The sequence below is a fragment of the Aquimarina spongiae genome (genome assembly GCF_900141785.1).
GTDB classification, from domain to species: domain Bacteria; phylum Bacteroidota; class Bacteroidia; order Flavobacteriales; family Flavobacteriaceae; genus Aquimarina; species Aquimarina spongiae.
This window is the reverse complement of record NZ_FQYP01000003.1, coordinates 403,701-572,440: the sequence shown is the minus strand read 5'-3', so window position 1 is coordinate 572,440 and position 168,740 is coordinate 403,701. Positions and strand designations below refer to the sequence as shown.

At 36.9% G+C, this 168,740-nt stretch carries 125 protein-coding genes and 1 tRNA gene (1 of these 126 only partly in view); 61 read left to right on the top strand and 65 right to left on the bottom strand.

What is annotated here, in order from left to right; genetic code table 11:
* A partial coding sequence (locus tag BUE24_RS09770; RefSeq protein WP_139241960.1) for a DUF11 domain-containing protein occupies positions 1-5,525 on the bottom strand: 5,525 nt, incomplete at its 3' end.
* A 586-nt stretch (positions 5,526-6,111) separates the two neighbouring features.
* Here BUE24_RS09770 and BUE24_RS09765 point away from each other — a divergent pair.
* From BUE24_RS09765 to BUE24_RS09750, 4 genes are read left to right on the top strand one after another with little or no spacing between them, the layout of a single operon-like run.
* Complete coding sequence (locus tag BUE24_RS09765; protein WP_073315807.1) at positions 6,112-7,500, top strand: ATP-binding protein; 1,389 nt, start codon at positions 6,112-6,114, stop codon at positions 7,498-7,500.
* 1 nt (position 7,501) lies between these two features.
* Entirely contained in the window at positions 7,502-8,338 is an 837-nt protein-coding gene (locus BUE24_RS09760) for an aldo/keto reductase (protein ID WP_073315806.1), read from the top strand.
* A gap of 25 nt (positions 8,339-8,363) precedes the next feature.
* Positions 8,364-10,028, top strand: coding sequence for an NAD(P)/FAD-dependent oxidoreductase (locus BUE24_RS09755; RefSeq protein WP_073315805.1), 1,665 nt, complete (start codon positions 8,364-8,366; stop codon positions 10,026-10,028).
* A 21-nt stretch (positions 10,029-10,049) separates the two neighbouring features.
* The gene (locus BUE24_RS09750; RefSeq protein ID WP_073315804.1) at positions 10,050-10,334 is read left to right on the top strand and encodes a UBP-type zinc finger domain-containing protein; all 285 of its coding nucleotides are present in this window, start codon (positions 10,050-10,052) and stop codon (positions 10,332-10,334) included.
* Positions 10,335-10,350: 16 nt separating this feature from the next.
* Here the strand turns inward: BUE24_RS09750 and BUE24_RS09745 are convergent, their stop codons facing one another.
* Complete coding sequence (locus tag BUE24_RS09745; RefSeq protein WP_073315803.1) at positions 10,351-14,400, bottom strand: hybrid sensor histidine kinase/response regulator transcription factor; 4,050 nt, start codon at positions 14,398-14,400, stop codon at positions 10,351-10,353.
* A 580-nt stretch (positions 14,401-14,980) separates the two neighbouring features.
* Here BUE24_RS09745 and BUE24_RS09740 point away from each other — a divergent pair.
* The 5 genes from BUE24_RS09740 (at position 14,981) to BUE24_RS09720 (ending at position 31,797) form a co-directional block, all read left to right on the top strand.
* Positions 14,981-18,358, top strand: a complete 3,378-nt coding sequence (locus BUE24_RS09740; protein ID WP_073315802.1) for a cellulase family glycosylhydrolase — start codon at positions 14,981-14,983, stop codon at positions 18,356-18,358.
* 79 nt (positions 18,359-18,437) lie between these two features.
* Positions 18,438-20,273, top strand: coding sequence for a T9SS type A sorting domain-containing protein (locus tag BUE24_RS09735; protein WP_073315801.1), 1,836 nt, complete (start codon positions 18,438-18,440; stop codon positions 20,271-20,273).
* A 54-nt stretch (positions 20,274-20,327) separates the two neighbouring features.
* Positions 20,328-25,211, top strand: a complete 4,884-nt coding sequence (locus BUE24_RS09730) for a polysaccharide lyase (protein WP_139241959.1) — start codon at positions 20,328-20,330, stop codon at positions 25,209-25,211.
* Positions 25,212-25,352: 141 nt separating this feature from the next.
* Positions 25,353-27,569: an Ig-like domain-containing protein gene (locus BUE24_RS09725; RefSeq protein ID WP_073315799.1), complete on the top strand. Its 2,217-nt coding sequence runs from the start codon at positions 25,353-25,355 to the stop codon at positions 27,567-27,569.
* 94 nt (positions 27,570-27,663) lie between these two features.
* Positions 27,664-31,797: a G8 domain-containing protein gene (locus BUE24_RS09720; protein WP_073315798.1), complete on the top strand. Its 4,134-nt coding sequence runs from the start codon at positions 27,664-27,666 to the stop codon at positions 31,795-31,797.
* 127 nt (positions 31,798-31,924) lie between these two features.
* On the opposite strand, the gene BUE24_RS09715 is transcribed toward BUE24_RS09720, so the two are convergent.
* From BUE24_RS09715 to BUE24_RS09705, 3 genes are read right to left on the bottom strand one after another with little or no spacing between them, the layout of a single operon-like run.
* The gene (locus BUE24_RS09715) at positions 31,925-32,878 is read right to left on the bottom strand and encodes a YybH family protein (protein WP_073315797.1); all 954 of its coding nucleotides are present in this window, start codon (positions 32,876-32,878) and stop codon (positions 31,925-31,927) included.
* A 14-nt stretch (positions 32,879-32,892) separates the two neighbouring features.
* The gene (locus BUE24_RS09710; RefSeq protein WP_073315796.1) at positions 32,893-33,843 is read right to left on the bottom strand and encodes a YybH family protein; all 951 of its coding nucleotides are present in this window, start codon (positions 33,841-33,843) and stop codon (positions 32,893-32,895) included.
* Entirely contained in the window at positions 33,840-35,093 is a 1,254-nt protein-coding gene (locus BUE24_RS09705) for a Cif family virulence factor (RefSeq protein ID WP_073315795.1), read from the bottom strand. The genes BUE24_RS09710 and BUE24_RS09705 overlap by 4 nt, the downstream gene beginning before the upstream one ends.
* A gap of 273 nt (positions 35,094-35,366) precedes the next feature.
* Here BUE24_RS09705 and BUE24_RS09700 point away from each other — a divergent pair, with 273 nt between their 5' ends.
* From BUE24_RS09700 to BUE24_RS09675, 6 genes are all read left to right on the top strand, one after another.
* Positions 35,367-36,434, top strand: coding sequence for an alpha/beta hydrolase (locus tag BUE24_RS09700; protein ID WP_170864581.1), 1,068 nt, complete (start codon positions 35,367-35,369; stop codon positions 36,432-36,434).
* 81 nt (positions 36,435-36,515) lie between these two features.
* Positions 36,516-37,643, top strand: coding sequence for a sensor histidine kinase (locus BUE24_RS09695; RefSeq protein ID WP_073315794.1), 1,128 nt, complete (start codon positions 36,516-36,518; stop codon positions 37,641-37,643).
* Between the two features lie 11 nt (positions 37,644-37,654).
* Entirely contained in the window at positions 37,655-38,374 is a 720-nt protein-coding gene (locus BUE24_RS09690) for a LytR/AlgR family response regulator transcription factor (protein ID WP_073315793.1), read from the top strand.
* A gap of 299 nt (positions 38,375-38,673) precedes the next feature.
* The gene (locus BUE24_RS09685; RefSeq protein ID WP_084549470.1) at positions 38,674-39,432 is read left to right on the top strand and encodes a DUF547 domain-containing protein; all 759 of its coding nucleotides are present in this window, start codon (positions 38,674-38,676) and stop codon (positions 39,430-39,432) included.
* A gap of 201 nt (positions 39,433-39,633) precedes the next feature.
* Positions 39,634-40,539 (top strand): transporter, encoded by a 906-nt coding sequence (locus BUE24_RS09680; RefSeq protein ID WP_073315792.1) that lies wholly within the window; start codon positions 39,634-39,636, stop codon positions 40,537-40,539.
* Positions 40,540-40,558: 19 nt separating this feature from the next.
* Positions 40,559-41,944, top strand: coding sequence for a cytochrome-c peroxidase (locus BUE24_RS09675; protein ID WP_073315791.1), 1,386 nt, complete (start codon positions 40,559-40,561; stop codon positions 41,942-41,944).
* Between the two features lie 74 nt (positions 41,945-42,018).
* Here the strand turns inward: BUE24_RS09675 and BUE24_RS09670 are convergent, their stop codons facing one another.
* From BUE24_RS09670 to BUE24_RS09600, 15 genes are all read right to left on the bottom strand, one after another.
* The gene (locus BUE24_RS09670) at positions 42,019-42,564 is read right to left on the bottom strand and encodes a hypothetical protein (RefSeq protein WP_073315790.1); all 546 of its coding nucleotides are present in this window, start codon (positions 42,562-42,564) and stop codon (positions 42,019-42,021) included.
* Between the two features lie 53 nt (positions 42,565-42,617).
* A complete protein-coding gene (locus BUE24_RS09665; protein WP_073315789.1) occupies positions 42,618-43,001 on the bottom strand; it encodes a hypothetical protein in 384 nt (127 codons plus the stop codon).
* 129 nt (positions 43,002-43,130) lie between these two features.
* Positions 43,131-44,261 (bottom strand): type II secretion system F family protein, encoded by a 1,131-nt coding sequence (locus BUE24_RS09660; protein ID WP_073315788.1) that lies wholly within the window; start codon positions 44,259-44,261, stop codon positions 43,131-43,133.
* Between the two features lie 2 nt (positions 44,262-44,263).
* On the bottom strand, positions 44,264-44,728 hold the full coding sequence (locus BUE24_RS09655; protein WP_073315787.1) for a PulJ/GspJ family protein: 465 nt from the start codon (positions 44,726-44,728) through the stop codon (positions 44,264-44,266).
* Positions 44,725-45,039 (bottom strand): hypothetical protein, encoded by a 315-nt coding sequence (locus BUE24_RS09650; RefSeq protein WP_073315786.1) that lies wholly within the window; start codon positions 45,037-45,039, stop codon positions 44,725-44,727. Before BUE24_RS09650 ends, BUE24_RS09655 begins: the two co-directional genes overlap by 4 nt.
* Positions 45,027-46,262 (bottom strand): hypothetical protein, encoded by a 1,236-nt coding sequence (locus BUE24_RS09645; protein ID WP_139241958.1) that lies wholly within the window; start codon positions 46,260-46,262, stop codon positions 45,027-45,029. Before BUE24_RS09645 ends, BUE24_RS09650 begins: the two co-directional genes overlap by 13 nt.
* 29 nt (positions 46,263-46,291) lie before the next feature.
* The gene (locus BUE24_RS09640; protein WP_073315784.1) at positions 46,292-46,762 is read right to left on the bottom strand and encodes a hypothetical protein; all 471 of its coding nucleotides are present in this window, start codon (positions 46,760-46,762) and stop codon (positions 46,292-46,294) included.
* Positions 46,763-46,767: 5 nt separating this feature from the next.
* On the bottom strand, positions 46,768-47,709 hold the full coding sequence (locus BUE24_RS09635) for a hypothetical protein (RefSeq protein WP_084549469.1): 942 nt from the start codon (positions 47,707-47,709) through the stop codon (positions 46,768-46,770).
* Between the two features lie 3 nt (positions 47,710-47,712).
* On the bottom strand, positions 47,713-48,468 hold the full coding sequence (locus BUE24_RS09630) for a hypothetical protein (RefSeq protein WP_139241957.1): 756 nt from the start codon (positions 48,466-48,468) through the stop codon (positions 47,713-47,715).
* 12 nt (positions 48,469-48,480) lie between these two features.
* On the bottom strand, positions 48,481-48,999 hold the full coding sequence (locus BUE24_RS09625) for a hypothetical protein (protein WP_139241956.1): 519 nt from the start codon (positions 48,997-48,999) through the stop codon (positions 48,481-48,483).
* On the bottom strand, positions 48,983-50,194 hold the full coding sequence (locus BUE24_RS09620; RefSeq protein ID WP_073315781.1) for a hypothetical protein: 1,212 nt from the start codon (positions 50,192-50,194) through the stop codon (positions 48,983-48,985). Before BUE24_RS09620 ends, BUE24_RS09625 begins: the two co-directional genes overlap by 17 nt.
* The gene (locus BUE24_RS09615; RefSeq protein ID WP_073315780.1) at positions 50,194-52,413 is read right to left on the bottom strand and encodes a type II secretion system protein GspD; all 2,220 of its coding nucleotides are present in this window, start codon (positions 52,411-52,413) and stop codon (positions 50,194-50,196) included. Before BUE24_RS09615 ends, BUE24_RS09620 begins: the two co-directional genes overlap by 1 nt.
* A 32-nt stretch (positions 52,414-52,445) precedes the next feature.
* The gene (locus tag BUE24_RS09610; RefSeq protein ID WP_073315779.1) at positions 52,446-53,858 is read right to left on the bottom strand and encodes a GspE/PulE family protein; all 1,413 of its coding nucleotides are present in this window, start codon (positions 53,856-53,858) and stop codon (positions 52,446-52,448) included.
* Positions 53,858-54,340 carry a hypothetical protein gene (locus BUE24_RS09605; RefSeq protein WP_073315778.1) on the bottom strand — a complete coding sequence of 161 codons (483 nt, stop codon included), beginning with the start codon at positions 54,338-54,340 and terminating at the stop codon, positions 53,858-53,860. Before BUE24_RS09605 ends, BUE24_RS09610 begins: the two co-directional genes overlap by 1 nt.
* Position 54,341: 1 nt before the next feature.
* Entirely contained in the window at positions 54,342-54,749 is a 408-nt protein-coding gene (locus tag BUE24_RS09600) for a prepilin-type N-terminal cleavage/methylation domain-containing protein (protein ID WP_073315835.1), read from the bottom strand.
* A 328-nt stretch (positions 54,750-55,077) separates the two neighbouring features.
* Here BUE24_RS09600 and BUE24_RS09595 point away from each other — a divergent pair, with 328 nt between their 5' ends.
* The 4 genes from BUE24_RS09595 (at position 55,078) to BUE24_RS09580 (ending at position 58,081) form a co-directional block, all read left to right on the top strand.
* Positions 55,078-55,662 carry a HupE/UreJ family protein gene (locus BUE24_RS09595; protein ID WP_073315777.1) on the top strand — a complete coding sequence of 195 codons (585 nt, stop codon included), beginning with the start codon at positions 55,078-55,080 and terminating at the stop codon, positions 55,660-55,662.
* Between the two features lie 86 nt (positions 55,663-55,748).
* Complete coding sequence (locus BUE24_RS09590) at positions 55,749-56,180, top strand: deoxycytidylate deaminase (RefSeq protein ID WP_073315776.1); 432 nt, start codon at positions 55,749-55,751, stop codon at positions 56,178-56,180.
* Positions 56,180-57,766, top strand: coding sequence for a S41 family peptidase (locus BUE24_RS09585; RefSeq protein ID WP_073315775.1), 1,587 nt, complete (start codon positions 56,180-56,182; stop codon positions 57,764-57,766). The genes BUE24_RS09590 and BUE24_RS09585 overlap by 1 nt, the downstream gene beginning before the upstream one ends.
* A 9-nt stretch (positions 57,767-57,775) precedes the next feature.
* A complete protein-coding gene (locus BUE24_RS09580) occupies positions 57,776-58,081 on the top strand; it encodes a hypothetical protein (protein WP_073315774.1) in 306 nt (101 codons plus the stop codon).
* 18 nt (positions 58,082-58,099) lie between these two features.
* On the opposite strand, the gene BUE24_RS09575 is transcribed toward BUE24_RS09580, so the two are convergent.
* Entirely contained in the window at positions 58,100-58,294 is a 195-nt protein-coding gene (locus BUE24_RS09575) for a hypothetical protein (protein ID WP_073315773.1), read from the bottom strand.
* Positions 58,295-58,327: 33 nt separating this feature from the next.
* Positions 58,328-58,900, bottom strand: coding sequence for a MarC family protein (locus tag BUE24_RS09570; RefSeq protein WP_073315772.1), 573 nt, complete (start codon positions 58,898-58,900; stop codon positions 58,328-58,330).
* A 112-nt stretch (positions 58,901-59,012) separates the two neighbouring features.
* Here BUE24_RS09570 and BUE24_RS09565 point away from each other — a divergent pair, with 112 nt between their 5' ends.
* The 4 genes from BUE24_RS09565 to BUE24_RS09550 all read left to right on the top strand — a co-directional run bounded on the left by BUE24_RS09565 (position 59,013) and on the right by BUE24_RS09550 (position 65,163).
* Entirely contained in the window at positions 59,013-59,582 is a 570-nt protein-coding gene (locus BUE24_RS09565) for a DUF3109 family protein (RefSeq protein WP_073315771.1), read from the top strand.
* A 392-nt stretch (positions 59,583-59,974) separates the two neighbouring features.
* Positions 59,975-60,952: a ribonucleotide-diphosphate reductase subunit beta gene (locus BUE24_RS09560; protein ID WP_073315770.1), complete on the top strand. Its 978-nt coding sequence runs from the start codon at positions 59,975-59,977 to the stop codon at positions 60,950-60,952.
* 317 nt (positions 60,953-61,269) lie between these two features.
* Positions 61,270-63,732 carry a ribonucleoside-diphosphate reductase subunit alpha gene (locus tag BUE24_RS09555; RefSeq protein ID WP_073315769.1) on the top strand — a complete coding sequence of 821 codons (2,463 nt, stop codon included), beginning with the start codon at positions 61,270-61,272 and terminating at the stop codon, positions 63,730-63,732.
* An 87-nt stretch (positions 63,733-63,819) separates the two neighbouring features.
* Positions 63,820-65,163 (top strand): deoxyguanosinetriphosphate triphosphohydrolase, encoded by a 1,344-nt coding sequence (locus BUE24_RS09550; RefSeq protein ID WP_073315834.1) that lies wholly within the window; start codon positions 63,820-63,822, stop codon positions 65,161-65,163.
* Between the two features lie 47 nt (positions 65,164-65,210).
* Here the strand turns inward: BUE24_RS09550 and BUE24_RS09545 are convergent, their stop codons facing one another.
* Together BUE24_RS09545 and BUE24_RS09540 are read right to left on the bottom strand one after the other, a co-directional pair.
* Entirely contained in the window at positions 65,211-65,666 is a 456-nt protein-coding gene (locus BUE24_RS09545) for a lipocalin-like domain-containing protein (RefSeq protein WP_084549468.1), read from the bottom strand.
* 160 nt (positions 65,667-65,826) lie between these two features.
* On the bottom strand, positions 65,827-66,273 hold the full coding sequence (locus tag BUE24_RS09540) for a lipocalin-like domain-containing protein (RefSeq protein WP_073315767.1): 447 nt from the start codon (positions 66,271-66,273) through the stop codon (positions 65,827-65,829).
* A gap of 353 nt (positions 66,274-66,626) precedes the next feature.
* Between BUE24_RS09540 and BUE24_RS09535 the strand changes: the two genes are divergently transcribed.
* The gene (locus BUE24_RS09535; RefSeq protein WP_073315766.1) at positions 66,627-69,275 is read left to right on the top strand and encodes a T9SS-dependent M36 family metallopeptidase; all 2,649 of its coding nucleotides are present in this window, start codon (positions 66,627-66,629) and stop codon (positions 69,273-69,275) included.
* A gap of 7 nt (positions 69,276-69,282) precedes the next feature.
* Here BUE24_RS09535 and BUE24_RS09530 read toward each other — a convergent pair whose 3' ends face one another.
* Positions 69,283-71,049 carry a 1-deoxy-D-xylulose-5-phosphate synthase gene (locus BUE24_RS09530; protein ID WP_073315765.1) on the bottom strand — a complete coding sequence of 589 codons (1,767 nt, stop codon included), beginning with the start codon at positions 71,047-71,049 and terminating at the stop codon, positions 69,283-69,285.
* Between the two features lie 98 nt (positions 71,050-71,147).
* On the opposite strand from BUE24_RS09530, the gene BUE24_RS09525 reads away from it, so the two are divergent.
* Positions 71,148-71,597: a nucleoside deaminase gene (locus BUE24_RS09525; protein WP_073315764.1), complete on the top strand. Its 450-nt coding sequence runs from the start codon at positions 71,148-71,150 to the stop codon at positions 71,595-71,597.
* A gap of 111 nt (positions 71,598-71,708) precedes the next feature.
* Positions 71,709-72,485 (top strand): carboxypeptidase-like regulatory domain-containing protein, encoded by a 777-nt coding sequence (locus BUE24_RS09520; RefSeq protein WP_073315763.1) that lies wholly within the window; start codon positions 71,709-71,711, stop codon positions 72,483-72,485.
* A 49-nt stretch (positions 72,486-72,534) separates the two neighbouring features.
* Here the strand turns inward: BUE24_RS09520 and BUE24_RS09515 are convergent, their stop codons facing one another.
* The 6 genes from BUE24_RS09515 to aspS form a co-directional block, all read right to left on the bottom strand.
* On the bottom strand, positions 72,535-72,732 hold the full coding sequence (locus BUE24_RS09515) for a cold-shock protein (RefSeq protein ID WP_073315762.1): 198 nt from the start codon (positions 72,730-72,732) through the stop codon (positions 72,535-72,537).
* 91 nt (positions 72,733-72,823) lie between these two features.
* Positions 72,824-73,075: a hypothetical protein gene (locus tag BUE24_RS09510; RefSeq protein ID WP_073315761.1), complete on the bottom strand. Its 252-nt coding sequence runs from the start codon at positions 73,073-73,075 to the stop codon at positions 72,824-72,826.
* Between the two features lie 10 nt (positions 73,076-73,085).
* Positions 73,086-74,870 (bottom strand): chloride channel protein, encoded by a 1,785-nt coding sequence (locus BUE24_RS09505; RefSeq protein WP_073315760.1) that lies wholly within the window; start codon positions 74,868-74,870, stop codon positions 73,086-73,088.
* A 23-nt stretch (positions 74,871-74,893) separates the two neighbouring features.
* The gene (locus tag BUE24_RS09500) at positions 74,894-75,736 is read right to left on the bottom strand and encodes a tetratricopeptide repeat protein (protein WP_073315759.1); all 843 of its coding nucleotides are present in this window, start codon (positions 75,734-75,736) and stop codon (positions 74,894-74,896) included.
* A complete protein-coding gene (locus BUE24_RS09495; RefSeq protein ID WP_073315758.1) occupies positions 75,708-76,256 on the bottom strand; it encodes a hypothetical protein in 549 nt (182 codons plus the stop codon). Before BUE24_RS09495 ends, BUE24_RS09500 begins: the two co-directional genes overlap by 29 nt.
* 52 nt (positions 76,257-76,308) lie before the next feature.
* Positions 76,309-78,057 (bottom strand): aspartate--tRNA ligase, encoded by a 1,749-nt coding sequence (gene aspS / locus BUE24_RS09490; RefSeq protein WP_073315757.1) that lies wholly within the window; start codon positions 78,055-78,057, stop codon positions 76,309-76,311.
* A 315-nt stretch (positions 78,058-78,372) separates the two neighbouring features.
* On the opposite strand from aspS, the gene BUE24_RS09485 reads away from it, so the two are divergent.
* Both BUE24_RS09485 and BUE24_RS09480 read left to right on the top strand, forming a co-directional pair.
* The gene (locus tag BUE24_RS09485) at positions 78,373-81,345 is read left to right on the top strand and encodes a SusC/RagA family TonB-linked outer membrane protein (RefSeq protein ID WP_073315756.1); all 2,973 of its coding nucleotides are present in this window, start codon (positions 78,373-78,375) and stop codon (positions 81,343-81,345) included.
* A gap of 13 nt (positions 81,346-81,358) precedes the next feature.
* The gene (locus BUE24_RS09480) at positions 81,359-82,666 is read left to right on the top strand and encodes a RagB/SusD family nutrient uptake outer membrane protein (RefSeq protein WP_073315755.1); all 1,308 of its coding nucleotides are present in this window, start codon (positions 81,359-81,361) and stop codon (positions 82,664-82,666) included.
* Between the two features lie 76 nt (positions 82,667-82,742).
* On the opposite strand, the gene BUE24_RS09475 is transcribed toward BUE24_RS09480, so the two are convergent.
* The 4 genes from BUE24_RS09475 to BUE24_RS09460 are packed head-to-tail and all read right to left on the bottom strand — an operon-like array spanning position 82,743 to position 89,387.
* Positions 82,743-86,243, bottom strand: coding sequence for an efflux RND transporter permease subunit (locus BUE24_RS09475; RefSeq protein ID WP_073315754.1), 3,501 nt, complete (start codon positions 86,241-86,243; stop codon positions 82,743-82,745).
* Between the two features lie 7 nt (positions 86,244-86,250).
* Positions 86,251-87,417, bottom strand: coding sequence for an efflux RND transporter periplasmic adaptor subunit (locus tag BUE24_RS09470; protein WP_073315753.1), 1,167 nt, complete (start codon positions 87,415-87,417; stop codon positions 86,251-86,253).
* Between the two features lie 6 nt (positions 87,418-87,423).
* Complete coding sequence (locus BUE24_RS09465) at positions 87,424-88,785, bottom strand: TolC family protein (RefSeq protein WP_073315752.1); 1,362 nt, start codon at positions 88,783-88,785, stop codon at positions 87,424-87,426.
* Between the two features lie 2 nt (positions 88,786-88,787).
* Positions 88,788-89,387 (bottom strand): TetR/AcrR family transcriptional regulator, encoded by a 600-nt coding sequence (locus BUE24_RS09460; protein WP_073315751.1) that lies wholly within the window; start codon positions 89,385-89,387, stop codon positions 88,788-88,790.
* A gap of 224 nt (positions 89,388-89,611) precedes the next feature.
* Here BUE24_RS09460 and BUE24_RS09455 point away from each other — a divergent pair, with 224 nt between their 5' ends.
* Genes BUE24_RS09455 through BUE24_RS09445 form a run of 3 tightly spaced genes read left to right on the top strand, consistent with a single transcriptional unit; the run spans position 89,612 to position 91,574 of the window.
* On the top strand, positions 89,612-90,586 hold the full coding sequence (locus BUE24_RS09455; RefSeq protein ID WP_073315750.1) for a polyprenyl synthetase family protein: 975 nt from the start codon (positions 89,612-89,614) through the stop codon (positions 90,584-90,586).
* Positions 90,579-90,935, top strand: coding sequence for a hypothetical protein (locus tag BUE24_RS09450; RefSeq protein ID WP_073315749.1), 357 nt, complete (start codon positions 90,579-90,581; stop codon positions 90,933-90,935). The genes BUE24_RS09455 and BUE24_RS09450 overlap by 8 nt, the downstream gene beginning before the upstream one ends.
* A 12-nt stretch (positions 90,936-90,947) precedes the next feature.
* Positions 90,948-91,574 (top strand): hypothetical protein, encoded by a 627-nt coding sequence (locus tag BUE24_RS09445; protein WP_073315748.1) that lies wholly within the window; start codon positions 90,948-90,950, stop codon positions 91,572-91,574.
* Positions 91,575-91,597: 23 nt separating this feature from the next.
* Here the strand turns inward: BUE24_RS09445 and BUE24_RS09440 are convergent, their stop codons facing one another.
* A complete protein-coding gene (locus BUE24_RS09440) occupies positions 91,598-92,131 on the bottom strand; it encodes a hypothetical protein (RefSeq protein ID WP_084549479.1) in 534 nt (177 codons plus the stop codon).
* 119 nt (positions 92,132-92,250) lie between these two features.
* Between BUE24_RS09440 and BUE24_RS09435 the strand changes: the two genes are divergently transcribed.
* Both BUE24_RS09435 and odhB read left to right on the top strand, forming a co-directional pair.
* Entirely contained in the window at positions 92,251-95,025 is a 2,775-nt protein-coding gene (locus BUE24_RS09435; protein ID WP_073315746.1) for a 2-oxoglutarate dehydrogenase E1 component, read from the top strand.
* A gap of 67 nt (positions 95,026-95,092) precedes the next feature.
* Complete coding sequence (odhB, locus tag BUE24_RS09430) at positions 95,093-96,319, top strand: 2-oxoglutarate dehydrogenase complex dihydrolipoyllysine-residue succinyltransferase (RefSeq protein WP_073315745.1); 1,227 nt, start codon at positions 95,093-95,095, stop codon at positions 96,317-96,319.
* A 68-nt stretch (positions 96,320-96,387) separates the two neighbouring features.
* On the opposite strand, the gene BUE24_RS09425 is transcribed toward odhB, so the two are convergent.
* The 4 genes from BUE24_RS09425 to BUE24_RS09410 form a co-directional block, all read right to left on the bottom strand.
* Positions 96,388-97,401, bottom strand: a complete 1,014-nt coding sequence (locus BUE24_RS09425; protein WP_073315744.1) for a 2-oxoacid:ferredoxin oxidoreductase subunit beta — start codon at positions 97,399-97,401, stop codon at positions 96,388-96,390.
* Positions 97,402-97,404: 3 nt separating this feature from the next.
* On the bottom strand, positions 97,405-99,258 hold the full coding sequence (locus BUE24_RS09420; RefSeq protein WP_073315743.1) for a 2-oxoacid:acceptor oxidoreductase subunit alpha: 1,854 nt from the start codon (positions 99,256-99,258) through the stop codon (positions 97,405-97,407).
* Positions 99,259-99,409: 151 nt separating this feature from the next.
* On the bottom strand, positions 99,410-100,333 hold the full coding sequence (locus BUE24_RS09415) for a GYDIA family GHMP kinase (protein ID WP_073315742.1): 924 nt from the start codon (positions 100,331-100,333) through the stop codon (positions 99,410-99,412).
* 3 nt (positions 100,334-100,336) lie between these two features.
* Positions 100,337-101,653 carry a hydroxymethylglutaryl-CoA reductase, degradative gene (locus tag BUE24_RS09410; protein ID WP_073315741.1) on the bottom strand — a complete coding sequence of 439 codons (1,317 nt, stop codon included), beginning with the start codon at positions 101,651-101,653 and terminating at the stop codon, positions 100,337-100,339.
* 251 nt (positions 101,654-101,904) lie between these two features.
* Here BUE24_RS09410 and BUE24_RS09405 point away from each other — a divergent pair, with 251 nt between their 5' ends.
* From BUE24_RS09405 to BUE24_RS09380, 6 genes are all read left to right on the top strand, one after another.
* Positions 101,905-104,076, top strand: a complete 2,172-nt coding sequence (locus BUE24_RS09405; protein ID WP_073315740.1) for a S9 family peptidase — start codon at positions 101,905-101,907, stop codon at positions 104,074-104,076.
* Between the two features lie 39 nt (positions 104,077-104,115).
* On the top strand, positions 104,116-105,675 hold the full coding sequence (locus tag BUE24_RS09400; RefSeq protein ID WP_073315739.1) for a peptide MFS transporter: 1,560 nt from the start codon (positions 104,116-104,118) through the stop codon (positions 105,673-105,675).
* A gap of 16 nt (positions 105,676-105,691) precedes the next feature.
* On the top strand, positions 105,692-107,440 hold the full coding sequence (locus BUE24_RS09395; protein ID WP_073315738.1) for a peptide MFS transporter: 1,749 nt from the start codon (positions 105,692-105,694) through the stop codon (positions 107,438-107,440).
* 95 nt (positions 107,441-107,535) lie between these two features.
* On the top strand, positions 107,536-108,075 hold the full coding sequence (locus BUE24_RS09390; RefSeq protein ID WP_073315737.1) for a thioredoxin family protein: 540 nt from the start codon (positions 107,536-107,538) through the stop codon (positions 108,073-108,075).
* A 131-nt stretch (positions 108,076-108,206) separates the two neighbouring features.
* Positions 108,207-109,649 (top strand): amidohydrolase, encoded by a 1,443-nt coding sequence (locus BUE24_RS09385; protein WP_073315736.1) that lies wholly within the window; start codon positions 108,207-108,209, stop codon positions 109,647-109,649.
* A gap of 209 nt (positions 109,650-109,858) precedes the next feature.
* A complete protein-coding gene (locus tag BUE24_RS09380) occupies positions 109,859-111,145 on the top strand; it encodes a serine hydrolase domain-containing protein (RefSeq protein ID WP_084549467.1) in 1,287 nt (428 codons plus the stop codon).
* 76 nt (positions 111,146-111,221) lie between these two features.
* Here the strand turns inward: BUE24_RS09380 and BUE24_RS09375 are convergent, their stop codons facing one another.
* The 6 genes from BUE24_RS09375 to surE form a co-directional block, all read right to left on the bottom strand.
* The gene (locus BUE24_RS09375) at positions 111,222-112,061 is read right to left on the bottom strand and encodes a M57 family metalloprotease (protein ID WP_073315734.1); all 840 of its coding nucleotides are present in this window, start codon (positions 112,059-112,061) and stop codon (positions 111,222-111,224) included.
* Between the two features lie 451 nt (positions 112,062-112,512).
* Entirely contained in the window at positions 112,513-114,567 is a 2,055-nt protein-coding gene (locus BUE24_RS09370) for a ComEC/Rec2 family competence protein (RefSeq protein WP_139241955.1), read from the bottom strand.
* Positions 114,568-114,675: 108 nt separating this feature from the next.
* Positions 114,676-115,200 (bottom strand): C40 family peptidase, encoded by a 525-nt coding sequence (locus tag BUE24_RS09365; protein WP_073315733.1) that lies wholly within the window; start codon positions 115,198-115,200, stop codon positions 114,676-114,678.
* Positions 115,201-115,217: 17 nt separating this feature from the next.
* The gene (lpxB, locus tag BUE24_RS09360) at positions 115,218-116,327 is read right to left on the bottom strand and encodes a lipid-A-disaccharide synthase (protein WP_073315732.1); all 1,110 of its coding nucleotides are present in this window, start codon (positions 116,325-116,327) and stop codon (positions 115,218-115,220) included.
* A gap of 127 nt (positions 116,328-116,454) precedes the next feature.
* Entirely contained in the window at positions 116,455-116,751 is a 297-nt protein-coding gene (locus tag BUE24_RS09355) for a hypothetical protein (protein WP_073315731.1), read from the bottom strand.
* Positions 116,744-117,526 carry a 5'/3'-nucleotidase SurE gene (surE, locus tag BUE24_RS09350; protein ID WP_073315730.1) on the bottom strand — a complete coding sequence of 261 codons (783 nt, stop codon included), beginning with the start codon at positions 117,524-117,526 and terminating at the stop codon, positions 116,744-116,746. The genes BUE24_RS09355 and surE overlap by 8 nt, the downstream gene beginning before the upstream one ends.
* A 175-nt stretch (positions 117,527-117,701) precedes the next feature.
* On the opposite strand from surE, the gene BUE24_RS09345 reads away from it, so the two are divergent.
* Both BUE24_RS09345 and BUE24_RS09340 read left to right on the top strand, forming a co-directional pair.
* On the top strand, positions 117,702-119,837 hold the full coding sequence (locus BUE24_RS09345; protein WP_073315833.1) for a carboxy terminal-processing peptidase: 2,136 nt from the start codon (positions 117,702-117,704) through the stop codon (positions 119,835-119,837).
* Positions 119,838-119,842: 5 nt separating this feature from the next.
* Positions 119,843-120,955 carry an ABC transporter permease gene (locus tag BUE24_RS09340; protein ID WP_073315729.1) on the top strand — a complete coding sequence of 371 codons (1,113 nt, stop codon included), beginning with the start codon at positions 119,843-119,845 and terminating at the stop codon, positions 120,953-120,955.
* A 61-nt stretch (positions 120,956-121,016) separates the two neighbouring features.
* Here the strand turns inward: BUE24_RS09340 and BUE24_RS24375 are convergent, their stop codons facing one another.
* The 4 genes from BUE24_RS24375 to BUE24_RS09325 all read right to left on the bottom strand — a co-directional run bounded on the left by BUE24_RS24375 (position 121,017) and on the right by BUE24_RS09325 (position 133,395).
* Positions 121,017-121,142, bottom strand: a complete 126-nt coding sequence (locus tag BUE24_RS24375) for a hypothetical protein (protein ID WP_280174022.1) — start codon at positions 121,140-121,142, stop codon at positions 121,017-121,019.
* A 220-nt stretch (positions 121,143-121,362) separates the two neighbouring features.
* Positions 121,363-129,798: an RHS repeat domain-containing protein gene (locus BUE24_RS09335; protein WP_073315728.1), complete on the bottom strand. Its 8,436-nt coding sequence runs from the start codon at positions 129,796-129,798 to the stop codon at positions 121,363-121,365.
* Positions 129,799-129,955: 157 nt separating this feature from the next.
* Positions 129,956-132,535, bottom strand: coding sequence for a CHAT domain-containing protein (locus BUE24_RS09330; RefSeq protein WP_170864580.1), 2,580 nt, complete (start codon positions 132,533-132,535; stop codon positions 129,956-129,958).
* Positions 132,536-132,873: 338 nt separating this feature from the next.
* Entirely contained in the window at positions 132,874-133,395 is a 522-nt protein-coding gene (locus tag BUE24_RS09325) for a hypothetical protein (protein ID WP_139241954.1), read from the bottom strand.
* A gap of 275 nt (positions 133,396-133,670) precedes the next feature.
* Between BUE24_RS09325 and BUE24_RS09320 the strand changes: the two genes are divergently transcribed.
* Together BUE24_RS09320 and BUE24_RS09315 are read left to right on the top strand one after the other, a co-directional pair.
* Entirely contained in the window at positions 133,671-134,234 is a 564-nt protein-coding gene (locus BUE24_RS09320; protein WP_073315725.1) for an RNA polymerase sigma factor, read from the top strand.
* Positions 134,235-134,239: 5 nt separating this feature from the next.
* On the top strand, positions 134,240-135,040 hold the full coding sequence (locus BUE24_RS09315) for a tetratricopeptide repeat protein (RefSeq protein ID WP_073315724.1): 801 nt from the start codon (positions 134,240-134,242) through the stop codon (positions 135,038-135,040).
* A gap of 95 nt (positions 135,041-135,135) precedes the next feature.
* On the opposite strand, the gene BUE24_RS23930 is transcribed toward BUE24_RS09315, so the two are convergent.
* A complete protein-coding gene (locus tag BUE24_RS23930; RefSeq protein WP_170864579.1) occupies positions 135,136-135,300 on the bottom strand; it encodes a DsbA family protein in 165 nt (54 codons plus the stop codon).
* Between the two features lie 310 nt (positions 135,301-135,610).
* Here BUE24_RS23930 and BUE24_RS09310 point away from each other — a divergent pair, with 310 nt between their 5' ends.
* Together BUE24_RS09310 and BUE24_RS23925 are read left to right on the top strand one after the other, a co-directional pair.
* Entirely contained in the window at positions 135,611-136,939 is a 1,329-nt protein-coding gene (locus BUE24_RS09310; RefSeq protein ID WP_073315723.1) for a hypothetical protein, read from the top strand.
* A gap of 34 nt (positions 136,940-136,973) precedes the next feature.
* Positions 136,974-137,135, top strand: a complete 162-nt coding sequence (locus BUE24_RS23925) for a hypothetical protein (RefSeq protein WP_170864578.1) — start codon at positions 136,974-136,976, stop codon at positions 137,133-137,135.
* A gap of 89 nt (positions 137,136-137,224) precedes the next feature.
* On the opposite strand, the gene BUE24_RS09305 is transcribed toward BUE24_RS23925, so the two are convergent.
* A complete protein-coding gene (locus BUE24_RS09305) occupies positions 137,225-138,814 on the bottom strand; it encodes a vitamin K epoxide reductase family protein (protein WP_073315722.1) in 1,590 nt (529 codons plus the stop codon).
* 176 nt (positions 138,815-138,990) lie between these two features.
* Between BUE24_RS09305 and BUE24_RS09300 the strand changes: the two genes are divergently transcribed.
* A complete protein-coding gene (locus BUE24_RS09300; RefSeq protein ID WP_073315721.1) occupies positions 138,991-139,791 on the top strand; it encodes a DNA/RNA non-specific endonuclease in 801 nt (266 codons plus the stop codon).
* A gap of 5 nt (positions 139,792-139,796) precedes the next feature.
* Here the strand turns inward: BUE24_RS09300 and rodA are convergent, their stop codons facing one another.
* The 6 genes from rodA to purH all read right to left on the bottom strand — a co-directional run bounded on the left by rodA (position 139,797) and on the right by purH (position 146,960).
* Positions 139,797-141,050: a rod shape-determining protein RodA gene (rodA, locus tag BUE24_RS09295; RefSeq protein WP_073315720.1), complete on the bottom strand. Its 1,254-nt coding sequence runs from the start codon at positions 141,048-141,050 to the stop codon at positions 139,797-139,799.
* A complete protein-coding gene (mrdA, locus tag BUE24_RS09290; RefSeq protein WP_073315719.1) occupies positions 141,050-142,915 on the bottom strand; it encodes a penicillin-binding protein 2 in 1,866 nt (621 codons plus the stop codon). The genes rodA and mrdA overlap by 1 nt, the downstream gene beginning before the upstream one ends.
* Complete coding sequence (locus BUE24_RS09285; RefSeq protein ID WP_073315718.1) at positions 142,912-143,418, bottom strand: rod shape-determining protein MreD; 507 nt, start codon at positions 143,416-143,418, stop codon at positions 142,912-142,914. The genes mrdA and BUE24_RS09285 overlap by 4 nt, the downstream gene beginning before the upstream one ends.
* Positions 143,411-144,226 (bottom strand): rod shape-determining protein MreC, encoded by an 816-nt coding sequence (gene mreC / locus BUE24_RS09280; RefSeq protein ID WP_073315717.1) that lies wholly within the window; start codon positions 144,224-144,226, stop codon positions 143,411-143,413. The genes BUE24_RS09285 and mreC overlap by 8 nt, the downstream gene beginning before the upstream one ends.
* A 129-nt stretch (positions 144,227-144,355) precedes the next feature.
* Positions 144,356-145,384, bottom strand: a complete 1,029-nt coding sequence (locus BUE24_RS09275; RefSeq protein WP_073315716.1) for a rod shape-determining protein — start codon at positions 145,382-145,384, stop codon at positions 144,356-144,358.
* A 43-nt stretch (positions 145,385-145,427) separates the two neighbouring features.
* Positions 145,428-146,960 (bottom strand): bifunctional phosphoribosylaminoimidazolecarboxamide formyltransferase/IMP cyclohydrolase, encoded by a 1,533-nt coding sequence (gene purH, locus BUE24_RS09270; protein WP_073315715.1) that lies wholly within the window; start codon positions 146,958-146,960, stop codon positions 145,428-145,430.
* A 150-nt stretch (positions 146,961-147,110) separates the two neighbouring features.
* Here purH and BUE24_RS09265 point away from each other — a divergent pair, with 150 nt between their 5' ends.
* Complete coding sequence (locus BUE24_RS09265) at positions 147,111-148,364, top strand: ABC transporter permease (protein ID WP_073315714.1); 1,254 nt, start codon at positions 147,111-147,113, stop codon at positions 148,362-148,364.
* A 297-nt stretch (positions 148,365-148,661) separates the two neighbouring features.
* On the top strand, positions 148,662-150,119 hold the full coding sequence (locus tag BUE24_RS09260; protein WP_139241953.1) for a hypothetical protein: 1,458 nt from the start codon (positions 148,662-148,664) through the stop codon (positions 150,117-150,119).
* 467 nt (positions 150,120-150,586) lie between these two features.
* Here BUE24_RS09260 and BUE24_RS09255 read toward each other — a convergent pair whose 3' ends face one another.
* From BUE24_RS09255 to BUE24_RS09235, 5 genes are all read right to left on the bottom strand, one after another.
* Positions 150,587-151,024 carry a retropepsin-like aspartic protease family protein gene (locus BUE24_RS09255; protein ID WP_073315712.1) on the bottom strand — a complete coding sequence of 146 codons (438 nt, stop codon included), beginning with the start codon at positions 151,022-151,024 and terminating at the stop codon, positions 150,587-150,589.
* Positions 151,021-153,630, bottom strand: coding sequence for a CHAT domain-containing protein (locus BUE24_RS09250; RefSeq protein ID WP_073315711.1), 2,610 nt, complete (start codon positions 153,628-153,630; stop codon positions 151,021-151,023). Before BUE24_RS09250 ends, BUE24_RS09255 begins: the two co-directional genes overlap by 4 nt.
* Positions 153,611-155,596 carry a PKD domain-containing protein gene (locus tag BUE24_RS09245; RefSeq protein WP_073315710.1) on the bottom strand — a complete coding sequence of 662 codons (1,986 nt, stop codon included), beginning with the start codon at positions 155,594-155,596 and terminating at the stop codon, positions 153,611-153,613. Before BUE24_RS09245 ends, BUE24_RS09250 begins: the two co-directional genes overlap by 20 nt.
* A 98-nt stretch (positions 155,597-155,694) precedes the next feature.
* A complete protein-coding gene (locus BUE24_RS09240; protein ID WP_073315709.1) occupies positions 155,695-156,915 on the bottom strand; it encodes a serine hydrolase domain-containing protein in 1,221 nt (406 codons plus the stop codon).
* Between the two features lie 188 nt (positions 156,916-157,103).
* The gene (locus tag BUE24_RS09235) at positions 157,104-158,141 is read right to left on the bottom strand and encodes a hypothetical protein (RefSeq protein ID WP_084549464.1); all 1,038 of its coding nucleotides are present in this window, start codon (positions 158,139-158,141) and stop codon (positions 157,104-157,106) included.
* A gap of 104 nt (positions 158,142-158,245) precedes the next feature.
* Between BUE24_RS09235 and BUE24_RS09230 the strand changes: the two genes are divergently transcribed.
* The 13 genes from BUE24_RS09230 (at position 158,246) to BUE24_RS09170 (ending at position 166,926) form a co-directional block, all read left to right on the top strand.
* Positions 158,246-158,833, top strand: a complete 588-nt coding sequence (locus BUE24_RS09230) for an RNA polymerase sigma factor (protein ID WP_073315708.1) — start codon at positions 158,246-158,248, stop codon at positions 158,831-158,833.
* Entirely contained in the window at positions 158,830-159,570 is a 741-nt protein-coding gene (locus BUE24_RS09225) for a tetratricopeptide repeat protein (RefSeq protein WP_073315707.1), read from the top strand. The genes BUE24_RS09230 and BUE24_RS09225 overlap by 4 nt, the downstream gene beginning before the upstream one ends.
* Before the next feature lie 131 nt (positions 159,571-159,701).
* Entirely contained in the window at positions 159,702-159,989 is a 288-nt protein-coding gene (locus BUE24_RS09220) for a hypothetical protein (RefSeq protein WP_073315706.1), read from the top strand.
* Between the two features lie 69 nt (positions 159,990-160,058).
* Positions 160,059-160,847, top strand: coding sequence for a TatD family hydrolase (locus BUE24_RS09215; protein ID WP_073315705.1), 789 nt, complete (start codon positions 160,059-160,061; stop codon positions 160,845-160,847).
* Between the two features lie 33 nt (positions 160,848-160,880).
* On the top strand, positions 160,881-161,915 hold the full coding sequence (locus BUE24_RS09210) for an asparaginase (RefSeq protein WP_073315704.1): 1,035 nt from the start codon (positions 160,881-160,883) through the stop codon (positions 161,913-161,915).
* A 63-nt stretch (positions 161,916-161,978) separates the two neighbouring features.
* A tRNA-Ser gene (locus BUE24_RS09205) sits at positions 161,979-162,066 on the top strand.
* 82 nt (positions 162,067-162,148) lie between these two features.
* The gene (locus BUE24_RS09200) at positions 162,149-162,949 is read left to right on the top strand and encodes a MotA/TolQ/ExbB proton channel family protein (protein ID WP_073315703.1); all 801 of its coding nucleotides are present in this window, start codon (positions 162,149-162,151) and stop codon (positions 162,947-162,949) included.
* A gap of 121 nt (positions 162,950-163,070) precedes the next feature.
* Entirely contained in the window at positions 163,071-163,544 is a 474-nt protein-coding gene (locus BUE24_RS09195; RefSeq protein ID WP_073315702.1) for a hypothetical protein, read from the top strand.
* Between the two features lies 1 nt (position 163,545).
* Entirely contained in the window at positions 163,546-164,154 is a 609-nt protein-coding gene (locus tag BUE24_RS09190) for an ExbD/TolR family protein (protein WP_073315701.1), read from the top strand.
* A 23-nt stretch (positions 164,155-164,177) separates the two neighbouring features.
* Positions 164,178-164,660, top strand: a complete 483-nt coding sequence (locus tag BUE24_RS09185; RefSeq protein ID WP_073315700.1) for an ExbD/TolR family protein — start codon at positions 164,178-164,180, stop codon at positions 164,658-164,660.
* Positions 164,661-164,972: 312 nt separating this feature from the next.
* Entirely contained in the window at positions 164,973-165,578 is a 606-nt protein-coding gene (locus BUE24_RS09180) for an ExbD/TolR family protein (RefSeq protein WP_073315699.1), read from the top strand.
* A 23-nt stretch (positions 165,579-165,601) separates the two neighbouring features.
* Positions 165,602-166,081, top strand: coding sequence for an ExbD/TolR family protein (locus BUE24_RS09175; RefSeq protein WP_073315698.1), 480 nt, complete (start codon positions 165,602-165,604; stop codon positions 166,079-166,081).
* A gap of 200 nt (positions 166,082-166,281) precedes the next feature.
* Positions 166,282-166,926 (top strand): porin family protein, encoded by a 645-nt coding sequence (locus BUE24_RS09170; protein ID WP_244548137.1) that lies wholly within the window; start codon positions 166,282-166,284, stop codon positions 166,924-166,926.
* On the opposite strand, the gene BUE24_RS09165 is transcribed toward BUE24_RS09170, so the two are convergent.
* Complete coding sequence (locus BUE24_RS09165; protein ID WP_073315696.1) at positions 166,921-167,526, bottom strand: hypothetical protein; 606 nt, start codon at positions 167,524-167,526, stop codon at positions 166,921-166,923. The genes BUE24_RS09170 and BUE24_RS09165 overlap by 6 nt on opposite strands.
* Positions 167,526-168,740, bottom strand: partial view of an RNA polymerase factor sigma-54 gene (gene rpoN, locus BUE24_RS09160; protein WP_073315695.1) — the 3' portion only. It continues 243 nt past the right edge of the window; only the last 1,215 of its 1,458 coding nucleotides appear in the window; its start codon lies off the right edge, out of view — the gene reads right to left on this strand; the stop codon is at positions 167,526-167,528. Before rpoN ends, BUE24_RS09165 begins: the two co-directional genes overlap by 1 nt.

Genomic DNA, 168,740 nt, shown 5'->3' with positions numbered 1-168,740 from the left:
GGATCAAACTGATCACTATCAGTTATGAGTGCTACATTTAGATATTCATTGGCAGTACCCGTTGGTGCATCTACGGTTGCATCAAAAGTAAGTACTAGTGGAGTCGTTGTAGTTACTGCTTGCGACGCCCATGTGATTGTTCCTGCAGTTTCACTACCTGGAGCACTGATGTTTGTGATATTACTATATCCATCTGGTACGATATCTTGTATATCGACTCCTGAGGCATCATCCGGTCCATCGTTGGTAATGGTAAGAGTAAAGGTAACGACCTCCCCTACGTTAGGAGTAGTGTTACTTACAGTTTTACTGATGTTTAGGTCCGAGACTTCTGGGGTAGGGATGCTTGCATTATCTTCATCATCTTCGCTTTGATCCCCATCATCATTATTGGGTGTACTATTTGGATCTACTTGATCACTGGCAGAAATTTCGGCTATATTAGTATATTCTCCTGTAGCACCGGTAGGGGCATTTACAAGAGCTGTAATCTGTATACTTGCTGGTACGCCCACAGCGACAGTACCTACGGTCCATACTCCGGATCCTGGGGCATAATCACCTCCACTATTATCAGTTTGATAGGAAAATCCTGCAGGAAGTTGATCTATCACACTAACATTGGTTGCTGTATCGGGTCCAGTGTTTGTAACCGTTATTGTAAACACGACAGAATCTCCCACATCGGCAGAACCTGGTGAAACAGTTTTATCGAGATCTAGATTTGCAGTTTGAATGGTAACATTAGCTGTATCTTCATCATCATCAGGAACCGAATCTCCTAAATCATCTACAGTTTCATCTGCGCTGGGATCACTGTCAGGATCAAACTGATCGCTAGCAGTAATTTGAGCTGAGTTTATATAAGGTCCTGTGGCGTTTACCGTAACATCATATGTTAGTGTTAAGATAGCTCCGCTAGTAATGGCTAGCCCTGTCCATGTTATTGACTGATTTCCGGCGTTATAAACCCCTCCATTACTTACTGTTCCTGGAACAAGAGTATATCCAAGTGGGATTAGATCTTCGACAATAACTCCACTTGCATCAGAAGAGTTGGTTAGGGTAGTATTATCATTAAAAATTTCAATACTAAATGTAACTTGATCCCCAATATTAACAGCAGAAGGGGTAACCGATTTTGTGAGTTGCAGATCCGCAACCGGTGTGATGTTGATAGTAACTTGATCTGTTGCCGGATCACAATCTCCATTGGTTATGGCCCATTCAAATACATAAGTTCCTACAACGGTAGCCGTAACATCAGTACCAGGGTCTAAAGGATCTACAATATTAGCAGTATTAGGTCCAGATACCTGTGACCACATTCCTTGGCCTGCTGTAGCCGGAGTAGCATCTAGTGTTACTAAAGAGAACTCTGGAAGTATCTGATCTGGTCCGGCTTCAGCAATAATAGGATCAGATCGTATGATGATTTCCATGGTGTCTACATTGGTACATCCACCTCCCACTACTGTCCAGGTAAATTCGTAAGTCCCCGGAGATAAATCAATAATCAAACTTTCAGGGTTGTTAGGTGCAGCGATGGTTGGACCCGCAGGCCCTGCTGTTTGTGTCCAGGTGCCTACTCCACTGGTAATTGGGTCAGCATCCATAAAAGTTTGAGTGGCATCACATAGATCTTGATCAGGCCCCGCTTCAGCTGGTGAAGGTGGCGCTCCTGTAAATGTTATGGTAACCGTATCAGATTGAGGATCACACAAGTTTGGAGATACAGGATCTGTAAAAGCAGCGGTATTTGGATTTGTCACTGTCCAAGTTAAGATATATACATCGTCAATTCCATCATTGCCTACATCATCTGGTACATTGATTAGTGGAGAATTTGGGTTATTTGGAAATTCGATAGTGGCAACACCTCCCGAAGGATCGTCTCCAGGATTGGCAAATGACCATTGACCCGTACCACTGGTAGGAGTCGTAGCTGCCAGTGTTATATCATCTTGACAAGCATTTGGTTGATCTGGTCCTGCTTCAACAGGATCTGGACCTTCAAATACTTCGATTCTCACAATGGAGGCTTTATCTGTACAATTATTGATTGAATAATTCCATTCCAAAATATAAACGCCAGGTTCACTTAGTCCATTTAATGTAGCATTTGGATTATTGATTTCTAATGCAGGAATTGAAGCTGAAGCACCTGGTTGGTCAACAATTGTCCAGGTAGCTGTTAATCCCGGATCTGCGGGAGGAGTACTCCCAGCAAGCGTAATTGATGTGGTGTTATCCGAGCAAACAAAACGTGGTAAGCCTGCTACGGGATCAGCACTAGGACCATCACTAACCGTTATAGTTACATCATCAAAATTATTACATGTAACTCCTGCCCCTGTATAATCTGTGGTAAATCTGAATGTATATGTATTTCCGGGAACAACAGTTGCGTTTGCCGTATTACTATTTGCTGGAGATTGGGTGATAACAGCCCCGTTGGCAGTAACTTCGGTCCAGGTACCCGTAGTAACAGTTGTTGCATCGGGATCGGTTGTTATTGTAGTTGCTTCCAGAAAAACGCTGGTTACTTGACATAAGTCTTGATCATCTCCTGCATCTGCAGGCGCAAATACGTCTACCTGAATTTCATCTGAGTCTGTTCGGGGATCACATACAGGAGAACTACCTACTGTAGTCCATCTAAAGATATAAGTACCAGTTGTAAGATCATTTACAGTAATACTATTACTACTTGGATCACTTATTGAAGGGGTATTTGGGCCCGATAAAACGGTCCATGACCCGGATTCGGTTATAGGATTATTTAATGGATCTGCAGTGATCGTTGTATTGTTGTCAGAACAGATAACTTGATCCCCACCTTGGATAACTGCTGGGGTTACTGGTATTCCGATATTAATAATTACGGTATCCGATGCAGTAGAGCAACTTCCAAAAGATACGGTCCATGCGAATTCATATGTACCGTCCAATAAATTAGAAAATGTAGCTGTGGGACTATTAATATCGTCAACAGTAAATCCTCCGTTACCGGTCACCAAGCTCCAGGTTCCTGTTCCCAGTGCTCCAGGGTCTGTAGCTGCCATGGTAAAAGAAGTGGCACAAAAACTGTCATCAGGCCCTGCATTTGCCGTTGCAGTATTAGCAACAGTTATCTCCACACTATCAGAAGTAGCAGTACATGCTGGAGAAGGAGGGATAGAGGTATATTCTATGGTCCAGGTAAATGTATATGTTCCATCACCTGGTAAAGTTACATCCGTATCGAACTGATTTTGATCTACAAAAACAACACCAGCTGATGGTGTTACAGTCCAAGTTCCCGTTTCATCAGGTTGTTCCGGATTACCAGCCAGCGTTATATTGGTAGTGCCGGAAGGAAGACAAGCATCTGCTCCGGCATCTGCTATGGTTGGTGATTCATCCGCTGTGGTAGTTATGGTAACGGTGTCCGTAGCTGCAGGGCCACAAAATGTGAAATCGTTGATTAAAGACCAGGTCAGTACATAAGCAGTAGATGGGTTGACAAACCCGGTTGCTATGGTGTTAGGATCATTCGGGTCTTCAAAAACAATACCATCTGGGGATGACCACGTACCTGTTTGACTCTCAGTGGGCGGGTCTGCAGCTAGCTGTACTGGTGCATTAAAACATACTGTTTGATCTACACCAGCTTCTACGGGATTATTATCTAATGGTGATACAAATACTGTAGTGTCAGAAAAAGATGGAGGTGTACAATTGGGACCTGCAGAAACGGAGTATCGAAAAACATATTCTCCTGGAATTAGGTTTGATATTGCAGGGGATTGAGCATATATATCGGCTATGGTCGCAGTATTGGGGCCAGAAATTTGAGACCAAACAGATTGTCCCGTGGTAATAGCATTACCAGCAAGTGTACCACCTGTTTGTCCACAAATAAAGGTTTGATCGGATCCAGCATTTGCAGAGGTGGGGATCAGAGAAACAGAAATTGTGACCAGATCTGTAGCTTCGTCACAACTTTGTAATGAACTTCCTGTTCGTAATCTTTTAAATTCTATAGTATAGGTTCCCTCCACATCCAAATCATTTATCGTGGTTGGACTACTACCAGCATTAATAGGAGTGCCATAGCTTATAGAAGGGTTAACAGGCCCGCTTAAGATTGTATATTCAGTACGAGTTCCACTATTGAAAACAAACGGAATAGAAAATGAGGTTTGACCACATGCCCCTACAACATCGTCTAGGCTATCGTCGTCTGTATTGGGATCTGCAGGAGGATCAGGAGGAAAAGCATTTATACTTATTGGGTTAGTATTATACCTTACTCGCACTGTGTCTGAAGAGTCACACCCTGTAACAGTATTTGTTATAGTATATCGAAATTGATAAGAGTTTGGTGCTGTTAGACCTGTGACTTGTGTAGTGCTATTGGTAGGGTCTACTATGGTTACAGGTGGGTTGCCATCTATTTGCTCCCACAATACTGTCTCATTGGTAAAGTCTGGAGTAGATCCCACTAAGGTAGTTTGGGTAATACTGGCATCACAAAATCGCTGGTTATCATTATCAATAGTTGCTGGAGTTACATCTTGTGTAGCAGGATCCACTGTTATAGTTACGGTATCTGTGCCAGAAGCACAAGGTCCGGTAACCGTCCACTGAAATACATAGGTTCCTTCTGTTAAATTACTTATTCCGGTAGTGTTATCATTAGGGTCCGTAATTGTTGGTGCTGTAGGGCCACTTACAAAATTCCATGTCCCCACCTGACCATTAATATTATTACCCGCAAAGGAACCATTGAGATTGGTCGATTGACTTACAGTATAGCAACTATCTAAATTTTGTGGGGGGCCAGCATCAATGGGTTGCTCTCCTCCAAAGTTAGTTATAGTGATTTCTGCAAAAGATTCACAAAATATACCCGATCCAGGATCTGTAGGTCCAGTTATCGTCCAGCGTAAAGTAGTTGTTCCTGCGCTTCCCTCGGGTAAGGTTATTGGTGTAGAGGCTGAAGTAGGTAAAGAGATACTTACTCCTGCATTATTAGAACCTACAATGGACCAAGCACCAGTTTCACCTGGATTTGTTGGAGCATTACCATTGATGATCAAGGACCCGGAACTGTCCGGACAAGAAGCAATATCAGGAGAGGCTGTAGCTTCAGTTATGGGTAACACAGTAATTTCTACGTCCTGAAAAGGAGTATCACCGTTAAAACATTCGGCTGAATATCTAAAACCATACGTATTACCTCCAATAAAGCCTGTAATGATAGGGTTATCTATATTAGGATCGCTAATAGTTACAGTAGGTCCTGATATTTGTTCCCAGGTAGGTCCAGAAGCATAGGTGTCTGGGCTAGTACCATCTAGCTGCATTACATCATTCACACAAATGGTTTGATTTATTCCTGCATTTAAGGTACAACTTTGGGCTTGTACGTTTGGTGTACACCAAAATACCAGGCCTAAAATAAATAACCAGTTATAAACATAATTGGGTTTTAAATAGAAAAAGGTACATACAGAATTGAGGAAGTAATTTTTCTTCATAACGGTGGTTAGTGTTACTGATAAGTTGCTATAAATTTTGTTAAACTCTAGAAAAAAGGAAGGAAATACGAATTGTTAAAAACATGTAAAAATCGATTAAAGCCCTATTTTTTCGACAAAAGACATTTTGATTATAAGAACAAAAATAATAGCTTATAATTTTGTTAAAATGGTATGATTAAATACCGGAAATCCGTATGCGTAAAAACCTCAAAATAGATACTTTTTAACAGTTATTTTTTTTACGGAAAACCATAAAAAAACAGTAATGTTTATAAGGGTTTATAGGCTGGTTACTATGTTTAAAACTTCTGTAAAAAATGGGGAATTTAACTTGAAAAATTGCCTTAATAATTCTTGAGTTAAAATGTTAAAATTCAAAAGGTTTTAACAAATGAATATGGCAAATAGTACTCTTGATTTTTTAGAATTTATAATTTCTTCGTTTTTAATTATGAAATCATAATTATACCATCTTTGAATCAGGTTAAAAATCTCGGTTGCACACTGAAGTTTTATCAAAATCTTAAGATTTGTCCTATGTTTGGGTATTGTAATATGCCTTTTAATTAGGTAATTTTAGCTAATGAAACCAACCACACAACAACTACGAGAAATACCCGATTTCTTGAATGTTCCTGACCAGCAATTGCAATGGTTGATCGATAAATCAGATATTGAGACGTTTACGCAAGGAGAATTTCTGTTTAAAAGAGGAGATGCTACCGCACATTTATCGATTATTCTCGAAGGGAAAATCGTGATCAAATTAGAACAAAATGGAAATTTCAAAGTGGTTGGAGAAATTTCTAAAAATGGAATATCCGGCCTATTACCATTTTCCAGAATGAGTTCTGCTGCAGGGTATGGAGAGGTTACCCAAGATGCCAAAATCCTTCTTCTGGAAAAATCCTTTTTTAAAGAAATGGTAGCCAATCATTATGAACTCACAGAATCCTTGGTGCATAACATGACCTCTCGGGTACGAGAATTTACCAAAAATAATGTGCAGTCAGAAAAAATGATGGCACTAGGTAAGTTGTCAGCTGGTTTGGCTCATGAGTTGAATAATCCAGCATCAGCAATGGTAAGTAGCGCCAAAGCCTTGAAGAAACACTTGTCGCATGTCCCAGAAAAATTTAAAAGAGTGACTTCGATACGTATTTCGGGAGAGCAAGTAGACACTATCAATGACATTCTTTTTAATAGCATTACGAATCGCCCAGAAAATAACATGAAACTCACCGAACGTGCCGAAAAAGAAGATGAGTTAGAAGAATGGTTAGAAGGTCACGGACTGGAAGATGCTTTCGAACTTACCGAAACCCTGATCGATTTTTGTATCGACATCCCTGCTTTACAAAAGATTTATGACACTACCGGAGAGGAAAACTTTGCCAGCGCAGTAGAGTGGATAGAAAATGTATTGACCACCGAAAAAATTGTAGACGAGATTAGTGAAGCTTCGGATAGAATAGCCAAATTGGTGCAATCCGTAAAAAGCTATACCCATATGGATCGGGCTCAGGAAAAAGTAGCAGCCGATATCCATACCGGGATCGATAGCACGTTAGTGATGCTAAAACATAAGCTAAAGAAAAAGAATATCGAAGTAGAAAAGCATTTTGCTACCGAGCTGCCGCACCCCAAAATATATATCAGCGAGATCAATCAGGTTTGGACCAATTTGATCGATAATGCGGTGGATGCCATGGAACCTTCGGGCCGATTGCAAATTACAACCAACAAAGACAAAAGTTTTATCAAGATTGATATTACCGATAATGGGAAAGGAATTCCGCAAGAACATATCGGGAGTATCTTTGATCCCTTTTTTACTACCAAAAGTATTGGAGAAGGTACAGGGATCGGATTAGAAGTAGTGCAACGAATTATTAACCAACACAACGGAGATATAAAAGTGACCTCACAACCCGGAGCAACCACGTTTACCGTTTGTTTACCTATAAATTAATATGAAAACGATTACAGATATACGAGGTACATTTCAATTGCATAATGGGGTAGGTATGCCCTATTTTGGTTTGGGAGTGTATTTGGCCGACAATGAACAAGAGGTGGTAGATGCCATACACTGGGCATTAGAAACGGGCTATAGGCATATCGATACCGCAAGTATTTATAAGAATGAAGAAGGAGTAGGAAGAGCCATACAAACAAGCACCATACCCAGAGAAGATGTTTTTGTGGTGAGCAAAGTATGGAATGCCGATCAGGGATTCGAAAGTACTTTGAAGGCATTTGAAGATAGCCTAAACAGATTGCAGCTGGACTATCTGGATTTGTATTTGGTGCATTGGCCGGTACAAGGAAAATATATCGATACCTGGAAAGCCCTGGAGCAATTGTATAAAGAGAAAAAAATTAGAGCGATTGGGGTGAGTAACTTTATGATACATCATCTTGAAGATTTGATGCAACATACCGAAATCATTCCTATGGTCAATCAAATGGAATTTCATCCACACCTTGTACAACAGGATTTGATTGATTTTTGTAATCAGCATCATATTCAATATGAAGCCTGGTCCCCGATGATGCAGGGTAAAATATTTGATCTGAAGATCCTGGATCAATTTGCCGAGAAATATAAAAAGACTGTAGCACAAATTGTGTTACGGTGGAATCTTCAGAAAGGTGTAGTTACCATCCCCAAATCTGTAAAAAAAGAAAGAATACAATCCAATGCCGATCTGTTTGATTTTGAATTATCCCAAGAGGATATAGATCGGATAGATGCCTTAGATCAAAATAAACGTACTGGGCCAGATCCAGATAATTTTAATTTTTAAGGCCGAAGTAAACACTAGATAAGAAATGAAAAAACCCATCCTATTTGCATTAGACGACGATGAGCAGGTATTGCGTGCCGTAACCAGAGACCTGAAATCGCAATATCGAAAGGAATATAGAATTATGAGTACCCTTTCTGCCAATGATGCGCTGGAAGCCTTGGTAGATCTCAAGAAAAAAAATGAAACCGTTGCGCTTTTTTTGGTAGATCAACGTATGCCCGAAATGTTGGGGGTGGAATTTTTAAGCGAGGCAAAGAAACATTTTCCTGAAGCCAAAAAAGTGTTGCTTACTGCTTATTCTGATACCGATGCTGCCATCAAGGCGATTAACGATGTACAGTTGGATTATTACCTCACCAAACCCTGGAATCCACCAGAAGAAAAACTGTATCCGGTATTGAATGATCTTTTGGATGCCTGGCAGTTGGATTTTCAACCTGATTTTGAAGGGATTCGAGTGATAGGGTATCAATTTTCGCCAAAATCACACGATATTAAAGATTTCTTGTCCGGAAACTTATTTCCTTTTCAATGGTTGGATATAGAAACCAGCGATAAAGCACAAGAATTGGCAGAATTACACAATCTTACCCCTACAGATATGCCTGTAGTGTCTTTACATGATGGAAGCTGTTATAAAAACCCGGATATTATCGAGCTAGCTACCGCCTTGGGACTCAATGCGCATCCACAGGATAACCTGTATGATGTGGTGATTATTGGTGCTGGCCCATCGGGATTGGCTGCAGCAGTATATGGCGGATCTGAAGGACTCAAAACATTGCTTATCGAAAAACATGCTCCGGGAGGTCAGGCGGGAACCAGTTCCAGAATTGAAAATTATTTAGGATTTCCAAAAGGATTGAGCGGCCAGGAGTTAACCCACCGCGCTATTACACAAGCTAAACGATTTGGGATAGAGTTTTTATCTCCACAAGAAGTTACCTCGATTTCCGAAAAAGATGGATATAAGAGTCTAACCCTGGGAAACGGAGAATGCATTAGTACTAAAAGTGTGGTGATTACTACCGGAGTAAATTACAGAAAACTAGAAGCCGAAGGAATTGATCAATACACTGGGGCAGGAGTGTACTATGGATCATCGATGACCGAAGCACAGGCCTGTAGTAATAAAGAAGTATATATTGTAGGTGGAGGAAACTCGGCAGGGCAATCTGCAGTATATCTTTCCAAATTTGCCAAAAACGTATACATCGTAGTGCGTAAAAAGGATTTGAGCAGCAGCATGTCTAGTTATCTTATCGATCAGATCGATGCGATTGATAATATTACGCTACTCGGGCATACCAATGTTACTAAAGCGATGGGAGAGAACGAACGCTTGACCGCCTTAGAACTAACCTGTAATAACCCTGATGAGGTAAAAGAAGTTCCTGCTGACGCACTATTTATTTTTATTGGGGCTCGCCCCTATACCGATTGGATCGAATTAGGGATCATCAAAAATGAAAGAGGATTTATTGAAACCGGTAGGGATCTAAGCAGGTATGATGATTTCAAAAAAGTATGGAAAAAAGATAGAGAACCTTTTTTACTAGAGACCTGTAGTCCCGGAGTTTTTGCCTCTGGAGATGTGCGGGCAGGGGCGATGAATCGTGTAGCTTCGGCGGTAGGCGAGGGGGCGATGGCCATTAAGTTTGTGCACGAATATTTATCTGAAATGTAATGTTTGAAAAATGAATCCAGTATGCAACTAAAACCTAAAATATGTGATCACCTTAAGGATTTTGATGCAGAAAACCTTAAAAGGCATGAACGTTTTGAATGTGCAGAATGCGTCAAAACTGGGGATACCTGGGTGCATCTTAGAACTTGTCAGATTTGTGGGGTCACTCTTTGTTGTGATTCTTCTCCTAATAAACATGCCAGTGCGCATTATCAATCTCATAAAGATCATAACATTGTGATTTCTGCAGAGCCTAATGAACGTTGGGCCTGGTGTTATGAACATAAGTCCTTTTTAGAGTATTGATTAAAAAAAAATCGAGTTATGCACCAAACTTCTCTGCATACTCTGTTGGGGTTTTTTTATAATACTTTTTAAACGCTTTTGAGAAATATTTTGGGTCTTTAAAACCTACCTTATATCCAATTTCTGAAATACTGTACTCGGTCTGTTCCAATAACTGACTTGCTTTTTTCATGCGAACAGAAAGAATAAACTCTTTAGGAGTAAGGTTGGTCCAGGCTTTAATTTTTATAAATAGCATAGTTCTGCTCAACCCAAGTTCCGAACAAAAAAAGGCAATATTAAAAGTAGGGTCGTCAATATGATTTTCTACTAGAGTCAACGCCTTATGGAACAGTTTATCATCTACCGAAATATGATCTTCATTACTTAGTACATTGGTATTGATTTGTTGTTCTAATCGCTTCTTTGTATTAAGAAGATTGTTGACAACCAACAGAAATTCTTTGATATTAAAAGGTTTTTCAAAATATGCGTCTGCGCCAGATTCCAACCCTTCAAGCTTATGTATTTGCAATGATCTTGAGGTAAGCAAAATAATGGGAATATGACAGGTTCTGTCATCGTTTTTTAGCTGGTTACAAAGTTCGGTTCCAGACTTTTTGGGCATGATTACATCGCTAATAATAAGACTAGGATGATATTTTAGTGTTTTTCGATAAGCGTCTTCTCCATCTATAGCATAAATAATACTATAAGACCCTTTTAAGAGATCAATCATGTACTGTCTGAACTGATCATTATCTTCAACTATCAAAACCACTTCTTTTTCCGTAGAAACAAACATGTTTTTGAATTCAACTTCTATGGTGTTTTCTGTTTTTGGGATCATCTCTGCATGATTGGAAATATAGTCTTCCTTAGCAGTTGAGATTTCGTTTTCCTTTAAGTGGGCTTTCCCCTTTTTCAAAAATACTTTAAACACAGAACCATTTTGTTCTTCACTATCTACGGTTATCCTACCATGATGTAAATCGATAGCTTTTTTGGCTATAAAAAGTCCGATTCCACTACCTTGATTGAAATGTTTTTGATATTGCAAATCACTGGCCACTTCATAATATTTATCAAAGATTTTATGTATAAACTTTTCATCAATTCCTTTCCCATTGTCAGCAATTTCAACAATCACATGATCTGTATCCTGATTTACTTTAACACTAATGATCCCTCCTTTTTTAGTGTATTTGAATGCATTAGAGATCACATTAAAAAACACCTTTTCTAGTTTCGTTTTGTCATAATACAATTGGATTTCATCCTCGACACTTTCAAAAGAATAAGTGTAATTTCCTAGATCAGCATATTCTTCAAAGGAATGGTAAATGTTTTTGATAAATCTTACAATATCGTCGTTTTCGGTCAACAATTGGGTGTGGTGGTTTTCTAACGCTCTGAAATCCAAGAGCTGGTTGGTGAGTTTCAATAATTGGCTAGCATTACTCTCAATGACCTGAAGTTTTTTAAAAACCTCTTTATTGCCTTTATAATTTTCAATCACTTGCTGTAACGGAGCAAGAATTAAGGTTAGGGGAGTTCTAAAATCATGAGAGATATTTGTAAAAAACTCCAGCTTGGATTGATTAATTTCTTTTTGCTGTATGCGCTCTTTTCGTTCTGATCTCAATTTATGAGAAAGGATCAGCTTTGCCCGCATATTGTTGTAGATGAGATACAGCGTCAAAACTATCGTTGCGAAATATAAAAAGTATGCGAATGGTGTTTTCCAGAAAGCTGCTTTCAATGTAATAGGTAGCACAGTTGCAGTTTTGTTCCAAATTTCCTCATTATTCGCTTCTTTTACCTCAAAAATGTAATTCCCTGGTTTTTGAATGGTGTAAGAAACCTCATGATTGTCAGTAAATTTCCAATCGTCATTTAATCCTACCAAACGATATGCATACTTGTGATTTGGAGTTATAAAATTAGGAAGTGCAAAATTGATGGAAAAGGAATTTTGATCATAGTTCAAGGTGATTTTATCCAGATAAGAAATATTTTCATCAATGGTTTTTCCGTTGATCTTAAACTCAGATAAAATCACGTTTTGATCAAAATTATTTTTTTTGACTTGTTTAGGATTAAAAAAAGAGACACCTTTAATTCCTCCAAAATATAAATTTCCATTTTTCGACTTTAGGTAAGAGTTGTTAATAAATTCGTTACCCATAAAATTCTCTGACTGATTATAGATGGTGGCTTTTTGTAAAGAAGGATTGTATTTTACCATCCCAAGGTTACAGCCGATCCAAAGATTTTGTTGATGATCTTCTACGATACTAAATGCCGAAGTAATTTTAGAATTCAAAAGTTTGAAATCTACCTTTGTAAATTGATTTCTTTCAAATTGTAAAACTCCTCTTTCTTTGGTGCCTACATAAATTTTTCCCTCTACGGTTTGATATAAACTGATCACATTATGCCCATAAAAGGTTTTTTGATCGTACAAAAAATGTGCTACTTGTGGAGATGTACTACCAATATCTTCGTGCCTAATTTTGTTAAGTCCCTTATCGGTCCCTATCCAGAGATTTTTGTTCTTGTCAAAAATCATCGTGCGAATACGGTCATTGGTGACCCCGTTAGATCCCTGATCAGATACTCCGATATGAGTTACATCTAGTGTATTGCGATTTACAACAAAAACACCATCTCCAAAGGTTCCAAAAACCATATAGTTTTCTATAGTCGTAATGGCATACACCGATTTGTTTTCAAGAAAGGTGTTGATATGTTTTATTTCTGGAGTATCATCAAATTTTTGAGTGGTAAGATCAAATAAATGAACTCCGGATTTTAAGGTACCTATCCATAACTGATCCTTTTTAAGGAGTAAGGATTTGATATTTGAATTCAAAAGTTTTTTATGAAGTGCTTGCGTGGTAATAAGATCAGATTTGCCATTGCTATGAACAACCTTTATTCCTTGGCCTTCTGTAGCAAAATAGTATCTATTTTGATCATCTTCTACCATCGCACTTACTACACCCAAATCCAGTGCCAGGGATCCGCGAATATCATAAAAAGTACTAAAACTGGTGTTGAAAGGATCCCAAAGATTAATCCCACCATAATAGGTTCCTATCCAGATAGATCCGTTACGATCCATGAAAATTTCTTTAATGCTATTTTTACTTAAACTTTTGGGATCTCCCGGTTGCGGGGTTACATGCAGGATACTTTGATCTTGTTGAATGATAAATAGTCCATTATAAGTGCCGACCCATAAATTTCCTGCCTTGTCATAACATAGTTTACGTATGTCCCTACTGCTAATCAAAGGCGCTGTAGTATGATTTTGATATGGATAAAAGTCTTTATTATTTTGATCAAAGACCAATAGACCATTACTCTTTGTGCCTATCAAAAGATTGCCATTTTGGTCATTACTAATCGCCTGGATTTGAATGTTTCTAGACTCATCATTTACAATCCATGGATATTTAATGACCTTAAAACTGCCGGGTTGGACCTGATAAAGTCCTTTTGTGGATCCAATCCAAATTTGATGATTTTGATCTTTAAAAATAACCGCTATGGTACTGCTTGAAATTTCTTTTCCGTAATCTGAAGCATCTTGGATTTCGGTAAATTCGGCTTTGTCTTTTTGATAAATAAACAAACCACTCGACGTACCTAGCCAAAGCTGATTTTGATCAATCTCTTTTATGGTTCTTATAGAAAAATGCTGGTTTTTATTGTTTTCGGTAGTGTAGAAGTACCGCGTGAATTTTTGCTCTTTTGGATCAAAACGATTTAAACCGTTATATGTCCCCACCCAAATATATCCATCAGTGTCTTCCAGAATAGAAAGAATGTCATTATTACTGATGGTAGCGTCATTCTTGGGGTCGGTTTGATATACTGTAATTTTTTCTCCATCGTATTTATTAAGGCCATCGCGTGTACCCATCCAAACTTGACCTAAGCGATCTTGTTCTATGGCTAAAACGGTACTTTGTGATAATCCCTCGGCAACAGATAGGTGGACAAAGTTATTGAAGTTGTATTCTTGAGATAAAGCAAAAAAATGAACTACCCATACTAGTATGCTAATAGTGTATTTCATTATTCATTGGGGTGATTGGTTAAAGAACTTTTAAAGATAACGCCAAATTCTTGGAATATTATGAATCCATCTTGACGAGATTACTTTATAAAGATAAAACATACTTCGATACAATAGTAACTTTTTCGTACTTTATAGTAAGATTTTCGTGCTGAAAATCAACTGTTTGTATTTTTTTACCCCTATTATCGTACTCTTGAACCTGAAAGTTTCCTTAATATTGACCCATCAAATTTTGATCTATTACCCCTGGATGATTTATTTGATTAAGGAACACTAAACAGAAATTTGGGAAAAATTAGGATAACCGTTAAACACAAACCTAACACTATGAAAACAATTAGATCTCGAAAATCTGTACACAAAAAACAAAACGAATAACTGTTTTGTATTGAACTTACCTTAAAGGTTCCGTTTCCCCTTTATAACCCTAAGGTTTATTTTAATTCAATGTATTGAATTGGCAATGCTAAGCAATATACCCATGTCTAAGAAAGCATATGATCAACGGCTACTGGTCCATGCAAGTAATCGACTGTGGAAAAAATGTAGAACCTAAACTTTTAACAAACTCACAATCATGAAAATTATCTACGAAATGTTTACAAGTAGAGAAGGCTTTATTTATGGTATATTCTTTACTTTAGTTTCATTATGTATGAATGCCCAAACTCCCGTTCAGCAACACGGACTACTTCGTGTAAACGGGAACAAAATTGTTGACAAAAACAATGTCCCAACCAGTCTTGCCGGAAACAGTCTTTTTTGGAGTAACGCCGGAGATACTTCTGACTTTTATAATGCAGAAACTGTATCGCATTTAGCTGAGGACTGGAATAGTTCCATAATAAGAGTAGCCATGGGAGTTAAGGAAACTTGGGATGCTGGTAATGGATATATAGATAGCCCTAATGCACAAAAAGCTAAAATCAGAAAGGTGATTGATGCTGCAATAGATAAGGGCATTTATGTTATTATCGATTGGCACACTCATGAAGCGGAAAGATATACGCAAGAAGCTGCAGATTTCTTTAAGGAAATGGCACAACTCTACGGAGACCAACCTAACATTATTTATGAAGTATACAACGAACCTATTGGTCAGTCTTGGAGTCAGGTAAAAAGCTATGCCAATACGGTAATCGCCGCAATACGATCTGAAGATCCAGATAATCTAATCGTTGTTGGATCTCCTACATGGTCCCAAGACGTGGATGTCGCTTCTAATGATCCAATTAATGATACAAACACTGCCTATACACTGCACTTTTATGCAGGAACACATACCCAATTTCTTCGCAACAAGGCACAAACGGCTATGAATAATGGTATCGCACTTTTTGTAACCGAATGGGGTGCTGTTGATGCTAGTGGTGACGGTGGTATCGCTACCGCCGAAACCGAAAGATGGATGCAATTTATCAAGGATAATGATATTAGTCATGTGACCTGGTCCGTAAGTGACAAACCCAGTAATAGTGATCCAAATAGAACTGAAGGTTCTTCAAAAGTACAGTTGCGAAAGGGAGTTACAGGATTGGTAAATAATGAACTGACTCCATATGGCGTATTTGTAAAAGATATCGTTAAGAATTGGTCTGATGATTCTGGAAATCCACCACCGCCACCTCCTTCAGGTACTATCGAATGTAATAGTGTGGATTGTATTATAGCTGCAATGAAAAATGCGCAACCGGGTGACGAAATTCTTGTAGCACCTGGGACCTATACGGCTACAGATAAGTTCAACTTTGGAAATAAAGCTACACGATTTGGATCTGATAAAAATGGAACAGCTTCAAAACCGATTACCTTAAGAGCGAAAAATCCATCTAATCCTCCAATTTTAAAAGGAGTTAGCGGGATCTACGATGGTTATGTAATGTTTATTCTAGGAGATTACTGGATTTTAAAGGATCTAATTTTGGAAGAAGGGTCCAAAGGAATTGTTTTCGACAATGCCAATCACGGAGTAATCGAAAATGTAGTGGTTCGCGAATTGGGAGAAGAAGGAATTCACTTAAGAGATGGATCTAGTAATAACCTGGTAAAAGGATGTCAGGTATATAATATAGGGATTAAAAAACCAGGAATTGGTGAAGGTCTTTATGTAGGATCGGACAAAGGACAGCACGAGAGCGCATCACAAGCCGGAAACATCTTTGATAACAAATACAACCCAAGGTGTGATAATAATACTATTGAAGATTGTATCATTGGACCTAATGTAACCGCCGAAGGCGCAGATATCAAAGAAGGAACCAAAAACACTATTATCCGCAATTGTACATTCTCTGCCCAAGGGATATCAGGAGAGAACAGTGCAGATGCCTTTATCGACCTTAAAGGAGCCTATGGATTTGTGTATAACAATACGTTTAATAGAGATGGATCTGCTATTCTTAATGCAGGAATTGATTTTCTAGATAGAGGAACCGGATTCAACACAGGATTTAGAAATGCCATTTTTGACAATACGTTTAATTTAGGAAGTAGAGCTAACGAAATTCCAACAGCGAGAAAAAAACAGGGTAGCCCTAGCGAAATTCATGTCTGGAACAATACTCGTAATCCAAATTCACCAGATTTTCCTGTAAGTGATGGGACTACAAATTTTGTTACACAATCTTGTCCAAGTTGGAACATTGTTCCTTGTAACGGAGGAGGTACCAACCAGGCACCATCAATATCTTTGATTACTCCTACAGGAGATGTAAATTTGCAAGAAGGATATTCCAATTTTAAGGTTGAAGTAAATGCAACCGATACCGATGGAACTATAGACAACGTAAAGTTATATGTTGATGGAAATCTGGTAAGAGAAGAAAAAAGCGCACCCTACGAATGGGGAGCAGGTGATAATGCCAACGAATTGTTGGGATTGCCAGTTGGAACGCACGCTATTAAAGTAGAGGCTACAGATGATGATGGAGCTAAAAAAAGCACCTCATTTACCGCTACGGTAACTAGTGTTACCTCCAACCAACCACCTGCAGTATTCTTTTCTTCTCCTTCTGGTGACCTAACTGTAGATGAAGGATATGATCTATATGTAAAAGTAATTGCTACAGATAGCGATGGTAGTGTGAGCAATGTAAAATTATACGTTGATAACAATTTTATCAGACAAGAAAATTTTGATCCATATGAATGGGGCCATGCTGGCTCACCAAACCCTTCAGAAGTGGATAACTTACCAGTTGGAACACATGTTTTTAAAGCAGTTGCAACCGATAACGAAGGAGCCACTTCAGAAAGCACATTTACCTTAACGGTACAACAGGAAACTACCGGTGGAGGAGATAACAATTGCTCATTTGGGACACCTCTTGCAGGAGCATTACCTGCATTTGATCAAGCTTCGTATACCAAAGTACATGTAATAGGAACAGGAGGTCCCGATGTATCAAATATCAGACGCTTCAGAATCAATTGGAATCCACAGTACAATGGATTGTACCAATTCGCGGTAAATACAACCAATGGTCAACCGGACTACTACGTAGATTTAAGAAATGTGACGAGTTATAGTTTCAATACGGCTAATCCTGAAGTTACTTTTTCCAATTCTGGGCTATCAGGTTGGGACGGTTCTTATTGGGTAGCCAATGATGGAGCTAATTTTGTCATGGTTTCAAAAGATAGTGATTTCTCAATTTATTTCAGTAATTCGGATAATGCTCCCATATGTGCTGCCAAAAGCCCAGAAGTAGCTTTTGAAGAAATACCTGTAAAACTATACCCGAATCCAGTTCAGGACGAGATGATGTATTTAGAGAATATTTCAGAAAAAGCATCACTCCTTCAGATTATTGATATGCAAGGGAAAGTACTACTCACTAAAGACATAAAAAATAACCGTCCACAAATTGATGTGACGGATCTTGACTCTGGCATGTATATCCTAGTCGTAAAAGGAATAAGATATCAAAGCTCAACTTTATTTACGAAGCATTAGGAGATGCAATGTTTAAACTGTGTCACCGGGTGATTTAGGGGTTTCCCGGTGACTATTTTCAATTTTCAATTCTAAAACTATGAAGTATTCAACGCTAAAAAAATGGTTGGGTGGATCGCTATTGCTATGTATCAACCTTATGTTTGCTCAGCAACATATTGTGTATCACAACAATTTTGATCAACTCGCTACAGGACAGTACAATGAAGAAGAGGCTAAAGAAGCTTTGAATGTCAACTTCTGCAAAGGAGCAGATGAAGGAAGGGTATTCATTTCCGAATTTCAAAACAAAGGAAATGTCTTAAAAGTGAAATATCCGAAAGGAAAGGTGAAAACCAATGATAGTGGGATGCATACCAAGTTATTTTGGAATCATTATGATACTTTCGAGGAGTTGTATTTCAGTTATAATGTGTATATCCCTGAAGATTTTGAATTTAGAGCAGGAGCCAAATTACCGGGGCTGTCTTATCAAACCAGAGATAGAAATATGTCGCTTCGTTTAATGTGGCGATATGATGGATTGCTGGAGTTTTACAATCACTTTGAAACCAGACCTAGTTGGGATGGATGGACCGCATCTGTAAATTGGAGTTTACTAGATCCCTATGACGAACCAGGAGGACCGCAACCCGATCAGGTCAAACTAAAAAAAGGAGCATGGAACCACATAGAGGTTTATCATAAACTCAATACTCCAGGAGAGAACGATGGGATTATGAGAGGGTGGTTAAATGGAGAATTGGCTATCGATATTACCGATAACGGGGATTACAGACAAAATGGACAAGAGGACATTCAATTGAATAGCATTTATCTGTCTACTTTTTTTGGAGGAAGCAGTGATGCCTTCAAACCTACCAAAGATCAATATGCCTATTTTGATGATCTGATTGTATCCAAAACAAGGGTAGGATATGATGATTCTGGTGATGAAAATGATAGTTCACTGTCAGTATCATTCAAAACACCATCGACAGATCTTACTGTACAAGAAGGATATGATTTGGATATTGAAGTTAATGCTACCGACGAAGAAAATGGCATCCAGGAAGTTCGATTATATATCGATGATACTTTTGTAAGAAGAGAGCGTTTCTACCCATATACATGGGGGCATGATCGATCCCCAAACCCAGAAGAAGTAAACGGATTGGCAGAAGGAATGCATCTTATAAAAGCCATTGCTACCAATCGCAGAGGAGAAACCAAAGAAACTTCGATCATCCTTACGGTAGAAAATAATAATGCTTGTGATTTTGCTTTACCCGATACCAGAGGAATTCCTGGGTTGGATAATGTGTATTATAACAATGTACATATCATGGGAAATAGAGCTCCTAATTTCTTGAGCAATTTTGTCAACTTTTCAGTAAAGTGGAATCCTATTTATGACGAGCTTTCCAAATTTGCGTTGATCACCAATGATGGTTTCCCAAATTGGTATGTGGATTTTAGCAATACAGCCGAGTTTCAACTCAAAAATGAACACCCAGAGATTACATTGAGAAATACAGGTGTAGCAGGATTGGACGATAGTTATTGGGTAACCCTAGAAAATGGGGAACTGATCTTAAAATCAAAAAATAATGGAACACTAATCTGTTTCAGTAATTCTTCGCAAGCGCCATTGTGCATGCAAGGAGATCGGCAAAAAGTAACTTCGATAAGCAACACACAAAACCTAAGGCCATACCCAAATCCAGCAAAAAATTCTATTGCTATAGATAATCTCCCACCTACTACAGATCAGGTAAATGTCATGAATATAAATGGTGAAGTTGTTCTTTCTTTACCAGTTTCCATAAAGCAATCGGATGTAAGGGTTTCTCTAGAAGAATTACCATCAGGTATGTATTTTCTTGAGGTAATTTCTGATACACAAAATGTAAAAACCAGGTTTATTAAACAATAAAACAACCAAAAACACACAAGAAACACTTAAATGTTCAACACTTAAACAAACACAATGAAAACACGAAGCCTCACAATACATAATTGGCAAATTATGCTAGCGATGCTATGCATGATTTGGGGAGCTACAGCACAAGACTGCGGCAATAGCAGATTAGTGATTGACCAAAATTTTAACCAATATAATGGGCAGAATAAGCTATACACTCGAAGCCTGGCAAACAGCGATTTTCCTAAAATTGCAGGTAGAACTTCAGGAGGAAATGTACGCGGGTTAAGCAATGACTTCCCTCAAAGAAATCGAGTGATCAACGGAGAACTACGAGCACAATTTACCAAGAATGACGCCAGTGGACGTAGCGGTGGTTTTGTATTCGATAGCAGTTTTGACGGTGCAGAAGAAGCCACGCTAGAGTATCGAGTAAAATTTGCAAATGATTTTGTCTGGGCTACGGGAGGGAAACTCCCAGGATTGGGCGGAGCTTCGACACCCAATGGAGCACAACCCGCAGGATGTACACAAAATCAAAACACCATCAACAACGCATTTTCATGTCGTTTGATGTGGAGATCAAATCGAGCCCATACGCAAGAGCCATATCTTATCGTTTATGATTACTTGCCTAATAGAGAAACACGATGCGGAGGGAACACCAGATTAGGGGACTTAAAGTTGAAAAGAAATCGATGGTACACCGTAAAACAATACTTAAAACTCAACACCCCTGGGCAACGAAATGGGGTTTTGAAAATGTATATCGATGGCCAAAAATTAGTAGATCAGGACAATGTGATGTTCCGTTTGTCTGGTAAAGGCAGTGTTAAGATTAATTCGATCGTGATGCATACCTATCGAGGCGGAAATCGAACAGATCCTGTATGGCACTCTCCTCAAGATGATTATATCTTTTTTGATGATTTCAAAGTATGGACTAATTGTTCTGGAGGTGGTGGTAACACCAATAACCAAAAACCAACTGTTGCTATTTCGAACCCTAATCAATCTAACTATACTGCAGGTAGCGATTTGTCGGTTACCATTAATGCCAATGACCCGGATGGGAATATTACAAAACACGAAGTTTTTGTAAATGGAAATTTGGTAGATACGGATGGTACAAATTATACACCACATCCGCTAGACAATATTCAGGCAGGAAATTATACGGTCAAAGTAGTGGTTACTGATAATGATGGAGCCACAGCAGAAGATACCGTTTCCTTTACTGTAAATTCAAATGGTGGAGGAGATAATACTGGAGGAGACTCCTCATGTAACGGCTATGAAGAAAAAAATGGGATGGTGGTTATTGAAGCTGAGAACCTTCAAACCACGGGAAATTGGCCTAAAAAATCGGGGGTTTCCGGATTTACAGGAAATGGATATATCGAGTGGACCGGTCAGGACTTTTTTAACGATCCCGGAAATGGAGTAATTACTACTGAAATCAAGATCAACACACCAGGGAGATATCAGTTTTTATCAAGAACCAAAGTAGGCGAGGGAACCAGTACTACCGAAGCGAATGATGTGTGGTTAAAATTCCCAGATGCCGATGATTTTTATGGACAAAGAGGAAGTCTCCGTGTATACCCGAAGGGTTCAGGAAAAACACCACATCCTGAGGGAGCTAGTGGAGAAGGATATCTTAAAGTATACTCTGCAGGTACAACCAATTGGACCTGGTCAACAAAAACTTCGGATGGAGGAGAAAATGCTAGCGATATTTTTGTAGAGTTTGACAATCCAGGGACATATACCATGTTGTTATCGGGTCGATCCAAACACCATCTTATTGATCGGGTAACCTTGAATCGCACCAGTGCGAATGCTACGGATCTTTCTTTGCAAGAAACGAAATGTGATGATGATGGAGATAACAATAGTGAAGTATCCATTACTGGTGAACTAAAAAAATGGCATAAAGTGACCTTAACCTTCAATGGACCTAGTACTTCCGAAGGTGATTCAAACAACCCATTCTTAAACTATCGTTTAAACGTTACGTTTACACACCAAAGCGGTTCACCATCTTATGTTGTGCCTGGTTATTTTGCGGCAGATGGAAATGCAGCACAGACCTCGGCTACCAGTGGTAACAAATGGAGAGTGCATTTTGCACCAGACAAAACAGGAACCTGGAACTATAGTGTTTCTTTTAGAAAAGGAAACAATGTAGCCGTAAATGAAAGCAATACTGCTGGAACTGTAGCTGGATTTATGAATGGCCAAACCGGATCTTTCAACATTGGTGCTACAAACAAAACAGGTAGAGATTTTAGAGGAAAAGGGCGTCTGCAATATGTAGGGGAGCATTATTTAAAATTTGCCGAAACAGGAGAGTATATGATCAAACAAGGACCAGATTCTCCAGAGAACTTATTTGCATATACTGATTTTGATAATACCCCTAATGCCGGGAATCGCAGAAAGAATTATGCGCCTCATGTTGGAGATTGGAATAGTGGAGATCCTACCTGGAAAAGTGGGAAAGGAAAAGGACTGATCGGAGCGGTAAATTATATCGCTAGCGAAGGATTAAACTCAATGTCTTTTCTGACTATGAATATCAATGGAGATGATGATAATGTATATCCTTATACAGGGAGGGATCAACGCTCAAGAATGGATGTTTCCAAAATGGCGCAGTGGGCAATCGTGATCGAACACATGCAGAAAAACGGAATCTTTGCCCATTTCAAAACACAAGAAACCGAGAATGAAACCCTGTTGGATAACGGGAATACTGGAAACCAACGTAAGTTGTATTACCGAGAGTTAATTGCAAGATTTGGTCATAATTTGGCATTAAACTGGAACTTAGGAGAAGAGAATGGTGGAGGGCCACAGCCTGTAGATCAATCGCCAGCACAAGAACGAGCAATGGCGGAGTACTTTTATAAAAATGATCCGTACCGTCACCATGTTGTGATTCATAAACATCCAAATGATTTTCCAAGTTATTTAACAGGAAATCAGTCTAGACTAACCGGTTTCTCTTTACAGACCAATAAGTCTGATTTTACCAATGTTTTTAGTAAAGTGAAAGAAGCTATAGATGATTCTAGAAACTCAGGGAAAAAATGGGCAGTAGCTTGCGATGAACCTGGAGATGCACAACATGCTATCCGACCAGATAACAATGTTGCAAACTCACATACAGATGGTCGAAAAAATGCCATGTGGGGAACTCTACTCGCAGGTGGATGGGGTAACGAATGGTATTTTGGATATCAAAACGCACATTCTGACCTATCACTTCAGGATTTTAGAAGTAGAGATAAATGGTGGGATTATGGACGTCATGCTATTCGATTCTTCGAAATTACAGATCTGCCCTTGACTCAAATGCGAAATAATAATGGACTTTCGTCCAACAATAATGATTATTGCTACGCAAAACAAGGCGAAGCCTATGTAGTGTACCTAAAAAATGGAGGGAGTACCAACCTAAACTTAAATGGCCAAACCGGACAATTTACTGTAAAATGGTACGATCCTCGTAATGGTGGTTCGCTCAAGAATGGATCAGTAACAAGCGTTAACGGAGGAGGAAACAGATCTTTAGGGAACGCTCCTAATAATGGGAGTAAAGACTGGGTGATTTTGATCACCAAAAATGGAACTACACCAGGAGAGAACACCCCTCCAACGGTTGCTTTTGCCGATCCATCTGGGAATACTTCAGTTGAAGTAGGATATACCAATTTTGAAGTTACTGTAAATGCTTCGGATACCGATGGGAGTATCGAAGTTGTAAAATTATATGTAGACGGAAACCTAATTCGTGAAGAAGTTCAAGCACCATATGAGTGGGGGAAAGGAAATAATGCTGATGAGCTTTTAGGATTATCAATTGGTCAACATACGATCAAAGCCGAAGCTACCGATGATGATGGCGCTACCACAAGCAAAACGTTTGTGCTTACTGTGCAAGCAGCGAATACAAATGAAACTCCTCAGGTATCCTTTGCTACACCTTCGAGCAACCTTACGGTAACCAAAGGGTACGATATGGAAGTTATTGTTAATGCTACTGATCCAGATGGCAGTATTGCTAATGTAAAGCTATATATCGATAACAATTTAGTGCGTCAGGAAAATATCACTCCTTACGAATGGGGGCACGATGGATCACCAAATCCAGAAGAAGTAAATGGATTAGATGTAGGGACATATACGTTTAAAGCCGTTGCCACCGATAATGATGGGAATACCGCTGAAGCTTCTTTTGTACTAACGGTACAGAATGATAATAGCGGTGGAAATGGCAACAATTGCAGATTTGGAACTCCTATAAATAGTGGGATAACTGCTATGGATAGAGTGACATACAACAATGTTTATGTTTTGGGTAATGGAGGACCGTCATTGTCTAACTTCAGAAAATTCACCATCAACTGGGACCCACAGTATAATGGATTGTATCAGTTTGCGATCAATACCGATGATGGAGTACCAGGATACTACATTGACTTTAGTGATACGATTTCTTTTCAGCTTAATGATGCCAATCCCGAGGTAACGCTTCAGAATACGGGGTTCTCAGGATTAGATGGTAGCTATTGGGTAGCATTGGATCAGAATAATCTGGCTCTAGTTTCCAAGGATAGAGATTTCACTATCTATTTTAGCAATTCTACCCAAGCTCCTTCTTGTGCGAATCAACAGAGTAAAATTTCGATAACTGCAAAAGACACTCAAGAATTGATGTTATATCCAAACCCGGTCAAAAGTGATGTGTTATCCATTGGTGGTTTGGAAAATGAAAAGATGACACTCCAGATATTTAATCTGATTGGCCGAAGAGTATTGGTCAAAGAAGTAAAAGGAGTACAAGTCTATCAATTACCTGTAGAATCTCTAGAGGCAGGTAACTATATTTTAAACATACAAAGTAAACACGTCAACACATCTTTGCATTTTATTAAAGAGTAGTCAATCAATAGTTAGTTTGATTCTTGTACCTGTATGCTTGATCTCCTTATTCTAGTAATAAGGAGGTTAGGTATACCATACATTATAAAAACTAACAAAAGATGACTATATATTGATCTATACGTTTAAAACCGATGAATTATGAAAAAATATAATAGAACATTTTATAATAGTTTGTCTGTATGTGAGCAGATAAATATCCCCTTGGCAACCGGGCATTTTTTTTCTGGATTATCAATTTCAACGGTATTTATTTTGTTTTGGTTGATGATATGCTTGGGGATGCCTGAAAGTTACTCTCAAACGACCTCTTCGGCCACTTCTGGATCTGGAAGCGGATATTCTGTAATCAAAAATGATGGTTTTGGTATTGAGGATCCTGATTGTAAGCACCGCAGCTTTGGTCCACATATTACTCAAAAATACGATTCTGAATTAAAGAAAAACATCTTCATTTTCCATAGTCATATCAACCAAGATAATGATAGATGTAAAAATGATGATCGGGTAAGAATAGAGATTAAAGGTGGTCCAGGAGCGAGTTCAAATACATTACGTCATCCTAAGAATTCAACAAGTTACTATAGATGGAAATTTCGATTACCCAGTAATTTTGAAGCTAGTAACAGATTTTGCCATTTCTTTCAGTTAAAAGCTAAAGGAGGAAATAATGATAAGCCTCCTATACTAACCTTATCCGCACAAAAAGATAAATTTGAGTTAGTTCATAATAAGAAGAATCCGAATTCTGTTTATGTTGATCTGAAACAAGAACCTTTATCCAAATTCAAAGGAGAATGGATTGAGGGATATGTAAAAATAAAACATGGCGATAATGGTACTCTTAATGTGGTATTGAAAAAAGTATCTAATGGGCAAACCGTTTTTTCTTATTCAAATTCTAATATTGATTTATGGAGAAGTGGAGCCGATTATAATAGGCCTAAGTGGGGCATTTATCGAGGAAAAACTGGTGGATTAAAAGATGAGCAAGTTCGATTTGCCGATTGGTGTGTATCAGAATCTTCTGAAGAGCAATGTCCATCTTCGATCAATACAGTACCAAATCAAGCCCCTTCGGTTTCGTTTGCCGCTCCATCCGGAAACACTTCTGTAGAAGAAGGATACTCAACTTTTGAAGTTACGGTGAATGCATCAGATAGCGATGGATCGATTAACAATGTAAAATTATATGTTGATGGTGATTTTATACGCCAGGAAGTAAACGCACCCTATACCTGGGGAATGGGCAATAATGCGAATGAACTTCTTGGGCTTTCTGTAGGCGGGCATACGATCAAGGCAGAAGCCACAGATAATGATGGAACCACCACAAGTAAAACATTTAGACTTACCGTTAATGGTACAACCTCCAATCAGCCTGTGTTGGTTTCTTTTATAACTCCTTCAGGAAATATAGTTGTTGATGAAGGGTATGATCTCACGGTTGAAGCCAATGCTACAGATCCCGATGGTGATATTGCTGATGTAAAATTGTACATCGATAACACTTTTATACGGCAGGAATCTCGAGTTCCGTACGAGTGGGGGCATGATACCTCTCCAAATCCACAGGAGATAAATGGATTAAGTCCAGGTTCCTATGTATTTAAAGCCGTAGCAACCAATAGTGAAGGTATAACCGCAGAGGATACTTTTGTATTAACTGTTCGAGAAAATAATGGAGGTGAGAATAATAACTGTGAGTTTGGTACGCCCATTTCTTCAGGTATTCCCATGCTAGATGATGTTTCTTTTACTCAAGCTTATGTACTAGGGCAAGGAGGTGCCAATCTTAGTAACTTCAGAGAGTTTTCTATCAACTGGAATCCTGCTCATAATGGCTTGTATAAGTTTGCTTTCAATACCAATAATGGTAATCCCGAATGGTATGTAAATTTTTCGGACGCGATGAGTTATCAATTGCAAAATGCTTATCCGGAAATAACCTTGAGCAATACCGGATTTTCTGGATTGGATGGCAGTTATTGGGTAGCACTAGATGGTAATAATATAGCACTGGTCTCCAAAGACCGTGATTTTACGATTTACTTTAGTAATTCTACGCAACCACCTTCTTGTGCAAATAGATTAAGTAAGACCAGTATTACAGATAGCCTTAGGAGTATCATGATATTTCCCAACCCAGTAAAAAGTGATATGTTATTTATCGATGGACTAGATCAAAAGGAATTACACATAGAGGTGTTTGGTTTGAATGGTCGCAGAGTGATGGCTGAAAAAACTAAAGGAGTTGATGTCTATCAATTACCAATTAAAGGATTGCCCACAGGAAACTATATCCTTAGCATACAAGGGGAAGGAGTGGATAGGGCTATGCATTTTATAAAAGAATAGAGAACCTTACTAGAGATAATGTCTTAAGCTAATTCTTAGCAATGAAGAATTGTACAAGAGTATCAATTGTTTAAGCTTTTAAAACCATCAAATCATGAAAAACTCAATAAAAATCGACCGTATCGTGTTGGTTACCATACTGATACTGCTTGTTCTAGGAGTTTGTAATCTTTTTGCCAATTATCCTAAAGAAACTACTATCGAAGTAGCTTCGAAATATGATTGTGCTTCACCGCCTATCAGTTTGGCAACAATCAGTCCTGTTAATTCAGGTTTTTGGAATCAGGCCTCTACATGGCCCAATGGCATAGCGCCAACGGCAAATGATGACATCCTTATTCCACCAGGAATAGATGTGGTCATGTTGGGGACCTGTAAAGCAAGAAATATTACAGTACAAGGAAAGCTTAGTGCAGTAAATTGGCAAGCAGGAGGTGCCTGGATTGATTTGGAAGCCAGAAGTATTGTGGTGGCCAATGGAGGAACTATGGAAATAGGTACAGAGGATCAACCCTATATTGCGAATAAGAATGCATCAGGTATACGTTGCCAAATTACACTTACAGGACCAAAAAATACGAACTTGGGAGCTTCTTACAAGGCAATTATGATACAAAACGGAGGGGCTTTAGAGTTGCATGGGAAGAATAAAAAGAGCTGGACTAATATCGCCATCACTGCTAACCCAGGCGATACCCAAATTACCTTGAAAGAAACCGTAGATTGGGAAGCAGGGGATATGATTGCTTTGACTTCTACAGCCTTGGCAACTGCAAATGGTAAACAATGGGAACAAGTGGATCAGGTAGAGATTGCATCCGTTAATGGAAAAACAATCACTCTAACGACACCACTCCAGTATCAGCATATAGGAGGTTCTAAATCATATACCAGATCAACAGATGGTAAAACCTGGGATGTAAACATTCAAGGAGAAGTAGGTTTGCTTTCTCAATATATAAAAATTCAAGGTAGAACAAGTGATAATGATGGTTTTGGAGGGCATATCATGTTGATGAAAGGTTCTGTTTCACATTCAGAGAATATTGAATTGTATAGAATGGGACAAAAAGGAGTATTAGGACGTTACCCTTATCATTGGCATTTAAATGAAGATCAATCACAAGGGAGTTATCTACGAAACTCCAGTGTGCATAAATCATTTAACAGAGCGGTTACTATTCATGGAACTGACTATGTAACCGTAGATGGGGTGTTTGCGTATGATCATATTGGTCATGGTATCTTCTTAGAAGATGGTGCAGAGCGTTTTAATACCATAAAAAATAATGTGGTTTTTGTTACGAGAAGGCCAAAGAACGGTGAAGAACTAACTCCATCTGATAACGAGGCTAACGAACCGCAAAATAGAACCCCAGCTTCTTATTGGATTACTAATCCAAATAATTATTTCGAAAATAACGTAGCTGCAGGTACTGAGGGGACAGGGTTTTGGTTCGCCTTTCCAGAAAAACCAATGTTTGATTCTGGCAATTTGTCCTATTTCCAAGGTGTAAACCCTTCAACCGAACCATTGGGGAGATTCGATGGTTTTGTGGCTCATACGTGTATGACAGGTTGGGATGTTTTTGATAGATTGAATCCTGATCACTCTATAAAAAAGAACTTTGGGTGGGATGTAAACACAAGACAATTGATTAAAGATGGTTTGTTTTATGGAAATGACCAGGCATTATATAGCGGGTTGGGTGTAGGCGGTATCAATGAAAACACTGTTTTCTATAACTGCGCCTTCAGTGATAATAAAACGGTATCTATGCTTGCTGGGGATCTAACCATAGAAAACAGTCTTTTTAATGTAGATACAGATCTCGGAGTATTTGATGGAGTACGAGAATTTTTTAGATTTTATGATGGTCCAGGAAGGCATATTGACTGTCATTTTGAAGGATGGAATCGTTCTAATGCAGAAATGATTAAACAAATTACAGGTGGAGGAGCTACAGAGAATTTCAATCCTATATTCCGTGGAACTACCAAAGGGTTTTCAGAACCATTCCCGTTTAGATTTTTTCCTTTACCTAATGCCGATAACACTAGAGCAAGAAAAACTGGTCAGTTTTTCAAAGACTATGACGGAGGATTAACAGGTAAAGCTAATACCACGTTGATTAGAGATATTGCATTTCTTAGAGATGGACATGAGTATCGACATCCTTCTTGGAGAAATGCTGCTCGATCTGATTATTTCTTTGCGGGATTATGGCTTGCAGGTATTAATTCTAGTGGGACTAGAATATCGGTAGTGCGTTCTAAATCAGGAACAGAGGATGTTTGTTTCTACGAGTCTGGAAATGCATCTTCGGGGACGTATAAATTTCCAACAATTGTTAATCAAGGGTTTACCTATACCTATTATCTAGACCGAGCACCATCAAATAAAAGTATCCATCTGATATGGAATAGAGGAGATGCTGGAGATTTGGCATTCGTACTTTTTAAAGGCTTGGGAAAATTGGGAAATTTTAGAGTAAGAGGTCATAATTTTAATCTGCCACGTCTCAATTCTATATCGGCAGTTGAGAATGCTACTAATAACGCCTATTTTATTGCAGGAAATGGAGATGTATTCCTTAAGCTTAGAAATCTTGGAGGAGATAATAGAACCAATATTTTCTTTAACTGGGATAATAATGGAAGTTTTCAACCGGCTACTCTTCCTTGTACAACGAATAATTTAGATGGGATTACTGCTTTGGATAGTGATGGAGATGGAAGACCTGATATTGTAGAAACAGAAACTTGTGGTGATCCAAACAATGCTTCAGATTTAAACTTTGAATTTAGTAATACCAACGAGAGTTTTGAGCAATTTAATACCGCTGCAAACAATACAAGTGGTGATGAGTTTTGGTTGATAAGAGCAGATAATTCCAATGATCCTTTTATCGTAAGGAATGGTTTGAAATTTAAAGGAAATCAAGTCCCTCAATTAAAAATTAGAACGAAGTCTGAAGCTGCAGGTGCCTTTCAGTTATTCTGGGCAACTACAGATCAACCCAATTTTGCTGCCACACGATCTGTAACTGTTGCTCCGCAAACGACTAATGTTTTCGAAGAACTCATTTTTGATATGAGTACTATCGATACCTGGATGAGTAAGACCATTACCAAAATTCGGTTGGATTTCCCACCGGATCCGTCTTCAGCAAGTCATACCTGGATAGACTTTATACACGGCCCTAATGCCTCAAACATTCCATGTGATTACACACCGAATATTGTATTTGCTAGTCCTACGAATAACCGATTACAGGAAGGAGAAGATTTGGGAGTAATCGTTGCCGTTACAGATGGCAATGTTTCCAACATTAAACTCTATCTTAATGATATTTTGGTAAGACAAGAAAATGTAGCACCTTATGAGTGGGGTACTGCAAACCCAGGCCAAAATGATACAGTATTGTATAACCTTACCACGGGGACCTACGAACTAGAGGCAGATGTTACGACTGTTGATGGTCTTATTACTTCTATTTCCAAAACAATTGAAGTTCGAGGAGAAGGGAACCCGATTGTTCACTTACGAAAACGTAATGCTACTAACTATGCTCTAGATGGAGGAGTTGGGGGAGCACCCAATCAGAATGTAAACCTATGGCAAGCAAATCCTAATAATGTGAATCAGCAGTGGGTCGAAATAGATCGTGGGAACGGGTTTTATTCGTACCAAAAAGTGAATACCAATTATTGCATGGATGCAGGGGATAGTGGAGCAAGAAACCAAGATGTAAAACTCTGGGATTGTGAGACCAATAATTACAATCAACAGTGGCGTAAAGTGCGTATTGCAGATAACATTTATCGTCTTGAAAAGCGCAATGCTAATGGGTTTTCTATAGATGGGAATAATGGTGGAGCAAATGATCAACAGACATATTTGTGGGATAGCAGTGATGCGAATCAAAATCAGCATTGGATATTCGAAGTAGTTGGCGAAGATAAATCGGGGGTTGAAGATCAAAATGTAGTAATCCTATTCCCGAACCCAGTGCATAATACTTTGTTCATATCAGGAAATAATGCGAATAGATTGGTTAAAATATATGATCTATTAGGCGCTTTAAAAATTGATCAACCTTTGGATGAAAATGAAAATAAAATCGATGTTAGCCAATTACCTAAAGGGATCTACATGGTTCGAATAATTGATTTTAATAATCTGGGAGCTAATTCGATGATGTACAAGATTGTAAAAACAGACTAAGCACTCTTGTTGTCAAATCAGTCTGTTCTTTTTTTAAGAGTTCAGGAAAAGCAAAACAAGCCGTAACCTCAAATATAGAATTTGAGTGCGGCTTGTTACTTGCATAAAGTTTATTTCACATTAACTTCTAATTTGTATCTGGTAGATGAAACCCTATCAATCGATGCTTTTTTAATGTGCAATCTTCTTCTCTTCTCCAGAATATGGTATTGGTTCCTTCTGTTTTTCCGGAGAAATCGGGAACCGTCCATTCTACATAGAATTTAGAGTATTTGATAAATCCATTGTTTACTTGGGTATAGTCATAGGTTGATATACTTATACTATCTATGGTAACCGGATGTCCGTAGTATCCTTTATAATATTCTTCCAAATTTTCTCTGCCTTCGATTACTGTATTTGCAAAGCGATAATATTTACAATCTTCAGTATATGTACAAATTACTTTTTCAACATTTCGCTCTCTTACATGCTCTTTTCCAAAGGCATCGTACGCTTGTAACTCGGGGAGTATCTTTTTTCCATTTCTGATATCAGGACCTGGTGCTTTTTCCTGAATCTCCTTCACTAGTATTGGCACAAGATCTGCTACTTTATGAGAGTACCCAAAAGATTCGGATTCTAGCCGTAATTGCCCGTCTTCAAGAGGTTTCCAGACGTTCCAGTATTTTCCGTGTAAGGGCTCCATATTCGTACAGGTTTTTTGAAAAGTACCAATTTCCATAATACGATTCCCAAGATCTAAGATTTCGGTAGTTTCTTTGGTGTAGATAGTAACATCTTGTTTTTGAAAGATATTTGAATAGTAAATTTCAATATTGGAAATACCATCGATGATGGGATGATAATCAGTAAGTAAGAGTGCGTCATCGGTATATATCTGTTTTACACTACTGAAGTCCTTACTCTTGGCGGCATTGATTAATTTTTTATTCAAGGTGTTGATCTTTTGATCTAGCTCGCTATTCGTATTTGTGTTCAGGATAGCGATCTCTTCAGCTTCGTTATTTGTGTATAACATAGGCGAAAAAGAAGCGATAGTGCAAATCAAAACTAATAAGATAATTGTAATTCGTATCATTTTGAAAGGTGTTTTTAGTGATTTTGTGGTGAGCGAAATCCGATAAGACGATGTCTTTGTAAAAAGCCATTATTGTCTTTTTTTAGGTATACCAGGCCTGTCCCTTGGGTTATTCCGGAGAAATTTGGGACAGTCCATTCTACATAAAATTGCGTATAGGATAGGTAGCCATCTTTTACCTTATGGTAGTGGTATGGCTTTACTTTGATAGAGTCGATGGTGACCGGGTTACTGTAATAATCGGTATAGTATTTTGCGATCACATCAAAACCATGAACTTCTTTTTTGGCAAATCGATAGTAGGTAGCGTCTTGGGTAAATAATTTCATTGCCTTATCCGGATTTCGTTCTTTGGAATGCTCTTCAGTTAATCGATAGTAAGTCCTGATCTCTTTGGGTATGGCTTTAATGTTTCTAGAGGTTTTGATAGAGGTATTGTTTTTCAATGCTTCTACCACTAATGCGCTTTGGTTTGGTGTTTCATGACTATACCCAAAAGATTCAGAGGTTAATTGCAAAGAACCATCTGGTTGAGGTTGCCAGACATTAAAATATTTTCCGTTTTGAGGTTCCTGATTTTGGAAGGATTTATCGAATATTCCAATTTCTAGAATACATTCACCCAGATCAATGATCTCGGTAGTGGTTTTGGTATAGGTGGTTAACTGTTGTCTGCCAAACAGTGCTGTATAAAATTGGGTGATGTGGGTTCTCCCATCAATGATTGGATTAAAATCAGTGAGTAATAATGCATCTTCTGCATAGATGTGCTTTGCTTTGTCAAAATCCTGAGTTATCGCTGCATCAATTAGTATTTGATTTAACTCATTTATTTGAGAAGTTAATGAACGAGAGGTTTTCTTAGTCTCCAAAAGGGAACTTTGATGCTCTTTCTTGGCTTTTACATTGGTACATGATAAAAAAATACCTGATACAAGTATAGCTAGGATAATTATGGGTTTCATTTTGTTTGTGTTTTAATAGGTGAATGATTGTAGATGACTTTCCATATTTTTAAAGAATGATCTTCTTGTCGTTTGAAAACAAAAAGATTTTTGGTTTCAAAAGGAACAGTATTGCTCGTGTCTTTTGAGGTAAATGTTCCGGTAACTTTGCCCCGTACAATAGCGATTTCTGGATATGAGTACAGATCAACGATTTGATGTTGCATGACCACATTTCCATAGGTATTTTGTTTTTCTAGATAGGTCCTTAATTGCTCTTTGGCGGTGATCACGTCGTTATCTGGTGCCATATGAACTAGATCATCGATCCAAACGTTTAATTTTTCCGAGGCTTTCAGCGTATTATCGTCTAGTGTTTTAAAGATTGTCTTTACCTCACTAGTATCTTTGGGATGCACCATAGATAAAGAAGAAGATTGATCTATTCTCACAAAGGTTCCTCCATAAAAATTCCCGGTAGGTTGATCATTTGCATCAAACTGGTTAGATTCTAACAAGTATTCATTTTCATTGATCCAGATATAATTGTATACTCTATAAGTTCCCTCTGGCTCACCCTGAAAAGAAACCTTGAGCTGGATATCTCCATTTTTGGAAAAACGACCATCACCTACACCATTACGAAAAGGCAAAAAATTAGATAGATGCTGTATTTTTTGGGTATCATGATTGTATCCCCATAACACGTGTCCTTTGGCAGATGTAGCTTCAATAACGCATAATATACTAGTGTCTGTATTCACTTCTTGACAGGTCGTGATATGCCCTGGGATTTTTAATGTGGTTATGGTCTCCTCAGTATTTCCTTGTTGCCATAAGTCATCTTTTAAGGTCCATTTCCCAACGAACTTTTTAAATGGGTTTCGTGGACGTTTGATGTATTGAAAGTCATGAGAAAAGTTGTGGGTACCTCCCGGTTTTAAAGTGATTTTTCTTGCATCCTCAGCTTCCCATTCAAATCCGTTGAGAGCGTATTTAAAGTAGACATCGGTATTTTCAGTAATTTCAAAGTCCAGACAAACCGTATAAATCCCATCGGTATTTGTGTCGGTAAGTGGAATACCTTTTACCCAGGATAATGGTGGCACGCTCCCTCGTATTTCTAAGTTCAATACTGTGTCTTTGGCTCTTTCGGTAATTGATTTGGTTTGTAATTGAAGGGAAAGCGTTGTGTTTTGTTGCCCGTAAAAATGATTAGGTAACATTAAAAACAAAAGCAGAATAAATAGGTTGAATGACAAAGTGTTCATCTAAGTTTTTTATTGGTTCGAACTCAAATTAACAGCAAGACTTACTGCAAACAAAAAGGGATTGACCAACGGTTGTAAAAGCTGTATCAACGATATTGTTTGTCCATTTTGGATTCAAAATCAGTGATTTAATTCGTCAATATGACGTTTGTTTACAAAATCGTGTCGTTGGTCAATATTTTGAGGGCTTACCTAATTCTGAAATGCGTACCATAGCCTTAATGGGTACATTTAACTGTTTTTTGATACTATAAACACTAAAAAATGAATAGTATGAGTTTCAGAATATTACTAAACCGTTTTTGTTTTTTGTTGATTTTTATGTGCTGCATAACTATCCCAGCCCAGGATGCAATGAAAGGAAGTCTTGAGGTCAAAACACTAGAGTCTGAGTTTTTGAAAGAGAATAAAATCGGTATCGATGTAAGGAGAAATCTTCAGGTGTATCTTCCGCCCGATTACATAATGTCTAATCAAAAGTATCCTGTTGTTTATTACTTGCATAGTATATTCGACAGCCCCGAAGTCATCATCAAAAATCGAAAAGTAACTACACTTATTGATAATAATATTCAGGAAGGTACATCCAAAGCTTTCATTTTGGTGGTCGCTGATTTTACTTCACCAACCTTGGGTAGTTTATTCGAGAATTCAAGTACCAGTGGTCATTGGTTAGATTTTATTACCAAAGAATTGGTGCCTTATGTAGATAAAGAGTTTCGAACAATTGCTAACAAAAACAGCAGGGCTGTGATAGGAGATTTTATGGGAGGCCGGGGAGCTTTAAAATTAGGAATGGCCTATCCAGAGTTATTCGGGATCGTATATGCAATGCATCCTGTTGCTACGGGTTCTGGCTACTTGCCCAGATCTGGGATTGGTGTAGACTGGAGCAAGATCCATTCGGCTACATCTTATGATGATTTGGTAGGTACAGGAAGAACTCAAATTTTCGCCAGTATTTGTCAGGCGTTTTTACCAAACCCCAACCGACCACCTTTGTACGCAGATTTTTTATTCGAAAAACAAGAGGATCAAACATTACATCTGCATCCAAAAAACGTCAGAAAGGAACAAAAGGAATTTCATTTGGATGAAGCTTTAGATCGTTATGCGGTAAATCTGCAAAATCTAAAAGCTATTGCATTTGATTGGGCGCGTTTTGACCCTACTCAGGCACATGTGATTTCGAATAGAAGATTTAGTAAAAAACTGATGGATTTAGGAATTGCCCACGTGGGAGAAGAGTTTGTAGGAGATCCGTGGAATAAGTATTGGGGAAACCACGGGCGTTTTACCACAAGAGTACTTCCTTTTTTAAATGAGCATTTAAGTTTTTAATCCAACCCTTAAAATTGGGTAATCTACCATAAATTATATAATTTCATAGCTAAGAAGCTATAGTGATCGTTACTTAAAAATATGTTGAATTGGTTTTATAAATATAAAATTTACCACCTGGTCTTTTGGATGGTTTATCATTTTGCATGGTGGTCGATATCAGTAGGAGATCCTGTACAAGCTATTGATAACATCTTATTTTCACCCTACACTACCAAGTTTGTTTTTTATGTGGTGTTTCAGGCATTAGCGGTTTATTTTAACCTTTACTACCTAATCCCAAAGTACTTAATAACCGGGAGATATAAAATTTATCTTTTTGCACTTTTTCTCACGATCATGATTACCGCTTCTTTTATCGTAAGTGGTTATTATTTAACGCCTGCCATCACCGGGCTGCCTTTTGAAGAATTGTTTAAGAAACCAACCAGTGCTTATTGGGATCTTTTTAAATCTAATGCATTGTCATCTACTATCGCCAGTATGACCTTGGCAATGAGTATTAAGTTGGGTAAAAATTGGATCGAAACACGAAAAAGAGAACAAGAATTAGAGAAAGAAAAAATAGAAACGGAACTCAAGTTTTTACGATCTCAATTTAATCCTCATTTTTTGTTTAATACCATCAATTCGATTTTTGTATTGATTCACAAAAACCCAGATAAAGCATCCGATTCATTAGCTAAATTTTCTGATCTGCTACGGTATCAATTATATGAATGTAATGCATCAAAGATTTCTGTAGAGCAAGAACTCAATTACCTTAATAATTTTATAGAATTGGGTAGTTTACGTTTGGACAATAGTGTGCGATGTGATTTCAATTTACCACAAGCTACCAATGATCAATTAGATATTGCGCCATTTATTCTGATGCCTTTTATCGAAAATGCGTTTAAACATGTTTCCCAAACCCATTTGCAAGACAATTGGATTTCTATTCATATTACTATAAATGGTTCCAGTCTCTATATGGAAGTAAGCAATAGTGTGGCCCAAGTTCATAACAATACGGATGTCATAAAAAGTAATGGTATCGGATTAGTAAATGTAAAGCGCAGATTGGCCCTGATTTACCCAGATCTGCATGTACTAGAAATTTCAAAAGAATTAGATAAGTATAAACTTCGTTTGCAAATTCAATTGGATACCACCAAAGAGTTAGAAGCCTATCCGGAAGTAAGAGAATTATCTTTTAAAGTATCGTAATATAAAAGTTGATGATAATACAATGTGTAATAATAGATGACGAACCTTTGGCAAGAGAATGTATTGCCAACTATATACGAGAAATTGATTTTTTGAAGTTGGTTGGAGAAGGGAATAACCCTGTACAACTCATCGAACTAATGGAACATCAAGAGATCGATCTTATCTTCTTGGATATCCAAATGCCGGTAATGAATGGAATCGAATTCTTGAAAATTACAAATCAAAGACCTTCAGTAATTCTTACTACGGCGTTTCCTAATTATGCCCTAGAAGGGTTTGAGTTAGATGTTATGGATTACCTGCTAAAACCGATCACCTTTAATCGGTTTTTTAAAGCAGTAAAGAAAGTATGGGAGTTTAAGCAAGTTCAAGACGCATCCGCAAATAAAACATCCAAGGCAAGTGATATCGATTATTTCTTTGTGAAAAATGATAAGACCTACGAAAAGATCTATGTAAAGGATATCTTGTATGTAGAGGCTATGCAAAATTATATTGCTTTTCATACCGTAGATGGTAAAAGACACTTAGCGCTGATTACTATGAAACAGGCAGAAGAAAACTTGCAAGGAAATAATTTTATACGCGTACATAAATCGTTTATCATTGCAGTTGATAAGATAAAATCTATAGCCGATAATAAAATCAACATCGCTTCTATGCAAATTCCAATAGGTAGAAACTACAAAGCACAATTGATGGAAATCGTGCAAAAAAATAGGTTTTAAAATTCTCTTCTCTCCCTTTTGTTAAGGAAAAAGAATATTTTATTTGATTGAAAACCAGAAAATTAAAATAGATTTTCTTTTGACGAAATTCCGTTTTATGATTTTAGAAATGATCAAACAATGGTTTTACAGTAAGTAAATTACAATTTATTGTTATAAAACCACAAAATGTTTACAGATATCACCGTAATGACCATAAAACATAACTGTTTAACATTTTTTTTTATAAATTAGCTTATATATGTTAGAGAAATCATAATTCTGTAACATAAACTATTAACCCCCAAAATAACTAACAAATGAAATCTCTTAAAGCTAACCTTTGGATTATATTCCTGTTTCTATTTAGTAGTATTTATTGTCAAAAAGAAGTTGTAGATCATTCTTCTTGGGATCAAATTTTAATTCTCAATGTTACCGACGATGGCCTTGTGGATTATGATGGTGTGACTAGTATTGCAGTCGTTTTTTACACGTATTTCAGATCTCTTCAAACGATTTCTCCAAAAGAGAATTGGAGTAGAGAAGAGAAACTAGCGTATTGGCTCAATGTATACAATGCTACCGCTATGAAAATGATCATAGACGAATACCCTATCAAAACCATTAACGATATTGAAAATCCCTGGAAACGAAAAGTATTCAAATCTCAAAATGTTAGGTATAGCCTAGATGATATTGAACACGATATTTTGAGAAAATTTGGAGATCCTAGGATTCACTTTTTACTCAATTGCGGTTCTATGTCCTCACCACGTCTGTGGAACAGAGCGTATACCAGCGCCAATATCAATGAATCGCTTGAGGAACGAACACGCGAATTTATCAATGATCCGCAACGAAATCAGATCAATTCTAGTGTAGTTCGAATTTCTGAATTATTTAAATGGTACGAAAAAGACTTTACTTCTCAGAATGTTGATGTGATCGATTTTATTAATCGTTATGCCAATGTCAAGATTAGTAAAAATCTAAGATTAACAGATAGGAATTATATAACCTATGATTGGAGTCTTAATAAAAACAATAATAAAACACCGATCACCAGTAACAACTAAAGTTACCCCTTTTAATCGTTCTCTTTACAATTTTACTGAAAAATTAGTGTCCAAAAACACCAGGATAAGAGTCTTTTGTGTGTAGAATGTTGGTTTTTGGATCTAGGTATACTTTGTTCCTGTATCTATTTTAGATTAGGATTCTCAATACCTATTAATCACAAGAGTAGAACATACTTTTAAAACCTAAATTATACAATTATGTTACATCTAATCCAATCAAAACAAGCCATCTGGATCCTGTGCTTTTTAACGATTTCATCGGTATCCGCACAGACTCTTATCAATGGTTTTTTTCCGAAGAAAAATGACCTTACAGTCGCTACATCCTATTCGTACAAAAGTTTCGATAACTTTTACAGAGGGGAGAGCTTGTCCAAAAATAATCCGATGAATATGGGAGAAATTACGTCTTCTATTGTAAGTGTGTATGGAGAGTACGGAGTACTGGATTGGTTATCAACTACCATCAATGTGCCTTATATCTCTATGGAAAATGAAGAAGGCGTTCCTGATCCTGTGTTACAAGAAAGTCAAGTTTCAGGAGTACAGGATTTGAGCCTGTTCATGAAGGCAAAGATTATAGATAAACAATTCGATAATTCGACCAAGCTCGCGATTGGGGGTGCTACAGGAGTTACCTTGCCTGTTGGAGGATATGAAGAAGCAGCAATATTGTCTTTGGGTAGTGGAGCTACCGCTTTTGATGGTTGTGGTTTTATTCAATTGGCAACAGCATCAAACATTTTTGTCGAGTTACAAGCGGCATATAGCCTAAGAAATAATTCTGATTTTGAAGTTCCCAATGCCACGATCTATAGCGCTAAGCTAGGGTACTATAACAAGTGGTTTTATGCACATGCCAAAGTGGGGATTCAAAATTCTTTGAGTGGATTTGATATTGGATCTCCCGAATTCGTAGCAGCAGGAGGACCAGCAGCACTGCCTGAAACAGAAGTGGATTACACCAATTTCTATTTTGATCTATATGTACCAGTGTACAAAAATAGCATCGGTATTTCTTCTGGATATACGGTGAATATGAATGGAAGGAATTATGACAGAGCTTCTGCCATTTCTCTTGGTTTGGTATATAAAGCAAATTAGTAAGTAAAAACTTTGGCGTATGAAAAAATTATACTTTTTGATTTTAGTGGTAGTACATTTCTCTTGCGAACCGGAAGAGTATGTTTCTTTGGATGAAAATCAAGGACAGAACCCGATCGTCTCCATAAAAAATGGAAATGGGAATGGGTTAGATAAGAATCTGACAAAAGCTCTAGAGGATGCTTCGGGAGGAATTGGAGCACCTTTTTTTACACTCCCGGATAGTGATGACTTTAGCAATATTCCTCAAGATCCTTTAAACCCAATTACTGTTGAAAAAGTAGAACTTGGTCAGTTGTTATTTCATGAAACTGCTATGGGAGGCAGTCCCAAGGTGCCTTCGAATCTATTTACGTACTCATGTGCATCTTGCCATCATGTAGCTGCAGGATTTAGTGCAGGACTCCGACAAGGAGTAGGAGAGGCAGGCCTTGGATTTGGAATAAATGGAAGAGGAAGAATCATTGATCCAAATACTGCAGTCGATTTAGTGGATATTCAGCCTATTCGGTCTCCAACGGTATTGAACGTGGCTTATCAAGACGTGATGCTCTGGAACGGGCAGTTTGGAGGTACGGGAACCAATGCGGGTACAGAATCAAGTTGGACTAATATACCAGAGAACTTTTTAGGATTTCAAGGAGTAGAGGTACAGGCTATCAAAGGTCAAGGTGTACATAGATTACTGGTTGACGAAAACTTTGTAAATACCTTTGGGTATAAACAAATGTTTGATGATGCTTTTCCTGATGTGCCAGTAAATGAAAGATACTCTACCAATACCGCAGCTTTGGCAATCGCCGCTTATGAACGTACCGTACTACCCAATCAATCACCTTGGCAACAATGGTTAAAAGGTGATACTAGTGCATTAACCAAAGAAGAAAAACGTGGTGCTATGGTCTTTTTCGGGAAAGCGAAATGTTATGAATGTCATACAGGGCCAGCTTTAAATGATAAAGGCTTTCATTCGTTTGGGATGGGAGATTTTGATAACTCAAGTCTTGCCATTGTGGTTGATCCTGTAGGTTTTGAGAATGTGAAAAAAGGAAGAGGTGGATTTACGCAAAATACTACGGATGATTTTAAGTTCAAGACTCCAACATTATACAATTTAATAGATCACAGATTTTTTGGTCATGGAGGAACCTTTACAAGAATTAGAGAAGTAATTCGATACAAGAATGAAGGAATTGCTCAAAATAGTGAAGTGCCAGTTCAAAACCTTGCTTCGCAGTTTGGGACAATAAACCTAACTAAGAAACAGATTGATAACCTGACATTATTTATAAAGAATAGTTTGCGAGACCCAAATTTGATTCGTTACGCACCTGTTGCGGTAAACTCTGGAAATTGTTTTCCAAACAATGATCCACAGTCTAAAACGGATCTGGGTTGCAATTAACGATGCTAGGGGAAGTAGCTCTGAGAGGGTTTGCTTAGTCATTAGACCAAAGTGGGCCCTCTCTTTCACATATTTTATAAAGATACCCCAACAATTACACCAATTCCTATACCTCCCAACGCAAAAAGAAATTTTTCGAAAGCACTCTTTCTGCGTTGTCTTTTGGTGTTTTTGTCCACAATCTCCAAACTGTTGGATGCTTTTTCTAGACTATTCAATGTATAGTCCAATGCTTTTTGGGTATTGGCCAAGGTCGCTTGAGTACGCTTGTAAATTTCTAAATCCAGACTGTCTGAAGCTTGAAAATTGATTTTTAGTTTACGCTCCAAATCAATGTTTCTTCGCAAGGTCTGCGAATATTTTTCGATAAGATCCTTAGTCATTTTATCTTGATCCAAGGTACTTAAATATACGTTTCTTAGTGCGGTAAAGGATTTTACATTAACCAGGTATACATCAGAGGTCCGAAAAAGATATAAACTATCTTGTTTTACCTGTAATGGTTCGCCTACGCGATCCGCATACGAACTTGGAATTTCAATAACTTTTAGCGAATCAGTATCTTGTCCAAAAGAAAAAGAAGATAGAAACAATAGAGAAAGAACGACTAATTTTTTCATGACTTGTGTTTTTAGAATATCGTATAGAATGTGGTGAGTAATAAAAGAAAGCATCAATCCAGCCCCAAAAGACCATCAACAATGGCTCTGTCCTTGGCAAGTTGATCATTTACAAGCGTTATCGAATCTTTAATGCGTTGTAATTCTTCCCAATCTTTGGCATTTTTTCGTTTAAAATCCAGAATCAAAGAATCTCTTTTATGAATAATTAGATCTTTTTGAGCCTTCATTTTCTCAAATTCCTTTTTTGAGCTTTCTAGCTCAGCTTTGGTAGTGGTGACTATTTTTTTTGAAGTGTCCAGCTCTTCTCTGGCTCTGTCTAATTCTGACTTGATAATTTTCCAATTAGAGCCAGAACTGAAGGTCATGTACCCGATTATGACCAAAAATAAGAGTGCTACAATCTGAAGAATTGTATTGGTGTTGATACTTTTCATTTATGTTATGTTAAGAGTTACCTTGTTGTATTCCAATTACACTCTTTTGGGCTTACGAAAAGTTAAGTAAATGTAAGTATTTTATTTTTTTATTATCAAGGAAAACAACCCTAATTTTTAGGGGCGTTCCTATCCAATTACGCTACTGAGTCTGAACATTGGTAAATACATCGCAATTAATATTACCCCTACTATAATCCCTACGATAATCGTTAATAATGGATTAAGTACATTCGAGATCACTTGAGATTGATGTTTCACCTGTTGGTTGTATTGCTCATTCAGTTTCTGAAAAATAAACTCGGTCTGATTGGTTTCTTCTGCCACACGAACCATGGCAATCATTTTCTTATCAAAAACAGGGCTTTTTGCAAAAGCGACACTTAGTTTATCTCCCGCGATTACTGCTGTGTTTGTTTTGCGCAAACCTTCTTGTAGCGGGTAGAAGTTGATCATGTTTTTTACCAGATTAATACTGTCTACCATAGGTACTTTGGCGGAGGTTAGTAAAGAAAGGGCTTGGGTAAACTGCGCCATATATATTTTTCTGAAATAATTACCCAAAATTGGAAGCTTGATTTGAATACTTCCCAAAATCTTTCGAAACCATGGTTTTTTTGATACCAAGATTATACTTCCAATTACTGTCAATAAGAAGATCAAAAGCACCCAGCCATTATCGGATACAAAATTTGAAAAATTGATAATCCCTTCGGTAATATCGGGTAAATCTACCTTGTTTTGTTTAAAAATATCAACGAACATGGGTACCACATACCGCAGCATAAAAAAGATCACGATAAGTGCAGTACACAATACAATAATGGGATAGGTAAGGGCAGATACAATCTCTCTTTTCAGATCATTTTTTCTTTTGTAAAAGTCACTTAGTTCTAGTGTGATTTGTGCCAATTGTCCAGTCTGTTCTCCGATCTGGATTGCATAGTATTCGTAATCGCTAAAGTTGCTATTCTTTTTGATGATTTCTGAAAAAGAACTACCGGCAACAAGTTGCGATAACATGGTTGCCATCAAATCACGATCTTTAGCCTTTTTTTGTGTTTCTGAAAGTAATTCGAGTCCACTTTTCAGATCAATACCGGATTTTAGTAAGATGTTAAGCTCAGCATACCATTGTTCTTTTTTCTTATTCGAAAAAGCATTTCCGAATAAAGAAATTTCTCTGGTTAGGATCTCAGAAATATCAAACGAATCCTCGCTTATTTTTTGTTTTTTGGTATCTGTTATCTTTATCCCCATACTTAAAAATGAATTGTAGGATCATTGTGCTTGAATACAAAAATCTGATGTAGTCGAGCAGTATTGTCAAAGGTAAGCTTAATTGCGTCAATGGATCCAGAATTTACGGATGCTCCTTCAAAAAGAAATGATTTTTCTTTTAGATTTACCTTAAAGGATTGCTCGTTTGTTACAATACTATCTCCCATAAAACGATATTGTTTTTGATGTATTGGAGAGGACAAAACCAGGACTTCTTCTCTTGCAAGCCATTGTGCGTTTGTATATCGATTAAAGTCAATGGTCAATGCCACCTCTAGCGATTGCAATTCTGATTTTTGCGCATAATTATCTTCAATACTTCTCATATTGTGTTGTACTAGGTTCAGGATAGAAAATGCCAATCCAGCAACAATAGCTGATATTACAATAACTACCATGACCTCAGTAAGTGTAAATGCTTTTATTTTACCACCCAATTTTTTCATTCCACATGTATTCGTTTAAGGTGTTCAACTCCTTCTTTCCTATAGGTGATAATAGTGGTGTTTTTTTGATTGATCACTTGTATCTCCCAATCGTTATAATCCTCAACATACGGGAGTTTAATTTTTTGATGAATCGTTAAGTAATGCAATTCTTTGATCCTATTGTTTATACCACTCTGATCTCTTTTGATATGGTTATTAAAAATATTATTGAAACTTAGACTAGCGATCATAAATACAATAATAATCAATACCGAGGCGGTCAACGTCTCGATAAGTGTGGCACCTCGTATTTTTTTTAGTATAGCCATTGTGCAACAGAATTAGAGGTGTTTTCAAAAGGTAATCCTGCGTAATTCGGGATGGGGTTGGTCAATATTTTGCCGTTGTAGATATGATTAAGATAAATCGAACCCGATTGATTGGCAATGAATTGTTGTGTATATACTGCTCCTCGTACAATACCTTCAAAATCCATGCTGCCCTGGCAATAGATCTCCCCGATTACTTCGGTCCCAGGCGCCATTTTTAAATGAGTTTTGATTCGATTTTGAGTACTTGTGTGTTTTTGTAGGTAAACAACACTACCTTCTATCAATGTACCTTTATCTATGCTGAAATCAATATCTCTATTTTGAGTATTGTAATTTTGGGTAGGAGAAGGCCTGGTCTGATCATAAAAAGCAATGGTCGAAGGGTAATTGAAATAGCAATTTTTTCCAATCGTTAGTTTTTGAGAAGCAAACAATTGCATTGTACCTTTGGTATTGTCTTTTACTATAATTTTTGGAGCAACCAGTATTACGTTTTGTAGGGTTGCTGTAGGTTCTACAACGATTGCCGTATTGGATTGAATAATTATGTTTCCAGCAATTTTTTCGTTCCCCAAAACAATAGTAGAGGGACTTATAATGATTTGACCAGAAGTATAAAAACTATTTTCGATGTCTCTTTCCAAAGTAATGTTATCCAGATTGTCGATAAAGGATCCATTGCTTAAAGACTCTAGGTAAGAGATCCACTCTTTTTTTAATTGTGGCAAAGTGGTTTTGCTTTCAAACACGCTACCATAATACAATCGAGATCCTTGGTAATAATTTCCAGAGATATTTCCGGCTTTTAATCCTTGTTTTGGGACATAGGCATTTCCTTCAATTCTGGTATTTCCTACCACTACTAATGGCGAATTGGTATTCGCTAAATACAAATTTGCAGAACGATCCGTTCTTGCAGTACCTACCAAAGCCGATTTGTGCACTTTTCGGTTATGAGACTGCACTTGAGCATACACTTTGGTCCAGGCTCCATAAAAATTGGAATTCAATTTCAATGTTTTTTGCTGTTGTTCACTGGATATAGTGTCTCCGGTTTTCAAAGAATCACCTAGGGATTGCAAGATGTGTTGATTTGCAATTTCTGAAGCTTGAATCAATTCGTTGGACTTGATTTTGAAAAAAGACTGTACATGGGTGAGTAGTAAAAATGCCCCCAGGATCAAAGCGATAACTACTGAGATCAGCAATGCAAATTGCATTGCCTGAGCCTTTATTTTTGTATTAGGTTTCAATTCAAGATTTCAAATCGTTTGCTCTTTCCTTTGTATTGTAATTGTACCCATGATTTGTTCCCTCGGGTCAATTTCACCTCTTCAACCCTATCATTTCGTTTCATCAAATGATCAGCTCCATTAATTTCTACAAGATAAATTGCCGTAGCTCCACCACCACCAGTTACTAAACCTTTGTATCGAATAGATGGCCAGGTAATCTCTGTTTTTACAGTTCTGGGAATCCTCTTTTTTTCAACAACTTTTTTGGGTTTATAAATGGTACCCAAAAATGGGTCGCGTTCTACGGTACTTATGGTGAAAAGTTCACGTTCTTTATTTTCAACTTTAGAAAATGAAAATGAAGTTGTATTCACTGCTATCGGATCATCATCAGAAAACGCATCAGTAATTTGATAGACGATGGCTCCCCAGATAAAAACCACCAGCGGTAACAAAACATACAATCCCTTTTTACCTTTTAACATGACATTTAATTTATAGTAAATCTAAGTGTTGTACTATTTGCACTTTCATTTTGCGCTTCATCAAATGCTTTCAAAAACCAATAATACGTCTTGCTTGCTTCAAGAGTGATTTCTGAAGGTGACGTAATCCGATCTTTGGTGACTAGTTGAGTTAAAGCCTGATCTTCAAAAATATAGATACTGTCAAATTCTACAGAACCCTGTACCGCTTCTCTGGTCCAGCTAAAGGTAACCTCGGTATCTGTTAAGGTCGCATCGTTTGCTGGAGCAGTACCTACAGGTGTATTAGGATCCATAGTGTCCAATGTTAATGTTCGGGTTGTAAAAAGTGTATTTTGTGTTGCATTTTCTGCGCGTACCTGCCATCTTGAGACACCTTCGGGGAAGGTAATCGCTAGAGACGTTTGATTGGTAGTTTCTTCTTGCTGTACTTCATCATCAGTATTGAGCACTCGAATTCGATAGGTGTTGGCATCGGGAACCACTTGCCATGTTAACGTTTGGGCTGCGGTATTTGTAATTAGCTCATTTTCTGGAGAAGTTAGTAGCACTTCTCTAGAAGAAAAATCAGCAGCTTCAATTACACTAAACTGAGCTCCACTATATGCTGTAGCCGAACCAGAATTTTGTGCTCTTACACGCCATTCGTAACTATTCTTCGCTAGAGTAGCATTAAAGTTTGAAGTAGTAACTGTAGTGTCTAATACAATTTGTGCTGCGTTTTCAAAATTGGGTCTAGCTACCTGAAGACGATAAGAAGTAGCCTGATCAACTTCTGTCCAACTAAAGTTTATTGAAGCATCTTCAATCTGCGCTCCATCTTGTGGAGCAATGATAGAAATGATAGCGTCCGTAAGGTCCTCTTCTATAAACGCTTCTTCGCATCCAAACAGGATTCCTATGAATAATAGGGAATATATAATTGGCTTTTTCATCATCTTTTTCATGGTTTATAGTTTAAAATAATCTGTTTTTTCTTTTGCCTTCCGTTCATCCCGATAGGAGTTTTTGGGGCAAGAAGAATTTTCATCAATAAGATCAGAGATAACGATCTTTCTTTTGGAGTTGGCACTCCAGCAAAAATGAGATAGCCGATATCCAAATATAGAAGTCGCCGCAAAATCTATGGTTTTGTAAGACTTGCCTCCTCGAACCAAAGAAATCTGATATTGTTTGTAGCTCTGATTTACTAAAAACACAGCTTCGGCATCCAAAATTTCTTGTATGGATTGTGGTTCGATCGCTAACGAAACTGCAGAAACCAATACAGCATCTTTTTGACTTCCAATAAAATCGGTTACATGGGCATTTGCTTCTTTTTTCAGTTCAGAAAGCAATGTGATCTGATCCAGAATTTCCATTTTCAAGAAGGAAGGTTTGGTGTCTAAGCTATCGATATAAGTAATGTTGTGTTTGTTGCCTCCTGATTGTTGTATATACGTTTTGTAGGTGTTTGAATCAAACTGTACTTTAGAAACCCCTAGACGAATAGCACTTTCGTACTTGGGTAACGCAACTTCTCTAAAATCTGATTGCAGCATTCCGTTGTCCTGCAAACCAATAACACCTATAGCTACGGGTGCAGTAGTCGAGGTGTGCATGTTGGTTTTGTGCACCTTAATACTATGGCAGGATACCAATACTAACATTGCAAATAGCAGTAGAACGTATTTTTTATTGTGATTCATATATGAATATCTTTTCATGTAACTCTTCTTTTAATTTAATCGTTGTAATAAAATATTACATTGTAAATAGGTGCTTCGTGTTCTGAAATTCTTCTTCTTTTCAAACTGCATTTGAACAACATTTCCAAAACTATATTTCTGTTCCAAAGCATAGATGACATTAATTAGCGCCTTGTAATCTCCTTGCAGTGTAAAATTGTAGGTGGTCGTTGTTTTTTTGCTTTCGTCATCAGTAAAAATATGAGGCTCTTCAAATGCGATAATGGTAAAGCCGGATTCGTTGGATAGCGTATTTAATGTCTTTAGAATGTTATTTTGTAATGAGCTTCCTTCTACATTATTTTGTTCTAGAATTGCATCCAGTTGTTTTTCTTTATTAGATAATGCCGCCAATTGTGCTGGAGCCGACTGATAGGCTTGTTTTTGAGTTTCAAGCTTATCAACTTCGCTACTTATTGCAAAAGTTTTGGAAAACCCAAAGCGATATGCAAAAAACAGCATCACTATCAAGCCCGAGACTAAAAGAATATTTTTATTTCGTTGTGTCATCTGCTAAGTCAATGGTTATTTCAAAACTTGAAGTATTATTTGTACTCGTTCCATAATTTATTATGGTTACGGTATTCACGAAATCCAAGTGTTCAATGGTATTTAACCAAACTGTAAAATTGGCTTTGTCGATCGAGGTTCCTGTTACAGAAACTGTATGTTCTTTTATAGATATTGGTTTATCGGCACGTATTGTTTTGGAAATAGGCTGATACGTAAACGATTTTAGTAATACCGAAGTGGGCAGTGATTGTACGATTTGATCCATGTAAAATGAACTTTTAGAAAACCCTGTGGTTAATATGCTATTTACAATCGCTTCTTTGGTAAGCACTACAGATTGCTGCTTTTTGATGCTTTCATTTTGGTTGGTGTATACCTGGATTTCTTCTTGTAACCCTTGCCATTTTTTATATTTCGAATTAAAAACAAAGAAATTGATAAGCAGAGTAATCAACAAAAAGCCTACTCCATATTGTAATGCTTTTTTGAAAAAAGAGACTTCCTGGTACTGCTTTTGTAAATGCGCATTTTTCTCTTCAATATTGCCTGTAATCACAGCTTGTGGTGATAGTGCATCAATAATCAAGGACAATGAGAGTAAATGTGCACTGTTTACTGAAAGTCCATCAATACTATATAGTAACTCTAAAGCGTCGTTTTTTGGCAAAATGGTAACAATCTCTCCATTTTGAAGTTGAATGACACCGCTATTGGTGATCAACTCATCATTTCGGATATAAGTAACTATTGAAGCTGCTTTTAGATTTCCCAAAGAAACATCCGTAACGGTGATCCCTTCTTTTTGATAATTGTCGATCAACTCATCAACATATTGTTTTCTGCATACGGCAACAAAGGATTTATTCTGGGTTTTTAGTACCTGATAATAAAAGTCCTCCAGGTTTAAATTAGGAAAAGCATCAGATAAAACCTCACCATCAGAATTGATGTTGTTTACTTCTTTGACCAGTACATTATCGTCAGTTATCGCCAAACTAACTTTATGCAAACTTTTTTGTAGATCCGGTATGCCTGAAACCTGTTGTGCAGAAAAACTCTTGACAATATCTAGCTCTCCTTTCTTTAACAACACGAGTATGCCTTGAATAGGAGATGAGCCATTCTGACCCGAATGCTCGAGAGCCAAAAAGGTTTTTCCAGTTGGGTTATATGATAATACTTGTTGTATCATTAATAAAATACCGTAGGCTTAATAATTACGTTTAACCTTCTTTTTGAATCTTCCCGTACTCTTTTACTAAAAAGCCATTTGATCACTGGTATTCTTGAGAGTAGAGGTACTCCAGAACCCGAATCATTTTTTACTTTTTGCTCGATACCTCCAAGAATAGCAACATCATTTGCCTGCATACGCATAATTGAAGAGAATCTACGGCTGTTAATATCTGGCGGAGCATCTTCGGCAATTCGTTCTCCACTAAAATTGGACTGGATCACTTGAATATCTAAAGTAATTTGCCCGTCTCCAGATACGAAAGGCTTAAATTCTAGAGCCAATTCGGCATCAATAGGCTGGTAATTTACTATCTCAGAAGTTTGTGGGTTTTGAGAACCAAAAATATTCTGGCTGGTAACCGCATAATACGTGGTTTGACCACTAGACAGATAGGCCTTGTGTCCATTAAGTGTACTCAACTTTGGTGTAGACAGTATCTTGACATTTCCGTTGGTCTCCATAGCCTTGATATCCAGGTAAAAATTAGGAACTACATTCCCAAGGTTTAGGGAACCAAAACCATCAAAACCTCCGATGATTCTATTAATGGTTTGAGCACCCAAAGTGATATTAGCACTTGGGAAAGCTACTCCCTGATCATTTACAGGCTCTTCGCCCAGTCCAAATTCGACTCCGGTTTCTACCGTTGCACTTCGATTGACCTCTAGGATCATTACTTCGATTAGAATTAACGGAACAGGCTTGTCAATATATTTTATAAAGTTTTTGAATTTTTCAACCCTGGTCCCTGATCCGCTTACTACAAAACTGTTGAGTTCGGTGTCAATTTTGATGTCTAAACCTTGCGTAATACTTGCTGGAAAAATTGATGAAATTGAGCCGGCTTCACTACTTTGTGAAGATCCGCTAGAAGTATTTCTTGCAGTATTATTAAGTCTGTTTCGGGAATTTAAATTGTTTTGATTAAATCCGTTGTTTTGATTGTTACCAAAAAAATTGGTCCCTCCGGTTACAAAATTACCGCCACCACCAAAACTGTTTCCGTACGAGGTCGAAGGATTAGCATCGCCAAGCATTGCGATAGATCGATGCATCATTTGTACCAATTCAATCTTCTTTACCGTAAGTTGGTTTTCGGTACCAAAATAGTATACGTTTCCTTCTTTCTTAAACGTAAAATTTGAAGAACTTGGTTGTGGGTTATTTTGAAACCCTTGTGGGTTATTACCTTGATTGTTATTGTAATTTTGAGAATTGTTGTTAGTAGTATTAGTAGTCGTTTCGTTGTTATTACTTTCAAAAATCTTCGTCAATAAATCATCAAAACTTATGGCTTCAGCTTTTACCGTTACATTACCAGCATTCTCTAGTGGTGATGCGGTGAACACATTTAGGTTGAGATCTTCGGTAATATTATAAACCACATCGGCAATAGGTGTGTTTTTTAAATCGACAGAAATAACTCTGTTGATAGAATCAACTACGGTATAATAAAAATTATTTCGATTTCTTCTTGGTCGGGAAGCCCCATTAGGATCATTAGCACCCAGAATAGATTCGAATTCATAAAAACCATCGCGTGTCTTATTGAATTCTAAATTATTGGCCTCTGCAAGCTTTCTTAATGCTAGATCAATAGGGACATCGGTAATGAAAAGTGTTAGGTTTTTTCCGTTTAAATCGGGAGAATACAAAAGATTCTTGCCAGAAATCTCGGTTATTTTTCTAAATACTTTTGGGAGCGGATCATTATTAAAATCTGTAGATAAAGTTTCTCTACTTACATCATAATTGGCAATAATTTCTTTTTCTACAGGAGCTTGAACCGGAGGAGTGTATTTTCGGATAGAAAGAATATTTCCAGTAAAATCAATGTCTAATTGATATTCCTTTGTCAAAAAGATCAGTAGTTCCTGTACACTTACATTATTAAATCCATTAATGATGTTAATGCTACTTAGTTCTTCAGAAACGCTGATATTTATTTTGTTTACTTGAGAAACCGCTCTTAAAAAATTAAGGAGATTCGTATTAGAGATATTAATGTTCACCGGGTCAGATAAAGCTGGAACATCTACAGCAAAAAGTTTTAGTTTGTTCTCTATGGTAGCAATTCGGTTTTGTTCATTAGTTGTATTTGCAGGAGGTTGCTGCGCAAAAGACAGTGCTCCTAAACACAAAATAAAACCGATGATAAGTATATTTTTTTTCATTTTCTATTCGTTGTTTTCCAAGGTCATTACTTTTAATTCGTAGCCAGAATGGCATACACTTCTTCTACAGAAGTATGACCTTCAAGTACCAGGCGTATGGCGTTGCTTTTTAATGTTTTTATATTGTTTTCGGCGATATAATCATCTATTTGTAATTCGTTGTGCCGTATTGTTGTTTCTAGTTCTTTGGTTATTGGTAATATCTCATAAATTGCTTTTCTACCCAAGTAGCCCGTCTGATAGCAATGATTGCAACCAACAGGGACATAATGTGTGTTCAATGCTTCGGGAATTTCAAATCCAATTGGAAAATCTTTGGCCTCAGCATGTTTTTCTTGTTTACAATGAGGACATAGTTTACGCACCAGTCTTTGAGCAATACTCATGGTTAAGGTACTTGCCAATAAAAAAGAAGGCACATTCATGTCGATTAACCTTGAGATGGTAGCCCAAGCCGAATTCGTGTGTATAGTAGAGAGTACCAAGTGACCAGTTAGTGCCGCTTTTATAGCCATTGCTGCTGTTTTATCATCTCGAATCTCACCTACCATAATTACGTCTGGATCCTGTCGTAAAAAGGCGCGTAAGGCAGCTGGGAAATCAAATTCAATATCTTCTCGCAATTGAACCTGATTGATACCCTCGAGCGTATATTCGATAGGATCTTCTATGGTAAGGATGTTGGATACTTCTTTGTTTAGCTCTTTTAGTGTAGCATACAAAGTGGTTGTTTTACCAGAACCTGTAGGTCCAGATATTAAAATGATTCCTTGTGGTTTTTTTACTGCTTCTCTATATATTTCAAGTTCTTGTTCAGTAAAGCCAAGATCGTTGAGTTGTACTTGCTGTGTATTTCGATTCAGCAATCGCAGCACAATTTTCTCTCCGTACAAAGTAGGCATTGTAGATACCCTGATATCAAATTCTTCATTCCCGTTTTTGAACGTAATACGTCCGTCTTGAGCGAGCCTTTTCTGAGAGATATCCAAACCGGACTGGATCTTGATTTGATTCACCAATTGAGGAAATTCCTTTTTGGTGATCGTATACATTTCTTTAAGTTTTCCATCTAATCTAAAACGTACTCTACAAAACTTCTCGTAGGGCTCCATATGGATATCACTACTTCCAAAATCTTTTGCTGTAGCGATTAGCTTTTGTAAAAAGTTATCCTCGTAATGCAGTTGTTCTTGCGAGGTACTGGTTTTTCTATAGTTAAGAGTTAGATAAGATTGTAAATTTTCAGAAGTCTCTTCTATTAAAACAATACGTTTGTTAAGGATGATAGAGAGTTCTTTTTCCAGGCTTCCATTTTGTTGGTTGTCGGTTTTAAAATGAATGGTGTTTTCTTCTTTTTGAACAGGTACAATTCTATAATGAAACGCCTGATTTGAAGTGATCAATTGTTTTAAATGTACGGGTATGTCAAAACGATCTACACTCATTATATCAGGAATAAATTAATCGATTTTGTAAGCCAATTGGCGGCAAAAATGAATAATACAAAACAGGACATATATCCGGCCAGGGGAATCGTATTGTAATTGCTTTTGTGTTTCAGGACGATCCATGTAATCAATGAAAACAACAAGGAAAACACAAAGATGATCACAAAAGTAACGGTTGGGAAAGCAACAGCCAATGCAAAAAAGAATAGGGCATCTGCTGGACCAAAAACTTCTTTAAAAAAGGACTTTTTGATTTTTAAAAAAGTATAGATGTACAATACAGAAAGTACCAATGTGATAATAGCAGTATTTATCAGAACCGCATTGATAAAGTGAATAGATATAACATTTTGATAATGCTGATATCCAAACAAGAGCATCAGAATGGGCAACAAAAACCAATAGACCTCACGACTTTTGATATCCTGATAGATGATAGCTCCAAGGCTAAGCAAAATAAGTCCCTTCAAAATTAGCATATTAATCTTTTACAATCTGTTTTGGACTCCCTTTTTCATCAATTTCCCAAACGTTGAAAGTGCCGTCTCCATCAAAGTCAACTACCGCAGTAGCCCTAGCTTTAAAATTTGAAACGGAAGCTTCGATAATTTCGTAACTATAATTGGCAGTACCACCATTTTGTACAGTGGTTGGAGCTTCATAATTGATTTCAGAAAAATCCAAAGAATATTTGGAGTTCAAATACCGATATTGCGTTTGCATGTTACTGATTGTACTTAACTGTATTTTTGCCTCTTGAGCCTTGGTTTGCGCAATCAATGGCAAAAAGTTAGGTAATGCGATGAGTAATAAGATCCCAATAATGGCCAATACCAATAACATTTCCTGAAGATTAAAAGCTTTAAGCTTGTATATCTTGGCGTTCATAACTAGTGTTTTAATAAATTTAGGAGGAGACAGCTGACAAAAATATACTTTTTCGTTTATTAAAGGTTGCATTTCTAATACAAATGTTACCCTCAAAAGTGTAATTTTTTTTGATTCCTTGCTTTTATAAGGCTTTTGAAGAGTGTACGTGGTTAAAACCCCGCAGTTTTATGTAGCTAATTGAGCAACAATAACTTTGCTAATCTTTTTAAGATGAGCTTAACATTACAGATTTGATGGTTTGATGAACTTTTGAATAAGATTTAATAGCAAATTTTAGGATTCTCCTTTTAAATTGTACATTAGCGAAACCTCAAAAACCATAAATATGTCAGAATTTTGGCTTTATATAAAGCTTGGCTTTAGTCATGTGCTGGATTGGACAGCCTATGATCATATACTTTTTCTAATCGTTCTGATTGTTGGGTATACCTTTGATAATTGGAAAAGAATATTATTGCTAGTTACCTTATTTACGGTAGGGCATACGATTTCTCTTTTTTTGGCGGCCTACAATGTGGTTTCCGTAAATTCAAGACTTATAGAATTTTTAATTCCGGTTACGATTCTACTTACGGCTTTGTATAATGTTTTCACTTCAAAATCGGGTTCCAAAAATGATAAAGTATTCATTTTGTATGGTGCTACGTTGTTTTTTGGGCTCATACACGGATTTGGTTTTTCAACTTATTTTAAAGCAATTAGCAGTAATACAAGTTCAAAAATTTTACCACTTATCGAATTTGCTTTAGGAGTAGAAGCGGCACAAGTTGTTATTGTATTTTTTGTGCTGATCGTAAGTTTCGTCTTCGTATCATTACTCCGATTTTCAAAACGCGAATGGATTTTGATTGCATCTTCAGTAGTGATAGGAATGGTCATCCCTATGCTTGTCGAAAATAAAATTTGGTAATTAAGTAATGTTTTGGGTTGTATTTGCCACATGGTAATAATATATTCGTATTTTGAATGTTAAGCTAATACAAGTCGATCTACCCTATGTCTAAGGAAAAACAACTGAAGTATGATAAAGCCTACTTACGAATTGCTAGAGAATGGGGGAAATTATCGCATTGCGAAAGAAAGAAAGTTGGTGCGGTTATTGTAAAAGATAGAATGATAATCTCCGATGGATTTAATGGGACTCCAACAGGTTTTGAAAATCCATGCGAAGATGAAGAAGGATATACAAAGTGGTATGTACTGCATGCAGAGGCTAATGCAATTCTGAAAGTTGCCTCTTCTACGCAGTCTTGTAAAGGAGCAACCTTGTACATTACATTATCACCATGTAGAGAGTGTAGTAAATTGATTCATCAAGCTGGAATTGAACGAGTGGTGTATCATGTAGCATATAAAGATGATTCCGGGCTTGCTTTTCTTGCCAAAGCCGGAGTAGAAATAGAACAGATTACGGATTTAGAAGATTAATGGGATATTCAAAAAAATACTTGCCCTTGTTTTTAGGAGTAGCTGTGGGAGTGGGGGTGTTTTTAGGTAGCAAACTGGATTTCAGTAGCAACCCTTCTACCAAATTATTTGCTTCTAACGCAAAAAAAGAAAAACTCAATCGGTTGATTGATTACATCGACTATGAATATGTAGATGAAATCAATACCGATAGTATTGTCGATGTTACTGTAAACAGAATTCTTGAAAATTTAGATCCCCATTCAGTGTATATACCTCCAGAAGAATTGGAAGGAATTACAGAAAGTATGCAAGGTGATTTTATTGGGATAGGAGTTACCTATTATCCATTTAGAGATACCATTTCTGTCATCAATACCATTAAAGGAGGACCTAGTGAACAATCCGGGATCAAAGCTGGCGATCGAATTCTTATGGCAGATAATGACACTTTGTACGGAGAAAGTTTGTTAAGAGAGCGGCTAGCGGATAAATTAAAAGGTGAAATTAATAGTCAGGTACAACTCAAAGTATTTCGCAAAGGCACTGGGGTGTTTGATGTTTTGGTGAAAAGAGGAAGAGTGCCTTTGAAAAGTGTTGATGCAGCTTATATGTTATCCGATAATATGGGATACATTAAGGTCAATAGATTTGCAGAAACTACCTACAAGGAATTCAAAACAGAATTGGACCATTTAAAAGATAAAAATGTAGAATCACTGGTCGTTGATTTGAGAGATAATGGAGGTGGTTTTATCGCTCCGGCACTTAGAATGGCTGACGAATTTTTGGAAGATGATGTGCTGATTATGTTTACGAAGAATAAAAAGGGTGCTATCGAAAATAATTATGCGACACAGAAAGGAGATTTTGAAAAAGGGAAAATATATGTATTGATTAATGAAAACTCGGCTTCTGCCAGCGAAATTTTTGCTGGAGCCATACAGGATAACGATCGAGGCGTCATTGTTGGAAGACGCTCTTATGGAAAAGGTTTGGTGCAGCGAGAAATGGCCTTGGGAGATGGAAGTGCCGTTCGGCTTACCATTTCCAGATATTATACACCAACAGGGAGGTCTATCCAAAAGCCATATGGAAATGGGAATAAAGAATATTTTAACGAATACCTTACCAGATATAAGAATGGAGAGATGATTAGTGCAGATAGTATTAAAGTTGCAGATTCTCTGAAATTTAAAACTCCAGGCGGTAAGGTAGTATATGGCGGTGGTGGAATTATCCCGGATATATTTGTAAGTAAGGATACTACCAGAGTTGGAGAGACGTTAAACTATTTATTGCGTTCTGGTCGAATGGGACGTTATGTATTTGAAGAATTGGATAAGAAAAGAATTTTTTATAATGAACTTTCAGAAGAACAGTTTAGTGAAGAAGTTGAAATAGATGACGAGTTTGCTGAAGGCTTTATGCTGTTTTCTCGTAGAATAGGAGTAGAAATAGAATTGCAAAATTATCAGGATCAGTTAAAAAAATATTTGAAGGCAACCATGGCGCAACAATTGTTTGGGACCAACGCCTTTGAGAAAATTATTAATGAAGATGACGCTATGATTAAAAAGGTGTTATCACTTTCTGAAAACGACTAATTCATTTTTATGTCAGAATTAAAAGAATATCTTGTTGCCATTGCGGTGTGTTCTCCACTTTTTTTCTTTATCATAGCGGTAGCTTTCCGACTGTTGGATAACAGTGCATCCATTTTTTTGAAACATGATATATTAGTGGATACCTCTTACGTTTCTGCCGATGTAATTCGGGAGCATATGAAAAGTTCAAACGATGCTCAGCTCAAAAAATCATTAAAAAGAGCACTGTTGTGTAGGAAGTTGCATAATTTTTTTATGATTCTCATGGTAATCTCGATACCTCCTGTTATTATCGCTTGCTTTTTCTTGTTCTAAAAGATAGAAGTCCTCAAGTTACTTGTTCTTTTCCTGAATCTTTTTGGAGATCAGTAAAATAAGCATTAAAATGATAACACATGCCGATGCAAATATCCCGACGAGTGCAGTTTTGCTTTCTTCTTCAAACAAATCATTGAAATCTAAATGAAAGATGTTGAAAATGAGTAATCCTGTAGCAATTGTAATTAGTGAATATATAAAATACTTCAAAATTTAATGTATTTAATAAGATAAAACGAATGGTTAAAACAACCCTTTAATATTAGTAGCAAATAGCTTAACTGCAATAGCTAATAATATGACTCCAAAAATCTTTCGAACCACATTAATCCCCTGTTTCCCCAGAACCTTTTCGATTCTTCCAGAAGATTTAAGTACGACATAGACAAAGATAATATTAATGACAATAGCAATTACAATATTGATAGGTTGATACTCTGCTCTTAGCGATAAAATAGAGGTCATTGTACCGGCTCCGGCAATTAGCGGAAAAGCCAAAGGAACCACTGCAGCAGTCTCAGGGGCGTCATCTTTATACAATTGCACGCCCAAAATCATTTCTAAAGCAATAAAGAATAAGATAAAGGATCCGGCAACCGCAAAAGAATTCACATCAATCCCGATCAGATTAAGGATTTCTTTTCCTATAAATAAAAAAACAATCATAAGTAAGCCTGCTACGATAGAAGCTTTTTCACTTTGAATATGACCTACCTTTTTGCGTAAGTCTATAATGATAGGGATGCTTCCTATGATATCAATGACCGCAAATAAGATCATGCTGGCTGTCAAAATTTCTTTTAAATCAAAGTTCATAAGTTAATGGTTTCAAAATTTGTGCAAATGTAAACAGTCTTAATTTAATAAAGGTATTATAAAAAGGTGAATAATTTGTAAAATTATAAGCTATTAAAAGTATCTTAGCGCCATGTTTCAGTTAGGAAAAACTATAGTTTCAGAGGATATTGTGGAGAAAGATTTTGTTTGTAATCTTTCTGCTTGTAAAGGGATATGTTGTGTAGCGGGTGAGGCAGGAGCGCCTTTGGAAGAATCTGAAATTAAGAGGCTGAAAGAAGTGTATCCGGTAATCAAACCTTATTTACGTAAAGAAGGTATAGCGGCTGTTGAAAGTCAAGGAGTATATATTAAAACGGTTAATAATGACCTTGAAACGCCTTTGGTTAATGGTGCAGAATGTGCCTATGTTGTTTTTGATGATCGTGGGACCGCTTCTTGCGCCATCGAACAAGCTTATAATGAAGGTAAGGTGGATTGGAAAAAACCTATCTCATGCCATCTGTATCCAGTAAGGGTGCAGGAGTACACAGAGTTTGCAGCGGTGAATTATCATAAATGGGAAATATGCGATGATGCGTGTGCGTTAGGGAAAGAGCTAAAAGTGCCCGTCTACAAGTTCGTAAAAGAGGCGCTGATCAGAAAATTTGGAGAGGATTGGTATATGGAATTAGAAAAAGTTGCCGAAGGGTTGAAAAAGTAATTCCGAGACCCAAAATTCACTACGATTTCAAATTATTTTCAACTTTTTTTGTTAAAATTTCACTTAGAATTGGGTTACGGTTATCCCGTAAATCGATGATTTGGTGGACCAGAGTTTTTGTAGGTAAAAACGGTGTGAATAAGTGTGAAATAGGGACTTCCCGAGGTTGCTAACAGGGCTGTTGATATCTTTTTCAAAGTCTTGCAATGACTTGATATACAGTTGTTTAATTTTATTTTTGGTTTTGTTTAACGAGAAGGGGTAATCTGGCTCGTGTTGAAAACTTTGTTGAAAACGTTTATTAACTTTTAGTAGAACATCTTCCCTATTTTTTGATCTTTGTAAGACCCTTTAGAAACAAAAAATCGTCAAGAAAAGTTAAAAAAATTAAGATGAGCGCTGTAGAACCAATTTTGCAAGAAAATAAAGACCGATTTGTAATTTTTCCAATTCAACATCATGATATTTGGGAATGGTATAAGAAATCTGAAGCTAGTTTTTGGACTGCTGAAGAAATAGATTTGCACCAGGATATTACAGATTGGGGTACAAAGCTTACCGATGATGAGCGTTATTTTATTAAGCATATTTTGGCCTTTTTTGCAGCTTCAGACGGAATTGTAAATGAGAATTTGGCAGAGAATTTTGTAAACGAAGTTCAATATAGTGAAGCTAAATTCTTTTACGGATTTCAAATCATGATGGAAAACATCCATTCTGAAACCTATTCTTTACTTATAGATACTTATGTTAAGGACGAAAAAGAAAAGGATGTACTTTTTAAGGCGATAGAAAATTTCCCTGCAATCAAGAAGAAGGCAGATTGGGCGTTACAATGGATCGAGTCTGATTCGTTTGCAGAGCGTTTAATTGCTTTTGCAGCAGTAGAAGGAATTTTCTTCTCTGGAGCATTTTGTTCTATTTTCTGGTTAAAGAAAAGAGGGCTAATGCCAGGGCTTACTTTTTCTAATGAGTTGATCTCAAGAGACGAAGGTGTGCATTGTGATTTTGCAGTTCATTTGCATAACAAGCACTTGGTGAATAAGGTGCCTAAAGAGAGAATTAGACAAATTCTTATCGATGCATTGAATATCGAAAGAGAGTTTATTACAGAATCACTTCCGGTAAGTTTAATTGGGATGAATGCGAAGTTAATGACGCAGTATCTTGAATTTGTTACGGATAGATTATTAGTAGAACTAGGTTGTGAAAAAGAATATGGAACTTCAAATCCATTCGATTTTATGGATATGATTTCATTACAAGGGAAAACAAACTTCTTTGAAAAGCGAGTTTCAGAATACCAAAAAGCGGGAGTGCTTAACAAAGATGATGAGAACAATAAAATAAGTTTTGACGCTGATTTTTAATCATTAAAAATCGATCAGAATTAAGATATATTCATTCTGAGCTAGTCAAAAACGTTTCTTCTGTTTAAATCGATTAGCTCAGTTTGATAAAGTTCGATAACAAGAACTAACACAAGAAAAGGGACGAAAGTCAGTCAATTTAGAATATAGTATCAGATAAATTCTGTTCAATATGAATGGAGTTCACCAGATCTCACGCCTTAATGTTGATCATTAAGGAGGGCAATATTTTTTGATTTTCGAATTAGGAATATAAGTAACACAAATTAACATCAATTTCTTCGCAAAGAAGAAAGTTTTAAAAACCAAAAGACAGTATGTATGTAGTAAAAAGAGATGGGCGCAAAGAACCAATTATGTTCGACAAGATTACCGCAAGGGTAAGAAAATTATGTTATGGACTAAATCAACTAGTTGACCCCGTGAAGGTGGCGATGAGGGTGATAGAAGGATTATATGATGGAGTAACAACTAGTGAGTTAGATAATCTTGCTGCCGAAATAGCAGCGACGATGACAATAACACACCCTGATTATGCGAAACTTGCCGCACGTATCTCTGTCTCTAACTTACATAAAAACACTAAGAAAACATTTTCTGAAGTGGTGACTGATCTTTATGAGTATGTCAACCCAAGAACAGAAAAGAAAGCGCCTTTGATCTCTGACGAAGTATACGAAGTGATCATGGCGAACAAAGAAAAATTAGATTCTACGATTATTTACAATCGTGATTTTGGATATGATTATTTTGGTTTTAAAACATTAGAGCGTTCGTATTTGTTAAAGATCAACGGTAAAATTGCGGAGCGTCCACAGCATATGTTGATGAGGGTTTCTATCGGTATCCATTTAAATGATTTGGATGCAGCTATCGAGACCTATGAGTTGATGTCGAAAAAGTACTTTACACATGCTACGCCAACGTTATTCAATTCGGGAACACCAAAACCACAGATGTCTTCTTGTTTTCTATTAACAATGAAAGACGATAGCATCGATGGTATTTATGATACATTAAAACAAACTGCAAAAATTTCACAGTCAGCAGGAGGGATAGGATTGTCTATTCATAATATACGTGCTACAGGATCTTATATTGCAGGAACTAACGGTACTTCGAATGGAATTGTGCCCATGTTACGAGTATATAATGACACTGCTCGTTACGTAGACCAAGGAGGAGGAAAGAGAAAAGGGTCGTTTGCAATTTATGTAGAGCCATGGCATGCAGATATTTTTGATTTCTTAGACTTGAAAAAGAACCATGGTAAAGAAGAAATGCGTGCTCGTGATTTATTCTATGCGATGTGGGTTCCGGATCTGTTTATGAAGAGAGTGCAGGATGATGCAGAATGGACATTGATGTGTCCTAACGAGTGCCCTGGGTTATTTGATATTCATAGCGACGAGTTTGAGGAAGCTTATACTCGTTATGAGAAAGAAGGAAAAGGTAGAAGAACGATTAAGGCAAGAGAGTTGTGGGAGAAGATCTTGGAATCTCAAATAGAAACAGGTACACCTTATATGTTGTATAAGGATGCTGCGAACCGTAAATCAAATCAGCAAAACTTAGGAACTATTCGTTCTTCTAATTTATGTACTGAGATTTTGGAGTACACAAGCGAAGATGAAGTAGCGGTATGTAACCTGGCTTCTATCGCATTGCCAATGTTTGTTAAGAACGGAAAGTTTGATCATAAAGAGCTGTTTAGAATTACAAAACGAGTTACCAAAAACTTGAATAGAGTAATCGACCGCAATTACTATCCAGTTAAGGAAGCAGAGAATTCTAACATGCGCCACCGTCCTGTAGGGTTAGGAGTGCAAGGATTAGCAGATACTTTTATCCAGTTGCGTTTACCATTTACTAGTGATGAGGCTAAAAAATTGAATCAGGAGATTTTTGAAACCTTGTACTTTGCTGCAGTAACAGCATCTATGGAAGAGGCTAAAGCAGATGGCCCATACCAGAGTTATGAAGGGTCTCCAATCTCTAAAGGAGAATTCCAGTACAACCTATGGGGAATTAAAGATGAAGAATTAAGTGGTCGTTGGGATTGGGCAAAGTTGCGTAAGCAAGTGCTTAAAAATGGAGTGCGTAACTCCTTATTAGTAGCGCCAATGCCAACAGCATCTACATCTCAAATCCTTGGGAATAATGAGGCATTTGAACCATACACAAGTAATATTTATACAAGACGTGTATTGTCTGGAGAGTTTATCGTGGTAAACAAGCACTTACTAGAAGATTTAGTGAAGCTTGGGTTATGGAATGATAATTTAAAAGATGCCATTATGCGAGCTAATGGATCTGTTCAGAATATCGATATTATTCCGCAGGATCTTAAAGAATTGTATAAGACCGTTTGGGAAATGAGTATGAAAGACATTATCGATATGTCTCGTCATAGAGGATACTTTATCGATCAGTCTCAGTCATTGAACTTGTTCATGGAAGGAGCTACAATGGCAAAACTAACTTCAATGCATTTCTATGCCTGGAAAAGCGGCTTGAAAACAGGAATGTATTACCTGAGAACGAAGTCTGCGGTAGATGCGATTAAGTTTACACTTAAAAATGATAAGAAAGAAGAACCACAAGCCGAAAAAGTAGCCGTAGCCGCTGCACAAGTAATGGAAGCACAAGCAGCTAAGGAGCAACCAGCACAAGATCCTGTAACACCAGAGGGAACTTCGCTATCTCCAGAGGAGCTAAGAGCACTAATAGCTCAGGCCAAAGAAGGCGAAGGAGACGATTGTTTAATGTGTGGGTCTTAAGACGACCTAGATTTATATAGAGAAAAAAGGGAAGTATTAAAGGGTGCTTCCCTTTTTTGTATATTCGAATTTTCTTTTAAAAATATGATGAATTGGGAACAACTCCTATCCCTAAAACGATATGGAGATAAAAATAAAAGACTACGCAAAGAACAAGATGAAACCCGATTAGGATTCGAAGTAGATTATGATCGTATCATCTTCTCGTCGGCCTTTAGAAGTTTACAGGATAAAACGCAGGTCATACCACTCTCTAAAACTAGCTTTGTGCATACCCGGTTAACACATAGTTTAGAGGTCTCGGTAGTAGGTAGATCTTTGGGCAGAGTAGTAGGAAAAAAGATTCTAGAAAAACATCCGCATCTATCGACGATACATGGGTATCAGTTTAATGATTTTGGAGCTATTGTAGCAGCAGCTGCTTTGGCACATGATATAGGGAACCCTCCTTTTGGACACTCCGGAGAAAAAGCAATAGGCGAGTATTTTAAAACAGGAAGAGGGAAACAATACAAAGAACAGCTTACTCCAAAACAATATCAGGATTTGATTGATTTTGAAGGTAATGCAAATGGGTTTAAGATTCTAACCGAATCCCGCGAAGGCATCGAAGGCGGGTTGCGCTTGTCCTATGCCACCTTAGGAGCTTTTATGAAATACCCTAAAGCATCGTTACCCAAAAAGCCAACATCTCATATTGCACATAAGAAATATGGTTTTTTTCAAAATGAGAAGATCTTCTTTGATGAAGTAGCTGAAGAAGTAGGCTTACTGAAACAAAACATCAAAGGGGAAACTACCTATAGCAGGCATCCATTAACCTATTTGGTAGAAGCTGCCGATGATATTTGTTATACTATTATTGACTTTGAGGATGGGATTAATTTGGGACTCATACAAGAAGAATATGCCTTAGAGTACCTGATCAAATTGGTAAAAGAGACCATTAACACAACAAAGTATAACCAACTTACAACTACTGCAGATCGATTGGGGTATTTAAGATCTTTGGCCATCAATACATTGATACAAGAGGCAGCAAGTATTTTTATAGATAACGAAGAGAAAATCTTATCGGGTACTTTTGATACTGCATTAATAGATAAGAGTAAATATGATGCTCAAATTAACGACATCATTAAGATTAGTATAGATAAGATTTATCAAAGTCAGGAAGTCACCGAAAAAGAGATCGCGGGATATGAGATCTTAGCTACATTGCTTGATCAATATTGCGTAGCCGCAGATCGATATAATGCTGGAGAAGCTTCCAATTACGATAAGCTGATTTTAAGAGCCGAAGGTCATAATTTTGACTATCAAAATGAAGAGGTGTATACACGATTGATCAGCATCAGTAATTTTGTAGCAAGCCTTACCGATGGGAATGCTTTGTTGAAGTTTCAAAAGATAAAAGGTTTGAAAATATAAAAAAAGCCACCTTGTCAACGGGTGGCTTTTTTGTTTAAAATAGATTGTTATTGTCTTGTGTAGGTGTCTACATATACAATGGTTTCTGTATCTTCAATATCGGTATATTCTAATTTTAAGGAAGTAGCGGTTAATTCAATAATTTTTTCGGTATCTTGATCTGTACCCATATCGGCTGTTTCGGTATTAAGATTGCCTGATACTAATTCCCAAACATAATCTACACTGGTTGAAGTCTTGCATTCTCCTTGGTCTAAATACCCTTCAACATATACAGCTATATTTTCTCCGTTTTGAGTTTTTGAAAGTTGCATGGTGTACAATAGATCACATGCATCTAGTTCTACTGGCACGCCATTTTCTGAAAACCCTGTAAGTTTCCAGGTGCCAATGAGGTTTGCTTCTGAAATTTCGATAGTTTCTGGGGTGTCATTATCATCACTTCCACAAGAAAATAGAGAAACAATCATTAGTAGACATAAGGATAGATGTAGTTTTTTCATAATAGATAAAATAATTTAGTTTATACAGGTATGTGTGTCAAAACTGAATTTATTACCATGTGGATGGTGTTTTTTTGATAGGATTGAAATCAAATGAAAGCATTAGGACTAAAAAAGGCCGCATTAATGCAGCCTTTTTTATTATGTGGAAAGAAGATGTTTAAATTCTTCTGTACGTTTCTATGTAAACCAGTACTTCGCCATTGTCTTCATCTCTATACTCGATAGTTAATGTAGTTTCGTTTAATGTAGTAACGGTGGCAGTTTCAGTTTCTGTTATTGCCCCTGCTGTAAAAGACAAGGTTAGTTGATCTCCCGCCAAAGACCATCCGAATTCTTCTGTTTCAGGACCGGTGCAAGTGATTTGATTGTTTGTAGAAACAGAATTAAAGAATCGACTAACTACGATTCCACCTTCTCTAAATTCTATAGTTTCTTGCAAATCACACTCGTCAAGAGTTTCGGCAACTCCGTTTTCTGAGGCAGATACCCATTGCCAAGTCCCTATGAGACCAGTACCACTTACCTCGGTGCCATCGTCGTCGTTCCCACAGGAAACCGCAGCGATTGTACAAATGAATAGAATAAATAAACTTAGTTTTTTCATGGTTTTAAAATTTGGTAAAATCTTCACGAATTAACAATTTTAATGGATGACCACCAAATCATAGAAATAGAAGAGTGCCGAATCCAGAACAAAATATTTTTATAATGGCTAATTTTTTGTTTTTTACATGAAAGTATATGAATATAAAACCGACCATTATATTTATACGTAAATACTTGTGAGTAAATGTAGTAAAGAGAAAAAAATGTTATGCATAAATAAGGGGATGCATTGCACATACTACAGATCTTTTAGATTATTCTTATCTTAAAGGCTCTTTTTTCTACTATCATCACAAAATCATAGGGGTATAATTTTTGTGATTTACTCATCAGGATTAATTGATAATTGGTATGAAACAGTTCTATTTTTTAGTTTTTTTAGCCTTTATAGGCGCTTTCCGTGTTGGAGCTCAGTCTTCAGATTTAGAAGTAATAAAAGCATATTTGATACAAGAAGGGATGTCACCAAAAGATGTTTCTGGATTAGTGATTCAGAGTGAGTCCTTTTCAAAAAGCTTACAATCGAATAATGTATATGTTGTTCAGTCTTATAAAGGAATACCAATTCAAAATGTCATCGGGAATTTTACAATAAGAAAAGGAAAAGTGGTTTCTTTTGCAGGTAATTTTATTGACAATATAGCATCAAAAATAAATGCGATATCGACAAGTATTTCTCCTGTCACAGCAGTGAAAAAAGCTGCATTGTCTCTCGATTTGGGTGTGGTGTCCGGAATAGAGGAATTAGAAAATACGAAGAGCAAAAAAGATACTTACCTTTTGTCCAAGGGGAATATTAGTAAAGATGATATCCCGGTAGCACTGGTTTATGAGTTTAAAGATGATCGTTTACAATTGTGTTGGGATCTTAATATACATACTGTTGATGGAGCACACTGGTTTAGTGTAAGAGTAGATGCAATTAACGGAGAACTGGTGGCCAGAAATGACTGGGTGGTTAGCTGTTCTTTTGAAAATCATACCCATCAGCAAAAACAACATAACACATTTTCATTGTTTAAAAATAATGTTGAATCTTCTGCAGCTTTTATGGATCCTGTGTACAATGTATATCCTATTCCTGCTGTAGAAAGTCCAAATCACGGAAGTCGACGATTAGTTTCCGGCCAGGAAGACGAAATGGCTTCTCCTTTTGGGTGGCATGATATCGATGGAGTTGCGGGAGCGGATGTAACTGTTACTTCAGGAAATAATGTAATCGCTTCTGAAGATGTAAATGGTAATGATGGATTAGGTGAGCAACCCGATGGAGGAGCAAATCTAATGTTTGATTTTGCTTTTGATCCTGATGCCGTTTTTCTGAATAATCAGAATGCTTCTATCACCAATTTGTTCTACACAAATAATGTGGTTCACGATGTTTGGTATCACTACGGCTTTGATGAGTCTTCTGGTAATTTTCAGCTGAATAATTATGGTCGTGGTGGATTTGGTAGTGATGAAGTGATCGCGGATGCGATAGATGGATCAGGAATAAATAATGCCAATTTTACTACTCCTCCAGATGGAAGAAATCCGAGGATGCAAATGTTTGTGTGGAATCCTCAAACCAGTCCGGATATAGAAGTGTTTGTGGTGAACAATACAGCTCTTGCAGGATCTTATGTTATTGTTGATAACAGTTTTGATCCAGGGCATGTAGACGCACCAGAAGTACCAGATGGGTTAACTGCTAATTTGGTATTGGCAGTGGATGACAACCCTACGCCAGATGCCAATGACGCTTGTAGTGCGATTATTAATGAAGCCGAGGTAAACGGAAATATCGCAGTAGTGAGGCGGGGGGAGTGTAGTTTTGCAGATAAAGTATTTCGATGCCAGCAAGCTGGTGCGATTGCTGTTCTAGTGGTAAATAATCAGCCGGGAGATCCTATAACGATGGCAGGAGGTAACGGAATGATTACTATTCCAGCGGTAATGATAGGTATGGATGATGGAGAAGCTATTATTACCGAAATGGAAACCAATACAGTAAATATTACCTTGTCTGATGCTGGGTTAAATATCGTAGTAAACGATGGTTCTTTTGATAATGGGATTATTATACACGAATACGCGCATGGGATTTCTACACGTTTAACAGGTGGTGCTAATACATCCAATTGTTTAATTGATTGCGTAGAGTTTGATGACGATGGGAATTGTATTCAAGAAACAGAACAAATGGGTGAGGGTTGGTCTGACTGGCTTGCGCTAATGATGACTATAGAATCGGGAGATACTGGAGCAGATGCCAGGGGGATTGCGACTTTTGCTACTGGTCAACCTATAACTGGAGTTGGACTTCGTCCTTTTCCTTATAGCACCGATACTACGGTTAACCCTGTTACTTATGGAGATACTAATGACGAAACTAATTTCTCTGCTCCGCATGGAGTAGGATCCATATGGGCTTCTATTCTTTGGGACTTGAACTGGGCATTGATAGAACGGGATGGTTTTGATCCAGATTTGTATAGTGGAACAGGTGGGAATAATCTGGCCATGCAATTGGTAATAGATGGATTGAAGCTTCAAGTATGTAACCCCGGATTTGTTGATGGGCGAGATGCAATTCTGATGGCTGATGAGATTGCTAACGAAGGAGCAAATACGTGTTTGATTTGGGAGGTATTTGCTGCAAGAGGAGTGGGTTGGAGTGCTGACCAGGGTAATAGCCGATCAAGAATAGATCAGGTAGAAGCATTTGATTTACCACCGGCATCAGAATTAAACTGTGACGAAGCGAATGGCAATTTAGGAGAATTTATAATAGTGCCTAACCCATCCGGAGGATCATTTAATATCAGAGTTCCTCAAGATATGGGTAATAGTTCTATTAGAATCTATGACGTAAATGGTCGCTTTGTGTATGAAGAGCAAGCAGTGATACAGAGTGTATATCCTATTGATGTAGTGCTTAGAGCGGGGATTTATATTTTAAAAGTTGAAGCAGAAAATGGTTCTGCATCCTACATTTCAAAAATTGTGATTAGATAATTATCGGTTAGACATGCTTTAGAATTGTAGAAGTGATCCCTGCGGTAGAAATACCACAAATTTCATGAAGTTCTTCTATTGTGCCGTGATGAATAAACTGATCAGGCACACCTAGGTTGATGACACGAGTTTTGAAATTATTTTCATTTCCGTAGGAGAGGATATTGTTTCCAAAACCACCGGTAACAACTCCATCTTCAACAGTAATAATGGTGTGATATTCAGAGAATATAATGTTTAGTAACTTGTGATCCAACGGCTTTATGAATGGAAAATGATAGTGGCTTACGTTTTGTTTACTCTGGTTTATCGCTTGGGAGACAGCAGTTGCAATTGCTCCGGTAGAAATGATGGCAACCTCCTTTCCTTTACGCTTTGTTGTTCCTTCACCTATAGTCATCTTGTTAAATGGTTGTCGCCAATCCGAAATATGTCCTCTACCCCTGGGGTAGCGAATAGCTATTGGGTGGTCTAAACCTAAAGAGGCGGTATATAACAAATTGCGTAATTCTATTTCGTCGGCTGGAGCGGTTACGACCATACTTGGAATGCAATTCAAATAGGCGATATCAAAAACTCCGTGATGCGTAGCGCCATCTGCTCCTACAAGACCGGCTCTGTCTACGCATAAAACAACAGGTAAATCTTGTAAAGCTACATCATGAATCACTTGGTCATAAGCTCGTTGCAAAAAAGTAGAGTAAATAGTGCAAAACGGAATCATGCCTTGAGTAGCCATTCCAGCAGCCAAAGTTACTGCATGTTGTTCTGCGATACCCACGTCCAATGCCCTATCGGGCATTTCCTGCATCATATATTTTAAAGAGCTACCAGTAGGCATAGCAGGAGTGATCCCGATGATTTTTTCGTTTTCTCGTGCGAGTTCTAATAACGTATAACCAAAAACATCTTGAAATTTTGGAGGTAGATTAGTACTATCTTTTGGAATCAGATCTCCTGTGGAGGCATCAAACTTACCAGGAGCATGATATTTGACTTGGTTTTCCTCGGCCTGTTTCAGTCCTTTTCCCTTTGTGGTAATAATGTGTAAAAGTTTTGGTCCATCCGTTGATTTTAACTGCTCTAATGTTCTAAGTAGAGAAGATAAATCATGACCATCAATCGGGCCAAAATAGTTAAAATTCAAAGCCTCAATAATGTTGTTTTTCCTAGGCTTTACTCCGACTTTTGCCTTGGTTAGGTATTCCTTAAGTGCTCCCACACTAGGGTCTATACCAATAGCATTGTCGTTCAGGATCACCAACATATTCGTGTTGGCAACACCAGCATGATTAAGCCCTTCAAAAGCCATTCCGCTGGCGATTGAAGCATCTCCAATAACCGCGATATGTTGTTTAGATAGCTCTCCCTTTAGCTTTGATGCAATGGCCATACCCAAAATTGCAGAAATAGAAGTAGAAGAGTGTCCTACTCCAAAAGTATCGTATTCGCTTTCACTTCTTTTTGGAAAACCACTGATTCCATTGAGCTGGCGGTTGGTATGAAAAATATCTTTCCGACCGGTTAGAATTTTATGAGGATAGGCTTGATGGCCTACATCCCAAATCAACAAATCGTTTGGGGTGTCAAAAACATAATGTAGGGCTATAGTCAATTCGATCACACCCAAACTTGCTCCCAAATGCCCTTCTTTGGTAGCCACAATATTGATCACAAAATCACGAAGTTCTTGTGCTAAGATGGGTAACTGTTCTGCGGATAGTTGTCTTAGATCCGAAGGGTTTTGAATTTGTGAAAGCAATGATGTTGACATGTGACAAAAGTAAGGTTTTGTGCTGGTACTTTATAATCTTTTGTGAGATGCGGATTACGGATAATTTTAGCTAGTTTTACAACAAAATAGAACGTGCCATGCTAGATCCGTTTGATGATACCTATTTTATGAAGAAAGCGCTTCAGGAGGCAGAAAGGGCTTTTGAAAAAGATGAAGTTCCGGTTGGAGCTGTAATTGTAGTGTCAAATAAAATAATTGCCAGAGCCCATAATCTTACAGAAATGCTTAATGATGTTACCGCTCATGCCGAGATGCAGGCCATTACCGCGGCAGCAAACTTTTTGGGAGGTAAATACTTGAATGAATGTACTATGTATGTAACCCTTGAACCCTGCCAAATGTGTGCAGGAGCATTGTATTGGAGTCAGATAGGAAAGGTGGTCTATGGCGCCGCAGATGAAAAACGAGGCTTTAATTCATTAGGAGCCAAACTGCATCCTAAAACAGAAATGATAGGTGGGGTGCTGCAGGAAGAATGTAGCCAGTTGTTAAAACGTTTTTTTGTTGAAAAACGTAATCTAAATTAAGAATCTCGGATAAGTGCTTTTTTACGGATCTATGGCCCTTAGAGGAATGTATGAAGAATGATTTGCAACCTGTTGGTTGAGCTATAGTCCTTATAGCATAAACCGAGACCAATGCAAAAAATCATTCTGTTATTTTTTGGAGGCATGACTTCTATTGTCTTTTCGCAAGAGTATACCAAGCTTAACGGAAGAATTGTCTCTGAAACAGATGATTGGGATGATGTCCATGTGATTAATAAAACCCTAGAGGTAGGTACGATCACTGATCAAGAAGGGTATTTTTCAATTCGAGTAACACCTGGAGATACGTTGATTATTTCTTCTATACAGTATGTGCCTTATACTCATATTGTGTCTTCTTCAGATATACAAAATGATGATTTTTTGATAAAATTAAAGGAAAAAGTAAATGCCCTGGATGAGGTGACGGTGTCACAGTACTCCTTATCTGGCCGTATTGAAGAGGATGTGTCGAAAATACCAACATACACAGAAAACCTTCCTTTTTTTAGCGCTGCAGAATTGATGCAGATGAATTTACCAGAGTTTAATGATGCGCAATCCAACATAAAAAACATTGCGCTAAGAGATGATTTTACACCCACATCAATCGATTTTTTGGCTCTGGTAAAACTAGCTGGAGGTTTAGTTAAAAGAAAGAAGTATACAGCTTATGGCCCTCCTAAAACAGTAGTAGACTATTTTGATGAACAATTTATTGTTGAAATGCTGGAGATTCCAGAAACGGAATATTACAATTTTGTCGATTTTGTAAACGAAAATGCTGAAACCAAATTGGTGCTTCAGTCAAAGGATGAATTAAAGATTCTAGAGTTTTTAATAGTTCAAAAAGAGGTTTTTATAGAAAAGTATAATATCAGGAAATAAAAATAGCGCTGTACAAACAGCGCTACTCAGAAACTGGGTGCTTTATATCTTATTCGTGAATTACGCGCACATTTGCCGCAATAACTCCTTTACGTCCTTCTTGCTCTTGATATTCAACTTTGTCACCTTCATTTAAAGCGTCGCCATCGATTCCTGTAGCGTGAACAAAGATGTCTTTACCGGTTTCGTCGTTGGTTATAAAACCATAACCCTTTGATTCATTAAAAAATTTAACTGTTCCTTCCATTGTAATAAAAAATAATAATTGAGTTCTAAAGGTAGGTCTAAATATTTTATGAATCGTTATGAAAATGTGAATATTTTAAAAAAAACAATTTTCAAGCTTTGTCCTTTTTGTTTTGGTAATCTCTCATTTTCTTAAGATTCTCTTCGGTTAGCATATAATCCTTTACCTTCTTGTTTTTCCATCGATGATAGATGAAAATGGGCATCAAAACAAAGGATGCAACTAGGATGGCTACACCAACAAACTTGTCTCCAGTGGTATGATCTCCGATGTTTTTGAAATAATATCCAACCAAAATACTAGCCAGAATAGCTACAAATAAAATTCTGATAATATATTTCATAAGTATACGATTAGCCGGTAAAATTAATCAACTTTCTTCGATATGAGGTAAGTAATTTAGATTTTGAGATAAATCCATGATATTTTCCATTTTTTATCACAGGAAGATTCCAGGCGCCTGTATCTTGAAATTTCCTCATTACCGTTTTGGCATTGTCTTCTTCATAAACAATACTTGCTTTAATCTGAGACATCAAAGTCTCAACTTTTACTTTGTGATATAAAGTGATGTCGAACATAATATCTCGTATGTCATCCAACGAAACCATCCCGATAAGTTCATTTTCGTCATTTGTGACCGGAAACAAATTTCTATTTGACTTTGCTACAGCTTCACTTAACAATTGTTTTAAAGTGAAATGAGGTTGTACCGCTATGAAATTGGTTTCAATACAATCTTCCAGGTTCATTAGAGTTAACACCGTTTGATCTTTATTATGAGTCAATAGCTCACCCTGTTCAGCTAATTCACGATTGTAAATATTGTGTTCTATACTGTTTTTAGAAATAAAGAAAGAAATCCCTGTAGTGATCATTAGAGGGACAAATAATTCATAACTCGAAGTAATCTCAGCAATCAAAAATATCGAGGTTAATGGAGCATGCAGCACACCAGCAATTAATCCAGCCATACCCAATAGTGTAAAGTTAGCTTCAGATACTTCTAATCCTAATCCGAGATTGTTGATTACTTTGGATACCACATTTCCCAAAGCACTCCCCATAACCATCGTCGGGATAAAGATTCCACCCGATCCTCCGGCAGCAAAAGTTGCGGTCATAGCAACCGCTTTAAAAATGGTTATTCCTACAAGCAATCCTATTACCACCCATATGTTACTGGTAATAGTATCGAATGGAGTTTCACCAATAGCGGTATAATGGTCGCCTCTCAAAAGATCGTTGATAAAACCAATTCCTTCTCCATAAAGCGGGGGAATAAAATATAGTAACCCCCCAATCGCAAAACCACCGATCAACAAACGATGAATTTTTTTAGAAAAACGATCAAAAAAATGTAGAATTCCAAAGTACATTTTTGTGAAATAAATGGATGCTACTGCAGTACCGATACCTAGAATGATATAAAACGGAGTATCATAAATATCAAATTTTTCAATGACATCAAATCGAAACAATACCTCGTCTCCCAAAAAGAAATAAGAAGTCAATATTGCGGATACCGAGGCAAAAAGTAATGGAAGTAACGAAGTGAGTGTTAGATCCAGGCTAAATACTTCTACAGCAAATACCAAACCAGCCAAAGGAGATTTGAAAACCGCAGAAATTGCACCAGCGGCGGCACAACCGATCAACAAAAATCGAGTTTTCTCACTTAGTTTAAACAGAGAACAAATATCTGAGCTTATTGTTGATCCAGATCCGATTGCAGGTCCCAATAATCCAACAGACCCACCAAAACCTACGGTAATAGGAGCCAGGATCAACGGTAAATATCCGTGTATAGGTTTTATGATTCCGTTTTTCTTGGATAATGAGTTTAAGATTAATGGGATGGCGGAGCGTACGTCTCTTTTAATAATGTATTTGGTAAAGATGTATACAATAAGTAAACCAATTACCGGGATAATAAAATAGAAAGAAGTTTGCCAGGAGATCACGTCACTCTGTAAAACGACTTGAATAAGGTGCGTCAAATTTTTGAGTAACAAAGAAACAAGTCCTGCGGTAAAACCTACAATAATACTCAGTAATAAGATAAAATTCTTATTAGAAATGTTGCGGTAACGCCATTTCAGTATTTTGTATAGGATACTTTTTCTTGAGGACGTCATGGATAGTTAGTTCTACTATAAAGTTAACTATTTTCTAATTGCTTTTTTAATCCTTCTAAATCTTGAATGTAAATTTGATAAAGTACTTCAACATAGTTCCGGCTGTGAAAATAACCCAGATCAAAGTCTTTTATTGCCTCATCGATGTGATGTTTTGCTTTTGGAAAGTCGTTTTGTGCAGAAAAGCATTTGGCCAAATAATAATGTGCATCTGCATAATGGTTACCAGAATATTGAAGAACTTTTAGAAAATCTTCTATAGCACTTTCGATTTCATTGTTTTGGTAGGCGATGATACCACGATATAAAAATGCGGTTACATCAGCATAATCCTCACCCGAGGTTGCAATTTGCTCATTGATATAGGTGTCAAAATATAATTTTGCTTTGTCCCAATCCTTAAGCCCCATATAGGCAACACCTCTCATATAGTTTACACTCTGTCCCTGCGGATAGTCGTCAAAATCTGGTGTCAACTGATCTGTAGCATCAAAATCTTCAATTGCTTTTTTGTAATTTCTATAAAAGTAGAGGTAGAGGTACCCTCTCCAGCCTTGCCAATTTACAGGATCAAGGGCTACTGCTTTATCAAATAGAGGTTTCCACTGCACAGGCATTCCACGTTTCAGATAAGGAATCGATAATTCTCTACGCGCATCTGCGTTGTTGGGATCCAAAGCGATAGCATGCTCAACCAAAGTCATCATTTTTGATGAGCCTTGATAATGAGGGCTCAGTAGTAACGTCTTTCCATTAATAATTTGATCTGCCTTTGCTTTTTTCTCCTCCTCGGTTAGGGGAGAATCGCATGAGGCAATACCAAGAATGATTACAAGACTAAGGCAGTATTTCAGTGATTTCACCATTTTTTATTTTATAACCAACATATACATAATAATCTATCGGAGTATCTTTTCCTTGTAAGACCTTCCAGTTTTCAGAATCGGCAGTTAATTGGTGTAACTGATCAATGAGCTCTTGGTTAAACTGGATTGTATTAAAGTCGAAATCTGTTCCGGTAATCTCAAACCTTCCTGTTTCTCCTTTACAATTTACAATAAACCTAAAAAATAAATATCCAGAGTTTGTATAATGATTGTTGCCATAAGTTTCTAGAATATTTTTTCTAAACGCCCATTTGTTTTCTTTAAAAGCTTCAGGAATTGCACCGTGGTGGGTTTTATAAACTTTTGTTTCGTTACAGGTTTCAAAACCTTCTTTAGAAATTGTTTTTTGCGGATCTAGATAGCCAATATAATGTGGATATTTTTCCTGATCCACACTGTGTTTTCCAACATGCTGATAATAGAACCACCCGGCTAGAGCAATCACAATAAATACCAAAGAGGAGATAATAATGAGTATTATCTTTAGTAATTTCTTCATATTCTAAAAATAAAAAATCCCGCTAAAAGCAGGATTTTTTTTGATATGTTTTTTAAAGATCGAGTTGAATATTCAACTCTTTGAGCTGTTCCTGATCAATAGTTGCAGGGGCATCGATCATGACATCCCGGCCACTGTTGTTTTTTGGGAAAGCAATAAAATCTCGAATGGTTTCCTGACCACCCAAAATAGCAACTAATCTATCAAATCCGAAGGCAATTCCACCGTGCGGAGGTGCACCATATTGAAAAGCGTCCATCAAAAATCCAAACTGGGCTTTAGCTTCTTCAGGTGTAAAACCTAAATGATCAAACATTAATGCTTGTGTTTCTTTATCATGAATACGAATAGAACCACCACCTATTTCATTACCGTTTAATACCAAATCGTAAGCATTAGCACGAACCTCACCAGGTTTTGTGTCCAATAAAGGAATATCTTCTGGCTTTGGAGAGGTAAAAGGATGATGCATAGCGTGGTAACGTTCTGTATCTTCATCCCATTCCAAAAGTGGGAAGTCAACAACCCATAATGGAGCAAACTCCTCCGGATTACGTAATCCTAAACGCTCTGCCAGTTCCATACGTAATGCGCTTAATTGTGCTCTTACCTTGTTGGTCTGACCAGAGAGTACGCAGATCAAATCACCAGGTGTTGCGCCAGTAACTTCTGCCCATTTGGCCAAATCCTCTTGGTCATAAAATTTATCTACAGATGATTTGTACGAACCATCCTCATTACATTTTACATATACCATTCCCAAAGCACCAATTTGAGGTCGTTTTACCCAATCGATCAATTTGTCGATTTCTTTTCGGGTGTAGGATGCTCCCCCAGGAACGGCGATACCCACTACCAACTCTGCTTCATTAAAAACCTTAAAATCTTTATGCTGTGCTACGGTATTGAGCTCACCAAATTTCATCCCAAAACGGATATCTGGCTTGTCATTTCCGTAGGTTTTCATAGCCTCATCAAAGGTCATTCTTGGGAAACCTCCAATTTCAACTCCTTTAATGTCTTTGAGTAAATGACGTGTTAACCCTTCAAAAATGGTTAAGATATCTTCTTGTTCAACAAAAGCCATCTCGCAGTCGATTTGCGTAAATTCTGGTTGTCTGTCGGCTCTTAGATCTTCATCTCTAAAACACTTTACAATCTGGAAGTATTTATCCATACCACCTACCATCAACAATTGTTTGAAGGTTTGTGGAGATTGCGGGAGCGCATAAAATTCGCCTTCATTCATTCTCGAAGGTACCACAAAATCTCTTGCTCCTTCAGGTGTTGATTTGATCAAATAAGGAGTTTCTACTTCAACAAAGCCGTCGTTAGAAAGGTAATTACGAACTTTCATTGCTACCTGATGACGAAACATCAAGCTATTTTTTACTGGATTTCTACGAATATCCAGATATCGATATTTCATTCTTATATCCTCTCCACCATCAGTTTCATCTTCTATAGTAAAAGGAGGTACAATAGCTTCGTTCAAAACCTGTAATTCATTTACCAAAATTTCAATATCTCCAGTTGGGATATTGGCATTCTTGGATTCACGTTCGATTACAGTACCCTTTACTTGAATAACAAACTCTCTTCCAAGGGTTTTTGCCTTTTCAACTACTTCGGCAGGCGTTCTTTGCTCATCAAATATAAGCTGGGTAATCCCATATCGATCCCTAAGATCTACCCAAATCATAAATCCTTTATCTCTGGTTTTTTGAACCCAACCGGCTAGTGTGACTTCCGTATTAACGTCTGAGGCTCTCAATTGGCCACAAGAATGACTTCTGTACATGATTATATGTCTTATTAAGGCTGCAAAAATAAGAAGTTTATTGGATATCTAATCACTGTATTGAGTATAGTTTTTTGTAACCGATATGATCTTATTACTGTCGTATTTTTTAAATGCCCGAGTAAATATGAACTCGCATAAAAATGAAGCGAATACTTGAATCATGTCCTGAAAAATGAAATAAACGTAACTATTTAACGGTTTTTCCGTAAGTATTTGAAAATTAGAGATGTTTTAATGCGAACAATCGTTAGTTTTAACATTTTTTTATAAATATCTTTTAATAGATTTAACCAAACATTTAAACAAATCATTATGAAAAAACAAACTCATTTTAGCAGGATGAGAGTCCTGCTATTATTACTTTTCTTTCCTGTCGTGCTTTTAGCTCAGGAAACTATTACGGGAAGAGTAGTGATTCAAGGTTCGGGGGAACCTGCTCCTTTCGTAAATATTGTAGAGGAGGGAACGAATAACGGAACAGCTACCGATATCGACGGTAATTTTTCAATTACGGTAAATTCTTTACCAACTACGCTAGTAGTATCTGCGCTTGGTTTTACAGAGAAGTCCGTGCCAGTGCAAACTGCAGGTGATATTTCGATCGAAATTGCAGAATCTTCAGAAGCATTAGAAGAGGTGGTAGTAACAGGTTTAGCAACTTCGGTAAAAAGAAGTAATGCGGCCAATGCTGTAGCCTCGGTATCTTCGGAAGAACTTGTAGGGCTAACACCTCCTCAAACTTTAGACGGTGCTTTGGCAGGTAAGTTTGCGGGAGCACAAATCACCAGAAGTTCAGGAGCGCCTGGGGGAGGTATTTCTGTTCGATTACGTGGGGTTACTTCCGTAAATGGTAATGCGCAACCGCTTTATATTGTTGATGGAGTTTATGTAAACAACAACAGTATTGCTGCAGCAGGTTTAAATGCGGTATCTGGGGCGGCTTCCGGGGGGAATGCTTCAAATCAGGATAACCCGTCAAACAGGATTGCAGATATTAACCCTGATGACATAGAAAGTGTGGAGATCCTTAAAGGAGCTTCTGCAGCTGCAATCTATGGAGCAAGGGCTGCTGCCGGGGTGGTAATTATTACTACCAAAAAAGGTAAAAGAGGGCAAACGAAAATCTCATTCAATCAGGATTTTGGATTTAATACCTTGTTAAACTCTTTAGGGCAACGAAACTTTACCGAAGCTAGGGCAGAAGCTCTGGGAGCTGGTAATGGAGCATTGTTTGCTGCTGCAAGGGACAATGGTACCTTAATAGATTGGGAAGATGAGATATATGGAGAACAAGGTTTTATTTCGAATACTAGTGTGAATATCTCCGGAGGATCGGATAATACCCTATTTTATGCTGCTTTTTCTAACAACGAGGAAGATGGAATTGTAGATAATACGGGATATGATAGAAAATCGATACGATTTAATTTGGATCATGAATTTATGGACAAACGCGCAAAACTATCGATTAGTTCTAACTACATCGACTCAGTTTCTGATCGTGGTTTCTTCAACAATGATAATACAGGAACTACTATTGGTGTAGCATTAAGTTCTACTCCACCTTGGGCGCAGTTATTTCCAGATGCAAATGGAAATTACCCAGACAACCCATTCGGTTCTTCAAATCCATTACAAACCAGAGATCTGATCACCAACAGAGAAGATGTTAATCGTTTTATTGTAGGAGCATCGTTGGACTATAAAGTTTTTGAGAATGATAAATCAAATCTGAAACTTATTCTTCGTGGAGGGGTTGACTATTATGAATTAATTACAACAGCTATTTTTCCAGAAATCTTACAGTTTCAAAAACCATCTAATGGTGGTCTTAATGGGGTAACGGCATTAGGTACAACTGAAAACAAAGATGCCAACTACTCGGCCTTTTTGGTACATAATTATACTACTGATAAAGATCTTAATTTCAGGACGCAGGCAGGTGTTACCAAGCTTACGTTTTCAAGAAATACAGTAAGAAATATTACTTCAGATTTGGTAGCTTCTCAAACCAATGTAGATCAGGGAGCAAATGTAAGTGTAACTCAATTCAGACAAGAGCAAGAGGATCAAGGGTTCTTTGTACAGGAAGAATTGAATTACCAGGATAAAATCATAGGTACACTGGGGATAAGAGGAGATAAATCCAGTAATAATGGAGATGCGAATGAGTTGTTCTACTATCCAAAGGCCTCTGCAGCGGTAAACTTCCATAATTTTGATTTCTGGAATGTACCATATGTGAGCCGTTTCAAAATAAGGGCTGCATATGGAGAGGCTGGAAACTTTGCTCCTAATGGAGCGTTGTTTACTGCATATACTAATTCCTTGATAGATGGTAATGTGGGGATTGTAGTGCCAGTAACACTGGGAGATCCAGATATTTCTCCAGAAAGACAAAAAGAATTGGAAGTTGGTTTTGATGCAAGTTTCTTGGAAAACAGAATAGGGTTAGAATTTTCGTACTATAACAAATCCGTAGACGATCTTATCCTACAGGCAAATGCCGAACCTTCTTCTGGGTTTACCACACGTTTTGAAAACGCTGGTAACCTAGAAAACCGAGGAGTTGAGATCGCTTTGAATGCTACTATCTTTCAGGAAGATAATTTTGACTGGAGTTCTAATTTGATCTTCTTTAAAAATACATCAGAGGTAACTAGACTGGATGTAGAACCATTTTCTTTAGGAGGTTTTGGAGAAGGATTAGGAACTTTTAGAATTGAAGAAGGTAGAAGTGTAACACAAATTGTAGGTAATGACGCCAATGGGAATTTGGTGGTATTAGGTGATGCAGAGCCAGATTTTCAGATGACCTGGTCAAACAATTTACGTTATAAAGACTTTACCTTATCTTTCTTATGGCACTGGAAACAAGGAGGAGATAACGTAAATCTAACTTCGTTATTGACAGACTTTGGTGGCACTAGCCCAGATTTTGATGATTTTGATTTTGATCCGGCAGTAGCCAATGGAGATTTCAGAGTTGCTGCATTCTTTGCTGGTAATGCAACACCATTCGTAGAAGATGCATCTTACCTGAGATTAAGAGAAGTAGGATTGTACTACAATATTCCTTCTAGTGTTTTGGATAAAGCGTTTGCGGGACACGTATCGAATGTTAAAGTAGGTTTCTCTGGAAATAATTTGATCAATATTTTTGATTATAACAGCTATGATCCTGAAGTTTCGAACTTTGGATCTAATGGATTGTCAAGTGGGGTAGAGGTAACTCCGTTCCCTTCTTCTAAACGTTATTTGTTTCACTTAGCTGTTGGCTTCTAAAAAAAATAAGAAAATGAAAATACTAAAGAATATATTCATGCTATTGTTATCTTCAGTTTTGATGCTTTCGTGCGAGGTTGAGGATGGTAGCAATTTAAATGGACCTACTACAGATACTATATCTGAGGATCTGTCTAGAGCAGAATTGGTACAAGCGATGTCGGGAGTTTTGGCCGATATGAGAACTAGATTAGGAACTCAGGTCGATGTGCAAGCTGTTGCGGGTAGAGAATACTGGAGATTCCAGAGTTCTGATCCTCGTTGGACAGCAGATTTACTTACAGGTACTCTAGACGATAATACGTTTTATACTACAGTTCCTTACGCTTCAAGATATGGGACAGTAAAGGATATTAATCTGCTTTTAGAAGGTTTAACAAACTCATCTGCAGATTTTACTGATACCGAAAGAGCTGCAACCAGAGGGTTTGCAAATACGCTTAAAGCTCATGAGTTATTAATGGTGCTGAATCTACAATTCCAGAATGGAATTCGTTTGGATGTTTCTGATCCAAATAACCTGGGACCATTCGTAGGCTATGATGAAGCTTTAACAGCGATATTTGATATGCTTACAACGGCTGCAACCGATCTTTCGAATGGAGGAGCTGATTTTCCATTTACAATTCCTGAAGGATTTGACGGATTCAATACACCTACTGCTTTTTTAGAGTTTAATAATGCGTTGGCAGCAAGAGTAGAAGCCTACAGAGGGAATTATACTTCTGTGCTAACACTGCTTGGAAATTCATTTATGGATATGGCAGGAGACCTTAATGCAGGAGCTTATTTTACATTCTCTCTTACTGGTGCTGATGTTGCAAATCCATTGTTTTTCGCCTTAAATTCTACTGGGGCAAATGCAAGAATAGCGCACCCATCTTTTATCACTGATGCTGAGGCTGGAGATACAAGAGTAGGTAAAGCAGTAATGAGAACGGCTTCATTAACACAGTCTAATTTGACAGGAGATCATGATGTGTTCATCTATGATAGCAATGTAGCTCCGGTGGCTGTCATGAGAAATGAGGAGTTAATTTTGTTAGCTGCAGAAGCGAATCATATTGCGGATCCTGTTGCTGCAGTAGCAGCAATAGATGTGGTTAGAATCGCAGCGGGATTACCAGGATATACAGGAGGAACTACTCCGGCAGAATTGGTTACCGAAATATTAAATCAAAGAAGATATTCATTGTTCGCAGAAGGCGGGCATAGATGGATCGATTTAAGAAGATTTAATCGACTGGGAGATCTACCGTTGGATAGATCTGGAGATGCTACATTTGAGCAATTCCCAACACCAGCAAACGAAAATAGATAAGAGTAACGTTCTATATCAATAAAAAACGCCGCAATTTGCGGCGTTTTTCTTTTATCAATTTACAAACCGTTAAGTATTAAGCTGTAGCTTTAGTAGCCACAGGTACTTCCACGTTTTTCTTTCTACGTACCCATACTTTAAATCTATTCACAATGAAGAACAAGCAAGGAACGATAATCAATGTTAAGAAGGTAGCGATAATCAATCCGTAGATCACGGCCCAGGCCAATGGTCCCCAGAAAATTACATTATCACCTCCGATATATATCTTTGGATCAAAATCAGTAAATAAAGAGAAGAAATCTACATTAAATCCAATGGCTAGAGGGATCAATCCAAGTACTGTAGTAATCGCGGTAAGCAATACTGGTCTTAAACGTGCTCTACCTCCTTTGATAATGATTTTCATTACTTCATCATTAGGTAGTAATTCACTCTCAGGAATATTCAATTCTACCTTTTTACGATCGATAAGCAGTTGCGTATAGTCTAGTAGTACTACACCATTATTTACTACAATACCGGCCAAAGAAATAATTCCCATCATCGTCATCATGATTACAAAAGACGCTCCAGTAATCAAGATACCTCCAAATACACCTATAAAACTTAAGAAGATTGCAATCATGATAATCGTTGGCTTAGATATCGAACTAAACTGGAACACAAGAATCAACATGATCAATCCTAATCCGGCAAAGAATGCTCCCATCAAGAATGCCATTTGTTTACCTTGTTCTTCAATTTGCCCTGTATAGTCGATTTTAACTCCTCTCGGTAATTCCTGGAAACTTGCCATTTCAGTTTGGATCTGAGAGACAATCGCAGCTGCATCTGTAAATCCAGGTTGTAATCCAGAATATACAGTAACTACTCGTTTTGTGTCTCTGTGCTTAATTGCACTAAACGATGAAGTGTTTTTTTGCGAGGCTACCGCAGAAACAGGAATCTCTTTTAACTGCCCAGATGCTTGATCTCTAAATGTAATGTTCTGATTAAATAATGCACTGGTATTGTATCGGTTTTCAGCATTAAAACGTACATAAATATCATAATCTTCACCATCTTTTTTATAAACTCCAGCCTTTTCACCAAAAATAGAACGACGCAGTTGATTACCGACCTGACCGGCAGCTACACCAAGTTCTCCAGCTTTTTCGCGATCTACCACTACCTGCATGGCTGGTTTACCTTTATTTACATCAATTTTTAACTCTTCAATTCCAGGGATGTTTTTCTCATTGATGAAATTACGCATCTGTTCTGCAATGTTGATCAAATCGTCGTAATCCGGACCTTCGATCTCGATATTGATCGGGTATCCAGCAGGTGGTCCTACAGGATCTTTCTCTACAGAAATAGCAACACCAGGATAAATTCCTTTCAAGTCTTCTTGTACCTTTTGGCGTAATACCTCAGAGTCTTTTCCTTTTCTGAATTTAAACTCACGCATGGTTGCCGTAATCTTAGCTCGGTGTGGCATTTCGGCATTACTACCTCCATCTGTTTGAGGGTTACCTGCACCTTCACCTACTTGAGAAACTGCAGATTCTACCAGGAAATTATAGTCCTGTCCTTCAACATATTCTTTGTCATTTACCACAGCATATACACGTTGCTCAATTTCTTTGGTGATCGCATTGGTTTTGTCGATATCTGTTCCTTGTGGATATTCGATGTAAACCACAATCTGATTAGGCTTGTTGTCTGGGAAGAACTCCACTTTGGTACGTTGACTACCGATAGAAGCTCCAAACATCGCAAAAACAACAAACAATAATATAAAAGTACCAAAAGTAAAAGCATAGGATCTCCACCCTCTTAAGGCAAACCCTAAAAACCTTTGGTATTTATCCTCTAACCAAGCTAATATTCTTCTTTGGAAAAAATTAGCAGCTCCTTTAAGCACATAGCGATATATCCAGAACATGATAGCGGTTACGATCATTAAGGTTCCTAGACCTCGTACTGGTCCTCCGACCAATAAAATAAAGATTCCGAAACCTCCTAGAATGATACTTAATCGGATCAATTGCTTGCGAGACAGTACTTTCTCTCCAGTCTCCATAAATTGAGAAACCAACATGGAGTTGATAAAAATAGCCACAAACAAAGATGATCCAAGTACAACCGAAAGCGTAATTGGGAAATAAATCATGAATTGCCCCATCACACCAGGCCACATACCAAGAGGAACAAATGCCGCTACCGTTGTTGCTGTCGAGATAATAATAGGAAAAGCAATCTCACCAATCCCTTTCTTGGCAGCCTCTATACGAGACATCCCTTCTTCCTCCATTAGTCGATATACATTCTCTACCACCACAATACCGTTATCCACCAGCATTCCTAATCCCATAATCAAGGCGAATAAGATCATGGTATTCATAGTATATCCCAGTAAAGACAGAATCATAAAAGACATAAACATCGACATCGGTATCGCAAATCCAACAAACAATGCATTTCTAAATCCTAAGAAAAACATCAATACTCCTACAACCAGAATAATCCCGAAAATGATATTGTTTACCAAGTCGCTTACCTGGTTTTCGGTCTTTTCGGATTGGTCGTTAGCAACACTGATCGAAAGGTCTTTTGGAAATACATCTTCTTTAGCTTCTTCCAAGATCACATTGATCTTTTCTACGGCTTCGATCATGTTTTTTCCAGATCGTTTTTTCACATCCAACATCACCACGTTCTCACCATACTCTCTTGCATACGTGGTTTTGTCTTCTTCTTTAAAGGTAACCTTAGCAATATCTCTAAGGTAAACTGCGCCATTTTGTGACTTTACTACAAAATCATCAAGTTCAGAAGGGCGATCTATCTCTCCTAAAATTCGAATAGTACGACGCTGGCCACTAGAAATCATATTACCGGCAGACATGGTCATATTTCCGTTTCGGATGGAGTTAATCACATCGTCAAAACTTACTTTGGCAGCCATCATTTTATAGATGTCTACAGCTACTTCAACCTCTTTTTCTTGTGCCCCTCTAATATCCGCTTTCTTGATTTCAGGTAGATCTCCAATTTCATCTTCCAAATATTCTGCATACTCCTTTAATTTGTCTACTGGATAATCTCCAGTGATATTGATGTTCATAATCGGAGTTTCTTCAGAGATACTCAGATCAAAAACATTCGGTTCTACCTTGGCTCCGTTAAAGGTTGGCCAGTCTTCATTCGCTTTTTCAGAATCTACTTCATCCTTTACCTTTTGCTTGGCTTCAGGAACAGATAATTCTTCGTCGAATTCTACCGTAATGATTCCATAATCTTCCTGCGAAGTGGATAAGATTTCAACTACATTACTAACATTCTTCAGCTTATCCTCTAAAGGGTCGATGATTAATCGTTCTATATCCTCAGATGTGTTACCAGGGTAAGGAACACTGATATAGATTTTGGTTTCGTTAATCTCTGGGAAATTCTCTCTCGGCATCGAAAAATATGCCGACAACCCTAATACCAGAAATATACCGATCATTACATAGATCGTAGTAGGGTTGTCTATCGCCCAAGACGATAGTTTAAATTCCTTATCTACTTTTTTCTTGTTGACTTGCATAGGGTTTTTAGTTTAAAATTTTCACTTTTTGACCATCTTTTACACTTCTGGCTCCTTCGCTAATTATAGCATCGCCATTAGCAACACCTTCTAGGATTTCTATAAAATCTCCCTGTGTTTTTCCGGTCTTTACGATGACTCTCTTGGCTTCGGCAATGTTTTGTGCGTCCTTGTCAGAAGTAACATAGGTATATTGGTCTCCTTCTGCATTTTCAGAAAGAATACTCTGCGGAAGCAAAATGGCCTTTTCGTTGGTGTAATCGTTAATTTTAACTTTGGCAGTAAGGTTAGGCTTTACTGTACCTCCTTTTGAAGGAATACCCACTTCAACCATAAATGATCTGTTATTAGGATTGATATAGTTTCCTACCTGACGAATTTTTGTAGTGATCGTTTGACCAAGTACCGGAAAGTACACCTCTACACTTTTACCTACGGTAACACTTGGGATGTAACGTTCTGGTACCTCGGTTTCGATGTACATATCGTTCAGATTCACAATTCGAATGATTTGATTTTGACCAGGAGATACTACACTTCCTTGTTCGGTAATTACATCATCGATTACTCCAGAGAAAGGTGCGTTTACGGTTGTTTTTGCCAATTGACGCTTGATTTGGTTTACAGCATTTTCCTGAGCTTCGAAATTGGTCTTGGCTTCAAGGTATTGAATCTCAGAACCGATTTTTTGCTCCCAAAGTCTTTTTTGGCGATCAAAAGTAGTCTTTGCCAACTGTGCTCTTACTTCGGCTTGAGATAATTGCTGACTCAATCCACCATCATCTATTCTGGCTAGCAATTGTCCTTTGCTTACTTTTTGACCTTCTTTTACGTAGATTTTTGTAAGTACACCTCCCATTTCCGGATACAATACAATGTTTTGCTTGGTTTCAACATTTCCTTGTAGTTCCAAGTAGTGATTGAATAAAGTATCCTTGGCAGTAATTGTAGTTACCAGAGGAAGTTTCTTTACAGTATCTAAAGAAGCAATGGCTTCGTCAAGCTGCTTTAACTGGTCAGCAATGGTTTGTTGCTGTCCTACAACTTCGGTTCTTTTGGCACGTAATGCCTGTAGATTCCCATCTTCTATAATTTTATCAATAGATTTCGAACTATCTTGTCCACAAGAGACAATTAATAGTGAAGCGGATAATATGGTAAGTATCTTTTTCATAATGGGTTACTTATTTTTTGGTGTATTTAAAATCGTTTCTAGTTCTGCTTTTTTGTTGATGATATCCAGCATGGTTTGCAATACTTCTTGCTGAGAGCTGTAAAGTTGCAATTGCGCTTGTCTGAGGTCGAAACTTGTTGCCAGACCTTCAGAATATTTGATTTGATTTTTCTTTTCGATACGCTCTGCCAGGGATAAGTTTTTCTTCGAGGTTTCGTAATTTTCTATAGACAGTTTATAATCACTCAACGACGAATTGTATTGTAATTGAATTTGCTGCTGTGCTTGTATAAACTCAGTATTTGATTGCTCAAAAGCAATTTTGGCTTGTTGAGAACGTGCACTTCGTTTTAGGGAACTGAAGATCGGAATGTTCAAACTCGCTCCAAGTATAGAAGATTGAAACCAAGGGGTTCCACTATCTAAGAATACAAAGTCGTCATCAAATGCTGAGGTTCCGTAATTGATAAATGCAGATAGTCTAGGTAGTGCTCTACTTTTTTCAAGCTTCAATTCTAATCGTCGCTGTTCGGTTAGTAAATAGGCCAATCGATAATCTACATTGTTTTCCATAATAAATGGAGTAGTAGCGATAGACTGATCCATGTTTTTCATAGTCAGACTATCCAAATCATCGGTTAATGTTGTATTCGCATCTACATCAACACCCAATGCCAGATTAAACATTTGTAAAGCAATTTTCTCCAAACGTTTTGCATTACTCAATTGATTCTGAATCTGTAACAAAGTAATTTGTAGCTGCTCTACATCTTCCTCTTCGGCCAAACCGTTTTCAAAAATCGTTTTGGTTTCATTATAGTTTTTCTCAAGCGCCGCCACATTGTTTTCAAGAATTTTTACACTTTCTTGAGCCACAAGAACACTACCATAAGCATTGATTACTCCTTTACGCACTTCGAGTAAAGTCTTTTCTTCAGAATCATTGTTGAACTGAAGAAAACTTTTTGCTGCTTCTAGACCTACCAGATAAGATCCGTCAAAGATCAATTGGTTTAAGGTTGCTGTTGCAGAAACTTGTTGTTTTACTCCAAACACAACAGGAACAAAAGTCCCAGGTTCTCCTCCAACAATTTCTCCTGGTAGTGGAGTAACTGGTTGTTTTAATTGGTTTTGATAATCAATAAGTCCACTTATTTGTGGTAACCCGTCAGCTGTGGTTTCCCATTTTCTTTTCAAAGCCTTGGCAACGTCGCGTCTTGCATTAATAGATTGGTAGCTATTTTCTAATGCAAACTCAATTGCTTCGTCTAGTGTAAAAGAATAAGAAGAGCTGGTTGGTGTTTGTTGGGCCTGCAAAGAAATTACACAGAGCCAACTAAGACAAAATAACCATAGGTTGTTTCTCATATTTATTGTTCTTTTATTAGATTGTTTAAAATTGTTCGTCCTTTTTCTGTTGTAATTCCCAAAATGTGATATTCTAAGTAATCGTCCATTAATTTGGCCACTGGAAAACGATTGTCAGGAAACATGTTTTTGTCCTTGATACCGTTGGTGCCAATGAAATAGATTCTAGAGATAAATTCTATGTCAATATTAGATCTAAACACTCCGGTTTCTATTCCTCTTTTCAGGTTGTCGACAACACATTCCTGAAATACTTCAAATTGTTTTTCTTTAAGCCCAGAGTGAATCTTGGGATAATATTTTTGTAATTGATACAAAGGTGCTGTCTTTTCATTTTTGAGGTGCTGCATCACAAAAGCTTTGATCGTATACAGTTCTTCAATAGGGTCTAAGGTTTGATGTAGGATGGCTTCAATACCATCACTAATCGTACAAAACAAATGATGTGTTGTAGCCTCTACTAGTTTAGTTTTATTCTGAAAATGCGTATAAATTGTCTTTTTAGATATGCCCATCTCAGAAGCAAGATCGTCCATCGTAACACTTTTGAAACCGAGGCTCAAAAACATATCATTCGCTTTCTCAATTATTTTTTCTTTCATCGTGGGGATTCTTGTTGAGGGGACAAATGTAAGTACGGAAACTTTTAAAACAATAAAAGTTTCCAAAGTTTTACATTTATTTAACATTGTTCTAATACTTGAGGTGATTTTGTTAACTTTTATAAGGCTTTGTTCTATAATAGGACGTTCGTATCCCTGTTATTTGGACAAATAATTGACATGACGATCTGAAATTTTGTTTTACCTTAGCACAAAAAAATACAGTGCACACGATTTCTGATTATCAGCGGTTTTTTCTGGAATACCTAGAGCAAAAGAACACTACCAAAGAACCCAAAAACCTTTACGAACCGATTACATATATTTTAGGATTAGGCGGAAAGCGTCTTCGGCCTACTTTGGTGCTTATGGCTTCAGAGATTTTTGGTCGTTCTTACAATGAAGCATTAGATGCTGCTCTTGCGGTTGAGGTGTTTCATAACTTTTCTTTGATTCATGACGATATTATGGATGACGCACCTTTGCGTAGAGGAAAAGAAACTGTTCATGAAAAATGGGATATCAACACGGGGATTCTTTCTGGTGATGCCATGTTGATTAATGCTTATCAATTGTTCGAGAATTATCAGGGGGATACCTTTAGAGAATTAGCCATGCTGTTTACTAAAACAGCAATAGAAGTGTGCGAAGGCCAACAATATGATATTGATTTTGAAACCAGAGATGATGTGACTATACCTGAGTATATGAAGATGATCGAGTATAAAACTGCGGTATTGGTAGGTGCAGCGCTCAAAATGGGGGCGATCGTTGCAGGAGCATCGGATCAGTGTAAGACCGCCATTTATGACTTTGGTAGATTACTTGGTTTGGCATTTCAATTACAAGACGATTATCTGGATGCTTTTGGAGATCCTGAAACTTTTGGAAAACAAGTAGGAGGAGATATTATAGAAAATAAAAAGACGTTTCTGTATCTCAAGGCTGTAGAGTTTGCTTCAGAAAATGAAGAAAAGCAGTTGAGAGGACTTTTTTCTTTAAATCCCGAAGACCCTTCTGAAAAGATCAGTACAGTAAAATCCTTTTTTGAAACTACAGGAGCAAGGGATAGTATTAGAGCAGAGATCGAAGCGTATACCCAAAAAGCTTTTGCAGCATTGGATTCACTATCGATTTCTGAAGATAAAAAAGAGATGTTGCGATTGTTCGGTTCCACTTTAATGAATAGAAGTGTCTAATATTGATCCCAAGGATAGTAGCGCTCTTATTTTACAGGATGCAGTCACTACGGATCTGTATTCAAAGCTGTTGCAGCAACTTCAAAAAGATATGATTCGTGCCGGTATCGACTATACGATTCCCGCTACGATCACACCAGAAGTTTTGGTAGTAGAATTATGTGATTTGATTCAGCAAAAATTGCGCTATCACTTTAATGAATACCTCAATTTTTTGTACGCCGTAGATGTTTCAGAACAAGAGATTAAAAAATGTACATCTGAGGATGTTGAAGATATTGCCATCTATGTTACTTCCCTGATCTTAAAAAGAGAATGGAAAAAAGTATATTATAGGAATAGGTTATAAAATTTTAACGGGATGAGACTATGCAATTTTATTTGGTTGATGTGTTTTGTAACTCTTTCTTATGCTCAGGAAGAATTTACCAAGGTAGATTTGTCTTTTAGGGCTCTTCAGGAAGCTATAGCAAAAAAAGATACGCTTATAACGTATGTTTCTAAAAACTATAAATGTTCAGAAAACTTATCTGGGAGAATCCAGTATTACTACAAAGAGAACCAGTTAAAGTTGATAAAACATACGTATCAGCAGGGTTTTGCTAGAGATGTTTATTTAGAGTTTTTTTTTGTTGAAAATGATACCATACGTTTGAAAACCTCGATCTCTGAGATAATCCGTATGAATACTCTTTATAAAGAAAGCTCACAAGGCGTATCATCTCTAAGCGCTGAAAAAGTGGTAGAAGTTATTGAGCATGTACTATTTTTTGAAGGAAATAGTAGTGTTGGTTGTTATGAAAGAAGGCATGGAGAAAAATTGAGCCAATGGGATGCAGATTATTTTGAAACTATTCCGTTTGAAAAAAGCAATTGTCAGGAAGATGTTGAGGATATTCGTTTCAAATATAGGTTGTTAAGAAAAGCTGAGAAAAAATTAGAAAATTATTCGAATAGAAAACCTAGTTGCATTTTTCATCTTTGGTGATTTTTAAATCGAAAAATCATTTTCTAAAAAAACACTCTTACAAAAGGAGCATAAGCGGACCCATAAATGCTCTTGTCGTCATCATACAATACATCGTATCGTATACCGAAGCTTACAAAACCAGTTCGATAACCAGCACCCAGAAATAATGCAGGGTACCAATAATCATCTGTAAATGTTTGATTAGTAGTTTCTATACGTTGACTCACTCCCATTTGTTCAAATTCTGCGGACAGTTGAAACTCGGGAATGGGATTGAATAACCCAATAAGACTAGCACCATAATTGGTGCTTCTGCGTTCTTCATTAAAAACATCATCATCAAAAGTAGAGTATCCAAAACTAAGTCCTACACCACCACTAAACCATGGATTGAAATCGTAAATAGCTGCAGGAGCGATTACTGCATTAAAAGTGTCGTTGGTAAACCCAATTCCTATATTTCCACCAAATCGAACCTTTGACCAAAAATTTTCATTTTGCGCAGAAATGTTTTGTAAGGAAAATAAAACAAACGAAACTAAAACAAAACTCTTAATATTTTGAAAAGGAATCATAATCATGATTAATTTTATGAAAAATGTTGCATAAATATAGAGAATTCGATAGCCAATAAATTGTAATTGTTGTATTTTTGTAGCGTTTTGTCGTTAAAAAGACAACTGAATGCTTACTTATGGATAAATATTCATTTTTGAATGCGGCTCATACCGCATTTTTTGCGGAATTATATGACCAATATTTACAAAGCCCCGATAGCGTAGAGCCAAGTTGGAGGGCTTTTTTTCAAGGATTTGATTTTGGTTTAGAAAACGCAGACGGTTTTGGAGAAACCATCTATGTAGAAAAAGAAACCCAAGGAACGATTGCTGTTCCTGAAAATGTACAAAAAGAGTTTCAGGTAGTTCGTTTAATAGATGCCTACAGAACAAGGGGGCATTTGTTTACTAAGACGAATCCAGTACGAGAAAGAAGGAAGTATACTCCTACATTAGCCTTAGAGAATTTTGGATTAAGCCAATCAGATTTAAATACGGTTTTTAATGCTGGAGAAATTATAGGGATTGGTCCTAATACGCTAAGCAATATCGTAGTTCACTTAGAAAAGATTTATTGTGATGCTATTGGGATTGAATATATGTACATTCGAAATCCGGAAGAGCGTGAGTGGATTCAGGCCAGGGTAAATTTCAATACGAATAGAACAAAATTTTCTGCAGATCAGAAAAAACATATTCTCAAAAAATTAAATCAAGCTGTTTCTTTTGAAAACTTTTTGCACACCAAATATGTAGGTCAAAAACGTTTTTCTTTAGAAGGAGGAGAGTCTTTAATTCCTGCTTTGGATGCTTTGGTTGAAAAAGCTGCCGATTTGGGGGTAAAAGAATTTGTGATGGGAATGGCTCACCGTGGTCGATTGAGCACGCTGACAAACATTTTTGGGAAGAGCCCTAAAGATATTTTTAGTGAGTTTGATGGTAAAGATTATGAGGAAGCAGTTTTTGATGGAGATGTAAAATACCACCTGGGTTGGACTTCAAAACGAAAGACAGATAGTGGTAAAGATATCAATATGAATATCGCTCCAAACCCTTCGCATCTTGAAACGGTAGGAGCTGTTGTAGAAGGGATTACCAGAGCAAAACAAGATCGCCATTATCAAGAAAATACTTCGGCGGTATTGCCAATTGTTGTACATGGAGATGCGGCTGTTGCAGGTCAAGGTTTGGTTTATGAGATTGTACAAATGGCTAAGCTGGATGGATATAAAACCGGAGGAACTATTCATATTGTAGTAAACAATCAAATCGGATTTACTACCAATTATCTGGATGCTAGATCCTCTACGTATTGTACCGATGTAGGTAAGGTTACTTTATCTCCTGTGCTACACGTTAATGCCGATGATGCAGAAGCTGTTGTGCATGCTGCTAATTTTGCATTAGATTTTAGAATGACCTTTAAGCGTGACGTTTTTATAGATCTATTAGGATACCGTAAATATGGTCACAACGAAGGTGATGAACCTCGTTTTACACAACCTAAGCTATACAAGGCGATAGCTAAACATAGAAACCCTAGAGATATTTATGCTGAGAAGTTAATGGCCGAAGGGATTATCGATAAGGATTATGTGACTAAGCTTGAAAAAGAATACAAAGCTTCTCTAGAAGAAGAGCTTGAAGATTCTAGAAAACAAGAGAAAACGGTAATTACGCCGTTTATGCAAGATGAATGGGCAGGTTTTGAACGTGTTCAAGAAGATGAGATGATGGATGTGGTTAAAACTGCATATCCTAAAACCAAGCTTACTGAAATAGCAGAGGTAATTACAAAGCTTCCTTCAGATAAAAAGTTTTTACGTAAGATAGAGCGTTTAATTGAGAAACGACACAAGATGTTCTTCGAGACCAATGAATTAGATTGGGCGATGGGTGAATTATTAGCTTATGGATCCTTGCTTAAAGAAGGATATGATGTAAGAATGAGTGGGCAAGATGTAGAAAGAGGAACTTTTTCACACAGACATGGGGTTATTAAGGTGGAAGACAGTGAAGAAGAGGTAACTCTTTTAAATACCTTAAAAGGAGATCAAGGTGATTTCTATATCTACAACTCTTTGTTGTCAGAATATGGAGTATTAGGCTTCGATTATGGATATGCTATGGCAAGTCCAGATACACTTACCATTTGGGAAGCACAGTTTGGAGACTTCAGTAATGGAGCGCAAATTATGATCGACCAATATATTTCTTCTGCAGAAGATAAATGGAAATTGCAAAACGGAATTGTAATGTTACTTCCTCATGGTTATGAGGGTCAGGGAGCAGAGCACTCTTCTGCTAGAATGGAAAGATATCTGCAGCTTTGTGCCAAGGATAATATGTTCATTGCAGATGTTACAACACCGGCCAATATGTTCCACTTGTTACGTAGGCAAATGAAGGCCAAGTATCGTAAGCCATTGGTAGTGTTTACACCCAAAAGTTTATTGCGTGATCCAAAGGCAGTGTCTTCGGTAGAAGAATTTACTAAAGGAAGCTTCCAAACTGTTATAGATGATCCAGATGCAACTGCAAAAGACGTAAAATCTTTGGTGTTCTGCACAGGTAAGTTCTACTATGACTTATTAGAAGAAAAGGAAAAACAAGGAAGAAATGATGTGGCTTTGGTTCGAATTGAACAATTATTCCCATTACCAGCTGCCGAAATGGATAAGGTCATTAAAAAGTACAAGGCAGACGAAGTGGTTTGGGCACAAGAGGAGCCTAGAAACATGGGAGCGTTAAGTCATATGTTGATGCATTACGATGGCGCAAAAAGTTTTAGATTTGCAAGTAGAAGGCCTTATGGAGCTCCAGCTGCTGGTAGCGCAACGCGTTCTAAAAGAAGACATCAAGAGGTGATTGACTATGTTTTTGATAAAACAAAAGACAATCAAAGAAGATAAGTAAAATTAAGTAACTCATAGATAAAGAATTTCCGAAGGAAATTGTACAAAGGATAAATTCAGAATTATGGCTTTAGAAATGAAAGTCCCATCACCGGGAGAATCTATTACAGAAGTAGAAATAGCTCAGTGGCTCGTTGAGACTGGTGATTATGTTGAAAAAGATCAGGCAATTGCTGAGGTAGATAGTGATAAAGCAACCTTGGAACTTCCAGCAGAGGCTAGTGGTGTGATCACACTTATGGCAGAAGAAGGAGATGCGGTAGCTGTTGGTCAGGTAGTTTGTCTAATAGATACCGATGCTGCAAAACCTGAAGGAGGCGAAGCAAAAGCAGAGGCGGCTAGCGAAGCTCCAAAAGTAGAGGAGAAAAAAGAAGAAGCGCCAGCTCCGGCAGCACCAGCCAAAACAGAAACCTATGCTACAGGAACAGCTTCTCCTGCAGCCAAAAAAGTACTTGCCGAAAAAGGTATTGATGCTTCTCAAGTACAAGGAACAGGAAGAGATGGTAGAATTACCAAAGCTGACGCACTAGATGCTAAACCATCTATGGGTACTCCTGGTCCTGGAAGTAGAGGAGAAAGTCGAAAGAAATTATCAATGCTTCGTCGTAAAGTGGCAGAGCGTTTGGTTTCTGTGAAAAATGAAACAGCGATGCTTACTACCTTTAATGAGGTAGATATGCAGCCGATTTTTGATCTAAGAAGCCAGTATAAAGAAACTTTCAAGAGTAAGCACGGAGTAAGTCTTGGATTTATGTCGTTCTTTACACTAGCTTGTGTACGAGCGTTGAAACTATTTCCTGCGGTAAATTCGATGATCGACGGTAAAGAAATGATTTCCTTTGATTTTCAAGATATCAGTATTGCAGTATCAGGACCAAAAGGATTGATGGTGCCTGTAATTCGCAATGCAGAGAATTTGAGTTTCAGAGGTGTAGAATCTGAAGTGAAGCGTTTGGCAATACGTGCAAGAGAAGGTCAAATCACAGTTGATGAAATGACCGGAGGTACGTTTACTATCACTAATGGAGGGGTGTTTGGTAGTATGTTATCTACACCAATCATTAACCCACCACAAAGTGCTATTTTAGGAATGCATAACATTGTAGAGAGACCGATCGTGAGAGACGGGCAGATCGTAATCGCTCCTGTGATGTACGTAGCGTTATCTTATGACCATAGAATCATCGATGGTAAAGAATCGGTAGGATTCCTGGTAGCTGTAAAAGAAGCATTAGAGAATCCACAAGAATTATTGATGGATAATAATGTAACTAAGGCCCTAGAATTGTAAGAGCAAATAATTCTATATAGTAAAAAAACCTGTTAAATCAACTAACAGGTTTTTTTATGTCTTTTGTATTAAGTGATTTCATAAGTTTCTCCAGAAAAGAATAGATCATCGGTCTTAGTAAAGGAAGAATTTGACCGTACACGCTCTCGTTGTTCATTTTTTCTTTCTTCCAGAGTGATATCCTCATAACTTCTTATAATACCAGTCACTAAAGGGTATTTTAATCTTACTAGCATTTGATGCAGTGTTGGGTCCTGTTCTTTTGCATCATGGGTCAAAATGTCATTTTCGGTAATATTGTTTTGGCCAATGGTAACCACTTCAAGTTTTAAGCCGTTTAGGCGTAACCCTTTGTCTCGTTCTTTCCCAAAAATCATAGGTTTTCCGTGTTCAACAAAGAGTTGCTGATCTTCACGTACAGCCTTGTCTGTATATTTAGAAAAACAACCATCATTAAAAATCGGACAGTTTTGCAAAACTTCGATTAATGAAGTGCCTTTAAACTGTTGAGATTCAATAAACATTTTAGACATTTCTTTAGGTGTATTTCCTCCAATTCTGGCAAAAAATCGTGCCTGTGCACCCAATGCCAATTCTCCTGTAGAAAAGGGAGGTTGTGTATTGCCATAGGGAGAAGATTTTGTTTTTTGTCCAACTAATGAGGTAGGAGAGAACTGCCCCTTGGTCAAGCCATAAATTTCATTGTTAAATACGACGATATTAAGGTCCATGTTTCTTCGTAGTACATGAATAAAGTGATTTCCTCCAATGGCCATTGAGTCTCCATCACCAGTAATGACCCATACACTTAGGTTGGGATTAGCTAGTTTTACCCCGGTAGCTATTGCTGGGGCTCTGCCATGAATACTGTGCATGCCATAGGTGTTCATGTAATACGGAAAACGTGAAGAGCAGCCAATTCCCGAGATAAAAACAATATCTTCTCTTTTTAATCCCATTTCAGGAAGTGCATTTTGCATGGCTCTCAAGATTACATAGTCATCACAACCAGGGCACCATCGTACTTCTTGGTCACTGGCAAAATCCTTAAACGTATATTTTTTTGTATCTGTAGAGCTCATGGTTTATAATAGGGATTTGAATTTTTGTACGAGTTCCAGGTTTCCAAAGGGAAGTCCTTGTATTTTGTTGTATTGTACAATGTCTAGTTGGTCAAAATGAGCTTTTAGAATCGTTACGAATTGTCCGTTATTCAATTCGCATACTACTATCTTTTTGAATTTTGATAATACTTCTTTGGTGTTTTTTGGCATTGGATTGATATAATTGAAATGTGCTAACCCAATAGTGTTACAACCTTCTTCAGCAATTTGTTTTACCGCAGAGTACAAAGAGCCATAAGTGCCACCCCATCCCACAACCAAAAGATCTCCGGAGCTAGCAAACTCTGTAGTTAATTCTGGAATATAATTTTGCACACGTTGGATTTTTTCTGCTCTTATTTTGGTCATGTATTCATGATTATCCGGTACGTAAGAGACATTCCCGGTAATCTTATCTTTTTCTAATCCTCCAACTCGATGTTCTAGACCAGGAGTTCCTGGTACGGCCCAGTTTCTGGCCAGAGTATCATCATCTCTGTGGTAAGGATGCCATTCTTGATCAGAAGCTTGGATGATATTGGTTTTGATATCCGGCATATCTTTGGTGGTTTGTATCTTCCAGGGTTCGGATCCGTTGGCAATATAACCATCACTTAATAGGATAACCGGGGTCATATGTTCCAAAGTAAGTTTTGCCGCTTCGTAAGCAAATCTGAAACAGTTCCCGGGTGTGCTGGCAGCAATAACAATCACTGGGCTTTCCCCATTTCTACCATACATGGCTTGCAATAAATCCGATTGCTCGGTTTTGGTGGGTAAACCTGTAGATGGTCCTCCTCTTTGAACATTTACGATCACCAGCGGTAACTCGATCATCATGGCTAGGCCAATAGCTTCGGCTTTTAATGCTAACCCAGGTCCCGAAGTGGTAGTTATCGCCAAATTACCCGCAAAGGAGGCCCCAATGGCAGAGGTGATGCCTGCGATTTCGTCCTCGGCTTGTAATGTTTTTACTCCAAAATGCTTGTGTTTGGCAAGTTCATGGAGAATGTTTGAAGCTGGGGTAATCGGGTAGGATCCTAAGAAGAGTTCTAATCCTGTTTTTTCTGCAGCTGCCAAAAAACCCCAAGCAGTAGCAGTATTGCCCATGATGATTCTATAGGTTCCCGGATTCATCTTTGCAGGAGCAATCGTATAGGCGTTAGGGATTAGTTCTAAGGTTTCTGCAAAGTAATATCCCGCATTTAGCACTTTGGTGTTGGCTTCAACAATTTGAGGTTTGGATTTAAATTTTTTGTTGAAGAAATCTATAGTATAAGCTGTAGATCGATTATACATCCAATACACCATGCCCAACGCGAACATGTTTTTGCTTCGTACCATGCTCTTATTATCCAATCCTTCGAGATCTTTCAGCGCTTCTTTGGTTAAAGAAGTCATTTTGGCTTCGATCACTCTGTAATTTTCCAAACTTCCATCTTCCAAGGGGTTGGATTCATATTGAGCTTTTTCCAGATTTTTTCTGGTAAAAGCATCTGTATCAACGATAATGGTATGGCCAGGTTTTACTGCATGTAAGTTGGTTTTGAGGCCCGCAGGATTCATAGCGACCAATAAGTCTACATCGTCTCCTGGTGTGCTAATCTCTATGCTTCCGATATGCACTTGGAATCCAGATACTCCGTATAAGCTTCCTTGAGGCGCTCGGATTTCGGCGGGATAATTAGGAAAGGTAGCCACATCATTTCCAAACATGGCAGAAGTATCCGAGAATTGGGTGCCTGTTAATTGCATTCCGTCTCCAGAGTCCCCGGCAAACCTTACTACTACAGCTTCTAAGACGTTTTGAGTACCATCGGTTTTGTCTGTAGTCATAGGGATATGCTTCTTAAATTCACTTAAATTTATCAAAATTTAGGCAAATCATTACGAAGCAAGTGTCATATTTAACCTTACTTTTTAAAATGTTGTAATGAATTTAACGGGAATGAATTAGCTCATTGACCGTGTCGAAACCTTAGGGAGTCTAGGACAGTAGCATTTCTTCATAGGGCACTACAGTGGTGTATCCCTTTTTCTTGAAATAGTCCATGTCTTCAGAAGAACCGGTTGCCAGTACAAAGTCACCGCCCCATCCACCAAGACTCTTGATACTACCATGATAATCTGAGAAAAGCCTGGATTTTACAGTTTCTGTTTTGATGATTTTTGAAATAATTGCTTCGTGAGCTGAAATCAACTCTTCAAAAGTCTCAAGATCTGGACACTCCAGTATTTGTTGGGTGATCGCATTAACTTCGGATTCAGCTTTGTCGAATTCTTTTAACGGTAAGGATTGGTAGCGCTTAATAGAGTCTTTACTATCTTGTTTTTGATTGAGATAGACAAAAAACAGGTTGTTTTTGAATACAGGATCAAAAGGAGCTTCGGTTACTATAGGTTTTCCTTCTGTTCTTTTGTAGATGATAGGAGTGTCATTTTGAGCACATGCAATGTCATAACCACTACCTCCAAAGCTACTTTCTAAAAGCTCAAAAGCATTCACCTTTGCCCATTGCGCAATATTGTTAATCAAGGTAGAAGAAGAACCTAATCCCCATTCGCGATCAAATTCCAAGCGACTTTCAACGGTATAGCCACTACTAGTGGTCAAAAAAATTGGATTAAGATCCTTGGCGCTATTTAAAATGGTAAGCAACGTATCTGCAATAGGATCATTATGGGTATCGTCGGTGAGAGTAAGCCCTTTTTCGGTGATCAGGAAATTGGTTTCGAACCAACAATTTCCGTTTTCATCAAAACTTTGCCAGTGTATACCTTCGGTATCGGTTTCTTCAATAAATAGCCATTGCCCTTTTTGGGTAGGAATTGCTAATGCCTGAGCACCATCCAAAACAAGATACTCTCCGGTTAGTAATAATTTACCATGACTATAAAAGGACTTTTTCATTGGTTAGGACCTTAGTTTTTCAATTTGATTGGCTACTTCACTATGACTAACGGGATTTGTTTTAAAATATGCGATCAACTGCTCCTTTTCTGTGTTAGTCGCTTCAAATTGGTTAAGGATATTCATTAGGTGCATTTTCATGTGTCCTTGTTGAATTCCTGTGGTTATTAAAGAGTTTATTGCTGCAAAATTTTGGGCAAGACCGGCGACTGCCGTAATCTCCATAAGTTTCTTGGCATTAGGTTGTCCCAACAGCTGTAGGGATAATTTAACCAATGGATGTAGAGAGGTTAGTCCTCCTACCGTTCCCAAAGCAAGCGGTATTTTTATTGAAAAAACAAATTGATCGTCTTGGATCTCTGCATGTGTTAAGCTTTTGTACTTTCCGTCTTTTGCAGCATAAGCATGTGCACCTGCTTCGATAGCTCTAAAATCATTTCCAGTGGCCAAAACAACGGCATCAATACCATTCATAATACCTTTGTTATGGGTTACAGCACGATAGGGTTCTACTTCTGCAATTCGAACCGCTTGTACAAACTTCTTCGCATATTGTTTCGAAGATAAATCTACACCATTAGGAAGTTCGTTTATGGGACAAGAAACGGTCGCTTGTACAATACATTCAGGAACATAATTAGACAGAATACTCATGATGATTTCGATGTTCTTTTCGTGATCCGAGAAGTCATCATAAGTTTTGGCTTCAGCTACAAAAGTTTTAGCAAACTGTTCCAGGCACGAATTGATAAAATTCGCTCCCATGGCATCTACTGTTTCAAAGGTGCAATGTAGCTGAAAGTAATTTTCAATTTCGGTGGTCTTATCTTTTAGTACGATTTCTTTTACTCCTCCCCCTCTTTTCTCCATGTTTTTGGTGATAGAAGAAACAGCTTCTAATAATAGGGGTTTCGTCGCCGTAAAGAAACGCTGTAGTTTTTCGGAATCTCCTGCATACATAAAGTGTACCTGACCTACTTTGGTAGTTGCAATCACCTCGGCTTTAAATCCACCTCGATTTTGCCAGAACTTAGCTGCTTTACTGGCTGCTGCTACCACAGAACTTTCTTCGATAGTCATGGGTAGTGTGTAACGCGTACCATTGATCAAAAAGTTCGGAGCTACCGAAAATGGAAGATAGTAGTTAGAGATTGTGTTTTCTGTAAATTCATCATGAAGCTGTTGTAGCTTTTGATCAGAATTCCAATAGGTAGTAAGGGTATTTATGGTGTTTTGATCATTGTTGAAATGATGTTCTGCCAACCACTTTATTTTATCTGCTTTAGAAAGTTTAGAAAATCCAGAAACTACTGGTGCCATCTTGTAATGTAATTTAGTAATGGGGTCAAAGATACTATTCTGTTTTGTGATATTCACTATTCTTTGAATGTAGCAATTACAGAAACTTACTGAGTTTCATTGTGTAATTATTGTTTAAAAAGCTATTTGTTTAATGATCTGTTAAAAAAAAACACTTTAGCCCCCTTGATTTTATTGTATTTAACATCAATTGTTGTATTTTTCACGGATTTTTTAGTAATCTTGGCGTTAACAATTTATACCTCTATGATATGAAATTTACAAAATTGTTTTGTAGTATTTTACTATTTGTAAGTGTTGTCAGCATCGCACAGCAGAAGACATTCACTCTTAATGAGATCTGGGGAGGAGCTTTTAGAACTGAAGGTTTTCAGTCTTTGCACTCTATGAAAAACGGAACTCAATATTCAGTTTTAGAAAACGATCCTATCTCGGGAGCTACCAATATTCAAGTGTATGATTATGAAACAGGAGAGAAGGCCAAAACTTTGGTTACTTCTTCTTCTATAGATGGTCTGGCATCATTTCAGGGATACACCTTTAGTAAAGACGAAAATAGAATTTTGCTGGCAAGCGAGTTAGAGCAAATCTATCGCCGTTCTTCAAGAGGGATTTATCATATCTATGATGTGCCGTCCAATGGAGTTTTTAAGGTACATGACAAAAAAATTCAATCTCCATTGCTATCTCCTGATGGAAATAAAATAGCATATGTGCTGGATAATAATATTTACGTATTGAACTTCGCAACAGGGCAGGAGATACAACTTACCGACGACGGAAAGAAAAATGAGATCATTAACGGGATTACCGACTGGGTATACGAAGAAGAATTCTCGTTTGTAAGAGCCTTTGATTGGAGCGCAGACAGCAACAAAATTGCATTTTTACGATTTGACGAGAGAGAAGTTCCAGAATTTTCTATGGATGTATATGGGAAAGACTTATACCAAAAACAAGACGTTTTTAAGTATCCAAAAGCAGGAGAAAAGAATTCTAAAGTCTCGTTGTTTGTGGCCGATATAGGTGCAATGGCATTGGATGAGGTCAAACTGGGAGATTATAAAGATTTTTATATCCCAAGAATAAAATGGAGTGCTAATCCAGATATTTTGAGTGTTCAAGTAATGAACAGACACCAAAATAATCTGGATTTAATTTTTGTAGATGCCAAAACCAAGGCGCCAAAAGTAGTACTAAACGAAAAAGATGAAGCCTATATCGACGTTACTGATAACCTTACTTTTCTAGATGATAATAGTTTTATCTGGACTAGCGAAAAAGATGGATTTAACCATATCTATCACTATGCTGCTACCGGGGAGTTGATCAATCAAGTGACCAAAGGTCCTTGGGAAGTGACACAATATTATGGGTATGATACTAAAAACAAAAAAGTATTCTATCAAAGTGTAGAAAATGGAAATATCAATAGAGATGTATATTCTATTGGATTGGATGGAGCTGATAAGAAAAGATTGAGCGCCAAAGAAGGGTCCAATGATGCCGAGTTTAGTGCGGATTTTAGTGTGTATATCAGCTATTTTTCGAATGCAACAACGCCATATGAATATTCTTTGAATAATGGAAAAACAGGAAAAGTAATTCGAGAACTAAAGAACAACAACGCACTTACAGAAAAATTGAAGCAATACGATGTTCGTCCAAAAGAATTCTCAACGATCGAGATCAATGGAGAAACTCTGAATATGTGGATGATCAAGCCAAAAGATTTTGATTCTAGCAAAAAGTACCCATTGTTTATGTATCAATACTCAGGTCCTGGATCACAAATGGTGAGAAATTCCTGGAACAGAGCTAATGACTATTGGTATATGATGTTGGCGCAGCAAGGGTATATCGTAGCTTGTGTAGACGGTAGAGGTACCGGACTGAAAGGAGCAAAGTTTAAAAAAGCAACGCAAAATGATTTAGGAAATCTAGAAGTACAAGATCAAATAGCCGCAGCCAAGCAGTTAGGAGCATTGGATTATATCGATGCTTCACGAATCGGAATTTGGGGATGGAGCTACGGTGGATTTATGTCTAGCAATTGTTTGTTTAAAGCGCCAGATACTTTTAAAATGGCAATTGCTGTTGCTCCGGTAACGAGTTGGAGGTTTTATGATACCATATATACGGAACGATATTTGATGACTCCTCAGGAGAATCCTAAAGGGTATGATGATAATTCACCAATTAATTTTGTGGATGGTTTAAAAGGAAAATTCTTATTGGTGCATGGTAGTGCAGATGATAATGTACATGTGCAAAATACGATGCAATTGGTAGAAGCCCTTGTGCAGGCAAATAAAGATTTTGATTGGGCGATTTATCCTGACAAGAATCATGGGATTTATGGAGGTAATACAAGATTGCATCTGTATAACAAGATGACTCACTTCATTAAAAACAACTTATAAATCATTTAAGCTAATAAACTAAAATTAAACTAACATATAATGGCAAATACAGTTAAAGCAGCTCATCAAAAGGAGCTTTTTGGACATCCTATAGGTTTATATATCCTATTTTTAACAGAAATGTGGGAACGTTTCTCTTATTATGGAATGAGAGCATTATTGGTTCTTTACATGACTACAGAAACTATTGGAGATCCTAGAGGAGCAGGATTGGGATGGACAAGTAAAGAAGCTTTGGCACTGTATGGTTGGTATACGATGTTAGTTTATGTGGCGTCAATTCCCGGAGGAATGATTGCAGACAAACTTATTGGGCAAAAGAAATCAGTTCTTTTAGGAGCTATTGTCCTTTGTTTGGGGCATGGTGTTTTGGTCTTGACCGATATTTGGGCTTTCTACACTGGATTAGGATTAGTTATTTTAGGAGTTGGATTGCTTAAACCTAATATCTCTACTATGGTAGGAGGTTTATATAAAGAGGGTGATATTCGAAGAGATAAAGGGTTCAGTATTTTTTATATTGGAATCAATTTAGGGTCTTTGTTGGCTACTATGATCGTTGGATTGGTAGTTGCTAAATGGGGATGGCATGCAGGATTTGGTTTAGCAGGAATCGTAATGGTTATCGGATTAATAAATTACCTATATGGTCAGAAATACTTGGTTGAAGTAGGGAACTATGTTCCAACTAAAGCTGACGAAAATGAAGTTTCTTATGGTAAATTATATGCAAAATTATTCAAGTCACCTAAACAACTAGTTTTTACAGGAATTCTTCTTTTAGCTTCATTTTATGGTTGGTATACATTAGAATGGGGTTTTGGTTTGTTGTTTCTTTTCTTAACTGCGATTACAGCCTTGTTAATGATGATATACAAAGAGTTAGATACTCAAGAATTTAAAGATCGTTTTCTGGTTTTATTACTGTCATTTATTATGGTGATCATTTTTTGGGGAGCGTTTGAGCAAGCAGGTGGACTGATGAATTTATATACAGAAAGTAAGACCGATAGAAATCTGTTTGGATGGGAAATTCCAACTGTGATGTTTCAAAGTTTAAATGCAGGATTTATAATTTTACTTGCTACTGGGATTGCTAGTATTTGGGCAAAAAGAAAACTAAAAGGAAAAGAGGCATCTTCACTTTTTAAAATGGCATTGGGTATCATTATCATGGGATTTGGATTTCTGTTTATGGTATTTGCAGCAATGGAGTTTGATAAATCGGGGAGTTCTAGCATGATATGGTTAGTGCTTGCTTACTTATTTCATACAATAGGTGAATTATGTATCTCACCAGTAGCGTTATCATTTATTACCAAACTTGCACCCGTAAAATATGCTTCATTAATGATGGGAGTTTATTTTGCAGCAACCGGATTGGGTAATAAGGTAGCGGGAATTGTCGGGGAATCGGCAAGTGAATATGGGGAGCTTACAATTTTCTCAGGAATTGTAATCTTCACTGTGGTTATTGGATTGATTTTTATTGCACTTCTTAAACCGCTGAAAAGATTAACTCATGGAGTTGAAGAAAGTGAGCGTATTTTAAAACATGAAGAAGCCGAAGGATTCGAACTAGCTGACGCTTCAGAATAATTAATAATACCACTTTATGAGTACAGATATAGAAAACCTGTTTAAGGACAAGGTCCTAGGTCACCCAGCTGGTTTATTCATCATATTTTTTACTGAAATGTGGGAGCGATTTTCGTTTTATGGAATGAGAATCCTTCTTGTTATATTTCTTACAGCACCTTTATTTGGAGAAAATCCAGGGTGGGCCAATTGGCCGAGAGAACATGCTTTGGCATTGTTTGGTACATATGCTTCCTTACTGTATCTAACTCCTATATTAGGAGGGTATATAGCTGACAAGATCACAGGGTATCGTTGGGCAGTGGTCATTGGCTGTTTAATCATGACACTGGGGCATTTATCTATGGCTTTTGAAACTGAGATGACACTATATCTTGGACTCGCCTTATTAGTAATTGGGACAGGTCTTTTTAAACCGAATATTACTTCTATTATTTCTGAAATGTATAAAGGAAATGATGCTAAAAAAGATGGAGCATATACCATATTTTATATGGGAGTAAATGCAGGAGCATTTTTCGGAATAATGCTTTGTGGTTATCTTGGAGAGAACTACAGTTGGGCACTAGGTTTTGGATTGGCAGGAATTTTCATGTTTTTGGGGATGATTATGTTCTGGTTGGCTAGAAATTTATTCGGCGATATTGGAGCCAAACCCAACAAAGAAGCTAAAAAAGAAGTAGTACTGGAAGAAGGGGATAAACTAAATCCTTTTACCGCCTTAGATAAAGTTTTGATAGCGATTACAGCTGTTATTGGTTTTACTTGGCTGATTAACGATCCGATGTCTAAGATTGGAAACGTTAATTTATTTGATTTCTCTTTAGGAGGTTATGAGGGGCCAACAGTGATGATTGTATTTGCAGTTATTCTATTTGTTTATCTGATCATTTCGAGAATTCTTCGTTACAGTCATACCGTAAGAGATAGAATGTTTGCAGTTGCTATATTCGCGTTTTTTACGATTTTCTTTTGGGCAGCTTTTGAACAAGCAGCAGGGTCATTAAATATCTTTGCAAGGGATTATACGGCAAGAGACCTTTCAGGATCTTCGGCATTAATCTTTAAAGTGATTGATACCATTTTAACGGTAGTGCCTCTTGCGATAATTACCTGGGTGTTATATCTGGTATTTAGGAAGACGTTTTCCAAAATTGGTCTTTCGAATGTGGTATTATCTATTTCATTTTTGATCATCTGGGGTATTGTAATCTGGAAATTGAATAATGAATTTAGTAAGGATACTACCGAAGTGGGAGCTACCTGGTTCGGAATTTTAAACTCTTTTTTCATCATTGCTTTAGCGCCATTATTCTCAAAATGGTGGGAAAGTAAATATAATCCAAGTGCAGCCTTCAAATATGGATTTGGTCTAGGATTATTAGGATTTGGTTTTGCATTGCTGGCTTATGGATCTTCCGGAATTCCACAAGGGGCTCAAACTGCATCGGTAAGTATGGTTTGGTTAATCTTGGCCTATTTATTTCACACTTTAGGAGAATTGTGTTTATCACCAGTTGGACTATCTTACCTTAGTAAATTAGTCCCCGGAAGGATGATTGCATTCATGTTTGGTATCTGGTATTTGGCCATTGCAATTGGTCAAAAAGCGGCAGGTACATTAGGAGGAATGATCGATGAAGTAACTGCAAATTATAATTTGTCTACTTTTTTTCTGATATTTACGGTAGTGCCAATAGCAGCAGGAATTTTAATTATGTTGCTTAATCCTATTATGAAAAAACTCATGCACGGAGTGCGATAAATAATAATATACATCTTCACTCGTTTCCCAAAGACGGGTGAAGTTTTAAATAAGGAACAGTTTTTGTTTCCGACAAACTAGAAAAAAGAATACTAATGAAGAACCTACTTTTAATATGCGTGATGCTTTTGTGTGTTACTACCCAGGCGCAAGAGATCAAATGGATGTCTTTTAATGAAGCACTAGAGGCACAAAAAAAAGAACCGAGAAAGATTTTTATGGATGTATATACCGATTGGTGCGGTCCTTGTAAACTTCTGGATAAAAAAACGTTTCATAACAAGGACGTTGTTTCTTATGTAAATGAAAACTTCTACGCCGTAAAGTTTAATGCCGAAGGTACCGAAAAGATCGAGTACAATAATTTTACGTATACCAATCCTAACTATAAGCACGGTAGAAAAGGAAGAAATAGTCAACACTTTTTTGCCAATGCTTTAAAGATTTCAGGATATCCAAGTATTGTTTTCTTTGATGAGAATGGAGGATTAATTGCTCCCGTGGTGGGATATAAAACACCACAGCAATTAGAGCTGTACCTCAAGATGATTCATAGTGATGATTATAAGCAGTTAACCAGTGCTGATGCTTGGAAAAAGTATGAGAAAGCTTTCGTAGGTACATTTACGAATTAGAAATAAATAATAAGAGATAAATAAGCTCCTTTTCGTTTTTACGGAAAGGAGTTTTTTATTTGGAAAGCGAGAACCAAAGACAAAGAATTATTTAGTATCTTCAAAGCACACAACTCACAAACATCTTAATTATGATTCGGTTCAAACTATTCGTTGGTGCTGTGCTATGTAGTACACTTTTTTATGCACAACAATCCAAAATCAGTTCCAACAAAACTTCGGTAATAGAAGCAGTTGTAAAACAAGAAAAAAAGATGATCACCATGAGTGATCAAATATGGGGATTTGCCGAAACTGCCTTTCAAGAGAAACAATCGGCCAAGGTACTAGCAGATTATGCCGAGTCTCAGGGATTTACTGTAGAACGTGGAGTGGCAGATATACCTACAGCTTTCGTGGCTTCTTATGGTAGTGGTTCTCCGGTCATTGGGATTTTGGGAGAGTTTGACGCGTTGCCTGGGATATCGCAAAAAGCACAACCTACCAAAGAACCTTTGCAAAAAAATGCTGGAGGCCATGGATGTGGACATAATCTGTTTGGAGTGGCTAGCTTATCTGCCGCAGTAGCTATCAAGGATTTGATCAAACAAGGAAAGATAAAAGGGACCGTAAAGTTTTTTGGTACTCCTGCTGAAGAGAAGTTTTTTGGAAAATTGTTTATGGCAAGAGCTGGATTGTTTGAAGGCCTTGATGTTTGTTTGGATTGGCATCCTTCAGCAAAAACTAAAGCTGATGTGCAAAGTTCGTTGGCCTTGGTGGATTTTATCGTAGAATTTAATGGCCAGGCAGCTCATGCGTCTGCGGATCCCTGGAATGGAAGAAGTGCTTCGGACGCTTTGGAGTTGTATACCACCGGGATTAACTATTTGAGAGAGCATATCAAACCCACCGTACGTATACATTATGATATTCAAAAAGCAGGAGATGTGGTGAATGTAGTTCCTGATTACTCCAGAATATGGATACGCGTAAGAGATACAAAACGTGAGGGTATGGAAGAAGTATGGAAACGTGTAGAGAAAATGGCTGAAGGAGCCGCTATTATGGCAAATGTAGATTATAAAGTTAGTTTGGTTTCCGGATTACACGAGATATTGGTGAATAGAGCAGGAGGGAAAGCCATGCAAAAAAACTTGGAGTACTTGGGAGAAATCCAATATACCAAAGAAGAATTGGCATTTGCTTATAAAATACAAGAGGGAACCGGGAAACCTCAAAAAGGAATAGACGCCAAAATAAACCCTTTGGAAGAGACAAAAGAACATCCCGGTGGTGGTTCTACAGATGTGGGGGATGTGAGTTGGTTGGTTCCGGTTGTGCGATTAGGAGTTACTACGGCTCCAATTGATACTCCTTGGCACTCTTGGGCTGTTGTTGCATGTGGAGGAATGTCTATTGGTCATAAAGGGATGATTCAAGCGTCAAAGGCGCTTGCTATGACTATGGTTGATATGTATGATGACGAAAAATTAGTCGAAGAGGTCAAAAAAGAATTTAAAGAAAGAAAAGGAGATTACGTCTATAAAGCCATCCTTCCTGATGGTCCTCCTCCTATTCCTACGGCTTCAAATTAAACTTTACATAGCTAAAAGAAGCATTAGGAAGATCAGTTTTCGGATTTATTAACCTTTTATACAATTAATTAATAAGTTTTTCGTTACCTACAACGTAAACCCAAAAATACCCAAATTGGAAGAAAAATAGAAAAAATGTGTATTTCAAAGATGATTTTGTTGTTTTTGTCGATGTTTTTTCTTTTTTTTGACACCAATAAACCTACTTAATGAAAAAAATCTTCACCCTAGCTACCCCAACTATGTTGTTCATAGGCTTACTCTTTTCGTTTATGCCTACGAAACAACCGCAGTTACCAAAACAAGAACAGGCGGTGCTTTTACCGCAACCACTTCCAGAACCAGTTTTAGCGTCTGATTCATTTAAGAAAAGAATAGCAGATTCTATTCAAGCGTATTTTGATGAAGCAGTACAGAAAAAACAAGTTGTCGGTGCTTCAGTTGCTGTTGTAAAATGTGATTCTATTATCTATGCAGATGGTTTTGGTAGTAGAAACAGCAGACTAATGGATAATGTAGATAAAGAGACGATCTTTAGAATTGGATCTGTATCCAAAGGATTTGCTGGAATCTTGACAGGAATTCATGTACAGGAAGGACTCATCAATTGGGAGGATAAGATTATCAATCACATTCCTAATTTCAGATTAGCCAGTGCTGCACAAACCAAAAAAGTAACCCTGTCTCATGTGCTTTCGCATACTTCAGGATTGCCATATCATAGTTTTACGAACCTTGTAGAAGCTGGAGTTTCTTTAGACAACATCGCCAGTAGATTTAATGAAGTGCGTCCACTTCAGGAACCAGGTTATTTCTATAATTACCAAAATGCCATTTTTGCGTTAAGTGGTGAAATTATTGAACGGGTTACCCAAAAACCTCTTTTTGAAGTTATTCAGGAAAAAATATTTGACCCTCTTGGGATGGATAGAGCTTCTGCTACTTACGAAGCTTTACAAGGAGATACTAATATTGCATTACCGCATCAACGGTTACGATATGGATGGAGACCCATGCGTCTAAACAAAAAGTATTATGGAGCGGTTGCTGCAGGTGGTATTAATGCCAGTGCAATGGATATGGGACAATGGATGAAGTTTTTGTTGGGGAATAACCCAGAGGTGCTTATGCCTAAAACTATGGAAAAAGTATTTAGTCCAGTAATACAAGTAGGAGGAAGAAGAAGTTACTACCAGCGATGGCCAGGATACGTAAGTTCACATTACGCACACGGTTGGAGAATCCACACTTTTAAAGATCAAGAAACAGAGCAATTGCAAAAGGTAATTCATCATGGAGGAAGTGTAAATAATTTCCGAAGCGAAATAGCGATTTATCCAAACGAGGATTTAGGGATTTGTGTGCTATTCAATAGTCCAAATAAAATGGCAAAAGATTGTATCCCTAAAATCCGTCAAATCATAAAGGATATCCTTAATTCAAAAGAGGTTATTGAGGAAGATAAAAATTTAAAAGAAGCATTGGTGATGTTGTAATTAACCTAAACCATTTTATATATAATAAAGGCTATCCATTAATGGATAGCCTTTTTTTAGATACTACCTCCTGTGTTTAATATAATATATTGAGTGATTGAATATCTGATGAAGAAAATTCACCATCTTCATTTGGACCAAAGCAAGCAAGCATAATAGAATCTTCATAGAAGGATAACGGAGTTCCAGGAATCCATATCGCTGGAGATTCTGCAGGAAGAGGTCCTGTATAGTTACAACTTTGGCGATTGAACCAGTCCTGATGTCTAAATCCAACGCAATGACCAATTTCATGACCCATTACATGTTCGTTTACGTTGGTGGTAAAACTATCCATCCCAGAATTAATCCGTACATAACGGTACGGTCGTCCATTGCTGCTAGGAAACCCTGCAGACGCACCACCACTAGAATTATTGACCTTATAGACAATGATATCTGCAGCAGCAGTATTGGTGCCAAAGGTCAAATTAAAATTAAGTGTATTTGGTAGTGCATTGTAGTTAGCAACAGCCCAGGATAAAGCAGTTTGCATCTTTGAACTTAGTGCTGCCCCACCACCGGTGTACCCAAGGATTCGAATATTTCTGAAAGCGGGAGCAACAATATTTGGTGTACGATACTGCTTGTTTCCATCTTCCAGAGCGCCTAATTCGGCATAATCATCTAGTCCATCATAAGGAATAGTAATATCACCCGAAACGAAATGTTTGGTGGTTGTACCATCAAAAGATGGAATATCTTCAATAGTTACATTATCGATATTTATCCCCATATTAAAGAGCTTCTCTAGCTCTGCCTTGGTAGGTTGTACAGCTACTTCTTCTGGTAGCTCATTTTTGGTCTCTTCTTTTTGACATGAAGTGATGCCCCCGGCAACAATTATACATGCCATTAATAACCTGAATTTTCTCATTGTTGTAATGGTTTTAAGAATGTGTATTTAATTAGTTAGAAGCCCCATAAAAGAGATGAAGTGTGCATTCTTAAATAGAAACAATTTTATCTACACTATGTTTCTTACCTATCAAGATGGTTGTATCCTAATGACACTATGTTAATTATCGGATTCTAAATTTTCGGGGTAGTATCAAATAAGCTTGGTTTGATTTTTCGGGTTCAAAGATATTTCTCGTTTATGAATAACAAAACAGTTTGAAGAAGATTCGGAGCTTGTCTTTTTGTAATTTTTTGGTAATCAGTGTTTTAAATTTTAATTTGTAGTTTATTAACCCAGAGAAACAGGGTAATTAGCGGATTATTAGCTGGTTAAATACCCCGATGATTTTTCAGGGTTTAGGATATTTGATTTGCTGTTAAAACCGTAAATAATCGTAAGATGATAATGTTGAATTAAAGATAGCGCATCATTTTAATACAAATGCACCATCTCGATCTGTACGATGAAAAGGAATATCTCCGTCTGCACAAGTTTTCTCCCAACGATCTATAAAATTTCTATAATTGCTACCATCTGCAACGAGTTGTTTAGGATTCAGGCTGTCTATTATACGTTCTAAGTGAATTCTTGGCGAACCCGATAAGAGTAAGATGTCTGAATCCTGGAAATGTTGAGTATATATAAATGTACTATCGATGACCATTAGAGTTCGCTTCTTATGTTGATATTGATGTTGAAAAGTATCATTTTGCTTCAGAACAGCTCTTTTTTTTATCAAATAATTAGAAAAGAGGAAGTTTTGGGTATTATCGGTAATAGGAGATTTGGCATTCAATATTAGTTGTTGATGTTCTAATCGTCCGATTACAGTATTCCCAAATTGATGAAAAATAACCAATTCATTTTGTTGGGCAGCTTGATGTTTTTCAAATGCGATGACTAACACTATGATTATTGTTACGGTTCCTAGAACAAAACCCTTGTTGAAAAGTACTTTTTGAAGCGCCAGACTGGTAGCGATAATTAAGGTGTAAGAAAGAATTAGTAATCTCCAAGAAAAAGAAATATTGGTAAGCACAAAATTGCTTTTTGAGGCAACCCAGGAGACACTTTCATTCATAAAATCGATACCATACCCAAATATTGTAACAAGCGGCTCTGGTAATATTCCTATTGAAGCTAGAACGATAACAACCACTCCCAATCCCAGAATACCACCTAGAAATGGAATGATAATCAAATTGGAAACAAAAAATAACAATGGGAATTGATGAAAGTAGAATATAGTGAGTGGTGCCAATCCTAATTGAGCAGAAATAGTTACGGTAAGCGTTTCCCAAATTTTTTTAAGTAAGAAATTGGGAGGAGTATACCATTTTGAAAATATGGGTTGTAGGTAAACTATTGAAAAGACAGCCACATAGCTAAATTGAAAACCAATAGAAAAAAGTAATAAAGAATGAAAGCAAAGTAAAACAAATGCCGATAAGATCAATGTGTTATAAGTGCTGGTTGTAGACCCTATTTGCATCCCTATGGTAAGAAAAGAAAACATAGTTACGGCTCGCAACACCGAAGGGGATAACCCAGCAATGATGGCAAAAAACCAAAGAAATATCAATAACAAAACTGTTTTGAGAACCTTTCCATTTTGATGAAACCTTTCTAAAGGTCGCAATACAGTATTGAGAAGTAATAATAAGATCCCTACATGCAATCCCGAAACGGCTAAGATATGCATGGCTCCGGCATCACGATACGATTGTATGGTTTGTTGATCGATATCTTGTCTTTGGCCTAATAATAAAGCTTGGATTACGGCCAGTTGTTTTGTGGAAAATGAGTAGGTCTTTAGTTTTAAGGTAATGTGTTTTCTAACCTGATCTGCCAGTCGGAAAATAGATAGAGTAGAGGTTGAATCTTGAACTAATTGTGATGGGTGTAATTTGATTTGATGGGTGATATATTGTTTTTTTAAGTATGTAGCATAATCAAATTGATCAGGGTTTAATGCTTTCGAAATCGATTGTATTTGAGTAAATGTGGTATAACAATTACCTATATCCAAATGATTATGAAGGCTATCCTTTGGAAGGAGCAATAGCAACTTTCCTTGGGTTGACTTACCGTGGATAATAACAATATCAACGACGTATTTTTGATAATAAGAAGTAGATTTTAATCGTTCTTTAACGCTAAATTTTACACCTACAGATTGCTGTAGTTGTTTTTTTGGAAGTAGTCTTGAATAGTGGTTTGATCGATGCAATGGATTGTGTAGGTTGACCAGTGTTATTCCAAATATTATGAACATCACAATGGCGCTGGCTACAAAACCCCAACCTTGCTTAAATGGTTTTTTGGATTTCCACCAAAACAGAGTGAGCATCGCTATCGAAATACAAAGACCTATTAAGGTTGGAATAACAGCTATGCAGAAATAGTGACCTATCACTATTCCAACAATCAAGGATATAGTGATAATAAGTAAAGGTGTATTAATTGACTTTGGTTGCTGCACCAGAAATATGATTTGCAAAATGTATCACGCAATAATACAAGCTGCTAGTTTCATATTTCAGAACTCGTAGTTCGGATTAATCTATATTATTTTTCTGAAAAACAAGATTTATAACACCCTGCGAGCCCATGCAAAAGCCTTGTTCCAATAGGCTTCGTCAAGACTCGAAATGATAACACCTCTGGATGTGGATGCATGAATAAATTTGATAGTGCCTCTGGTTTCTACAACAAGTCCTACGTGTGAGATGACATTCTTTCTTTTGTTGGTTTTAAAGAATAACAGATCCCCAACAGCTACTTTTTTTAAAGCAATAGCTTTTCCTTGAGTAGCCATAGTTTTTGAAGTCCTGGGGAGAATCACATTTTCTTTTTTGAAAGAAGTATATACCAATCCAGAACAATCCATACCTTTTTTGGTAGTACCGCCATATTTGTATTTGGTTCCGCTGAAAGATTTGGCGTGACTAATAATACTTTTGATCTTTTTGTCGTTGGGATTCTTTTTTGAGGTAGTCTTAGTGGTTTTCTTGGTATTTTGAGATATTACGGCCTTTTTTTTGGAAGAACTACCGCAAGAGGTCAAAAATAAACCCAAGGTTAATATTAAAAAGTAGGTAATTGTTCTTTTCATTTGGGGGAGTGTTTTAGTTATCTATGAGCGTCGACAATTAATTGAGCTGCTTTATCGTTTGCACCACGTCCGCCAAGTCGTTTTTCAAGGTCGTAATAGTCCAAAAACATCACGGCTCTTTGATAATCGTCTACTATTTTGGTAAGCTCTTCTTTTAATCGTTCAGCATTAAAATCATTTTGAATAAGCTCCGTAACTACGGGTTTATCCATGATCAAATTTACCAATGATATGTAATCAAGATTAATGATACGTTTTGCAATTTGATAGGAAATATAACTTCCTTTATAACAAACCACTTGTGGGACTTTAAACAAGGCAGTCTCTAGCGTAGCGGTTCCCGAAGTCACCAAAGCGGCATTACTAAGGCTTAGTAGATCATATGTTTCGTTCATTACAAGATGAACTCCTTTCTTTTTGATAAACGGAGCATAAAAAGATGCTTCCTGACTGGGAGCACCACCAATAACAAATTGATACGCTGGGAAATCATCCACTATAGTCAGCATAGTCTCTAACATTTTTTTGATTTCCTGTTTACGACTCCCAGGTAATATTGCAATTATAGGCCGATCATCCAGTTGATGTTTTGTCTTGAACTCTTCTGGGGTAATTTGTTCATGATTGTTGATCGCATCGATAAGTGGGTGTCCTACGAAATGAACCGGATAATCATATTTGTCGTAAAAATCTTTAACGAATGGTAATACCACATACATATAATCCACATAGGCCTTTATCGTTTTGATACGCCCTTCTCTAGATGCCCAAATTTGGGGACTTATATAGTAATGAGTGGTAAATCCATGCTGTTTTGCCCACTTTGCTATCGGAAGATTAAACCCTGAGTTGTCGATCAAAATGAGCACATCTGGTTGATATGCTTCAATATCCTTTTTACAATGTTTAATAAACCCTAGAATCTTGCGTAGGTTAAGGAGTATTTCTATAAACCCCATAAAAGAACGCTCCTTATAATGTTTTACCAATGTGCCGCCAACGGCTTGCATAAGATCCCCTCCCCAAAATCTAAATTCTGCTTTAGGGTCTTCGATAAGCAAGGATTTCATTAAGTTAGAACCGTGTAAATCCCCGGAAGCTTCTCCTGCAATTAGGTAATATTTCATCTGTTCTTTTTTTGTTGCTTTTAATTGTCAGATATCATTCGCCACTTACCTTTTGTTGATGTCAATCTCATGGTTATGGCTTATTTGATGTGTTTATTTCAATATATTATAAAAGGTGCGATCTCGTTTATCCAAATTTACTAATTGCAATACAAATGGCTGCTATTAGCGTAGCAAGAAGCACGCCACGAGCACGATACATATTATTTTTTTTGATAAATAGGAAGAAAGCAACAAGATTGGGGATTGCTCCAAGTACGATTAAACTCCCAAACGAATCATTTTCTAATGAAGCTTTGATGGTTTCTGTAAAGTTGAAATTTTGAGGGCTAAGTATCGAAAAAATAAATACGCAAAAAGCAAAACCAATGCTGTTGGCAATCAAACCAATAAGAAAGCCAATTCCAATTTCTTTTTTAATCATGCAAAGACCAGTTGTTTAATTCTTGAATAAAATGATGAGCGGTAAGGTCAAATTGTGTAGGTACTACAGATACATATCCGTTTTTGAGTGCCCATTCGTCGGTGTCCTCACCTTTATCTTCGTTTATAAATTTGCCAGAAAGCCAATAGTATCTTCTTCCCATCGGATTTGTACGTTTATCAAATTCTTCAACCCAATGTGCATTTGCCTGTCTGCAAATCTTTACTCCTTTGATTTCTTCTGCAGGTAGCCTAGGGATATTTACATTAAGCACCACTCCTTTGGGTAAACCATTTTCCAGTACATTTTTTACGATCGATCGCACATACTTTTTAGAGGGTTCAAAATTGGCGTCCATCCCATAATCGCAAAGAGAAAAACCTATTGCAGGAATCCCTTCTATTCCAGCCTCTACCGCTGCACTCATCGTTCCGGAATAAATCACATTAATCGCCGAGTTAGAACCATGATTGATACCACTTACGCACAAATCAGGAATACGATCCATAATTTGTCGCGATGCCATTTTGACACAATCTGCTGGTGTCCCCGAGCAGCTATATTCCTTTTGAGGAGCATCTTTGTCAATTACAATGGGATCACAATACAAAGTGTTGTTGACTGTAATAGCATGACCCATCCCACTTTGAGGACTATCGGGAGCTACTACAAAAACATCACCAATTTCATTCATAACACTAATGAGTGCCCTAATTCCGGGAGCAGTTATGCCATCGTCATTGGTCACTAAGATAAGCGGCTTTTTTTGGGTCATGTCATCGAATTTTTACGATGGTAAAAATACACTTTTTTTGTACGAAAAATCGGTTCTGGAAAGAGTAACAAATAATATTAGTTGTTTTAAGAAAAATTTAGTATTATTACGTGTTCTTGGCACGATTTTTAATGTATTTTGCCAGGAAAAACCCCTAAATTTATATTTTAAGCGTATGAAAAAGAGTTTTTTGATTTTGATGCTTACCATGATTGTTTCAGCTGCGTCGTGCAGTTTTACTACCAAGGTGGAGAATGACCCGGACAAGGATAAGCTGTTGATTGATTTGATTAGTTATGTGTTGGGAAAAGGTCATTATGATGCAAAGGATATTAATGATGACTTCTCAAAAGAAGTTTTTGCAGATTATATTGATGCTTTAGATCCTTTGAAGCGTTATTTTTATGAGAGTGATATTAATGAGTTTAAGAAGTATGAGAAACTGATCGACGACGAAATCAGAAACAAAGAGATTACTTTCTTTAACCGCACGTATCAACGTTTGCAACAACGTATGGATGAGGCGAGAGTCTTATACAAAGATATTCTAGAAAGCCCTTTTAATTTTGAAGTAGAAGAGGCGATCGATACGGACTACGAGAATTTAAAATATGCAACGAATAAGAAAGAGATGCGAGAGCGTTGGAGGTTACAACTTAAATTCAATGCATTATCAAGTTACTACGACAAAGTAGAAGAACAGATAGATTCTGTTACGAAAAACAAAGATTTCAAAAGAAAAACAGGAGTAGCTCTTGAAGAAGAGTCTAGAGATCTTACCAGATCTTCTTTAGAGGAATACTTCGAGTTCGCTGACGACCTTGAGAGAAAAGATTGGTTTTCCATTTATATCAACTCTATTGTAGAGGAGTTTGATCCTCATACCTATTATTTTGCTCCTCAGGACAAAGACAGGTTTGATATTGCTATGTCTGGAAAATTAGAAGGAATTGGAGCGAGACTACAAAAGAAAAATGATAATGTAAAAATTATCGAAATCATTTCTGGAGGCCCGGCTTGGAGAGGCAATAAGGTTGAGGTAGGAGACCTGATCATGAAAGTAAAGCAAGAAGAAGAGCAAGAGCCTGTAAGTATTGTGGGGATGCGCTTGGATGATGCTGTAAGCTTGATCAAAGGACCAAAAGGGACCAAAGTAACGCTTACGGTAAAGAAAGTAGATGGAACTACAGAGATTGTTGAGATCGTAAGAGATGTTGTAGAGTTGGAAGAAACCTATGCAAAATCTTCGGTAGTAAAGAAAAACGATAAAACTTTTGGTGTGATTAATCTTCCTAAGTTTTATTTCAATATGCAAGATTACAATCAGCGTAACGCAGCAAAAGACGTAAAACAAGAAATTATCCGTTTGAAAGAACAGGATATGGATGGTCTTGTAGTAGATCTTAGAGATAATGGAGGAGGATCCCTGCAAACAGTTGTGGACATTGCTGGATTATTTATCGAAAAAGGACCTATCGTTCAAGTAAGAACTAAAGGAGAATCTCCAGAAGTGTTAAGCGATAAAGACCGAAATATATTATGGGATGGTCCTCTAGTGATTTTGGTAAATGAATTATCGGCTTCGGCTTCAGAAATTCTTGCTGCTGCAATGCAGGATTATAAAAGAGCTATCATTATTGGTAGTAAGCAAACTTATGGGAAAGGAACTGTTCAAAATGTGATGGACCTTAATCGTTGGATGAGAAGTAATGATTTTGGAGATTTAGGAGCATTAAAGTTGACTACTCAGAAATTTTATAGAGTTAACGGAGGATCTACTCAGCTAGAAGGAGTAAAAAGTGATGTTGTTGTTCCGGACAGATATAGCTATATTGATATAGGAGAGAAAGATCAGGAGAATCCTCTACCTTGGGATAAAATCGCTGCTGCAGATTACAATGTTTGGGATGGATATATTGATTTTGATCAAACTATTAATAATAGTAAAGACCGAATGGCTAAAAACGATCAGTTGAAATTGATCGAAGAAAACGCAAAATGGGTTCGTCAAAAGAGAGATGTTAATGTATATTCTTTGAAGTACGATAACTATAAGGCCAATATAACCTTGAATGAAAAGCAAGCTGAGCGCTTTGGAGCAATTGATGATTATAAGACCAATCTTACTTTTGAATCTTTGCCATACGAAAAGCAGTTAATCAAAGAAGATACAGTATTAGCAGAAAAACGTAAAAGATGGCATGAAAGCCTTAGCAAAGATGTATATGTAGAAGAGGCAATTAGCGTATTAGAGGATTTAAAGATTAATAATATCAGAAGATCTAAAAACCCTCTTACATTGAAGAACTAAAATTAATGCCAGAGCAAAATTCAAACTCTTTAAGTACACTAGCGCTCCAAAAATTTAAAAAGAATTTTTGGGGCGTTTTGAGTTTTAGTTTCATTGTTTTTTGTGCTTTTATAGCCATTTTCGCCTATCTATTAGCTCCCGATAACTCCAGGAATGCTAACCAGATGCACTTGTCTATTCATTCCAAACCTCCCGGATTTAATGCCACCATATTAACCATTCCTTCATTGGAAACATCCGATCAATCTTTATTGGGCAAAGTTTTTTTTGGAGAGAAAAACATGGATGACGAAATCCCTATTGATCACTACAGTTTTGAGGATAATGGACTAAAAATAGTTCCTTATAGCGAAGGAGAAATAACAGGGGTTTCAAAGGTGATACCTCTAAATAGTTTTCCTGCCGAGCTTACTGTCAAAGAAATTGAAGAGAAGTATATAGCACCCAAAACATTTATTCTGGGAACAGACAAGTACGGAAGGGATTTGTTAAGTAGGATGCTGGTAGGAATCCGCATTTCATTTTCTATTGGTTTTGTGGCTGTTTTTATCTCGTTGATTTTAGGAATAACCCTGGGAGCTGCTTCGGGCTATTTTGGAGGTAAAGTTGATGCAGCCATCATGTGGTTGATCAATGTTACCTGGTCGATACCGACCTTACTATTGGTGATTGCAATAACTCTTGCTTTGGGTAAAGGTTTTTGGCAGGTTTTTATTGCTGTGGGATTAACCATGTGGGTAGAAGTAGCTCGGGTAGTTCGTGGTCAGGTGATGAGTGTGAAACAAATGCAATATGTTACTGCCGCAAGAGCTTTAGGTTTTACCGATTTTAGGATTATTACAAGACACATATTACCCAATAGTCTTGCACCTGTAATTGTCATTGCAGCGGCAAATTTTGCGGCCGCCATTTTGATCGAGAGCGGTCTTAGCTTTTTAGGAATTGGAGCACAACCCCCTATGCCTAGTTGGGGGGCGATGATCAAAGACCATTACTCTTACATCATATTAGGAAAAGCTTATCTTGCGATTATTCCCGGACTAGGAATTATGAGTTTGGTAATGGCATTTATGCTTATTGGTAATGCGCTTAGAGATGCGTTGGATGTGAAAGCATAATATTACAGACCTCTTTAAAATGAATTAAAGAGGCCTGCGCTGTCTCAGAAATTAATTGATATTAATTTCCTCCTAATACTTCGTCACATACTGGTATTAACCAATCATTCCGATCTCTTTTGGCTGTCGCCTTACAATCTTCTAATGGTCCTCCACTAATGATAACTTTGGTTTTTGAGGTTTTCAAAATTTGAATTTTTCATAAAGGTTTAATTTTAAACATTATGGCTACTCTTTTTATGGTTTTCGGCGTCCTAAATTATTGTATCGATATGCTCTCGCATTAATTCTGTTAAGTTCGGATTAATTACTTTTTGTTAAATTAAAATCCAATCGATTAATAAGTATCATAAAAAAGAAGGTTTTATTTGTAGACTTAAGTGTCTACAGCTTTAGGTGACCTAGAATTAACCCATTTTCCTATAAGGTGAATTACTTCCCTTTTTATATTCATAAGGGACATAAATAGGAATAGGGAAAGGCCATTTCATTAGTTTTTCCAGTCCTTGTTCCAGGATATCGGGTACTACATCAAAAAGTAATTTTCCATCTTCATACATGTGAGTCTTTTTAAAATTACTTCCTCCTGGGAGGTATGAGAACATGCTCGGTTTTTTAAGTGAGTTCCAGTTGTCATCAACCCAATAAAAGTTACCAAGTCGGTCTGCCATTTGATAATATTTCTTTCCATCAATGATTCTAGTATTCCCTACGTATCCACTTTTTCCATTTTTTCTTTTGTACTTTGTAGGGTGTTTTAGTTTAGGATCAGTAAGTTCATGCGCTAAGTGATTAGCTCCAGAAGTGATACCAGAGGCTATCGCTCCATCAATAAAACTACCCCCTGAAATATGTGAGGTTAATCCTCCTGTTAATACTGCGCCTCCAAATTGAATTCCTGGCCTTGCACCTGCCAATGCAGATCCACTTATAGAACTTAATGCTCCAGTAGCAAACCCTCTTCCAAAAGAACCTCCTTGTAACTCTGAGGCTGTACCATTAATAAGACCATGTGATCCGGCTTGTATAGCAGCACCTCCAAATTTACTTATCGATCCCGAAGCAACACCACTAGAAACGGCGGTCCCTACCCCATGAGTAGCTAGTGCAACGGCTCCTTCGATTGCCGCCGATTTTGCATATTGTCCAACAACTTGCCATCCCGCATCCGAGCCATATTCGTCAAAAGTGTTGATGATATTACCCAATTGAAATGCTCCTTTAAGGAAAGTATTATTAGCTAAGAAATTCTTTACCGAAAAAGCTCCAGTAGGGTCAATCAAGTTGATAGGGTTGTTTCCTATCCCAACATAAGGACTTGCATATTGGTCAGCTGGATCCATTCCATAAAATATACCAGTATCACTATCGTACATCCTTGCCCTGTAATTATGTAGCCCCAGACCTATATCATATTCTTGCCCTGTATATTGATAACTTAACTGTTCATATTGTTGACTGCGAATCATTGTACCATAAGCATCATAATCATAATAATTGGTAACTGTACCATCTCCTCTTACCATTACTCTAGTACTTCCCAAATGATCTTTAGAGAAGAAATAGATCTGATCGGTAGCAGTGTTTGAGGATTTTTTCATTGCTACCATTCCGTTAAGACCATATACAATAGTGTTTACATTGGTTTCTCCTGTATGATTTGTCTTAATTTCTAACAATGGATAATCTCCTAAACCTCTTAAGTATAAAGTCTCCTCCCAAGCTTCGACACCGAGAAAATTGGCCTCAAATCGTTTGGTTAAACGTTCTCCTGTGCCATCATAGGTGAATTTGGTGTTTTGGTATTCAGAAGGTTTAACGATGGAGGTTACCTTGTTATGAAATAAATCATAAACAAGTGATAAGTTTTTGGACCCTGATTGGGTGATATTTCCATTAGAGTCGTAATCAAATTGACCTGCAATTCCACTTACTTGTTTTACTTGATTAGTCCCCGCATTATGAGTGTAATATCTGGTTTGATTGTTTTTGTGTGTTTTGGTGATATTACCATTACTATCATAGCTGATCGGCGATACTACACCGATGTCCCAAGTATTGTTGATCTGATTATCTGCGGTGATTAATCGACCCAGCTTGTCATACTCATATAATGTCCAATAATCATCTCGGTAGGATCCTAATGTGTTAATAGATTTATAATCAATATGGGTTCTGGCGATTAATCCTTCATAATAACTCTTATTATTATAGCCACCATCGTAGTACACTAATTCTTTAAAATAAGGATCTTCGATTTTTGTTAATCGCTCATTGGTATCATAACTAAAATTTCTTGCCCAAGAACCATTGTTCAAGATTTCTGAGGTCATTACACCATTTATGTCATAACTATAACTTGCATAATAATCTTTATCATCGGCCTTGCCAACAGATTGAAGACGTCCCATAGCATCATGCCAATAATTAACTACAACATCCCCATATTCCTCTTCTATAATATTGTTTGCATTGTCATATTTGTAATCAAAATGATAGTTCTTATTTTGATCTAATAATTGTATCTCCTTTCGTGTAATTCGTCCATAAGTATCAGAAATTAGTTTTTCCTTTACTTCTATAGCCGAATCTTCATCAGAATTAATATGGATTTCTGTTAAATTTCCGTAAGTAGAAGTGTTAATGTCATGTTTTCCATAGATATAGCGTTTACGCCAGGTAGGTGATCCAGATGGCCAGTTTGCATTGTTGTCGGCATAGTTTTGCAAAGTGTTTTCATTCCATGCATAGCTATAATAACCTTCTTCTATTGGCCTCCCAAGAGCATCGTATTTGTAATACAATAGCTTATTCTGTTGAATAGCATTTGCATCTTGATAGAATCGAAGTCTACCGGATTCAGTATCGTAAATACTACGGGTAAGTCCCCCATCTGGAGTATTTGATGTTTTAATCCTGCCAAAATGATCATAGGTATAGGTTGTTATGTAATCGTTTGGATTGACATTTGAAGAAGGAGGATTATGATAATTGGGAGGAAATACTTTTGTCATATTTCCTTTTTTATCATATTGATATGAAGTGGTTAAATATACATCACTTTCAGTTACTTGAATTCTATCTATATATTTTATGATGGCAAAAGGTTCAAACGATAGTTCATTATTGGAACCTTGCGCATTATTATTTGGGTTAGGATTTTCTGATGTTGATAGTAGCTGGGTATCAATTCCACCGACCTCACATGGTATTCTACAATTATCTTCGTTAAAACAATAAGAGGGTGAAGGAATAATAGGAGTCTCGCAATCGTGATCATAATATATTTCTTCGTTAATAGTAGCGCTAACTGTTACATAATAGGTAGTGTTTTTGTTTACAGTAAAGGTTCCAGTTCTACTGTTGTTTATGGATAATATATCACTACCACTTGGGCTTGTGCCGATTTTTAAAACACCTGTGGCATTATCAAATTGTTTAAAGTCATAAGTGGCTTCATGGGTTGTTGTAGGCGTAAAGCTATAGGTTTGATTACTTAATACTGTATGGGATTTATTAATGGGTTTTTCTATTCTTTGTTTTATGGTTCCGGTTTTTTGCATAATTGTTCGCCCCGAAATGTCTGAATATGTGTAGCTCTTAGCCCCATCGGGGGAAATAATTTCGTAAGTGTTATAATAGGGGCCAGAAAAATCACTACCCATTCCTACTGGACTGTAGGTATTGTTATAGTATCCAAAAGTTGCATTATGTCCTGAACCGAGTCGATATACTGAGCCAGGACTGCTTGTTTCTACAGGCCTGCTTAAAGGAGATACGTCATATTTAGTTGCGGTGAATGCATAATCATGGCCATTTATGGTTTTAACTTGCCCTTGTAATGTTGTGCCCGACGAGGTTACAAAATCAGGATGATAGGAAAGATCACCACTAACTCTTGTTGTTAAAGTAGAGAATTTTGAACGGCCAAGGTTGTCATAGCCGTTCTCAGAGATCAACACACTATTTTCAGTTTCTTTGGTAAGATATTGTCTCGGTTTTCCTGTTGCATCCGAATATTGTTGGGACTCAATCGGGTTTTGATAAACAACAAGGTTGTCTATGAAGTATTCATCGATTGTAGTGCTCTTACCATAGTTGAAAAAAGCTATTTTACTAATCTCGTCTGTCGCCGCTCTGAAACCTAGATTACTTAATACTAGTTTTCCATCGATATAGTATTCACTTTTGTTAGTTACGGTGTTAAGGATAATTTTTACTCTATAAATCCTATTCTTACTTAAATTGGTTTTTAAGATACTCCAGTTAGGACCACTGGGTATACTTCTTAATGTGTTTTTATACATACCCATCCATAGAGCACATTCGGTTCCGGAGTTTTGGACTTTCCAGTTGTTACCTCCTGCAGCTATTCCGATTCCCCAATCTGTGGGTAAGTTCTTACTACGAATAGAGAATTCAATACCAACTCTACCACTTAGGCTTTTAGGAAGATTTACCCAATAGAGATCCGAACTCCAGTTATTGGCTACTCCAGTATTGGTACTTCGCAATTCTCCATTTACGATGCTCCATTGAGTGGTGCTATTGTTGTTTTGATCTTTATTAATCCACCTACCTGGTTTATCAAAGGTGTCATAATAACTTTCTTCATCAAGCGTATTGGTATTGTGTGTCGTGATAAAATTAGAAGCATCTACCGAGATTCCTTCTGATCTTGGATAGTATGATGCCAAAGATCCTGCAAAGGTTCCTCTTTGCGATATTGCAGCAACTTCAGAGCCGTTATCAGTAAGACTATGTGTTGTTAAACCATTGGAGTCCATGGTTTTTGTGGTTGTCAATATAACAGGGTCATATGAGGTGGAAGTGGCAAAGGCATCTTTTGGGTATTTTCTAAAATCATCGATGTATGATTTTACTCCTTTGCCATAAAAACTCCAATATGCTCCAGAAGCGCTATTAGTTGCTTTTATAATTCGTATCCCGTCTCGATATATCGATAATGTAGAATTTTCTTTTACTAAACGGTAGTTATGCCATTCATTTGTTTCGTTAGTAACATTATAAGATCCTATAACAGATGAAGTGGTATTTAAGGTGATTTCATTTTGAGTAATACGTAAGGTAATTCCTGACTGTGACGGTAAACTGGAATTTGAGGATTTTGCAAAATGAACTCCAACCCATCCAGAACTGCTCTGTTGAGCCAAATAGGATCTAAACTCTAATATATAGTGATTGGATGGTCCTGCATTACTTGGATTGATACTAGCCTCACCAGTGCCAGTGTTGTAGGATAGGTTATTGTCTGTTATGGACCAACCAGTTCCATTCCTATTCCAATAAAACTGTGGGTTATAAAGACTGTTTCCGTCAAAATTGTCAGCAAGCACTTCAGAATGTCGTGCATTACTAAAAGATGAAATAGGTAAACGATTTTCATATCCATATATGGTGGTAGCGTAGATTCCTTCTTGATCTTTTGTTTCTAATATGTTGAAATGTGAATCTCTTTTGGTTATGGCAGAGACTTTTAACCAACCTGTGGCACTGGGAGTAGAAGAGAAGGGATGATTAGAACTTCCGGAACCTTTCCAGGTATAAGACTCATAAGGTAGCATTTGCCCAGATTGTCTTGACCACCGATTAGCGATGCTGGAAATAACGGTACTTCCATTATACGATTTGGTTTGTATTATTGGGGTAAAGAGATGTTCACTTCGATCAGTATCGTAATGTTCCCAATAATACTTGTATTCTGTTTTTAATACTTCTGCTTGTTGTTCGCTTCCGTAGTTGGTAGTACTTTGTGTTTTTATTAAGCCTGTATTAGTGTCATAGGTCCTGTTAATAGATGAAGTAATACCATTTACTCTTGTTGTTTGTGTGCCTGGTCTTAAGTAAGTTACATTATAGTTACCTCCTCCGTTACGTGCAATGGATTTTGAATAGGTATTGAGTTTTGAGGTGTTAAGACTAACTTCAATTCCATTTTTGTCATAGCTTAGTGTAGCGTATGGTGCTCCAACCAATAGTTTGCGAACGTTTTGATTTTGACTTGCTCGAATTTGTTGAGATAACCCCGTATAAAAATATGTTTCGGTATATCCGTTTGGTGTAATATTAGGATTTGAACTTCCGTTTACACTTCGTACTTTGTTATACAGGCCACTTAATCCATTTGGAGCTATTTTGGCATAGCTAGTGGTATACTTAAAGGAGTTATGTCTCGTTTCTACCCCATCATTAACAGAGACACAAACTACAGGATGATGTCCTTGTTTACCTTCGATATGATCATTTTGTTCGTAGTATAGTTCTAATGATGTTTGATCTTTAAAATTTAGGTTGTTTTTGGCAAGAATAATAATGTTGCCATTGTTATTGTTAATTCTTCGAGAATGCCAGGTATCTTTATGTGTCCCGAAAAAGCGATTTGGTTTCCAAATGTTTCTTAAAGAGGTGTCATTTTTCAAAATAGTAATGTTACTACCTCTACTGGAAGAGGATAATGACGGATGGTTGTATTCTTGGACGTGATAATTGAAACCAGTTCCTTCATTAGTATAAAACCCTGAGCGATTAGGTACGTTTATTGGGTTACCCCAGGAACCAATATTGTTTCTAAAATAGATTTTTTCATAAGATGAGTATAATCCATTACCGGCTGTATTGCTTCGACTAAGTTGTATTACATATGGTATGTCTTTAAATTTCCAGTTTAAGGTATTTGGATCAAATTCTGATAATTTGGCGTCGTTTGGATGATTTCCTCGATTGTTGTGATGAATGAAGAAATCTTCTGAAATACTAACACCTTTTGTTCCTCCATAATTATTTCCTGAGAATATGAAATTAAAACCATCATATCTTACGGCTTTTCCTAGCAGATTAGAAGAGTCTCCAATATAAAACAAAGCATTTGATCTACTTAATACCGTGCTTCTATCCCACATTGCACCAAACATATTATGTCTTCTTACATTATTGTAGTTTTCGTCCCAACTGTAGATAAATTCTGGATTATCATCGGCCATTACCAAGGCAAATGAAGGTGTGCTATACCAATAACTCAGATCGTCATGATCTGAACTAAAAGGATAATTCATATTTTTTGTTACCCAATTACCTTCATCGGTTAAGTAATGTAACTTGATCCAATCTGTCCCTCCTTTTTGATGAGATATAATCCAATTGTTCGTTGCAGTGCTTTCAAATTCATTTCCATTTTGGTTGATCACTTTACGTGTCCACCCTGTGCCATTCCATACATAAGTGAATATATCACCATCTCTAAAAGTATGCATAGCAACGAAATTATCTCCAGAAAGTAGTTTTGGCAAAATGTTCTTTTCGTCATCTACATAAGTAATATTCTCGGTAAAACTCCGAGCAACCCAGCTGTCGGTTTTTTGGTCTTTATGATATATTTTTACGTAATAACTACTTGAAATTCCAGACCAATAACTTATAGCAAAGAAATTACGCTGATTAGTAACAAAAAACTTTCTTCTTGTATAATCGTCATAGGTTTCGATATTGTAATAGGTGTCCAGATCCTGTTTTTTCCAATACCCATCCCAGGTATACACAGAGGATTTAACCTTACGACGACCTGTATCATGGTTCCCGTTGTTTAACTCTCTCCAGGTCACTACTACATAGTCAGGGCCGTGATGGATTGTCGGTTCGGCATATCCAGTAGGAGCAGTAATATTTAGGTTTCTTGATGCGTAATTTGGAGTTATTGGAGAAGTGCTATATGTGTAAATGATTTCTGCCCCTGTAGGAGTAATTACTTTTTTCAGTTTTGACTTAGAGTCGTATTCAAAATTATAAGAAGGAAAACTAGCACCGTAACGGTCTTCATAAGTAATACCAGATAACTTGCGCTTAGTCATTGTTGAGGTTCCAGACAAGATATAATTAAGCGTAATGGTTTTAAGCGTAATGTTCTTTAGATCTTTTACAATGATATGGCTGAGATATTTTTTTTCGTAGCGTTCTTGATAGGCATCAGGTTCGATTATTTCTACATGGGGTTCTTCAAATTCGTTAGAAGATTTATTTGAATACGACAAATTAATTGTATTGCCTATGGGATCTTCTATTTTCTTTAAATAAGAAGCTTCTGTGTGAAATTTACCATTTGTTCCTACTTTGTTCTCTGTGTTATCATAGGTGAATTTAGTCTGGTTTCCCAAACGATTGGTTATGGTAGAAAGGTTAAAAGATAATCCTTGTTGACTTTGATTACTGCTTCTAGAGCTATTACCTATCCAATTTCCCCATTTAACAATCCATTCTACCGTGTTTCGACCACTATTTTTGTCACCATATGTATATATTGTTCCGTCTTCTTTGGTAATTTCCCATTTCTCTTCATTTGGTTTATATATGATTTTCCAAAAATTATAGGGCTCAGTAATATATTCTTTTGCAAGGTTCGTACCTTTTGTGCGTATTAATTTGATTGGAGAGCCGTTTTCTACCAAGAAAAATTCGTCATCATGTCTTGTTCCTGTTTGTTTATTGTCTACAATTATTTTAGGGATGTTTAAATTCCACCCCAAGCCTAAAATTCCTGTTGGAGCATCTCTATTAATTTGCTCAGACTGTTGAAATACACCAGATGAAGAATAATTTATGCTTACAGAACCTCCAATTCCATTTCTTCCGGATAGAGTAGCCAATTGTATAGGGAACGCAACTTCTCCCGTAAATAGGTTTATTGAGTTGTTAATTGTTCCCAGATTTGTATTTTCTAAAGAAAAACCAGTTTCCGGAACTACTGTTGGAACACCCTCATCTTGAGAGTGAAGAAAAATTGATATTGAAGTTAAAAATATAAGTGCAAATCCCTTTTTAAATATATTCATAATGACATCAAGATTTTGTGTGTTTATTTAATGACTATCATGAATTAGTTATTCCTTAAGTAATTTCTTACCTGTTAAAAAAAAGTTAAAAACAAAAAAGGCCTATTAAATATATATTCAATAGGCCTTTTAAATATTTATAATAACTTCTTGTCGTTTAACGTATTTTTCTTCTAAATTGTTGAATTAGTATTAGAATAATAAGGAGAACTAGTGCTATTATAAGCCAATATTTATCAATAAAAGAGATATCTTGAATTGGACTAGTATCTCCTAACAGCACAAAGGTTGCCCAAAAATGAGGAGAACTTTCGGATAAAGAACTTGTACTTAGATACGAAAGTTTTGCTTTTCTTAACGCTTGTGATTTAAGCAATCTCTTTTTTAGATTTTTATAAAATTCATTCATAATGTAAGTAGTAGATCTATCATCTACATTCCATAAGGAAGATACCACACTTTTGGCACCAGAATGAAAAAAACCTCTGGCTAAACTCATTACTCCTTCTCCTGTTTCTTGTCTGCCTAACGATGTGTTGCAACCACTTAGAACTACCAAATCTGCATGGTTTTCAGTAAAGTATAGCTCTTCCAAGGTTAGTTTCCTATCACTAAAGGCTATCCATGGAGAAACAGCATTAGTCCCATCTGCATGAGTTGCCAGATGAATTATACTTTTATCTGCCAAATTATTTAGAAAATTTTCCTTGGAAGCGTCTTTATTTAAGAAGACTTTTCCGGGGAAAATAGTGTTTGTATTCATGATTTCGGTAGCGCTATTTTCAAGAGAAATCAGACCTTGTTTTTTGAAATTGACAGGAGCAAAACCTAGAAGAGAGACAGTTTTGTTTTGGGAAGAAGTAATTGAAGGCGGAGATAAGAAAAAATTGGAATAACTATAGCTAATTTCTGAACTTTCGATTAGATATTTAGGTCTTTTGCCTAATTCCTTAGAAGTTACTAAAGCTTCAAATGGAATAAAGCTTAAATAATTATCAGGTACAACAATTAATCTCCTGTTTTCGATAATCTTTTTAAGATCTTTGGAAGGAAATAAATAATCGAAAACATTATATCCTAATTCAATGTAAGATTTTACATCTTCTTGTACTTTGAATGGATTCGAAACCTTTTGAATAAAGGCGCTTACATGAAATTTCAATTGATCCGTATCAGGAAGTTGTATAAAGTAACTCTCATGTTTGGTAATGCAAAAAAGATACCCTTTGGAATACTCCTTTTTACCATATTCACTTCCTTCATAAATTGGGAGGTAGTTGTTTGTCTTAGTAATAATCCCAAAATCTGTATGGTTGGAAATGTTGTATTCTAAAAAAACGGTTTTTTTATCGAGATTTTTTTGAATTAATTCGATAGAAGGGGTAGGACTGTCCTGAATATCGAATTTTGCATAATTGGAAAAAACATTTTTGATACTATCTTGTAGCTCTTTTAATTGCCTTTTTAAATCAAGTAGACGAATTGTAGTAACGTTTCTTTCTTTTTGATCACTGTTATTTTTTGTTAGGTTATTGAGTAAATATATTTCTTTCTTAAACTTAATTTCTTTGTTTATTATATGCTCAGGAAGGGAAAGAGATTGTTTAACCCTATTTTTTGTGATATCTTCAGAAAGTATTAAAGCTTTATTTTTTTCGGAAAAGTAAAACCCGTTTTCTATGTCATTTGCTAGAAAACAAGCTTCTATTGCTCTTCCATACAAGTTAGCGCTATGCTTACGCCAATATAACTTTGATTGAAATTCTTGACTTTCTATACGGATAATGTCTATTAATTGATCAGCCTTTAGAAATGTATCAATTGATTCTTGAAGCGATAAAAGAGTGTTTGTGGATTGATAATGTTTTAGATAAGCATCGGCTAGATCTTCAAGTATGGGCAAAAGAAACTGTGAATTTGATCCTTTTGTCAATAGGTTATTTTTTTTTGAAGTTTCTTCTTCAGACAGTGTTTGACCAGAAAGAAGGGCTATAGCCTTTTTATAGTTATTAATTCCTTCATTAAATTTTTGCTGCCAAACTTTGCAAATACCAATATTTGAAATACTTATAGCTAGAGATATAGAATCTTTTTTTTCAAGATTTTCAATTGCTCTTTGGTGATAGGATATAGCCAAGTCCTGATCAATAGTGTTATAGAGATTACCCATGATTTCATATGTTTTTGCAATCAGGGTAGGGTTTTTCAGTGTTCTTGCAATTGATAGAGCTTGATCATAGTAAAAAAATGCTTTTTTAGTATTTAAATTGTTATCATGATTATAAAGAGTTCCTAGAATAAATTTTGTGTTATATTTTGTTGTCTTTTTTGTATTGATTTTTGAGGATATGGAATCCGCAGCTAATAAATTTGTAATCCCTCTTTTTAAACTTTCGACAGTGCCTATTTTCACATCCAATCGTCCAGAGTTAATAGCATTAGTAATAATGCCTTTGTAATTTTTCTTCTGACGATATAAAGAATTTGCTAATTCAAAATGAATGACAGCATTATGGTAATCGTATAAATTGGTATAACATCGTCCTAATTCGGAATACGCATCCGCCGCGTAATTATTATTAGAATTCAGTGAGATTAATTGATTGTAGTATGAAATGCTTTTGGAAAAGTTCCCGTATTTATAATTGAAAAAGCCAAGATTCTTTAGTCCATGTTGAATAAGAGAAGTATTTGTTGGGTCGATTTTCTGTTTTAAATCTAGAGACTTTTCAGCCATTTTTATGGCATGGGATAATGTAGTGTTTTTGTAGTGCCAAATTGCATATTTGTGAGTTATTCGTTCTAAAGTAGAATCGTTTTGAGTGGTTTTGTAGAATTTGATTATTGAATCAATTTTAAAACGCTTTTGTTCAACTGTAAATTCTGAAGCTAAAATTGATTCCCAATTGGTCGAGTTCTGGGCATCAGAATTAAAATAAATTATAACAAAGGCAAGCAACAAATAGTACCTTCTTAAAAACATTTAGACAAGGATTTATAATTTTATCCAAGATAAAAATTATAAATCCTTACTCCATATATTTAGTATGTTTTTAAAATTTGTTGATCTATTGATTATTCATATAACTCAATTCGTTCATCTTCTCTGATTTCTGAAAGTAAAAGGTAATATTTGGCCAATAACTCTTCTAATTGAGTAGGATCATCTTCTTCTTCTGGTAAATCCTGGGCCCCTCTAGAATTCTCTAACCCTCTTAAAGAGGTCAGAAACCAACGTTCTATTTTGGCTTTCGGTGAATTAAGATGAGATTGTGAAGCAGCAATTTTAACCAATACTAAATCAGGATATTTTTGATAGAACTTTTGTCGAACATCGACTCGAACAGCTTCATTTTCCTGAGAATGAAATAGCTCAATTATAAAATCTTCACCCTCATAACTATTATCGAAAGGCATACCATATTCATATTCATTTTCTTGCTGTTCTTCTTCATCAGGGTTAATGATAATGAATTTATTGATTGTATTTTCTAAGGTTTTTGTGTTTTCTTGTTCGGGGATGATAGTATCATCAGTAGAACAGGCCATGAGTGTTATTGAAATAAGTAATCCCCAAATTATCCTCTTAGTTTTCATAAGTGTTTTAAAAATTAATTGTTAATATCTTTAGTGTAGTTATTTAAATTCAAGAATCTTACCCAAGAAATTTGATTGAATGATTATTTTATATACACTAAATCATACTATACCATAGTTTTATTGTCAGGTGTTTTGAGTCATTTTTGTGTTTTTATATTAAAAACCTATTTTTTATTTATTTAGCTCTTGAAAATACTGATAATATGTTAGTTTAGTGTTTTTCTATCTTTTTTATTTATGAATTATAATTATATCCAAGGTGAATTTTGAAAATGCGAAAAAAAGGAGATGATAACTATTTAGAAGGTCTATTGTCAGGAAATGATTACGTTATTAAGCAGATTTATGAAAAGATTTTTCCTTCAGTGTTATCTTTTGTGAGAAAGAATAAGGGCACCTACGAAGATGCTGAAGAAATATTTCAAGATGCTTTATTTCAACTTACCGTTAGAGTGAAAGTTAGGCGCTTTGAAATTAAATCTACTTTTGAAGGGTATTTATTTACGGTTTGTAAAAATTTATGGCGAAAAGAATTAAATAATAGAAAAAAGGTGGTAAGAAATGAAGGGGTAATAGAACTAGTACAGGAGGAAGAGAAACATAGCTCTTTTATTTTGGAACAAGAGCGATGGGAGCTTTTTGAAGAAAAAATAAAACAACTTTCAGAGAATTGCATGAAGCTTTTAAGAGAATACTTTAATAAAGTGCCCTATGATGTAATTGTGGAGAAGTTTAATTATTCCTCAGAAAATGTAGCTTTTCAGCGTGTATTTAAGTGTAAAAAACGTCTGAAAGATTTGATTAAGAAAGATAGTAGATATCGACAATTGCAATAACTCAAATGGAAGAAAATTTTGACTTAAAAATAGAAGCGTATCTAGGGGGAGATATGACTCCCGAAGAGCAGAAGCAATTTGAGGAAATGATGTCACAAAACCCCAAATTACGTGAAGAGGTACAACTTGCAAATGAGGTTAATCACCATCTTAACGATAGTGCTTGGATGGTTATAGAAGCGGATAAAAATGACCCTGTAAAACAAGAGTTAGAAAACTATGTGAAAAGTGATGAAGCCATAGTCTTGAAATCAAAATTGAGACAGGTAGGAGCAAATTACAAGAAGAAAAGGAGTAACTCTTCGAGCATAAAATACATTGTAGGTGCAGTAGCTGCTATATTAATCATCGCTTTGATAAGTAATGTTTTTTGGAATTCAAGACCAAGTCATGATGTATTGTATACAGAGTTCTACATAGAATCAGATTTACCTTCTATAATTAAGCGTGGCTCGGAGAATAAATTACTAACCGAAGCGGTTGCTTTATTCAAATCGAATGAATATGATCAAGCTATTCAGTTATTTGAGCAATACGAAAGGGAAACACAAGGTACAGACCCTTCAATTTATATTTATACTGGGTTTTCTTATTTGGAAAATGGAAATTTTGATAGAGCACTACAGAATTTTGATAAACTATTGAATTCTGATTCAATTGATAAGTCGAAAGCGTTTTGGTATAAAAGTTTAGTTTATTTAAAATCAGATAGAATCGAAGAATGTAAAACTATATTATCTCAAATTATTGATGATTCTTTGTTTAATGCTCAAAAAGCGAAAAGGCTTTTGGGGGAGTTGGAATAGTTTTTTTAAATAGATGTTTAAAAATAAAAAGGAGCTACTTATTTGAGTAGCTCCTTTTTATTTTTAGTTGGTTAAACTTCCATAGATTGTTCTTCTTACGTTGGTTGATTTTTATAATTTTCAATCAAAAGACTTACAAAATAAAAGAACTCATCATAGGTGTATTTCTTTGGGTAAATAGTCCCGTTAATTATAGATGCAGGGGTGTAGTGCAATTCATGTTTATTGGCCCAATCTATTTGTTTTTTTAAAGATTTCATTATATTTCATATTATTATTTGGAGTGCCAAACTTTTTGATCCACTTAGAAAAAGTCCTGTCTGCAAACCATGTTCCATAAGCATAGATAATCGCTTCGAGACCTTCTACATGATAAATTTCAAATAGTTGAAGTTCTATTTTTGGTTGTTTGAAGCTGAATTTTAGTTGTCTGTATAATAGACGATTATGAATAAATTTAAAAAAAGAATAAAAAGCGTAGTAACATTTATCATTTAGAGTGAATATACAAGTGAATGTTCTAATTAAAGAATTAGAATCGTTAATGTATCTTCAATAAATACTCTAGTCATGGTAAGTAATAAAGAATTTTCTAATGAGTGGTGGGATAACTTTTTGAAATCAACCGAAAATTTAACAAAACCAATAGCATTAAATAATGCCTTTTCAAGTAAAACCTCTAGCAATATTTTGGATAAAACATTGGATGTTTTTAAATCTTATGACGAATCCGCAGTATTCAGGGTATGGGTTAATGGAGAGAAAAGGGATGATTTAAAGGATACCCTAATGGAAAATCCTCCATTAGAGGATGATACACTTGAATCTTGGACAAATCGATTTTTTGGGAAACAAAAATTCGGTATTATTTTTAATCATTCTGAATGTTGGAACAAGGATTTTAATGTCGAAATCTACGAAAAATTAAAACCTCTATTGGAAAAAGTGGGGTATCCGATGATGGGAATGGACATCACTATTTTTATAGGGAATTATGGATGGACTCCATTGGGAATCCATATGGATTATGTTGGAGAAAGTGTAATCCATTTACACTTGGGGTCAGCAAAAAAAGAAATGTATTTATGGGACAAAGAGGTTTATATTAATGAATTAGGAGGAAAACTTGGAGAGCGACGTGCAGAATTCTATAGTCACAAAGCTCAAAAATTTGATATCGAAGAAGGAGGTATCTTCTTTATGCCTTGGGGGATGCCGCATATAGGTAAAACCGATGAACTTTCTGCTGCGGTAACGGTATGGTTCAATAGACCTACAAAACAAAAATTGCTAAGAACTGTTACCGACAATATTAATTCAGAATATGTTGCGGAAAAGAGTTTTGTAAATCAGCATCAATCTTACGTTGTCGATTCTAAACCGGTTGAAACAATAGATTATCAAAAAGATCCCCTATTAGATTTATATCCTGAATTAACAAAGGATGTAAAGAGTAAAGACTTTCTTAGTAAAATATCCTTCTTGGATCTTTTAAAGATGGAAATCAAGGATTATCAGTACTCTCTTAAAAGTAGCTTGAACTTTAGTAAATCTCTCAAAAGCAAAGTAGCAAAAGAGCATGTGGGAATGTCAAAAAACAGCTCGATCTCTTTGGATTTACCTTATAAAATAGAGTATTACCACAGTCAAATTTCAGGAAAACTTCATCTTTTTGTAAAAGGACAGAAGCTTATGATCAATTATTCTGATGATATTATCGAGATGGTTAGAAGATTAAATACTGGTAAAGAAAATACGATTTCCGACCTCTTACAGGACTTATTTGAAGAATGGCCAGAGGAATTAACGTTTAGATTGCTTGAAATCTTATATGAGAAAAAGGGGTTGTTAATCTCCAACAAAAACGTCGAGGAAATTGTCTCAATTACGAATATGTAGTTGTAAAAACGAATTAATTTTAAATCTAAATATTATGAGTAAAAAGAAGCTAGACGAGCTATTGGGTCTCGAAATGTTCGATCCTATCAAAGCACCTGAAAAAATTAGAGGTGGAGAATGTCGCAAACATGTAATTGGAGATACGACGATTACTTTTTGCGATAGTGGAATTATTAGGATTTTAGTTAGAGAATAATTCTAATTTTTTTTGCCATTTACACTTCATAGAAGTGTAATTTGGTTAAAGAGATTACCTAAACTTTAGGTAATCTCTTTTTTTTGTTTCTATACTTCCACAGTTTTATCTTCATTAACCGTTTGGCTTTTTTGTTGTTCAATCAACATGCTTACAAAATAAAAGAACTCATCATAGGTGTATTTCTTTGGATAAATAGTCCCGTTAATTATAGATGCAGGGGTGTAGTGCAATTCATGTTTATTGGCCCAATTTATTTGTTTTTTAAAGATTTCATTGTGTTTCATATTATTATTTGGAGTGCCAAACTTTTTGATCCACTTAGAAAAAGTCCTGTCTGCAAACCAACTAGTATACGCTTCAATAAAAGCTTGAGATCCTTGTGTATCATATATTTCAAAAAGGCGAAGCCCTATTTTTGTTGCCTGATTGTTGGTTTCCTCTGGATTAATGCTTAAACGTACAACTATCTGTAGGTGTTCTCCCATAGATTTCAAAAGACGGCTATAAGCCTCAAAAGCATTTTTGCAAAAACCACACATTGGATTGGTAAGACTGATAATTTTAAAATTCGCATTGGGATTACCTAAAATAATTTCATTTTCAAGAATGGTGGTATCGGCTACTTTATCGCTGTTGTTATATAAAAGCCCAAATATTTGACCATCTCTTTTAAATCGATTTAATTTCAGGTTTTGCGAACGATATTCTTTGTTTTCTTTTATTTTATCTCTGATAAAAAAGTATCCAATAGTAAAAAGAGAGGTAACCAAGGCTAACCCTGGTAACGTTTGCCAATTAATATTAATGGATAGACTAGTCAGCGCAATTACTGCTAATCCGATGGAAACCAATCCCATGGATAAGCAGATAGCGCACCAGGTTTTAATGATGAATGCTTGAGAATATAATGAATATAACACAAAAGGTACTCCTATAAGAACAGGTATTAGCAAAGCAGAAGTATAACCATGAAATATTTGATATAGTGTTAAGCTTCCAAAAAAAAGTACTCCCGCATCAGCTAATGAAAACCCTTTGAACAAGATACCACTATTGTTATTAATCACATCTCCACAATTGGATTTTCCAACAGAGGTGCAAAACTGATGAACTGTTTGTGATTTATAACCCAAACGTTCTTGAATTGCAAATACACTGAAAGTTAATCCTGCGATCGAGAGTCCTAAAAAAAATACTTCGCCTATGCTCCAATTTCTATTGACAAAAATAAGGCCGACACTAATCAAAAGTATAGCGATAAGTATATTCTGGAATAAAGATTGGCCAGAGATAAAGTTATTAGAAGAGTTGTCTTCTACAGCAATAACATTAGTAACCCATATTTGTTTGAAATCTTCAAAGGAGTATTTCTTTTTCTTTAAACTACTATGTTTTATTTCTATAGTTTTACTCTTTTTGTTCACTGCTACAATTTCATCCGAATTTCCGTTTTTCACCAAAGAAATAAAACTTTTAGGAAGTTGATCCAGAGCATCTCGAGGCACTTTTATAGCTATGTTATCTATGTCAAAATAATCCAAAGCATCTGTAATGGATTGAAAACTTGGGTAATTAGGGTGAATTTGTAATTGAAGTTCTAAATCTTTTTTGTTATAATTTCCTATGCCATTCTCGATAAGAACGCTTTCTACTATTTTTTCAATATTGTGTTCCATGATATGGTGTGAGATGAGTTGTTTTAAGATTGTAAATATCTTTTAAAAATAACTCGCTTTTTATCATAAATCAAATTTTTTAATTCCCATTTTCTTGAAACTTGAGTACTACAAAGCAGTAAAATAGCAGGTAATATTTCATTACTTTTGTCGCAAACTAATACTATACTATTGCTTTGAATAGAAAATACATTTACCCAATACTCATTATCATAGTGTCCATTGGCTTTTATTATTTTGAAGGTTATTTGGAGACTAAAGAGGACAATTCTGTTATTCCAGGTAACGAAAAGAACACCTCCAGTTTTTATTATTTGCCTACGTCAACAACAGGTTCTGTTATTATACATAATCATTATAGCTTGTCTTATTCTGAAAAGCATGAACAAGCAGAATGGGTGGCTTATGAATTAAAGTCAGAACATTTGTCCAAAAATGAGTTCAAACGTCCTTATTTTGAAATCGACAGAAAGGTAAGATCGACCTCTGCCGATTGGCGTAATTATAAAAAATCAGGATACGATCGAGGGCATTTATGTCCGGCGGGAGATCGAAGATTTAGTTATGATGCTTTTGAAGAGACTTTCAAAACGTCAAATGTTTCACCTCAAAATCATGAGTTTAATAGTGGGATATGGAATCGGCTGGAACAGAAGATTAGGTATTGGGCAAAAAGGTATGATGGGGTGTATGTAATAACAGGGGGAGTTTTGTCTGATGATTTAAAATCTATAGGATATGAAGCCGTTTCTGTACCAAAATACTTTTATAAAATCGTGTACGATCACTCAGAGACCGATCCCAAAATCATTGCTTTTTTATTACCGCATCAAGATGCTCAAAAACCTTTACAAAGCTTTGTAGTGTCGGTTGATAAACTAGAAGAATTGACTGGAATAGACTTCTTCGCTAAACTTGATGATCAAATAGAGGCGAGAATAGAGCAATCTGCAACTACAAAAGGTTGGAAGTTTTAGAGGGATTACCACTCGTTTACTCGATTGGCATCTAGCTTAATAAAAATAAAAAGAAGGATAGTGAAACCCCATAAGCCTGAGCCTCCGTAGCTAAAGAAAGGAAGAGGGATACCTATTGTTGGAATCAAACCAGTTACCATCCCAATGTTGATCGCAAAGTGAATAAATAAAATCCCTATTACACTATATCCATAGACCCTACTAAATTGATTTTTTTGTCGTTCCGCCAAATGGAGTAATCGTATAAGTAGGAGCACAAACAAAATGATAATCAGGGTGGCTCCTAGAAATCCCCATTCTTCTCCAACAGTGCTAAAAATATAATCTGTATGCTGTTCAGGAACAAAACCACCTTTGGTTTGTGTACCCTCTTTCCAACCTTTTCCGGTCCAACTACCACTACCAATGGCGATCTGACTTTGGTTGGTGTTGTATCCTATTCCTTTGGCATCTACTTCTTTACCCAAAACGATATTAAAACGATCTCTGTGTCGTTGTTCGAATACATTGTTAAAGATGTAATTTACAGAAAAACAAAAGCCTGTTATGAAAACTAAGGTGATCAAATATCGAGAGTACTTTGGTTTTTGCTTCCTTTTTTTAACGAGTATAGCGATCATGATAGTTGCTATCCCTAAAACCACCCACAAAGGGCCAAACAGTAAAGTCAATATAAAAAGTACAGCAGCAGAAGCTCCTATGATCAAATATATGGCGGCCAGACCTTCTCTATAAAGTGGAAAGAAGAATGCAGCATATACCAATGCACTACCAGGATCAGGTTGTGGGATGATTAACAGGGCAGGTAAAGCAATGATAAGAAATGCTCTTAATTGATGGCGAATAGATTTGATATTGGTTTGCATATCACTCAAAAACTTAGCCAAAGCAAGGGCAGTGGCTGCCTTTGCAAATTCTGAGGGTTGTAATCCAACCGGACCAAATGCATACCAGGATGTGGCTCCAGAAATGGTTTTTCCGAAGACAAACAATCCTAATAAAGAGAGTAATGCAATCACATATATCAAACCAGCAAAGCGTTCATAAAACTTAGCTTCTATGGCTTGAATTACAATAATGATAATGATGCTAAATAGAATCCAATACCCTTGCTTAACATACACTATAGAAAGATCTGTTAAGGAGATGACTTCATTTTCGTAGGAAGCAGAGTAGATGTTACCCCATCCAAATCCAACAAGTAGTAAAAATAATAAGACCGTTATCCAATCTATTGCGGCTACACTGGATTTTGCCATTATTGGTTAATTTTAAAAGGTTCACCACTGTAGGGTTTGGCATATTCTTCCTCCAAACTGTGGGTAAGGACCCATTCCTCCAGATCAGTTCTGGAAATAGTGCCTTTTATATAACTTTCGATCATCAAGGATGCAATTCTACCAGCGTATCGAGCTCCCCAATATCCATTCTCCACAAAAACCGCTAAAACAATTTTAGGGTTATCTTTTGGAGCAAAAGCAACAAAAACCGAATGATCAGTAAGCTGAGTTTTCACGCCGTCGATCTTTGTATAATTTTCTGCAGTACCTGTTTTTCCACAAATGTCGATACCTTCTACTTGCAAAAAGTTAGCGGTTCCTTGGGTGTATACCTCATGCATACCATTTACAACAGGTTCAAAATGCTCTTTGTCTATGGTAGTATACTTTGGTTTTACATAATTTTCATTATCAATAGGTTTACCATCTATGGCTTTTATGATATGCGGAGTGTAATAATATCCTCGATTTGCAATCGCAGCAGTCATATTGGCCAATTGAATTGGCGTTGCTAATACTTCTCCTTGCCCGATGGAGTTGGATAAAGTGGCTGTAGCATACCAATTGTGATTAGGGTATACTCTATCGTAATATTTGGCGCTGGGTACTTTACCAGGTCGACCTGCAGAGAGGTCATTGCCTAAGTAATTCCCTAGTCCAAAACTCTCTACATGTTTTCTCCAGTTATCCATGCCTTCTTGTGGAGTACTGTACTTTTCAATAATCCTGCGATAAACGGTGGCAAAATAGGCATTGCAGGAATGAGCAATTCCCGGCACCATGCTCAGAGGGCTTCTGTGCGAATGACAGCCTAACTTTCTTCCATTTCTACCATAGTAATAGCCCATTCTGCAAGAAACACTTTCTTTGGTATCGATAACACCTTCTTGCAAGCCGATAAGGGCATTAATGGTTTTAAAAGGAGAACCAGGAGGATATTCCCCTTGTAGACCTCTGTCAAATAATGGTTTTGCAATCGTATCGTAATAGAGCTTGGTAAAATTTGGCGATCTTTTTCGTCCAACTAATAATTCTGGTTTGTAGGTTGGTGCTGTAACCAGTGCCAGGATTTCTCCTGTAGCAGGTTCGAGAGCAACAATACCTCCTCGTTTATTTTGCATCAACCTCTGGCCGTACGCCTGGAGTTTTGCATCAATAGTAATGGTGAGATCTTTTCCGTTTACCGGTAAGGTATCAAATTTTCCATTTTTATAGGGACCAATATCTCGATTGAATCGATCTTTTTGGATTCGCTTTACTCCTTTAATGCCTCGAAGTTCTTTTTCATATTGTTTCTCTACCCCATCGATACCAATAAGATCTCCAGATAGATAATAAGGATCTCTTTTGATAATTCCCTCATTTACCTCGCCAATATATCCTAAAACGTTAGCAGCATTCTCGGTTTGATAATCTCTAAGTGATCGTTTCTGGATATAAAAACCTTCGAATTTCCTCATTTTTTCCTGCAAATAGGCATATTCATCTTTGGTTAACTGAGGAATAATGATAGAAGGTACCCTGGGTGAATATATTCTTGCCTTATGCAATCTTTTGATAAGCTTATCCTTGGTAATATTCAGAATAGAACAGAATTCTAAGGTGTCAAAAGGTTTTAATTCTCTTGGGATAACCATTACATCATACGAAGGTTGGTTGGTTACCAACAGCCGGGCATTTCTGTCGTATATTGCTCCCCGTTGGGGGTAGTCGTAAATTACTTTGATTGCATTGTCTTCGGATAATGAGGCAAAAGAAGTGTTATATATTTGTAGATAAAAGAGCCTTGCGACAAACACAAAACCTGTAGTAACAATAATTAAATACAGCAGTAACTTTCTCATGAATCATTTCTTCTAAACAAAACCAGCACCAACATGGTAATCATAATGGTGAATAAACTGGAAAATAACGTTTTTTTGAGTATTAATAGTATGTGAGAGAAGTTAAAAATTTCAAGTGAAAAAAGCACGATATGATGTGTTAAAACCATAAGCGTTACATAAGCTAGTTTTTCACCAAAACCGGTATTGCCAAGTTTCACAGTTTGAAACTCGTAACTCAATCCAAAAACAGTACGTAATGCAACGGGTCTAAAAAATGCAATAATCAAACAAGCGGCTGCATGAACGCCTCCAGAATCTCCAAACATATCAATAGTAAGACCTAGTATAAAGCTAAGCAGGAGAAACAAACTTTTGTTGATGTTTAGAGGGGCTAATAAGATGAAGATGATATAAATGTATGGATTTAACCATCCCAGGAAATTAATGTGATTCAGAATAAAGGTCTGAACCAAAATCAGAATAACAAACCTGCCAATATGTGATAGGGTGTCTTTATTCATTCTCTAGATTCTTAATTTCTTCGGTATCTCTATTCTTTATAGTGTATACAAAACCGATATTAGTCATATCATTAAACAACTTCACATCGATCAAGTAATAGCTTTTGTTTTCGTCTAGTTTGTAGTTGGCAATGGTTCCTATGCCTATTCCTCTAGGGAAAATGGTAGATCGACCATGTGTGATGATGGTATCACCTTCTTTGAGTACAGCTTGCCTGGGCACTGTTTCCAGTTGTAAAGTATTAGGATCTTTTCCATTCCATACTAACGAACCGTATTGATCAGAGTTTTTTAAACCTGCGTTGATTCTGGAATTGCTATTGAGTATCGAGATAACCCTGCTGTAATTCTTTGAGGTATTTTCTATAATTCCGATAATTCCTTTGTCGGTTATTACTCCCATATCAGGAATGATACTGTCTTTTGCTCCACGATCGATTAGCAAATAATTATCAGATTTACTATAATCGTTTTTGATTACTCTTGCTTTAATAAACGTATAAGGCTTATCAAAATTTGTAGTATCGAGATATTGGGTAGCAACTGAGTCTACTCCCAAAGCACTTAGTTGATTGCGAAGCATTTCATTTTCGGTAAGTAACCGTTTATTTTCATTTCTCAGTTTGAAATAGTCTTTAACCGATCGCTGCCATTCATAAATTCCTCCACTCAAAAAGTTGGTAGAACTCACAAATTTGCTTTTATGGTAAGAATGCGATTGAATAGTAAAGATCAGTGATAGCAAAAACAGCAACAGAAACAACAAAGAATGTTTATTTCGTATTAAAAAATTAATAATCTGTTGCATGATTTAGGGTGTAATTACTTTGTTTGCTATTCATTTATATATGTAACCGATCCACTTACATAGTAAATATAAAGCAGGATAACGTAAATTCTGAGATTTAGGTATATTCCAAAAGTGTTTTTTATAACACTACTTAATCAGTACGCTCTTATATCTGTTCAAATTTTTGAGTGTAATCCCTGTTCCTCTTACTACAGCACGTAGTGGGTCTTCGGCTATATAAACGGGTAAATCAGTTTTTTGCGATAATCTTTTGTCTAAACCTCTAAGCATAGATCCTCCACCAGCAAGGTAGATTCCAGTATTGTAGATATCTGCGGCAAGTTCTGGAGGAGTTTGTGATAAAGTTTCCATAACGGCATCCTCAATACGTAAAATAGACTTGTCAAGTGCTTTTGCCATTTCACGGAATGAGATTTGTACCTGTTTTGGTTTTCCGGTAAGAAGGTCGCGACCTTGAACATTCATATCCTCTGGTGGTAATTCCAGATCTTCGGTAGCTGCTCCTATTTGAATTTTTATTTTTTCTGCAGTACGCTCTCCAACATAAAGGTTATGTTGTGTGCGCATGTAATAGATGATATCGTTGGTAAAAACGTCTCCTGCAATTTTTACAGATTTGTCACAAACAATACCACCCAAAGCAATGACTGCGATTTCGGTAGTACCACCACCTATATCCACAATCATATTTCCTTTTGGTTGCATGATATCTACACCAATACCAATGGCTGCAGCCATTGGTTCATGGATAAGATATACTTCTTTCCCATTTACGCGCTCCGCACTTTCTTTTACCGCACGCATCTCTACTTCGGTAATTCCCGAAGGGATACAGATGACCATGCGTAAAGCCGGAGCAAAAATTTTCTTCTTTAATGCCGGAATGTCTTTGATAAACATGCTTATCATTTTCTCACTAGCATCAAAGTCAGCAATAACCCCATCTTTGAGTGGTCTGATGGTTTTTATATTCTCATGGGTTTTTCCCTGCATCATGGCAGCTTCCTTTCCGGCAGCGATAATTTTACCAGACATAATATCTCTGGCCACTATGGAAGGGCTGTCTACTACTACTTTGTCATTGTGAATAACTAAGGTGTTGGCGGTACCTAAGTCTATAGCGATCTCTTCGGTAAAGAAGTCAAAAAATCCCATAAAAATTCAAAAAAGGGGTTAAAATTTCGTAAATGTAATAAAATTAATGTTTAAAATGACGTGTTCCGGTCATAACCATTGCAATTCCGTTATTGTCACAATAATCAATACTCAATTGATCTTTGATCGAACCACCTGGTTGGATAACTGCTTTTATTCCAGCTTTGTCAGCTAGTTCTACACAATCTGGAAATGGAAAAAATGCATCACTGGCCATAACAGCTCCATTCAAATCAAAATTGAAAGCATTTGCTTTTTCTACAGATTGCTTAAGAGCATCTACTCTTGAAGTTTGTCCCGTACCACTGGCAAATAATTGCTTGTTTTTGGCAAAAACAATCGTATTTGACTTGGTATGCTTACAAATTTTTGAAGCAAATAGCAGGTCTTCAATCTGTGCATCGGTAGGCGCAACTTTGGTTACTGTTTTTAGATCTTCTACAGCATCTGTCTTCAAATCTTTGTCCTGTACCAATGCTCCGTTAAGGCATGACCTTACCTGGGTTTCGGGTAGGTCAATGTCTTTTTGTATTAGTATAATTCTATTTTTCTTTCCTTTTAGTATTTCAAGAGCTTCAGGAGTAAAAGAGGGTGCAATTACGACTTCACAGAACAATTTATGAATTTCTTCGGCGGTAGCCACATCAATTTCAGAATTACTAATCAAGATTCCTCCAAAAGCCGAAACAGGATCTCCTGCCAACGCATCTACATAGGATTGAAGCACAGTATCTCTTTGTGCCAAACCACAAGCGTTATTGTGCTTTAGTATCGCAAAAGTTGGAGCTTCTCCTTTAAACTCACTCATCAGATTTACCGCAGCATCAACATCCAAAAGGTTGTTGTATGAAAGCTCTTTTCCGTGTAATTTGTTGAACATGGCATCAAAATCTCCAAAGAAGAACCCTTTTTGATGCGGATTCTCTCCATAACGTAACACCTGTCCTTTGGTTTCACTAACTTTAAGGGCAGGTACTGCAAGGTCACTATTGAAATAATTAAAAATAGCAGTATCGTAATGTGAAGAAACATTAAAAGCTTTTGCAGCAAAACGTTTTCTGTCTGCTAGGGTAATGCTTCCGTTTCCTTCAGAAATAATATCAAAAAATTCATCGTAATCTTCTACAGAAGCTACACAAGTAACATCAGCAAAGTTTTTGGCTGCAGCTCGAATTAGTGAGATTCCACCAATATCAATCTTTTCAATGATCTCCTGTTCGGTAGCTCCAGAGGCTACTGTTTTTTCAAAAGGATACAAATCAACGATTACGATATCGATTTGTGGGATTTCGTATTGTTCGATTTCTGCAACATCACTATCATTATTCTGACGATTCAAAATACCTCCAAACACTTTTGGGTGTAATGTTTTTACTCTTCCTCCAAGGATAGAAGGATATGAAGTGACATCTTCAACCGGGATTACATTAATACCTAAATCTCGTATAAATTTTTCGGTACCTCCGGTAGAATAAATAGTAACATCTAGCTCGTCTAATTTTTTTACGATTGGAGCTAATCCTTCTTTGCTAAATACAGAAATTAGTGCTGATTTCGCAGTCTTTGTGTTGTTCATGAGAAAATTTAGTTAGTAAAACGCAAAAGTAGCAATTTACCAATCAATTAGACAACGATTATGTGTAATTGTTTGCGCTAAGTTGTAACAAAAATTAAAGGAAAACGTCCTATCTTTAGATTATTGTAAAATGGGTTCAAAAAACGGAGCATGCTAATCTATCTAAGAGTACTTAAAGAGAGTTTTTATTTTGCGGTAAATGCACTGGTTAATAATAAGTTACGAACGTTTTTGTCGTTACTTGGAGTTACGATAGGAATTTTTTCTATTATCGGAGTGCTCGCTGCGGTAGATTCTCTGAAACAAGAAATCAAGGGAAGTATTAGCTCATTGGATAATAGCACTATTTATTTAATGCGATTTTCTTTTGGACCTACCGATATCCCTCAATGGAAAAGAGAGCAATTCCCAGATGTTACTTTCGAGGAGTATCAGTATATCAATAGATCGATGCCAAACCTGAAAGCAGCCAGTTTTATTTTGAATGTAGCTCCCGAAACAGTGAAGTATCAGGATAAGAGTGTGAGTAACGTTGAAATTGCACCGGTAACCAATGATTACTACGAAATTGAAGCTTTACAAATTGAAAAAGGTAGATTCTATAACGAACAAGAGTCTGTAGCCGGAGCACCTGTAATTGTTTTGGGTGATGAAATCGCAAATAGCTTGTTTGGGTCTTTTGAACCGATCGGAAAGAAGATTCGATTATACGGGCGTAAGTTCACGGTGATTGGTGTGCTAAAGAAAGAAGGGATGGGACTTTTTGGAAATTCGAAAGATACCGCAGTATTTCTTCCTGTAAATTTGGTGAGGAAAATCTATGGGGATAATAATAAAGCCGCTTTTCCTGCCATTATCATCAAGCCTGAATCAGGAATTGATGTGCCTGAGTTTGTAGCGGTATTAACCCAAAAGCTAAGAACCTATCGTGGGATGAAACCCGACGAAATTGATAACTTTTTTGTAAATCAACTACAAGGATTTACTGATTTTATAGATAATATTACCAGTCAGATGAGTTTTATCGGTCTAATCATCAGTGGGTTCTCGTTACTGGTTGGTGGATTTGGTATTGCCAATATTATGTTTGTAAGCGTAAAAGAGCGGACTAATTTGATTGGGATTCAAAAGTCTTTGGGAGCTAAGAATAAATTTATTTTATTCCAATTTTTGTTTGAAGCGGTGATCTTGTCTTTGATCGGTGGATTAATTGGTTTACTTTTTGTTTGGTTGATATCGCTATTAGCTTCTCAATTTACAGGCGACTTTGAGTTTGTCTTATCTCCTTGGAATATCCTAATCGGTACTATAGTTTCTTCTTTTATTGGTTTGGTTTCTGGGATTCTACCGGCAATATCGGCATCTAGGCTAGATCCGGTAGAGGCGATACGAACTGGGATGTAGGTCCAAGATGTTGAATTTAGATACAAGCACTTTTCTGTATTAGTTATTTATAATCAATTAAATAGGAAATAAAACTAGTTTTTGGTGAGCCTATATGTTGTACAAGTAGAAAACTACAGGTAGCATAGGGAAATCGCCTGGTGATTGTGCCCAGCCTTAAAGAGGTTTTTTACCCCTTATCAAACCGGTTAAAAACCCTAAAAAGTCCGAATATTTTGAAACTCAAAATATTCGGACTTTTTGTAGTTATACCCACCTAACTTCAGTTGGTAAATAAACTTTTAAAATCTAGAAATCGTGAAAACATTTAAGATTGCACACATTTTTTTGGTTGGTGTCATGTTGAGTTTACTTTCTTGTGAACAACCAGAGTTATTGACGGATCAAGTAGTCCAGGAACTTTCTGAAAAGGGGAGTATTTCGTTGGTATTAGAAAACCAAAACAAACTTTCTTTTATTAACTATGATAACGATGAGGTTTTTATACTTGAAGAAAGCGAATGCTCCGATTGTTCGGTGTTGGATAACATTATTTCCCTCTCCAAAAAGGAATTGTCTGAAGCTGAAATTTTTTGGGCATTATCCAAAAAAGGAGAAGAAGTTCCTGATTTTCTAAAAATGAACCAGAATGCCAGTAAAACTGTTTCCAAAGAGCAGGGCTGGGCCAGAAGTCAAGTTCAAACTCCTGTTAAAATGGGTTTTGAGAATAATGAATCTAGTACAATAGTAGCATGCAAGAATAGTAAGTTTACCAGTGGTATTGTTGGTGGCTTTTTAGGGGATCCTGAATTTATTAGATTAGATAAAAAACCTATTAACTATTCCAGTTTTAAAAATGATTGTAGCAATCTATCCGATGCCATGTGCCAAAAAGGAAAAAGGTATCGATATTCGGCTACTTTTAACAATACCAAAAAGTGGAGAGGGAAGATATGTGCTAAATCGGTTCAAAATGCAAACAACGATCATTACCTGTCGAATATTTTGTGCCTGGATCCGCCATGTTCAGCATACCGAGGTCCGAAATTGTATTTTGAATTTGAAAAGGACGGAGTATGGAAGCCGATTAAAACTTCAATTCAAGAAGGTATAGAAATACCTGCAAATAAGCGAAGAACATATGGGTATTATAAAAATGGTACTAAAAAACGATCTTTTAGAATACGAGTAAAAAATGCGATGGGATTGGATGAGTTTGATTTTATGATGGATAAACAACCGGATGAAGGACCAGATCCCAACCCGCCTGGGGGAGGAGATAACGGAGATGTTATACCAGACTATATCAGTATCAGCAATGACGCAAAAATTATCGTTGACTTTACGAATAATCCTGATGATGTTCCGAGTCCACAGATCAGTATAGATAGAAATGCATTAAAAAACAATAATCCACTCTATCACTATCATGATAACGAAGGGAATATTATTCTTCCAGAAAACTTTTGCGGTATCAAGATAATAGGTGCTAGTAGTTTTACATGGTTTGATCAAAACAATACAGTTATTAAGAATCATCCTGTTTTCAACAATGTTAGTAATCTGTATAATTATGGAGAGTATAATGATTACTATGCATTAGATGGGATAGAATTTAGAGGTCCGTTAGATAATTGCACAGATAATGATCCTAATTGGTATTTTGAATTTCCGCTAATTCATATTTATGGTGGGGAGTCCACAAATATTGATCAAGCTGTCAAACTTGTTATTGAAGGGGTCTCTGAGGATTCAGACATCATTTTTTTGGAATAGAAAACCAAGAATATAGATATGTAACTTTTGAAGTTGAGAATTTAAAAGCCAGTAACATAGTGTTACTGGCTTATTTGTTGCTCAAAATGTAAAAAACACATTAAAACACGAAATAAGGTACATATGGAACATGGGGAGGGGTACTGGTATAAGTACCCTTTTTATCGTAATGTATTCGTTTGGGGTACTACTCGAAGTACCCAATAATAATCAAAAACATACTAAGGGGTACTTCAAACAGAAGTTGGGGGTAGTACAAACAGAAGTGAATCGATGCTAAAACATAAGTTGAACTTGTGTTCAACACAAGGCGAACCTGTGTTTACAATAGGAGGTACCCACTGCGATTACTAGTTAAGGGTAGTGTGATAAGTGGGGAGGGGGTACTTCAGAAGTACCTAAAACAAAAAATATAATAAGATGATCTATGCTTCCAGAACAAGATGCAGTTTAATAAATTTCTGGAATTACTTCAGATACAAGCATTTTCTCTCATAATCGATAATCGCTTTACCACGTTTTAGGATATCTGCACCTATGATGCCATCTACGGGAGCTGCATCATGAGCTACCAAAGCCGAATTGACATGAGTGAGATCAAATAGCACCAGTGATATTCTATTTTTGCGCCAGCTTCCTAATTGTATGTTGTTCTTTTTGGAGAGTTGTGTGGTCATATCAGTAGCACCAGCACCTGCAGCTTTTACATCACTATCCTCGGCAAAAAGATTGAACTTATGTACTGCTTCAAAACCCACACACGAGTTAGAGGCTCCAGTATCTACAATGAAAGTGCCTCTGATATCATTCAAAATTGCGGTGACCTCAAAATGCATGGTTTTGGTAGTAGTCATTTTGATCCTGTGATACTCTTTTTGCTTCAGAAATTGTCGTAATGTACTCATGTTTTATTTTGAACAAACTTTCGCAAAAGTAGCACAATTATCAGCAATAACACAAAACCAACAATGTACCAATAATAAGAAAAGGTATTAGGTCGATCGATTTCTCCGTAGTATACAAATGCTGCCCAAAAATAAGGGGATTTTTCGGCGTTGGAAATGTCTTTTGCAGCCAGGTAATCTCGTTTTGATTGATATAAAGCATTGGATTTGGAGTGAGAGGTATGCAAATGTTTGTAAAAAAGCTGCATCAGTTTGGAGGTAGTTTTGTCATTCACTCTCCAAAGCGAAAAAAGAACATTTTCTATCCCGGCATACTGAAATCCTCTCCCTATACTAATCGGCCCTTCTCCTTTGGCAAGTTTCCCGATTCCAGTTTCGCAAGCACTGAGCACTATCAAATCTGTGCTAAGGTTTGTACCGTATAATTGATTCACCAAAATATCTTTGTCTATAAATTTTATTGATGCAGGTCTCGAGAAACTACCAGCCTCAGCATGGGTGGATAGATGTATAATACTATGATTGTTGGCAGTTCGGATAAAGTTTTGATATGTGGCCTGTTCTTTTTGGAGATAGGTGCCTTCAAAATAGTCTTGAATGTATTTACTTTCTGTTAAGGAATAGGGGAGGGCTAATGGGGTGTTCTCAAAAACGGGAAAGACTCCCAGTACGGTATGATCTATATCATTTTTGGATGTCGAATGTACGTACTTGCTTGCCGAGATCTCATAGTGCACTTCTGTGGTATGTAATAAAAAAGGCATGTTCTGAAAACTAAGCGCGGTTGAGCTTTCAGTGAGTAGGGTTTCAAAAGGGATAAAGTTTAGCAACCCATCTGCTACTATGAGAAGTCGATTGGCATCCTTGGGAACCTGCAGTGCAGTAAAGAGGTTTGCAGCATCCTGGGTAAAATCCGTTACCTGATTCAATATAGCAGCCGAATCATTATAATACCCAATATAATTTTTAATGATTTCCTGAAAAGAAGCAGTGTTTTTTATTTTTCTGACCAGAAAGGAATCAAAACCTATTTCAAATTGATAAACATTTTGTTGGCCATAAAAATAGGCGATCATTACTGTTTGATCCTGCTGCAACTTTTCCTGTAAATCATTTATCGATATGGGTTTTTGAAGCTGAAGGAGTTTTGGATATTTGTTTTGAAGAGCCTGCGTTACGGTTTTAAGTTCCAATGATTTTGCATCATAGGCTGCTGTCCATTTTTGAATGTTAGCGATGTTGGCGGTATCCAGTTTTAGTTTTTCCTGCACTATCAATACCTCCAAAGAAGCCAATGCTGAAGTGATTTGTTCTTTTTGTACTACCCATGCATCACTTTTATATTGGGAGAGTACCTTTTTAGAAAGTAAGGCTTCGCTTACCGATGGCGCTTTTGAGTGTTCTGCAGCTTGAAAGGCTTTTTCGAGATATCGTTGATCTGCTGTGGATTGATACAGTTCAAAAAGAAGATCAATATAAAGTTCGGTTCGATTTCTGTTTTGACTGTGCTGTATGATTTTGGTGTCTTGTAAAGGATATAGACTATTCAGTTTTTTGTTGACTTCAAAAGCAAGTTCATATGCTTTTAAAGCTTGTTTAGGGTTTTGAAGTTGTATAGAAAGATGTGCATGTAGATCCAATATTTTTAAAAGAATCGGATCTGTGACTAGATGATCTTCTAAGGGTAATGGATCTTTGCTCTCATATTTTGGTAGTATTAAAGAATAGAGCTCTACAATGCTTTTTTGCGCTTCCTCAAATTTTGACGAAGATAATAATAGATCAATATACCCCAATTGTAATTTGGCCAGAGATCTTGGAGTGGCGTTATCATTGTTTAATAATTGAAATCTGGACTGCTCCATGTAGTGTTGCCCTGCTTGTAGTTCTCCTTCTTGTAAAGCTACAGCGGCTAGAATCTGATAAGCATTAATCTGTTTAGAATCTATAGCTATGATTTGTTTTGCTAGAGTTTTGGCTTCGCGATAATTACCAGCATCCAAATGATTGGTGGCAATATTGTTTAAGATATTTAGGTTTTTTGGAGCTATAGAGAGGCCCTGATTCAAAACGGTAATCGCCTTTGCATACTCGCCTTGATTGTGATAGGCAATCGAGAGGTTGGTAATGGCAGTAACAATTTTGGATTGATTTTGAGATTGCTCTGCCAAATACAAATAGCTTTTTATGGTGTTTTCTGCTTTAGGAAGATCCCCTATTTTAAGGTATAAATTGCCCAAAGGTTGTAGACAGTTTTCGATAATGTCATAATCTGATAATTGATATTGATAATAGGTGCTCCAGGCTTTTTCGTAGTACAATATGGCGGATGTTAGACTCCCAAATTGCTGTTGGTAGTATCCCAAATTACAGTGCACCACCACCCATGCCAGTTGATCTTCTTTGGTAATTAGTTGCTCTTTTTTTGGATAGATGAGTTTGCTAAGTCGTAAAGAGCCAGATGAGGTGGGGTTTTGCAAAAAGTAATCTAGCTGTTTGTATAAAAAAGTAGCCGTGCTTTCTCGGGATTGTGCTTGGATACTATAGTCACCAATACCAAGCATTGCTATAAAGCAAAGGATGATCCTAAAATTTCCAAATCCCATATACTTGAATTTGAGAGTTGGGGGCATCAAAATTGTACACATACCGTACTCCAAGACTCGGTCCAATTCGAACTGTTCCCAGATTCATACCTACAAATACTCCGGCTTGAGCGTTGAGAAAACTGTCTGTAATTTCTTCTGCAGTAAAGGAGTTGAGGTCCGGATTGGGTGTAGGAATGCCATTTACTATGGTAAAAGCTTCCCCAGTGGTTTCCTGATCATTAACACTATTCATGTCTAATTTCAACTGTACCCCAGCACCCATGGCAAAAAAGTTATTGAAGTTGTATCGAATCGATCCCGGCACTGCATATACGGTGATGTTGTTGAATTGATTCAATTCAGAAAATTGAATAAGTGAAGTAGACCCATCGGCATTGACCGTTCTGGTTTCAAAATTTCGTACTTCGTCATGAGTTGAAGTAGAGAAAAACAGCTCCGCCTGATAATAGGCTCTATAGGATTTGAAAGGTGATAAGGTGGCCCCCACAAAATATTCGCGTTGGTTGTCTAGATCAGGCACGAAAATATATCCTGCCTTGGCACCAATAGAAATGCCCGGGATAAATCGTGTGGTTGCATAATTGGTAATAATGGGTTCGTTTTTATCAAAATAGATGGCAGTTTTACTTTTGGTTTTTTTCTTGTGAAAATCCTTTCCAAATTTCATCGAGTATTTTACAAAACCTTTGGTAGAATCAATTTCGGCAACATTCTTTTGTTGGCTACCTGGAAGATAAATCCTATTGAACTGAAAAATGATCTTATCCTTTTTTAATATGGTGTCCAGACAGCTATAATTTACTTCCCGATCTTTTGGGCAGATTGGACATTCAGGATACATACTATCGATCCGCAATGTAGATTTGTCAAACATTTCTGGAGTATCTGATTCTAGCCTGATGGTATTGGCGGGGCCTTCACCGTTATTTTGGAAACGCACTTTGAATTTGAGGCGTTTAAATCGAACCAGTCGATAGTTCATCAACCAACCGTTGGAGGACATCTTATTGGGATCGTGTGAGGTAACAATTTCCATTTCTGTGTCCTTTACCGTATGATTGTCGTAGCTGTCATCAGGAACATAAACACTACGTAGCGTCACAATAGCGCTGGTGTCTTTAATCATTTCGGGAGTGGTCTTCAGTGTTCTGAAGATGTTGCGCTCTTCACCAGGTTGCATATCGTTAAAAGCAATGACCTGATAGTCCCGATACAAAGCTTTAGACTCTTCCAGGGTTAGCGGTAGATTTTTACGTTTGGTGGTGTCTTGTACAAAAAGTGTTTTGTTGTGCAGTATAGAATGTGAAGATGATGCCAATAGGGTATGATCATCATTTTCAGGTAAAGTCTCGGTAATGGCATTCAAAGGGATAATTTGTTCCCCATGATGCATTCGGGTGTCTTCAATAGTGAAATTATCATTCTTGAATTTGTAATCGTTGTAGAACAAATACAATTTCCCGTTAGAAACGTAGTTGTTGGTGTTTTTATAGCTAGTGATAACCACCATTTCCTGATCAGGAATGGGTTCTCGATTTCGTTTGATAAGCAAGTCCTCTTCTTCTTTAAATATAGAATTCGAATCTAATGACGCTTCCTCTAGAGTATTGTTTATCGAAACAGATTTGGGTCGGCTAGCGGGTGGTTTCCCATTATCATAATTGTTTGTTGCCCAAAGTTTGGCTTGGTAGTTTCCGGATTTAGGATAGGTATGAGTAGGATTTTTTTCAAAGCTGTAGTTGCCATCCCCAAACTCCCAGTAGTAGGTGTAAAATGCCTTCGGCGCTCCTGCAATTTGATTGAGTAGGGGCATTTCGGCACCAAACGTTACCCGGTTGCCATCGATATCATAAGAAATTGGAGCGATTCTAGGAATGGTGTCGTTGGTGTTAATCTGAGATATGCCCAACATTGGAAAACACAATATCCCCACATAAATAATTGAAAATAAAAACCCCCTCATGTTTTTTTGTTTGACGTTACTAAAGATAGTAAAAAGTTAAATGTTCAAATTCCGGGAAGGTGATTTCCCGGAATTTTAGTAACCGTATTTGTTACTATTTACTGCCATGCATCATTATAGGCGTTGTATATCATTTGGCGCAAACTCGTAGTGCTTTGCAAGGTCACTCCTTGTGTGTTCATTACGATCACACAGTCGATCCCATTTGCTGGAAACATCACTATTTGTGTACGTACTCCTTGAGAGATGGATGGATCACTGCTGGTTCCAATCGAACCAGCTTTTCCGTAATAACTTCCGTGGATCTCGTCGTTAACATCCTCTACATCCATACCCAATCGATGTAGTTTCATAAGATCTCTTTGGTCTTTGGATACTAGTGTTTCAGTATGTTCGAAGAATGCATTGACTTTTGCCATTTCCAGGGTGCTCATAAAGTATCCTCCTCCTCCGGATTTGTTGTTCCAACCTCCGTAGTACTGACCATTGGAGTTTGTGTCCGGATCATTAACGTTGTAATACATCGTTGAGATTTCTCTGTTTTCCGGCGTACAACCTACTAAAGGCAATGAAAGCCTATCGAAGATATTTTCCTGCATGTATAAAAGATACATGAATTGGGTATTGGCATCGTTTTCAAGATCGATAGCATTGTTGCTTACAGCACTCCAAAGTGAAGGGATTAACACTCTAAATAATGCGAAATTCACATTCAGATAATTACGAGATTTAGAGTTTACTACTCCGGTTTCGATACAATCTTTAAGTCCTTCGTAACCTAAGGTAGTATCAAAGTTATTATTGGTGCTCTGTAGTCCAGATTCGTGTTTTAATAGATCTTTGAAAGTTAGCTCACTTACCCCAGGTCCTTTGGTCCATGATTCAGGTAACCAATCTTCAATGTTGTCTTCAATGGTTAGATTGTTGGCTTCTAGTAACTGCATCGCGCCGATTGCCGTGTAGAATTTGGAAACGCTGGCTATGTTAATTTCTTTGTTTAAAGTGAAATCAAGGGCTCCGTCTGCAGCTGTTCTGGCTTGGCCATAGGCGTTGGATTTGGATAGGTTTCCGTTTGTACTAATTGTATATGCCCATCCTACGGGTGCATTTCCACCAGCTTCGACATAATCGATGAGGTTTTGTTCAAATAAGTCGATGTCAAATACAGGGCTGTTAGTTTGTATATCCGTAATCCCATCATCAGTTTCACAACTTCCGAAAAAGAAAAGTGAAAAGGCTGAAAGTAATAAGCTTATGCATATTTGTTTTACATTCCTACTGTTTTTTGGTAATGCAAATGTTGTGTGATTCGTTATCATGTCTTTCTTTATTTTTTGTTTTACACCCTCAGATCAAGTGCTTTGATTTTTTGTTACCCCTTTTTTAGAATTTTTTTCAAAATTTTTGTCCAGATATAGAAATTCCGGGAGCTATACCCCCGGAATACTAACTCGAATATGCCGTAACCCCCGTTAACCTGTAAGCATATTCCAGTAATTTTTATCTATTAAGGAAGTGCATTGATGATGGCTACCAATTCGGCTTCGGTGGCTGTTGAAGTAGTTCCAATTACCTCTACATGATCTTCTTCTACAGTAGCTGATTGGATTGCGTACACATACTGCCCGTCTTGAACAGATACAAAAATGATGTGTATCTCCAGTCCTATAGGGATCAATCCATAATGCTCAGAAAATAGACCAGTATCTGGATCGTAAATATCTAGTAGCGCTAAAGTGCCAGGTTCTCCATCATAAGAGATGTATACATTAGAATTGGTGTTGTCATATCCTTCTGGTGGGTCTACACTAAGAACCGTTTTTGGTCTGGGATCGCTAAACCATCTATCAATATTGGTCCATCCAAAGTGATCGGCAATACCCAGGTAAAAGGTTACGCCCATCCCATTAGGTCCTTCTCGTTGAACGATTTCCAGGTCTCCCTGGTCGTCTTCTTCCCAAACCACATCGCAATCTAAGTCAGTGTCATCGCAATCATTGTCCTGAGCACTAAAAAGCACCATTTCATTGTCAACCTGATCCGTTGGAGCCAATAGCTGAAATCCATTGGCAAGTTCTAATGGAGATCCATCCTGGGTGGCATTTACATAAAACTCTCCTCCAGAAACCAAGGTTTCTACATCGCCGTTGGGTCGTTTCCCGTTGGTGGGCATTTTGGTAAGTAGCATTTTGGCTTTGTCGTAGATTTCAATCAACTCTATTGATACACTACCAGTAACTGGATCTCCGTTTTGATCCAAAAAGCTATTAGGGCCGAAGTAAAGAATAGTCCCTTCTGCACCATATACTTCTCCGCCAGTGTCTGCATTCAAAATCGTAGTTTGTTTTGCTTGTTCCCGTTGATCCTTTATGGATTGTGCTAACTCTTCTCCATCTAAGATTTCCTGAATCAAAATTTCGTTATCATCATTTTTACAGCCCACAAACAAAAGAGAAGTGAGTAGAAGTGATAGTAAAAACGGAATTACTTTTTTGGTTCCTCTGTTGTTTTTTGAGGATACCATTGTCGTATTCATTGCTTTCATAATTTTTAAAGTTTTATTGTTTACGACCTCATATCAATAGCTTTAAAGTTTTGTTACCATTATCTTGAAACTTTTTTTAAATTAGAAGCGCTAACCAATTGTCTATGGGGAATTCCAAACCACATGCTGATCAAAAATATATCGAGGCGCTTTTACGAAATGATAGTAAGGTGTTGGCTGAGATTTATGAACGATTTGCACCCAAGGTGGTAGGCTATATAAAGAAAAACAGTGGTGACGAGTCTCGGGCTCAGGATATTATTCAGGAAACGCTGATTACGATTTACAGACAAGCCACCGAAAAAAAACTGCAACTTACATGTCCGTTTGATGCCTACTTCTTTTTACTGTGTAAGCGCAAATGGATCAATGAATTGAATAAATCTTCGAACAAAGAGGTAACAATTAACGAAGGTGTTGTATCTATTGATGATGAGAGTGCTCGTTTTGCTGAAGAAACCGAATTATACGCGGCAAAACACGAACTGTTTGAAGAAATGTTTGACCAATTAGGAAAAGCGTGTAAAGAATTGCTGAAAACTACTTTTACCATAAAATCTTTGGAAGAAGTAGCACAAAAATTAGGACAGTCCTATGGATATGTTCGAAAAAAGAAATCTTTGTGTATTGGTCAATTAACGCAACTGGTTCAGAGTGCTCCAAGGTTTAATCACTTAAAGAATTTGTTATGACCCCAGAAGAAAAATACGAGTTGTTCGAGAAATACTGCAGGCAGGACCTTTCTGTAGAGGATAAGGCGACTTTGGATCAAATATTGACCGAAGATGAAGCTGCAAATCAAGAATTGAAGGTATATCAGGAATTATGGTCCCATTTGGACAGTAATTTTACTACCGAAAAACAACAACAGGAGCTCAAAGATAACCTTAAGCAAATCGGGGATTCCTATTTCAATACAACCACTACACCAAAGAAATCAAAAGTAATACAAATGCCTAAGTGGGCCTATGCCGTTGCCGCTAGTGTAGTCTTATTTTTTGGAGTCTACTTTTTTAATCAGGGGAATCCAACCTATGATGATTTTGCAACTATTCCCGAATTATCTATGGGTGAACGTTCGAACTCAAATGAGGATGCCAAAAATGTAGAGAAGGTATTCAATGCTGGAGACTATAAAGCAGCCGAAAATTACTTTTCTTCATTATTAACAGAAGATCCTGATAATACCCAGTATCAGTTTTATTATGGAATTGCATTGTTAGAACAGAACAAATATGCAAACGCTACTACTGTTTTTGAAAGTTTGTACAAAGGAAACTCGGTGTACCGTTATCGGGCATTATGGTTTGAAGCACTCAATGAATTAAAGCAAGAGAAGTATGAGTCATGCGCAGGATTACTAAAGAAAATTCCAGAAGATGCAGAGGACTATCAACAAGCGCAAAAACTATTGAAAAAACTAGATTAGAATAGGGAACGGTATGCTTCTTTATGCTGTTAATTTGTTTATAGATTGTATTAAAAAAATCTAAAATAATGTAATGTATATGCTTTTGTCTCCACTAAATTGATGAATAAATCATTAAAAAGAAAGGGCATATGAAGACTTTAGATCAAATACAACACATCGAAAAAGAGCAAATCGCATTTTTAAATTTTCCCAAAGAAGAAGTTTTAGATAAAAAGAAAGAGGTAAAAGACAGATGTCAAAAATTACTTAGAGCACTTCGATTAGGTAATTTAGAACATGTAAAGGTCAAGATTCGTTTTATAGACAACGAGGGGATAAAAGAAGTAGAGACTACCATATGGGGAGTTACCTCAAAGTATGTTATCCTTAAAAAATCCATGGTACTTCCTTTAGAAAGAATCATCAGTATTTCTTAAATTGATGTTACGCCAATTATATTGGTATTAGATATAGCGACCAAAAGTGAATTTATTTACTTTTGCCGCATGATAATTACAGACACTCATACACATATTTATAGCGAGTCTTTTGAAGAGGATCAAAAGGAGATGATGCAGCGTGCTATAGAAAAAGGAATCACACGATTTTTTGTGCCTGCTATAGATTCTACCTACACTACATCCATGTATGATATTGAGGCTCAATATCCCGAAAATGTATTCTTGATGATGGGGTTACATCCTACTCATGTGAAAGAAAACTATGAAGAAGAATTAAAGCATGTCGAGCTAGAGCTGGCAAAACGAACTACTCCTAATGCTGAAAAGAGGTTTTATGCAGTAGGTGAAATAGGCATCGATTTGTATTGGGATAAAAGTTTTCTTAAACAACAACAAGAAGCATTTAGATATCAAATTCAATTGGCAAAAAAGTATAAAATGCCGATTGTAATTCATTGTAGAGAATCTTTTGAAGAGGTTTTTGAGGTTTTGGAGCTAGAAAAAGGGGAGGAGCTGTTTGGGATTTTTCATTGTTTTACAGGTACCATAGAGGATGCGCATAGAGCTATAGGGTATAATATGAAATTAGGTATCGGTGGAGTAGTTACCTTCAAGAATGGGAAAATCGATAAATTCTTAGATCAAATACCTTTGGAGCATATTGTGCTCGAGACCGACGCGCCTTATTTGGCACCGACTCCTTATAGGGGGAAGCGAAACGAAAGTTCATATATCACCAATGTTCTGGATAGGTTGGTAGATATTTATCAAAAACCTGTAGACGAGATCGCGGCTATTACTACCCAAAATTCTAAAGATGTCTTCGGTATATAATTTATAATGCATTAAATTTTGTTCATTTGTGTTATGAGCAGTAAATCAAACATACTTCTTATCTATACTGGTGGTACTATCGGTATGATCAAAAATTTTGAAACAGGGGCTTTGGTAGCATTTGATTTCAATAAGCTATTGTCAAATATTCCAGAGTTGAAACAATTGGATTGTAATATCGATACCATAAGTTTTGATGAACCCATTGATTCTTCCGATATGAATGTGGAACGTTGGAAAGAACTTGGGGATATTATTAATAATCATTACGATAAGTACGATGGTTTTGTAGTGCTTCACGGAAGTGACACCATGTCCTATACGGCTTCTGCCGTGAGTTTTATGTTCGAAAACCTGGCAAAACCTATCATTTTTACAGGGTCCCAGTTGCCTATTGGAGATTTGCGAACCGATGCCAAAGAGAATTTGATTACAGCGGTTCAGATAGCAGCATTGCAAGAAAAGGGCAGGCCGGTAATTACAGAAGTAGGATTGTATTTTGAATATAAACTGCTTAGAGCCAATAGAACCACAAAACTTAATGCTGAGCATTTTGAGGCTTTTCAATCCCTAAATTATCCGGCGTTGGTAGAGTCTGGAGTGCACCTTAAAGTACATACACCTTTTTTGAGAGCTGTAAACAGACGGAAGAAAATGGTATATCACACTCATTTTGATAATAATGTCGTAGTGATCAAAATGTTTCCGGGGATCAATGAAACAATACTGAAGGGAATTTTTGAATTACCTAGTATCAAAGGAATTGTATTAGAAACCTATGGGTCGGGAAATACAACTACCAAAGAATGGTTTGTGAAAATGTTATCGCAGACGATCAAAAAGGGTATTCCTATTATTAATGTGACTCAATGTGTTGGAGGAAGCGTCGAAATGGGTAAATACGATACCAGTGTTGCCTTAAAAAAGGTAGGAGTAATCTCGGGAAAAGACATCACAACCGAGGCAGCAGTAGCTAAACTGATGTATTTGTTGGGCGAAAATTTACCACTTAAAGTCCTTAAAACCATCTATGAAACCTCTCTACGTGGCGAAATGTCAGAAAATTAACGCCTCAAATTTTATTGGTTAACATTTTTTTTGTTATTTGCCCATCCCATTTTTGGGAAATGAAGAGAGGTGGCCGAGTGGTCGAAGGCGCACGCCTGGAAAGTGTGTATACGTCAAAAGCGTATCGAGGGTTCGAATCCCTTCCTCTCTGCAATATATTTAAATATTTGACAGTTTTTATAATATTTTTATATCTTTAACCCTTTAACTAATTAAAATTAAGAATCAGCGCAATGAAAAGATTATTTTCTATTCTGGCAATCACAGCAGTAATGGCTTTTGGAAATTTACAGGCGTCAACTGCACCTGCCCAGTTATTAACGACTAATGTGCAATTATTAATTGCTCCTATAACATCGACAACAGTACAAGAAGATGCTTCTGCTACTACTGAAGAGTTAACATTTCACCAAAACCTTAAAAAACGTTTTATAGAGGGTGGACCTGAATTTATGGGTATCGTACTTTTATGTTTGATCCTAGGTCTTGCGATTGCAATCGAAAGAATTATCTTTTTAAATCTTTCTACAACCAACACTAAGAAATTACAACAAAGAGTTGAAGACGCTTTAAATAGTGGTGGTGTTGAAGCAGCTAAGGAAGAGTGTAGAAACACTAAAGGACCTGTTGCTTCTATTTACTATCAAGGGCTTGACAGAGCTGATGAAAGCATAGACGCTGCTGAAAAAGCTGTTGTAGCTTACGGTGGTGTTCAAATGGGACAATTAGAGAAGAACGTATCTTGGATATCTTTATTTATCGCTCTTGCTCCGATGCTTGGGTTCATGGGTACGGTAATTGGTATGATTCAGGCATTCGATAAAATTGAAGCGGCTGGAGACATGCAACCTTCTCTTGTAGCAGGTGGTATTAAAGTAGCACTTTTGACTACAGTATTTGGTCTTATCGTAGCGATTATCCTTCAGATTTTCTACAACTACATCGTAGCAAAAATTGATAGAATCGTTAACGATATGGAAGATGCATCGATTACTTTAATCGATATGTTAGTAGCTTACAAGAACAAAAAGTAATTACTAAGCATACGGTAAAGTAGGGTTTTCCCTGCTAGTAAAGTCTTTTTGAAGACGATTTCAAAAATGACATTCATTAGTTAATCAGAGTGCAATTGCATTCCAAATAAAATATAGACACATGAAACTTTCTAAAATATTATCATATGTTGTGCTAGGAGTAGGTATCTTAGGAGCGATCCTTTGGTATGTTATGAGTAGCTCAATCAGTGATTTGATGGATCAGAATGGTGTTTCTGAAGCAAGAGAACTTCCATTAGATGTTGCCGAGTCTTCAGTAAGTCCATTGTATAGCCTTACTTTGATTATCTTCATAGTAACTATCGTGGCTACATTATTCACTGTAATTTCAACATTACTAAAGAACCCTTCAGGTCTTAAAAATACAGCAATAGGTGTTGTAGCTTTCCTTATTGTAGTGGGTATCGGTTTTGCTATGGCAAACGGAGTAGAGACCCCTCTTAAAGATGGTGACGTACTTTCTGCTAGTGGATCGAAATGGGTAGGAACTGGATTATATGCATTTTATGTTCTAGCTGCAGTAGCAGTAGGATTAATGTTTTTCTCTGGTATTAAAAAATTAATAGGTAAATAGTATGGCAAGAAGAGCAGCACCAGAAGTAAATGCGGGATCTATGGCAGATATCGCTTTCTTACTTCTTATATTCTTCCTGGTTACAACGACTATCGAAACAGATAGTGGTATTAGCCGTAAGCTTCCTCCTCCACAGGACGAAGAAGTACCACCTCCAATCTTGAAGGAAAAAAATATTTTTGTGGTTGAACTAAACAAAAATAATGACCTTCTTGTAGAGGAAACTCCAATGGAGTTGAAGGATCTTCGTGAAGCTGCCATTAAATTTTTAGATAATGGTGGTGGAGCAGGAGAAGATGCCTGTAATTACTGTCAAGGATCAAAAGATCCATCTTCTTCGGATAACCCAACAAAAGCTGTAATCTCTCTGCGTAATAACAGGGAAACAAATTATGAAACGTATATTGCTGTTCAGAATGAATTGGTAGCAGCATATACTACGTTACGTAATCGTGAAGCACAGCGTTTGTTTGGAAAAACATTCGTACAGATGGAAAAAGAGCTCAAAGACGTAAATTACACAGGTAATAAGGAATCTCTAAAGGAAGATATCAAGAAAATACAGTTCTTGTTCCCAGAAAAACTTTCTGAGGCAGAACCAAAGAAATAAGTAATAACAAAAAAAGAATTCTTATGTCTAAGTTTAAGAAGAAAAAGAGTGGTGACTTACCGGCTATATCAACAGCCTCGTTACCTGATATTGTATTTATGTTATTATTTTTCTTTATGGTTGCAACAGTAATGCGTCAAAATACGTTGATGATCGAAAATAGATTGCCAACGGCAGACCAAATCGAGAAATTAGATAAGAAAGATTTGGTAATGTATATCTACGCAGGGAAGCCGAGTTCTAGGTATCAAGCTAGCGCTGGTAGCACAGCTAGAATTCAGCTTAATGATAAGTTTGCAGATGTAAGCGATATCAAGGCGTTTATTTTGGCCGAGAGAGCATCCAAAAGAGAAGAATTAGTTCCTTTCCTTACCACAGCCTTAAAAGTTGATGGTGCGACCAATATGGGTCTTGTAGGAGATATAAAAAAGGAATTAAGAGACGTACAAGCGTTGAAAATCAATTATACCACCAGAACTGGAAGTGCAATGGATAACCTTCAGTAAAGTGATATAAAAGAAGATAATCTTATACATATAAAAAATCCCGTCTATTAGACGGGATTTTTTATGCGCTATTATTTCCGTTTTAGAGTTTATTACCTGAAAAATGGCATGAGAATTGTCCCATAATACGTATTACTATGATCTATATATGTAATCACTAACCAATATCTAACCTTCCAAAAATGGATATTGAATATTTAGTAAAAGGTTGTAGTGCGTAGAAACACTTCTTTATTTCTTCTACATCATTCATGTCTTATCGGATCATGGTCTGTTACTGTTGTAAGTAATTATTAATTAAATATATGTATTATGGTAAACAGAACCGCACCAATGGTAAATGCAGGATCTATGGCGGATATTGCATTTTTATTACTCATCTTTTTTTTGGTTTCCACTACGATAGAAACCGATAAAGGTATCAACAGAAAACTTCCTCCTTTGCTAGATGAACCTGTAATTGCGGATATTAAGGAGCGTAATTTATTCAGAGTTGAGATCAATCAACAAAATGAACTTCTGGTAGAAGGGGAGTTGATGAAGATTGATGAACTTAAATCGGCAGCCATCGCTTTTTTGGATAATGGAGGAGGATCTGCCAATCAGGGCTGTGATTATTGTTTGGGGAGTAAAGATCCTTTGTCTTCGGAAAACCCTGGAAAAGCGATTGTGTCATTGGTAAATAGTAGGGAAACCAACTACCAAACGTATATCACTGTACAAAATGAACTGATGGCGGCGTACAATGAGTTGCGTAATAGAGTGTCAACCAAGTTGTATGGGGTTTCTTTTTTGACTATGGAAGAAAGTTTGAAAGATCCAAATTATGTTGGAAGTAGGGAAGAATTGAAGGAGAGGATTCGAAATGTTCAATCCTTATATCCAGAAAAGTTATCTGAAGCCGAACCAAGACAATAGTACTCACTCTAAACTCAAGTAAAATGAATACATTTAAAAATAAAAAGAACCAAAAATTACCGGAAATTTCTACGGCATCATTACCAGACATTGTATTTATGCTATTATTTTTCTTTATGGTAGCTACTGTGATGCGAGAAGATACGTTGATGATAGAAAATCGGTTACCATATGCGGATCAAGTAGAACGATTAGAAAACAAAAATCTGGTAATGTCTATATATGCTGGAAAACCTAGCTCTAGATACATTTATGTGGGTGATGAAGCAAAGATTCAGTTGAATGATAAATTTGCTAGTTTGCAAGAAATCAAATCATTTATATTATCGGAGCGTGCAGGTAAACGTGATGCAGAGATTCCTTTTTTGATTACAGCCCTGAAGGTTGACAAAGACACCAAAATGGGCTTAGTAGGTGATATTAAAAAGGAATTAAGAGCTGTTAATGCTTTGAAGATTAATTATACCACTCGAAATGGAGATGTGGCTAATAATAGTCAATAAAGACGTTTTTTAGCAGTTATAGGTTTGTGTAGGGCCTTGTCATCTGATGAGGTCTTATGCAAGCCTTTTTAGTTTTTTGTTATGTTTATGCCGTTTCTAATAGAAATAGATTTATTTTAGTGTTCTATATGAAGAGACTACTGTTATTTATTAGTTGTTGTTTTTTTATCAATCCGCTAGTGTGTCAAATAGTTCCAGATTTGGATACAGAGGCTGAGGAGGCAATAGTTGTGGATTCCCTCTATCGTGAAGATCAGTTTTATGTTGGATTCACCTATAATTTAATCCTTAACCGCCCTACTGATGTTAGTCAATCTGGATTTTCTGGAGGGTTTCAGCTTGGGTTTATACGAGACATGCCGATCAATAAAAGACGTAATGTGGCTTTTGGAGTAGGTTTGGGATATTCTTTGAATGTTTTTAATCACAATTTGTTGATTGATGAAAGTGAAGCTACGGGGAAATCGATTTTTAGTAGTCTGAAAGGAATTGATTTTAATGCCAATAGGTTTGCTACACATTTGTTTGAAGCGCCTATCGAATTTAGATGGAGAACCTCTGTTCCTGAAAGTCATAAGTTTTATAGAATTTATACGGGACTCAGAATTGGCTATATGTACTATTTTAGGTCGAGGTTTGAAGATGAAACACGAGAAGTGAAGCTTACCAATATTGAAGAACTGAACCCTTGGAGAATCGGAGCTACATTTACCTTTGGATGGAACACTTTTAACTTTCATTTCTACTATAGCCTTAATCCTCTTTTTGACGATAGTGCTCAAATTGATGGCGAAAAAGTGAATATCAATACCGCAAGGGTAGGACTGATGTTTTATATTTTATAACCAGAAGTTGATTAAAGTAAGTTGAGGGATCACTCCCATTAACAAACCCAAAACAAGTTCCAAACCAGTATGCGCTTTATGGTGTAGTCTGGAACTGGCGACAACTCCATTTGCAATCATCAAACCAGCAATAAGAAGGGTGAGGTTCATCTCAAAGTGAATACTGAGCGCAATGGTAAACATAGTAATCCCACTGATCCCGATCATGTGCAAACTAGCCTTTATATTGAAAAGAGCCATAAAAATTGCGCTTAAGGTAGATAATAATATGCCCAAGAAAAAAAAGTATAGTTCTGGGTATCGATACACATCAATAACCATTTTGATCACTACAATCAGTAAGATGGATTGTAATAACAGGGGGATTTTACGTTGTTTTACATTTTCTAAATGAATAGAGCTAATCGTGCCCAGACTTTTTAAAAAGAAGAATAAAACAACTGGAATAAGAATCGTAAGTACCGTTAATCCAAAAATTTTGGTTTGGATGATTTCCTCTGGAATGAATCTTGGAGCAGCAGCAAAATATATAAGTGCACCGATAAGGGGCATCAATAATGGATGTAGTATGTAAGAAGCAATTCTTAAAAAAAAGTTCATTAAATCTTCTTTCTTAACCTCGCTACAGGAATCTCTAATTGTTCTCTGTATTTAGCAACGGTCCTTCTAGCGATAGGATATCCTTTTTCTTTAAGGATTTGAGCCAGTTTCTCGTCGGTTAACGGCTTTTTCTTGTCCTCATCGCCAATAGTTATTTCCAAAATTTTCTTAATCTCTCGTGTAGAAACTTCTTCACCTTGATCGTTGGTCATGGATTCAGAAAAGAACTCCTTGATTAATTTAGTTCCATAAGGAGTATCTACATATTTGCTATTTGCAACCCGAGATACTGTGCTGACGTCCATTCCAATCTCATCAGCTATGTCTTTTAGGATCATAGGCTTTAGATTTCGCTCGTCTCCACTAAGGAAATAACTTTTTTGATAGTGCATTATTGCACTCATGGTAATAAAAAGTGTTTGTTGTCTCTGTTTAACCGCCTCGATAAACCATTTTGCTGCGTCTAATTTTTGTTTGATAAAGAGCACGGCATCTTTCTGGGACTTGGATTTCTCTTTACTTGCTTTGTACCCCTGAAGCATATTATTGTATTCTCTGGATACATGTAATTCGGGAGCATTTCGTCCATTAAGAGTAAGTTCTAGCTCTCCATCAATGATTCTAATGGTAAAATCAGGCACAACATGCTCAATAATGCGATTATTGCCTGCATAGGCTCCACCAGGCTTTGGATTTAGGTGCTCTATCTCTTCGATAGCTTCTTTTAATTGTTCTTCGGTAACATCGAACTTTGCGATGAGTTTATCATAATGTTTTTTACTGAAATGGTCAAAGGCCTTTTTAAGTATTTGTGAGGCTAATTTAATAGGTATAGTGGTTTCTTTTCTATCTAATTGCAGCCATAAACATTCCTGTAAATTACGAGCACCCACTCCTGCAGGATCTAGTTGATGAACCACATCAAGAACCTTTTCTATTTTTTCTTCGCTGGTATATACATTTTGAGTAAAAGCTAAATCATCTAAAACATCAGAAATTGATCTGCGGATATATCCACTCTCATCAACACTACCCACCAAAAATTCAGCGATCTGACGTTCTTCTTCATCTAGTCGATAGGTATTTAATTGATTGACCAGATGTTGATGAAACGTAGTTCCCGAGGCATAAGGAACACTTTTTTCCTCATCATCAGAACTGTAATTGTTAGAGCTTAATCGGTAGCTAGGGATCTCATCATCGCTCAGGTATTC

Bases quoted from the DNA above. Each gene is read 5' to 3' on its own strand.
- BUE24_RS09765 (WP_073315807.1), top strand. From the start codon at position 6,112: ATGAAACCAACCACACAACAACTACGAGAAATACCCGATTTCTTGAAT.
- BUE24_RS09760 (WP_073315806.1), top strand. From the start codon at position 7,502: ATGAAAACGATTACAGATATACGAGGTACATTTCAATTGCATAATGGG.
- BUE24_RS09755 (WP_073315805.1), top strand. From the start codon at position 8,364: ATGAAAAAACCCATCCTATTTGCATTAGACGACGATGAGCAGGTATTG.
- BUE24_RS09750 (WP_073315804.1), top strand. From the start codon at position 10,050: ATGCAACTAAAACCTAAAATATGTGATCACCTTAAGGATTTTGATGCA.
- BUE24_RS09745 (WP_073315803.1), bottom strand. From the start codon at position 14,400: ATGAAATACACTATTAGCATACTAGTATGGGTAGTTCATTTTTTTGCT.
- BUE24_RS09740 (WP_073315802.1), top strand. From the start codon at position 14,981: ATGAAAATTATCTACGAAATGTTTACAAGTAGAGAAGGCTTTATTTAT.
- BUE24_RS09735 (WP_073315801.1), top strand. From the start codon at position 18,438: ATGAAGTATTCAACGCTAAAAAAATGGTTGGGTGGATCGCTATTGCTA.
- BUE24_RS09730 (WP_139241959.1), top strand. From the start codon at position 20,328: ATGAAAACACGAAGCCTCACAATACATAATTGGCAAATTATGCTAGCG.
- BUE24_RS09725 (WP_073315799.1), top strand. From the start codon at position 25,353: ATGAAAAAATATAATAGAACATTTTATAATAGTTTGTCTGTATGTGAG.
- BUE24_RS09720 (WP_073315798.1), top strand. From the start codon at position 27,664: ATGAAAAACTCAATAAAAATCGACCGTATCGTGTTGGTTACCATACTG.
- BUE24_RS09715 (WP_073315797.1), bottom strand. From the start codon at position 32,878: ATGATACGAATTACAATTATCTTATTAGTTTTGATTTGCACTATCGCT.
- BUE24_RS09710 (WP_073315796.1), bottom strand. From the start codon at position 33,843: ATGAAACCCATAATTATCCTAGCTATACTTGTATCAGGTATTTTTTTA.
- BUE24_RS09705 (WP_073315795.1), bottom strand. From the start codon at position 35,093: ATGAACACTTTGTCATTCAACCTATTTATTCTGCTTTTGTTTTTAATG.
- BUE24_RS09700 (WP_170864581.1), top strand. From the start codon at position 35,367: ATGAGTTTCAGAATATTACTAAACCGTTTTTGTTTTTTGTTGATTTTT.
- BUE24_RS09695 (WP_073315794.1), top strand. From the start codon at position 36,516: ATGTTGAATTGGTTTTATAAATATAAAATTTACCACCTGGTCTTTTGG.
- BUE24_RS09690 (WP_073315793.1), top strand. From the start codon at position 37,655: ATGATAATACAATGTGTAATAATAGATGACGAACCTTTGGCAAGAGAA.
- BUE24_RS09685 (WP_084549470.1), top strand. From the start codon at position 38,674: ATGAAATCTCTTAAAGCTAACCTTTGGATTATATTCCTGTTTCTATTT.
- BUE24_RS09680 (WP_073315792.1), top strand. From the start codon at position 39,634: ATGTTACATCTAATCCAATCAAAACAAGCCATCTGGATCCTGTGCTTT.
- BUE24_RS09675 (WP_073315791.1), top strand. From the start codon at position 40,559: ATGAAAAAATTATACTTTTTGATTTTAGTGGTAGTACATTTCTCTTGC.
- BUE24_RS09670 (WP_073315790.1), bottom strand. From the start codon at position 42,564: ATGAAAAAATTAGTCGTTCTTTCTCTATTGTTTCTATCTTCTTTTTCT.
- BUE24_RS09665 (WP_073315789.1), bottom strand. From the start codon at position 43,001: ATGAAAAGTATCAACACCAATACAATTCTTCAGATTGTAGCACTCTTA.
- BUE24_RS09660 (WP_073315788.1), bottom strand. From the start codon at position 44,261: ATGGGGATAAAGATAACAGATACCAAAAAACAAAAAATAAGCGAGGAT.
- BUE24_RS09655 (WP_073315787.1), bottom strand. From the start codon at position 44,728: ATGAAAAAATTGGGTGGTAAAATAAAAGCATTTACACTTACTGAGGTC.
- BUE24_RS09650 (WP_073315786.1), bottom strand. From the start codon at position 45,039: ATGGCTATACTAAAAAAAATACGAGGTGCCACACTTATCGAGACGTTG.
- BUE24_RS09645 (WP_139241958.1), bottom strand. From the start codon at position 46,262: ATGCAATTTGCATTGCTGATCTCAGTAGTTATCGCTTTGATCCTGGGG.
- BUE24_RS09640 (WP_073315784.1), bottom strand. From the start codon at position 46,762: ATGTTAAAAGGTAAAAAGGGATTGTATGTTTTGTTACCGCTGGTGGTT.
- BUE24_RS09635 (WP_084549469.1), bottom strand. From the start codon at position 47,709: ATGAAAAAGATGATGAAAAAGCCAATTATATATTCCCTATTATTCATA.
- BUE24_RS09630 (WP_139241957.1), bottom strand. From the start codon at position 48,468: ATGAAAAGATATTCATATATGAATCACAATAAAAAATACGTTCTACTG.
- BUE24_RS09625 (WP_139241956.1), bottom strand. From the start codon at position 48,999: ATGACACAACGAAATAAAAATATTCTTTTAGTCTCGGGCTTGATAGTG.
- BUE24_RS09620 (WP_073315781.1), bottom strand. From the start codon at position 50,194: ATGATACAACAAGTATTATCATATAACCCAACTGGAAAAACCTTTTTG.
- BUE24_RS09615 (WP_073315780.1), bottom strand. From the start codon at position 52,413: ATGAAAAAAAATATACTTATCATCGGTTTTATTTTGTGTTTAGGAGCA.
- BUE24_RS09610 (WP_073315779.1), bottom strand. From the start codon at position 53,858: ATGAGTGTAGATCGTTTTGACATACCCGTACATTTAAAACAATTGATC.
- BUE24_RS09605 (WP_073315778.1), bottom strand. From the start codon at position 54,340: ATGCTAATTTTGAAGGGACTTATTTTGCTTAGCCTTGGAGCTATCATC.
- BUE24_RS09600 (WP_073315835.1), bottom strand. From the start codon at position 54,749: ATGAACGCCAAGATATACAAGCTTAAAGCTTTTAATCTTCAGGAAATG.
- BUE24_RS09595 (WP_073315777.1), top strand. From the start codon at position 55,078: ATGTCAGAATTTTGGCTTTATATAAAGCTTGGCTTTAGTCATGTGCTG.
- BUE24_RS09590 (WP_073315776.1), top strand. From the start codon at position 55,749: ATGTCTAAGGAAAAACAACTGAAGTATGATAAAGCCTACTTACGAATT.
- BUE24_RS09585 (WP_073315775.1), top strand. From the start codon at position 56,180: ATGGGATATTCAAAAAAATACTTGCCCTTGTTTTTAGGAGTAGCTGTG.
- BUE24_RS09580 (WP_073315774.1), top strand. From the start codon at position 57,776: ATGTCAGAATTAAAAGAATATCTTGTTGCCATTGCGGTGTGTTCTCCA.
- BUE24_RS09570 (WP_073315772.1), bottom strand. From the start codon at position 58,900: ATGAACTTTGATTTAAAAGAAATTTTGACAGCCAGCATGATCTTATTT.
- BUE24_RS09565 (WP_073315771.1), top strand. From the start codon at position 59,013: ATGTTTCAGTTAGGAAAAACTATAGTTTCAGAGGATATTGTGGAGAAA.
- BUE24_RS09560 (WP_073315770.1), top strand. From the start codon at position 59,975: ATGAGCGCTGTAGAACCAATTTTGCAAGAAAATAAAGACCGATTTGTA.
- BUE24_RS09555 (WP_073315769.1), top strand. From the start codon at position 61,270: ATGTATGTAGTAAAAAGAGATGGGCGCAAAGAACCAATTATGTTCGAC.
- BUE24_RS09550 (WP_073315834.1), top strand. From the start codon at position 63,820: ATGAATTGGGAACAACTCCTATCCCTAAAACGATATGGAGATAAAAAT.
- BUE24_RS09545 (WP_084549468.1), bottom strand. From the start codon at position 65,666: ATGAAAAAACTACATCTATCCTTATGTCTACTAATGATTGTTTCTCTA.
- BUE24_RS09540 (WP_073315767.1), bottom strand. From the start codon at position 66,273: ATGAAAAAACTAAGTTTATTTATTCTATTCATTTGTACAATCGCTGCG.
- BUE24_RS09535 (WP_073315766.1), top strand. From the start codon at position 66,627: ATGAAACAGTTCTATTTTTTAGTTTTTTTAGCCTTTATAGGCGCTTTC.
- BUE24_RS09530 (WP_073315765.1), bottom strand. From the start codon at position 71,049: ATGTCAACATCATTGCTTTCACAAATTCAAAACCCTTCGGATCTAAGA.
- BUE24_RS09525 (WP_073315764.1), top strand. From the start codon at position 71,148: ATGCTAGATCCGTTTGATGATACCTATTTTATGAAGAAAGCGCTTCAG.
- BUE24_RS09520 (WP_073315763.1), top strand. From the start codon at position 71,709: ATGCAAAAAATCATTCTGTTATTTTTTGGAGGCATGACTTCTATTGTC.
- BUE24_RS09515 (WP_073315762.1), bottom strand. From the start codon at position 72,732: ATGGAAGGAACAGTTAAATTTTTTAATGAATCAAAGGGTTATGGTTTT.
- BUE24_RS09510 (WP_073315761.1), bottom strand. From the start codon at position 73,075: ATGAAATATATTATCAGAATTTTATTTGTAGCTATTCTGGCTAGTATT.
- BUE24_RS09505 (WP_073315760.1), bottom strand. From the start codon at position 74,870: ATGACGTCCTCAAGAAAAAGTATCCTATACAAAATACTGAAATGGCGT.
- BUE24_RS09500 (WP_073315759.1), bottom strand. From the start codon at position 75,736: ATGGTGAAATCACTGAAATACTGCCTTAGTCTTGTAATCATTCTTGGT.
- BUE24_RS09495 (WP_073315758.1), bottom strand. From the start codon at position 76,256: ATGAAGAAATTACTAAAGATAATACTCATTATTATCTCCTCTTTGGTA.
- aspS (WP_073315757.1), bottom strand. From the start codon at position 78,057: ATGTACAGAAGTCATTCTTGTGGCCAATTGAGAGCCTCAGACGTTAAT.
- BUE24_RS09485 (WP_073315756.1), top strand. From the start codon at position 78,373: ATGAAAAAACAAACTCATTTTAGCAGGATGAGAGTCCTGCTATTATTA.
- BUE24_RS09480 (WP_073315755.1), top strand. From the start codon at position 81,359: ATGAAAATACTAAAGAATATATTCATGCTATTGTTATCTTCAGTTTTG.
- BUE24_RS09475 (WP_073315754.1), bottom strand. From the start codon at position 86,243: ATGCAAGTCAACAAGAAAAAAGTAGATAAGGAATTTAAACTATCGTCT.
- BUE24_RS09470 (WP_073315753.1), bottom strand. From the start codon at position 87,417: ATGAAAAAGATACTTACCATATTATCCGCTTCACTATTAATTGTCTCT.
- BUE24_RS09465 (WP_073315752.1), bottom strand. From the start codon at position 88,785: ATGAGAAACAACCTATGGTTATTTTGTCTTAGTTGGCTCTGTGTAATT.
- BUE24_RS09460 (WP_073315751.1), bottom strand. From the start codon at position 89,387: ATGAAAGAAAAAATAATTGAGAAAGCGAATGATATGTTTTTGAGCCTC.
- BUE24_RS09445 (WP_073315748.1), top strand. From the start codon at position 90,948: ATGAGACTATGCAATTTTATTTGGTTGATGTGTTTTGTAACTCTTTCT.
- BUE24_RS09440 (WP_084549479.1), bottom strand. From the start codon at position 92,131: ATGATTCCTTTTCAAAATATTAAGAGTTTTGTTTTAGTTTCGTTTGTT.
- BUE24_RS09435 (WP_073315746.1), top strand. From the start codon at position 92,251: ATGGATAAATATTCATTTTTGAATGCGGCTCATACCGCATTTTTTGCG.
- odhB (WP_073315745.1), top strand. From the start codon at position 95,093: ATGGCTTTAGAAATGAAAGTCCCATCACCGGGAGAATCTATTACAGAA.
- BUE24_RS09425 (WP_073315744.1), bottom strand. From the start codon at position 97,401: ATGAGCTCTACAGATACAAAAAAATATACGTTTAAGGATTTTGCCAGT.
- BUE24_RS09420 (WP_073315743.1), bottom strand. From the start codon at position 99,258: ATGACTACAGACAAAACCGATGGTACTCAAAACGTCTTAGAAGCTGTA.
- BUE24_RS09415 (WP_073315742.1), bottom strand. From the start codon at position 100,333: ATGAAAAAGTCCTTTTATAGTCATGGTAAATTATTACTAACCGGAGAG.
- BUE24_RS09410 (WP_073315741.1), bottom strand. From the start codon at position 101,653: ATGGCACCAGTAGTTTCTGGATTTTCTAAACTTTCTAAAGCAGATAAA.
- BUE24_RS09405 (WP_073315740.1), top strand. From the start codon at position 101,905: ATGAAATTTACAAAATTGTTTTGTAGTATTTTACTATTTGTAAGTGTT.
- BUE24_RS09400 (WP_073315739.1), top strand. From the start codon at position 104,116: ATGGCAAATACAGTTAAAGCAGCTCATCAAAAGGAGCTTTTTGGACAT.
- BUE24_RS09395 (WP_073315738.1), top strand. From the start codon at position 105,692: ATGAGTACAGATATAGAAAACCTGTTTAAGGACAAGGTCCTAGGTCAC.
- BUE24_RS09390 (WP_073315737.1), top strand. From the start codon at position 107,536: ATGAAGAACCTACTTTTAATATGCGTGATGCTTTTGTGTGTTACTACC.
- BUE24_RS09385 (WP_073315736.1), top strand. From the start codon at position 108,207: ATGATTCGGTTCAAACTATTCGTTGGTGCTGTGCTATGTAGTACACTT.
- BUE24_RS09380 (WP_084549467.1), top strand. From the start codon at position 109,859: ATGAAAAAAATCTTCACCCTAGCTACCCCAACTATGTTGTTCATAGGC.
- BUE24_RS09375 (WP_073315734.1), bottom strand. From the start codon at position 112,061: ATGAGAAAATTCAGGTTATTAATGGCATGTATAATTGTTGCCGGGGGC.
- BUE24_RS09365 (WP_073315733.1), bottom strand. From the start codon at position 115,200: ATGAAAAGAACAATTACCTACTTTTTAATATTAACCTTGGGTTTATTT.
- lpxB (WP_073315732.1), bottom strand. From the start codon at position 116,327: ATGAAATATTACCTAATTGCAGGAGAAGCTTCCGGGGATTTACACGGT.
- BUE24_RS09355 (WP_073315731.1), bottom strand. From the start codon at position 116,751: ATGATTAAAAAAGAAATTGGAATTGGCTTTCTTATTGGTTTGATTGCC.
- surE (WP_073315730.1), bottom strand. From the start codon at position 117,526: ATGACCCAAAAAAAGCCGCTTATCTTAGTGACCAATGACGATGGCATA.
- BUE24_RS09345 (WP_073315833.1), top strand. From the start codon at position 117,702: ATGAAAAAGAGTTTTTTGATTTTGATGCTTACCATGATTGTTTCAGCT.
- BUE24_RS09340 (WP_073315729.1), top strand. From the start codon at position 119,843: ATGCCAGAGCAAAATTCAAACTCTTTAAGTACACTAGCGCTCCAAAAA.
- BUE24_RS09335 (WP_073315728.1), bottom strand. From the start codon at position 129,798: ATGAATATATTTAAAAAGGGATTTGCACTTATATTTTTAACTTCAATA.
- BUE24_RS09330 (WP_170864580.1), bottom strand. From the start codon at position 132,535: ATGGCTGAAAAGTCTCTAGATTTAAAACAGAAAATCGACCCAACAAAT.
- BUE24_RS09325 (WP_139241954.1), bottom strand. From the start codon at position 133,395: ATGAAAACTAAGAGGATAATTTGGGGATTACTTATTTCAATAACACTC.
- BUE24_RS09320 (WP_073315725.1), top strand. From the start codon at position 133,671: ATGCGAAAAAAAGGAGATGATAACTATTTAGAAGGTCTATTGTCAGGA.
- BUE24_RS09315 (WP_073315724.1), top strand. From the start codon at position 134,240: ATGGAAGAAAATTTTGACTTAAAAATAGAAGCGTATCTAGGGGGAGAT.
- BUE24_RS23930 (WP_170864579.1), bottom strand. From the start codon at position 135,300: ATGAAATCTTTAAAAAAACAAATAGATTGGGCCAATAAACATGAATTG.
- BUE24_RS09310 (WP_073315723.1), top strand. From the start codon at position 135,611: ATGGTAAGTAATAAAGAATTTTCTAATGAGTGGTGGGATAACTTTTTG.
- BUE24_RS23925 (WP_170864578.1), top strand. From the start codon at position 136,974: ATGAGTAAAAAGAAGCTAGACGAGCTATTGGGTCTCGAAATGTTCGAT.
- BUE24_RS09305 (WP_073315722.1), bottom strand. From the start codon at position 138,814: ATGGAACACAATATTGAAAAAATAGTAGAAAGCGTTCTTATCGAGAAT.
- rodA (WP_073315720.1), bottom strand. From the start codon at position 141,050: ATGGCAAAATCCAGTGTAGCCGCAATAGATTGGATAACGGTCTTATTA.
- mrdA (WP_073315719.1), bottom strand. From the start codon at position 142,915: ATGAGAAAGTTACTGCTGTATTTAATTATTGTTACTACAGGTTTTGTG.
- BUE24_RS09285 (WP_073315718.1), bottom strand. From the start codon at position 143,418: ATGAATAAAGACACCCTATCACATATTGGCAGGTTTGTTATTCTGATT.
- mreC (WP_073315717.1), bottom strand. From the start codon at position 144,226: ATGCAACAGATTATTAATTTTTTAATACGAAATAAACATTCTTTGTTG.
- BUE24_RS09275 (WP_073315716.1), bottom strand. From the start codon at position 145,384: ATGGGATTTTTTGACTTCTTTACCGAAGAGATCGCTATAGACTTAGGT.
- purH (WP_073315715.1), bottom strand. From the start codon at position 146,960: ATGAACAACACAAAGACTGCGAAATCAGCACTAATTTCTGTATTTAGC.
- BUE24_RS09265 (WP_073315714.1), top strand. From the start codon at position 147,111: ATGCTAATCTATCTAAGAGTACTTAAAGAGAGTTTTTATTTTGCGGTA.
- BUE24_RS09255 (WP_073315712.1), bottom strand. From the start codon at position 151,024: ATGAGTACATTACGACAATTTCTGAAGCAAAAAGAGTATCACAGGATC.
- BUE24_RS09250 (WP_073315711.1), bottom strand. From the start codon at position 153,630: ATGGGATTTGGAAATTTTAGGATCATCCTTTGCTTTATAGCAATGCTT.
- BUE24_RS09245 (WP_073315710.1), bottom strand. From the start codon at position 155,596: ATGAGGGGGTTTTTATTTTCAATTATTTATGTGGGGATATTGTGTTTT.
- BUE24_RS09240 (WP_073315709.1), bottom strand. From the start codon at position 156,915: ATGATAACGAATCACACAACATTTGCATTACCAAAAAACAGTAGGAAT.
- BUE24_RS09235 (WP_084549464.1), bottom strand. From the start codon at position 158,141: ATGAAAGCAATGAATACGACAATGGTATCCTCAAAAAACAACAGAGGA.
- BUE24_RS09230 (WP_073315708.1), top strand. From the start codon at position 158,246: ATGGGGAATTCCAAACCACATGCTGATCAAAAATATATCGAGGCGCTT.
- BUE24_RS09225 (WP_073315707.1), top strand. From the start codon at position 158,830: ATGACCCCAGAAGAAAAATACGAGTTGTTCGAGAAATACTGCAGGCAG.
- BUE24_RS09220 (WP_073315706.1), top strand. From the start codon at position 159,702: ATGAAGACTTTAGATCAAATACAACACATCGAAAAAGAGCAAATCGCA.
- BUE24_RS09215 (WP_073315705.1), top strand. From the start codon at position 160,059: ATGATAATTACAGACACTCATACACATATTTATAGCGAGTCTTTTGAA.
- BUE24_RS09210 (WP_073315704.1), top strand. From the start codon at position 160,881: ATGAGCAGTAAATCAAACATACTTCTTATCTATACTGGTGGTACTATC.
- BUE24_RS09200 (WP_073315703.1), top strand. From the start codon at position 162,149: ATGAAAAGATTATTTTCTATTCTGGCAATCACAGCAGTAATGGCTTTT.
- BUE24_RS09195 (WP_073315702.1), top strand. From the start codon at position 163,071: ATGAAACTTTCTAAAATATTATCATATGTTGTGCTAGGAGTAGGTATC.
- BUE24_RS09190 (WP_073315701.1), top strand. From the start codon at position 163,546: ATGGCAAGAAGAGCAGCACCAGAAGTAAATGCGGGATCTATGGCAGAT.
- BUE24_RS09185 (WP_073315700.1), top strand. From the start codon at position 164,178: ATGTCTAAGTTTAAGAAGAAAAAGAGTGGTGACTTACCGGCTATATCA.
- BUE24_RS09180 (WP_073315699.1), top strand. From the start codon at position 164,973: ATGGTAAACAGAACCGCACCAATGGTAAATGCAGGATCTATGGCGGAT.
- BUE24_RS09175 (WP_073315698.1), top strand. From the start codon at position 165,602: ATGAATACATTTAAAAATAAAAAGAACCAAAAATTACCGGAAATTTCT.
- BUE24_RS09165 (WP_073315696.1), bottom strand. From the start codon at position 167,526: ATGAACTTTTTTTTAAGAATTGCTTCTTACATACTACATCCATTATTG.